Source organism: Dickeya sp. CFBP 2040 (assembly GCF_012273755.1).
GTDB lineage: Bacteria > Pseudomonadota > Gammaproteobacteria > Enterobacterales > Enterobacteriaceae > Dickeya > Dickeya poaceiphila.
Genome location: NZ_JAAVXH010000087.1, coordinates 230,687 through 413,160 on the forward strand (window position 1 = coordinate 230,687; position 182,474 = coordinate 413,160).

The 182,474-nt window shown below is 54.2% G+C and carries 148 protein-coding genes, 3 tRNA genes, 2 riboswitches and 1 other annotated feature (1 of these 154 cut by a window edge); of the genes, 60 read left to right on the plus strand and 91 right to left on the minus strand.

The features are described 5' to 3' along the window. The 3 genes in view from ftsL to mraZ are tightly spaced (at most 2 nt apart) and all read right to left on the minus strand, a layout consistent with a single transcriptional unit that may run on beyond the window. Positions 1-151, minus strand: the 5' portion of a protein-coding gene (ftsL, locus tag Dpoa2040_RS12730) for a cell division protein FtsL (RefSeq protein ID WP_042872782.1). The gene continues 170 nt to the left of window position 1, outside the view; only the first 151 of its 321 coding nucleotides appear in the window; the start codon lies at positions 149-151; its stop codon lies off the left edge, out of view. Continuing rightward, positions 148-1,089 carry a 16S rRNA (cytosine(1402)-N(4))-methyltransferase RsmH gene (gene rsmH, locus Dpoa2040_RS12735; RefSeq protein WP_168641470.1) on the minus strand — a complete coding sequence of 314 codons (942 nt, stop codon included), beginning with the start codon at positions 1,087-1,089 and terminating at the stop codon, positions 148-150. Before rsmH ends, ftsL begins: the two co-directional genes overlap by 4 nt. Positions 1,090-1,091: 2 nt before the next feature. Further along, a complete protein-coding gene (gene mraZ / locus Dpoa2040_RS12740) occupies positions 1,092-1,550 on the minus strand; it encodes a division/cell wall cluster transcriptional repressor MraZ (RefSeq protein ID WP_042872786.1) in 459 nt (152 codons plus the stop codon). An 863-nt stretch (positions 1,551-2,413) separates the two neighbouring features. On the opposite strand from mraZ, the gene Dpoa2040_RS12745 reads away from it, so the two are divergent. Next, positions 2,414-2,875 (plus strand): L-alanine exporter AlaE, encoded by a 462-nt coding sequence (locus Dpoa2040_RS12745; RefSeq protein ID WP_168641471.1) that lies wholly within the window; start codon positions 2,414-2,416, stop codon positions 2,873-2,875. Between the two features lie 207 nt (positions 2,876-3,082). On the opposite strand, the gene cra is transcribed toward Dpoa2040_RS12745, so the two are convergent. From cra to Dpoa2040_RS12765, 4 genes are all read right to left on the minus strand, one after another. Further along, entirely contained in the window at positions 3,083-4,087 is a 1,005-nt protein-coding gene (cra, locus tag Dpoa2040_RS12750) for a catabolite repressor/activator (RefSeq protein WP_168641472.1), read from the minus strand. 243 nt (positions 4,088-4,330) lie between these two features. Continuing rightward, positions 4,331-4,822, minus strand: coding sequence for an acetolactate synthase small subunit (gene ilvN / locus Dpoa2040_RS12755; protein WP_016940607.1), 492 nt, complete (start codon positions 4,820-4,822; stop codon positions 4,331-4,333). Between the two features lie 2 nt (positions 4,823-4,824). Beyond that, on the minus strand, positions 4,825-6,546 hold the full coding sequence (gene ilvI / locus Dpoa2040_RS12760) for an acetolactate synthase 3 large subunit (protein ID WP_042872794.1): 1,722 nt from the start codon (positions 6,544-6,546) through the stop codon (positions 4,825-4,827). Positions 6,547-6,926: 380 nt separating this feature from the next. Continuing rightward, on the minus strand, positions 6,927-8,732 hold the full coding sequence (locus Dpoa2040_RS12765; protein ID WP_146411037.1) for a long-chain fatty acid--CoA ligase: 1,806 nt from the start codon (positions 8,730-8,732) through the stop codon (positions 6,927-6,929). Between the two features lie 229 nt (positions 8,733-8,961). Here Dpoa2040_RS12765 and leuL point away from each other — a divergent pair, with 229 nt between their 5' ends. The 5 genes from leuL (at position 8,962) to leuD (ending at position 13,821) form a co-directional block, all read left to right on the plus strand. Beyond that, on the plus strand, positions 8,962-9,045 hold the full coding sequence (gene leuL, locus Dpoa2040_RS18525; RefSeq protein WP_128569840.1) for a leu operon leader peptide: 84 nt from the start codon (positions 8,962-8,964) through the stop codon (positions 9,043-9,045). A 92-nt stretch (positions 9,046-9,137) separates the two neighbouring features. Then, a complete protein-coding gene (gene leuA / locus Dpoa2040_RS12775) occupies positions 9,138-10,712 on the plus strand; it encodes a 2-isopropylmalate synthase (RefSeq protein WP_168641473.1) in 1,575 nt (524 codons plus the stop codon). Beyond that, complete coding sequence (gene leuB, locus Dpoa2040_RS12780; protein WP_168641474.1) at positions 10,712-11,803, plus strand: 3-isopropylmalate dehydrogenase; 1,092 nt, start codon at positions 10,712-10,714, stop codon at positions 11,801-11,803. The genes leuA and leuB overlap by 1 nt, the downstream gene beginning before the upstream one ends. Before the next feature lie 2 nt (positions 11,804-11,805). Continuing rightward, positions 11,806-13,206, plus strand: coding sequence for a 3-isopropylmalate dehydratase large subunit (leuC, locus tag Dpoa2040_RS12785; protein WP_168641475.1), 1,401 nt, complete (start codon positions 11,806-11,808; stop codon positions 13,204-13,206). 12 nt (positions 13,207-13,218) lie between these two features. Next, positions 13,219-13,821, plus strand: a complete 603-nt coding sequence (leuD, locus tag Dpoa2040_RS12790; RefSeq protein ID WP_168641476.1) for a 3-isopropylmalate dehydratase small subunit — start codon at positions 13,219-13,221, stop codon at positions 13,819-13,821. 358 nt (positions 13,822-14,179) lie between these two features. Here the strand turns inward: leuD and Dpoa2040_RS12795 are convergent, their stop codons facing one another. Beyond that, a complete protein-coding gene (locus Dpoa2040_RS12795; RefSeq protein WP_168641477.1) occupies positions 14,180-15,082 on the minus strand; it encodes a siderophore-interacting protein in 903 nt (300 codons plus the stop codon). A gap of 240 nt (positions 15,083-15,322) precedes the next feature. On the opposite strand from Dpoa2040_RS12795, the gene tnaC reads away from it, so the two are divergent. Both tnaC and tnaA read left to right on the plus strand, forming a co-directional pair. Further along, positions 15,323-15,433, plus strand: a complete 111-nt coding sequence (tnaC, locus tag Dpoa2040_RS12800; protein ID WP_071603311.1) for a tryptophanase leader peptide — start codon at positions 15,323-15,325, stop codon at positions 15,431-15,433. 100 nt (positions 15,434-15,533) lie between these two features. Beyond that, positions 15,534-16,934 (plus strand): tryptophanase, encoded by a 1,401-nt coding sequence (gene tnaA, locus Dpoa2040_RS12805; protein WP_168641478.1) that lies wholly within the window; start codon positions 15,534-15,536, stop codon positions 16,932-16,934. 128 nt (positions 16,935-17,062) lie between these two features. On the opposite strand, the gene sgrT is transcribed toward tnaA, so the two are convergent. Further along, complete coding sequence (gene sgrT / locus Dpoa2040_RS12810) at positions 17,063-17,263, minus strand: glucose uptake inhibitor SgrT (protein ID WP_227983112.1); 201 nt, start codon at positions 17,261-17,263, stop codon at positions 17,063-17,065. Positions 17,264-17,457: 194 nt separating this feature from the next. On the opposite strand from sgrT, the gene sgrR reads away from it, so the two are divergent. The 6 genes from sgrR to ilvN (Dpoa2040_RS12840) all read left to right on the plus strand — a co-directional run bounded on the left by sgrR (position 17,458) and on the right by ilvN (Dpoa2040_RS12840) (position 24,961). Beyond that, positions 17,458-19,125: an HTH-type transcriptional regulator SgrR gene (sgrR, locus tag Dpoa2040_RS12815; RefSeq protein WP_042872810.1), complete on the plus strand. Its 1,668-nt coding sequence runs from the start codon at positions 17,458-17,460 to the stop codon at positions 19,123-19,125. 56 nt (positions 19,126-19,181) lie between these two features. Then, a riboswitch (TPP riboswitch) is annotated at positions 19,182-19,336 on the plus strand. A gap of 43 nt (positions 19,337-19,379) precedes the next feature. Then, complete coding sequence (gene thiB / locus Dpoa2040_RS12820; RefSeq protein ID WP_042872812.1) at positions 19,380-20,363, plus strand: thiamine ABC transporter substrate binding subunit; 984 nt, start codon at positions 19,380-19,382, stop codon at positions 20,361-20,363. Then, complete coding sequence (thiP, locus tag Dpoa2040_RS12825; RefSeq protein WP_042872814.1) at positions 20,339-21,949, plus strand: thiamine/thiamine pyrophosphate ABC transporter permease ThiP; 1,611 nt, start codon at positions 20,339-20,341, stop codon at positions 21,947-21,949. The genes thiB and thiP overlap by 25 nt, the downstream gene beginning before the upstream one ends. Continuing rightward, positions 21,933-22,625 carry a thiamine ABC transporter ATP-binding protein ThiQ gene (thiQ, locus tag Dpoa2040_RS12830; protein ID WP_042872815.1) on the plus strand — a complete coding sequence of 231 codons (693 nt, stop codon included), beginning with the start codon at positions 21,933-21,935 and terminating at the stop codon, positions 22,623-22,625. The genes thiP and thiQ overlap by 17 nt, the downstream gene beginning before the upstream one ends. Positions 22,626-22,999: 374 nt before the next feature. Then, positions 23,000-24,664 (plus strand): acetolactate synthase large subunit, encoded by a 1,665-nt coding sequence (ilvB, locus tag Dpoa2040_RS12835; protein ID WP_168641479.1) that lies wholly within the window; start codon positions 23,000-23,002, stop codon positions 24,662-24,664. 3 nt (positions 24,665-24,667) lie between these two features. Then, the gene (gene ilvN / locus Dpoa2040_RS12840) at positions 24,668-24,961 is read left to right on the plus strand and encodes an acetolactate synthase small subunit (RefSeq protein ID WP_042872818.1); all 294 of its coding nucleotides are present in this window, start codon (positions 24,668-24,670) and stop codon (positions 24,959-24,961) included. 41 nt (positions 24,962-25,002) lie between these two features. Here ilvN (Dpoa2040_RS12840) and Dpoa2040_RS12845 read toward each other — a convergent pair whose 3' ends face one another. Beyond that, on the minus strand, positions 25,003-25,773 hold the full coding sequence (locus tag Dpoa2040_RS12845) for a DedA family protein (protein ID WP_168641480.1): 771 nt from the start codon (positions 25,771-25,773) through the stop codon (positions 25,003-25,005). A gap of 203 nt (positions 25,774-25,976) precedes the next feature. On the opposite strand from Dpoa2040_RS12845, the gene Dpoa2040_RS12850 reads away from it, so the two are divergent. The 3 genes from Dpoa2040_RS12850 (at position 25,977) to rluA (ending at position 32,229) form a co-directional block, all read left to right on the plus strand. Continuing rightward, complete coding sequence (locus Dpoa2040_RS12850; protein WP_168641481.1) at positions 25,977-28,349, plus strand: DNA polymerase II; 2,373 nt, start codon at positions 25,977-25,979, stop codon at positions 28,347-28,349. Positions 28,350-28,608: 259 nt separating this feature from the next. Next, positions 28,609-31,512, plus strand: coding sequence for an RNA polymerase-associated protein RapA (gene rapA / locus Dpoa2040_RS12855; protein WP_042872824.1), 2,904 nt, complete (start codon positions 28,609-28,611; stop codon positions 31,510-31,512). 63 nt (positions 31,513-31,575) lie between these two features. Next, a complete protein-coding gene (gene rluA, locus Dpoa2040_RS12860) occupies positions 31,576-32,229 on the plus strand; it encodes a bifunctional tRNA pseudouridine(32) synthase/23S rRNA pseudouridine(746) synthase RluA (RefSeq protein ID WP_042872825.1) in 654 nt (217 codons plus the stop codon). A gap of 104 nt (positions 32,230-32,333) precedes the next feature. Here the strand turns inward: rluA and djlA are convergent, their stop codons facing one another. Further along, positions 32,334-33,293: a co-chaperone DjlA gene (gene djlA / locus Dpoa2040_RS12865; protein ID WP_042872828.1), complete on the minus strand. Its 960-nt coding sequence runs from the start codon at positions 33,291-33,293 to the stop codon at positions 32,334-32,336. Positions 33,294-33,443: 150 nt separating this feature from the next. Here djlA and lptD point away from each other — a divergent pair, with 150 nt between their 5' ends. The 6 genes from lptD (at position 33,444) to apaH (ending at position 40,288) form a co-directional block, all read left to right on the plus strand. Further along, positions 33,444-35,843 (plus strand): LPS assembly protein LptD, encoded by a 2,400-nt coding sequence (gene lptD, locus Dpoa2040_RS12870; RefSeq protein ID WP_210423927.1) that lies wholly within the window; start codon positions 33,444-33,446, stop codon positions 35,841-35,843. 98 nt (positions 35,844-35,941) lie between these two features. Beyond that, on the plus strand, positions 35,942-37,234 hold the full coding sequence (surA, locus tag Dpoa2040_RS12875) for a peptidylprolyl isomerase SurA (protein WP_168641483.1): 1,293 nt from the start codon (positions 35,942-35,944) through the stop codon (positions 37,232-37,234). Beyond that, positions 37,234-38,235 carry a 4-hydroxythreonine-4-phosphate dehydrogenase PdxA gene (pdxA, locus tag Dpoa2040_RS12880; protein ID WP_168641484.1) on the plus strand — a complete coding sequence of 334 codons (1,002 nt, stop codon included), beginning with the start codon at positions 37,234-37,236 and terminating at the stop codon, positions 38,233-38,235. Before surA ends, pdxA begins: the two co-directional genes overlap by 1 nt. Beyond that, positions 38,228-39,046, plus strand: a complete 819-nt coding sequence (gene rsmA / locus Dpoa2040_RS12885; protein ID WP_168641485.1) for a 16S rRNA (adenine(1518)-N(6)/adenine(1519)-N(6))-dimethyltransferase RsmA — start codon at positions 38,228-38,230, stop codon at positions 39,044-39,046. The genes pdxA and rsmA overlap by 8 nt, the downstream gene beginning before the upstream one ends. A gap of 15 nt (positions 39,047-39,061) precedes the next feature. Beyond that, positions 39,062-39,439 (plus strand): Co2+/Mg2+ efflux protein ApaG, encoded by a 378-nt coding sequence (apaG, locus tag Dpoa2040_RS12890; protein WP_042872839.1) that lies wholly within the window; start codon positions 39,062-39,064, stop codon positions 39,437-39,439. Between the two features lie 6 nt (positions 39,440-39,445). Then, positions 39,446-40,288, plus strand: coding sequence for a bis(5'-nucleosyl)-tetraphosphatase (symmetrical) ApaH (apaH, locus tag Dpoa2040_RS12895; RefSeq protein WP_168641486.1), 843 nt, complete (start codon positions 39,446-39,448; stop codon positions 40,286-40,288). Positions 40,289-40,353: 65 nt separating this feature from the next. On the opposite strand, the gene Dpoa2040_RS12900 is transcribed toward apaH, so the two are convergent. From Dpoa2040_RS12900 to Dpoa2040_RS12915, 4 genes are all read right to left on the minus strand, one after another. Further along, positions 40,354-41,424 carry an acyltransferase gene (locus Dpoa2040_RS12900; RefSeq protein WP_168641487.1) on the minus strand — a complete coding sequence of 357 codons (1,071 nt, stop codon included), beginning with the start codon at positions 41,422-41,424 and terminating at the stop codon, positions 40,354-40,356. A gap of 366 nt (positions 41,425-41,790) precedes the next feature. Next, positions 41,791-42,270: a type 3 dihydrofolate reductase gene (gene folA / locus Dpoa2040_RS12905; protein ID WP_371810656.1), complete on the minus strand. Its 480-nt coding sequence runs from the start codon at positions 42,268-42,270 to the stop codon at positions 41,791-41,793. 110 nt (positions 42,271-42,380) lie between these two features. Further along, entirely contained in the window at positions 42,381-42,851 is a 471-nt protein-coding gene (locus tag Dpoa2040_RS12910) for a threonine/serine exporter (RefSeq protein WP_042872846.1), read from the minus strand. Then, entirely contained in the window at positions 42,845-43,618 is a 774-nt protein-coding gene (locus tag Dpoa2040_RS12915) for a threonine/serine exporter ThrE family protein (protein ID WP_042872848.1), read from the minus strand. Before Dpoa2040_RS12915 ends, Dpoa2040_RS12910 begins: the two co-directional genes overlap by 7 nt. 161 nt (positions 43,619-43,779) lie before the next feature. Between Dpoa2040_RS12915 and Dpoa2040_RS12920 the strand changes: the two genes are divergently transcribed. After that, positions 43,780-44,394 (plus strand): LysE family translocator, encoded by a 615-nt coding sequence (locus Dpoa2040_RS12920; RefSeq protein ID WP_146411031.1) that lies wholly within the window; start codon positions 43,780-43,782, stop codon positions 44,392-44,394. A gap of 102 nt (positions 44,395-44,496) precedes the next feature. Here Dpoa2040_RS12920 and carB read toward each other — a convergent pair whose 3' ends face one another. The 10 genes from carB to ribF all read right to left on the minus strand — a co-directional run bounded on the left by carB (position 44,497) and on the right by ribF (position 57,146). Further along, on the minus strand, positions 44,497-47,721 hold the full coding sequence (carB, locus tag Dpoa2040_RS12925; RefSeq protein WP_168641489.1) for a carbamoyl-phosphate synthase large subunit: 3,225 nt from the start codon (positions 47,719-47,721) through the stop codon (positions 44,497-44,499). A gap of 87 nt (positions 47,722-47,808) precedes the next feature. Beyond that, positions 47,809-48,957, minus strand: a complete 1,149-nt coding sequence (gene carA / locus Dpoa2040_RS12930; RefSeq protein ID WP_168641490.1) for a glutamine-hydrolyzing carbamoyl-phosphate synthase small subunit — start codon at positions 48,955-48,957, stop codon at positions 47,809-47,811. 160 nt (positions 48,958-49,117) lie between these two features. Then, positions 49,118-49,360 carry a hypothetical protein gene (locus Dpoa2040_RS12935; RefSeq protein ID WP_168641491.1) on the minus strand — a complete coding sequence of 81 codons (243 nt, stop codon included), beginning with the start codon at positions 49,358-49,360 and terminating at the stop codon, positions 49,118-49,120. A 51-nt stretch (positions 49,361-49,411) separates the two neighbouring features. Next, positions 49,412-50,233 (minus strand): 4-hydroxy-tetrahydrodipicolinate reductase, encoded by an 822-nt coding sequence (gene dapB / locus Dpoa2040_RS12940; protein ID WP_168641492.1) that lies wholly within the window; start codon positions 50,231-50,233, stop codon positions 49,412-49,414. A 207-nt stretch (positions 50,234-50,440) separates the two neighbouring features. Beyond that, positions 50,441-51,358 carry a ribonucleoside hydrolase RihC gene (gene rihC, locus Dpoa2040_RS12945; protein WP_168641493.1) on the minus strand — a complete coding sequence of 306 codons (918 nt, stop codon included), beginning with the start codon at positions 51,356-51,358 and terminating at the stop codon, positions 50,441-50,443. Between the two features lie 71 nt (positions 51,359-51,429). Further along, complete coding sequence (gene ispH, locus Dpoa2040_RS12950; RefSeq protein WP_168641494.1) at positions 51,430-52,380, minus strand: 4-hydroxy-3-methylbut-2-enyl diphosphate reductase; 951 nt, start codon at positions 52,378-52,380, stop codon at positions 51,430-51,432. Continuing rightward, positions 52,377-52,835 carry an FKBP-type peptidyl-prolyl cis-trans isomerase gene (fkpB, locus tag Dpoa2040_RS12955; protein WP_042872856.1) on the minus strand — a complete coding sequence of 153 codons (459 nt, stop codon included), beginning with the start codon at positions 52,833-52,835 and terminating at the stop codon, positions 52,377-52,379. The genes ispH and fkpB overlap by 4 nt, the downstream gene beginning before the upstream one ends. 3 nt (positions 52,836-52,838) lie before the next feature. Continuing rightward, on the minus strand, positions 52,839-53,345 hold the full coding sequence (gene lspA, locus Dpoa2040_RS12960; protein ID WP_168641495.1) for a signal peptidase II: 507 nt from the start codon (positions 53,343-53,345) through the stop codon (positions 52,839-52,841). Then, positions 53,345-56,170 carry an isoleucine--tRNA ligase gene (ileS, locus tag Dpoa2040_RS12965; protein ID WP_168641496.1) on the minus strand — a complete coding sequence of 942 codons (2,826 nt, stop codon included), beginning with the start codon at positions 56,168-56,170 and terminating at the stop codon, positions 53,345-53,347. The genes lspA and ileS overlap by 1 nt, the downstream gene beginning before the upstream one ends. 34 nt (positions 56,171-56,204) lie before the next feature. Beyond that, positions 56,205-57,146, minus strand: coding sequence for a bifunctional riboflavin kinase/FAD synthetase (ribF, locus tag Dpoa2040_RS12970; protein ID WP_042872860.1), 942 nt, complete (start codon positions 57,144-57,146; stop codon positions 56,205-56,207). 397 nt (positions 57,147-57,543) lie between these two features. On the opposite strand from ribF, the gene rpsT reads away from it, so the two are divergent. Further along, positions 57,544-57,807: a 30S ribosomal protein S20 gene (rpsT, locus tag Dpoa2040_RS12975; RefSeq protein ID WP_012768310.1), complete on the plus strand. Its 264-nt coding sequence runs from the start codon at positions 57,544-57,546 to the stop codon at positions 57,805-57,807. A 76-nt stretch (positions 57,808-57,883) separates the two neighbouring features. Here rpsT and nhaR read toward each other — a convergent pair whose 3' ends face one another. From nhaR to dnaK, 4 genes are all read right to left on the minus strand, one after another. Then, entirely contained in the window at positions 57,884-58,774 is an 891-nt protein-coding gene (gene nhaR, locus Dpoa2040_RS12980) for a transcriptional activator NhaR (protein WP_042872861.1), read from the minus strand. A gap of 25 nt (positions 58,775-58,799) precedes the next feature. After that, the gene (gene nhaA, locus Dpoa2040_RS12985; RefSeq protein ID WP_246867304.1) at positions 58,800-59,927 is read right to left on the minus strand and encodes a Na+/H+ antiporter NhaA; all 1,128 of its coding nucleotides are present in this window, start codon (positions 59,925-59,927) and stop codon (positions 58,800-58,802) included. A 245-nt stretch (positions 59,928-60,172) separates the two neighbouring features. Then, positions 60,173-61,306, minus strand: a complete 1,134-nt coding sequence (gene dnaJ / locus Dpoa2040_RS12990; protein ID WP_042872867.1) for a molecular chaperone DnaJ — start codon at positions 61,304-61,306, stop codon at positions 60,173-60,175. Positions 61,307-61,415: 109 nt separating this feature from the next. After that, positions 61,416-63,326, minus strand: coding sequence for a molecular chaperone DnaK (dnaK, locus tag Dpoa2040_RS12995; protein WP_168641498.1), 1,911 nt, complete (start codon positions 63,324-63,326; stop codon positions 61,416-61,418). 385 nt (positions 63,327-63,711) lie between these two features. Between dnaK and satP the strand changes: the two genes are divergently transcribed. After that, positions 63,712-64,284, plus strand: a complete 573-nt coding sequence (satP, locus tag Dpoa2040_RS13000) for an acetate uptake transporter (RefSeq protein WP_168641500.1) — start codon at positions 63,712-63,714, stop codon at positions 64,282-64,284. Positions 64,285-64,430: 146 nt separating this feature from the next. Here satP and Dpoa2040_RS13005 read toward each other — a convergent pair whose 3' ends face one another. Both Dpoa2040_RS13005 and mog read right to left on the minus strand, forming a co-directional pair. After that, positions 64,431-65,753 carry an MFS transporter gene (locus Dpoa2040_RS13005; RefSeq protein WP_042872874.1) on the minus strand — a complete coding sequence of 441 codons (1,323 nt, stop codon included), beginning with the start codon at positions 65,751-65,753 and terminating at the stop codon, positions 64,431-64,433. Positions 65,754-65,881: 128 nt separating this feature from the next. Further along, positions 65,882-66,469, minus strand: coding sequence for a molybdopterin adenylyltransferase (gene mog / locus Dpoa2040_RS13010; protein ID WP_168641501.1), 588 nt, complete (start codon positions 66,467-66,469; stop codon positions 65,882-65,884). Between the two features lie 408 nt (positions 66,470-66,877). Here mog and Dpoa2040_RS13015 point away from each other — a divergent pair, with 408 nt between their 5' ends. Continuing rightward, on the plus strand, positions 66,878-68,023 hold the full coding sequence (locus Dpoa2040_RS13015) for a GGDEF domain-containing protein (protein WP_168641502.1): 1,146 nt from the start codon (positions 66,878-66,880) through the stop codon (positions 68,021-68,023). A gap of 26 nt (positions 68,024-68,049) precedes the next feature. On the opposite strand, the gene tal is transcribed toward Dpoa2040_RS13015, so the two are convergent. Continuing rightward, positions 68,050-69,003, minus strand: a complete 954-nt coding sequence (gene tal / locus Dpoa2040_RS13020; RefSeq protein WP_168641504.1) for a transaldolase — start codon at positions 69,001-69,003, stop codon at positions 68,050-68,052. A 301-nt stretch (positions 69,004-69,304) separates the two neighbouring features. Here tal and yaaA point away from each other — a divergent pair, with 301 nt between their 5' ends. Further along, a complete protein-coding gene (gene yaaA / locus Dpoa2040_RS13025) occupies positions 69,305-70,084 on the plus strand; it encodes a peroxide stress protein YaaA (RefSeq protein WP_168641505.1) in 780 nt (259 codons plus the stop codon). A 110-nt stretch (positions 70,085-70,194) separates the two neighbouring features. Here yaaA and thrC read toward each other — a convergent pair whose 3' ends face one another. The 5 genes from thrC to Dpoa2040_RS13050 form a co-directional block, all read right to left on the minus strand. Beyond that, the gene (gene thrC / locus Dpoa2040_RS13030; RefSeq protein WP_168641507.1) at positions 70,195-71,484 is read right to left on the minus strand and encodes a threonine synthase; all 1,290 of its coding nucleotides are present in this window, start codon (positions 71,482-71,484) and stop codon (positions 70,195-70,197) included. A gap of 3 nt (positions 71,485-71,487) precedes the next feature. Further along, positions 71,488-72,417, minus strand: a complete 930-nt coding sequence (gene thrB / locus Dpoa2040_RS13035) for a homoserine kinase (RefSeq protein WP_168641508.1) — start codon at positions 72,415-72,417, stop codon at positions 71,488-71,490. A 2-nt stretch (positions 72,418-72,419) separates the two neighbouring features. Further along, positions 72,420-74,876: a bifunctional aspartate kinase/homoserine dehydrogenase I gene (gene thrA, locus Dpoa2040_RS13040; protein ID WP_168641510.1), complete on the minus strand. Its 2,457-nt coding sequence runs from the start codon at positions 74,874-74,876 to the stop codon at positions 72,420-72,422. Between the two features lie 111 nt (positions 74,877-74,987). Beyond that, positions 74,988-75,104: a sequence feature (Thr leader region), on the minus strand. After that, positions 75,043-75,111, minus strand: a complete 69-nt coding sequence (locus Dpoa2040_RS18530) for a thr operon leader peptide (protein WP_128569842.1) — start codon at positions 75,109-75,111, stop codon at positions 75,043-75,045. It overlaps the preceding feature by 62 nt. Before the next feature lie 197 nt (positions 75,112-75,308). After that, on the minus strand, positions 75,309-76,007 hold the full coding sequence (locus Dpoa2040_RS13050; RefSeq protein WP_168641512.1) for a tRNA/rRNA methyltransferase: 699 nt from the start codon (positions 76,005-76,007) through the stop codon (positions 75,309-75,311). A gap of 579 nt (positions 76,008-76,586) precedes the next feature. On the opposite strand from Dpoa2040_RS13050, the gene arcA reads away from it, so the two are divergent. Beyond that, the gene (gene arcA / locus Dpoa2040_RS13055) at positions 76,587-77,303 is read left to right on the plus strand and encodes a two-component system response regulator ArcA (protein ID WP_168641514.1); all 717 of its coding nucleotides are present in this window, start codon (positions 76,587-76,589) and stop codon (positions 77,301-77,303) included. A 77-nt stretch (positions 77,304-77,380) separates the two neighbouring features. Here arcA and creA read toward each other — a convergent pair whose 3' ends face one another. Next, positions 77,381-77,854, minus strand: coding sequence for a protein CreA (creA, locus tag Dpoa2040_RS13060; protein ID WP_146411026.1), 474 nt, complete (start codon positions 77,852-77,854; stop codon positions 77,381-77,383). A gap of 205 nt (positions 77,855-78,059) precedes the next feature. On the opposite strand from creA, the gene robA reads away from it, so the two are divergent. Continuing rightward, the gene (gene robA, locus Dpoa2040_RS13065) at positions 78,060-78,926 is read left to right on the plus strand and encodes an MDR efflux pump AcrAB transcriptional activator RobA (RefSeq protein WP_042872889.1); all 867 of its coding nucleotides are present in this window, start codon (positions 78,060-78,062) and stop codon (positions 78,924-78,926) included. Here the strand turns inward: robA and gpmB are convergent. Continuing rightward, a complete protein-coding gene (gene gpmB / locus Dpoa2040_RS13070) occupies positions 78,923-79,573 on the minus strand; it encodes a 2,3-diphosphoglycerate-dependent phosphoglycerate mutase GpmB (RefSeq protein WP_042872891.1) in 651 nt (216 codons plus the stop codon). The two genes, robA and gpmB, sit on opposite strands and share 4 nt — an antisense overlap. A gap of 51 nt (positions 79,574-79,624) precedes the next feature. On the opposite strand from gpmB, the gene yjjX reads away from it, so the two are divergent. Then, positions 79,625-80,164 (plus strand): inosine/xanthosine triphosphatase, encoded by a 540-nt coding sequence (gene yjjX / locus Dpoa2040_RS13075; protein ID WP_042872893.1) that lies wholly within the window; start codon positions 79,625-79,627, stop codon positions 80,162-80,164. 17 nt (positions 80,165-80,181) lie between these two features. On the opposite strand, the gene trpR is transcribed toward yjjX, so the two are convergent. Together trpR and sltY are read right to left on the minus strand one after the other, a co-directional pair. Next, a complete protein-coding gene (gene trpR / locus Dpoa2040_RS13080; RefSeq protein ID WP_042872895.1) occupies positions 80,182-80,514 on the minus strand; it encodes a trp operon repressor in 333 nt (110 codons plus the stop codon). A 210-nt stretch (positions 80,515-80,724) separates the two neighbouring features. Beyond that, positions 80,725-82,647 carry a murein transglycosylase gene (gene sltY, locus Dpoa2040_RS13085; protein WP_168641587.1) on the minus strand — a complete coding sequence of 641 codons (1,923 nt, stop codon included), beginning with the start codon at positions 82,645-82,647 and terminating at the stop codon, positions 80,725-80,727. 471 nt (positions 82,648-83,118) lie between these two features. Between sltY and ettA the strand changes: the two genes are divergently transcribed. Continuing rightward, on the plus strand, positions 83,119-84,783 hold the full coding sequence (gene ettA, locus Dpoa2040_RS13090) for an energy-dependent translational throttle protein EttA (RefSeq protein WP_042872900.1): 1,665 nt from the start codon (positions 83,119-83,121) through the stop codon (positions 84,781-84,783). A 137-nt stretch (positions 84,784-84,920) separates the two neighbouring features. Here ettA and Dpoa2040_RS13095 read toward each other — a convergent pair whose 3' ends face one another. Then, positions 84,921-86,627 (minus strand): methyl-accepting chemotaxis protein, encoded by a 1,707-nt coding sequence (locus tag Dpoa2040_RS13095; protein ID WP_168641515.1) that lies wholly within the window; start codon positions 86,625-86,627, stop codon positions 84,921-84,923. Positions 86,628-87,002: 375 nt separating this feature from the next. Beyond that, complete coding sequence (locus Dpoa2040_RS13100; RefSeq protein WP_168641516.1) at positions 87,003-87,902, minus strand: LysR family transcriptional regulator; 900 nt, start codon at positions 87,900-87,902, stop codon at positions 87,003-87,005. Positions 87,903-88,012: 110 nt separating this feature from the next. Here Dpoa2040_RS13100 and Dpoa2040_RS13105 point away from each other — a divergent pair, with 110 nt between their 5' ends. Then, positions 88,013-89,014, plus strand: coding sequence for a zinc-binding alcohol dehydrogenase family protein (locus Dpoa2040_RS13105; protein WP_042874087.1), 1,002 nt, complete (start codon positions 88,013-88,015; stop codon positions 89,012-89,014). Positions 89,015-89,101: 87 nt separating this feature from the next. On the opposite strand, the gene serA is transcribed toward Dpoa2040_RS13105, so the two are convergent. Together serA and rpiA are read right to left on the minus strand one after the other, a co-directional pair. Beyond that, positions 89,102-90,334 (minus strand): phosphoglycerate dehydrogenase, encoded by a 1,233-nt coding sequence (gene serA / locus Dpoa2040_RS13110; RefSeq protein ID WP_168641517.1) that lies wholly within the window; start codon positions 90,332-90,334, stop codon positions 89,102-89,104. 319 nt (positions 90,335-90,653) lie between these two features. Then, on the minus strand, positions 90,654-91,316 hold the full coding sequence (rpiA, locus tag Dpoa2040_RS13115; protein ID WP_168641519.1) for a ribose-5-phosphate isomerase RpiA: 663 nt from the start codon (positions 91,314-91,316) through the stop codon (positions 90,654-90,656). 196 nt (positions 91,317-91,512) lie between these two features. Here rpiA and Dpoa2040_RS13120 point away from each other — a divergent pair, with 196 nt between their 5' ends. Then, on the plus strand, positions 91,513-92,406 hold the full coding sequence (locus Dpoa2040_RS13120) for a LysR family transcriptional regulator ArgP (RefSeq protein ID WP_042872912.1): 894 nt from the start codon (positions 91,513-91,515) through the stop codon (positions 92,404-92,406). 51 nt (positions 92,407-92,457) lie between these two features. Here Dpoa2040_RS13120 and Dpoa2040_RS13125 read toward each other — a convergent pair whose 3' ends face one another. From Dpoa2040_RS13125 to Dpoa2040_RS13170, 10 genes are all read right to left on the minus strand, one after another. Then, on the minus strand, positions 92,458-93,180 hold the full coding sequence (locus tag Dpoa2040_RS13125) for an oxidative stress defense protein (RefSeq protein ID WP_168641521.1): 723 nt from the start codon (positions 93,178-93,180) through the stop codon (positions 92,458-92,460). 188 nt (positions 93,181-93,368) lie between these two features. Then, complete coding sequence (locus tag Dpoa2040_RS13130) at positions 93,369-94,187, minus strand: IclR family transcriptional regulator (RefSeq protein ID WP_128569789.1); 819 nt, start codon at positions 94,185-94,187, stop codon at positions 93,369-93,371. A 157-nt stretch (positions 94,188-94,344) separates the two neighbouring features. Beyond that, a complete protein-coding gene (gene mscS / locus Dpoa2040_RS13135; protein WP_168641523.1) occupies positions 94,345-95,229 on the minus strand; it encodes a small-conductance mechanosensitive channel MscS in 885 nt (294 codons plus the stop codon). A gap of 109 nt (positions 95,230-95,338) precedes the next feature. Next, entirely contained in the window at positions 95,339-96,415 is a 1,077-nt protein-coding gene (fbaA, locus tag Dpoa2040_RS13140; RefSeq protein WP_042872919.1) for a class II fructose-bisphosphate aldolase, read from the minus strand. A 176-nt stretch (positions 96,416-96,591) separates the two neighbouring features. Next, a complete protein-coding gene (gene pgk / locus Dpoa2040_RS13145; protein ID WP_042872921.1) occupies positions 96,592-97,755 on the minus strand; it encodes a phosphoglycerate kinase in 1,164 nt (387 codons plus the stop codon). Positions 97,756-97,822: 67 nt separating this feature from the next. Continuing rightward, positions 97,823-98,839: an erythrose-4-phosphate dehydrogenase gene (gene epd / locus Dpoa2040_RS13150; RefSeq protein WP_168641524.1), complete on the minus strand. Its 1,017-nt coding sequence runs from the start codon at positions 98,837-98,839 to the stop codon at positions 97,823-97,825. Positions 98,840-99,178: 339 nt separating this feature from the next. Beyond that, entirely contained in the window at positions 99,179-101,173 is a 1,995-nt protein-coding gene (gene tkt / locus Dpoa2040_RS13155) for a transketolase (RefSeq protein WP_168641526.1), read from the minus strand. Between the two features lie 439 nt (positions 101,174-101,612). Further along, complete coding sequence (tsgA, locus tag Dpoa2040_RS13160) at positions 101,613-102,806, minus strand: MFS transporter TsgA (RefSeq protein WP_168641528.1); 1,194 nt, start codon at positions 102,804-102,806, stop codon at positions 101,613-101,615. A gap of 349 nt (positions 102,807-103,155) precedes the next feature. Then, the gene (speA, locus tag Dpoa2040_RS13165) at positions 103,156-105,132 is read right to left on the minus strand and encodes a biosynthetic arginine decarboxylase (RefSeq protein WP_042872930.1); all 1,977 of its coding nucleotides are present in this window, start codon (positions 105,130-105,132) and stop codon (positions 103,156-103,158) included. Beyond that, a complete protein-coding gene (locus Dpoa2040_RS13170) occupies positions 105,125-105,283 on the minus strand; it encodes a hypothetical protein (protein WP_155683828.1) in 159 nt (52 codons plus the stop codon). The genes speA and Dpoa2040_RS13170 overlap by 8 nt, the downstream gene beginning before the upstream one ends. Before the next feature lie 176 nt (positions 105,284-105,459). Here Dpoa2040_RS13170 and Dpoa2040_RS13175 point away from each other — a divergent pair, with 176 nt between their 5' ends. From Dpoa2040_RS13175 to ruvX, 8 genes are all read left to right on the plus strand, one after another. Continuing rightward, the gene (locus Dpoa2040_RS13175; RefSeq protein ID WP_168641530.1) at positions 105,460-105,801 is read left to right on the plus strand and encodes a hypothetical protein; all 342 of its coding nucleotides are present in this window, start codon (positions 105,460-105,462) and stop codon (positions 105,799-105,801) included. 116 nt (positions 105,802-105,917) lie between these two features. Continuing rightward, positions 105,918-107,072 carry a methionine adenosyltransferase gene (gene metK / locus Dpoa2040_RS13180; protein ID WP_042872935.1) on the plus strand — a complete coding sequence of 385 codons (1,155 nt, stop codon included), beginning with the start codon at positions 105,918-105,920 and terminating at the stop codon, positions 107,070-107,072. 114 nt (positions 107,073-107,186) lie between these two features. Further along, a complete protein-coding gene (locus Dpoa2040_RS13185) occupies positions 107,187-107,699 on the plus strand; it encodes a SprT family zinc-dependent metalloprotease (protein ID WP_042872937.1) in 513 nt (170 codons plus the stop codon). A gap of 99 nt (positions 107,700-107,798) precedes the next feature. Next, positions 107,799-108,497, plus strand: a complete 699-nt coding sequence (gene endA / locus Dpoa2040_RS13190; protein WP_168641532.1) for a deoxyribonuclease I — start codon at positions 107,799-107,801, stop codon at positions 108,495-108,497. 116 nt (positions 108,498-108,613) lie between these two features. Further along, positions 108,614-109,348: a 16S rRNA (uracil(1498)-N(3))-methyltransferase gene (gene rsmE / locus Dpoa2040_RS13195; RefSeq protein WP_168641533.1), complete on the plus strand. Its 735-nt coding sequence runs from the start codon at positions 108,614-108,616 to the stop codon at positions 109,346-109,348. 11 nt (positions 109,349-109,359) lie between these two features. Continuing rightward, complete coding sequence (gshB, locus tag Dpoa2040_RS13200; RefSeq protein WP_168641535.1) at positions 109,360-110,313, plus strand: glutathione synthase; 954 nt, start codon at positions 109,360-109,362, stop codon at positions 110,311-110,313. Positions 110,314-110,415: 102 nt separating this feature from the next. Continuing rightward, positions 110,416-110,979 (plus strand): YqgE/AlgH family protein, encoded by a 564-nt coding sequence (locus Dpoa2040_RS13205; RefSeq protein WP_168641537.1) that lies wholly within the window; start codon positions 110,416-110,418, stop codon positions 110,977-110,979. After that, entirely contained in the window at positions 110,979-111,410 is a 432-nt protein-coding gene (ruvX, locus tag Dpoa2040_RS13210) for a Holliday junction resolvase RuvX (protein ID WP_042872947.1), read from the plus strand. Before Dpoa2040_RS13205 ends, ruvX begins: the two co-directional genes overlap by 1 nt. Positions 111,411-111,487: 77 nt before the next feature. Here ruvX and fbp read toward each other — a convergent pair whose 3' ends face one another. After that, complete coding sequence (gene fbp, locus Dpoa2040_RS13215; protein ID WP_042872949.1) at positions 111,488-112,492, minus strand: class 1 fructose-bisphosphatase; 1,005 nt, start codon at positions 112,490-112,492, stop codon at positions 111,488-111,490. 170 nt (positions 112,493-112,662) lie between these two features. Between fbp and mpl the strand changes: the two genes are divergently transcribed. Beyond that, positions 112,663-114,039: a UDP-N-acetylmuramate:L-alanyl-gamma-D-glutamyl-meso-diaminopimelate ligase gene (mpl, locus tag Dpoa2040_RS13220; protein ID WP_042872951.1), complete on the plus strand. Its 1,377-nt coding sequence runs from the start codon at positions 112,663-112,665 to the stop codon at positions 114,037-114,039. Positions 114,040-114,150: 111 nt separating this feature from the next. Here the strand turns inward: mpl and Dpoa2040_RS13225 are convergent, their stop codons facing one another. The 11 genes from Dpoa2040_RS13225 to nnr all read right to left on the minus strand — a co-directional run bounded on the left by Dpoa2040_RS13225 (position 114,151) and on the right by nnr (position 126,532). Continuing rightward, positions 114,151-115,449: an adenylosuccinate synthase gene (locus tag Dpoa2040_RS13225; RefSeq protein ID WP_042872953.1), complete on the minus strand. Its 1,299-nt coding sequence runs from the start codon at positions 115,447-115,449 to the stop codon at positions 114,151-114,153. A 99-nt stretch (positions 115,450-115,548) separates the two neighbouring features. Further along, entirely contained in the window at positions 115,549-115,749 is a 201-nt protein-coding gene (locus tag Dpoa2040_RS13230) for a DUF2065 domain-containing protein (RefSeq protein WP_042872957.1), read from the minus strand. A 60-nt stretch (positions 115,750-115,809) separates the two neighbouring features. Next, positions 115,810-116,802, minus strand: a complete 993-nt coding sequence (gene hflC, locus Dpoa2040_RS13235; protein ID WP_042872959.1) for a protease modulator HflC — start codon at positions 116,800-116,802, stop codon at positions 115,810-115,812. A gap of 2 nt (positions 116,803-116,804) precedes the next feature. Next, complete coding sequence (gene hflK / locus Dpoa2040_RS13240) at positions 116,805-118,070, minus strand: FtsH protease activity modulator HflK (protein WP_168641539.1); 1,266 nt, start codon at positions 118,068-118,070, stop codon at positions 116,805-116,807. Between the two features lie 72 nt (positions 118,071-118,142). Continuing rightward, on the minus strand, positions 118,143-119,423 hold the full coding sequence (gene hflX, locus Dpoa2040_RS13245) for a ribosome rescue GTPase HflX (protein ID WP_168641540.1): 1,281 nt from the start codon (positions 119,421-119,423) through the stop codon (positions 118,143-118,145). 89 nt (positions 119,424-119,512) lie between these two features. Further along, positions 119,513-119,812, minus strand: coding sequence for an RNA chaperone Hfq (hfq, locus tag Dpoa2040_RS13250; protein ID WP_012886271.1), 300 nt, complete (start codon positions 119,810-119,812; stop codon positions 119,513-119,515). Positions 119,813-119,937: 125 nt separating this feature from the next. After that, the gene (gene miaA, locus Dpoa2040_RS13255; protein WP_168641542.1) at positions 119,938-120,879 is read right to left on the minus strand and encodes a tRNA (adenosine(37)-N6)-dimethylallyltransferase MiaA; all 942 of its coding nucleotides are present in this window, start codon (positions 120,877-120,879) and stop codon (positions 119,938-119,940) included. Then, positions 120,872-122,815 carry a DNA mismatch repair endonuclease MutL gene (gene mutL / locus Dpoa2040_RS13260; RefSeq protein ID WP_168641544.1) on the minus strand — a complete coding sequence of 648 codons (1,944 nt, stop codon included), beginning with the start codon at positions 122,813-122,815 and terminating at the stop codon, positions 120,872-120,874. Before mutL ends, miaA begins: the two co-directional genes overlap by 8 nt. A gap of 23 nt (positions 122,816-122,838) precedes the next feature. Beyond that, positions 122,839-124,515, minus strand: a complete 1,677-nt coding sequence (gene amiB, locus Dpoa2040_RS13265; protein WP_168641545.1) for an N-acetylmuramoyl-L-alanine amidase AmiB — start codon at positions 124,513-124,515, stop codon at positions 122,839-122,841. Then, entirely contained in the window at positions 124,512-124,994 is a 483-nt protein-coding gene (gene tsaE, locus Dpoa2040_RS13270; RefSeq protein ID WP_168641547.1) for a tRNA (adenosine(37)-N6)-threonylcarbamoyltransferase complex ATPase subunit type 1 TsaE, read from the minus strand. Before tsaE ends, amiB begins: the two co-directional genes overlap by 4 nt. Next, on the minus strand, positions 124,991-126,532 hold the full coding sequence (gene nnr / locus Dpoa2040_RS13275) for a bifunctional ADP-dependent NAD(P)H-hydrate dehydratase/NAD(P)H-hydrate epimerase (protein WP_168641548.1): 1,542 nt from the start codon (positions 126,530-126,532) through the stop codon (positions 124,991-124,993). The genes tsaE and nnr overlap by 4 nt, the downstream gene beginning before the upstream one ends. A 177-nt stretch (positions 126,533-126,709) precedes the next feature. On the opposite strand from nnr, the gene queG reads away from it, so the two are divergent. Further along, positions 126,710-127,849: a tRNA epoxyqueuosine(34) reductase QueG gene (gene queG, locus Dpoa2040_RS13280; protein ID WP_042872979.1), complete on the plus strand. Its 1,140-nt coding sequence runs from the start codon at positions 126,710-126,712 to the stop codon at positions 127,847-127,849. 285 nt (positions 127,850-128,134) lie between these two features. Here the strand turns inward: queG and Dpoa2040_RS13285 are convergent. From Dpoa2040_RS13285 to Dpoa2040_RS13295, 3 genes are all read right to left on the minus strand, one after another. Beyond that, positions 128,135-128,210 (minus strand) — tRNA-Gly (locus Dpoa2040_RS13285). A 215-nt stretch (positions 128,211-128,425) separates the two neighbouring features. Further along, entirely contained in the window at positions 128,426-129,352 is a 927-nt protein-coding gene (locus Dpoa2040_RS13290) for a D-2-hydroxyacid dehydrogenase (RefSeq protein WP_168641550.1), read from the minus strand. A gap of 125 nt (positions 129,353-129,477) precedes the next feature. Next, positions 129,478-129,553, minus strand: a tRNA-Gly gene (locus Dpoa2040_RS13295). An 87-nt stretch (positions 129,554-129,640) separates the two neighbouring features. On the opposite strand from Dpoa2040_RS13295, the gene Dpoa2040_RS13300 reads away from it, so the two are divergent. Both Dpoa2040_RS13300 and Dpoa2040_RS13305 read left to right on the plus strand, forming a co-directional pair. Further along, positions 129,641-129,829, plus strand: coding sequence for a hypothetical protein (locus Dpoa2040_RS13300; protein WP_168641552.1), 189 nt, complete (start codon positions 129,641-129,643; stop codon positions 129,827-129,829). A 233-nt stretch (positions 129,830-130,062) separates the two neighbouring features. Next, positions 130,063-130,737 carry a hypothetical protein gene (locus Dpoa2040_RS13305; RefSeq protein WP_042872985.1) on the plus strand — a complete coding sequence of 225 codons (675 nt, stop codon included), beginning with the start codon at positions 130,063-130,065 and terminating at the stop codon, positions 130,735-130,737. A 597-nt stretch (positions 130,738-131,334) separates the two neighbouring features. On the opposite strand, the gene Dpoa2040_RS13310 is transcribed toward Dpoa2040_RS13305, so the two are convergent. The 3 genes from Dpoa2040_RS13310 to Dpoa2040_RS13320 all read right to left on the minus strand — a co-directional run bounded on the left by Dpoa2040_RS13310 (position 131,335) and on the right by Dpoa2040_RS13320 (position 134,154). Then, positions 131,335-131,760 (minus strand): organic hydroperoxide resistance protein, encoded by a 426-nt coding sequence (locus tag Dpoa2040_RS13310; RefSeq protein WP_042872986.1) that lies wholly within the window; start codon positions 131,758-131,760, stop codon positions 131,335-131,337. A gap of 109 nt (positions 131,761-131,869) precedes the next feature. Then, positions 131,870-132,340 carry a MarR family winged helix-turn-helix transcriptional regulator gene (locus Dpoa2040_RS13315; RefSeq protein ID WP_168641553.1) on the minus strand — a complete coding sequence of 157 codons (471 nt, stop codon included), beginning with the start codon at positions 132,338-132,340 and terminating at the stop codon, positions 131,870-131,872. Between the two features lie 143 nt (positions 132,341-132,483). Beyond that, the gene (locus Dpoa2040_RS13320; protein WP_168641554.1) at positions 132,484-134,154 is read right to left on the minus strand and encodes a methyl-accepting chemotaxis protein; all 1,671 of its coding nucleotides are present in this window, start codon (positions 134,152-134,154) and stop codon (positions 132,484-132,486) included. 834 nt (positions 134,155-134,988) lie between these two features. Between Dpoa2040_RS13320 and Dpoa2040_RS13325 the strand changes: the two genes are divergently transcribed. Together Dpoa2040_RS13325 and Dpoa2040_RS13330 are read left to right on the plus strand one after the other, a co-directional pair. Further along, the gene (locus Dpoa2040_RS13325; RefSeq protein WP_168641555.1) at positions 134,989-136,581 is read left to right on the plus strand and encodes a methyl-accepting chemotaxis protein; all 1,593 of its coding nucleotides are present in this window, start codon (positions 134,989-134,991) and stop codon (positions 136,579-136,581) included. 249 nt (positions 136,582-136,830) lie between these two features. Beyond that, positions 136,831-137,205 (plus strand): STN domain-containing protein, encoded by a 375-nt coding sequence (locus tag Dpoa2040_RS13330; protein WP_128569790.1) that lies wholly within the window; start codon positions 136,831-136,833, stop codon positions 137,203-137,205. Positions 137,206-137,299: 94 nt separating this feature from the next. On the opposite strand, the gene Dpoa2040_RS13335 is transcribed toward Dpoa2040_RS13330, so the two are convergent. The 6 genes from Dpoa2040_RS13335 to Dpoa2040_RS13360 form a co-directional block, all read right to left on the minus strand. Next, on the minus strand, positions 137,300-138,808 hold the full coding sequence (locus tag Dpoa2040_RS13335; protein ID WP_168641556.1) for a TolC family protein: 1,509 nt from the start codon (positions 138,806-138,808) through the stop codon (positions 137,300-137,302). Positions 138,809-138,864: 56 nt separating this feature from the next. Further along, entirely contained in the window at positions 138,865-144,861 is a 5,997-nt protein-coding gene (locus tag Dpoa2040_RS13340; RefSeq protein ID WP_168641557.1) for a putative Ig domain-containing protein, read from the minus strand. Between the two features lie 249 nt (positions 144,862-145,110). Beyond that, positions 145,111-146,025: a phage tail protein gene (locus Dpoa2040_RS13345; protein WP_042873002.1), complete on the minus strand. Its 915-nt coding sequence runs from the start codon at positions 146,023-146,025 to the stop codon at positions 145,111-145,113. Between the two features lie 283 nt (positions 146,026-146,308). Continuing rightward, complete coding sequence (locus Dpoa2040_RS13350) at positions 146,309-148,417, minus strand: HlyD family efflux transporter periplasmic adaptor subunit (RefSeq protein WP_168641558.1); 2,109 nt, start codon at positions 148,415-148,417, stop codon at positions 146,309-146,311. Positions 148,418-148,428: 11 nt separating this feature from the next. Continuing rightward, positions 148,429-149,754, minus strand: a complete 1,326-nt coding sequence (locus tag Dpoa2040_RS13355; RefSeq protein ID WP_168641559.1) for an HlyD family efflux transporter periplasmic adaptor subunit — start codon at positions 149,752-149,754, stop codon at positions 148,429-148,431. Then, a complete protein-coding gene (locus Dpoa2040_RS13360; protein WP_168641560.1) occupies positions 149,751-150,563 on the minus strand; it encodes an efflux RND transporter periplasmic adaptor subunit in 813 nt (270 codons plus the stop codon). The genes Dpoa2040_RS13355 and Dpoa2040_RS13360 overlap by 4 nt, the downstream gene beginning before the upstream one ends. Positions 150,564-151,082: 519 nt before the next feature. On the opposite strand from Dpoa2040_RS13360, the gene Dpoa2040_RS13365 reads away from it, so the two are divergent. Then, positions 151,083-151,931, plus strand: a complete 849-nt coding sequence (locus tag Dpoa2040_RS13365; RefSeq protein ID WP_168641561.1) for a hypothetical protein — start codon at positions 151,083-151,085, stop codon at positions 151,929-151,931. Between the two features lie 420 nt (positions 151,932-152,351). Here the strand turns inward: Dpoa2040_RS13365 and Dpoa2040_RS13370 are convergent. Continuing rightward, positions 152,352-152,427: transfer RNA gene (locus tag Dpoa2040_RS13370), tRNA-Gly, on the minus strand. A 207-nt stretch (positions 152,428-152,634) separates the two neighbouring features. Continuing rightward, complete coding sequence (orn, locus tag Dpoa2040_RS13375) at positions 152,635-153,177, minus strand: oligoribonuclease (protein ID WP_168641562.1); 543 nt, start codon at positions 153,175-153,177, stop codon at positions 152,635-152,637. Between the two features lie 132 nt (positions 153,178-153,309). Here orn and rsgA point away from each other — a divergent pair, with 132 nt between their 5' ends. The 3 genes from rsgA to mscM all read left to right on the plus strand — a co-directional run bounded on the left by rsgA (position 153,310) and on the right by mscM (position 158,704). Then, positions 153,310-154,359, plus strand: coding sequence for a small ribosomal subunit biogenesis GTPase RsgA (gene rsgA, locus Dpoa2040_RS13380; protein WP_168641563.1), 1,050 nt, complete (start codon positions 153,310-153,312; stop codon positions 154,357-154,359). A 71-nt stretch (positions 154,360-154,430) separates the two neighbouring features. Beyond that, positions 154,431-155,351: an archaetidylserine decarboxylase gene (gene asd / locus Dpoa2040_RS13385; RefSeq protein ID WP_168641564.1), complete on the plus strand. Its 921-nt coding sequence runs from the start codon at positions 154,431-154,433 to the stop codon at positions 155,349-155,351. Between the two features lie 29 nt (positions 155,352-155,380). Continuing rightward, positions 155,381-158,704 (plus strand): miniconductance mechanosensitive channel MscM, encoded by a 3,324-nt coding sequence (gene mscM / locus Dpoa2040_RS13390; RefSeq protein ID WP_168641565.1) that lies wholly within the window; start codon positions 155,381-155,383, stop codon positions 158,702-158,704. A gap of 134 nt (positions 158,705-158,838) precedes the next feature. Here mscM and epmA read toward each other — a convergent pair whose 3' ends face one another. Further along, the gene (gene epmA, locus Dpoa2040_RS13395; RefSeq protein WP_168641566.1) at positions 158,839-159,816 is read right to left on the minus strand and encodes an elongation factor P--(R)-beta-lysine ligase; all 978 of its coding nucleotides are present in this window, start codon (positions 159,814-159,816) and stop codon (positions 158,839-158,841) included. A gap of 412 nt (positions 159,817-160,228) precedes the next feature. Between epmA and frdA the strand changes: the two genes are divergently transcribed. The 5 genes from frdA to blc all read left to right on the plus strand — a co-directional run bounded on the left by frdA (position 160,229) and on the right by blc (position 164,193). Then, on the plus strand, positions 160,229-162,025 hold the full coding sequence (gene frdA, locus Dpoa2040_RS13400) for a fumarate reductase (quinol) flavoprotein subunit (protein WP_042873015.1): 1,797 nt from the start codon (positions 160,229-160,231) through the stop codon (positions 162,023-162,025). Beyond that, entirely contained in the window at positions 162,018-162,755 is a 738-nt protein-coding gene (locus Dpoa2040_RS13405) for a succinate dehydrogenase/fumarate reductase iron-sulfur subunit (RefSeq protein WP_168641567.1), read from the plus strand. The genes frdA and Dpoa2040_RS13405 overlap by 8 nt, the downstream gene beginning before the upstream one ends. A gap of 12 nt (positions 162,756-162,767) precedes the next feature. Beyond that, positions 162,768-163,163, plus strand: a complete 396-nt coding sequence (gene frdC, locus Dpoa2040_RS13410; protein ID WP_042873019.1) for a fumarate reductase subunit FrdC — start codon at positions 162,768-162,770, stop codon at positions 163,161-163,163. A gap of 14 nt (positions 163,164-163,177) precedes the next feature. Then, positions 163,178-163,534, plus strand: a complete 357-nt coding sequence (frdD, locus tag Dpoa2040_RS13415; protein ID WP_042873020.1) for a fumarate reductase subunit FrdD — start codon at positions 163,178-163,180, stop codon at positions 163,532-163,534. A gap of 119 nt (positions 163,535-163,653) precedes the next feature. Continuing rightward, positions 163,654-164,193 (plus strand): outer membrane lipoprotein Blc, encoded by a 540-nt coding sequence (blc, locus tag Dpoa2040_RS13420; RefSeq protein ID WP_042873023.1) that lies wholly within the window; start codon positions 163,654-163,656, stop codon positions 164,191-164,193. Between the two features lie 141 nt (positions 164,194-164,334). On the opposite strand, the gene Dpoa2040_RS13425 is transcribed toward blc, so the two are convergent. Next, the gene (locus Dpoa2040_RS13425) at positions 164,335-164,688 is read right to left on the minus strand and encodes a DMT family protein (RefSeq protein ID WP_022635071.1); all 354 of its coding nucleotides are present in this window, start codon (positions 164,686-164,688) and stop codon (positions 164,335-164,337) included. Positions 164,689-164,843: 155 nt separating this feature from the next. Beyond that, positions 164,844-165,410: an elongation factor P gene (efp, locus tag Dpoa2040_RS13430; RefSeq protein ID WP_042873025.1), complete on the minus strand. Its 567-nt coding sequence runs from the start codon at positions 165,408-165,410 to the stop codon at positions 164,844-164,846. A 40-nt stretch (positions 165,411-165,450) separates the two neighbouring features. On the opposite strand from efp, the gene epmB reads away from it, so the two are divergent. Beyond that, the gene (gene epmB, locus Dpoa2040_RS13435; protein ID WP_168641568.1) at positions 165,451-166,488 is read left to right on the plus strand and encodes an EF-P beta-lysylation protein EpmB; all 1,038 of its coding nucleotides are present in this window, start codon (positions 165,451-165,453) and stop codon (positions 166,486-166,488) included. 51 nt (positions 166,489-166,539) lie between these two features. Here epmB and Dpoa2040_RS13440 read toward each other — a convergent pair whose 3' ends face one another. Further along, positions 166,540-166,884 carry a DUF4156 domain-containing protein gene (locus Dpoa2040_RS13440; protein WP_042873029.1) on the minus strand — a complete coding sequence of 115 codons (345 nt, stop codon included), beginning with the start codon at positions 166,882-166,884 and terminating at the stop codon, positions 166,540-166,542. A gap of 227 nt (positions 166,885-167,111) precedes the next feature. Next, the gene (gene pgi, locus Dpoa2040_RS13445) at positions 167,112-168,761 is read right to left on the minus strand and encodes a glucose-6-phosphate isomerase (RefSeq protein ID WP_168641569.1); all 1,650 of its coding nucleotides are present in this window, start codon (positions 168,759-168,761) and stop codon (positions 167,112-167,114) included. Positions 168,762-168,983: 222 nt separating this feature from the next. Then, a riboswitch (Lysine riboswitch) is annotated at positions 168,984-169,181 on the plus strand. Positions 169,182-169,305: 124 nt separating this feature from the next. Between pgi and lysC the strand changes: the two genes are divergently transcribed. After that, positions 169,306-170,670 (plus strand): lysine-sensitive aspartokinase 3, encoded by a 1,365-nt coding sequence (gene lysC, locus Dpoa2040_RS13450; RefSeq protein ID WP_168641570.1) that lies wholly within the window; start codon positions 169,306-169,308, stop codon positions 170,668-170,670. Positions 170,671-170,775: 105 nt separating this feature from the next. On the opposite strand, the gene Dpoa2040_RS13455 is transcribed toward lysC, so the two are convergent. Next, on the minus strand, positions 170,776-172,422 hold the full coding sequence (locus tag Dpoa2040_RS13455; RefSeq protein ID WP_168641571.1) for a Na/Pi cotransporter family protein: 1,647 nt from the start codon (positions 172,420-172,422) through the stop codon (positions 170,776-170,778). Positions 172,423-172,941: 519 nt separating this feature from the next. Continuing rightward, positions 172,942-176,625, minus strand: coding sequence for a methionine synthase (metH, locus tag Dpoa2040_RS13460; RefSeq protein ID WP_168641588.1), 3,684 nt, complete (start codon positions 176,623-176,625; stop codon positions 172,942-172,944). A 165-nt stretch (positions 176,626-176,790) separates the two neighbouring features. Between metH and iclR the strand changes: the two genes are divergently transcribed. Beyond that, complete coding sequence (gene iclR / locus Dpoa2040_RS13465) at positions 176,791-177,621, plus strand: glyoxylate bypass operon transcriptional repressor IclR (RefSeq protein WP_042873039.1); 831 nt, start codon at positions 176,791-176,793, stop codon at positions 177,619-177,621. A 6-nt stretch (positions 177,622-177,627) separates the two neighbouring features. Here iclR and aceK read toward each other — a convergent pair whose 3' ends face one another. From aceK to aceB, 3 genes are all read right to left on the minus strand, one after another. Further along, positions 177,628-179,385 (minus strand): bifunctional isocitrate dehydrogenase kinase/phosphatase, encoded by a 1,758-nt coding sequence (aceK, locus tag Dpoa2040_RS13470; protein WP_168641572.1) that lies wholly within the window; start codon positions 179,383-179,385, stop codon positions 177,628-177,630. Between the two features lie 78 nt (positions 179,386-179,463). Further along, positions 179,464-180,771: an isocitrate lyase gene (aceA, locus tag Dpoa2040_RS13475; protein WP_168641573.1), complete on the minus strand. Its 1,308-nt coding sequence runs from the start codon at positions 180,769-180,771 to the stop codon at positions 179,464-179,466. A gap of 26 nt (positions 180,772-180,797) precedes the next feature. Beyond that, complete coding sequence (gene aceB, locus Dpoa2040_RS13480; protein WP_168641574.1) at positions 180,798-182,396, minus strand: malate synthase A; 1,599 nt, start codon at positions 182,394-182,396, stop codon at positions 180,798-180,800. Between the last annotated feature and the right edge of the window lie 78 nt (positions 182,397-182,474).

A 182,474-nucleotide genomic window follows, 5' to 3' on the forward strand; every position in this document is an offset into this window, starting at 1 on the left:
CTGCCGTTAGCAGACGCGTACGGTGCGCGGTGGTCACCACCATAATGGCGGACACCAATACCGCTATCAGCAACAACGTCGCTAATTTTCCATGACGCAACAGGTCATCGCCGATGACGCCACCCAGCGAATGGCGCTCATTTCCGATCACGACGGCAGTCTCTCAGCAAAGCGCAGCACCGAACTGCGCGCGCGCGGATTATCCGCCACTTCGTCATCAGGCGGCATCATTTTACCTACCGATTTGAGCGTCTGGCCGCCCTGGCTGCGCAGTTGCGCCTCCGTCAGCGGCAGGCCGGCAGGCACCTGCGGTCCCCGGCTATGTTGGCGAATAAAACGTTTCACAATCCGGTCTTCCAATGAATGGAAGCTGATTACCGACAACCGGCCTTCTGGCGCCAGCACCTTCAGTGCGCCGTCCAACGCGCGTTCAATCTCTTCCAGTTCGCTATTGATATAGATACGAATGGCCTGGAATGAGCGGGTCGCCGGGTGCTTATACTTTTCCCGAATAGGACTGGCGGCAGCAATCAATTCCGCCAGCGCTTTGGTGCGGGTCAACGGGTCTATACGGTTACGCTCTACAATCGCGCGGGCGATACGTTTGGCGAAACGCTCCTCGCCGAATGTTTTCAGCACCCAGGCGATGTCTTCCGCCTCCGCCTTCATCAACCATTCTGCCGCCGACTGGCCTCGCGTGGGGTCCATACGCATGTCCAGCGGGCCATCACGCATAAAAGAAAATCCGCGTTCGGGATCGTCAAGCTGAGGTGAAGAAACCCCTAAATCCAGCAGGATACCGTCGATTTTACCGGTCAGCCCACGCTCCTCGACGTATTCAGCCAGTTCGGAAAAAGGTCCGTGGATAATAGAAAAACGTGCGTCATCAATCGTATTGGCGACTTCAACTGCCTGAGGATCACGATCAATCGCCAACAAACGGCCTTCCGGCCCAAGGCGGGACAGAATGAGACGGGAATGACCACCCCGACCAAACGTGCCATCAATGTAGACACCGTTGCTGCGAATGTTCAGGCCGTTGACGGCTTCATCCAGCAGCACGGTAGCGTGTTTAAACGTTTCTGCCATGACTATAGTGATAAGTCCCGCAGTCGCTCAGATAAGGGCTCCTGAGTTGACTGCTCAGCGTCAATATCTTCCTTGACTTGTCGATACCAGGTCTGTTCATCCCACAGTTCAAACTTGTTGAACTGCCCAACCAGCATCACTTCTTTCGTAAGACCCACATGCTGCCGCAGCGTAGATGCAATCAGTATCCTTCCGGCGTTATCCATCTGGCATTCGCTGGCGTGTCCGAGCAGCAATCGCTGAACACGGCGCTCAGCGGGGTTCATACTCGACAGGCGAGAAAGTTTCTGTTCGATAATTTCCCATTCGGGTAACAGGTAAAGCAGCAGGCAGGGCTGATGCAGGTCAATGGTACATACCATTTGCCCTTGAGCTTCCTCGTTCAGTAAATCCCGGTAACGGGTGGGAACGGCAAGCCGCCCTTTACTATCGAGGTTGACCAACGTCGCCCCACGAAACATGACAGTATTTAACCCTTCATGACCCTTTTTACCACTTTGCCCCACAAATCCCCACTATTGAGAGTTTACGGAGGGGATGAAAAGCTTGTCAAGCCAGCACGGATGCGCTTGGGCATTATTTCCCGCAGAGCAAGAGCGCGAAAAAAGCGCAAAAAAGTCACCATAAAGAAATAATTAGTATTAACGTCGTGATTATTTAAGGAAAATTAATGGCTTTTAGAGCGGTGCACAAAGATATAGAATTTTTTATTCAATGCAATATTATTTTGACTGCCACAGTTCGATAGGTATCTCTTAAATCTCTCTCTGCACGCGATATATTTTTATCATCTGATTTTTAAGATTTTTTAAAAATTATTTTTCCTTTTAGCACAGCTAATGGCAGGAAAAATGAAATTATTTAACCTGAAATCCCATTTTTTTGACCTGAACCACACAGTCAATCACTTCAACTTAGGTTATCTATGCGCGAGTGAAACATTAGCCCGCCGTTTCCCGAAACTAAATAGAATAACTGGCTTTATTTCCAGTATCGATCACATTCACTTGCACTTTACCTGTCAGTAACTTTTTCGCTGCAACGTATGGTTTTTCAGCTTTGTTTTTTTCTGGCATACATATTAAATTAATTATTTGTTTTATATGGGTTTAATTGCATAACTCACGATTTTCGAATGAAAAAAACGATTTGAACCCATAAAGTTGCGTCGCCGAACAAAAAATAAGAAAAAATAAGTTTTTTAAGCTAGTTAAAAGATAATAAATAGTCATGTAAACTACAAAAAAACCAATAAAGCAAAACTAAACACCATAAAATAACGAAAAAATTAACGTTATTATCCTCTACCATGGAGCCGTACGATATGTTTTCCCCCCTTTCCCGTATTCGCGGCATCGTTGCCGATACCGTTGCCATGGTGGTGTATTGCTTTCTAACCGGCATGGTGATCGAAATACTGTTATCCGGCATGACCTTCGAACAATCGCTCTCTTCGCGGCTGTTGTCGATTCCAGTCAATATTGTTATTGCCTGGCCTTACGGCCTTTACCGGGATCGGATTGTCGCTCTGGCGCTACGCCTGAATGCTAATTTACGCTGGGGAAAAAATATGGCGGACCTGTTTGCCTACGTTAGTTTTCAATCGCCAGTGTATGCCGCTATTCTGCTGACAATTGGCGCAGAACCGTCGCAAATTCTAAAAGCGGTTGCCAGCAATGCGGTAATTGCTATGTTCATGGGTGTAGCGTACGGTTATTTTCTGGAATATTGTCGTCGCCTGTTCCGGGTTAGCGTTTCTTCTCATCCACAAATCGTCAGTCATTAACCCTGAACAATAAACAGTCATGTAAGTAATATACCCGTCATACCTCAAGTTGCAGGTACGTTGGTTGCGTTGTTCAACACACGAGCGTGTTGTCCTGCAACTCGAATTATTTTGGGTAGATAAATGAAAGAAAAAATAGAGATAAAAATAGGATTTATCTTATGCGGCGTAGAGGCAAAAAATTACTCCATCGCCGCAGGGTATCCGTCAGTGACGGCTCAGAAAACCACGGCGGTAGAGATTACGGCGGATACGGTATAAGCCCGGTTTTGGTTTGCGCGGCTCATCCAGACTGGCCAGTACCAGTTCCAGCACCCGCTCCGCGACTTCACGGTGACGCTGCGCGACCGCCAATACCTGACATTCCAGAAAATCCAGCAATTCATTATCGCCAAATGTGGCGATCGCCAGATTGTTCGGCAAACGGCCACTCCGCCGGAGCGTTACATCCATCACGCCTTGCAGTAGCGGGAACGAGGTTGTAAACAACGCCTGCGGCATCGGGTGAGTGTTCAGATACTCTTCAAACACCGCTGCCGCTGCACTGCGTTCATAACTGTTGGCATAGATATAGTTCACCTGGCGCACATCGTCTGCCCAGGCACGCCGGAACCCCTGCTCGCGCAAAAAGCTGACTGATAACTCCGGCAGTGCACCAAGATACATCACCGACTCCGCCGGTACCTTACGCAGTTCCTGCGCCAGCATTTCCGCGTCTTCCATATCCGCCCCAACTACACTGGCGAAATGCTCGCGATCCAGCGCCCGGTCGAGTGCAATCACCGGCAGAGGATCATTCGCCCAGCGCTGGTAAAACGGGTGCTCCGGCGGTAGCGCCGTCGAAACAATGATGGCATCCACCTGACGTTGCAACAGATGTTCAATGCAACGCATCTCATTATCGGGCTGATCCTCAGAACAGGCGATCAGCAACTGATAACCGCGCTGCCGAGCCTGACGCTCCAGATAATTGGCGATACGGGTGTAGCTGGTGTTTTCCAGATCGGGAATGACCAGCCCGATGGAGCGAGTACGCCCGGCGCGCAAACCAGCTGCGACAGCGTTTGGATGGTAGTTGTGCTCCCTGACCACCGCCATCACTTTCTCTACGGTCTTATCGCTGACACGATATTGTTTCGCTTTACCATTAATGACGTAACTGGCCGTCGTACGCGAAACCCCAGCAAGACGCGCGATTTCATCCAGTTTCACTGGTAACCCCTTAATAAGCCGGATAAAAAGTAAAGAATGAACCGATAACCATACATTAACGGTGGATATAATACTGATCTAAGCGCAGAAAACACTGGCGGGCAACCGCTTTTATTAGTTACGTCAATCAGAATTAAAAAAGCCCGGCGTTATAGCCGGGCTAGATATTACCATCAAAAAAGCCAGTATTGCTGTACGAAAATCAGCAAATCATCAGACAACCGACCCTATTTCAGCAGCACGTCAGCGCATGACGCGGTCACCGCGCGATACACCCACGACGCCGGAACGTGCCACTTCAACAATTTCAGCGACTTCACGTACGCTGTTAAGGAACGCGTCCAGCTTCTCGCTGGTGCCAGCCAACTGCACGGTATACAACGATGCCGTGACATCCACTATCTGCCCGCGGAAGATTTCCGCACTGCGTTTGACCTCTTCGCGTCCATAACCGGTGGCCTGCAATTTCACCAGCATCAGTTCACGTTCGACATACGCCCCCTGACCCAGTTCGCTAACCCGCAGCACGTCCACCAGCTTATGCAGTTGCTTCTCAATTTGTTCCAGCACTTTCTCGTCACCCACTGTCTGGATAGTCATCCGCGACAGGGTCGGATCATCCGTTGGGGCGACGGTCAGACTTTCAATGTTGTAACCGCGTTGAGAAAACAGGCCAATCACGCGCGACAGAGCACCCGATTCGTTCTCCAGCAATACCGACAAAATACGACGCATGATCAGGTCCTCTCCGTTTTGCTTAACCACATCTCATCCATCCCGCCGCCGCGGATCTGCATCGGATAGACATGCTCGCTGCTGTCTACCCGCACATCCACAAACACCAGACGATTCTTCTGCTCCAGCGCTGCTTTCAGCTTCGGCTCCAGCTCATCCGGGGTATCAATGGTGATGCCGACATGGCCGTAAGCTTCCGCCAGTTTGACGAAATCCGGCAAAGATTCCATGTAAGAACTGGAGTGACGACCAGAGTAGATCATGTCCTGCCACTGTTTCACCATGCCAAGGAAACGGTTGTTCAGGCTCACCACCACAATCGGCAAGTCATATTGCAGCGCGGTAGACAACTCCTGAATATTCATCTGGATACTGCCATCACCGGTAACACAGATGACCGTTTCTTCCGGTAACGCCAGCTTGATTCCCAGCGCGGCAGGCAGACCGAAGCCCATGGTGCCGAGGCCGCCGGAATTGACCCAACGACGTGGCTGGTCAAACGGATAATACAGCGCAGCGAACATCTGGTGTTGCCCTACGTCGGATGCCACATAAGCCTTGCCTGCGGTCAGACGGTGAAGCGTTTCAATCACCGCTTGCGGTTTGATAGCGTCGCCATCGGTGTTGTATTTCAGGCATTGACGCGCGCGCCACTGATCGATGCGCAACCACCAATCGCGCATGGCGTCGAATTTCTGCTGAACCTCGCCGCCTTGCGCCAGCAACTCCAGCATCAGGCTAAGCACCTGACGGGCATCGCCGACGATGGGAATATCCGCCGCCACGGTTTTAGAGATGGACGCCGGGTCGATATCGATATGCAAAATGGTGGCATTCGGGCAGTACTTAGCGAGATTATTGGTAGTCCGGTCGTCAAAACGCACCCCAACGGCGAAGATGACATCAGCGTTGTGCATCGCCATGTTTGCTTCGTAGGTACCGTGCATACCGAGCATACCGAGGCTCTGACGATGGGTACCCGGAAAACCGCCCAACCCCATCAACGAACTGGCCACCGGAAGATTGAGTTTTTCCGCCAGTTCGCGCAATTCCTGATGACAATTGGCGTTGACAACCCCGCCGCCGCTATAAATCACCGGACGCTCAGCAGCCAGCAGCGTCTGCAATGCGCGTTTGATTTGGCCTTTATGCCCCTGCACCGTCGGGTTATAAGAACGCAGACTGACCTGATCAGGATAAGCATACGGCAGTTTTTTGGCCGGATTGAGAATGTCTTTCGGCAAATCCACCACCACCGGTCCGGGGCGGCCAGTAGACGCCAGATAGAAGGCTTTTTTCAGCACGGTGGGAATGTCTTCGGTCTGTTTGACCAGATAACTGTGTTTCACCACCGGGCGGGAAATCCCCACCATGTCGCACTCTTGAAAGGCGTCATACCCAATCAACGAGGTCGCAACCTGACCGGAAATCACCACCAGCGGAATGGAATCCATATACGCGGTGGCAATACCGGTAATGGCATTGGTTGCGCCCGGCCCGGAGGTCACCAGTACCACACCCACTTCGCCGGTCGCTCTGGCGTAGCCATCAGCCATATGTACCGCGCCTTGCTCGTGGCGCACCAGAATGTGTTCTATGCCGCCAACGGTGTGTAGCGCATCGTAAATATCCAGCACCGCACCGCCCGGATAACCGAACACATGTTTTACGCCCTGATCGATCAATGATCGAATCACCATCTCGGCGCCTGACAACATCTCCATGGGTTTGCCTCTTATTGTTCAGATAACGAGTCGCTTCTGCATTGACAGGGGAGCCCCGCGCGTATCACACGACGTTCAGCGAATGAAGCAACGGCATGTTCAGTTTTTACTCGCACGCCCACCTGCTCGCAGAACATCGCCCACATTTTTACACATAACTTATTAACATAACGCCAGATTATGAAGCAGGCAAACGCCACGGCTGGGCAAGGAGCAGCATAATTGATGGTAAATCAACTGTTAAAAGAGGGTAGAAGCAGATAAAACGCTGAGGTACGACCACAGCGTTAAAAAATATTCCGCTGTGGTCCGGCATTACAGAGTGAAATATTGATAATAAAATTGCGGCGCAAAGAGAACCATCGCCATCAAAACACCTGTTAGTCGGCGTACATGGCTTCAATTTCCAGTTGATAACGCTGATGAATGACCTTTCGGCGGAGTTTTAATGTCGGGGTCAGCTCCCCTTCCTCCTGACTGAACGGCGCAGGCAACAGAGTAAATTTTTTAACCTGCTCAAAACGGGCCAACTCTTTCTGCATGTCATGCAGCCGCTGTTCAAACAGCGACAGAATATGGCTGTGGCGCAGCAGTTCCAATCGATCCTGATACCCCAGATTCATCGAGCGGGCATACTCCTCCAGCGCCTCAAAGCAGGGAACGATCAACGCGGAAACATACTTGCGTGCATCGGCTATCACCGCGACCTGCTCAATAAAGCGATCTTGCCCCAGCGCCCCTTCCAAATGCTGTGGCGCGATGTATTTGCCCCCTGAGGTTTTCATCAGGTCTTTAAGCCGTTCAGTGATAAACAGGTTACCCTTGTCGTCCACCTCACCCACATCACCGGTTTTGAACCAGCCGTCTGGCGTGAAAGCGGCCTGCGTCTCTTGCGGACGGCGATAATAACCACGCATTACGGTAGCGCCGCGCACCTGGATTTCATTTTGCTCACCAATACGCACTTCAACGCCAGATAGCGGCATACCCACCGAACCCAGGCGATAGTGGTCGGCATCCCAGCAAGACACGGTGGCGCAGGTTTCCGTCAGGCCGTAACCATAAATGATGCGCACACCGATTGCCTGAAAGAAGGCGATAATGTTGTCATCCAGGCGCGCGCCCGCCGCCGGCAGAAAACGGACCTTGCCCCCCAACAACTGACGCAGGCGCGACAGCACCAGCCTATCAGCAAGACGATACGTCAACGCGCTCCACACACTGGCGCGTTTTCCGGCCTGTTGGCGTAAAGACCACGTATTGCCTTGTGCGATCCCCCAGTTAAACAGCGTACGCCGATGCCATGGGGCCTGTGCCACTTTCTCATGGATAGCGCTGAAAACTTTCTCGTAAAATCGCGGCACCGCACACATCACGGTAGGACAGACCGCCGCCATCGCAGCACGCACCTGATTGGTATCGCGCAGGTAAACGTTCTGCGCGCCGCGGTGCATGATAAAAAAGCTCCAGGCACGTTCGAAAACATGTGACAACGGCAAAAAGCACAGCGATACATCCTGCTCGTTGGTGTGCAACCGTTCATCGTGCAACATCAGTTGGGTTGCCATGTTGGCATAATCCAGCATCACGCCTTTAGGCTCGCCGGTGGTGCCGGAAGTGTAGATAAGCGTAAACAAATCGCCCAAATCCCGCTCAGCCACTCGTTGGCGCAGCACTGGCTCCCATACCGACAATTCCGCTTGCTCTTCAAACTCCTGCAACGATACCGCCATATCGCAGCCACGACGGCTAATCTGCTCGTCCAGCAGAATAATGGTACGTAGTTGCGGACAGGTATCGCGCAGCGACATCAGCAAATCAAACTGCGCCTGACCACCGACAAACACAACACGGATATCCGCATCGTTCAGGATGAATGCCGCTTGTGCCGCTGCGCTGGTGGCATAAAGCGGCACGGTAATCGCCCGCAGATGTAGCAGCGCCAAATCCGCCAACGACCAGTTGATAGCGTTATCGGAAAAGATCGCCACACGTTCCTGAACATCAACGCCCAAACCCAGCAGGCCGCAGGCGATACGGCGGATACGCTCGCCTACCTGATGCCAGTCGAGTTGCTGTTCCTGGCCAGCCTCCCATTCACGAAACGCCAGCGCGTCAGGACGTTGGGCTATTTGCTGCTGAATGCGGTGAACCAGATGATATTGCGGGAGTGAATTCGTCTTCATGCGCGTACGGAGTCTGAATCTCAAAAATGATAGGGTAAAAATTGGGCAGGCAGTCTACCGCGCCCACCCTCGACCTCAAAGCCCTTTCCACTGCTTTTCCGTTAGGAGTGTGATCTATCAGGCACCGGGCTGCCCTGCGCTGGCATCCAGTGATTGACATCCTGACTGGAATCAAGTACCAATAATAACAGAACTGAATTTTCAACTTACTATTGGACAATGAAACAGCATGTTTAATTTCGCTCTCCTACCAGGCCTACTACTAAACGCATCTCACGTGCGCGGTATGCCGGTGGGCGAAATCCAAAGCTGATTTCAGGTCACACCTCATAAAAACCCGCGCCATTGCGCGGGTTTTTTTTTACTCGCCGGGCGCCAAAGCAAACAGAACAAGGAACCAGACCGATGAACCAACAAGTGATTATTTTCGATACCACGTTGCGTGACGGTGAGCAAGCGTTGCAGGCCAGCCTGAGCGTGAAGGAAAAGCTCCAGATTGCCCTGGCGCTGGAAAGGATGGGCGTCGATGTAATGGAAGTCGGTTTTCCCGTCTCCTCTCCCGGCGATTTCGAATCCGTACAGACCATCGCCCGTAACATCAAAAACAGTCGTGTTTGCGCCCTTGCCCGCTGCGTTGAAAAAGACATTGATGTGGCGGCTGAATCCTTGCGCGTTGCCGAGGCATTCCGTATCCATACCTTTATCGCCACCTCGCCGATGCATATCGCCACTAAACTGCGCAGCACGCTGGATGACGTCATCGAACGGGCGACTTACATGATCAAACGCGCCCGCAACTATACCGACGATGTGGAATTTTCCTGTGAAGACGCTGGCCGTACCCCTATCGAAGATCTGAGCCGGGTGGTGGAAGCGGCTATCAATGCCGGTGCCCGTACCATCAACATCCCCGACACCGTCGGTTACACGCTGCCGCACGAATTCGGCAACATCATCGCCTCACTGTATCAGCGCGTGCCTAACATTGATAAGGCCATCATTTCCGTACACACCCATGACGATCTCGGTCTGGCCGTGGGCAACGCCATGGCGGCAGTACACGCCGGCGCACGCCAGGTAGAAGGCACGCTGAACGGCATCGGCGAACGTGCTGGCAACTGCGCGCTGGAAGAGGTGATCATGTCGCTCAAAGTTCGCAACCAGTTAATGAACCTGCATACCAGCATCAATCATCAGGAAATCTATCGCACCAGCCAGATAGTCAGCCAGATCTGCAACATGCCGATCCCGGCCAACAAGGCGGTGGTGGGTTCCAACGCCTTCGCTCACTCTTCCGGCATCCATCAGGACGGCGTGCTGAAGAACCGCGAAAACTACGAAATCATGACGCCGGAATCGATTGGCCTGAAAGAAGTGCAGTTGAACCTGACGTCCCGTTCCGGTCGTGCCGCGGTCAAGCACCGCATGGAAGAGATGGGTTATAAAGAAGGCGATTACAATCTGGATACGCTGTACGCCGACTTCCTCAAACTGGCTGACAAGAAAGGCCAGGTGTTCGACTATGATCTGGAAGCACTGGCGTTCATCAACAACCAGCAGGAAAGTTCCGAATTTTATCGTCTGGACTACTTTAGCGTACAGTCTGGCTCTAGTGTGATGGCAACAGCATCCGTCAAATTGTCATGTGGTGACGAGACACTATCTGAAGCCGCTACCGGCAACGGTCCGGTTGATGCGGTGTATCAGGCGATTAACCGTATCACCGGCTACCCGATCAATCTGGTCAAATACCAGTTGTCCGCCAAAGGGCAAGGCAAAGAAGCGCTCGGCCAGGTGGATATCGTGGTGGAATATCAAGAGCGCCGTTTCCACGGCGTGGGTCTGGCGACCGATATCGTCGAATCCTCCGCTAACGCGATGGTTAACGTATTAAACAATATCAAACGTGCACAACTGGTCGAAAAAGAAGTGCAACGTTTGCAGCAACACAACAAACACAACAGTCAGGAAACAGTGTGATGAGCAAGAGTTACCATATCGCCGTCTTACCCGGTGACGGCATCGGCCCGGAAGTGATGGCTCAGGCGTATAAAGTATTGGATGCGGTTCGCCAGCGTTTTGATCTGCGTATCACCACCAGCGAATACGACGTCGGCGGCATCGCCATCGACCGTCAGGGTACGCCGCTGCCGCAGGGCACGGTTGAAGGCTGTGAGCAGGCTGACGCCATTCTGTTCGGCTCGGTCGGCGGCCCGAAATGGGAACATCTGCCGCCGGCAGAGCAACCAGAGCGTGGCGCGCTGCTGCCGCTGCGCAAACATTTTCGCCTGTTCAGCAACCTGCGCCCGGCGCGCTTGTATCAGGGGCTGGAAGCCTTCTGCCCGCTGCGTAGCGACATCGCCGCCAACGGTTTCGACATTCTGTGCGTGCGCGAACTGACCGGCGGCATCTACTTCGGCCAGCCGAAGGGCCGCGAAGGCAGCGGTATGTATGAACGCGCGTTTGATACCGAGGTGTATCACCGTTTCGAAATCGAGCGGATTGCGCGCATCGCCTTTGAGTCGGCGCGCAAACGCCGCAGCATCGTCACCTCCATCGATAAAGCTAACGTGCTGCAAAGCTCGATCATGTGGCGCGAAATCGTCAACGAAATCTCACGCGACTACCCGGATGTCCAGTTGAATCATCTGTACATCGACAACGCCACCATGCAGTTGATTAAAGACCCGTCTCAGTTTGACGTGCTGCTGTGTTCCAACCTGTTCGGCGACATTCTGTCCGACGAGTGCGCAATGATCACCGGTTCGATGGGCATGTTGCCGTCCGCCAGCCTCAACGAGCAGGGCTTTGGTCTGTTCGAACCAGCGGGCGGTTCCGCACCGGATATCGCCGGCAAGAACATCGCCAACCCGATCGCCCAAATTCTGTCCGCCGCGTTGCTGCTGCGCTACAGCCTGGGGGCGGATGACGCCGCCACCGCGATTGAGCAGGCAGTCAACCAGGCGCTGGCGGAAGGTTACCGCACCGGCGATCTGGCTAACGGCGGCAAAGCCGTCACCACCGACGAAATGGGCGATGCCATTGCCCGATTTGTAGCAGAAGGGGCGTAATCATGGGTAAGACCTTATATCAGAAGCTGTTCGATGCACACGTAGTGCATGAAGCACCGAATGAAACCCCGCTGTTGTATATCGACTGCCATCTGGTGCATGAGGTGACCTCGCCGCAAGCATTTGACGGTTTGCGCGCCATGGGCCGTAAAGTCCGTCAGCCGGGCAAAACCTTCGCCACCATGGACCATAACGTGTCCACTCAAACGCGTGACATTAACGCCAGTGGCGAAATGGCGCGCATCCAGATGCAGGAACTGATTAAGAACTGCGCCGAATTTGGCGTACAACTGTATGACCTGAACCACCCATTTCAGGGCATCGTACACGTTATCGGGCCAGAACAAGGTATGACGCTGCCGGGGATGACCATCGTCTGCGGCGACTCCCACACCGCCACCCACGGCGCGTTCGGCGCACTGGCATTCGGTATCGGTACCTCTGAGGTCGAGCATGTACTGGCGACGCAGACACTGAAACAAGGCCGCGCCAAAACCATGAAGATCGAGGTCGTGGGGGATGCGGCACCGGGCATCACCGCTAAAGACATCGTGCTGGCAATCATCGGTAAAACCGGCAGCGCCGGCGGTACTGGCCATGTCGTGGAATTCACCGGAAAAGCTATTGAAGCGCTGAGCATGGAAGGTCGCATGACCCTGTGCAATATGGCGATCGAAATGGGCGCCAAAGCGGGTCTGGTGGCCCCGGACGACACCACCTTCGCTTACCTGAAGGGCCGTCAGTTCGCCCCCACCGGCAGCGGCTGGGACGCCGCAGTAGCATACTGGAAAACCCTGCGTTCCGATGCCGATGCCCACTACGACGCAGTAGTGACATTGAACGCCGCCGATATCGCCCCGCAGGTGACCTGGGGTACTAACCCCGGTCAGGTGATCGCCGTTGACCAAATCATTCCGATGCCGGAATCCTTCAACGACCCGGTGGAACGCGCTTCGGCGGAAAAAGCGCTGGCGTATATGGGCTTGCAGCCGGGTGTAAAACTGACGGAAGTCGCTATCGACAAAGTATTTATCGGTTCCTGCACCAACTCGCGTATTGAAGACTTGCGCGCCGCCGCCGCCATTGCCAAAGGACGCAAAGTGGCCGACGGCGTGCAAGCCTATGTCGTGCCCGGTTCTGGCCCGGTTAAAGCGCAGGCGGAAGCCGAAGGTCTGGACAAGATCTTCCTGGATGCCGGTTTCGAATGGCGTCTGCCCGGTTGCTCCATGTGTCTGGCGATGAATAACGACCGTCTGAATCCGGGCGAGCGCTGCGCGTCTACCAGCAACCGTAACTTTGAAGGGCGTCAGGGCCGTGGCGGTCGTACCCATCTGGTCAGCCCGGCGATGGCGGCTGCGGCAGCGGTTACTGGTCGTTTCGCAGACATTCGTGAACTGAATTAAGAGAGGCAATCCATGGCTAAATTTACCCAACACACTGGTTTGGTGGTGCCGCTGGATGCCGCCAACGTCGATACCGATGCGATTATCCCGAAGCAGTTTCTGCAAAAGGTGACCCGTACCGGTTTCGGTCAGCATCTGTTCCACGACTGGCGTTTTCTGGATGACGCTGGCCAGCAGCCTAACCCGGACTTCGTGCTGAACCAGCCGCGCTATAAAGGTGCCAGCATTCTGCTGGCACGCGAAAACTTCGGCTGCGGCTCTTCCCGCGAGCACGCGCCGTGGGCGCTGACCGACTACGGTTTTAAGGTGGTGATCGCACCGAGCTTTGCCGATATTTTCTACGGCAACTCGTTCAACAACCAACTGTTGCCGGTCAAACTGAGCGATGCCGATATCGACGACCTGTTCAAACTGGTAGCCAGCCATGAAGGCATTACCTTCACCGTGGATCTGGAAGCTCAGCAGGTTAAAGCGGGTGACAACACCTACTCGTTTGAGATAGACAGCTTCCGCCGTCACTGCATGATCAACGGTCTGGACAGCATCGGCCTGACGCTGCAGCACGAGGACGCCATCGCCCGTTACGAGCAGCAACAACCGGCGTTTCTACGCTAGTTTGGCTTTGTGGGCTTTTAAACCACTTAAGTGCAGATAAAGGGTTTTCCGGCGTCAAAAACTGTGCTGAGGTGGGTGACTTCGCCGGGTGAGCGGCATGGATGCCGCGAAAGCCCGTGCCGCGTCTGGAACGCGTCACGGGCGGCCCGAACAGCGAAGGCGAACGCCGAAGGAACCGCGAAGCGGCACAGTTTAGCCCTCAAGCCAGTGGTCAAGGAGAGGCGGCGTCTGAGCCTCTCCTTGTCGTGCGTGCGGCGGTGCTGCAAAGGGAGAATCGACGTTATCGCGCACGAAACCTCCCACCGGTCTTGCATAAACTCGTCAGCAACAAAAACAACGCGGTTGTTTGTCGACAACCTCAATGAGAACGCGGACCACGGCTCCAGTAGGCCATAAAGGTGACGGATTCCTGCGCCAGGCCTTTTTCTGCCAGCAGATACCGGCGCAACGCCTTCACCGCTGAGGATTCAGCCGCTACCCACCCGAAGAACTGCCCTTGCTGCGCACTGGCCGGTTCCCAGACCTTCTCACCATCAGCAATATCCGTCACCATAACAGGGCTTGCCTGCACCTGTGCTGTCGGGCATGACCAATGGCGTGCCGCCTCCAGCAAACGCTCACCATAGGTCGCGCCCGTGCCTTCACGCGGCAACCAGACCACCTCGGCGAACGGCAAATTGCGATAATCGTCAGTGCAATCGGCCTGTAACGGTACTTCGATAAACGCCTGCACCTGCGGTGGGTTATCCTGCTGCGCCAACTGTTCCAGAATGCCTTTGATCGCCGGTAATGCAGTTTCATCGCCCATCAGCAGCACATGACGGGTGTTTTCCGACAGCACCCACTCGTAGCCGCCATTATCACCGGCAAAATCGCCGCGCGGCGCTACCACCTGCAACACTGCACCGGGTTGTGCGCTCAGTACCCAGGCCGAAGCCGGTCCTTCGGTGCCATGCACCACGAATTCCACCACCATTTCGCCAGCGTCGGTATCCAGACTGCGAAGGGTGTAAGTGCGGGGGATTGGGCGTTGTAATTTGGGCATCGCCTGCACCAGCTTATACCACTCGCCGACATCCGGCAGGCGCGGCGGCGTGCCGTCTTCGGCGGGCAGTAACACTTTAATACGTTGATCCGGCGAGCAAATCTTCATCATCTTCACCGCCTCTCCCCTGAATACACAACGCATCAGCGATGGAGTAAGCAATGTTTTGTGAGCCAACCTAACATCAAATACTTTATATTCCTTTACCCCAGCCATAACCCGCCCTTACCTCTTTTTTTAGTGATTCTCCAGCAACACGGTCTGAAAACGATGTACTGATGCCAAACTCCGCACAGTTTTACCATCTAAAATAAGTAATGAGAAATATTATTAATTCAATTTACATTCTCAAATAAACCATGACTTCCCCACTTTGGATTGCCTGTGGGATCACGGTTTTGTCCGGCACTTTTCGCCTATGCTGATTGTTCGTTATTCACGAGATAAGGAGACCTCATGACACGCATCATCCGGTGTTATCGCCTGAGCCTCTCCGGCGACTGTCGCCCCTGGTTCAACATCGACCACCGCCTTACCGACGATTTCCCACGCTCGTTTCATGCCTGATTCAGCCTGACGCTGATTTTTCCCCTTTTATTTCAATTTATTATTTTTGACGTCATACAGCGGCAAACCTGCCTGCTGACTGGCGTCATGGAGATATTGCATGAAACGCATCCCTGAACCTTTTCGCATCAAAATGGTAGAAAACATCCGTATGACCACCCGCGACGACCGGGAAAAAGCCTTGCAGGAAGCAGGCTATAACCCGTTTTTGTTGCGCAGCGAGGATGTCTACATCGACCTGCTGACCGACTCCGGCACCGGCGCCATGAGCGACCGTCAGTGGGCAGGGTTGATGATGGGCGACGAAGCCTACGCCGGGTCGCGCAACTACTACCATCTGTGTGAAAAAGTACAAACGCTGCTGGGGTATCCGTTTACCATTCCTACCCATCAGGGGCGTGGGGCAGAACAGATTCTGTTCCCGTGTCTGATAGCCAAAAAGCAGCGTGCAGGTGGCGGTAAAAAACCGGTGTTTATTTCTAACTTCCATTTCGACACCACCGCTGCCCATGTGGAGCTGAACGGCGCGCGCGCCATCAACGTGGTGACACCAAAAGCCTTCGACACCACCACCTATTACGACTGGAAAGGCGATTTCGACCTTGACCTGTTACAGACCACCATCGAGCAACACGGTGCGGACAACGTCGTGGCCATCATCACCACCGTCACCTGCAACAGCTCCGGCGGCCAGCCGATTTCAATGGGCAATATGCGTGAGGTGTATCGCATCGCGCAGCAACACGGTATTCCGGTGGTGATCGACTCCGCACGCTTCTGTGAAAATGCCTGGTTTATTAAACAACGTGAAGCCGGTTATGAGAACCGCTCGATCAAAGCGATCGTCCATGAGATGTACCAATACGGCGACATGCTCACCATGTCAGCGAAGAAGGACCCGATGGTGAACATTGGCGGCCTGTGCTGTTTTCGCAGCGACGAAGAGCTGTTCAACGAGGTGCGCATTCGCTGTGTGCCAATGGAAGGGTTCGTCACTTACGGCGGACTGGCTGGGCGCGACATGGAAGCACTGGCCATCGGTCTGGAAGAAGGCATGAACGAAGATTATCTGACTTACCGCATCGGTCAGGTGACCTACCTTGGCGAACGCCTGCGCGCCGGTGGTATCCCAATTCAGTACCCGGTAGGTGGGCACGCGGTGTTTGTCGATGCGAAAAAGCTGCTGCCGCATATCCCGGCGGAACAGTTCCCGGCACAAGCGCTGAATAACGAGCTGTATCTGGAAGCGGGCATTCGCAGCGTAGAAATCGGCTCATTACTGCTGGGACGGGACCCGGATACTGGCGAACAGAAACCCTCGCCGCTGGAACTGCTGCGCCTGACCATTCCACGCCGGGTGTATACCAACGATCACATGGATTACATCGCCGATTCGTTGATTGCACTCAAGGAGAGAGCCAGCAGCATCAAAGGGCTGACCTTCACCTATGAGCCGCCGGTATTGCGCCACTTTGTCGCCCGGCTGAAACCGGTGGAATAACACGCCACCAGAAAACCTGCCATAAAAAAGCCAGCGGAACACGCCGCTGGCTGGTGAACAGCACCATTACTCAGAACACTACGGCGGTTTCCCGCCGACGTTCTCACTCTCATTTGATGCCGTCAGCTTTACAGCCAGCGACGATAGTCTTCCTCCTCCATATCCTGGATCTGCCACTGCGTAACCTGTAACAGCAATGCCATTCGCTGGGTAGCGGTGAGTACACCCCATCCCCGACGACAGCCTCGGCAAAGCCAGCGACGATATACCCTAAATAATTCGAGTTGCAGGAAGGCGGCGACGCAGAGAATCCCCAGGAGCTTACTCAAGTAAGTGACTGGGGTGAGCGAGGAAAGCCAACGCACCTGCAACTTGAAGTATGACGGGTATAAAAGCGGAATAACCGGCACATATAGCCTCCCCTTCACGACGGTTCACGCACAGAACCATTCACTGCTATTCAGTATCCGCGTAATATAGGGAAAAATATATTGATGACCTTGAATCGTGGAGTTCCCCTTTTATGTCCTCCCCTCGCCTGCAACAACAATTCATCCGGTTATGGCAATGCCTGCAAGGTCAGGATACCGATACCACGCTGCAAGAGCTGGCGCTGTTGCTCAGTTGCTCACGCCGTCATGTCCGCTCACTGCTGAGTGCTATGCAGCGACAAGGCTGGCTCACCTGGCAAGCGGAAGCCGGACGCGGTAAACGCTCGCACCTCGGCTTTATCTACACTGGATTGACGCTGCAACAGCAGCGGGCCGAAGACCTGCTGGAGCAGGATCGCATCGACCAGTTGGTACAACTGGTGGGCGACAAAGAAACCGTACGCCAGATGCTACTGTCGCACCTTGGCCGCAGTGTACGGCAAGGACGCCACCTGTTGCGTATCCTGTACTACCGACCCATGCACAACCTGTTGCCCGGCAGTGCGTTACGGCGTTCGGAAACCCACATCGCCCGCCAGATTTTCAGCGGGCTGACCAGCTTAAATGAGGAAAATGGGGAACTGCTGCCGGATATCGCTCACCACTGGCAGGCGCTGTCGCCGCGGCACTGGCGTTTCTATTTGCGCCCGGCGATTCGTTTTCACCATGGTCGGGAACTGACCATGGAGGACGTGATCGCCTCGTTGTCCCGGCTGAAGACGCTACCGCTGTTCTCCCATTTAACCGATATATCGTCACCGACACCGTTTGTGCTGGATATCCGGCTCAATACGCCGGACAACTGGCTGCCATGGTTGCTCGGCAGCGTACCGGCGATGATCCTGCCGCAAGAATGGCAAACACTGCCGGATTTTATGCGCCAGCCTGTCGGCACCGGGCCGTATAAAGTGGTACGCAATTCCCCCAATCAGTTAAAAATCGCCGCGTTTGACGATTACTTCGGCTACCGGGCGCTCATTGACGAAGTCAGTATCTGGGTGCTGCCGGACGCGCCGATCATCCCCGCCTGCACGGTCACGCTGCAAGGCGATGACACCATCGATAATGAACTGGAAAATCGGCTTGAAGAAGGCTGCTATTTCCTGCTGTTCGACCGCCGTTCGCCGCAGATGGCAGACCCGGAGGTTCGTCACTGGTTATGTCAGGTACTCAGCCCCGTGGCGATGCTCGGCCTGGCCGATAGCCCGTACCAGAGCGACTGGTCTCCCGCTTATGGCCTGCTGCCGCGCTGGCATCACAGCCCACCGCGGGCAGTGCGGGAAAAACCCGTCGGCCTGACGCACCTCACCCTCACCAGCTATCGCGATCACCCCGAATACGCGGTGATAAGCAGCATCATAGGCCGTCTGCTGGCATCGCACGGCGTCACGCTGACGCTACGCAGTCTGGAGTTCGACGTCTGGTGTCAGGGCGCTGACGCCAGCGACCTCTGGCTCGGCAGTGCTAACTTCTACCTGCCGCTGGAATTTTCCCTGTTCGCCATGCTGTATGAACTGCCACTGCTGCGGCATTGTCTGGGGGAAGACGAGCTGGATAACACCGCACGTCAGTGGCGTCAGGGCGAGCTATCACTGGCGGACTGGAGCCAGTCACTGGTCAGCCGCCAGCAGCTTCATCCGCTGTTCCACCACTGGCTGCGGTTGCAAGGGCAAGCCAACATGCGGGGACTGCATATGAACACGCTGGGCTGGTTCGATTTCAAGTCCGCCTGGTTCGCGCCGCCAGCCCCGCCAACATGATCCTCTGCCGCCAGTCATGACGCTTTTACTGATGTGACAAACACTTTACAATAGCGCCGTTCTCAACGGGGTGCGGCCCCAACATTCATGTACGAGCAGTCATGTACGAATAGTCATGTACTAACAATCATGTACGTTTGCGCCGCTGAGAAAATACCCGTCGAACCTGATCCGGTTAATACCGGCGAAGGGATTTGAGACTGCATCCTGCTTGCTCAAAGACCTTTGCCGCCTTCAACAATTTGGAGCGCAAAGTGTTAAAGAAATTACTGTCCTGTCTGTTATTGCTGTCCGCCCCCGTGTTCGCCAAACCGACCCTGACGGTCTACACCTACGATTCGTTCGCCTCGGAGTGGGGTCCCGGCCCGGCGGTCAAAACCGCATTTGAAAAAGAGTGTGACTGCGAACTGAAATTCGTCGCGCTGGAAGATGGCGTCGCGCTGCTCAACCGTCTGCGTATGGAGGGCAAAAATAGCCCGGCGGACGTGGCGCTGGGACTGGATAACAATCTGGTGCAGGCGGCGGCGCAGACCGGCCTGTTCGCCCCGCATGGCGTCAACACCAGCACGCTGACGCTGCCCGGCGGCTGGCACAACGACACCTTCCTGCCCTTCGACTACGGCTATTTCGCCTTCGTCTATAACAAAGACAAGCTGAAAAACCCGCCGAGAAGCCTGCATGAACTGGTGGAAAGCAACCAGTCGTGGAAGGTTATCTACGAAGATCCGCGCACCAGCACACCGGGGCTGGGGTTACTGTTGTGGATGCAAAACGTGTATGGCGACAAAGCACCACAAGCCTGGCAGAAACTGGCGGCGAAAACCGTCACCGTCACCAAAGGCTGGAGCGAAGCCTACGGCCTGTTCCTGAAAGGTGAAGCCGATCTGGTGCTGAGTTACACCACTTCACCGGCTTACCATCTCATCGCCGAGAAGAAAGATAGCTATGCGGCGGCCAATTTCAGCGAAGGCCACTACCTGCAGGTGGAAGTCGCCGCCCAACTGGCTGGCAGTAAAAACCCACAACTGGCAGCACGTTTTCTGCAATTTATGATAAGCCCTGCTGTTCAGCAGATCATTCCGACTACTAACTGGATGTACCCGGTGATCAAAACCGAGTTGCCTGAAGGCTATAACACCCTGACGCGGCCTGCCAGCGCGCTGGAGTTTACCCCACAGCAAGTCGCAGAACAGCGGACGAATTGGGTTCAGGCATGGCAGCGCGCCGTCAGCCGCTGATTCCCGGCTGGCTGTGGCCGGGGCTGCTGGCGGCTGTTTTACTGCTTGGCACCGCCGTGCTGGCGTTCGGCGCACTGTGGCTGGACGCACCCAGCGTGCCCTGGCAGTCGCTGTGGAATGACAGCTACCTCTGGCATGTCATCCGCTTCAGCTTTTGGCAGGCGTTGTTATCGGCACTGCTTTCCACCTTGCCCGCGCTGTTTCTGGCGCGGGCGTTGTATCGCCGCCGTTTTCCCGGCCATCGTCTGTTGCTGCGCCTGTGCGCGATGACGCTGGTGCTGCCGGTGCTGGTGGCGGTATTCGGCATTCTCAGCGTCTATGGACGGGAAGGCTGGCTGGCACGTTTGCTGATGCAGGTGGGCATCGAATACCGGTTTTCGCCTTACGGCTTGCAGGGCATCCTGCTGGCTCATGTCTTTTTTAATCTGCCGCTGGCAACCCGACTGTTCTTGCAGGCGCTGGAAGGCATTGCGACCGAGCAACGCCAGTTGGCAGCACAACTCGGCCTGCGCGGCTGGTACTTCTTCCGTCTGGTGGAATGGCCGTGGCTGCGCCGCCAGCTCTTACCTGCCGGGGCACTGATCTTCATGCTGTGCTTTGCCAGCTTTGCTACCGTGCTGGCGCTGGGTGGCGGCCCGCAGGCGACGACCATCGAACTGGCTATCTATCAGGCGCTCAACTTTGATTATGACCCGGCGCGCGCCGCGCTGTTGGCGCTATTACAGATGGTATGTTGTCTGGGGCTGGTGTTACTCAGCCAGCGACTGAGCCGGTTACTGGCGGTCGGTGTCAGTAATCGCCAGCACTGGCGCGACCCACAAGACAGCCTGTGTAGCCGCGTTGCCGATACGCTGCTGATTACAGCGGTGCTATTACTGCTGCTGCCGCCGCTGCTGGCCGTGGTGGTGGATGGACTAAACCGCTCGCTACCAGACGTGTTGCGCCAGCCCGCTTTATGGCAAACATTCTGGACCTCTCTTGGCATCGCGCTGGCTGCCGGTGCGCTCAGCGTGACATTAACGCTGATGCTGCTGTGGAGCAGCCGGGAGTTGAAACTGCGCCAGCAGCAGTTAGCCGCCCAATTGCTGGATCTGAGCGGAATGCTGATTCTGGCGATGCCAGGCATTGTGCTGGCGTCGGGGTTTTTCCTGCTATTCAATCGCACCATCGGGTTACCCTCTTCCCCTTACGGGCTGGTGGTGCTGACCAATGCGCTGCTGGCTATCCCTTATGCCATGAAAGTGCTGGAAAACCCAATGACTGACGCCGCCGCACGTTACAGCTTGTTGTGTCAGTCACTGGATATTCGTGGCTGGCATCGCCTAAAAGTGGTGGAACTGAAGGCGCTACGCGCCCCCATCGCACAGGCGCTGGCCTTTGCCTCAGTGTTGTCGGTGGGCGATTTCGGCATCATCGCGCTATTTGGCAACGAGCAATTCCGCACCCTGCCGTTTTATCTTTATCAGCAGATTGGTGCTTATCGCAGCGCTGAGGGCGCGGTAACAGCGCTGCTACTGCTATTGCTGTGCTTTATGCTGTTTACCCTGATTGAGAAACTGGCGGGCTTACATGATAGCACTCCATAAGTTGACCTACCTCTACCAACACCTGCCGATGCGCTTCGATTTACAGGTGCAGCCCGGCGAGCGCCTTGCCATTCTGGGTCCAAGCGGCGCGGGTAAAAGCACCCTACTGAGCCTGATCGCCGGTTTCCTACCCGCCGATAGCGGCCAGTTACAGTTGAACGGACAGGATCACGATGCTACACCACCGGCGAAACGCCCGGTGTCGATCCTGTTTCAGGAAAACAATCTGTTTCCCCATCTGACGCTGGCGCAGAATATCGCGCTCGGCCTGCACCCCGGCCTGAAACTGAATGCGGAACAATGGGATACGCTAAGCATGATCGCCAGTCGTATGGGATTATCGGAGCTGCTGGAACGCCTGCCATCACAGGTTTCCGGCGGTCAACGGCAACGAGCGGCGCTGGCGCGCTGCCTGATTCGCCAGCAACCGATCCTGCTGCTGGACGAACCGTTCTCCGCACTCGACCCAGCGTTGCGTCAGGAGATGCTGGCGTTAGTAGACGAAATTTGCCGTGAACGGCGGTTAACGCTGCTGATGGTGTCGCACCAGTTAGAAGATGCCATACGCATCGCGCCGCGCAGCGTACTGGTGGTGGATGGCCGCATCTATCACGACGGCCCGACCGCAGAGCTGGCGCACCACGCGGATGCAGCGAGAATACTCGGTCTGAAATAACAACGCGCCCTTAAAACGTTCTCGATTAAAAAATTCTCGATTAAAAAACGTGACATTAATCGCATTTATGCGGTTTTACCGTGTTGAAACCTTGTCTATTTTTCCGCACTCATGGTTATATGGGAGCGCAAATTAACCAAAACGAACATGAAGGTTACCCGTGAAACACACCACCCCTACTTTCGCACTACTAAACAGCGCCGCGCAGCATGATGCGGTCGTCGTCGTGCGCGTGGTGGTCGTGGTCGGCAGCGCGCCGTAACGGGTTCCGAATCAAACCTGGATTCCAAACCCCGCCGGCGCAAGCCGAGCGGGGTTTCTTTATGTCACCCACCCCGCTCCTCCTGACACCGGCTCTGATAAAGGATATGACTATGCGTTATACAGGAGCTGAGCTGATCATCCGTCTGCTGGAACAGCAAGGCATTACCACTGTAACCGGTATTCCGGGCGGCGCAGCGCTGCCGCTGTACGATGCGTTGGGAAAAAGCCGCACTATTCGCCACGTCCTCGCCCGCCATGAGCAGGGAGCCGGTTTTATCGCTCAGGGAATGGCGCGCGTCAGCGGTAAAGCGGCGGTTTGCATGGCATCCAGCGGACCCGGCGCCACTAACCTGCTCACTGCCATTGCAGACGCCAAGCTCGATTCTATTCCACTGGTGTGCATCACCGCTCAGGTGCCTTCGGGCATGATCGGCACTGATGCTTTTCAGGAAGTGGACACTTACGGCATCTCAATCCCGGTCACCAAACACAACTATCTGGTACGCGACATCAGTGAGCTGCCGCAGGTCATTAATGATGCCTTCCGGCTGGCGCAATCCGGTCGTCCCGGTCCAGTCTGGGTTGACATCCCCAAAGACGTACAAACGGCGACTATCGATCTGGCGGAGCTGCCTGCACCAGCAGTGAAGTCACCCGCTCCCACTGCCGATGCCAGCGACCTAAGCACTGCCGCCGCGATGATCAATCAGGCCAAACGTCCGATCCTGTATCTGGGCGGCGGAATCATCAGCGCCAGTGCGCATCAGCAGGCTATCGAACTGGCGGAACGCGCCGGGTTGCCCACCACCATGACACTGATGGCGCTGGGTGCCATGCCGGTGGATCACCCGCTGTCGCTCGGTATGCTCGGTATGCACGCCGCTCGTTACACCAATATGATCCTGCAGCAATCGGATTTGTTGATTGTGCTGGGCGCACGATTTGATGATCGCGCTATCGGCAAGGCAGAAGAATTCTGCCCGAATGCTCAGGTGATCCATATCGATATCGATCCGGCGGAACTCGGTAAGATCCGCCAGCCACACGTGGCGATCCACGCCGATGTGGCGCAGGCGCTGGACCAGTTACTGCCGCTTGTCGAGCGTCAGCCGCGTGCCGACTGGCTCGATCAGGTGCGCGCCCTGCAACGCGATTTCCCATTCAATATGCCAAACGCCGACGATCCGCTCAGCCATTACGGGTTGATCCGCGCCGTAGCGGATCAGCTGGACGATCAGGCCATCATCACCACTGACGTAGGCCAGCACCAGATGTGGGTGGCGCAAGCCTACCCGCTGCGGCGCTCACGCCAATGGTTGACCTCCGGCGGACTGGGGACGATGGGTTTTGGCGTGCCTGCGGCTATCGGCGCAGCACTGGCGGAACCGCAGCGTACCGTAGTCTGTTTTTCCGGCGATGGCAGCCTGATGATGAACATTCAGGAAATGGCGACTGCCGTGGAAGAGAACCTGAACGTAAAAATCGTACTGATGAACAACCAGTCGCTGGGGTTGGTGCACCAGCAGCAGGAGCTGTTCTATCAGCGAAACTTCGTAGCGTCTGACTACCGGTATCAGACCAACTTTCTGGCGATTGCCTCCGGATTCGGTTTTGCCACCTGCGATCTCAACGCGGTTGAAAATCCACAAGCCGCCCTGCGCGACGCCCTGCAACGGCCCGGCCCGACGTTGATCCATGCCGTTATCGACATCAACGAGAAAGTATTCCCGATGGTACCGCCGGGTGCCGCCAATATTGAGATGATTGGAGATTAAATTATGCAGACTTCATCGACGACTGCACAGGTCACGCTGGAACTCTCGGTACGCAACCATCCGGGTGTGATGTCGCACGTATGTGGGCTGTTCGCCCGCCGCGCGTTCAACGTGGAAGGCATCATGTGTATGCCGCTGCCGGACAGCGATCAAAGCCGCATCTGGCTACTGGTAAAAGACGATCAGCGTCTGGCGCAGATGATAAGTCAGGTAGAAAAGCTGGAAGACGTGTTGCAGGTGACTCGCCACGGCGAAGAGATGCGAATCTTTGATCAGGTGGCAGAATTTTACCGCTAACCGATGGGATGCGATACCGGGAAAACCGGTATCGCGCTCGCTCATTTATCCATTAGAATCTGCCACAACAGGTGTCGGTAAACCGGCATCAACGGATGCTGCCACAACTGCCACAGACTGATGACCGCGATAACCGCCGTCAATGGTGCCAGCCAGCGCAGGCGCGCCAGTGTCAGCCAACCGGCTAATTCAGCGTTGGCGCCACGATGCACACGCCACCATCGCCACAGCAGCCAGCCCGCACTCCACAGCAACATCGCCGTGATCAACAGCAGCCATTTAAAGCCGCTGCTGTCGGCTTGTTTGGGAATATCAATTGCCACGCCCGCCAGAATGCCGGGCATCAGGTAAACCGGCGGCCAGGTGAGACAGCCGATGATATTCGGCAGTGCAAAACGCCGGGGCGACAGCTCCAGCATTCCGGCCACCATCGGGATCAACGGGCGAGTCGGGCCAAAAAACCGCCCAATCAGAATGGTCGCCATATTGTGCTGATGCAGCATCTTTTCGGTACGATACACATAAGCTCGATGTTTTTGCAGGAAAGACCAGTTATGCAGCTTCTCCTTAAAACGCCAGCCAATGAAGAAGGAAATCCAGTCTCCCAGCAGGCAACCGATAATGCCCATGCCCCAGGCAGGATATAGCCCCATATCGCCGCTGCCGATAAATGCTCCCAGCGATGCCATCATCAGCGTGCCGGGCAACAAGAGTCCCACCAACGCCAACGACTCCAGAAACGCCACCAACAGTACTGCCGTCAGTGAATACGCTAACGATTGAGTGATCAGATGCTCCAGCCAGGCTTCCATAATTCTCTACATTTCTGCATTTTTTATAACCAAAGATAACCGGATGATAGCAGGAAACAACGGGAATAGGGTGTGGTCTTCTTTCTGCAACGGCTTGACAGCACAGTAGACAGCGCTATTGAGAACGGCGCTAAAACTGGACAAAAACTGTATATATATACATAATTTGTTGCATTACTCCACTGACCTTCTGACTATACGCTATGACCCTTTCCCCACCGCGTCAGGGCTTTGTATTGACCCGCCACTGGCAGGATACCCCTGCCGGGATTCAGGTCGAATGCTGGCTGGCAACCGATGACGGTCCCTGCCGGATCAGGTTATCGCCGCAGCAGGCGGTGGCGTTTGTACCGATGCGACATCAGGCACAAATCACCCAACTGTTAAGTAGTGAAAAGCACTGGCAATTACGACCGCTGGCGCTGAAAAACTTCCACCACGAACCGCAACTGGGGCTGTACTGTCTGCACTACCGCCAGTTGTTACGTCTGGAGAAGAAACTTCAGGAAGCGGGAATCCCGGTATACGAGGCAGATATCCGCCCGCCGGAGCGGCTTCTGATGGAGCGGTTTATCACCGCGCCGGTCTGGTTTAGCGGCGAAGAAACCACTGGTGGGCTGATTGACAACGTCAAATTGAAACCTGCGCCCGACTACCGCCCGTCACTCAAAACCGTATCGCTGGATATCGAAACCAGCCGCCACGGCGAACTTTACTGTATCGGTCTGGAAGGGTGTGGTCAGCGTCAGGTATTTATGTTAGGACCAGAAAACGGCATCCCCAGCGACGCTGGCGACCTGACGCTGGAATACGTCGCCAGTCGTCCACAACTGCTGGAAAAACTCAATCAGTGGCTGCACACCTACGACCCGGATGTGATTATCGGCTGGAATCTGGTGCAGTTTGACCTGCGGGTATTGCAGCAACACGCCGAGCGCTACCGTATTCCATTACGGTTCGGACGCGACGGTCAGGAGATGGAGTGGCGCGAGCATGGCTATCGACAAGGGCATTTTTTCGCCGGTGCGCCGGGTCGGTTGATAGTAGATGGTATTGAAGCGCTGAAATCCGCCACCTGGAATTTTGCCTCGTTCAGCCTGGAGTTTGTCGCCCAGTCGCTGCTTGGCGAAGGAAAAGCCAGTGACAATCCTTACCAGCGGCTGGAAGAAATCGAACAGCGCTTTCAGCAAGACAAACCCGCACTGGCGCGCTACAACCTGAAAGACTGCGAACTGGTGACACGCATCTTTGAGAAAACCCATTTGATCGCTTTTTTGCTGGAGCGCGCCAGCGTAACCGGGCTGGCGGCAGACCGCAGCGGCGGTTCGGTGGCGGCATTTACTCACCTCTACCTGCCGCGTATGCACCGGGCCGGGTTTGTCGCGCCGAACCTCGGCGACGTGCCGCCTGAAGCCAGCCCCGGCGGCTACGTGATGGATTCCCGCCCCGGTCTGTACGATTCGGTGTTGGTACTGGACTATAAAAGCCTCTACCCCTCAATCATTCGCACCTTCCTGATTGACCCGGTCGGGCTGATAACCGGTTTGCAGCAGCCTGATGAGCAGCACGCGGTCGAAGGCTTTCGCGGCGCCTGGTTTTCCCGCCGCCAGCACTGTCTGCCTGCAATTGTCGAAGAGATTTGGCATGAGCGCGACCTCGCCAAGCAGGAAAACAACAAGCCGCTGTCGCAGGCGCTGAAGATCATCATGAATGCATTTTACGGCGTACTGGGGTCGAGCGGTTGCCGCTTTTTCGATCCGCGTCTGGCGTCTTCAATTACCCTGCGTGGCCATGAGATCATGCGCCAGACCCGTTCCCTGATTGAAGCCAAAGGTTATCAGGTGATTTATGGCGATACGGATTCGACCTTTGTCTGGCTTAAGCGTGCTCACCACGAGGACGAAGCAAACATCATTGGTCGTGAACTGGTGGCCTATATCAACGACTGGTGGCAACAGCACCTGCACCAGCAACACGGCTTGATCAGCGCGCTGGAGATGGAATACGAAACCCACTTCCACCGTTTTCTGATGCCCACGATTCGCGGTGCCGAACTGGGCAGCAAAAAGCGCTATGCCGGTATGACAATAACGGCACAGGGTGAGCAGATGGTGTTCAAAGGGCTGGAAACGGTACGTTCCGACTGGACGCCGCTGTCGCAGCAATTTCAGCAACAACTTTACCAACGCATCTTCCACCGTGAACCGTATCAGGAGTGGGTGCGGGAGTACGTGGCGAAAACGATGAACGGCGAGCACGACGACCTGCTGGTATACCGCAAACGCCTGCGCCATAAACTGAGCGAGTATCAGCGCAATGTGCCGCCGCAAGTTCGCGCCGCCAGAATGGCAGACGACTACAATCACCGGCATGGCAGGCCCTTGCAGTACCAGAACGGCGGCTGGATAAGCTACGTCATTACGGTAAATGGACCGGAACCACTGGAGAATCGCCGCTCGCTGCTGGATTACAACCACTACGTGGAAAAACAACTGCAACCAGTGGCGGATGCTATTCTGCCTTTCATTCACGATGATTTTGCTACACTGATTACCGGGCAGATGGGGCTATTTTGACAATCTGATGGTGCCTGACAGGTGACGAACAGTCCACCATCCAGTACCATAGCGCCCTTTCAAAAATATCAGGCGTGAGTCCGCGTCTGTCGGTTAGACAACGGTCAATTACATCTGGGGCGCCCCCCACACCCGCATCACAGGCTGTGCGCGACACCATCACTGTCGTGCAGGGCGGGTAAGGTATTGCCGAACGCAGGGGTCGGCGGCCTCCTGTTCAGACATTCTCCAACAACGACGAGTATCGAGCTTAGAATTTATGCCTTTTACACTTGGTCAACGCTGGATCAGCGATACAGAAAGCGATTTAGGATTGGGTACGGTAGTGGCGATAGATGCCCGCATGGTCACCCTGCTGTTTCCGGCCAGTGGCGAAAACCGTCTCTACTCCAGGAACGATGCCCCTATTACCCGTGTCATGTTCAATCCTGGCGATACCATCACCAGTCATGAAGGCTGGCAGTTACGGGTGGAGGATGTTCATGATGAAAATGGACTGCGCACCTATGTTGGTCCGCGTCTGGATACCGATGAACCTGCCGAACTGCGGGAAGTGTTTCTCGACAGCAAACTGACCTTCAATAAACCGCAAGACCGTCTGTTCGCCGGGCAGATTGACCGGATGGATCGCTTCGCGCTGCGTTACCGCGCTCATCGCCACCAGCACGAGCAGGCGCTACAACCCTGGGGAGGGCTGCGCGGTATGCGCGCCAGCCTGATTCCGCATCAGTTGCACATCGCCCGCGAAGTGGGTCAGCGCCATGCGCCGCGCGTACTGCTGGCGGACGAAGTAGGTCTGGGCAAGACCATCGAAGCCGGCATGATTATCCACCAGCAGTTGCTGGCAGGCCGCGCCGAGCGCGTACTGATCGTGGTGCCGGAAACGCTGCAACACCAGTGGCTGGTAGAAATGTTACGCCGCTTCAACCTGCTGTTCTCATTGTTTGACGATGAGCGTTACGCCGAAGCCCGCCTCGACAGCGACAACCCGTTTGAAACCGAGCAACTGATCATCTGTTCACTGGATTTTGTGCGCCGTAATCCCTCCCGCTTCGAACAACTGCTGGATGCCGACTGGGACCTGCTGGTGGTGGACGAAGCGCACCATCTGGCCTGGAGCGAAGCCGCCCCCAGCGCCGGCTATAAAGCGGTTGAGCGTCTGGCGTACGCCATCCCCGCGGTACTGCTGCTGACGGCGACACCGGAACAATTAGGCCAGGAGAGCCATTTTGCCCGCCTGCGTCTGCTCGATCCGAACCGTTTCCATGACTACCACGAATTTATCGCCGAACAGCAGCAATACCGCCCGGTCGCCGACGCGGTCACCCTGCTGCTGAGCGGCAACAGCATCAGCGACAGCGAGCGCAACGCGCTTGGCGAAATGCTGGGCGAACAGGATATCGAACCATTGCTGAAATCCATCGCCAGCGACAGCGAAGACAGCGCAGCAGCACGTCAGGAACTGATCACCATGCTGATGGACCGTCACGGCACCAGCCGCGTGCTGTTCCGCAATACCCGTCAAGGGGTGAAAGGTTTTCCGAAACGCGAGCTGCATCAAATCAAGCTGGCGTTGCCGGCGCAGTATCAGACGGCGATCCGCGTATCCGGCATCATGAATGCCCGCAAATCAGCCGAAGAGTGTGCGCGTGACATGCTCTACCCAGAGCAGATTTATCAGCAATTCGAAGACGATAACGCCACCTGGTGGAGTTTCGATCCGCGTGTTGAATGGATGCTGGAATTTCTGACCAGCCATCGTGATGAAAAAGTACTGGTGATCTGCGCCAAGGCCGCCACCGCACTGCAACTGGAACAGGTGCTGCGCACCCGCGAAGCCATCCGCGCCGCCGTGTTCCACGAAGGGCTGTCGATCCTGGAGCGCGACCGCGCCGCCGCCTACTTCGCCTCGGAAGAGGAAGGCGCTCAGGTGTTGATCTGCTCTGAGATCGGCTCCGAAGGACGCAACTTCCAGTTCGCCAGCCATCTGATCATGTTTGATCTGCCGTTTAACCCAGATCTGCTGGAACAGCGTATCGGACGCCTGGATCGTATCGGTCAGAGCCGCGACATTCAGATTCTGGTACCCTATCTGGAACACACCGCTCAGGCACTGCTGGTGCGTTGGTATCACGAAGGGCTGGATGCGTTCGAACACACCTGCCCGACCGGGCGGTCGATTTATGACAGCCACTACGAACAACTTATCAACCTGCTTGCCACACCGTCTGAACAGACCGGGCTGGACGAGTTTATCCACACCTGCCGCCAGCAACATGACGCGCTGAAAGCGCAACTGGAACAAGGTCGTGACCGCCTGCTGGAGATGCACTCCAACGGCGGCGAACACGCACAGGCGCTGGCTGGAGCGATTGCCGAACAGGATAATGACGTCAATCTGGTCAATTTTGCCCTCAACCTGTTTGATATCATCGGCATTCATCAGGATGACCGCAGCGATAACCTGATCGTACTGACGCCGTCTGATCATATGTTGGTGCCGGATTTCCCCGGTCTGCCGCAAGACGGTTGTACCATCACGTTTGATCGCGATCAGGCGTTGTCCCGCGAGGATGCCCAATTCGTCAGTTGGGAACACCCGCTGATTCGCAACGGACTGGATCTGATCCTGTCCGGCGATACCGGCAGTTGCGCCGTATCGCTGCTGAAAAACAAGGCATTGCCGGTCGGCACCCTGCTGGCGGAATTGATATACGTGGTGGAAGCGCAGGCGCCGAAGAAACTGCAATTGACCCGTTTCCTGCCGCCAACGCCGATTCGCGTCCTGCTGGACCGCAAAGGCACCAATCTGGCGGCGCAGGTGGAATTCGAAAGCTTCAACCGTCAACTGAGCGCAGTAAACCGTCACACCTCCAGCAAGTTGGTGAACGCGGTGCAGGACGAAGTGCACGATATGCTGCAAAAAGCCCAGCCGCTGGTAGAAGCGCAAGCGCAGGAACTGATCGCCGAGGCACAGCGTAACGCCGAAACGCAGTTGCGTCGTGAACAGGAACGACTGGAAGCGCTCAAAGCCGTCAACCCGACTATCCGCGACGACGAACTGGAGGCGTTGGAAGAACAGCGCGAGCAGGTACTGGTGAATCTGCAGCAGGCCAACTGGCGTCTGGATGCCATTCGTCTGGTGATGGTGGCGCACCAGTAAGCCCCATCGGTTGTCTATCTACTTCGCGGCAGGATCTCCCCTGCCGCGATGCCGGAGCCCATCATGGAACCCTATAACCCGCCACGCGATCCCTGGCTGCATATCCTGTATCAGGATCAGCACATCATGGTGGTGAACAAACCCAGCGGACTACTCTCCGTTCCTGGCCGCGCCGAAGAACACAGGGACAGCATCATGACCCGCATTCAGGCTGATTTTCCCGCTGCCGAATCCGTCCATCGGCTGGATATGGCAACCAGCGGCGTGATGGTAGTGGCATTGACCAAAGCGGCGGAGCGAGAATTAAAACGTCAGTTTCGTGAGCGGGAACCAAAGAAATCCTATGTCGCCCGCGTCTTTGGACACCTGATGCAGGATGACGGACTGGTGGATCTGCCGCTGATTTGCGACTGGCCGAACCGCCCGAAACAAAAAGTCTGCTTTGAACAGGGTAAACCCGCCCAAACCGACTACACCGTGTTATCCCGTGACCGTGACGGCACCACCCGCGTAAAGCTGATGCCGGTAACTGGTCGCTCGCACCAGTTGCGCGTCCACATGCTGGCGTTGGGGCACCCGATTCTGGGCGATGGGTTTTACGCTCATCCGCAGGCCAAAGCGATGGCGCCTCGTTTGCTGCTACATGCACAGGAACTGGCGATCACTCATCCCGCTTTTAATACGCCGATGCATTTTCGCTGCGAAGCGGATTTCTAGTACCCATGCGCTAATTCACTTATTTGGAAGCTTTGATTCCAAATAGTGCGTTATTAAGAAATAATTAGCGAAAATATACAGAATAAGAAAAAATAATAAGAAAATCAGCGGGAAAATTTATTAACTTTGAGAAACTCGTAGGCAGCCTGAATATCCTGCGCTTTGCGCTTGGCCATCTCAATCATACGCGGCGACAGGCCCTTACCCATCATTTTGTCCGGATGGTGCTCACTCATTAGCTTGCGATAAGCACGTTTCACCGTAGCGGCGTCATCGCTGCTACGCACCCCCAACGTACGACAGGCGCTCTCAATCGTCGGCCCGCGCGATGATATCGGCGGCCGTTGACCATAAGACTGCCCACCATAGGACTGGTTACGCCGCTGGTAAGATTTATTGCCCTGCCGCGATGATTGTTGGTTATTCTGCCGTGACTGGTAGCTGTTGCCCTGCCTCGACTGGTAACCACTGTTGCTCTGTTTTGACGATTGCTGTTTTGAGGATTGCTGTCTTGAGGATTGATAGTTACCGCGTTCCATGTTGCGCATAAACAACTCGAACTGTTCACGGGTTACTCCCAGTTCATCGGCAAACACATACAGCAACCGCCGTTCATTAGGGTGCAAGGCACCGTCCACAAACGCCACCTGCAACTGAATCTCCAGAAACATCCGGATTAAATCAAAACGGCCAATGCAGGCATCACGCAATTTACGCAACTTGTTGCGCACCGGAAACTGGCTGGCTTTACCTTCACGAAACGCCTTTTGCGCAGCATTGCGCGCCTCACCATGCAACTCCAGCCGGTCCATCATGGTAGTTGCGATGCGGATATCAGACTCCGTCACCCGGCCTTTCGATTTGGTCAGGTGCCCCATCGCCTGGAAAGTCGTCAGGCAGAACAGCGACTGGCGGGTGGATTGCGCGGAAAAAAAGTCGCGCTGACGGGATGCACGGATTCTGTCAAGCAAATGACCCAACAGCAACCCGATTATCAACCCGCCGACACCAGCACTGGACGCAATCCCCAGCACTAGCCCCAGCAACTTTCCCCAATACCGCATATACTCCTCAAATCCCCATGCCGTCGGCCAAAAATTGCTTTATCATACCCGTCATTTATCTTTGCTCCTAACGGCAACGCATAGAAAATGGCGGGGATTTTGCAATGGCACCACGCCGATGGCTAATATAGCCTCTGACCGTTTGCCGGCATGACGCCCTTGACGACGGAACACCAGATACCGCGTATGAAAAAAAGTTTTCCAACTCTGCTGGCCTCATTAATTGGGTCGGCGCTGTACAGCCAGCACGCGCTGGCCGATCTCGCCTCTCAGTGTATGTCGGGCGTTCCCGTATATAATCGTCCGCTGGTGACCGGGGACACCAGCCAATTGCCTGTACACATTAAAGCCGACCAGTCGCAGGGCAACTACCCTGACAGCGCCGTTTTTACCGGCAATGTGAATGTCGAGCAAGGCAACCGTGTACTGACCGCAGATCAGGTGCAATTGCATCAGAAACAGCAAGCTGGTCAGGCTGAACCTATCCGTACCGTCAATGCCATCGGTAACGTGCACTACGATGATAACCAGATCATCCTGAAAGGTCCGCGAGCCTGGTCCAACCTCAACACCAAAGATACCGACGTGGAAGACGGCGACTATCAGATGGTTGGACGCCAGGGTCGAGGCGACGCTGACAAGATGAAACAGCGAGAAAATAATCGCTACACCATTCTGGATCATGGCTCATTTACGTCTTGTTTACCCGGTGATGATAGCTGGAGCGTAGTCGGTTCGGAAGTGATCCAGGACAGGCAGGAAGAAGTGGCCGAAATCTGGAACGCTCGCTTTCGTATTGCCGGCGTTCCGGTGTTCTACAGCCCTTACATGCAACTGCCTCTTGGCGACAGACGCCGTTCCGGTTTCCTGATCCCCAATGCCAAGTATGGCACCAGTAACGGCTTTGAGTTAATCACGCCTTACTACTGGAACATCGCGCCCAACTACGATGCCACCATCACGCCACACGTACAAACCAGCCGCGGCGTTCAATGGCAAAACGAATTCCGCTATCTGTCGCGCGCCGGTTTAGGTCTGGTCGAATTTGACTGGCTGCCGGACGACAAACAGTACCAAAGTGACGTAACGTCCAGTAAATCGGGTTATGCGCCCGACGAAAACTACACCCGTTGGTTGTTCCACTGGCAACACTTTGGCGTAATGGATCAGGTATGGCGTTTTAGCGCTGACTACACCAAGGTCAGTGATCCTAATTATTTCACCGATCTGGATTCAGTTTACGGCAATACCACCGACGGTTACGCCACACAAAGATTTAGCCTGGGATACGCCAATCAGAACTGGGACGCCACCGTATCCACCCGCCAGTACCAGATATTCAGTAATATGGCTACCAATGATATCTATCGGGCCTTGCCACAGCTCGATATGAATTACTATCAGAATGATATCGGCCCCTTCGATCTGCACCTTTACGGCCAGGCGGTAAAATTTACCAACGTTAATCCCAACCTGCCTGATGCAACCCGACTGCATTTCGAACCGACGATCTCTATGCCGGTTTCCAACCAGTGGGCCAGCCTGAATACCGAAGCCAAGCTGATGGCGACCCACTATCAGCAGGAAAACCTGGATATCTACAACGCCAGCAATACGAATAATCCGCTAAAAGGCAGCGTCAACCGTGTCATGCCGCAGTTCAAAACCGACGGTAAAATGGTGTTCGAGCGGGATATGGATTGGGCGAAAGGCTATACCCAAACGCTGGAACCACGGATGCAGTACTTGTATGTACCGTACCGCAATCAGTCGGATATTCGCGCCTATGACTCTACCCTGCTGCAGACGGATTATGCCGGCTTATTCCGTGATCGTACCTTCAGCGGCCTGGATCGCATCGCCTCTGCTAATCAGGTATCAAGCGGGGTGACCACCAGGTTATATGATGATGCGCTGGAAGAACGTTTCAACGCCTCTCTGGGGCAGATTTATTACTTTGAACGTCCGCGCACGGGTTCCACTTCAAGCATTGACCGGAACAACGACCGCGGCAGCCTGAGTTGGGCTGGCGATTCTTACTGGAAATTCGCCGACAACTGGGGCATCCGTGGCGGGGCGCAATACGATCAACGCCTTAAGGATTTCACGCTCGGCGACGCCGTGCTGGAATACCGTGGTGGCGGCGAACGGCTGTTCCAGTTGAACTACCGTTTCGCCAGTTCGAAATATATTCAGGCTACACTGCCCAACGTGGCCAACCCCGGTTTCCAGCAAGGTATTTCTCAGGTTGGCGCCACTGCCAGTTGGCCGTTGTCTGATCGCTGGGCTATCGTGGGTGCCTACTACTACGACACCAAAGCCAACCAACCAGCCGACCAGTTGATGGGCCTGCAATACAATACCTGCTGCTGGGCGGTGAACGTTGGCTATGAGCGCAAAATAACCAAGTGGAACACCACCAACAATCAAAGCGTTTACGACAACAAGATCGGCTTTAGCTTTGAACTGCGCGGCCTGAGCAGCAATTACAGCCTGGGTACGGAAAAAATGCTGAGAAACGGCATTTTGCCTTACCAGCGTGCGTTCTGATGAGGTCACGCCGGGAACTCTGGCGGCAATAAACGTCTAATAACTGGTAGCGATTAAACATGTAACCCGCTCTGGCGGATAAAATTAACGGGAAAGGTATGAAGAACTGGAGAGCGCTTGTTCTGGGACTGGCACTGAGTGCCAACATGGCGGTTGCGGCCCCGCAGGAGGTCAACAAGATCGCCGCAGTCGTCAACAATAGTGTGGTTCTGGAAAGCGATATCAATAGCCTGCTGCAGTCCGTCAAGATGAACGCACAAGAAGCCGGTCAGCAGTTGCCGGACGACGCCACGCTCCGTCACCAGATTCTGGATCGGTTGATCATGGATAACATTATCCTGCAAATGGCGCAAAAGATGGGCGTTCAGGTCACCGATGAGCAACTGGATCGTTCCATCGCCAATATCGCCGCACAAAATCGCATGAGCGTGGACCAGCTACGCAGCCGTCTGGCGGCTGAAGGCGTCAGCTTTGATACTTACCGCAGCCAAATTCGTAAAGACATGATGATTGCCGATGTGCGCAACAGCGAAGTACGTCGTCGCGTCAACGTACTACCGCAGGAAGTGGACTCGCTGGCTCAACAACTTGCCAGCCAGGGAGCAAGCGGCCCTGAAGTTAATCTGAGTCAGATCCTGATCCCGCTGCCGGAAAATCCGACCCAGGATCAGGTTGATAAAGCAGAAAATCTGGCCAATCGTCTGGTAAAAGAAGCCTCTCAGGGTGCCGATTTCGGCAAACTTGCCATCACCTACTCCGCCGACCCGCAAGCATTGAAAGGCGGACAGATGGGCTGGGGCCGTCCGCAGGAATTGCCATCGCTGTTTGCCGAACGTCTGACTAATCCACAGAAAGGCCAGATCGTCGGGCCGATCCGCTCTGGCGTCGGTTTCCATATCCTGCGCGTGAACGATACCCGCGGCGGCGATCAGCCGGTATCGATAACCGAAGTTCACGCTCGTCACATCCTGTTGACGACATCAGTGGTCATGAACGACGCGCAGGCCAAAGCCAAGCTGGAAGAAGTGGCGAACCAAATCAAGAACGGCAAGATCAGTTTCGCTGCCGCCGCCAAACAGCTGTCACAGGACCCAGGTTCTGCTAATCAGGGCGGCGACCTGGGTTGGGCATCGCCGGAGATGTATGACCCGGAGTTTCGTGATGCATTAACCAAACTGAAAAAAGGCGAAATCAGCGCACCGGTGCATTCATCATTTGGCTGGCATCTGATTCAATTGCTGGATACCCGTCAGGTAGACAAGACCGACGCCGCTCAGAAAGATCGCGCCTACCGTATGTTGTTTAACCGCAAATTTGCCGAAGAAGCGCAGACCTGGATGCAGGAAAAACGCGCTGCCGCTTACGTGAAAATCCTGAATGGTCAGAACTGATGCCAATTGAAACGCAGGTACAGCGTGTCGTGATCACCCCCGGCGAACCCGCCGGGATTGGTCCCGATCTGGTCGTCGCGCTGGCTCAGCAAGACTGGCCGATAGAGCTGGTGGTGTGCGCTGACGCAGGGCTGCTGTTAAGCCGCGCGCTGGCGCTGAAACTACCGCTGACATTGCGTGAGTACCAGCCGCATCAGGTAGCGCAGCCACAAGCCGCCGGCACGCTGACGCTGTTGCCGGTCACCGCCGACGCCACCGTGGTGCCGGGGCAACTAAACGTAGCGAACAGCCGCTATGTACTGGATACGCTGACTCGCGCCTGCGACGGCTGCCTGAAGGGGGATTTCGCCGCGCTGATCACCGGGCCGGTGCACAAAGGCATTATCAACGAGTCGGGTATTACCTTTTCCGGTCACACTGAATTTTTCGCCGAGCGCAGCCACTGCCAGCGCGTGGTAATGATGCTGGCGACCGAGGAACTGCGCGTTGCGCTGGCGACGACGCATCTGCCGCTAAAAACAGTATCAGACGCCATCACTCGTGACAGCCTGCACGAAGTCATCACGATTCTGCATCAGGATTTGCAACGCAAGTTCGGCCTCGCTCAACCGGTCATCTATGTCTGCGGCCTGAATCCACACGCTGGCGAAGGCGGCCACATGGGGCGTGAAGAACTGGATGTCATCATCCCGGCACTGGATGAACTGCGCCAGTCAGGCATCCAACTGGTCGGCCCGCTGCCAGCCGACACCTTGTTCCAACCCAAGTATCTCGAACACGCCGATGCCGTACTGGCGATGTATCATGACCAGGGCCTGCCGGTACTGAAATATCAGGGCTTTGGCCGGGCTGTCAACATCACGCTGGGACTGCCGTTTATCCGCACATCCGTCGATCACGGTACCGCGCTGGAGCTTGCCGCCAGCGGCCAGGCCGATCCGGGCAGTTTCCGCACTGCATTGAATCTCGCTCTACATATGATTGCTAACCGTAATGAATAATCGCGTCCATCAAGGCCATTTCGCCCGTAAGCGTTTTGGCCAAAATTTTCTTAACGATCAATTCGTGATCGACAGTATTGTTTCCGCCATCCACCCTAAACCGGATCAAGCTATGGTGGAAATCGGCCCTGGCCTGGGGGCGCTCACCATCCCGGTCGGCGAACGCATTGATCGCTTTACCGTGGTGGAACTGGACCGTGACCTGGCCGCCCGGCTGGAGGTCCATCCCTCGCTCAGAGACAAGTTGACCATCATCCAGCAGGACGCCATGACGGTAGACTTTGCCGCACTGTCACAACAGGCGGGACAACCGCTGCGGGTTTTTGGTAACCTGCCGTATAATATTTCGACGCCGCTGATGTTCCACCTGTTCAGCTATACTCAGGCTATTCTCGACATGCACTTCATGTTGCAGAAAGAGGTCGTCAACCGGCTGGTGGCAGGGCCGGACAACAAGGCTTATGGTCGTTTGAGTGTCATGGCGCAGTATTATTGTCAGGTCATTCCGGTGCTTGAAGTACCACCAACCGCCTTCAAACCGGCCCCTAAAGTGGATTCCGCGGTGGTGCGATTAGTGCCTCACACGACATCGCCTTACCCGGTCGTGGATACCCGTATCCTGAGCCGGATTACCACGGAGGCATTTAATCAGCGGCGCAAAACGCTGCGTAACAGTCTGGGCAATCTGTTCACGCCAGAGCAATTAACCGCACTGGAAATTGACCCAAATGCCAGGGCTGAAAACGTGACTATTGCGCAATACTGCCGTCTGGCCGAGTGGCTGACCGCACACCCCACATCGCAGGAATAAGCTGGAGTTGTCGTCATGATGAATGCGCCCAGAGTATGTATACAGGTTCAGAGCTTCTACGTAGAAGCACAGTCTCAGCCAGAAGACGGTCGTTTCGTCTTCGCGTATACCATCACCATCCGCAATCTGGGCCGTCATGAGGTTAAACTGCTCAACCGCTACTGGATGATTACCAACGGCAACGGCAAGCAAACCGAAGTACAGGGCGAAGGCGTCATCGGCCTGCAACCCGTCATTCAGCCGGGTAGCGAATTCCAGTACACCAGCGGCGCTATTCTGGAAACCCCGATGGGTACAATGGAAGGCCATTACCAGATGATTGACCATCAGGGTGAAGCATTTCAGGTCCCTATTCCGGTATTCCGCCTGGCCATCCCCTCACTGATACACTGAAAGATTATGGCTACCTATCTTGTTGGCGACGTTCACGGTTGCGCTGTCGAACTCAAGGCGCTGCTGGCGCAAGTCGCCTTTAACCCCGAACATGACTCGCTATGGTTAACCGGCGATCTGGTTGCCCGCGGCCCTGACTCACTGGAAGTGTTACGCTACGTGCGTTCGCTGGGCGATGCAGTGCGCATGGTGCTCGGCAACCACGATTTGCATCTGTTGGCGGTATACGCCGGCATCAGCCGCAACAAACCCAAGGATCGTCTGGACCCGTTGCTATCGGCGCCGGATGCGGATGACCTGATCAACTGGCTGCGCCGCCAACCGCTGCTACAGGTGGACGAGGAACGCAAGCTGGTTATGTCCCATGCCGGCATCACACCGCAGTGGGATCTGGACACCGCCAAAATGTGCGCACGGGAAGTGGAAGCGATCCTCAGCAGTGATAGCTACCCGCTGTTTCTGGATGCGATGTACGGCGACATGCCGAATCACTGGACCCCAGAGCTGAGTGGGCTGGGGCGCTTGCGGTTCAGCACCAACGTCTTTACCCGTATGCGCTACTGCTTTTCTGGCGGCCAGCTCGACATGCTGTGTAAGGACCCCCCCTCGCAGGCACCATCACTGCTGAAACCCTGGTTTGACTTGCCGGGTCCGGTCCCCGCTGAATACGCCATCGCGTTCGGCCATTGGGCATCGCTGGAAGGTAAAGGCACACCAGAAGGCATCTACGCGCTGGATACCGGCTGTTGCTGGGGGGGGGAACTCACCTGTCTGCGCTGGGAAGACCAGCGTTATTTTACCCAGCCATCGCTAATGACGCCGCAAACCGATATAGCTTCCGCTATCTGAAATATCCGGCAGCGGTTGCTGCCGGATATTTCACACCCTATCTCTCAGGTTAATATCTCTCAAGCTCAATGCTGATAGCGTCTCATCGTCACAGATAACATTCCCGCTACCTTTTTCCCTGCCCGAATGGAAGGCGTTTCAATCCATGTGAACATAACTGATGCTATTACGATACTAACGGTAATAGAGAACATAAATATTGTTATTCTCTCAGTGGATGTCGCGGAGTCTGATAAATGGTTTCTAAAAAACACCATTACAGGATAGTGAACGAGATAAAGTGAATAGGAAATATCGCCAATGAAGGTCAGTATTCGACTGTATCCTGCCTCACTGTGGTCACCCAATATAATAGCCGAAATCATGATCACCGATGCCAACCAGAAACCACCGCTCAAGCCGAAAACCTGTGGACCAACGATAACAGCGCCTGCTATTGCAATAACGAACGCTATTTTCGCCAGTATCCTGCTGTAAAGTAACTTGCTGATTTTGTTCCTGACCATTAATTCTGCCAGCAACATGCCAGTGATGAATTCAAACACAATGGTATTACTTACCAATTTAATCCAGGCCTGCCACCAATGCATAACAATAACATTCGGCGATACCTGTGATGAAAAATTAAAACTGCCGTTGTAATACAGCTGGAAACCTGTCATGGCTGCCACGAAAACCAGTGTGCAAATGTAGCTGCGATAGCGGTAGCTGATACTCATTGAAACAGCAAAAATGAGGTAGAACATTATTTCGTAGGATAATGTCCATGGAGGACCAAGAGCACTATAACCAAAGGTTGGACCAGGTTGGCTGTAATCCTGTAGACAAAAGTAGAGTGTACAGACCATCTGACTGAAACTTCTTTCAGGATACACGAAAATAAAAGAAAACAGCCAAACGAAAAAAAAGACTGGCCATATGCGAAAGAAGCGTTTAACGATAAATGCAAACGGACTGTCAGGTGCATGATAGGTAATGAATGTCATTATAAAGCCGCTAATTATAAAAAAAACATCCACACCAAGTGCGCCAGGAATGTGTTTTGTCCAGTTACCTTCCAGCAGGGAGGAATTATGCGCCACGACGACAAGCAAAGCAGCCAGACCACGCAAATACTGAATTGATGCGATTTTCATATACGGAAGGACCTTGACCTTTAATCACATTGCTTTTGAGTTACAGGTCTTTATAGGTTATTTTGCAACGTATTAGAATAGTAAAAAAGAAATACCAGTGACATTGTAATAAAATAAAGTAAATAAGGCATGACGCAATCAACCTGTTTACCACCAACATTTCAGATGCCCTGATAAGCACGTTGGACTATTAATCTTATGAATAAGTTAAAATTCATTCCATTTAGACAATGTTCTTCCTGCAAATAACCCAACTGAAATAGAAAGAGGGTCATGGTGTAACATTTACACATACAGATACATTAAAATAACAAAAGAAAAACCCGCTCGGTATGAGCGGGTTTGAAGATGGCAAACCAACAGCAATCAGCGACGTTCAAGAATTTCGAAGCAATAGCTGTGGGAGTTTTGCTCATCCGCGTCATGAAACTCGCTGAAGGAGGAAACCCATTGATCCGGCTCGTAATCTGGGAAATGGGTATCGCCCTCCACCTCAGCGTCAATATGGGTCAGATAAAGGCGGCTGGCTTGCGGCAGCATCTGCTGATAAATGCTGCCCCCGCCAATCACCATTACTTCATCCACATCGCCAGCTGCCGCCAGCGCCGCTTCCAGCGACGTCGCCCAGGTTACCCGATCATCATCACCTGGTTGGCTGCTCACCACAATATTCAACCGTCCCGGCAATGGCCGCCCGATAGAACGAAATGTGTTGCGCCCCATAATCACGGGCTTGTTGAGTGTATTGCGCTTAAACCACGCCAGATCGGCTGGCAATTGCCACGGCATGGCATTCTCCATCCCGATAACACGATCCACTGCCAGTGCGGCAATCAAACTAATCACCATGGTAAAACCCTACAGGCTACAAAATTGGTGCCACTATACGGAAAGCCTGTTCATGCGTCGATATGCTTACCGAGTCGTCGCCCAATATTTAAGAGAACACCGACCACCTATACACCCGGTCGTTTGCGATAAATCCACACCCCCGGCAACGACAGACCAATAGAGAGCGCACCAACGATAAAGCTGGCTTTGAGAAAATTGGTGATCAGCGTTTGCATCAGCGCTTCGCTATATCCATGCTGGGAAAGCTGTACCACCGAAATCATCGCGGTATAGGCCGAGATACCGGGAAACATCGGAATCACCGCCGCGACGGTAAACACTTTGGGATGCGCCAGAAACCATCGGGACCAGCGAATACCGATGATACCGACCATGTTCGATGCCACGAAGGTCGCTAATTCGATGGGGATACCAAAGCGAATCATCAGAAACCGCGTACCATGCCCTAATCCACCCAGTAATGCGCAATAAGGCAATGCCTTCATCGGCACGTTAAATACCATAGCGAATCCCAACGCGGGTATCGCAGCCAGCACCATGTCCTGAATCAACGCCCAAATCAGTTCAATTACCATCCGTGCAGCCCCCATACCACCATTGCCGTTACCACACCAATACAGGTGGAGAGTGTCAACAGGCTGGCCATCGTCCAGCGCGCCAGCCCGGTATTAACATGACCTTTGAACATATCCGCCACCGCATTAATCAACGGAAAACCGGGCACCAGCAATAACACGCTGGCCGCCATCGCGACAGGGGAGCTGTGTTCCAGACCGGGCACACGCATCAACAACCCGGATGCCGACGTCGCTACAAAAGCGGTAATACAGAAATTAATCAACGGATTAAGATGCCGCGTGGTCAGAACCTGTCGCACATACATCGCCATACCGCTGGCAATCAGCGTAACCAGAAATGCATCCCAACCGCCGCCATTCAGACGACTAAAACAGCCGCACGATAACGCGACAATCGTCACCATCAGCCAACGCGGATAACGCAACGGTTTGATATGGCTGAAACGTTTTGCTACGCCGTCCACATCCAGCACCTTATGTTCCGCCATGATCACGACATGCTGCACTTCAGTCACGACATGCATATTGATGCCACGATCCACATTTTTACGTGTGGAGGTCAGGCAATGTCCTTGCATGATGGTGGTCAGCACAATCGCGTTAGCCGAAATTGAACTTTCCACACTGTCCACGCCCAGCGCCACACCGAGCCGTGAAGATAGCTGCTCGACCAGCATACTTTCCGCTCCATGCTGTAACAGCAGCAGCGCGCATTGAATACACAAACGGGTGATGTCCCGCTGCTGTGTCGTTTCGTTTACCATGTTACGTTTCCATCCCCTTGCCTGAATACAACCACTATAAGCGTGATTTTTATAAGTTTATTAACATTTCAAATTGATGATTGGTAGTGCGAAAAAATGCCACTGACGGTATTATGCTCACCTTTTTTCGTGGAATCCTTGATTGTCATACGTAATTCATCATGCTTGAAACCTCTTTATTCGTTGCAACCATCGCAGCACTGGGAATGATTTCTCCCGGCCCGGACTTTTTTCTGGTGATCAAAAACGCGGTCCGCTACCCACGACTGGCAGCGATGATGACCACAATGGGCGTTATCGCTGGCGTCGCCACTCATATGGCCTATTGTGTCGCCGGGTTAGCGGTGGTCATCACCACCACGCCCTGGTTGTTCAGCTTGCTGAAATACGTCGGCGCCGCTTATCTGATCTGGTTAGGCATTCAGGCGCTACGCTCACGTGGCGGCAGTCAGTTGGATTTGTCTGGCCTGGTAGCACAACGTATCGGGTTGTGGAAAGCGTTTATGCAAGGCTATCTCTGCAACCTGTTAAACCCGAAAGCGACGTTGTTTTTTCTGGCGGTATTTACCCAGGTGTTGAGCCTGAACTCCAGCCTGGGCGAAAAACTGTGGTACGCCGGGATCATCTGGGGACTGACGCTCATCTGGTGGCCACTGCTGGTTATTCTGATTCAGAGCGAGCCGGTACGTCGCGGTCTGACCAAAGCCCAGAAACTGATCGACAAACTGCTTGGCGGCGTGTTGATCACCCTCGGTATCAAAGTCGCCTTAAGCTAAGCATTCCCCCAAATACAGACGAAAAAAAACCGGCCAGATAACTGACCGGTTTCACGCTTCCCAATAAACCGCACCTGCACTCAGGCGCGGTTTTTTTGTTCCTTAGCCACGAATACGGGTATGCATTTCCTGAACGGAAATCACCTGCTCGGTTGGGTCGGCGTTTAGCGACATCGCCGTAGCAAAACCGCCGTTCATGGTGGTGTCGTAATGCACTTTATATTGCAATGCACTGCGGCGAATCAGTTTGGAGTCTTCAATCGCCTGACGACCCGCCGTGGTGTTGACGATGTAGGTGTACTCACCATTCTTGATGCGATCCTGAATGTGTGGACGGCCTTCATGCACCTTGTTCACCAGACGCGGGTTGATACCGGCTTCACCCAACACTACAGCGGTGCCGTGGGTCGCGTCCAGTTCAAAACCGTGTTTGAGCAGTTTGGCTGCCAAATCCACCACACGCGCTTTATCACCTTCACGCACCGACAGCAATGCACGACCGGTTTTCTTCATCGGCGAATTGCTGCCCAGCATCGCTTTAGCAAAAGCTTCAGCAAAGGTACGGCCCACGCCCATCACTTCGCCGGTAGAACGCATTTCCGGCCCAAGAATGGGGTCTACGCCTGGGAATTTATTGAACGGCAGCACCACTTCCTTGACGGAATAGTACGGCGGGATCACCTCTTCGGTAGCCCCCTGCTGGGCCAGCGTTTGCCCGACCATCACGCGGGCCGCCACTTTCGCCAACGGCACGCCAGTCGCCTTGGAGACAAACGGCACAGTACGCGCCGCACGCGGGTTAACCTCAATCAGGTACACTTCGTTGTTTTTCACGGCGAACTGCACATTCATCAGGCCACGCACGGAAAGCTCGAACGCCAGTTTTTCCACTTGCTGACGCATCACGTCCTGAATCTCTTTGCTCAGGGTGTAGGCCGGCAGCGAACAGGCGGAGTCGCCGGAGTGCACGCCGGCCTGCTCAATATGCTCCATGATGCCGCCAATCAGCACGCGCTCGCCGTCGCAGATTGCATCCACATCCACTTCTACGGCATCGTCAAGGAAACGGTCCAGCAGCACTGGCGCATCGTTAGAAACGCTGACCGCAGTCTGGAAGTAACGGCGCAAATCGGCTTCGTCGTAAACGATCTCCATTGCCCGGCCACCTAGAACGTAAGACGGGCGTACCACCAGCGGATAACCGATGCTGACCGCTTTTTCCACCGCCTGCTCAATGGTGCTGACAGTGGCGTTGGCAGGCTGTTTCAGGCCAAGACGATTGACCGCCTGCTGGAAACGCTCACGGTCTTCCGCACGGTCGATGGCATCCGGACTGGTGCCGATCACCGGTACGCCAGCCGCTTCAAGCTGACGCGCCAGCTTCAGCGGAGTCTGTCCGCCGTACTGCACGATAACGCCTTTCGGCTGCTCAATACGTACAATCTCCAGCACGTCTTCCAGCGTTACCGGCTCAAAGTAGAGACGATCAGAGGTGTCGTAATCGGTGGAGACGGTTTCCGGGTTACAGTTGACCATGATGGTTTCATAACCATCTTCACGCAGCGCCAGCGCCGCGTGCACACAACAATAGTCGAACTCAATGCCCTGGCCGATACGGTTCGGACCGCCGCCCAGCACCATGATTTTATCACGGTCCTGATTCGGGTTAGCCTCGCACTCCTCGTCATAGGTAGAGTACATATAGGCGGTATCGGTAGCGAACTCGGCAGCACACGTGTCAACGCGCTTGTAGACCGGGTGCAGGTTATATTTGTAACGCAACTTGCGAATTTCGCTTTCAGACACGCCAGCCAGCTTCGCCAGACGGGCATCGGCAAAACCTTTGCGTTTCAGCAGACGCAGGAACTCAGGCGTCAGACCATTGGCGCCCTGCTCAACTACCTGCTCTTCCAGACGCACCAGCTCTTCAATTTGCACCAGGAACCAACGGTCAATGTTGGTCAGGTTGAACACGCCGTCAACCGACATCCCGGCACGAAACGCATCGGCCAGATACCAGATGCGGTCGCCGCCGGCGTCTTTCAGCTCGCGGCGGATTTTGGTCAGCGCTTGCGGATCGTCAAGATCTACTTTGGGATCGAAACCGGTAGCGCCCACTTCCAGACCACGCAGCGCTTTCTGCAATGATTCCTGTTGGGTGCGGCCAATCGCCATCACTTCACCCACCGACTTCATTTGTGTCGTCAGGCGATCATTGGCGCCGGCGAATTTTTCGAAGTTGAAACGCGGGATCTTGGTAACCACATAGTCGATGGACGGTTCGAACGACGCCGGGGTACGGCCACCGGTAATGTCGTTCATCAGCTCATCGAGCGTATAACCAACCGCCAGTTTGGCGGCGATCTTGGCAATCGGGAAACCGGTCGCTTTAGAAGCCAGCGCCGACGAACGGGACACACGCGGGTTCATTTCGATGACGATCAGGCGACCCGTTTTCGGGTTGACCGCGAACTGCACGTTGGAACCACCGGTTTCTACCCCAATTTCACGCAGTACCGCCATTGAGGCGTTACGCATGATCTGATATTCCTTGTCGGTCAGAGTTTGCGCGGGTGCTACAGTGATGGAGTCACCGGTGTGAATCCCCATGGCATCAAGGTTCTCGATGGAGCAGACGATGATGCAGTTGTCGTTTTTATCCCGCACCACTTCCATTTCATACTCTTTCCAACCGATCAATGATTCATCGATCAGCAGTTCCCTGGTCGGCGACAGATCCAGACCGCGGGTACAAATTTCTTCAAACTCTTCACGGTTGTAAGCGATGCCGCCGCCGGTGCCGCCCATGGTAAAGGAGGGACGGATGATGCAGGGATAACCCACAACCGCCGCCACCGCCAGCGCTTCTTCCATGCTGTGTGCAATGCCGGAACGAGCAGTTTCCAGGCCGATTTTCTTCATCGCAATGTCGAAGCGACGACGATCTTCCGCCTTATCGATGGCATCGGCGGTCGCGCCGATCATGGTCACGCCAAATTCCGCCAGCACCCCCTGCCGTTCCAGCTCCAGCGCGCAGTTCAACGCCGTCTGGCCGCCCATGGTCGGCAGTACCGCATCCGGGCGTTCTTTTTCGATGATTTTACGCACCACTTCCCAGTGGATCGGTTCAATATAGGTGGCGTCGGCCATCTCCGGATCGGTCATGATGGTGGCCGGGTTGGAGTTCACCAGAATCACGCGGTAGCCTTCTTCACGCAGCGCCTTACACGCCTGAGCGCCGGAGTAGTCAAACTCGCACGCCTGACCGATCACAATCGGACCGGCACCGAGAATCAGGATACTTTTTATGTCTGTACGTTTTGGCATTTTTCGCTCCAGCGAACCCGTTTACTCACCGCCGCGCCGGCGTTTTCGCCCTGTTCTTTTATCGCAGCGTGACTAAACGGATTCTGATTATTTGGTATGACTACGGTAAGACTCAATCAGCTCGATGAAATGATCGAACAACGGCGCGGCATCATGCGGACCGGGGCTGGCTTCAGGGTGCCCCTGGAAGCTGAACGCCGCTTTATCGGTGCGGTGAATACCCTGCAGCGAACCGTCGAACAGCGATTTATGCGTTGCGCGCAACGTGGCAGGCAGCGACGTCTCATCTACCGCAAACCCGTGGTTTTGTGCGGTGATCATCACCCGATTGCCGTCCAGATCTTTCACCGGATGGTTGCCGCCGTGATGACCGAATTTCATCTTGACGGTTTTCGCGCCGCTGGCCAGCGCCAGCAACTGGTGGCCCAGACAAATGCCGAACACCGGAATCTCAGTTTCCAGGAAGGCTTTGATCGCCTTGATGGCATAATCGCACGGCTCCGGGTCGCCAGGACCATTGGAGAGGAAAATGCCATCCGGATTGAGTTTCAGCACGTCTTCCGCGGGGGTTTGCGCCGGGACCACCGTCAGGCGGCAGCCGCGATCCACCAGCATACGCAGGATATTACGCTTCACGCCATAATCATACGCCACCACATGGTACGGCAGTTCACTCTCTTCTTTCGCCGGCGGTAGTTCACCTTCCAGCGTCCAACTGCCTTGTAGCCAGCTATAGCTGGAACGGGTGGTGACTTCTTTTGCCAGATCCATACCTTTCAGGCCGGGGAAAGCTTTGGCTTTTTCCTGCGCCAGCGCCGCATCCACCACATCACCCGCGATGATGCAGCCGTTCTGCGCACCTTTTTCACGCAGCAACCGCGTCAGTTTGCGGGTGTCGATATCGGCAATCGCCACAATGTTGTTGCGTTTAAGGTAATCAGACAGGCTTTCTTCACTGCGGTAGTTGCTGGCAATCAGGGGTAAATCACGAATAACCAGGCCCTGAGCATGAACGGCGGGGGATTCTTCATCGGCTTTATTGGCGCCGACATTACCAATGTGGGGATAAGTAAGAGTGACAATCTGGCGGGAATAGGAAGGGTCTGTGAGGATTTCTTGATAACCGGTCATTGACGTATTGAAAACGACTTCCCCCACTGCCGTTCCCTCTGCCCCAATGGCCCGACCGTGGAATTGGGTTCCGTCTTCCAGAACCAATAGCGCTGACTTAATCAAAACACCCTCCAAGGAATAAAAAATCACGTTATTTGCATATTAATTCAGATTTGATGGACTAAATCAATGCAAAAACCACCCGTAAGGCAAATTTTTGGCAAATTGCGCGCATTTTAATGATGCCCCTGACCGTTGTCTAGCCAAACCGGATTTTTTTTTACTATTTTATGGCTTCAGGAAGTAATACATCGCCATATCCGTAAAAACACACATCAACTTGGAAAAGTAAACGGTTGCCAGCAACGATGAATGAAAGAATGATTAAAATCCCGCCAAAATCGCCACCCTGAATCATAAATAGCCGACAGACGACGGATAAAAAGAAAGATAACAATGAAAAATACCAAACACAGACCAATACACCAACCAAGTCATCATTTATCAAACAAAAAAATGGCGCCATTTTTAGCGCCATTAAAATCAAATAATTAATAAAAAAACAGACATCTACATATTATAAATCATCAAGCCCAAGCACATCTTTCATATCGAAAAGACCATGATTATGAGAACTTAGCCACAATGCAGATCTAACAGCACCATTTGCGAACGTCATCCGACTGGAAGCCTTGTGCGTTATCTCTATGCGCTCACCGACATCTGCAAACATCGCCGTGTGCTCACCAACGATATCGCCGGCTCGAATAGTGGCAAAACCGATGCTTTTTGGCTCACGTTCACCGGTATAGCCTTCACGTGCATAAACCGCACATTCTTTCAAATCACGCCCCAGCGCCCCGGCAATCGCCTCGCCCATCGCCAGAGCCGTGCCCGACGGCGCATCCACTTTATGGCGGTGGTGCGCTTCTATGATTTCAATGTCCGTGTAATCGCCCATCACTTTAGCCGCTTTTTCCAGCAACTTGAGCAGCACATTCACACCAACGCTAAAGTTAGCGGCAAATACAATCCCAATGTCGGCTGCGGCCTGCTGAATCGCCGCCTTGCCTGCATCGTCAAAACCGGTGGTGCCGATCACCATCCCTTTGCCGTGCTGACGACAAAACGCCAGGTGAGTGAGCGTACCTTCAGGACGGGTGAAATCGATAAACACGTCGAAATCGTTCACCACCGCCTCAAGACTGCTTTGTACGGTGACATTCGTTTTCCCTGCCCCGGCCAACTCGCCCGCGTCACTCCCCAGCAGGGACGAACCTTCGCGTTCCAACGCCGCACCCAGTACTACGCCTTCCATCTGCAACGCAGCCTGAATCAACTGCCGCCCCATGCGGCCACCCGCTCCCGCGATGGCAACGCGGACTTGTGCATCACGCATATTTATACTCTTTATCTGTTGATGAATGAGAAAAGGTCCTCAGGTTAACCAGCCCGGCCAAGGGCTGCCAGCCGAAAACACCCATAATTAGAAATTTACGACAAAACCGTGGGGATATCAGTAAAAGCTATCGGTTAGCCAGAACAATCGGGCCGCTGCACGAGGTTAGCCACGGTCATCTGGTAATATTAGCGACACCATAGAAACCTAAGGTGCTAATGCCAGCACCTGCGCCACCCAGTCGCGGAAACCCGCGACATCCAGCGCTAACGCCACCTGAGCGTTAGCCGGTCGATTCAGGCGATGCTGGAGATCCACCACCGTTGTGCCAGCGGTGTACTCACCCTGAGTCTCCACCGCAACAAAGCAGTGTTTGAGGGTAAACAATGCCGGTTTCACCAGATAAGCAATCGCGCACAGATCATGCATATGTAAACCGGTCGCCATACTGCCGCTACGGTAGTGGCTGAATAACGCATGTAACATGGCGCCGGTGCGGTTTAGCTCCGGTAATGTGACCAGATAATCCGGCGTCAGCACCGCGTTATTGGTCACATCCAGACCGCACATCACGATATCGATTCCACTTTCAAATACGCGCTTCGCCGCTTCCGGGTCAATCGCCATATTGAATTCCGCATTCGGTGTAAAGTTACCGCGCCCGGATGAACCGCCCATCATCACCAGGCGTTTAATCTGTTTTTTACACTGCGGATAGAGCGTCAGCAGCAAGGCGATATTGGTGAGCGGCCCGATGGTCACCAGGGTGACTGGTTCAGGACTACGGCTAAGGCAGTCATGCATGGCCTGCACGGCGGTTTTTTCCAGCGCGACACGATCATGCGCCACAAAATCATAACCTTCCATCCCCGATTCACCGTGAACGCAGGCAGCATCACGCAACGCACGCACCAATGGCGTTGCCGCGCCTTGCGCAACCGGCACCGTCGCTCCCCAAAAATGCAGCAGTTGCAGTGCATTGCGGGTGGTTTTTTCCACCGCCACATTTCCCGCCACCGTGGTGATGAGCTTCAGTTCCAGTTCGGGGGAAAACAAGGCGGCGGCGATAGCCACCGCATCGTCAATACCTGGGTCGGTATCCAGAATAATCGGAACTCGGTTCATGCGTTTTCTCCAAAAAAATGCCAGACGATTTTCATCGTCTGGCATCTTCTCATCACGATAAGACGGAGGTGTTATTCCACCTCACGAATGTCCACACGCAGTTCTTTCGGCACTTCAAACACGATGTTCTCTTCACGCCCCAGCATCTCCATGGCGACCTGTCCACCCATGCTTTGCAGGCGTTTAATCACCTGCTGAACCAGTACATCCGGCGCGGAAGCACCTGCGGTAACCCCGACACACGCTACATTCTTCAGCCACGTTTCCTGAATATCATCAGCAGAATCAATCAGGTAAGAAGGTTTACCGACACGCTGCGCCAGCTCAGCCAGTCGATTGGAATTGGACGAATTTTTTGAGCCGACCACCAGCACCACATTGGCCTCTGCCGCCAGATTCCGTACCGCTTCCTGACGATTGGTGGTGGCGTAGCAAATATCATCCTTACGCGGCCCGATAATCTGCGGGAAACGCGCCCGCAGCGCATCTATCACTGCCGACGTATCATCCACCGACAAAGTAGTCTGAGTCATGAAACAGAGATTAGCTTCGTCTTTTACCTTCAGCGACCAGACATCATCGGGGTCTTCCACCAGATACATACCGCCGTCCGGATTGTTGTACTGCCCCATGGTGCCTTCCACTTCGGGATGCCCGGCATGGCCGATCAGAATCGCTTCCGTTCCCTTGCGGCTGGCACGCGCCACTTCCATATGCACCTTAGTCACCAGCGGACAGGTAGCATCGAACACCGTCAGTTCCCGGCTTTTGGCCTCGGCTCGTACCGCCTGCGATACACCGTGGGCAGAAAAAATCAGAATAGCGCCATCCGGTACGTCTTCGATTTGTTCGATAAAGATAGCACCACGTTCGCGCAATCCATCCACCACATAACGGTTATGCACCACTTCATGACGAACATAAATCGGCGCGCCATACACTTCCAGCGCTCGCTCGACAATACTGATGGCGCGATCAACACCAGCACAGAATCCACGAGGGTTAGCCAGCAGGATTTTCATGCGTTGCCTCCGTCAGAAGGGGGACGAATCTCCAGTACTTCCACATCAAACGTGATGGTGTGCCCGGCCAACGGGTGGTTGAAATCCACCGTCACCGACTCCTCTGCCACCTCGCGGATGATGCCCGGCATGTCGTTGCCGGCCAAACCGCTGAACAACATGATAGTGCCCACTTCGGGCACCCCGGTTTGCACAAAATCTCGACGCAAAAAGAACTGGATCAGATCCGGATTTGACGGGCCGAAGGCAGACTCCGGCGGCAGGCTGAACTGACGCCGATCACCAACCCGCAAGCCTAGCAACTGCGTCTCCAGTGCCGCCGACAGGCTGCCATCCCCCAACCGGAACATCGCCGGCTTACCGCTTTCACGGGTGGCCTCTGCCACTGACCCGTCTTCCAGCATCAGCGTAAAATGCACCAACACTTCACTGCCGTTTGTCACGAATTCCGCCATGCGTTATTTACCTTCCGCCTGCTTTTTTTGCGCAGGAGTCAAAAACCCCTCCAGCACAATCAGCAGTGCGCCGACGACAATCGCGCTATCCGCCAGATTAAATGTCGGGTAGTGCCAGTTATCGACATAAAAGTCCAGAAAGTCGATCACGTATCCATGCACCAGTCGATCAGCCAGATTACCGATGGCACCACCAATGATCATCGCATAGGCAATATTGTTCAGCTTCTGGCTGGCACTGGAGCGATGCATCATCGCCAGCAGCGCGACAATAATAACCAACGCTATCACCGCAAATAACCAGCGCTGCCAGCCGCCTTTATCTGCCAGAAAGCTAAACGCTGCGCCATAGTTATGGGCGTAGGTAAAATTGAAGAACGGCACCAGTTGTAACGATTCGCCCAGTTGAAAGTGGGTCATGACCCACTGTTTGCTGCCGAGATCGACCACCAGTACCAGTGCAGCCAGCCACAGCCAGCGCAGACCCGTTGCTCCAGTAGATTTACTCATCAGACAAATTTACGCTCTTCGCCATTGCCGCCAACATTGGTCGCACAGCGACCGCATACATCCGGATGCGCAGCATCACTGCCAATATCCGTTTCATAGTGCCAACAACGCGGACATTTTTCACCGTCGGCCTTACTAAGGACAACTTTCAGACCCGGTAATTCACTCTGCTGAGCATTCACCGGCGCATTTTCGTAACGTTCCAGCCGTGCTTTGGAGGTTAACAAGGCGAAATGTAGCTCACCTTGCAGGCTGTTAAGCGGCGCAAACAGCGTGTCATCAGCATACAATGTCACCGCCGCTTCCAGTGAACCACCGATGCGTTTGTCGTTACGCGCCTGCTCGATCACCTTGTTGACTTCACTGCGCACGTTCAGCATGTCCGCCCAGAAGGCATCGTTCATCGGCTCGCTGTCAGCCAGCCCGAATAAACCGTCATACCACTCTTCGGTAAACACAAACTGCGCTCGTTTACCCGGCAGATACCCCCAGATTTCATCGGCGGTAAACGACATGATCGGCGCCATCCACCGCACCAGCGCTTCAGCGATATGGAACAGAGCGGTCTGACAGCTGCGGCGCGCCACACTGTCGTGTTTCGCAGTGTACTGACGGTCCTTGATGATATCGAGATAAAACGAACCCATCTCAATAGAACAGAACTGCATCAGACGCTGCACCACACGGTGGAAATCGTAGCTCTCGTAAGCCTCGACGATTTCATCCTGTGCCGCTTTGGCGCAGCCTACCGCCCAACGATCCAGCACCACCATGTCTTCTGGTTTTACGCTGTGCAGCGCCGGATCAAAACCATTCAGGTTAGCCAGCAGGAAACGCGCGGTGTTGCGGATACGGCGATAGGCATCAGCGGAACGTTTGAGGATCTCATCAGATACCGCTATCTCGCCGGAGTAATCAGTCGAGCCGATCCACAAGCGCAGAATATCCGCACCCAGTTTATCCATCACGTCCTGCGGGCTGACGGTGTTGCCGATGGATTTCGACATCTTGCGACCCTGACCATCCACGGTGAAGCCGTGGGTCAGTACCTGACGGTACGGCGCTTTACCCTTGATGGCGGTAGAAATCATCAGCGAAGACATGAACCAGCCGCGATGCTGGTCGGAACCTTCCAGATACATATCTGCCGCGTGGCCGCTGAATTCCGGGCGCACATCCACCACCGAAGCGTGGGTTGATCCGGAATCGAACCATACATCCAGCGTATCTGGCACTTTTTCATAATCGGCGGCTTGTGCACCCAGCAAATCAGCGGGGTTCAGATCCCACCACGCCTGAATGCCGTCCTGTTCGACACGTTGCGCTACCGCTTCAATCAGCTCGGTCGTACGTGGATGCAGTGCTTGCGTTTCTTTATGCACGAACAACGACATCGGCACGCCCCAGGTACGCTGACGAGAAATACACCAGTCAGGGCGGCTCGCCACCATCGACTCAATGCGTGCCTGGCCCCAATCCGGGATCCACTGCACACCTTTGATTTCTGACAGCGACTGTTGGCGCAGGCCGTTCTGATCCATACTCACGAACCACTGCGGTGTGGCGCGGAACAGAATCGGCGACTTATGGCGCCAGCAGCACGGGTAGCTGTGTTGTAGCTTCTCATGGTGCAATAGCGCGCCACGTTCACGCAGCAATTCAACGATCTTGTCGTTGGCTTTAAACACGAACAAGCCATCCAGCTCTGGGAAGGTTCCCGGCAGGTAGCAGCCGTTCGGTCCAACCGGATTAGCGATTTCCAACTGATATTTCTGGCTGATGACGTAGTCGTCAGGGCCGTGACCACCGGCGGTATGCACCGCACCGGTACCGGCGTCCAGCGTAACGTGATCGCCCAGAATTGCTGGCACATCGAACCCCATAAACGGATGACGAAAGCGCAGCAATTCCAGATCGCTACCTTTGACGGCATGGCCCAAGCAGGCGTTGGCGTCACTTCCGGCAACGCGTTTGGCAACCGCGTCGGCTAGTCCTTCGGCAACGATAATCGCTTTACCCGCCACCTGAATCAGCACGTAATCAATCTCGGCATTCAGGGCAATGGCGCGGTTAGCCGGCAACGTCCACGGGGTGGTCGTCCAGATAACCAGTGCGACATCGCCATTTACCGCATCGTCAGTCAGGCCGAATTTTGCCAACACGGCGGCACGGTCAACCGCATTGAACGCGACATCAATCGCCGGGGAGGTTCTGTCGTAATACTCGACTTCTGCTTCCGCCAGTGCAGAACCACAGTCAGCACACCAGTGCACCGGCTTAGCGCCCTTGTGCAGGTGCCCATTTTCGATAATGCGGCCCAGCGCACGAATGATGTTGGCTTCGGTTTTGAAATCCATCGTCAGGTATGGACGATCCCAATCGCCCAGCACACCCAGGCGGATAAAATCTTTCTTCTGCCCGGCAACCTGCTCAGCGGCATATTTGCGGCACTCTTCGCGGAACTGCGCGGCGCTCACCTTCTCACCCGGTTTGCCGACCAGTTGTTCTACTTTCAGTTCAATCGGCAGACCGTGACAGTCCCAACCCGGCACATATGGCGAGTCATAGCCGGATAAACCTTTGGACTTGATGATAATGTCTTTGAGAATCTTGTTAACCGAGTGACCAATGTGAATATTGCCGTTTGCATACGGCGGGCCGTCGTGAAGGATAAAGGTTTTTTTACCCTTCTTGGCGCCACGAATAATCCCGTACAGATCCTGCTCATACCAACGTTTCAGCATGTCAGGTTCGCGTTTGGCCAAATCGCCACGCATCGGGAACCCTGTTTCCGGCAAATTCAGGGTAGTTTTATAGTCACTCATTCGATTCTCGATTTCGTTTTTGGCTAGAGAAAAATTAAACTGGCGCCTTCAACCCGAAGAACTCACGGGCGGCCACCACATCGTTGGCGATCTGCTGCTTCAGCGCATCCAGCGAAGCAAACCGCTGCTCACTACGTAATTTTTTACACATCACCACATCTATATGTCGGCCATACAGATCCAGTGTTATATCCAGTAAATGCACTTCCAGTTGTTGGCGTTTGTCCCCCGTCACAGTAGGACGAGTGCCGATGTTGGCCACGCCAGGCAACGGCACGTCGCCAAGCCCGTGCACCTGAACCGCATACACGCCGCTGACCGGCGAGACCTGGCGTTTAAGAGGCAAATTAGCCGTTGGAAAACCGATGGTGCGCCCCAGCTCATTGCCGTGCACCACCCGGCCAGAGATACTGAACGGGTGACCCAGTAGTTCCTGCGCCAGTGCCAGATTGTCCTGCGCCAGCGCTTCGCGCACAGCAGTGCTGCTTACCCGCTTGCCGCTGCTGCAAAAAGTCGTGGTGCTGATCACCTCGAAACCCAGCTCGGCACCGGCTTTCTGTAATAACAGGAAATCCCCCTCGCGGCCAGCCCCGAAGTGGAAGTCATCCCCCACCACCAGAAATTTCACCCCTAGCTTTTCCACCAACAGGTTGGAAATAAAGGTATTGGCATGATTAGCGGCAAAACTGGTATCAAACGTTACGCATAACAGGTAATCCACACCAGCCTGTGCCAGGTATTTCACCTTGTCGCGCAATCGGGTCAGCCGCGCTGGCGCCTTTTCCGCAGCAAACAATTCCAGCGGCTGAGGCTCGAAAATCATCACCATCACCGGCAACCCGCGTGCCTGCCCTTCCTGCTTCAGACGCTCAAGCAATGCCTGATGCCCACGGTGGACACCGTCAAAGTTACCAATAGTTAGCACACAGCCATAATGGCAGGTCTGGAGATTGTGTATACCGCGGATTAGCTGCATAACTGGCTCAAAACAGTGGAAATCGGCGGATTATACCTTGTACAGCGACCAAGGTTAACCCGCGATTCATGCCTTTTGTTGCCAGTCCGGCGTATTTCGCCGCCCCGCTTCGATGAGAATTTTTCATATTCCAGAACTCAGGCGCATCGCCGGATACATAGCTTTATAACCCGCAATCAAACGGTTGACGCGGCAACAGCGGCAAAGGGTGAATTTATGACGCGAAAGGCTGTATTCCCGACGCTTAAGCTGCTAAAATCCCGCGCCATCACAACGTAACAAGCGCTGGCGTACAAACGGCGCTTATTTGCACAAATCCATTGACAAAAGAAGGCTAAAAGGGCATATTCCTCGGCCTTTGAATTGTCCTCGATAGAATATATTTGGGAGTTGGACCTTGGCTAATATCAAATCAGCTAAGAAACGCGCCGTACAATCTGAGAAGCGCCGCAAGCACAACGCAAGCCGTCGCTCCATGATGCGTACTTTCATCAAGAAAGTGTATGCGGCCATCGCCACCGGCGATAAAGAAGCTGCGCAGAAAGCATTTAATGACATGCAACCGATCGTGGATCGTCAGGCCAGCAAAGGTCTGATCCACAAAAACAAAGCTGCTCGTCATAAATCCAATCTGACTGCGCAGATCAACGCGATGCAGTAATCACGTTTACGTGATAAATCGCTAAAGAAACCGGCCAAGGCCGGTTTTTTTGTACCTGCGGACGGCAAAAAACGTTTTATTCTCGAAACAGGGAAGAGAAATCTTCATTGCAAACACGCTGCACTGCCGGGTGTTGAATCATTCGTTCGGCGAAAATAACGTAATACTCATCCTGAATGTTATCGATACGACCGACTTCTATAATCTCACCTTGTGCAACCATTTCGTGAGCATGTAGCGACGGCGCAACGAAAATCGCGCTATGACTCATGCCAAAAGCGGACATCAGCGCCGCGTCATCAAACTCCCCCATGATATCTACCGGCAGGTTCTGCTCATTAAACCAACTAAGCAACTTGCGGCCCAACATCGTGCGGCGAGCGGGAATTAATAACTTACTTTGCGACAGACAAGCAGGAAAAGGTAATTCCGGTCCCGGCCATCGACAGTAAAAACTCACCCCGCATTCGCCAAGCTTACGGGAAAATAATCCTGCCTGCTGACCGGAATCCACCGGGCAGTCTGACAGAATCATATCCAGCTTATGCTGACTCAACTGTTCAATCAGCATCTCATGGGTAGACTCAAAGCAGCGCAGGTGTATCGGCATTTGTTCATTCACCACCGTTTCCAATACCCGGCTCACCAACCGTTTGGATAAGGCATCCGCAACGCCGACATCGAACAACAGGCTGGACTCCTTACGGTAATTCACGATATCCAGCATTTCCTGGCCCAGCGCAAACATCTTGTCCGCATAGCGAAACACCAACTGCCCCAGCTCAGTCGGCTCCAGACCACGCCCTTTACGCTTGAACAATTTCCCCTGCAGACGCTCTTCCAGCAACTTTATCTGCCCGGTAATGGTCTGCGGCGTCAGAAACAACCTTTCAGCAGCTCCTGCTATCGAACCAGCCTTACACACCTGCCAGAAATAATAGAGATGATTGAAGTTGATGTGCGACATACACTCGCTCCCCTTCGCTCATAATTCAGCGTTGCGTGGCAGGCAACACCGCGCGCAGCGTCAGGTAACCCAGCACCGCTGTCGTCAATGACGTCAACAGAATCGCCAGTTTGGCATACAGAATATCCTGCGCAGCCACATCACCAAACGCCAGCAAGGTAATGAAAATAGACATAGTGAAACCGATGCCGCACAGCACCGATACCGCCATCACCTGACGAAAATCTACGCCTGCCGGCAATTTACCCAACCCAAGGCGAATCACCAACCAGCTAAACAACGACACGCCAATCGGTTTGCCCAGCAGTAACCCACTGGCGATACCCAACGTTAATGGCGACAGCAAGTGCCTGATCTCGACACCCTGCAACGAAATACCGGCATTAGCGAAAGCAAACAACGGGATCACCAAAAAGGCAATCCAACTCGCCAGCCCATGCTCCAGCGTACTGGCTGGTGACGGGGAGCCAGCAGGAACGCGCAGCGGAATAAAGAAACCGACGATCACTCCAGCCAGCGTGGCATGAACGCCAGATTTCAGAATACAGACCCACAGCACGATGCCGACCAATAGATAGGCAGAGGTTTTCATCACCTGCTGATGGTTCATGTACGCCAGCACCACAATCGCTGCCAGCGCCACTGCCAACGCCATCCAATGCAGTTGATGAGTATAGAACAAGGCGATGATCACAATCGCACCCAGATCATCAATGATCGCCAACGCCAACAGAAACACTTTCAACCCTGTCGGCACGCGCTTACCCAACAACACCAGAATACCAACCGCGAAGGCGATATCTGTTGCAGTGGGGATAGCCCAGCCGGAACGCGTTTCCGCTTCGGTAACATTGAACAGCAGGAAAAACAGCGCGGGAACCAGCATCCCGCCAAAAGCCGCCACGACCGGCAGTATCGCCTGCCGCCGACTCGCCAACGCCCCTACTACCAGTTCACGTTTAACTTCCAACCCAACCTGCAGGAAAAACAGCGCCATCAGGCCATCATTGATCCACAGTAGCAGCGGTTTGTTGATTTCCAGTGCGCCAATGCCGAATACCACCGGTATCTCCAAAAAGGAGTGATACCACGGTAATGTGGCCGGCATGTTGGCGACCAGCAGCGCCAACAGCGTTGCAACAATCAGAATCATGCCGGCAGCTGCTTCCAGGCTTGTCAGATAACGGAATAGCTTTATCACGTTTTTTCTCCCTTACCGTATCGGCGGACATCACTGCCCGATAATGGATAGCAAGGTTAAGCCACACCACTCATCGTTAAAAGCAGTTTTAAACTGGATTAATACTCGTAAAAACCGATCTATTGAATGATACCGATAAAAAAACCAGCCAGGATTTATCCAGACTGGTCTTTATTGCAACTGGCTAATCGGTGAAATCAGCGAGTCAAATCATCAAAGAATTTCTTCACACCATCGAAGAAGCTTTTGGAACGTGGGCTGTTGCCTTCACCCGTCGGGCCGCCGAAGCTTTCCTGCAACTCCTGCAACAGCTGTTTTTGACGATCATTCAGATTGACCGGCGTTTCCACCACGACGCGGCACAACAGATCACCCTGAGCGCCGCCGCGTACTGATTTCACGCCCTTGCCGCGCATACGAAACAACTTGCCGGTTTGCGTTTCCGGCGGCACTTTCAGCATCACCCGTCCATCCAGCGTCGGTACTTCAATCTCGCCGCCCAACGCCGCCATGGCGAAGTTGATTGGTACTTCGCAGTAGAGGTTGTTGTCCTCACGCTGGAAGATCGGGTGCTCACGCACCTGCACCTGTACATACAGATCGCCAGCCGGAGCGCCGAACTCTCCCGCTTCGCCCTCACCGGCCAGACGGATGCGATCACCGGTATCCACACCAGCGGGGATCTTGACCGACAGCGTCTTGCTTTTCTCAACACGCCCGTGACCATGGCACTTGGTGCAAGGGTCTTTAATAATTTTGCCGCGCCCATGACAGTGCGGACAAGTCTGCTGAACCGTGAAGAACCCCTGGCGCATCTGCACCTGCCCGTTGCCGTGACAGGTAGGACAGGTTACCGCGCTACTGCCCGGCTTGGCACCGCTGCCATGGCAAACGTCGCATTCCTGCAATGTCGGGATACGGATCTCTTTGGTGACGCCACGAACCGCTTCTTCCAGCGTCAACTCCATGGTGTAGCGTAAATCAGAACCGCGGCTCGCACGCTGACGGCGGCCTCCGCCAAAGATATCGCCAAACACATCGCCGAAAATATCGCCAAAATCAGCGCCGCCGAAACCACCGGCGCCACCGCCACCCATACCGCCTTGCTCAAACGCGGCATGTCCATACTGATCGTAGGCGGCGCGTTTCTGAGCATCGGTCAAAATCTCGTAGGCTTCTTTGACTTCTTTGAACTTAGCCTCAGCGTCTTTATCACCTGGATTACGATCCGGGTGATATTTCATCGCCAGCCGTTTGTAAGCCTTTTTGATGTCGCGTTCATCCGCGCCTTTCTCAACGCCCAGAATTTCGTAGTAGTCTTGCTTCGCCATTCTTTTTTCCTGCCCTCAACATGCGTGCACGGGCGCAGAGTTTCCCCGACGCCCGTGCTGGTTGCCAGCAACAGTATGAGCTACCGCTACTGCGCCCGCTTAAGGGCGATTATTTCTTGTCTTTGACTTCTTCGAACTCGGCGTCAACGACATCATCATCCCGACGAGCCGCATTGTCAGCGTCAGCAGCACCCGCTTGGGCCTGTTGCTGCTGAGCGGCTTCCAGCAGTTTGGTCGATGCTTCCGCCAGCTTGCTGATTTTCGCGTCGATGTCTGCTTTATCTTCGCCTTTGAGCGCCGTTTCCAGTGCTTTTAACGCTTCTTCGATAGCAGTTTTATCAGCCGCCGCCAGTTTGTCGCCGGTTTCTTCCAGCTGTTTACGGGTGCTATGCAACAGGTGATCGCCCTGATTGCGCGCCTGCACCAGTTCTTCAAACTTACGATCCGCTTCGGCGTTGGCTTCAGCGTCACGCACCATCTTCTGAATTTCATCCTCATTCAAGCCGGAAGACGCTTTGATGGTAATGTTCTGCTCACGACCACTGTTCTTGTCTTTGGCAGACACATGCAGGATACCGTCGGCGTCGATATCGAATGTCACTTCGATCTGCGGCATACCGCGTGGCGCCGGTTGGATACCATCCAGATTGAACTGCCCCAGCGACTTGTTATCGTGAGCGCGTTTACGCTCGCCCTGCAACACGTGAATGGTCACCGCAGACTGGTTATCTTCCGCTGTTGAGAACACCTGGCTGTGTTTGGTCGGGATCGTGGTGTTCTTGTTAATCAGCGGAGTCATCACGCCGCCCATGGTTTCAATACCCAGAGACAGCGGGGTAACGTCCAGCAGCAGCACGTCTTTCACGTCACCAGCCAGTACGCCGCCCTGTACTGCAGCACCAATTGCCACAGCTTCGTCCGGGTTCACGTCTTTACGCGGTTCTTTACCGAAGAAATCAGCTACTTTCTTCTGTACCAGCGGCATACGAGTCTGACCACCAACCAGAATCACGTCATGGATTTCGGAAACGGACAGGCCAGCATCCTGCAACGCCACTTTCAGCGGCTCCAGCGAACGAGTCACCAGATCTTCAACCAGTGATTCCAGTTTGGCGCGAGTCACTTTGATATTCAGGTGTTTTGGACCAGTAGCATCAGCCGTGATGTACGGCAGGTTGACGTCAGTCTGCTGAGCGGAAGACAGTTCGATCTTCGCCTTTTCCGCCGCTTCTTTCAGACGCTGCATTGCCAACGGGTCGTTACGCAGGTCAAAACCCTGCTCTTTTTTGAATTCATCAACCAGATAGTTGATCATACGGCTGTCGAAGTCTTCGCCGCCCAGGTGGGTATCACCATTGGTTGCCAGCACTTCAAAGGTTTTTTCGCCGTCTACATCATCGATTTCAATGATGGAGATATCGAACGTACCGCCGCCCAGGTCGTACACGGCGATAGTGCGGTTGCCGGCACCTTTGTCCAGACCGTAAGCCAGCGCAGCCGCAGTCGGTTCGTTGATGATACGTTTGACTTCCAGCCCGGCAATACGACCAGCGTCTTTGGTCGCCTGACGCTGGGCATCGTTGAAGTAAGCCGGTACGGTGATAACCGCTTCGGTGATGGTTTCACCCAGATAATCTTCCGCCGTCTTTTTCATTTTTTTCAGCACTTCAGCGGAAATCTGCGGCGGAGCCAGCTTCTGATCTTTTACTTCCACCCAGGCATCGCCGTTGTCAGCCGGGATGATTTTATACGGCATGATGTTGGTGTCACGCTGCACTTCTTCATCCTGAAAACGACGGCCAATCAGACGTTTGATGGCGAACAGCGTATTTTTGGGGTTAGTCACCGCCTGACGTTTAGCCGGTTGGCCAACCAGAGTTTCACCATCTTGCGTGTAAGCAATAATGGAAGGCGTGGTGCGATCACCTTCGCTGTTTTCCAGTACCTTAACCTGCGTACCGTCCATAATCGCTACACAAGAGTTGGTTGTACCCAAGTCGATACCAATAATCTTACCCATCTAAACATCTCCACTTAAAAGTCATATCCGGGGTGGTGGTTTAACTTACTATGCGGGCGAAATACTACTTTTCAATACCCCGAAATCGTCGTTATCTTTTCAGTCAAACCGCGTCGTTGTCTCTAAGATGGGGACGACAATTCCGTCATCAAGGGGGACTAACCAAAAAAAACTGCATCTTCCCGGTTTTTGATCAAATTATTCGCAACCTATCGGGTTGTATCACCCATTCCCGCCAGCTATGATGCCGCGCTCACTGCAGAAAAGGGGATACCCAGCCTGACAGCGAGTACCCGCGATGCGCCATTCGTCTCACACAGGCACGTCTGCCGGGCAAACTTTAGGCACAACACCACATTGATCATTTTGTTATTGCAGAGGATGTATGCACGAGAAAACGTTGGCAAACCCTGGCCCTCTGGGACTGATGGGCTTCGGGATGACCACCATTCTGTTAAACCTGCACAACGCAGGCTTTTTCCCACTGACTTCCATTATTCTGAGCATGGGTATCTTCTACGGCGGTATCGCTCAGATCCTGGCCGGCCTGCTGGAATATAAAAAAGGCAATACCTTTGGCGTTACCGCTTTTACATCTTACGGCGCGTTCTGGCTGACTCTGGTCGCCATCATCATGCTGCCGAAAATGGGTCTGGCGGACGCAGCTGATGCCCAGTTCCTGGGCATATTCCTGGCACTGTGGGGCATCTTCACCCTGTTTATGTTCTTCGGCACGCTGGGTGCCAACCGCGCACTGCAGTTCGTTTTCGCCAGCCTGACAGTGCTGTTCGCGCTGCTGGCTATCGGTAACATTACCGGCAACCACGCGCTGCTGACCTTTGCGGGTTATGAAGGGATTATCTGCGGTGCCAGCGCTATCTATCTGGCGATGGCCGAAGTGCTCAACGAACAGTATGGCCGCACCATACTGCCGATTGGCGCACGCGGCGCACACTGACAGATAAATGCGACAAGCGTTATCAAGCAGATAAAATAAAAGACAAAAAAGAGAGGCTAGTGTATGCCTCTCTTTATTTTAGCCAGGAGGGCTATCCCCCCAGCACATCAACCAGCCTCTATAATAGACTACTTACGCCTATAGACTTATACGCTGGCAGGAGCCGTCACCTGTTGTTCCGCCTGTGCCTCTACCTCACGGTGAGTCTGACTTTGCAGGTAAATCCCCAATACCAGCCCCAACGCGCACAATGCCAGCACGTAAAAAGCCGGCGCCAGCGGCGTCCATTTCATCAGCAGCGTAACGAAAATAGGCGTCATGCCGCCAAAAATAGCGTAAGCCAGATTGTACGAAAAAGAGATGCCGGAGAAACGCACCGCAGCCGGGAATGATCGCACCATGACATACGGCACCGCACCAACCACCCCGACGCCCAATCCCGCCAGCGCATAGCTAACAAACAGCAAGCTATGACTCTGAGCGGCATGGGAATAAAAGAACCAACTGCACCCCGCACACATCAGGCTGAAGATGACTAAGGTACGGCCAACGCCAATCTGGTCCACCGCCAGCCCGACGATAATACAACCGAGCATCAGCATGACCGTCGCCAGACTGTTGGCCTGTAATGTCAACGCGGTGGGAATGCCATGCAACTTCTGCAGATATACCGGTGCCATCAATATCACCACCACAATACCGGCAGACAGTATCCAGGTCAGCAACATGCTGACCAGAACCGCTTTCTTATGACGTAATACGATGGTCTTGAGCGGCAACTCAGCCGCCAGCGCTTTGTGCGCCTGCATTTCGCGGAAAATCGGCGTTTCGTGTAACCAGCGGCGCAAATAGAGCGCGATAAGCCCAAAAATGCCGCCAATAAAGAATGGAATACGCCAACCGCCGGAGACAATCTGCGAAGGCAGCAGCAAGGTATTAAGCAAGGTGGCAACCATCGAGCCAAACAGAATGCCCAGCGTCAACCCAGCAGTCAGCGTACCGCAGGCGATACCGATACGGGAACGCGGGACGTGCTCCGCCACAAACACCCACGCGCCCGGCACTTCACCGCCAATCGCTGCCCCTTGCAGCACCCGCATCAACAGCAGCAGCAACGGCGCAGCGATACCGATGGAAGCATAAGTCGGCAACATACCCATTCCCAGCGTGGGCAATGCCATCAGCAGGATACTCAGGCTGAACATTTTCTTGCGACCGACACGATCGCCAAAATGTGCCATCACGATACCGCCGAGCGGACGCGCCAGATAGCCCGCGGCAAAGATGCCGAAGGTCTGTACCTGCCGCAGCCATTCAGGAATATCTGACGGGAAAAAGAGATCACCAATCACGGCGGCAAAAAAGACGAAAATGATGAAGTCGTAAAACTCCAGCGCGCCACCCAATGCCGCCAACGAGAGGGTTTGATAATCGTGTCGATTCAATCGACGATGCTGCTCACCAATCATAAATCACCGCATAATACCAGTACGATAAGAAAACAAACTTACATTATCGTGTAAATAAAACATTACTATAGCGGCAGATTTTTGACACACCAGCACCATGCGATGGTTATCATCTAAATACGGTAACTTCAGCTTTTTATATCGCGTATTGCACTCTTGGGACGAAAAGCTGCTACTACGTCCGGATTGGTTTCGATATAAGGCCCTTCCAGCAGCTGAATACAGTAGGGAACACTGGCGAAAATACCCGGCACAATAACCTGACCCGTTGTATCTTTCAGGCCGGTAAGGGTTTCACGAATAGATTTTGGCTGCCCCGGTAGATTGAGGATCAACGCCTGCTTGCGAATGACCCCTACCTGACGCGACAAAATAGCGGTAGGCACAAAGCGCAGGCTAATCTGACGCATCTGCTCACCAAACCCCGGCATTTCCCGGTCGGCTACCGCCAGCGTAGCGTCCGGCGTCACATCCCGCCGTGCCGGTCCCGTACCGCCGGTAGTCAGCACCAGATGACAACCGCATTCATCCACCAGCTCACACAGTGTCTGTTCAATCAGCGGCTGTTCATCCGGCACCAGGCGGGTTTGCACCTCAAACGGGGTGAGCAGTGCTTCCGTCAGCCATGCCTGCAGAGCAGGAATACCCTCATCCTGATAGACGCCGCTGGATGCGCGATCAGAAATAGATACCAAACCAACGCACAGACTGTTCATAAGCACCTCTTGTTCATCAAAAAATTTATTCCATCAGTCCAATTAATCATCTGATGCATGAAAATCATTCAAAAATCTGCTCACAAATGAGACAATGCTTGAAATACGTACGGCGACATCATAACCAGTCCACAACTGTGCATAATGTCTACTGATTCAACGAACTAACTGTCGATTATCAATTAATATTTCTAACCACAACAATCATTAAGAGTCTACCCCAGCCGATATCATTATCGCAGCCAGATTGAACAGGAAAAGTGAACGGAAACCACTACGTGAATAACGGATATGCGGATTCCAGACGCTCCCCCTCCGGTAAGAGCAATGCCTTAGCGGAGTTAGCTCTGTAAGTATGGCTGGGTTGTCAGGCAATAGCGCATCACCGGGTAGTGCAGGAAAAAGTGAATGAGTGTTATTAAAAGTCACATTGTTAGATTGTTTGCCAATCCGGTTTCCGCTTTTATCTTTTTTGGCCTGTTTTCAGTCACTCTGACCAGCCTGTTGTTGCTGAATTCCCGGCAAAAAGACTGGCAAGAAGAAAAACGTAATTTTGATAATATCATCCATCTGCACGAGTCCTACAATTCCGGTGGTGACGTCACCGAAAGCAACCATTTCTACAAAGTCGGTAATTCACTGTTCTCCCAAGTACGTATTATGGCGCTCAACACCCGCGACACCAGCCATGAGTGCATCAACCGCTTGTCGGAACTCAACCTTTCGCTCAACAACATGGCGATTATCCGGGTATGCCAGAATTCGTTGCCGTCCTCCGGTAATTCACCGGAAAAAAATCAGCTCACCACCGTCACGCCCATCCTTTCGCCTACCGATAAACTGATCGGCGTGCGCGTGCGCGTCACAACATTGGGAGGCACGCCCGGCTTTAGCCACATCGTCACCTCCTCTGCGGAAATCATCACACTGGTTTGCATCAGCCTGATGATTGCCATCATGGGCAGCCTGTTATCGCTGGTTGCGAAAAAATACCTGATTGAGCTGCCTGCCACAGCCCGTTACGACGATCTAACCGGCTTTCTGCGCCGGGACGCGTTTTACCAGTCAGCCAACCGCGCGCTGAAAACAGCACGTCAGGAAGATAAGCTGCTTTGCGTCATGCTGATTGATATTGACCACTTCAAGCAGGTGAACGACACACTAGGACATGCGGCTGGCGATAAGGCGCTAAAAGCAGTCGCGGACATTATTCGTCACTCGTTTCGTGATCACGACATCCTGTGCCGCCTGGGCGGCGATGAGTTTGTCGTCGTTCTGCCCGGCATCACGCAGGAAAACGCCGTACGCGTGGCGGAACGCGTCAGAGAGGGGATTGATAAATTCGGCCAAAGTGCTTCATCGGCATCGCCGGGAATTAGCGTCAGCATTGGGCTGGTGGCGGTCGAGTCGCCGGAGGAAGGGCTGGATGACCTCATCAACCGCGCCGACATCAACCTCTATCTGGCAAAACGAACCCGCAACTGCACCATCGCCACGCCGCTAACGCCGCTCCAGCAGGACATCACAGACACAAAAACGGCCAGCGCCAGCTGACCGTTTTCTGCACCTTGCATCAAGCCTTACAGCAATTCGGCAATCATTTTTTCCAGTTTTTCCTGGTCTATCGCAAACTTGCGGATACCGTCGGCCAGTTTGTCCACCGCCATCGGATCCTGATTGTGCTGCCAGTAAAACTCGGACTCCGTCAGCTTAGCCGGGCGCGCTTTCACCTCGCCCTGATAAGAGAGTTTAGGCACTACCTCACCCTGGCTTTCCGCCAGCTCTTTGAGCAGCGCCGGGGCAATAGTCAGACGGTCGCAGCCGGCCAGTTCCAGAATCTCACCCGCATTACGGAAGCTGGCTCCCATGACCACGGTTTCATAACCGTGTTCCTTATAATATGCGTAAATATTTGTCACAGAGATAACGCCTGGGTCTTCGTGCGCTGCGAACTCCTTCTTGTCGCCATTGGCGATGTACCAGTCCAGATTGCGGCCCACGAACGGAGAAATCAGGAACACACCCGCTTCGGCACAGGCACGCGCCTGAGCAAACGAGAACAGCAGGGTCAGGTTACAGTTGATGCCTTCTTTTTCCAGTTGCTCCGCGGCACGAATACCCTGCCAGGTCGAAGCCAGTTTGATCAGGATACGGTCATTGCTGATACCGGCGTCGTTGTAGAGTTTGATCAGGCGTTTCGCCTTGGCAACGCTGGCCTCGGTATCATAGGAAAGACGAGCATCTACTTCGGTGGAGATACGTCCTGGAATCAGCTTGAGAATCTCCAGGCCGATATTAACCGCCAGTTTGTCTGTCGCATCGACAACCTGCTGCTCGCGTTTGCTGCTCTGCGCACGTGCCCAGGCCACGGCGTCATCAATCAGCGCACGGTATTGCGGAATTTGCGCTGCATTTAAAATTAGTGAAGGGTTGGTAGTGGCGTCCTGCGGCTGGTAAAGCTTCATTGCCGCGATATCGCCGGTATCCGCCACTACGGTGGTGAATCGACGTAGGGAAGTCAGTTTATCCGTCATGTTGGCCTTTCTCATTGTTTGTGCATGAACTGGTGGCAGGAACTATCGCCAGAGTCTGATAATAACACGCACCCAAGACCACGCAAGCGAACCAACAAAAAAACGGGAAGGCGAAAAATAAAAGATTAATATTAAAAATCAATAAAATAAATGCTATTCATTTTTGTTTCCTCCCGTTTCCAGCCCCAAAAAGCATGATGCCTCACACAACGCTGATTTATGGTGCCTGTCACAGCCATTGCCCTTTTTTTAGCGGCTTTTGCTACAGTAAGGCCAGTAAAAACACCAACGGGATACGTTTATGCTGATCACGCTTTCACCTGCCAAGACGCTGGATTACACCAGCCCACTGCCCACCCAACGCTACACACAGCCTGACCTGCTGGCGCATTCCCTGCAACTGATACGGCACTGCAAACAACTGACCCCGGCAAATATCGCTTCGCTGATGAGCATCAGCGACAAACTGGCGGACCTGAATGCGGCTCGCTTTCAGGAATGGCAACCGGAATTTTCGCCGGATAACGCACGTCAGGCGCTGTTGGCATTCAAAGGTGATGTCTATACCGGCCTGGCGGCGCAAGATTTCAGCGAGGCGGATTTTGATTTCGCCCAGCAGCATCTGCGCATTTTGTCCGGCTTGTATGGCGTACTGAAGCCGTTGGATCTGATGCAACCTTACCGTCTGGAAATGGGCATCCGGCTGAAAAACGACGTGGGTAACGACCTGTATCAGTTTTGGGGCGATACCATCACCGAAACGCTCAACCTGGCGTTAGCCGCGCAGCACGACGATATTCTGATCAATCTTGCATCAGATGAATATTTCAAATCCGTCAAACCAGCCAGGCTCAAGGCGCGGCTGATAAAACCGGTCTTTCTGGATGAAAAGAATGGCAAGTTCAAGGTAATCAGCTTTTATGCCAAGAAAGCACGCGGCCTGATGAGCCGTTTCATCATTCAAAACCGCCTGACCCAACCGGAACAGCTAAAAGATTTCGACAGTGAAGGCTATTATTTTGATGCCGCTGACTCCTCGGCAGACGAATTGATTTTTAAGCGCCGCGAACGCGATGCCTGACAATCCAGATGAACCACACCTAACGAATAGGGCCGGAAAGCGGTTTCCCACCTTCCGGCCCTATTACGTTTCTGGCCGACCGCTATGTTCAGTCGTCCAGCCTGGCCAAGTTAGTACGGCAATTCCATCAGGAATTTACGCAGCAATGCGAAGTCCGGCGCGAAGTGGTGCGACAGCAACGCCAGCTCGGCACGTTCAGCCAGTGCCTGCGGCAGCGGCAACGCTTTACCAAGAATCGCCTCCACGCTTTCCTTGAACTTAGCCGGATGGGCGGTGCCCAGGAACAGGCCATATTCGCCCGGCTGCAACTGATCACGCAACAACCGGTAAGCAATCGCGGCATGAGGCTCGGAGGTGTATCCCAGCGCGTCCAGTTCCAGCATGGTGGCTTGGGTGGTTTCATCACTCACCGCGCCGAACGCCAGTTCCTTCAGTTGCCAGTTCTTACGGCGGAACAGCTCCTCCACCCGCGGCCAGTTATTCGGCTGGCTTACGTCCATGGCGTTAGAGAGCGTCGCCACCGTCGGGTTTGGCTGCCATTCGCCGCTTTGCAGAAAACGCGGCACGGTATCGTTGGCGTTGGTGGCGGCAATAAAGCGTTTCACCGGCAGGCCCAGCGATTTTGCCAGCAGACCGGCGGTCAGGTCGCCGAAATTGCCGCTCGGCACCGAGACCACCAGTTGATTGCGCGCTTCCTGCGGCAACTGCGCCACCGCTTCGAAATAGTAGCTGATCTGCGCCAGCAGACGGCTGATGTTGATAGAGTTGGCGGAATTCAGCCCGATGGCGCGTTTCAATTCCTCATCGTCGAACGCCTGCTTCACCAGCGCCTGACAGGCGTCAAAATCGCTGTCGATAGCGATGGTGTGAATGTTGCCGCCCAGCGTACAGAACAGTTTTTCCTGCAACGGACTGATCTTGCCATTCGGATACAGAATCACCACCCGCACATTCTTCAGGCCGTAGAACGCGTGTGCAACCGCCGCACCGGTATCGCCCGACGTGGCGGTCAGAATCGTTATCTGTTCATCGCCTGCCACTTCCGCCAGCATTTGCGCCATCAGGCGGCCACCAAAGTCCTTGAACGCCAGCGTCGGGCCGTGGAACAGCTCCAGCGCGGCGATGTCATCACTCACCGGCACCACCGGCGCAGGGAAGCGGAAGGCCGCTTTAACGCGCTGGTAGATGGTTTCATCGGACATTTCATCACCAATAAATGCCGACAAAATGCGGCTGCTGCGAGTCACAAAATCCTGTTCCAGCAGTTCGTCAATCGTGGTGCGTTCGAATTCCGGCAGCTCCAACGGGAAAAACAGGCCCTGATTGCTCCCCAGCCCTTTGCGGATCGCTTCGGCGAAATTCACCTGTTCATTGTGATCTTTCAGATTGTACAGTTTCATGCGTTATCCCAATTGTCGCGCGCCTGCGGTATCCAGACGGCAAATATGAACAAAACCTTCGTCATTCTGCAGATAGTTTTCCTGCAGCCAGCTTGCCAGACGCTGTGCAACGCCCATGTCATTACACACGGAAAACAGCGTCGGTCCGGAGCCGGAAATGCCGCAAGCCAGCGCACCTAACTCGTCTGCCGCCTGACGCGCCTCGGCAAAACCGGGCAGCAGACGCGTACGATACGGCTCGGCGATCACATCTTTCATCAGCTTAACCGCCAGTTCCGCCTGGCCGGTATGGCAGGCATGAATGAAGCCCGCCAGATAACGACCGTGGCTAATGCAGTCCTGACGACGATACTGCGCCGGCAGAATAGCCCGCGCTTCCGCTGTAGACACCTTGATGCCCGGATAGGCCATCACCCACAACCAGTCATCGAATTCCGGCACCGGCTGGCTGATGATGCCCATCTCTTCCACCATCAGTTGGATGCCGCCCAGGAAGCATGGCGCCACATTGTCATAATGCACACTGCCGGAAATACGCCCTTCCAGCTCTCCCATTAGCGCCAGCAACCGGGTGTCATCCAGCGGCTTGCCGCAGAATTCGTTCATCGCCATCAGCCCAGCGACCACTGAGCAGGCGCTGGAGCCAAGCCCGGAACCAATCGGCATGTTTTTCTCCAGCGTCATGGCGACCGGCACGGTCTTGCCAATCTCCTCACAGAACCGCTCCCAGCATTGATAAACGATGTTATCTTTCGGGTTATCCGGCAGTTTGCTGACAAAACGTCCTTCATTGTGCAGGCTGAACAGGTCAGCTTCCCGCACAGTGACGCAATCGCCGAGCAGGGTGCCGTCTACCGGCGATACCGCCGCGCCCAGCACGTCAAACCCCACGCTCACATTCCCGATGGATGCCGGGGCATAAATCTTCACCATTCTCACACTCCCACCTTCCATGACAGCGTACGCAACAGGTCTGCAAATACCCCGGCCGCCGTCACATCATTACCTGCACCGTATCCTCGCAACACCAGCGGCAGCGGCTGATAGTAGCGGCTATAAAACGCCAGTGCGTTCTCACCGTCTTTCACCTTAAACAGCGGATCGTTTCCGCCGACTGCGCTGATCGTTACCTGGCATTTGCCATCTTCAATTTTGCCGACGTAACGTAGCACTTTACCTTCAGCGCGTGCCGCTTCAACCCGGTGGGCAAACTCGGCATCCAGCGCCGGCAGGCGCTCCAGAAAACTCGCCACATCACCCTGTGCATATTCCGCTGGCAGCACGGAATCGACCTGAATATCGCCCAGTTCCAGCGCATAACCCGCTTCACGCGCCAGAATCAACAGTTTACGCGCTACATCCATTCCGGAAAGATCATCACGCGGGTCCGGTTCGGTAAAGCCTTTCTCTTTCGCCAACAGTGTAGCGGCAGACAGCGACATACCTTCATCCAGCTTGCCAAAGATGAATGACAACGAGCCAGAGAGAATGCCATTAAAGCGAATCAGTTCATCGCCGGCATTCAGCAGGTTCTGCAAATTTTCAATCACCGGCAAACCCGCGCCCACGTTGGTGTCATACAGGAATTTGCGACGAGCTTTTGCCGCCACCTGGCGCAATTGATGGTAATACCCCAGCGTGCCCGTGTTGGCTTTCTTATTAGGAGTGACGACATGGAAGCCATCCGCCAGAAAAGCGGCGTATTGATCGGCAATCGCCTGACTGGAGGTGCAGTCAATGATTACCGGGTTCAGCAAGTGATACTCTTTCACCAGACGGCTGAGCGCCGCCGGGCTGAACGGTTCGCGTGCCCGTGCCAACTCATCGCGCCAGCGATCCATCGGAATACCGTGCATGTTGGTCAACATCGATTTAGAGTTGGCGATGCCGCACACCCGCACATCGATGTGTTTCTGCTTCAGCCACGACTGCTGGCGCTGAATCTGTTCCAGCAGTGCGCCACCCACGCCCCCTACGCCAATCACGAACACGTCCAGCACCTGATTGGTGTTGAACAACATCTGATGCGCCACTCGCACGCCGGTGGTCGCTACATCGTTACTCACCACTACCGATATTGAACGCTCAGACGACCCCTGCGCTATCGCCACGATATTGATATTGGCGCTGGCCAACGCGGTAAACAGGCGAGCAGACAGGCCACGCAGCGTGCGCATACCGTCGCCCACCACGGAAATGATCGCCAGCCGCTGCACCACATCAAGCGGTTCCAGCACGCCTTCTTTCAGTTCCAGATAAAACTCCTCTTCCAGCGTCTTACGCGCACGCGGCAACTCATTTTGAGATACACAAAAACTGATGCTGTATTCAGACGAGGACTGAGTAATCAGCACCACTGAAATACCCGCGCGAGACATGACGGCGAATACCCGCGCCGCCATCCCGACCATCCCTTTCATACCGGGACCGGAGACGTTGATCATCGCCATGTTGTTCAGGTTAGTAATGCCTTTAACCGGATACTGAGTATCGTTGATTTCCAGCCCAATCAATGTACCTGGCGCCTGGGGGTTTTCGGTATTCTTGATAAGGCAGGGAATCTGGAACTGGGCGATGGGGGCGATAGTACGAGGGTGGAGAACTTTGGCGCCGAAATAGGATAACTCCATCGCTTCCTGATAGGACATCGACTTCAGTAATCGTGCATCAGGCACCTGACGCGGGTCACAGGTGTATACGCCGTCAACATCCGTCCAAATCTCACAACAATCGGCGCGCAAACATGCTGCCAGCACCGCCGCTGAATAGTCAGAGCCGTTACGACCCAGCACCACCAGTTCGCCTTTATCATTGCCGGCAGTGAAACCCGCCATCAGGATCACATGGTTCGCGGGGATCACCAGATCATTGATACGACGAGTGGATTCAGCGATATCTACCGTAGATTCCAGATAGTGCCCCTGCGACAGCAGACTGCGCACCGGGTCGATGACCGACACCTGATAACCGCGCGCCTGAAATACCGCTTCCATAATGGCGATGGATAGTTTTTCGCCCCGGCAGATAATGGCAGCGTTAACGCTATCCGGGCACTGCCCCAGCAACGCGATGCCATGCAGCACCTGCTTGAGTTGCGCGAATTCTTCATCCACCCGCGCTTTCAGCCTGTCATAGGCGAACCCAGGTTGCGATTGCGCCAGTCCCTGCAATAAATCGGCAAAAATAACTTCCGCTTCGATGATATTTGGCTGGATGTCCTGTTTAGCCACGGTTTTTTCAATCATGGCCACCAAATGGTTGGTGATTTTCGCCGGTGCCGACAGCACCGTAGCGACCTGTCCCTGACGTGCATTGCTTTCGATGATATCGGCAACGCGCGCAAACCGCTCCGCGTTGGCTACCGAGGTCCCGCCAAATTTCAGCACTCGCATCTTGTCTATTCTCCTGAATTTTTTCTGGCCAAAAACGCCAAAGCGCCTTTGAAAACCGCTTGCAACAGCCTTGTATCCTTGACGGGCAGAAACAAGCCCGCAATAACTGTAAAAAAAAAAGCCCGCACTCTGAAGTGCGGGCTTTTTCTGGATTCATCTGTACGCGTCAGCCCGCACCGTTACTGGTAGTACCGGTGGTAATAATAATGGTGGTGACCAGGCTGATATAATGCATTACGTAACGTTCTCGTGATTCGAAAAATTATCTTCCCTATTAGTTAGGGCAATCGCCTTGCTAAGTCAACGGATTTCTTCATTTCTCTGTTCGCTCAACGCCAGCCGTAACGGACAAAAGCTCTATACAAAAACAAAAAAGCAGGGCAATAACGCAGAAAAAGCAGCTTACCAACATGTTCCGCCGCATTGCTTTCATTATTCCTTATCTTCTGCCAACAACGCTTTTTCCACATCGTGCAATAACCTATGCAACATGGCGTTATCCCGATGCTCCAGTAAACCAAGCCGCTGCTGGAGCCAGTCACGCAGCTTTTCATCCTGCTGCGCACCGACCCGAACCAACAAACGCGAAAACCGATCACGTAACGCAGCCAGCTGCCCTGAATCAGTTGGCGTCGGTTCGGCGGCGGCTATCTGCATCAACGACGCCAGTTGATAGCAATACACCATCACCGCTTGCCCCAGATTCAATGACGGGTAATCCGCCGCCATCGGCACGCCGGTCAGGATGTCCGCCAGCGCTAGTTCCTCATTGGTCAACCCGGAGTCTTCACGACCGAACACCAGTGCTGCTGATTTCACCCACTGCTGTTTTTCCTCCAGCACCCCCAGCAGTTGTACTGGCGAGCAGTAGTAATGAAAACGCGCGCGGCTACGAGCAGTCGTCGCTACCGTAAATTCAACATCCGCCAGAGCATCAGCCAGTGTCGGGAAAACCACTACGCCATCAAGAATATCGCCTGAACCATGCGCCACCCAACGTGCCGCAGGCTCAAGATGTGCAGTGCTATCAACAATCCGCAATTGGCCAAACCCCATGGTTTTCATGGCCCGCGCCGCTGCACCCACGTTCTCGGCCCGTGCGGGCGACACCAAAATGATATAAAACTGCACACAACCTCCCAGCCAGCACCCGGCAGGTGCGCTGACGATTCAGAATATAGCGATAATTACGCTGGAATAGCACGTCTGCCAGGTTTTCACGCCTGCGTCATATGACTTGAAACACAACCTTAACACCCTGTCACTTTCGAATGGCATGTGGCCAATGCCGTAATAGTGAAAATGGAAACGCTTCAGCTATCAGCATTTATTATGCCGTGGTGAATATAAAAATGTTAAATTGTGATAGATAGCGGCATTCAGTGCGCGTTTTCCACAAATTACTAACGTGCTACAATGAAGTTTGATATATGTCAATGGACCGTTGATTTGCCCGTCTGTGAAATCAGTGCTCACTGTTATGTTGCTGTTAATAAGGTTAAACTGTGCGCCACAATAGGCTCTGTTGAAAAGCCTCATCGCCACCTGTTATCAAGCGAAGAGTCAGGTGGAAACAAGTGCATCAAAACGTATTTACGTACTTGAGTCAGTCGGCGGAAAAACGGTGAACATGGTTTCCCAAAGCGCCCGAGAGAACCAGGACTTCTGTACTTTCGAATCTCTATTAGTTGGCAATTTTAGGTAGCAAACATGCAGACCCCCCACATTCTTATTGTCGAAGACGAGTTGGTAACTCGTAACACTCTCAAAAGTATTTTTGAGGCTGAGGGCTACGTTGTTCACGAGGCCACCGACGGTGCCGAGATGCATAACATTTTGTCCGAACATGATATCAATTTGGTCATCATGGACATTAACCTGCCGGGCAAGAATGGCTTGTTGCTGGCGCGTGAATTGCGCGAGCAGGCAAGCGTAGCACTGATGTTCCTGACCGGGCGTGATAACGAAGTCGACAAGATTCTGGGCCTGGAAATCGGTGCAGATGACTATATCACCAAACCGTTTAACCCACGCGAGCTGACCATTCGCGCGCGCAATCTGCTGTCTCGCACCATGAATCTGGGCAGCAGCACCGAAGAACGTCGTCTGGTGGAAAGCTACCGTTTCAACGGCTGGGAACTGGATATCAACAGCCGTTCACTGGTCAGCCCAAACGGCGAACAGTACAAACTGCCGCGTAGCGAATTCCGCGCTATGCTGCACTTCTGTGAAAATCCGGGAAAAATCCAAACCCGCGCTGAGCTGCTGAAGAAAATGACTGGCCGCGAACTGAAACCGCATGACCGTACAGTCGATGTGACCATCCGCCGCATTCGCAAACATTTCGAGTCTACTGCCGATACGCCGGAAATCATCGCTACCATCCACGGTGAAGGTTATCGCTTCTGCGGCGATTTGGAAGACTGATTACCTGACACCTCAAGGTAATAATGCAATGGCCGGGATACCCTCCCGGCTTTTTTATGCACTGTAGATAACGTCTGTTACTTGCTCCAGGGCAGAATCGGCACCGCGCTCAGCGCGTTTTTCGGCGATCCCTCCACCAGACGATCAGAATAGGTCAGATAAACCAACGCATTGCGTTTCGCGTCATAAAAGCGCACCACCTGCAATTTCTTGAAAATTAACGAGGTACGCTGCTGAAATACCACGTTGCCTTTTCCTTTACTGTTGGTGATCTTATCACTCAGGGTAATGGGCCCCACCTGCTGACAAGAAATAGCCGCATCCGACGTATCTTCCGCCAGACCAAGCCCACCTTTGATTCCACCGGTTTTCGCCCTGCTCAGATAACAGGTTACGTTTGCCACATCCGGATCATCAAACGCTTCCACGATAATTTTATGGTCTGGCCCTAACAATTTAAAAGCCGTATCCACTGAACCGATTTCCTCAGCCCAGGCTGATGTTACGCCGCAGAGCAGGGCCGCAGCCGTCAACACAACTCGTCTTTTCATCATTGCCTTTCTCTCACTTTGTTGCCGTCATAACGTAGTTTCTGTAGTCCAAAAACCGTTTGTCGGATAGATTGCTTTAACAGCCTATGTTAATCAGATTCTTTATTCATAAGGCACAAAAATCTTGGTAAGTACCCTGGGGAAAAAGTTGCTATCATGCCGAGCTTATACGCTTAGCTCTCGGTGTGTTCTATGAGGACGATCTATGGATCAAGCCAGTATCATACGTGACCTGCTCAACTGGCTGGAGGGTCATCTGGACCAGCCTTTATCACTGGATAATGTTGCAGCCAAGGCCGGCTATTCCAAGTGGCATTTACAGAGAATGTTCAAGGACGTAACGGGTCATGCCATCGGCTCCTACATTCGCGCCCGTCGGCTTACCAAAGCGGCTGTTGCATTATGCCTGACCAGTCGCCCAATTCTTGATATCGCCTTGCAGTACCGTTTCGATTCGCAGCAGACCTTCACACGGGCATTCAAAAAACAGTTTGCCCAGACGCCAGCCTCCTACCGTCGTGCGGATGACTGGAACACTATTGGTATCCATCCGCCAATTCGGCTGGGTGCCTTTACTATGCCGCAACCACAATTTGTCACCATGCCGGAAACGCAGTTAGTTGGGCTGACTCAGAGCTACACCTGTAATCTGGAACAAATTACCTGCTTTCGTACTGAAATACGCGTTCATTTCTGGCGGCAATATTTAGGAGAGGTCAAGGAGGTTCCGCCGGTACTTTACGGACTGCATCATTCTCGCCCCAGTAAGGAGAAGGATGATGAGCATGAAGTGCTGTATACCACCGCGCTGGAGCCACATCATGTTCCGGAAAGTGTTCATTCCGGCGAACCGGTGACATTACCAGGCGGTGATTATGCCCTGTTTATCTACGAAGGCCCGGCGGACGATTTGCAGGACTTCATCATCACACTGTACGATACCTGCTTGCCGACCTATAAACTGACCCGTCGCAAAGGCTTTGATGCGGAACGTTTCTATCCCAAAGGCCCTAAAGAAGCCGAACCGCCCAAAATCATCCGCTGCGAATATCTGATTCCGATTCAGCGTTAGCGCTGCAATTCATCCAACGCTGGAGCGTCAAGATGAGAGACGTCTCCGGCCGTTTCCACTATCCATCCCGGCGCCAACCAAGGGCTTTGCTGATAATCCACACGCGACAGCGAGCAGTTGCGCAGTCTCAAGCGGCGTTCTGCCCAGGCAGGCAACCCCAGCAACGTACTTATCAGACAGCCCAGCGCAATACCGTGGCTCACCAACAATGGCCGACTGCCTTGCGGCAATGTCAGGCATTTCTCCAGCACGCGATGCATACGCAGCGCCAATTCCGACATAGACTCACCATCAGGGATGCGACCATCCTGAGTCCCATCCACTAATTGCTTACGCCAGCGTTCTTCTTCGGGGCTTAACGAATCAATCAGCCTTTTTTCCAGAACGCCCATGTTTAGCTCTCTCAGCCCCGGCTCCATGATGACGGCGCAGCCGTTGCAAGCCTGCGAAATAATGTCGGCAGTATGTCGGGTACGCCCCAGGTCACTGGTAAAAATATGGGTGATCCCCAATGATTTTACCCGGTCGGCAACCAACCTGGCCTGATGTTCACCATCCAGGGTAAGCGGACTGTCTGACTGCCCCTGGATGCGCCTTGCCACGTTCCACTCAGTTTCACCATGGCGAACAAGATATACCTGTAACATGATTTTTTTCCGTTATACTGCGTCAAACTAACTACAAGGTAGGGAAACATTATGTACCATGTTGTCGCATCTACGACCAACCCGGCCAAGATTAACGCCATCACTTTAGCATTTACCGATGTTTTTGGTGCAGATAATTGCCGTATCGAAGGGGTTGATGTAGACAGTGGAGTGCCCAGTCAACCTCAGGGTTCTGTTGAAACCCGTACAGGCGCGAGGAATCGCGTGATGAGAGCGAGACAGGTTCGTCCGGAAGCTGACTTCTGGGTTGGCGTGGAAGCCGGAATCGAAGAAAGTATGACCTTCGCCTGGATGGTGATTGAAAACGCGACCATCCGCGGCGAATCTCGTTCAGCCAGTCTGGTATTGCCGAAAAGCATTCTTCAGGGAATCGATGAAGGCCGCGAACTGGGTGATGAAATGGCGCGCCTTACCGGTATCCAGGATATCAAACGTCAAGGCGGCGCGATTGGCGTTTTCACGGATGGCAAATTGTCCAGAACCAGCGTATACCATCAGGCGCTGTTACTGGCGCTGGTGCCTTTCCATAATCCAGTTTATCAACACCCAATCCACGCGCCATCTGTTTGATAGCAGCCCCAAAAAAGCTACACCTTATTCTCTGGCAACAACTGATCTTCCAGCCAGATTTTCAATCTGGCTGGGGCAGACTTAAGACTATTTGAACCGCGGGTGATGGTCGCAATACCAGCCCCCAGCTCATTTTTCAATTCACGCTGGCTCATTTCGCCACGCATCAGTTCTTGAATAATACGCACCCGGGTTCCCAACGCTGTCCGCTCATCCGGCGTTAACAGCAGTTGTAACAGCGGTTGCTCTAACCCTTCCGCCATCGCCTGTTGAAACAGGCTGACAAAAGCTCGCCAATTTTCATCGTCTTGTTCGGACAACGTCGGATCGTGAAATGAAGATGATGTCATAACAACCGCCATACTATTTAGCTAGTACAACAGCATAACACAGTCTTCATCACGAGAAAAAGCGCAGAAAAGAGGATGCATTCCCACGGTAAAGCGGGTGTTCAAACAACCATTACCCGTACGACGCCCCCGTTCTCAGCTAAAACAGGGAGCCGGGTGTGCCCCCTCGCTATTGGTTGGGTAATAATTGTCTGGTTAATCATTCCCCGGTTAATAACGCCGTAGCCACTCATTGTCCATCAATAAGGCGGTCTGGCGCTGTTGCATCAGGCTACGGTAGAAAACGTCATACGCCAGCACGTTTTTAACGTATCCTCGCGTTTCAGAAAACGGGATGCTTTCTACAAACGCGATAGCGTCAATCCGGCCATTGCTGTCTTTTAGCCAGCTACTCACCCGTGACGGCCCAGCGTTATAAGCGGCAGATGCCAAAATACGGTTCTGACCGAACGACTGGTAGACATAGTCAAGATAACTGGTGCCAAGCTGGATATTCGTCTGCGGATCCAGCAACTGGCTGCTATTGGTATAACTGGCGATGTTGAACATCTCGGCAGTGTGCTGCGCCGTAGCAGGCATCAGTTGCATCAACCCAGATGCGCCTACCGCGGAATGAGCCTGTGGGTTCCAGGCACTTTCCTGACGGGCAATTGCCATAGCATAACTCTGGCTGATGCCTTTACCCTGCGTAGCCTGACGGAAATCGTCGCTCCATGCCAGCGGGAAGCGTTCTTCCAGATTATCCCACAGTTTCGCCACAATCGTGGCTTGCACACTCAAATCATACCAGCGTTGCTCAAGCGCAAAGCGCGCCAGCGCCTCCTGCTGTGCGCGATCACGGCTGGCCACCAACCCTGACCATTCAGAACGAGCCAGGCTTTCCAGTCCCCAAAACATCAATTCACGTACCCGAACGACCTCAGGTAACTGTCCAATTGATCGCTCAGGTTTGGCAGCAATCATGATAGTCAGCGGATAATTGACATTGAGCTTCTGCGCCGCAGCCATCGGGTAAAAACCACGGATTTTCATCAGGTCACGCAGTTGATTCTCGCCCTCTTGCTTTTGCCCTTGTTCTATCAGCAGTACTGCTCGCCAGTAACGCCATTCATCCTTTTGCTGCACATCCACCGGCAGGCGTGCTATCCACTGAGCAAGCCCTGGCCTATCCCCCTGCCCCAGCGCCATGCGAACACGCCGCTCCAGCAGCGGCGCCGAATTGCTACGCAAAATTACAGCATCGCGCCAGCGTGCCTGTTCTTCAGTCGCATCACTGTTCATCAGACGCCAGGCAACGTCATCCTCCATGGTCTGGCGCTCCTGCGGACGCATTTTCTGCAAGCGAACCAGTTGTGGCAACAATGCCCGCGCCGCATCAGGGTCTTCGCGGGCAATGCGGTTAAACGCCGATAATACCGCCTTGCGGGTAAAATCCGTTGGGCCGACTGACCGTGCAAAGCGCTCAATCGTTTTAGGATTACTTTGCAATTTCAGCAACGCTTCAACGATGGTTTTGTACTCTGCCGGTAATTGTCTGGCAAGATGATTCACCAGACCTGCACTGCCTGAATCCATCGCCAGCCGCATCCGTTCAAGCACCATGAGCGATGTCAATCCCCCCTGTTGCTCCCAGGCGGAAAACAGCTTGTCACACGTGGGTGGCAGTGAACGACCAGTCAGCCAGATATCGCGCGCCTGCTCCCAGACACCTTGCGGCTGCCCAACCATGACTTTGGCATACAAATAATTGCAGAGGGAAGCGACCGGCTTAGGCTGCTCCGGGCTGAAAGCCAACAAACCGTTCCAGTCCTGACGACGAGCCAGTTCATTGATAAAACTGTTATTGAGCGTACGCACGGCGGGCAGCGTCGGGTGTGAAGCCATAAACTGCCTGACCTGCGCAGTACTCAGCACCGATAGGTCCTGCGTCAGCGCACGGTATTCCAGATAAGGATAAAGCGGGTAATCACGCAACGTCGGCATCAATTGGGAAACCACATCCATCTGATTGTTATCCCAGGCAGACTTGACCTGCTGATAGCGCTGGCGCTGCTCATCCAGCGAGTCCGCCAGTACCTGGCACGATACCCCAACGAGACATAGCACGGCGGCTACATAGCGCCAATACCCTATTTTGAACATACTGCCCTGACCTCACTCGCTATCGTTTCTGCCATTGCGCCGAACGCTGTCGCCAATACCACCGAGCATCAATACCACGCCAACAACGACCGCATGGCATTGACTGATTGGCTTTTTTTCAAACCAAATCAGTGTGGCATATCATACTGCCTGGTAACAATACGCCGAAAGCGCCCTAAAACAGAGTGAAATTCACAGCGTTTCCCCTTTATTTCCAAGGAAATTCGCAATTTCGGCTGATACCCGCATCAACTATGCCACCAAGGATGGAAGCAGCTTCTCAGAGTCAACAACACCGTGACAGGATGGCTGGGATCATGAGGCGAAAACAGATAAACTCCGTCGACAATAAATTTCCTTTTGCTGGCGGAGCATCACTGCTCTTCCGGTATCATGCCCTTACAGGCGCCATGCTTTTAATGGCATAACGCTAAACTGGACAGAAAAGAGGCTCAGAGCAACGTGGCTCAATACGTTTACACCATGCATCGCGTCGGCAAAGTCGTTCCGCCGAAGCGCCATATCCTGAAAAATATCTCCCTTAGTTTCTTCCCCGGCGCCAAAATCGGCGTGCTGGGTCTGAACGGGGCGGGTAAATCTACTCTGCTGCGCATCATGGCAGGGATCGATAAAGACATCGAAGGCGAGGCTCGCCCACAACCGGGAATCAAGATCGGCTATCTGCCTCAGGAGCCCCAGTTGAATCTGGAGCACACCGTCCGCGAAGCGATTGAAGAGGCGGTCAGCGAAGTGAAACATGCACTGACCCGTCTGGACGAAGTCTATGCCGCCTATGCGGATCCGGATGCCGACTTCGATAAGCTGGCAAAAGAACAAGGTGAGCTGGAAGCTATTATTCAGGCCCACGACGGCCATAATCTTGATAACCAACTGGAACGGGCCGCCGATGCGCTGCGTCTGCCGCCGTGGGATGCCAAAATCGCTACCCTCTCCGGTGGTGAACGCCGTCGTGTCGCCATCTGCCGCCTGCTGTTGGAAAAGCCCGACATGCTGCTGCTCGACGAACCGACCAACCACCTGGATGCGGAATCCGTCGCCTGGTTGGAGCGCTTCCTGCACGACTACGAAGGCACTGTCGTTGCTATCACCCATGACCGTTACTTCCTTGATAACGTCGCGGGCTGGATTCTGGAACTGGACCGTGGCGAAGGGATTCCATGGGAAGGCAACTATTCTTCCTGGCTGGAGCAGAAAGACCAGCGTCTGGCACAAGAAGCGGCGACTGAAGCTGCCCGACGCAAATCCATCGAAAAAGAACTGGAATGGGTGCGCCAAAATCCAAAAGGTCGTCAGGCCAAAGGCAAAGCCCGTCTGGCTCGCTTCGATGAACTTAACAGCGTGGAATACCAGAAGCGTAACGAAACCAGCGAGCTGTTTATTCCGCCGGGTCCTCGCCTTGGCGACAAAGTGCTGGATGTACAGAATCTCACCAAATCCTATGGTGACCGGGTGCTGATCGACAACCTGTCGTTCTCTATTCCTAAAGGTGCCATCGTCGGGATTATCGGCCCCAACGGCGCCGGTAAATCGACGTTGTTCCGTATGCTATCCGCACAGGAGCAGCCGGACTCCGGTACTATCTCGCTGGGCGAAACCGTTCAACTGGCGTCAGTCGATCAGTTCCGTGACAAAATGGACGGCAGCAAGACCGTATGGGAAGAGGTTTCTGGCGGTCAGGACATCATGCGCATCGGCAATTTCGAGATCCCAAGCCGCGCCTATGTCGGTCGTTTTAACTTCAAAGGCGTCGATCAGGGCAAGCGTATCGGGGAACTCTCCGGTGGCGAGCGTGGCCGCGTACATCTGGCCAAACTGTTGCAAGTTGGCGGCAATATGCTGCTGCTTGACGAACCGACCAACGATCTGGACATCGAAACCCTGCGAGCGCTGGAAAACGCCTTGCTGGAATTCCCCGGCTGCGCCATGGTTATTTCCCATGACCGCTGGTTCCTGGACCGTATCGCCACCCATATCATCGACTATCAGGATGAAGGTAAGGTGGAATTCTTTGAAGGCAACTTCACAGAATACGAAGAGTACAAAAAACGCACACTGGGTGCAGAAGCGCTGGAACCGCATCGCATCAAGTATAAAAAAATGGCGTGACACCGTGCCACCCCATTTCTGTCGCGGTGTTTTTGCCGGGACAGACAAAAAAGCCCACCGTCTGGTGGGCTTTTTCATAGAACATAAACATATAGGACATCCTGTTGTGTGACTGATTCAACCACACATAGCAGTACTCAGAACGTCTCCCAATTCTGGTCGTTACGGCTCCCTTTGGCCGCACCTATAGCCGCCACTGCAGGAATTGCCTGTAAAGTCGGCCGGGACGGCAACGACGTACGAACCGGTTGATTGTTCCTGCCATGACTTATCCTGAACACCGCTACCGCCTGGGTCAGACGTTCCGCTTGCGATTCCAGTGAGGAAGCCGCGGCTGAGGCCTCCTGAACCAGCGCTGAGTTCTGCTGGGTCGTACCTTCCATTTCCAGCACAGCCTGATTCACCTGACCAATTCCCCGACTTTGCTCATCAGATGCGGAAGCAATCTCACCCATAATATCCGTCACACTGACTACCGCCTTCACAATCTCTTCCATGGTCTCGCCAGCTTTTGCCACCAGTTCTGAACCGGTATCCACCAGTCTGCCTGATTCACCAATCAGTGATTCAATTTCCTTTGCTGCCTGCGCACTACGTTGCGCCAGACTGCGCACTTCTCCAGCGACCACCGCAAAGCCACGGCCTTGCTCGCCAGCACGTGCTGCCTCTACAGCAGCATTCAGTGCCAGGATATTCGTCTGGAAAGCGATACCATTGATAACACTGGTAATTTCAGAGATTTTTTTCGAACTGGAAGAAATATCGCCCATGGTTTTCACCACATCCTGAACGATATTGCCCCCTTGCTCCGCCTTGCTGGATGCATTACGCGCCAGTTGACTGGCATGATTAGCGTTATCCGAGTTCTGCTTAACCGTGGAAGTCAATTCCTCCATGCTGGCTGCCGTCTGTTCCAGTGCCGCCGCCTGCTGCTCAGTGCGGGAAGAAAGATCAATATTACCGGCACTGATTTCAGAAGCGCCCTGATAAATAGAGTCGGCCCCTTCACGGACGACAGTCACCGTATTCGTCAACGATTCCTGCATATGCTGCAGGTTTTGCCCCAAAACACCAATTTCGTTGCGTCCAAGATTTTCAGCAGGTTGTGTCAGATCACCCTGCGCAATTTTCTGGATACGAGCAATCAGCACATTAACGGGCACCAGAATCGCCCGACGGATGACCAGATAAGTCAGCCCCGCCAGCAGAATTGCCAGAATGAACGAGACCGCCATCAGGATATTGCCCAGACGAGCATTAGCATCAGCCTGCGCATTAATACTGTTTGCATGTTCCGTCAGGTATTTCACTTCCTTGCGCACCAGAACGGCATAATTAGTATCTAACCGGCGCGCCAGCGTCGTTTCCAGCTCAATGGTGCTTTCGAACTGACCGTTACGCACCAAATCCACCATCGGTATCATTACCTTGTCCCGATAAGCGATATAGTTAGCAGTCAACTCAGCATCCAGATCCCTCTCTACGCTCGACTTGTCGGTACGGGCCATATACTCATCAAAACGCTTCTGTGAGCTTTTGATGCGCTCCGCCCCCTCAGTAAAAGTCTGATTGTAGGCTTCAGTATCACCGATGCGCGACGCCGCTACGGCTTGTACCAGTAACTGACGGGAAACACGGAACTGATCCATGCTGCTGCTAATCCCGGCGCGAATATCAGAAATCAGGTTAGCCCGATCAAGAGATGAATTACTCTGCTTGAGAAAATAACTGGCAGTACCAATTGAGAGGGCAAAGAGCAGCAGAATAATAGCTAACAGCGTGATAAACAGTGTCACAAGACGAACGTTATTTATAGAAGAGACATTTCCTTTTTGTTCTGCCATTCCGATTTCTCACTTTCACTACAAGATGCCGATCACTCCCACTATATCACTAGCAGAAGCACGTATAGCTTTATGCTATTCATTATTTCCCGGCGACCAAAACCTACTGCCACATAACTATCAGATAAGGCAACAAACATCGCCTCAGAAAAATTAAAACATTATTTTAATTAAATTGCATTATTATTTCTTTTAGAAAGAAAAACCGTGATGACGGTAGCACGCTGTGCTAATAAATAACCAACTGAAATGATCAGGTTGCTTTTTCTTGCTGAGTTATCCCGCCATCTGTCCGGAATAGCATCCCCTTTCAGTCAGAAGGCACAGATTTTAGCCCGGTATTATATCCTGGCTCATAACATAACGAGGTTACGCCTAAGGTGCAGAATAGTCGCACGATGATGCGGTAAAACTCAGAGCAAAATCAATAAAACAGTTGAGAGCGGGAGAGTTCAATCTGCGGCCTGGATAAATCAAATAGAGATCGTTGGTATCTGCCTGCCATTCAGGCAAAAGGCAAGCCAGCTCATCGCTATCTATCTGCTCGCGGCACAAAAATGCCGGTAACAACGTAATACCGCCGCCAGCCAGTGCACAAGCGCGAGCATACAGCAAATTATCGGTGATGTGCGATTGAGGCAACCGCCAGAGAAAATACTCCGCTTCACGGTGAAACCCCCATTCTGGCCAGGCTTTGTGCGCGATACACCGGTGCGACTGCAGTTGACGCGGATGTGTAATCGGCGAAAATCCCGCCAGATAGGCAACCGAAGCGACCAGATAGTGCGACACTCGACCCAGAGGACGGCCAATCAGGGAAGAATCCTGTGGTTTACCGGTGCGCAACGCAACATCAAACCCCTCTTCCACCAGGTCGATGACCCGATCAGCAATAACAATATCCAGCGAAACCACCGGAAAGCGTGACTGAAACTCCGCTATCAGACGCGCCAACAGAGTAGCGCCCAATCCGGCAGGGCTGGTTATCCGCAGGCGTCCGCTGGGGTTATCGCGCAAATGCTGCATTGCCATCTCGGCGCGTTCACTGGCCTGTCGCATCTCCCGGCAATGCACCAGATAGCGTTCGCCAGCAAAGGTTAGATTGAGCTTGCGGGTAGTACGGTTGAACAGCCGCAGCCCCAGCGATTGCTCCAGTTGGCTGACTCGTAGACTGAGACTCGACTTGGCCATACCCGCCTGTCTGGCTGCTTCGGTGAAACTGCCGCATTCCGCCACTAATGCGAATAGCGCCATATCCTGTAATTGCTTGAACATGATTGTTCTTCTCAGCCGAACACGTCGTTAGTAATTGTCCATCTTATCAGCACTATCGACAGGGTCTACACTGTTATCCAGTCCAACACGTAACGATGGGAACATTGATCATGACAGTAAAAGCAATCGCCGTTGATCCCAGGCAACCTGAGAACTTTGTAGAAATCACCGCTGAATTACCGCATCCCGGTGAACATGACCTGCTGGTAGCCGTAAAAGCGGTATCGGTTAATCCGGTAGATACCAAGGTACACGCGGGACTACGCCGGGACGGCCTGCAACATCCACGTATTCTTGGATGGGATGCCAGTGGAATAGTAATAAAAACCGGTTCGGCGGTGAGTGGTTTCAAAGCAGGCGACGAAGTCTGGTATGCCGGCGATATCACACGCTCCGGCAGCAACAGCTCGCACCAACTGGTTGATGCACGTATCGCCGCGCATAAGCCCACTTCACTCAACTGGGCTGAAGCTGCCGCCCTGCCCCTGACAGCCCTGACCGCCTGGGAAGGATTATTCGAGCATCTGAATATTCAGGACGCAGCTAAAGGCAAAACGCTGTTGATTATCGGCGGTGCGGGCGGCGTCGGCTCGCTGGCTATTTCGCTGGCGGCACAGCGCAGTGAGGTGACGGTCATCGCTACCGCTTCACGTCCCGATTCCGCACAATGGTGCCGTGACCGCGGTGCGCATCTGGTGGTGGATTATCGCCATCTGGTGGATGAATTGAAAAAACAGGGGATCGAGCAGGTTGATTATATTTTCTGCCTGAATGATACCGACGGCCATTGGGATGCAATCAGCCGGTTAATCGCCCCAATGGGACATATCTGCACCATCGTGGAAAATACGCGTCCGCTGGATCAGAACGCGTTGAAATTGAAAAGCGCTGCGCTGCACTGGGAATTTATGTTCACTCGCAGCATGTTTGCCACGCCAGACATGGCTCGTCAGGGAGAGATTCTGCGTGAGGTAGCGCAACGGGTCGATAACGGCACATTGCAGGGTACACTCAGCCAGACCTTTAGCGGGCTCACCACCGAGACGCTAAAGCAGGCGCACGAAGCCGTATTGGCTGGGCATATGCGTGGTAAAGCCGTTATTACTCTCTAAAGACTGCAGTAAAAAAGCCAGACTGTCAGGGCTGGCTTCCTCATAAGACCGAATTATCGGTCATCACTCACTGACTATCCCCACCACTTAGTACAGCAGGCGCGCACGAATGGTGCCAGGGATGGATTTCATCAGTTGCAGCGCGGTGTCGGCACCATCGGTTTCCACATCAATAACCACATAACCGATTGTCGGGCTAGTCTGCAGGTACTGAGCCGCAATGTTGATTCCCTGCTCGGCAAAGATGTTGTTAATTTGCGTCATGATACCGGGACGGTTTTCATGGATGTGTAGCAAACGGCTGGCGCGATCACTGTGCGTCGGCAGCGAGACTTCCGGGAAGTTGACAGCGGACAAGGTGGAGCCGTTATCGGAATATTTCACCAGTTTCCCGGCAACTTCTCCGCCAATATTCTCCTGCGCCTCCTCAGTGGAACCGCCAATATGCGGCGTCAGGATAACGTTATCGAACTCACACAACGGCGACTGGAATGGATCACTATTGGTCGCTGGCTCCTGTGGGAACACATCGATAGCCGCACCGGAAAGATGCTTGCTGGCAAGCGCGTTGCTCAGCGCTGGAATATCGACAACAGTGCCGCGTGATGCGTTGATCAGGAGCGAACCCGGCTTCATCTGCGCCAATTCAGCAGCACCGATCATATTCTGGGTACTGTCGGTTTCCGGCACATGCAGGCTGACCACGTCACTCATGTTCAACAGTTCGGACAGCTCACGCACCTGTTGGGCATTACCCAACGGCAGTTTGCTTTCGATATCATAGAAATAGACGTGCATTCCCAGGCTTTCGGCCAGAATACCCAGTTGAGTACCGATGTGACCGTAACCAATGATGCCCAGTTTCTTGCCGCGTGCTTCAAAACAGCCAACGGCCTGTTTGTGCCAGATACCACGGTGAGCTTTAGCGTTGGCGCTCGGAACACCGCGCAGCAGCAACAGCAATTCACCGATCACCAGTTCGGCCACAGACCGGGTATTGGAAAAAGGTGCGTTGAAGACTGGAATACCACGCTTGGTGGCCGCAGGCAGCTCAACCTGGTTGGTACCGATGCAAAAACAACCAACGGCTACCAGTTTTTCAGCCGCAGCGAAAATCTCTTCCGTCAGATGCGTACGTGATCGAATCCCCACAAAGTGCGCATCACGAATCGATGCTTTCAGCGCTTCCGGGTCAAGCGCCCCCTTATGGTATTCAATATTGGTGTAACCTGCAGCGCGCAGATCCTCCAGCGCATTAGGGTGTACCCCCTCCAACAGCAGAAACTTAATCTTGTCTTTTTCCAGTGATACCTTTGCCATTTCCCGACCTTATTTTCAGACTTCAGCCATAGCGGTTTGCGAACCGATTCCTGCAAACATAACAAAAAATACGCAAGCGGCAATACAAACGATTGCCTATCCGTACTTCCATCGCCCCTCTGTCCGGCCTTTTCATGGTAAAAAATACTGCCAACCACCAAACGGGCCACACAGGGATGATGCGAAATAAGAAAAGCTAATATTAAGTACCAAAAATGAGACGTTAGAGAAAGTCGGATTTTTTAGATAAAAAAATCCGGTCACTGCTGGCATGACCGGATCACTGCAAGAAACAACAATACGTTAATTCAGGAATGGCTTATTTCAGACGTACGGTCTTCAAGCCGTCCGCAGTACCTACCAGTGCGACGTCCGCACCACGATTAGCGAACAAGCCTACGGTAACCACACCAGCCAGACTATTGATACGGTTCTCCATCGCCACCGCATCCGACAGATTCATATTGTGTACATCCAGAATAATGTTGCCGTTATCGGTGATCACACCGTCGCGGTATACCGGCTGGCCTCCCATTTTGACCAGCTCACGAGCAACATAGGCACGCGCCATCGGGATAACTTCCACCGGCAACGGGAAACGCCCCAGCACATCAACCTGTTTGGACGCATCGACGATACACACGAACTGACGGGCGATCGCCGCCACGATTTTTTCGCGGGTCAATGCGGCGCCCCCCCCTTTGATCATCTGCATGTGTGGATTGATTTCATCCGCGCCATCAACGTAAACATCGAGTGCCTCCACGTCATTGCAGTCAAAGACCGGGATCCCCAGGCTTTTAAGTTTGGCGGTGGAAGCATCCGAGCTGGAAACCGCGCCTTCGATCTGGTGTTTGATAGAACCCAGCGCGTCAATAAAGTGGGCGGCGGTGGAACCGGTTCCCACCCCAACAATAGTACCGGGGCGAACATAATCGAGCGCTGCCCAGCCAACGGCTTTTTTCAGTTCATCCTGCGTCATGATGTGCTTGTGCCTGTAGCTACGAAAACGTGTGCGTATTATAGGGCATGACATGCTCAAAAGGAGGGATTTGTCCGTCGGGCATGGCAATATTTCCGTCTCGTTGCAGCAGGCCCGGCGATTTTTTTCGGCGATACCTCACAAAAATGTGGCATATTGCCGAATATAGTTTTTACGCAAAGGAATCTTCACCTTTATGAAACGCCCGGACTACCGCACGCTTCAGGCGCTGGACGCCGTAATTCGAGAGCGTGGCTTTGAGCGCGCCGCACAAAAACTCTGTATTACGCAGTCCGCCGTATCACAGCGCATCAAACAGCTGGAGAACCTGTTCGGCCAGCCGTTGCTGGTGAGAACGATTCCGCCGCGTCCGACGGAACAAGGGCAGAAGTTGTTAGCGCTGCTGCATCAGGTGGAATTGCTGGAAGAAGAGTGGCTGGGCAACGAAAACAGCAACGAAACGCCGCTGCTGCTGTCTTTGGCGGTCAACGCCGACAGTCTGGCAACCTGGTTATTACCCGCGCTGCAACCGGTGCTGGTGGATTCGCCGATAAGACTAAATTTGCAGGTGGAAGACGAAACCCGTACTCAGGAACGCCTGCGCCGGGGTGAAGTGGTGGGAGCCGTGAGTATTCAGCCGCAGCCGCTGCCCAGCTGTCTGGTGGATAAGCTGGGTGCGCTGGATTATCTGTTCGTGGCCTCGCCGGGATTCGCCAACCGCTACTTCCCGAACGGCGTAACCCGCTCTGCGCTCCTGCGCGCACCGGTAGTCGCGTTCGATCATTTGGATGACATGCATCAGGCATTTTTGCAGCAGAACTTCGACCTGTCGCCCGGTAGCGTACCCTGCCACATCGTTAACTCATCCGAGGCCTTCGTACAGCTCGCTCGTCAGGGCACCACCTGCTGTATGATCCCGCATTTACAGATCGAGAGAGAACTGGCGAACGGCGAGCTGATCGACCTGACGCCGGGCCTGTTCCAGCGCCGTATGCTGTACTGGCATCGCTTCGCACCGGAGAGCCGGATGATGCGGCGGGTCACCGATGCCCTGCTCACACACGGACATCAGGTGTTGCGCCAATCCTGACCCAAAAAGCAGCTTTTAAAACTCATCATCCAAAACAGCGCTGCGCCCGGTTCAGGGCGCACGTTGCAACTCAAACACCACATCCACCTGATCGTCAAAGTGAATGGTCTGCTGCTCGTAAGTCTGCGAAACGTCACTCTGCGCCACCATATTGGTAGCCTTGAACAAGCGGGCGACCGGCACCGGTTGGTAGTTGGCAACGTGATAGCGGATGCTGTAGACCGGTCCTAGCGCGGCACTAAACCCGGTTGCCAGCGACTGCGCCTGTAATATCGCCTGCGCTATCGCTTTTTTGCGCGCCTGTTCACGATAAGCATCCGGGTTAGACACCCCCAGCTCCACCGCCCTAACCTCGTTAAGACCAGACTTGAGCGCACCACCCAGCAATTCATTGAGCTTATCTAACTGGCGCAACGTCACTTCCACCTGACGCACCGCCCGATAGCCTTTCAGTACCGAGCCGCCGTTTTTCAGATAATCGTACTCCGGCTGCGTACGCAGGTTGGCCGCGTTGATATCTTTCTTGTCGATACCGTGTTTATCCAGAAAAGCAAAATATTGTGCAACCCGTTCATCCACCTGCTTTTTGGCGTCGGACACATCCCTGGATGACGCGCTGACTTCTATCGCCAGCCGGGCAATATCCGGCGTTGCATCAACACTGGCAGTACCGGAGGTCACAATGTGCGGTCCGTTGGGTAATTCATTGCCGGCCTGAACCGCCATCGACGACAGGCCAAGCAGCGTGGTCAATACCAACACGTTCAGCTTCACAGTATCTCCCTGGCGAGTGAGTGAATAAGTGCAAAAGCCTACTCCAGGCAGGCCGTATTCAATATAGGCGAATGTCTGAATAGGTGAATGTCTGAATAGGTGAATGTCTGAATAGGTGAATGTCTGAATAAGTCGGTGAATACCTGAATACCGGTTACGGATAACATAACCGGATGGAATCCGAGCGTTTACGCCGGCGGCGTAAACCCCAGTTCAAGAGAGATATTCCGTGCTGTTTTCCGCAACGGCGCAACCAGCGCATCAATACCAATCTGTTGCAAACGCGCCATCGACAAGGAAATGGAAACGGCATACGCCACCCGATGCTGAATATCAAACACCGGAGCAGAAATGCAGGAAACGCCCAGTTCATTCTCTTCCCTGTCCATCGCTAACCCCTGGCGACGAATCTCCGCTAGTTCCCGTTCCATGGCAGGCAACGCAATGATGGTATTGTCGGTCAGAGGGAAAATACTGTGCTGATGGTTACGCCAGTATTCGGCCGGGTAGTCATCTGCACCATAGGCCATGAAAATCTTCCCCATTGCCGAACTGTGCAAAGGCATATGCTGGCCAATATAGGCACGGGTGCGCATCATGCCGGTAGTGGGTTCAAGTTTGTAAATCAGAATCGCGTGGTCATCTTCACGCGTTGAGAAATTGACGGTTTCACCTACTATCAGGTTTAGCTCTTCAAGATGCGGTGCCGCTACGTGCAACACATTCAGCGACGAGAGCACCTTATGGCCGATAGCGATGAACCTGGTGGTCTGCCGATAGCTGCCCGGCTGGCTGGCAGGCGCTACGTAGCCGCATCCAGCCAACCCCTGCAACAAGCGGTGAACAGTGCTTTTATTCATGCCGGACAACTCGGCAATCCGCGCCAGTGGACACCCATTGGGATAATCACTGAGAATTTCGATCAACTGCAAACCACGAAACAAACTTTGGCTGCCCAGCGGCTTATCCGCTTTTCCCTCTTCCTCAACGCTGTGTTCATTTATCACGTCTGGCCGCCTCTCATTACGCCCGTCAGGACATCAACCTGACGATACGAGAACCATCATGAAACTGCATGTTGTGCGATGCAATAGCGGCAATGACCTTCGTGCCGCCACTGACCGCCACCAACGTAAAAAACCTGCTATTACCGGGTAAATGCCTTTACCGCGTAGCTGCCTCGCCAGAACCGGCTTGCGCAGGCAACGAAGCATAATGCAGGTGCACGTCCATCTGGGGATAAGGAATACCGATGCGGTGTTCATCCAGAGCGCGTTTGAAGTTTTCCAGCAGATCCCAGTACACCGATGCCGCATCACTGTTGTCAGTCCATACCCGAACCACAAAATTAAGCGAAGATGACCCCATCTCATTAAGCCGAACAGTGACGCCTTTATCTCGCAGAATGCGATTATCTGCGGCTACGATATCGCCCAGCACTTTTTTCACCACATCAATATCGGCGTCATACGCCACACCAACAATAATTTCGGTACGACGATGTGGTTCACGGGAACTGTTGATAATATTGCCGGCGATAATTTTACCATTTGGTACCACGATGACTTTGCCGTCAGCAGTCAGCAGCGTGGTGGAAAAAATCTGCACCTGCGTGACAGTTCCGGCAATCCCGCCCAAATCTACCGCTTCTCCGATGCGAAAGGGCCGAAACACCACCAGCAGCACCCCAGCGGCAAAATTCGACAGCGAGCCTTGCAGAGCCAGACCGACCGCCAGACCGGCCGCACCCAATACCGCGATGACCGATGCGGTTTGCACGCCCACCCGGCTTAACGCGGCAATCAGCGCGAACGCGATAATGCCGTAACGCACCAATGCAGACAGAAAATCTGCCACCGTGACGTCAATACCACGGGCGACCATCAGCCGATTTAACATGTTCGACATAATGCGGGCGACCAGCATCCCGACACTCAGAATCACCAGCGAGGCAACGACATTCACCGCGTACTGCAACAAGATATGCTGATTGTTAACCAGCCAGCTCTGCAATTGCCCCATGCTTTCAGCTACGTTGAGTTCTTCCATCTGTTCGTTCCTGTTAACATGACTAGCGTTACCTGTGCGCAGATAAAATTAAGGCTCCCGCAGGAGCCTTAGTCAAACTATCTGTCGAATAATGACAGCAGTCCGATAATTACAGTACATCGACTGCGTTCAGTTCTTTAAACGCTTGTTCCAGACGAGTCACCATGCTCGCCTGACCAGCACGCAGCCAGACACGCGGGTCATAGTATTTCTTGTTCGGCTTGTCGTCGCCTTCCGGGTTGCCCAGCTGACCCTGCAGATAACCTTCGTTCTTCTTATAGTAGTTCAGGATGCCTTCCCAGGTAGCCCACTGGGTGTCGGTGTCGATATTCATCTTCACCACACCGTAGCTAACTGCTTCGGCGATTTCTTCCGCAGAAGAACCGGAACCGCCGTGAAATACGAAATCCAGGCTGTTGTGCGGCAGATTGAACTTCTTAGATACATATTCCTGAGAGTTGCGCAGGATTTTCGGCGTCAGTTGCACGTTACCCGGCTTGTACACACCGTGTACGTTGCCGAAGGATGCGGCGATAGTGAAGCGAGGGCTGATGGCGTTCAGTTTTTCGTAGGCGTAAGCTACGTCTTCCGGCTGGGTATACAGCGCGGAGTTGTCCAGATGGCTATTGTCCACGCCGTCTTCTTCACCGCCGGTGCAACCCAGTTCGATTTCAAGCGTCATATCCAGTTTGGCCATACGCGCCAGATACTTGCTGCAAATTTCGATGTTTTCTTCCAGCGACTCTTCAGACAGGTCAATCATGTGGGAAGAGAACAGCGGTTTACCGGTAGCGGCATAGTGCTTCTCACCGGCGTCCAGCAGACCGTCCAGCCACGGCAGCAGTTTCTTCGCGCAATGGTCGGTGTGCAGAATCACTGGCACGCCATAATGTGCAGCCATCTGATGTACATGGTGAGCGCCAGAAATCGCACCCAGAATTGCCGCTTGCTGACCTTCAGCTTTCAGGCCCTTACCCGCGATAAACGCCGCACCACCGTTAGAGAACTGAACGATTACCGGCGCGCGAACTTTAGCTGCCGCTTCCAGAACGCCGTTAATGGAGTCAGTACCGACGCAGTTAACCGCTGGCAGTGCAAAGTTATTTTCTTTGGCAATTGCGAATACTTTCTGAACATCATCACCCGTGATGACACCAGGTTTTACGAAATCAAAGATTTTAGACATGTCACGCGTCCTGTTTCGTTGGCCGTGGAAGGTTTGAGATTTGTCTGTTACTCATTTATTACCGGCAATACAGTGATTACCGGCATTACTACGATTCATTGCTGCGGTTACCCGACCTAAACCGGGAACCAGGAAGCGGGAGGCGCTCCCGCTTCGGATAACGGATTAAAAACCGCTTACTGACGAGCGCGTTCTTCCAGCATTACCACCGCCGGCAGTTTTTTGCCTTCCACAAACTCCAGGAACGCGCCGCCGCCAGTAGAAATATAGGAGATCTTGTCGGCAATGCCGAACAGATCGATAGCTGCCAGTGTGTCGCCGCCGCCGGCAATAGAGAACGCGTCGCTGTTGGCAATGGCATTCGCCACGATTTCCGTACCTTTGCGGAAATTCGGGAACTCGAATACACCAACCGGGCCGTTCCACAGAATCGTCTTGGCGTTTTTCAGAATCTCAGCCAGACGATCAGCAGACACATCGCCCAGATCCAGAATCTGTTCATCATCTTTAATGGCGGTAACGGATTTCAATGTTGCAGTGGCAGTTTCGGAGAATTCTGTAGCAACACGCACATCGCTCGGCACCGGAATATCGCAGGTTTCCAGCAGTTTTTTCGCTTCCGGAATCAGTTCCGCTTCGTACAGCGATTTGCCGACGTTATGCCCCTGAGCCGCAACAAAGGTATTAGCGATACCGCCGCCGACAATCAACTGGTCAGCAATTTTGGACAGCGAGTCCAGCACGGTCAGCTTGGTAGAGACTTTGGAGCCACCGACGATAGCCACCATCGGACGAGCCGGGTTGCTCAGTGCTTTGCCCAGGGCTTCCAGTTCATCAGACAACAACGGGCCGGCACAGGCAATCGGCGCGAACTTGCCCACACCGTGGGTCGAAGCCTGAGCACGGTGCGCGGTGCCGAATGCATCCATCACGAACACATCGCACAGTGCAGCATATTTTTTGGACAGGACTTCGTCGTCTTTCTTCTCACCCTTGTTGAAGCGAACGTTTTCCAACACCACCAGTTCGCCTTCTGCTACGTCAACGCCATCCAGATAATCTTTCGCCAGACGCACTGGTGAAGACAGGTGATCTTTCAGGTAGTTCACTACCGGCAGCAAGGAGAATTCTTCGTTGTACTCGCCTTCGGTCGGACGACCCAGGTGGGATGTCACCATCACGCGGGCACCCTGCTTCAGGGCGATTTCAATGGTCGGCAGAGAAGCGCGGATGCGGGCGTCAGACGTCACTTTGCCATCTTTAACCGGCACATTCAGATCCGCACGGATCAGCACGCGTTTGCCAGCCAGATCCAGATCGGTCATCTTAATTACAGCCATGGTGAATCCTCTTGTTGATTCTGTTTAAAGTTGCTTGAGTGAGGCGCCGGTCTTCCGGCACCGCCTATCAGAAACCGCAGGCCGCCATCGCTCGTGTTGTATCCAACATCCGGTTGGCAAAGCCCCATTCGTTATCACACCAGACCAACGTCTTGATCAGATGCCCTCCGCTGACCCGGGTTTGTGTCCCATCCACTATCGCACTATGCGGGTCGTGATTGAAATCCACGGAAACCAACGGCAAATCGGTATAGTCAACTATACCACGAAATGTATTCTGCGCTGATTGGCGAAACAGCGTATTGATTTCACTTACATTTACTGCATTTTGCACACTGACGCTAAGATCAATGGCCGTTACATTGATGGTTGGTACCCGCACCGAAATCGCCTCAAAACGGTCTTCGAATTTCGGAAAGAAGCGGGTAATGCCCACCGCCAGTTTGGTATCCACCGGGATTATCGACTGACTGGCTGCGCGCGTGCGTCGCAGATCGTGATGATAAGCATCAATCACCGGCTGGTCGTTCATCGATGCATGGATCGTCGTCACGGTGCCGCTCTCAATGCCGTAGGCATCGTCCAGCAGCTTGATAATCGGAATAATACAGTTGGTGGTGCAGGAGGCGTTGGATACCAAACGGTGAACCCGTTGCAGATCCTGATGATTCACACCGTACACAATGGTGGCGTCAAGATCCGGCGCGCCGGGGTGGGAGAACAGCACTTTTTTCGCCCCCGCCGCCAGATGAGCTTCACCATCGGCGCGGTTGCCGAACACACCGCTGCAATCCAGCACGATATCAACGCCAAGCTCTCCCCACGGGAGTGCGCGGAGATCCGGTTCATGCAACAAGCGGATAGTGTCATCCCCTACCGACAAACGATCGCATTCCTGACGCACATCCCATGAAAAACGACCATGACTACTATCATACTTGAGTAGATGAGCAATCCCTTCGGCGTTGGCCAACTCATTAATCGCCACCACCGTAATTTCGGCTCGCCGACCGGACTCATACAACGCGCGCAATACGCTACGACCTATGCGACCAAAGCCATTTATCGCAATACGGATTGTCATGAAATTCCCTGTGTAGAGTGATAACAGCACTGCGCATCATAGAATAATCAGTACGTCGTCAGGAATAAACCGCTTGTTATACGCGGTGTGTTGCACCGCCACTCTGGCTTGAGCTTGATGACTAAACGCCGTCACACCAACAACTGAAACGCTTCAGCTAGCATAAACGAATTGCCAGGCAAAAGAAATATGGCGGCAGGGTGGATGCCAGAAGAGTGATCCGCGTCAAATAATTACCGCACAGTTTGTTCAACCCATGTGTTAACCCCAAACTAGCGGGATCAAAAAAGGCCGGGAGACAATCCCGACCTTACAAACATAGCTAACAGCGTGCTCTGCTTATTTCAGCAGTGCTTTTGCCTTCGCCACCACGTTGTCGGTTGTGAAGCCAAATACCTCGAACAGTTTTTCCGCCGGTGCAGATTCGCCGAAGCTTTCCATACCCACAATCGCGCCATTCAGGCCAACATACTTGTACCAGTAGTCAGCAATCCCGGCTTCGATAGCCACGCGGGCAGTGACAGCAGACGGCAATACCGCTTCACGATAGGCTGCATCCTGTTTGTCGAATACATCCGTAGACGGCATGGACACCACGCGCGCTTTGACGCCCTCATCGGTCAGCTTCTGCCAAGCAGCAACTGCCAGTTCGACTTCGGAACCGGTAGCGATAAAAATCAGCTGCGGCTGGCCGCCACAGTCCTTCAGCACATAAGCGCCTTTGGCGACATCGGCCAGCTGCTGAGCCGTGCGCTCCTGCTGCGCCAGATTCTGACGAGACAGAATCAGCGCAGTCGGGCCGTCTTTACGTTCAATAGCGTATTTCCAAGCTACCGCGGTTTCTACCTGATCCGCCGGACGCCAGGTGCTCATGTTCGGCGTGACGCGCAGGCTGGCCAGTTGTTCTACCGGCTGATGAGTCGGGCCATCTTCGCCCAGACCGATGGAGTCATGGGTGTAGACATAGATGCTGCGCACTTTCATCAACGCCGCCATACGCACCGCGTTACGGGCATATTCGACGAACATCAGGAAGGTGGCGGTGTATGGTACGAAGCCGCCATGCAGCGAGATACCGTTGGCGATGGCAGTCATGCCGAATTCGCGCACCCCGTAGTGGATGTAGTTGCCAGCCGGGTCTTCATTCAGCGCTTTGGAGCCAGACCAAATGGTCAGGTTACTTGGCGCCAGGTCGGCAGAACCGCCCAGGAATTCCGGCAGCAGCTTGCCATAGGCTTCCAGCGCATTCTGCGAGGCTTTACGGCTGGCGATCTTGGCCGGATTAGCCTGCAACTGTTCGATAACCTTAGCCGACTCTGCCTGCCAATTCGCCGGCAGCTCGCCGCTCACGCGACGGGTGAATTCGCCAGCCAGTTCAGGATAAGCGCTGGCGTAAGCATTAAATGCCTGCTGCCAGGCCGCTTCTTTACTCTGACCAGTCTGGCGGGCATCCCAGGCGGCATAGATATCAGCCGGGATGTCGAATGGACCATATTTCCAGCCCAACTGTTCGCGGGTGGCAGCCACTTCAGCATCGCCCAGCGGTGCGCCGTGGGAATCATGGGTACCGGCTTTGTTCGGCGAACCGAAACCGATCACGGTTTTACACAGCAGCAGCGACGGTTTGTCGGTGACGCTCTGCGCTTCTTTGATGGCGCGCTGGATGGCATCAGCATCATGACCATCAATGCCACGAATCACGTGCCAGCCGTAGGACTCAAAACGGGCAGCGGTGTCATCAGTAAACCAGCCTTCAATGTGACCGTCGATGGAGATGCCGTTATCATCGTAGAACGCGATCAGTTTACCCAGTTTCAGGGTACCCGCCAGTGAACAGACCTCATGTGAGATCCCTTCCATCATGCAGCCATCACCCAGGAATACGTAGGTGTGGTGGTCAACGATGTTGTGCCCCGGACGGTTAAATTGCGCCGCCAGCGTACGTTCGGCAATCGCCATACCCACCGCGTTGGCGATCCCCTGGCCCAGCGGACCAGTGGTCGTTTCTACGCCCGGCGTATAGCCCACTTCCGGGTGACCCGGCGTTTTGGAATGCAACTGACGGAAATTTTTCAGTTCTTCAATCGGCAAATCATAACCAGTCAGGTGCAGCAGGCTGTAAATCAGCATGGATGCATGACCGTTGGACAGCACAAAACGGTCGCGGTTGGCCCAGTTCGGGTTAGCCGGGTTGTGATTCAGGTGGTCACGCCACAACACTTCAGCGATATCCGCCATACCCATCGGTGCGCCAGGGTGACCAGATTTGGCCTTCTGCACGCCATCCATACTCAACGCACGGATAGCATTGGCAAGTTCTTTACGAGAGGACATGCTTTACTCCAGATCGGATTGAATAGTTGCCTGCCGAACATAAAACATATTAATCAATGCGTTAGCTCAAAAAGGCAAAGAAAAGATGTTTACAAATGTACATGAAAACCCAGCCGATTGCACATGGAACAGCAAGCGGAAAAGACGTACTAACCTGCTAACATGCAGGCCGGATAGCAGGCTTTTTTCTTCATCAGGACGGTTTTATCTTCCCCAGCTCACACGATGTAGCAGCTTTACCTGTTTACAGCCGCCATTTTCCACCACAACGAAAAGGGAAATTGGTGATTCACGCCAGGCATCGCCTCACTCCGTCAATATACTCGTCTACAGGCAGCCATAATGTAAAAGGGCACCCCGCAGGATGCCCCTCTAACATCATTGACTTTTAACATCATTGATTGCCGCAAATCATCGCTGATTCACCAGTCATCGCTGATTAATGCGCGGCAGCCTCATGCCCGTGCAGACGGTGACGCGTCACCAGCCCCAGCAGGAAGCACATAACGAACACCACAAAGTACAGGCCGTTGGCGGTCACCAGTGCGGCATGTACGCCAAAGTGCTGCACAATAGGCCCGGTGACGATAAAGGTCAGCATGGTCCCAACCGTTCCGCAGGTCAGAATGAAATTCACCAGTTTCGGCGACGGCACTTTGGTCTGCTGGGAACCCAGGGTAATCAGCGTGGTGTAGATAGCACTGGAAATAAAGCCCAGGCCGAAGATAAAGTATTTCAGTAGTTGGGGCTGATCGCTGCTCACGAACAGGTACATTGCTCCTGTCGCCAGAATAGCCAGTACCGTAACAACGCGCTGCAAATCAAAGAATTTGAGCACAACGCTAAACACCCACATACCAATCATATATGAGGTCCAGAAGCTGCTGACCAGCCCGCCAGCATCGCCGATGCTCATGCCAAAAGATTTGGTCACATACTCCGGCACCCACTGAATAAACGCCAGTTGCCCCAGGATATAGCACAAGGCAGCTATCGACAGAAATACCACGCCCATGCCCCATTTTTCCGCCTCGACAGGCGCGCTCTGGTCGCTGGTTTTATCCGTGCCGATGGCAGGAAAGTCAGACAACAGCGTTAACACCAGAATCGCCACATACAGCAACCCAATGCAGGCATAAATCCAGTACCAGCCAAAATGGCGAGACAATAACGCCGCCGCCACAATCGGGAAAATCATGCCGGCCATACTGAAAAACGAATCGGTAAACAGCAGGCGGGCGCCGCGCTGACGGCCAGAATAGAGTTGTGTAATCAAGAACGTGCCGATCGACATAGTGATGCCGCTGACCACGCCCAACGTAAACATGCAGGCGGAAAAGACGGCCAGTGATTTACCGACGAACAACCCGATAATCGACAGCACAATCAGAATAAAACCGAAGACCAGCTGTTTTTTCAGCGGGAAAATATCCATCAGCCACACATTCAAAAAAATGGACAGCAAAATACCGGCGTTCAAGAACGTAAAGGTATTGCTCATATTGGCAATCGGGACATTGAAATATTGCGCGATATCCCCCATGACCATACCGGTCACGATAACCAGCGCACCGGTCAACGCATAGGAAAAGCAACTGGTAAAAAACAGCCGCTGACGATTGAGATCAGACATATATCCTTCCTGTCATAAATATAAAAAACGCAACCTTAACCCGTCATACTTCAGGTTGCAGGTGCATTGGCTGCACTCGTTCACCCGAATCACTTACCTGAGTAAGTTCATCGGGATTCACTCACTTGCCGCCTTCCTGCAACTCGAATTATTTAGGGTATATACCGTTCCCGATATAAACATTGCGCCATAACGTTATTATCAACGTGTTTATGGGTCACACATACGCAACGACAGATTAACCAGATATCCTGATTCCGCAGTGCTCTCCAAGGGCAGGTATGTTGCCATGCCTGGAAAAGAAAAAGATTGAGTCCCTCAACAGCACTCAATCTTTCCATAACGAATATTATTCGTCTTCCAGATAAGTATAACCGTATAAGCCGGTTTCAAACTCCTCAAGGAATTGCGCTTGCAGTTCCAAAGCCAGATCGGTTTCCTTCACCTGATCACGAAAACGAGACATCAGCACATGCGGGTCAAGCTGCACGTATTCCAGCATGTCAGCCACGGTGTTGCCTTCATCCGACTCTTCCAGTTCGACGGTGCCGTCCTGGAACACAAAAACATCCACCGTAGACGTATCGCCAAACAGGTTGTGCATATTGCCAAGAATTTCCTGATACGCGCCAACCATGAAGAACCCCAGCAACGGCGGATTTTCCGGGTCGTACGGCGGCATCGGCATGGTCGTGGCAACACCGTCGCCGTCCACATAGTGATCGATGGCACCATCGGAATCGCAGGTGATATCCAGCAGCACCGCACGACGCTGCGGCGGCTTATCCAGCCCTTCCAGCGGCAATACCGGGAACAGTTGATCGATCCCCCAGGCATCCGGCATCGACTGGAACAACGAGAAGTTAACATACAGCTTATCCGCCATACGTTCCTGCAGTTCATCAATAATCGGTCGATGGGCGCGGTTACTGGGGTCAAGCTGCTGCTGAAGGCGCTGACAGATGTTCAGATACAGCTGCTCCGCCTGCGCCCGCTGGGTCAAATCCAGCATACCGTGGGTGTATTGCGTGTGGATATCATTCAGGTCCATCTGGCTATCGTGCAGCCATTCACGCAGCGAACGGCGGTTACCCGGCTCATGAATGTCCTGCCAGGTGCTCCACAAGCTTTCCAGCGCACGCGGCGCATCTTCATCCGGTGCGGTCGGGTCGCTGAATTCGTTGCGTTCCACCCCGATGATGTTGGATACCAGCACCGTGTGATGCGCGGTAACCGCACGCCCGGATTCGGTGATCACTGTCGGATGCGGCAAACCGTATTCATTACAGGCATCGCCGATACCCCAGATAACATTATTAGCGTATTCGTTCAGGCCGTAGTTGACCGAACAGTCCGACTGTGAACGGGTACCTTCATAATCGACGCCCAACCCGCCGCCCACGTCAAAACACTGGATATTGACGCCGAGCTTATGCAGCTCGACGTAGAAACGCGCGGATTCACGTACGCCGGTGGCGATATCGCGGATATTCGCCAGTTGCGACCCCAGGTGGAAATGCAACAGTTGCAGGCTATCGAGACGATTGGCCTTGCGCAGCAGTTCTACCAGTTGCAACACCTGCGTCGCCGCCAGGCCGAACTTGGATTTCTCGCCGCCGCTCGACTGCCATTTGCCGGAACCCTGCGATGCCAGACGCGCACGCACCCCCAAACGTGGTACCACGTTCAGACGCTCGGCCTCTTCCAGCACCAAATTGATTTCCGACATTTTCTCAATAACCAGATACACCTTATGGCCCAGCTTTTCGCCGATTAACGCCAGACGGATGTATTCGCGGTCTTTATAGCCATTGCAGACGATCACGGAGCGGGTCATACCGGCGTGGCCCAGCACTGCCATCAGTTCGGCTTTGGAACCGGCTTCCAGCCCCAGCGGTTCGCCGGAATTGATCAGCGCCTCAATTACGCGGCGGTGCTGGTTAACTTTGATGGGATAAACCAGAAAATAACCGCCTTCGTAACCGAAGGACTCACGTGCGCGCTTGAACGCCGCATTGATGGAGCGCAGGCGGTGCTGCAGAATCTGCGGGAAGCAGAACAACGCCGGCAGGCGCTGGTTGTCCTGCTGACGGGCTTTAACCAGCTTGGCGAGGTCAACGCGGGCTTCCGGCACATCCGGGTCCGGGCACACGCTGATGTGGCCCAGTTCGTTGACGTCGTAATAATTATTACCCCACCAGGCAATGTTATAGGTTCTCAGCATCTCGCTGGCGTCGCGGTCATTCATGGCTACCTCCTGCATGGAGCGCAGATGATCGTGTTTACCCGCCGCTGACGAGTACGGCTGAATCATATCGTCAGACATGGCGATCCCCTTCTTCCACTTCTTGATGAATAATCACATTTTTTCCCGCAACAAATACCAGCGGTGCGGCAAAAGCGTGCAACGATGGCAGTGAAAAAACCGACGGACAGTAGTATGCCGTCGTTTTATGACTCTTATTAGTGTAAAACACGATGTCGGACTCCGAGGTTCGGGTCGGTGAAAACCAGAGAAAACACCGCCAGAAATAACGCAAACGCATTTACTGGCACGGAGAAAAAAGCAGGTTAGCCAGCTCTGGAGTCCTGCGTTGCGCTGCGGGACAGGCAACTTCGGGCAAATGGCAGAAAGGATTGAGTCAGTGACGCGATGGCGTCAGAAAAAGAGCGCAGTGGGCGCGGCTCACTCAATAAACAACGGATCATTAATCCTATCACCTCCACACTCGCCGCAGATGTGCGGTCAGGCTATCACGAAAAACCATCAGGAAAACGGTCAAACAGTATCGGGGAAAACCCAACCGCCGGACTCCACCTATCCTTACCGGATAAGCGTTGCGTCACCGGTCGAAATCACCCGAAAAACAGACAACAAAACCGCCCGCCGTTTATACCTATCCATACCCGGAAAAGCAAAATGAAAATGGTAAAAAAAGCTACCATTTTCATAAAAACTGCCGATGTACATCTCCAGCCGACGCGTGCGGTATAAAAACTGCTGGCATGGGGCTACAGTGTGACCTAGAATAGACGTCCAGATGTTAATCCATCTATACCGGTTAACTGATAAATTGCTTAACGGCTTTAGCTTATAAGGTAAAGAAACTCATGGCTAAACACCTTTTTACGTCCGAGTCGGTCTCCGAAGGACATCCTGATAAAATCGCTGACCAGATTTCCGACGCCGTCCTTGACGCGATTCTGGAGCAGGACCCCAAAGCGCGAGTTGCCTGCGAAACTTACGTAAAAACCGGTATGGTGTTAGTTGGTGGCGAAATCACCACCAGCGCCTGGGTGGATATCGAAGAGATCACGCGCCGCACCGTCCGCGAAATTGGTTACGTCAACTCCGAAATGGGCTTTGACGCCAACTCCTGCGCCGTACTGAGCGCCATCGGCAAGCAGTCTCCAGACATTAATCAGGGCGTTGATCGTAAAGATCCGCTGGAGCAAGGTGCTGGCGATCAGGGCCTGATGTTCGGTTACGCTACTAACGAAACCGACGTGCTGATGCCTGCGCCTATCACGTACGCACACCGTCTGGTGCAACGTCAGTCTGAAGTGCGCAAAAACGGCACCCTGCCGTGGTTGCGCCCGGACGCCAAGAGCCAGGTGACCTTCGCGTATGACAACGGCAGCATCGTCGGCATCGATGCTGTTGTACTGTCTACCCAGCATTCAGAGTCCATCTCTCAGAAAGACCTGCAGGAAGCGGTGATGGAGGAGATCATCAAGCCGGTTCTGCCGTCTGAATGGCTCTCCGCCAATACCAAATATTTCATCAACCCGACTGGCCGTTTTGTTATCGGCGGTCCAATGGGAGATTGCGGCCTGACCGGTCGTAAAATCATTGTCGATACCTACGGCGGCGCAGCGCGTCACGGCGGTGGTGCATTCTCCGGTAAAGATCCGTCCAAAGTGGACCGTTCCGCAGCCTACGCCGCCCGTTATGTGGCGAAAAATATCGTGGCAGCCGGACTGGCGGACCGCTGTGAGATCCAGGTGTCCTACGCTATCGGCGTGGCGGAACCGACCTCAATCATGGTGGAAACGTTTGGGACGGAGAAAGTCTCCAGTGATCGTCTGGTCGATCTGGTGCGCCAGTTCTTCGATCTCCGCCCGTACGGTTTGATCCAGATGCTGGACCTGCTGCACCCGATTTACCAGCAAACTGCCGCTTACGGTCACTTTGGTCGTGCAGAATTCCCGTGGGAAAAAACCGACGTGGCAGAAAAACTACGTGATGCTGCCGGCCTGAAATAATCGCCTGCATTACTGTCATGCTAAACGGCGAAGCGTCTGCTTCGCCGTTTTTTTATTACCGGGCCTGCAACGGGCGATATTGCATCCCATTCACCCAGAACGTAAGCTGCCAGCATGAACACACCCCGACTCCCTATCGCCCTGCAGCAAGCGGTGATGCGCTGTCTGCGGGACAAACTTCAACAGGCCAATACCGCATTGGGCGGCGATTATCCCGAACCTGCCATCAACTACCAGCAACGCGGCTCCACTGCTGGCAGCGCCTGGCTGAAAGAGTGGGAAATCCGCCTTAACCCGGTATTGTTGCTGGAAAACCAGCAGGCGTTTATTGATGAAGTCGTCCCGCATGAACTGGCACATCTGCTGGTCTACGCCCACTTTGGTAAAACCGCGCCGCATGGCCGGGAGTGGCGCTGGATGATGGAAAGCGTGCTGAACGTGCCCGCCCGCCGTACTCACCAGTTTGCACTCGCCTCAGTGCAAGGCAAAACCTTCCCTTATCAGTGCGCCTGCCGCCGCCATGAACTCACGCTGCGCCGACATAACCGGGTTGTCCGGGGCGAATCGGAGTACCGTTGTCGCTCTTGCGGCGAACGGTTACACGCCATCGTAACAAATTCTGTTTAAATCAAAAAACCAGCGTTTCATGCTGATTTTTTTGCGTTTGCCTACATGGTGCGCTTCAGGTACGCTGCCTTTTTTCAACCCTGTGGGTGATTCTGGAATATGCTTCGCAATGTTGTCATTTTCGCGGTGTTGGGCACGGGCCTGACGACGCTGGCCGCTGCTGGTCAGAACATCAACAACTTTACGCAAGCCAAGGCCGCCGCGGCAAAAATCCATCAGGATGCGCCCGGTTCCTTTTATTGCGGCTGCAAGATCAACTGGCAGGGCAAAAAAGGGACGCCGGACCTGGACTCCTGCGGCTATCAGGTTCGCAAAGATGCCAACCGCGCCAGCCGTATCGAATGGGAACATGTGGTACCCGCGTGGCAATTCGGCAACCAGCGCCAGTGCTGGCAGGATGGAGGCCGCAAGAACTGCACCAAAGACGACGTTTATCGTCAGATGGAAACCGATCTGCACAACCTGCAACCGTCTATTGGTGAAGTGAATGGTGATCGCGGCAATTTCATGTATAGCCAGTGGAATGGCGGCGAACGTCAGTACGGCCAGTGCGAGATGAAGATTGATTTTAAAAACCAGCTGGCAGAGCCGCCCGAACGCGCCCGCGGTGCCATCGCCCGTACCTACTTTTACATGCGCGACCGTTATCACCTGAACCTGTCCCGCCAGCAAACCCAGTTGTTTGATGTCTGGGACAAGCAGTACCCGGTCACCGCATGGGAATGTACCCGTGAAAAACGTATCGCCGCCGTACAAGGCAACCATAACCCCTACGTGCAACAGGCTTGCCAGCCCTGACGCCGCTCCCTACTATAACGGCTTGTCTCTTATATATAATGATTGCCGCTGTCGCTACCGTCGCCGCACGGTGGCTTTCGCCTCTTTGACTACAACCACCTAAGGCCAGATTATTCATGCGAATACCGCGCATTTTTCATCCCGATACGCTTGCCCTGCTGGGGGGTGAGACGGACCTGAGCGAAGACGCCGCCAACCATGTGGGCCGGGTGCTCCGCATGAACGCCGGCCAGCCGCTGCAACTGTTCGACGGCAGCAATCAGGTATTTGACGCCGAGATTGTGCAGGCAGGGAAAAAAAGCGTACGGGTCCGCTACGCTGCTGGGCAAACTGAAAACCGGGAGTCGCCGTTGCACCTGCATCTTGGCCAGGTGATCTCGCGCGGCGAGAAAATGGAGTTTACTATCCAAAAATCCATCGAGCTGGGGGTCAACGTCATCACCCCGCTGTTATCCGAGCGCTGCGGCGTCAAACTGGATGGCGAACGGCTGGAGAAGAAAATCGCGCAGTGGCAGAAGATCGCCATTGCGGCCTGCGAACAGTGCGGCAGAAATCGCGTGCCGGAAATTCGCCCCGTCCAAACACTGGAAAGCTGGTGCGCAGAACCAGACAATGGGTTAAAACTGAACCTGCATCCGCGAGCGTCGCAAAGCATCAACACGTTGCCGCTGCCGGTATCGCGCATCCGGTTGTTGATTGGCCCGGAAGGCGGATTGTCGGCAGACGAAATCGCCATGACCGCAACCCAGGGCTTTACTGATATCCTGCTGGGGCCTCGCGTTCTGCGTACAGAAACCACCGCGCTCACCGCAATCACTGCACTGCAGGTACGATTCGGCGATCTGGGGTAAAGGAGATAATAATGATTAAACTCGGTATCGTGATGGACCCGATTTCGTCCATCAATATCAAGAAAGACACCAGCTTTGCGATGTTGCAGGAAGCCCAGCGCCGTGTCTGGGAACTGCACTATATGGAAATGGGCGATCTCTATCTGCATTTAGGTGAAGCACGCGCCACAACACGTACGTTGAGCGTTCAGTACGACTACAACCGTTGGTACGACGTCGACACCACGCAGGACATCGCTCTGCATGAATTGGATGTGGTGCTGATGCGTAAAGATCCGCCATTCGACACCGAATTCATCTACGCTACCTATATTCTGGAACGGGCAGAAGAAAAAGGGACGCTCATCGTCAATAAACCGCAGAGCCTGCGCGACTGCAACGAGAAACTGTTTACCGCCTGGTTCCCGCAACTGACGCCAGATACGCTGGTAACCCGTAATGCTGAGCGGCTGCGCGCGTTCCATCAACAACACAGCGACGTGATCCTCAAGCCGCTCGACGGCATGGGCGGCGCATCGATTTTCCGCCTGAAACCGGAAGACGCGAACGTATCCGTCATCATCGAAACGCTGACCGAACACGGCAGCCGTTATTGCATGGCGCAAAACTACCTGCCTGCCATCAAAGACGGTGATAAGCGCGTACTGGTGGTGGACGGCGAGCCGGTGCCTTACTGTCTGGCGCGGATTCCGAAAAGCGGCGAAACCCGTGGGAATCTGGCGGCGGGTGGCCGTGGCGAAGCGCGCCCACTGAGTGAAAGCGACTGGCAGATTGCCCGTACCGTAGCGCCGGTGTTGAAACAGAAAGGGTTGATCTTCGTTGGTCTGGACATCATTGGCGACCGCCTGACCGAAATCAACGTCACCAGCCCAACCTGCGTGCGTGAAATCGAGTCCGCTTATCCGGATGTCTCTATTACCGGTATGCTAATGGACGCGATTGAACGCCGCCTGGCTCAACGTTAACAAAATATGGACTATCCTGGTCGCTGATATAGCCCTGCCCGGTTCACGGCCCTCCAGTGAACCGGAAATATTCAATCCGACAGAGAAGCGATAATAAAGACGATGAATTTACAGCACCATTTTCTGATTGCGATGCCCTCTCTGCAGGACTCCGTGTTCAGGCGGACAGTGATTTACATCTGCGAACACAATGAAGACGGCGCGATGGGCCTTATCATCAACAAACCCATGGAGCAGTTCACTGTAGAAAATATTCTCAAGAAACTGAAAATCACGCCTAACCCGCGGGATACGGCGATTCGCCTTGATAAACCGGTCTTTTCCGGTGGTCCGCTGGCCGATGATCGTGGTTTTATCCTGCATACGCCGTGCTCTGGCTTCGCGTCCAGCATCAGTATCTCCGATGAAACCATGATAACCACGTCAAAAGATGTGCTGGAAACGTTGGGAACGCCGGACCAACCACGTAATACGCTGGTCGCGTTGGGCTATTCTGCGTGGGAAAGTGGTCAGTTGGAAAACGAACTGCTGGAAAATACCTGGCTGACGGTACAGGCGGACCATAATTTGTTGTTCCACACGCCGATTGCCGAACGCTGGCGCGCCGCCGCCAAAAAACTGGGCGTAGATATTCATAATATCGCCGCCGAAGCAGGGCACGCCTGATGGGAAATCGGACTTTACTGGCTTTCGACTTCGGCACCCGCAGCATTGGCGTCGCTATCGGTCAGGAGATCACCGGCACCGCCCGCCCACTGACGTCGCTAAAAGCGCAGGACGGCGTACCTGACTGGCAGAAAGTGGAAAAACTGCTCAAGGAGTGGCAGCCCGCACTGGTTATCGTTGGCCTGCCGCTCAACATGGACGGCACCGAGCAACCGCTAACCACACGCGCACGCAAATTCTCTCAGCGTTTGCATGGCCGCTTCGGCGTCAACGTTGAGTTGCACGACGAGCGACTCAGCACCGTGGAGGCACGCGCGGACCTGTTTGAACGCGGCGGGTTCCGGGCACTCGACAAAGGGAGCGTAGACGCCGCTTCCGCCGTCATTATCCTGGAAAGTTGGTTCGAACAGCAGCTAGCCCGGCCCGAATAAATCCGGCGTATTGACTACCGATACCATAAACGACTCAGGCCCGCATAAGCGGGCCTGAATATGATGGCAGACGTGCGTTACGCGTCCGGGTAGTCGCGCAGGAATCCTTCCAGATCTTCTACCATCGAGGTATTACCGACAAAGAACGGCGCACGTTGATGCAATTTCTGCGGTACGAGGTCCAGAATGCGGTTTTTGCCGTCGCTGGCTTTACCGCCCGCCTGCTCCGCCAGAAACGCCATCGGATTGCATTCGTACAGCAAACGCAGTTTCCCTTCTGGATAGCTGGCCGTACTCGGATAGAGATAAATGCCGCCCTTCAACAGGTTGCGGTGAAAATCCGCCACCAGCGAACCGATGTAACGGGTGGTGTATGGGCGTTGCGTCGCCTCATCCTGTTCCTGACAGTATTTGAGGTACTTCTTCACGCCCAGCGGGAATTTAATGTAGTTCCCTTCATTGATGGAGTACATGTTGCCTTTCTCCGGGAAACGCACGCGTTCGTGAGACAGGCAGAACACCCCAAGCGAAGGATCATAAGTAAAGGCATGTACGCCATGACCGGTGGTGTACACCAACATGGTGGAAGAGCCATAAACGATATAACCCGCAGCGACCTGCTTGTGGCCTGGCTGGAGGAAATCCTCTTCACGCACCGGCATACCCAGCGGGGTAATACGGCGGTAAATAGAAAAAATGGTTCCGACAGAGACATTGACGTCAATATTGGAAGAACCGTCCAGCGGGTCCATCAATACCACGTATTTGGCGTTTTCGGCGCGCTCACCGTCGAAGATAACGATCTCGTCTTCTTCTTCGGAAGCGATCCCGGCCACCTCGCCGCGTGCTTTCAGCGCCGCTTTCAGCTTTTCATTGGCGTACAGATCGAGTTTCATCTGCGTTTCGCCCTGAACATTGGAAACGCCGCTGGTCCCCAGAATATCCACCAAACCAGCCTTGTTGATATCACGGTGGATAATCTTCGCACCCAGTTTAATAGCCGACAGCAATGCGGTCAGTTCACCAGTGGCATGAGAGAAATCGTGCTGTTTTTCGACGATAAATTCGCCTAACGTTTTCATAACACTATTCCAGAATCTACGAATGAAAAGCGGTTTTATTTTTGTACCGCCAGCGTTTGCGTCTGCAGTGTAGCCCAAAGAGAAAGCGAGTACCTAGCAAATCCATTTCTTATGACGTATTCCAAGCGTTAGAATGGACGGCAGACTCTCTGAATATAGATGGAAAACGTATGCGTATTCATATTTTAGGAATCTGTGGCACCTTCATGGGAGGACTGGCGCTGCTGGCCCGAACACAAGGACATCAGGTAACCGGTTCGGATGCTAACGTCTATCCGCCAATGAGTACCTTACTGGAAGAACAAGGGATCACCCTGATCCAAGGCTACGATCCCGCACAGTTAGATCCCGCGCCTGATCTGGTCATCATTGGCAATGCTATGACCCGCGGCAATCCCTGCGTTGAGGCGGTACTGGAACAAAATATCCCGTATATGTCCGGTCCGCAATGGCTTCATGATCATGTGCTACGCGAGCGCTGGGTTATCGCCGTCGCCGGCACCCATGGCAAAACCACCACCGCCGGCATGGTAACCTGGATTCTGGAAGATTGCGGCTACCAGCCTGGATTCGTGATTGGCGGCGTGCCGGGCAACTTCAATGTCTCTGCCCGTATGGGAGACAGCCCGTTCTTCGTAGTGGAAGCAGACGAATACGACTGCGCCTTCTTTGATAAACGCTCCAAATTCGTTCACTACAGCCCGCGTACGCTCATTCTGAATAATCTGGAATTTGACCATGCCGATATCTTTGACGACCTCAAAGCTATCCAAAAACAATTCCACCATCTGGTGCGTTTGGTGCCGGGCAAAGGTCGCATCATCGTTCCATCTCACGACCTGCATCTGAAACAGGTGATGAGCATGGGATGTTGGAGCGAACAGGAACTGGTGGGGGAAGAAGGCATTTGGAAGGCGAAAAAAATCACCACCGACGCCAGCGTATTTCAGGTGTATCTCAATGACCAGTTGGCGGGAGAAGTCACCTGGAATCTGGTGGGCGAACACAACATGCATAACGGCCTGATGGCCATCGCGGCGGCACGCCATGTCGGCATTACGCCGGCAGAAGCCTGTCGCGCACTCGGCGGATTTATTAACGCCCGCCGTCGGCTGGAACTACGCGGCACCGCGTATGGCGTATCGGTTTACGATGATTTTGCCCATCACCCGACCGCCATTCTCGCTACACTGGCCGCCCTACGTAGCAAAGTGGGCGGCACCGCAAGGATTCTCGCCGTGCTGGAGCCTCGCTCCAACACCATGAAAATGGGTCATTGCAAAAACGAGTTAGCACCAGCGCTTGGGCGCGCTGACGAGGTCTTCCTATTCCAACCTCAGCATATTCCCTGGCAGGTGGCTGAAGTCGCTGATGCCTGTGTTCAGCCAGCCTGGTGGAGCGCAGATATCGACACGCTGGTGGAGATGATCAGCAAAACCGTTCAACCCGGCGATCATATTCTGGTGATGAGCAACGGCGGCTTCGGTAATATCCACAACAAACTGCTGGATGCATTAAGCGCCAAGGCACAAGCCAACCAAGAGTGACGGGTTATCACAAGCGACGTAGGTCACCGGCAACAGACTTGCCGGCAAGCAGATAGCAAAAAGGACGGGCCAGCCCGTCCTTTTTTATGCAGTCACGATCACCACTTGTGATTAGGCGTCGAAAGGATCACGCAAAATCATGGTTTCTTCACGGTCCGGACCTGTGGAAATGATATCCACCGGCACACCGGTCACTTCTTCGATGCGTTTAATGTAGTTCAGCGCAGCCTGCGGCAATTTGCTGTACTCTTTCACGCCAAAGGTACTTTCAGACCAGCCCGGCAAGGATTCATAAATCGGTTCGATCCCTTCCCAGCTATCGGCGGCCAGCGGGGTCACATCCACGTTGCTGCCATCCGGCATACGGTAGCCAACGCAGATTTTCACCTCGCTCAGGCCGTCCAGAACATCCAGTTTGGTCAGGCAGAAACCAGACAGAGAGTTGATCTGTACCGCACGGCGCACAGCAACCGCATCCAACCAGCCGGTACGGCGACGGCGCCCCGTGGTCGCACCGAACTCGTTGCCTTTCTGCGACAGATGTTCACCAACATCGTCGAACAGCTCGGTCGGAAACGGACCGGCACCCACACGAGTGGAATAGGCTTTGACGATGCCCAGCACATAATCGACGTAACGCGGCCCTAAACCGGAACCGGTCGCTACACCACCCGCGGTGGTATTAGAAGAGGTCACGTACGGGTAAGTGCCGTGGTCGATGTCCAGCAACGTTCCCTGCGCCCCTTCAAACATGACAAAATCGCCACGTTGATGCGCCTTGTACAACAAATCTGACACATCCACTACCATCCCGGTCAGGATGTCAGCTACCGCCAGCACGTCGTTCAATGTTTTCTGGTAATCCACCGGGTCCGCTTTGTAGTAATGCACCAGCTGGAAATTATGGTATTCCATGATTTCTTTCAGCTTGATGGCAAAGCTTTCCCGATCAAACAGATCGCCAACGCGCAAACCACGGCGCGCCACCTTGTCTTCATATGCCGGACCGATACCACGGCCAGTCGTCCCGATAGCTTTCGCGCCACGTGCTTTTTCGCGGGCATTATCCAGCGCCACATGGTACGGCAGAATCAGTGGGCAGGCTTCGGAAAGCAACATACGCTCACGTACCGGCACGCCACGCGCCTCAAGTGCGGTCATTTCCTTCAGAAGCGCATCCGGCGCCAACACAACACCGTTACCGATGATGCTAATGACATTCTCGCGCAGAATACCGGAGGGAATTAAATGAAGAACGGTTTTTTCACCGTTGATAACCAGCGTGTGACCAGCATTGTGACCACCCTGGTAGCGCACAACATACTTGGCCCGTTCAGTCAGCAGGTCTACGACCTTGCCTTTACCTTCGTCACCCCATTGGGTGCCCAGTACGACAACGTTCTTACCCATCTCAAGAATCACCAGATTGGTTAAAAATGGATTCTAGCATCTCATCTTTCGGCTTTCAGTACTTTTAGCACACGTTTGCGCACATTTTTAGCGGAAATTTCAGCCGCCTGTTCGGCTACGCAACATGTAGTAGATCACGCACCCTGCAACCACAATACCACCGCCAAACCGACGCAAAATATTATCGGGTAGCTGCAACATGGTCAGGATCATCCGCCGCCAGATACGTGGAAACAACAAAGGCCCCAAACCTTCCATAATCAACACTAACCCCAGTGAAAGCCAGATGTTCACATCCATAAACACTCCAGACAGAAAAAAGCCCGTAAACACGGGCTTGATAAAGTAGTAGTAACAACCTTAGCGAGCAGAGAGGCTCTTATCAGGCGATTTCATATAACGGAAGAAATCACTATCGGGGCTAAGCACCAGAACATCCTGATTCGTGCTAAAACTGTGCTCATAAGCTCGCAGGCTACGAATAAAGCTATAGAAAGCGGGATCCTGACTAAATGCAGCGGCAAACAACTTAGCCGCTTCAGCATCCCCTTCGCCACGCATAATACGCCCCTGACGCTCGGCTTCTGCCAGCGTGCGGGTCACTTCATAGTCAGCCGCCGCTTTAATCTTCTCAGCCTGCTCTTGTCCCTGAGAACGATGACGGCGAGCTACGGCTTCACGTTCAGCACGCATACGTTGGTAGATAGCATCCGATACCTCAGCAGGCAGGTTGATCTGCTTGATACGTACATCGATCACTTCTATCCCAAGCGCTGCCATACTGTTGGGATTCACCCGCGGCATCTCACCGCTGGTTTCACGTTCTACCCGCGCTGCCGCTGAAGCAATCGCGTTGTCCGCTTCCGTGGTTTCACCGGTACCGGCATTCAGCGCTTCACGCACATCAGACATCAACTGACCACGAGAATCGGTCACAATACCTTTTACATCCAGCCGACCAATCTCGGAACGCAGACGGTCGCTAAACTTACGTTTCAGCAACACTTCCGCCTGAGACACATCACCACCGCCGGTAGCCAGGTAGTAACGGCTAAAATCGCTGATGCGCCATTTGATATAGGAATCGACAATCAGGTCTTTCTGTTCTTTGGTAATAAAGCGATCAGCCTGGTTTTCCATGGTCTGGATGCGGGCATCCAGCATTTTTACCGATTCCAGAAAAGGGATCTTCACATGCAGGCCGGGCAGATACACCAGCGGCTTGTTTTCATTGTCACGCAACACTTTACCAAAACGCATGACAATACCACGCTGACCTTCCTGCACCACGAACAGCGAGGCATAGACCACCAGCAGTAACAGGACAAGAATAAAGAGGACTGACTTACGCATTATTATTCTCTCCCTACGCGAATGATCTCATCACGCTGCGCGTTGGCGCGGCGCTGATCCATAATAGTGCCGTTGTTACCAGAAGAGCGTGGTGCATAGCCGACACCATTACTGCCCGATGAGGTTGATGGCAGACGCAACGGCGCTGGATTCACAGCATTGCCGTTCATCGGCGCATTATTTGAAACACCTAACTGGCCACGCATCAGTTGATCAAGCGGTAGAACCATCAGGTTGTTGCTCTTGTCACTCACCAATACCTTGTTGGTATGGCTCAGCACACGCTCCATCATCTCAATATAAAGACGTTCACGGGTAATTTCCGGCGCAGCCTTATACTCCGGCAACAGACGAGAGAAACGGGAAACTTCACCCTGCGCTTCCAGCACCGTACGGTCTTTATAAGCGCGGGATTCTTCCAGAATTCGCTGCGCCTGACCATTAGCGCGCGGCTGGACTTCATTAGCGTAGGCTTCCGCCTCACGAATGTATTGCTGCTCGTTTTCGCGGGCGGCAATCGCATCGTCAAACGCGGCTTTGACTTCCTCAGGTGGACGAGCAGTCTGGAAGTTCACATCCAGCAAAGTAATGCCCATATCGTACGGGCGTACAGTTTCCTCCAGCACGCGCTGGGTATCCGTACGCACGATAGTGCGCCCTTCCGTCAGGATTTTGTCCATGGTGTACTTGCCGATTACCCCACGCAACGCGCTGTCGGTAGCCTGACGCAGGCTATCATCGGCATTGGTGACGCTAAACAGGTACTTATCCGGTTGGGTGACGCGGTACTGGACGTTCATTTCCACCCGTACCACATTTTCGTCAGAGGTCAGCATAACGCCGGACGTCGCCAGCTCACGGACAGATTCAATATTTACAGCGCGTACCGAATCAACAAAGGTCGGCTTCCAGTTCAAACCCGGACCAACCAAATGGCTAAATTTACCAAAACGGGTAACCACGCCACGCTCGGCTTCTTTGATGGTGTAAAAACCACTCACGCCCCACACCACTACGACTGCCGCCACGACCAGACCCAGAATACGGCTGGTATTCCCATTGCCGCCCTGAGACCCCGTGCCAGAACCAGATGACTTACCCCCCAAGTCGCCGAGCTTTTTGCTCAACTTACGGAATATATCATCGAGGTCAGGCGGTCCCTGATCCCGTCCACCTTTATTGTTTCCGCCAGAGTTGCCGCTATTGTTATTGCTGCTCCCCCACGGGTCGCGGTCTTGTCCGTTATTACCGGGCTGATTCCACGCCATGTTTAGCTCCATTCATTATGATAGGTATTTTTCGGGGTCAATGTCCCAGAGTTACGAGACTGTCTGTGTCGATTAGACAATATAATCCTGCAATTTCTGCTCCTGCTTACACAGGCGCCGCCAGTCGATAATGGGCATTCTGACCACCAACCCTACGCTGCCGTCTTCCTCAATCCACTCTTTCTCTATAGCCTGCAATTGGTAAAAACGGCTTCGCAGACGCCCGGCATCCGGAGGAAGATGCAGAGAATAATGTGCAATTTCCCCGGAAAGCCGTTCAGTCAACGCCTGAAATAATAATGGAATCCCTTCCCCGGTCTGAGCAGAAAGCCACACCCTAACCGGGCGGTTTTCCTCATCACGGTCGATACGCGGCACCATATTCTCAAGCCGGTCAATTTTGTTCATGACCAACAAAAATGGAATCTCGTCCGCGTCAATTTCAGCTAACACCTCGTTCACCGCATCAATATTTTCATCCACGCGTGAATCAGAGGCATCGACCACATGCAGCAACAGGGTTGCTTCACGGGTTTCCTGTAATGTCGCCTTGAACGCCGCCACCAGATCGTGCGGCAAATCACGGATAAATCCGACCGTATCCGCCAGCACAGTGTCGCCGACATCATCGACATCAATACGTCGCAATGTCGGGTCCAACGTGGCAAAAAGCTGGTCAGCGGCATAAACATCTGCTGATGTCATACGATTGAACAAGGTCGATTTGCCGGCGTTGGTGTATCCCACCAGCGAAACGGTCGGCACTTCGGCACGCGTACGCGCCCGACGCCCTTGCTCTCGCTGTTTCTCCACCCGCTCAAGGCGTGACAAAATCTGGCTGATGCGGTTGCGCAATAAGCGTCGGTCGGTTTCCAACTGGGTTTCACCCGGCCCACGCAGACCGATACCGCCTTTCTGGCGTTCAAGATGGGTCCAGCCACGCACCAGACGCGTCGCCAGATGACGCAATTGCGCCAGCTCAACCTGCAGTTTCCCCTCGTGGGTGCGGGCGCGTTGAGCAAAGATATCCAGAATCAACCCAGTGCGGTCAATCACCCGGCATTCACACAATCGCTCCAGATTACGTTCCTGCGCCGGTGTCAATGCATGGTTGAATAATACGACAAAGGCACCGGTCGCTTTGACCGCCTGCGCGATCTCTTCCGCCTTGCCCTCGCCGACAAAATATTTGGAATGCGGTGCCTTACGGCTGCCGGTAACTACCTGCAACGCGTCTATTCCGGCTGAAGACACCAGGGATTCGAACTCCAGCAGGTCCTCAGTATCTTTCTCTTGCGAAAAATAAATATGAACTAGTATGGCCTGTTCACCGGCTTCATAACGGTCAAACAACCGGGCACCCTCTCAGAAAAAAGCGACCACGGCAATGAAAGCCGCTGAAATCAGTGACTTTCCCGCCGTGGTAAACTGGTAAGGACGCGTTATTCAGCGTCATCACTTTCCTGCTGCGGCTGTTGCTGTGCCGCCTGATTATTGGCATGGTAGTTATTTGAGCCAGGATTATTACTGTGATGCGACACCGGGCGAGATGGTACTACCGTTGAAATGGCGTGTTTGTACACCATCTGACTGACCGTGTTTTTTAGCAAAATCACAAACTGATCGAAAGACTCAATCTGGCCTTGCAGTTTGATGCCATTAACCAAATAAATCGAAACCGGAACACGTTCACGACGCAAAGCGTTTAAGAACGGATCTTGCAAAGATTGCCCCTTAGCCATTCTATATTTTCCTTATTTGCTTGTTGTTTGTAACAAAGAACCCTGCGGTTCTAAAATAACGTTATAAAAATTTTTCCGGGAATCAGTTAATTGCAGCGACAGGCAATTGTACACAATCGACTAACCTATGCACTAACAACCTGAATCACTGCGCGTAACGCCTCTTTGGGCTGATCGCTGTCAAGCCAGCGAACCCCTTCCCAGCCTCGTAACCAGGTAATCTGGCGCTTTGCCAGTTGACGGGTGGCACAGATACCACGATACACCATCTCATCGTAATCTATTTCTCCCGACAAATATGACCACATCTGGCGATATCCGACACAACGAATTGACGGCAACGCAGGGTGCAAATCCGCCCGTGCAAACAGCGCCCGCGCCTCTGCTTCAAAGCCTGCGTCCAACATCTGCCGAAAGCGTAGCGCTATCCGCTCATGCAACAATTCGCGGGTCGCCGGAGCAATGGCAAACTGATGAGCACGATAGGGCAACGCTTCACCGGATGTCTTTGTCAACTCAGTTAAAGTGTTACCTGAAACGAAAAAAACTTCCAGTGCCCGCGACAGTCTCTGCGGATCATTTGGATGAATCCGAGCCGCCGCCACCGGATCAATGATACTCAACTGACGATGTAACGCCTCCCATCCCTCAGTTCGGGCACGTTCTTCTATCTCCTGACGTACCTGCGCATCCGCTGGCGGCAACGGCGACAACCCTTCCAGCAATGCCTTGAAATACAACATAGTGCCGCCCACCAGTAGCGGAATACGCCCTGCAGCAGTGATCTCCGCCATCGCCTGCAGCGCATCGCGCCGAAAATCTGCGGCGGAATAGGCCTGCGCCGGATCACGGATATCAAGCAGGCGATGAGGGGCGCGCGCCAGTTCTTCCTGACTGGGTTTTGCCGTGCCGATATCCATACCACGATAAATCAGCGCCGAATCCACGCTAATCAACTCAACAGGAAGGTGCTCGCACAATGCCATCGCCAGCGCGGTTTTCCCAGACGCCGTCGGCCCCATAAGAAAAATGACTGGCGGATGCTGCGCTGTTTCAAACTCATTCATGCTTCAACGCCCTGATGGCAGATTCAATATCCATCACATATAACAATTCTGGCGGCGGCGTTTTTACCTGAAAAGGACATAAACGCTCTACATCGGACAGCAACTGTACGGCCTGAGCCAGTGTCCAGCTTTCACGCTCGTTATCGAGCTGTCCGGCTATCCACCCCGCCACCATATCAGGCTTTGCGTCTTGATAATCAGCAAGATAGCCTAACAGGTCAGAAATCAAGTTTTGTAAATTTTGTTGCCTCAAAGGTAAAGGTACCGCCCGCAACGTGGCACGCGGCGGTGCAACGTCAACCTCTATCCCCATGTAGGCCAACAATGATTGTTGCTGCTGCATAACCACCAGTTCAGATGCATTCAACGTCAGCCGTTGTGGAATCAACAAAGGCTGAGGCCGCAATCCCTCGCCGGTTTCCGGCGGCGTCAATTGGGCCTGACGAAGGAAACGCTCAGCTACCGTCAACGACAACAATGCCAACCCCTGACGATACTCTACCAACGCATAATCAGGTGGGTACACCGTCAGCACACGTCCCAAGCTCAGTACATGACTCTCCAGCGGAGGGGCATCGAAGACCGCGGCTTTTTCCGTTACATCAGGCCGCACCGCTGGCGCATCCTTTACTGGCGTAACCTTATCCCTTACTGGCGGAGCCTCACGGGCGACATGTTGCGGCTGCGAGGATTCTGTATGCAGCAACTGCTGGTACAGCTCGCCTTGCTTCTTTTGATAACCAGTCGTCTGCGTTCGGGCAGACGACTGGTCACGAGCATGACGCCCTGAGTGACTCGACGGGGCTACGATTCCCGACGTTTCCGGCGCTGGCTGGACTGGCCGGGAAAAATGGTTTTCACCTGCAGCGATGCGGTTTTCCGGCTGCCATGGCGTTGCCGACGCCTGCGTATCACCAGCACCACTCAAACCCGGTGATGCAGCCTGCTGCAATACCGTCATCACCGCCTGATAGATAAAGTCATGCACCAGCCGGGCCTGATGAAAGCGGACTTCATGCTTGGCCGGATGCACATTGACATCCACCTGATGGGGATCGATGTCCAGATACAGCACATAAGCGGGCTGCTGTTCGTCTCGCAATTGATCCTGATACGCCTGACGAATCGCATGATTGATCAGGCGGTCACGCATCATGCGCCGATTGACATAGCAGTACTGCATTTCCGGCAACTGGCGCGACCCGGCGGGGTCCGCCACCCAACCATGAATATTCAGATCGCCATGCTGCCAGGAAACGGCCAGCGCATGTTGCAAAAACGCCGCGCCACAGATGCTGCCAAGCCGCCTTTCACGCTGCGCCGGCTCCGACACGGCGCGATATTGCCGGATCAACTTGCCATTGTGATGTAACGTGATCGCCACATCGAAACGGGCCAGCGCAATACGCCGCACCACTTCATCGATGTGCATGAATTCGGTTTTTTCGGTACGCAAAAACTTGCGTCTGGCTGGGGTGTTGTAAAACAAGTCCAGCACTTCCAGTGTCGTGCCGACCGGATGTGCCGCCGGCTTGACGGTCACTGCCATCTCACGCCCTTCGGCATAAGCCTGCCACGCCTCAGTCTGCGCATCAGTGCGGGACGTGAGCGTCAGCCGGGAGACGGAACTGATACTGGCCAGCGCTTCGCCGCGAAATCCCAGGCTGACAATCGCTTCCAGATCGTCAAGCGTGGCTATTTTGCTAGTGGCATGGCGAGCCAGCGCCAGCGCCAGATCCGACTTATCAATACCGCAGCCGTTATCCCGAATGCGAATCAGCTTCGCACCGCCGCGTTCGATTTCAATATCGATTCGCGTCGCGCCAGCATCCAGACTGTTTTCCACCAGTTCTTTAACGACCGACGCAGGCCGCTCTACCACTTCACCGGCAGCAATCTGGTTCGCCAACTGGGGCGGCAGCACCTGAATCGACATGGATTCTCCTCGTTTCAACCGGATCAGGCAGAAGGGATAATCAACGTCTGCCCCAACTGCACAGTACCGGAAGACATGTTGTTCGCCTGCTGGATAACTTTCATACTTACGCCATACCGGCTAGCGATGTCACTCAGCGTATCGCCCCGCACTACTTTGTGTTTTATCACGGTTGCGCTTTTCTTCGTGCGCGGGGATAGGGTGGTCACAACGGGTTTGCTCTTCGTCGCTGACGCTGTTCCAGCCACCGATGAAGCGTCGGATGGAATCTTCAACCGCTGCCCCACCCAGACCACGTCTTTCTTCAGGTGGTTAACGTCACGAATGGCGTCCATACTGACACCATAACGCGCGGCGATTCCCGATAACGTTTCTCCGGTCACCACAGTATGACGCCCCGTTGCCCCTGTTGCTGCCTGAACAGGCTCAGTGGCCGTTGTCTTTTTCTTCACCGTCTGCAAACCGAGCGGACGGTTTTCCTGCTTTGGGACATTTTGTAACGGATGAGTCTGGAAATAGCTGCGCAACCCCTGATAGATAGCGTTGGCAATTTTTTCCTGATACTCGTTGCTGCCCAGCAGCCGTTCCTCGCTCGGATTAGAGATAAACCCGGTTTCCACCAGTAAAGACGGAATATCCGGTGAACGCAGTACACCCAGGCTGGCGTGCTCTGGCCGGCGCTTATGCAAGTTGCCAACCCGCTGCAATTCACGCAACACTTTTACCGCCACATCGTAGCCTACCCGCTGTGAATGGCCGAACTGCAAATCCAGCACCGCCTGACTCAGGTAAGGGTCAGCAGCGCTATTAGCCAGCAAATCGCCCGCGCCACCCAGCAACTCGGACTGCTTTTCGTGTTGTTCCAGCCAGTTGGCCATTTCGCTGTTGGCGCGCCGGTTGGATAACACCCATACCGATGCGCCCGTCGCGCCACGGTTAGGCGCGGCATCGGCATGAATCGAAACCAGCAGGTTAGCCCCCTGCTTGCGCGCTACGTCGGAACGCCCCATCACCGAAATAAAGTAGTCGCCATCACGGGTCAGAACCGGTTTGAACTCCGGGTCGGCACTCATAATGGCGCGCAGTTTACGCGCTATCGAGATAGTGACATTTTTTTCATGTAGCCCACCCGGCCCAGTCGCGCCGGGGTCCTGACCACCGTGGCCGGCATCAATCGCTACAATGATTTTCTCGCCGTTGCCTGACCGCCCTGACACACGGGTCGGCACCGACGCGACGGCGGCAGTGGATGTCTGAGGTACCAGCGGATTGCGCCCGACCTGCGCCGACGGCTGCGCTATAGGCTTACGGGCTGTAGGTTTGCGCTCACCAGTCAGAGTAAACACTGCACTCGCACCATCCTTCGCCGCCCTGACCTGTACCTTCTGCGTCAGGTCGATAACCAGACGCAGGCTTTTAGGGTCTTTGGCGTTGCTGGTACGGATGCGGCCAATCAGATTCTGGCCATTAAACGCCAACGGCAATCCTTTCATGACGCCGGACTGACTGATATCGATAACCACCCGATTCGGGTTGCTCAACGAAAAATATTCATATACTGGCTGACCACTGAAACTCAGCGTAACAATCGCCTCACTGGCTGCGTTATTCACACGAATATCGGTCAGGCTGCTGGCCCACAGCGGCCATGACAGCATCAGCAATAGCCCTGACAACGCTCTCATCAACCGCATAGTCATGGCGCTTCCTGCTCCGGTTGTGCAGCCAATGCCGCCACAATCCGTTCACCTTCTGGTGTACGGGCTTTAATCTCCGCCTGTCGGCCCACGCCCTGGTAACCGAGCAGCAACTCAATATCCGCATCCGGCAGGATGCCTGCGCCTTGTTGCGGCCACTCAATCAGGCAGATAGCATCTTGCGAAAAATAGTCACGAATCCCCATGAACTCCAGTTCTTCAGGGTCCGCCAGTCGATAAAGGTCAAAGTGATATACCGGGCGCGGCAACAGCGCATAAGGTTCCACCAGCGTATAGGTCGGGCTTTTCACATTACCCTGGTGACCCAGCGCCTGCAGGAATCCGCGGCTCAACGTGGTCTTACCCGCCCCCAGATCACCCAGTAGATAAATAATAGTAGCGCACTCGCAGGCTCTGGCTAACGCCGCCCCCAGCGCAATCGTAGCTGCCTCATCCGGCAAAGGTAACAAAAGCGTCTTCATTCTGTGTTTTCTAAGGATATCCGCTCAGGATTTACATACTGCGGCAATACCGCCATCAAATCGGTTGCCAACATCCCGCGTGTGCCCTGTCGCTGCGCCAGCCAATCTGCTGCCGCGCCGTGAGCCACACAGCCAGCGCAGGCCGCGTCATACAACGACAGCCCTTGCGCCAACATCGCCCCAATCATGCCCGCCAGCACGTCTCCCATGCCGCCAGTCGCCATGCCCGGATTCCCCACATCGGCAATCGCCAGTGCGCCCTGTTCGTTTGCCAGCACCGTACCAGCGCCCTTTAGCACAACAACGCCGCCATAGCGTTTTACCAGACGTTGCGCAGCAAGTAAGCGATCACTCTCAATATCAGCAATCCGGCAGTTCAACAGACGGGCCGCTTCACCGGGATGAGGCGTCAAAACGCGATTCTGACGTTTATGCGGACTGATTGCCAGCAGGTTGAGCGCATCAGCATCCCATAACATGGATTTGTTACAATTTTCTGCGATTCGTAGTGCGTTTTTTCCCCATTCACGCTGACCCAACCCCGGTCCTATCACCACCACATCAGCCCATTCGATGCCCGCGTTGACCGAATCCGTGGTCAGTTCCTGCACCATCAGTTCCGGGCGCGCCACCAGTAACGTGGCCAGATAGTGCCTGTGAGTAAGCACTCGCACCAAGCCCGAACCACTACGTAGTGCCGCTTCTCCCGCCATAAAAACCGCACCGCCGGTGCCCTCATCGCCGCCGATGATCAGCAATCGGCCATGTTCGCCTTTGTGCGCGCCTGGACGTCGCGGCTTCAGCCATTGCGTCAGCGAGGACGCTGTCAAACGCGCAATCGGCGCTGTCTGTTGCGCCAGCCAGTCGCCCAATCCCAAATCATGGTGGTGAAGCCGCCCGACGACATCCCGTGCCTGTCCGGTTAATATGCCGGGTTTGAGCGTAATAAACGTCACCGTGTGCGCGGCGTGAATCACAGCCCCTGAGTAAACGCCGGTTTGCGCATTCAATCCAGAGGGAATATCCAACGCGATGATCGGTGCCGGGTGGTGGTTAGCCTGAATAATCAGCGCATCATAAGGTGCGCGGGGAGCGGACGTTAGCCCGGTTCCCAGCAGTCCGTCAATGATCAAATCTACGCCATCAGGCCATGGCGCATCCACATGCTGTTCGCTGCCGCCCATATCACGCCATGCCTGACGCGCCAGATGCGCTTCTGCCGGCAGAGGCTGATTGCCACGCTGCGCGACTACGGTTACCGTCAGTCCGGCATTGTGTGCCAGCGCGGCAACCACGTACCCATCGCCGCCGTTGTTGCCTTGCCCGCACAGAATCAACCAGTGCCGGGCAGCAGGATACTGCTGCCGTGCAATACGAAAAGCCGCATCGCCCGCACGAAGCATAAGCGTATGTAATGAGACGCCGACAAACTCCGCCGCTCTGGGTTCCTCACGGCGCAACCAGTCAGGCAAAAAAACAGTATGAGGCAGGTCGGGTAATGATACGCCGGGCTGATACACGCGTTGATTTTGATGCATCTCATCCCTCAGTCGGTAAGCAGGATAGTGCCCCCCAACTTAGCAAGGTCTGCCGGGAAGGGCCATACACCGATAAACGGAAAAAGATAACGAATACGCTGAATTCAATTCAGCACAAGCGGTGTCAGAGAAACAAATGATAAAATCAGCTTCCCGGTTGCTTCTTGATGGTTACCCATGACATACCCCGACGATCTCCACAAACTCGCACAACTCATTAAACAATGGGGGCTTGAATTGGGTTTCCAGCAAGTGGGAATTTGCGACACCGATTTGTCTCATGAAGAACCCCGGCTTCAGGCGTGGCTAGACCAGCAGTATCACGGCGAAATGGAATGGATGGCGCGTCATGGCATGATGCGAGCACGTCCGCATGAACTGCTGCCCGGTACGTTGCGCGTCATCAGTGTACGCATGAATTATCTGCCTCCCAAAGCCGCGTTTGCCAGCACGCTGAAAAACCCGCACCTCGGTTATGTCAGCCGCTACGCCTTGGGGCGCGACTACCATAAGCTACTGCGTCAGCGGCTGAAAAAACTGGGCGACCGGATTCAAGAGCACTGCGGTGAGTTGCAATTTCGCCCCTTTGTCGATTCCGCGCCGATCATGGAACGGCCACTGGCTGCTAAAGCCGGGCTTGGCTGGGTTGGCAAGCACTCACTGGTGTTGAACCGGGAGGCAGGTTCCTGGTTCTTTCTGGGAGAACTGTTGATTGACCTGCCTTTGCCGGTAGACCAGCCGGTTGAAGAACAGTGTGGCAAATGTGTCGCCTGCATGACGACCTGCCCTACCGGCGCTATTGTCGAACCTTATACCGTTGATGCCCGCCGTTGTATTTCCTATCTGACGATTGAACTGGAAGGCCCCATTCCGGAGTCCCTGCGCCCTTTAATGGGAAACCGCATTTACGGCTGCGACGATTGTCAGTTGATCTGCCCCTGGAACCGTTTCTCACAACTCACCGATGAACCCGACTTCAGCCCACGGGCGGCGCTGCACGCACCGGAGTTACTGGAATTATTTAGCTGGGATGAAGCCCGTTTCCTGCGAGTCACTGAAGGCTCAGCCATTCGCCGCATCGGCCACGAACGTTGGCTGCGCAATATTGCAGTCGCGCTGGGCAACGCCCCCTACGAAGATCGCATTGTTCTGGCGCTGCAAACCCGATTAGGGGAAAGCGCCTTGCTGGATGAACACATTCACTGGGCAATCAGCCAACAATTGGTACGACGTGAGCAGTACGCTGTTGACATTCAGTTGCCGCAAAAAAAGCGATTGATCCGCGCAGTCGAGAAAGGTTTGCCACGAGATGCCTGAAATTTTGCATTGCAATGGTTTGACGAGGCTGAACGATTTATCTGTGGATAATTTTAAAAAAACGTTGTCAATCAATCATCACAAAAAGTACAAGTGATCTTGATAGCGTTTTTTATCATAAAATTATCCTTTTATTTCAATGTGTTGAAATAAAATCTTTTTCATGATGTTTCAACGTAAGTACACGACGCCTGTTTTTAGGCTGTGGATAAGTCTGTTCAGAAAAGTATGAACATATGCAGAAAAACGATATGACAACTGAAAAAGAATAGGAGAGTGAAAAACTGGAGCGGGAAACGAGACTCGAACTCGCGACCCCGACCTTGGCAAGGTCGTGCTCTACCAACTGAGCTATTCCCGCACATGCAACGCTTAAGTATTGACGTTTTTTCAACAAACGCAAACTGGCGTGGACATATTTTGCGCCACCCTTGTAATTGCGCAACTAACTCATTGATTTAATTGCACTTTAAACACCACATCGCAAAGAGGGCAGCATTATGAACCAATCTGCCCACGCTGACAAGAGGGAAAAAACAATTTTATCCCCTTTATTCAGAAACCAACATCTTATCATCAGTAAGACCGTGAGAAATTCACCTCACCCACCAGCGCCAGCCCTTGCCGGAAGCGCGGCAGATTATCCAAAAACAATTCCCCCAACCGGGCAGGCACCAGAGGTCCGGCAACATGTGCGGTGATCGTAAGATTCGGCGTCTGCCAGAAAGGATGCGACTCCGTTAGCGGTTCTTGCCGAAACACATCCAGCACCGCCGCAGCGATCCGCCTCTCGCTCAAGGCAGTACACAAATCGGCATCCACCACTGCAGTACCGCGACCCACATTAATAAATAATGCCGAAGGCTTCATCGCAGCAAACACCTTCGCATGGTAGATATTCGTCGTCTCTGGCGTATCCGGTAAGATGTTGATGACATAATCTGCTGACGCAACGGCCTGTTCAAGTGATGATAATCCATCCACACGCTCAAACAGCGGCATCTCACGCGGTGAATGGGCAATACCATGCAGCACGACGCCAAACGGCTGCAAAAAAGCCGCTACTTCACGGCCTATATCCCCCGCGCCGACAATCAACACCCGACGCCCAAACAGTGATCCCGGCAATACCTTTTTCCATTCACCACTCTGCTGACTCCGATAACGTTGCGCCAGATGCAACTCATGCTGCAACAGATAGGCTATTACGTATTCAGCAATAGGCTGGCCAAATACCCCCACCGCCCGACTTAAGCGATAATCACGCGGTAGCCCTGCGGCCAGCAAAGGTTGATAACCGGCCCAGGTTGACTGCAGCCAGAGAGGTTTCACCCCCTGAGCCAGCAACCGGGCAGCCTTGTCTGGCTCGCCTACCCAGATGTCGCAGGTTGCAGCCTGAGCAGGTTCACCGGAGCCAATCACCAGCGGCAAGCCTGGCGCCACGTTATGCAGCATATCTCGTAGTTCATCCGCACGGGAATCCAACAGCAAAATGGATATCATTGTTATCACCAGTGGATAATCATGCCGCTGATGATATATGAAACTACGGCAACGCCAAATAACGGTAGCTTATGGATAATAGTTTGAGATAAAAGAGTATTTACTGAAAGAAAGAAGAAAAACTTTGGAGCGGGAAACGAGACTCGAACTCGCGACCCCGACCTTGGCAAGGTCGTGCTCTACCAACTGAGCTATTCCCGCGTAGAAGGGTTATTCAAAGCGCCTTTAAGCATCTAATTCTTTGTAATCCATTGATTATAAAGGCTTTAACACTTTAAGGCGTTTGGAATGGCGCTGATTATGGACCGGTTGTTTCTCTATGGCAAGCCCTTTTTCATCCCCATTGTTTTGTTTGTTTATAATATCGCCAATCGGATAGCGCAACACCTGCACAAGAAACCGTCACTGATGACTAGTCAGTACCAGGCGGACACTGGTGCCACTATTTTTCCGTCAAGTTTTTCGCCAATGAAATAAATAAGACGTTTTAGCTATAAAATCTGATTGAGCATAAACCTTTATTCTGGCAAATTAAGCCGACACTGAATAAAACATCAATGACTGACACATCAAAATCAGAATAATACTGTCAGTTTCCAGTAGCGTTATTACTCGACAACACCACAACCACCCTTTAATTCTTTTTATGCGGACTTTTAAAAAGCCGTTTTAAAAAGCAGGTTGCTGGCCCATTCCTGGAGAGTACGCTGATGCCGGACGTTAATATATTTTTGTCTTCCTTGCTTGAACGGCAATTACATGACGCCGCCGTGCGTTCCCGCGCACGGGAAGCAACGATGAGCCGACAGGAATTACAGCAAAAAGCGCGAGCGCTGCTCGATCAGCTCACTAGTATAGAAGACGGCGATAGCGCTCAGGGCGACACTGGCCAGCCAACTGCCGATGTCCGCGAGCGTCTGGCGCGAGTCCGTCAGGCCACCGCTTTTGCCAATGGCATAGGTACAAACCCGTTCAATGGGCTGACTTATCAGCAATTATCGTTGATAGTCTACGACGATAGCGGCGTGTTTACCCTAAATGAACGCCGTGCCGCCTGGAGTGAAGCTTATGCACAGGACCAGGCCTGGCGCCAGCACATTGTCACACAGGCTCGTCTCAACTATGGTCAGCCACAATGGCAAATACGCTTTTTTACCGAAGTACTGAAAAACTATCGCTCGTTACCTGCGATTGAAAAAGCGCAATACCCACGCCACTACGAACGGGAATTGCAATGCCATATCCTTCCCAACCGCGACAAGGCTTACCCCTTGGATTTTTCCAGTCTGGTCGATTATCCAAGCTTGTTGGAAATGCTACTTACTATCAGGCAAGGCAACCCCCGGCAGGAAACATCGTCACCGACGGTCAACCCTGCACCTTGAGCCTGGCTTTCAAACTACTGTTCGACGGGTTCAGGAACCAACCGCCATCACTTGCAATCAGGCGATGATCGAACAAACCAGGACGATAACGCCTATATTTCTCCTTATTTGTAGCAGCTTGTTTTTCTATATATTTTTATAGTCAATACCACTCCATAAATAACCCAATAAAATTTAGCGAGTACAACATCGCTTTATCATAAAAAAGAGAATCACAATAACCGATGTAGTGAACCCTTTATTCTCATTGGCTTGCTTTTCATCATGATATTGTTCAACAAATATTCTTATCTCGGTTGCATAACCATTCCTGAGTCACCAACGCCCATCCTGAAAAGTTTTCTTACCCCGGTATATTCAATGCAGAAAAACGGATTGCGATTACTCGTAGAAAGTGGCGTTTAAGTGATGTGTATCGTGGACGGCAGAATCGAGGTAAACACGGCGTACATCAGGTACTGAACCATTCAGCCTATCCGCACAATACCAGTGCGTTAGATAAGCTTTTCCAGATTGCTCCCGATTCCCCAGCGTTAGCCGGGGAATCGGATTATTTCAGACGCTTACTTAGTTCAGCGAAGACGGCTTTCACCTGACTCAGATAACCGTCAGTTTTACATCAATGTTGCCGCGCGTCGCATTGGAGTACGGGCAGACAATGTGTGCTTTCTGTACCAGATCTTCCGCTGTCGCACGGTCCAGACCCGGTAATGTAATTTTCAACTCCACTTCGATGCCGAAGCCGTTCGGGATCGCACCGATCCCCACGCTGCCATTAATGGTGGTGCCCGCCGGAATCGATACGTTGTCGCGTGCGCCGACAAACTTCAGCGCCCCCAGGAAGCAGGCGGAGTAACCAGCAGCAAACAGTTGTTCAGGGTTAGTCCCCGCACCACCGGCTCCACCCAGTTCACGCGGAGTAGTCAATTTAACATCCAACTGTTGGTCGGAAGAAACCGCACGACCATCACGACCACCGGTAACCTCGGCATGAGCAACGTAGAGAACTTTTTCAATAGACATCATGTGACTCCTTTGAGTGGATGAAACTGGTTAATTTAATCGTTAAAGACTAAATCGCACACTACTTAATTGAATGTAAAAATATAGTCAATAAATGAACATCACGCCATCAAATATGCCTGATGAGGTTGGCGCGAAGCATTTCCAACTCGCGCTTAATGGCACGCAACTGCTCGATATTACATTCTGATGCACAGAATACGCCTTGCGGCACCGCCTTCGCTTTATCCTGCAAACGATGTCCGTCATCAGTCAGCTCAATCAGCACCTGGCGTTCATCTTCCGTGCCACGACGGCGCGTTACCAGCCCCGCGGTTTGCAAGCGCTTGAGCAGCGGCGTCAACGTAGCGGAATCAAGAAAAAGGCGCTCGCCCAGTTCAGATACCGTGACCCCATCGCGTTCCCACAGCACCAGCATCACCAGATACTGGGGATAAGTGAGGTTTAGCTCCGCGAGCAAACGGCGATACAACTTGTTCATCGCCAGATTCGCTGAGTAGAGCGCGAAACAGAGTTGACCATCCAGCCGGAAAGCCTCGTCACTCAGTATCGGTTTGGTGTTGGTATCGTTTCTGTTCATGGGTGCCAATTTACATCGCTAAAAATTAAATAGCAAACGATTTAGATTTAAAGATACAAAAAACAGACGCTGCACCCTGCGCATCGCCGCGCCTGTCAGTTTGATCCCGATTTAACCTTGCGTCACGCCTGACGCCGTAAAATTCAGAACGATGTCCAGTCGTCGCCGGATTTTCCCTGCCGTGATACCGGACTCAGGTTAGCCAGCGCCGCTACCTTCTCAGCCGGTTTGTGTTCCCGGCGCGCTGTCTGCGCAGCGGCTACGCCCGGCAGTTTAAACACCGCGACAATTTCGTTCAGGTGGTGCGCCTGCTCTTCCAGCGAAGACGAGGTCGCTGAAGACTGTTCAACCAACGCCGCATTCTGCTGCGTCACGCTGTCCATTTGCGTAATGGCAGTTCCCACCTGAGAAATCCCTTTGCTCTGCTCGCTGGACGCCGAGGCGATTTCCCCCATGATATCCGTCACATTGGTGACCGACTTCAGGATATCCTCCATCGACTTGCTGGCCAGAGACACTTGCTCGTAACCGTTTTTGACATTGTCCACTGATTCGTCAATCAAGGTTTTGATTTCTTTCGCGGCCTGAGCACTGCGCTGCGCCAGATTTCTGACCTCGCTCGCCACCACCGCAAACCCACGCCCGGCTTCTCCGGCTCGCGCCGCTTCCACCGCCGCGTTCAGCGCCAGAATATTAGTCTGAAAGGCAATACCATCGATGACGTTGATGATGTCGGCGATTTTCTGCGAACTGTGGGTAATATTTTGCATACTGGTGCTCACTGCGTGCACCACTTCGCCGCCGTTGTTGGCCGCGGCTGATGCATCTTTGGCCAGTACGCTGGCTTGTTGAGCGTTATCGGCGTTCTGTTTCACCACCGCGCCCAATTGTTCCATGCTGGCAGCCGTTTCACTCAAGGCAGCTGCCTGTTCTTCAGTACGCGAGGACAAATCGCTGTTGCCAGCAGCGATTTCGCTGCTGCCGTGATAGATTTCACTGGCGCTTCGGCGAATCTCAGCCACCGTTTTTATCCAGCTATGCTGCATGGCGTTAACGAACGGGATAAGCTGCCCAACCTCATTATTCCCCATTTCGCCAATCGTGACGTCCAGTTTCCCATTCGACAGAATTTGCAAATGGGCTTTAACTTTCTCCAGCGGATGTCCCATCTGAATCGCAAGATAACGATCCGTTAATACCAGCACGCCTAATCCGACAATCATGGCAACGATTAGCGTAACCTTACACCAGTACACCCAGGCAGAAATGCGAGCCTGCGCTTCTGTTTTCAGATTTTTAATAATCTGATTATATTCGTTGATGGCGGTGGTGAATTTCACCCGCAGCGGGTTGTATTTCTCCGCAACGAGTTTTGCATAAACATCGTGATTATTCTGCCTGACCACATCCAGCATCGGCACAATCGCCTCGCTGAACAACTGGTAGGAACTGTTATAAATATCATCAATGGATTTGTTACTGATATTAGCATGATCTGTAACCTTGAACTGAGCCAACCCGCCTTTCAGAAATTCCACGTCCGCCGCTGCGTCACTAAGCAATTTTCGCTCACGTTCGCTGTTATTTTCAGCAATAACAACTTCATCCATCAATAATTTGACTTTGTAGTAACTATCGCTGGCACCATTGATAATATCGCCGTTAATTTGCTGTACATTCGTCAGGCCAATCTCATCTGTCAGGCTATTTAGTGAATACAGAGAGAAAACTGACACCCCACCCCATAACAAGGTAAATGTAACCAGGATAGCCAGCATCATAATTTTAATTCGGATGTTACGAATAATACTCATTTTGCACCCCTGAAATGAAAAAATATGTCTTTTTTTCTTATAAGGTTATATTGAATAGCCATTTTTAGTTAACTCTCCTTGTTTTAAATAATATTACCGCTCGAATAATTCTAGTAGCCAGATAATATGCTGGCATTTTGAACACCACCATGAGTTACGTCTTCATGATAAGAACTGATGAAATGAACCGAGTTGGCGATCAGGATGCCTGTAACCTGAAGTATATCAGGTATACCGCCTACGCTATTTAAGATGCCACTCCATATATCGGCCTAACTTCTCCGTCATTTAATTAAATAATATTTAAATAGCCAAATGATATATTCATGATAAAAAAATAAATTAAAGTAATAATACCTACATCAACAAACACGTAACCTTCCGTCATTCACGTTATTTAATAACCCATCTCTTAAATAATTCGGATAGCATGACAACGTAAAGAAAATACCCGATTAACCCATTTAATAAAAAAAATATAAACGGCGCCTTTTTGTGACAAAAATTACATTTTATCATCATGCTTAATAGTAGGCATTTTTTGTACTTAACTTCATGCAAGGATGCAGAAGCAATAGACATAAACGATACCAGACTAACTAATATGGCAACCGCTGAGAATCAGGGACACGAATCATTACGGTACACAGCCTGACCTATATCAACATCCTTTCGTTATAAAACTATTAGGCTTTCCACTTATCGAGTGGATAGACCACTTCTGATGAAAAACACAGCTTACCTGTTGAATTACCGATGTTGTCTTCATGTCTGTAAGACAGAAACAACCATAGCGGCAGACAGGGAAAATCCGTCGTTTAAAGGAGAGAAGGGATGTTAGAAAAAATCAAAATAAAAAATGGGCTTTACTGTGTTCTCGGCGTATTTGTGCTGTTGCTACTCTCTGTTTGCTCGTTCAGTCTGTATTCCTCAATGCAAAGCAACCAGTCAATCCGCAAGGTCAGCAGCATTGAGGGAGAGCAGCTCATCCCCCTTTATTCCGCTTATTCAGAAATGCTGAACGCCAGACTGGCTGGTATCAATATTGCGCTGGCTATTGAGGGTAAAAAAGATAACGCCACGATTCAGGCCAGCCTTGAACGACTGGACGGTTACATCACCTCAGCTAACAACACCATGGCGGAACTACGCAAGATTCCTTCGCTCACACCACAAGGTCAGGCGCTGCGCGACGAGATTGATGCCTTGTTCAACGACTATATGAACAACGCCGTTGCCCCGATGTTAACTACGCTGCGCAATCGCAACACCGCTCAATTTTACGACACGCTGGTGCCTGAAGCGCTAAAAAAAGGCGCGACATTCCGCCTGAAACTGAATCAGTTCGTTGATCTCGCCAAAAACGTCAGTGACGAGGAGAGTAACCACGCCGAGAATTTCTATTACCACACCATAAAAATTCTCATCGCCACATTAGTGATTGTCGTGCTGCTAAGCCTGGTTACCCTGAAATTCATCCGCACCGTGGTGCTGACGCCAATGCAGAAAGTCAGAACCTACTTCGGCCTGATGGAACAGGGCGTATTAACGCTGGATATTCCGCCTCAACATAATACCGAGATGGGCGAACTCATGCTTTCACTGAAAGACATGCAGCAGGCATTTCGCAAAATCGTGCTGGATGTCAGGGAATCTGCCAGTTCCGTAGCCGCAGGCGCAGAACAGATTTCCTCCGCCAACCGGGATTTTGCTGCCCGTACCGAAGCGCAGGCGTCATCCGTTGAGCAAACTGCCGCCAGCATGGAACAAATCACCGCGTCGGTGCAGGAAAATACCGCTAACACCGGCAAAGCCATGACACTGACCAACTCCGTGGCAGAACTGGCGGAAAAAAATGCCAGCAACTTTAGCCAGATGATCGAACGTATCCAACATATCGCCGACAGTTCCAACAAGATCAACGAAATCATCAGCATTATGGACGGCATCGCCTTCCAGACCAATATTCTGGCGCTTAACGCCGCAGTGGAGGCTGCCCGCGCCGGCGAAGCGGGTAAAGGCTTTGCGGTCGTGGCGTCTGAAGTTCGCAGTCTGGCACAACGCAGCGCAGGGTCTGCACGCGAAATCAAAGAGTTAATCGAAAAAACCGCCAATGAAATCACTCAGGGCGAAAAAGTTGCCTCACACTCCACACAGGATATGGCGCAGCTGATGGACGAAATTAAACGCGTGAATGAATTCATGGCGGATATCTCAATAGCCTCGTCAGAACAAGCCAAAGGTATTGAGCAGGTTAACGCCGCCATCACCCTGCTGGAACAAGCCTCTCAGCAAAATGCGGCACTGGTCGAAGAATCCGCCTCCGCCAGTTCGTCATTGCACGAGCAAGCCACACACCTGGACGACACCATGACGTTTTTCAACCTGAACGACAGTAGCCCGGTGGCTATCGCCGCACTGCGTTGATATTTTCATGCTGAAGCCAGTACACCTGTCAGCCTGCTATAAACAGCAGGCTGATTTCCCAGACTATTGCGCCATCAGAAACGCGTGCTCACAGTAATCAACCGGCTTGTTACACCAGACCCGCGATCTTTTACATCCAACGACGATAATGGTCTGCGTCCCGCAATAAGGCGTGACACCGCCCAGCGTTGAAGAAGCGGTATCCCCGGCACCAGCCTTTATCAGGCGGCTCTATGATCAGGAGACTCTATGGCGCTCAAGCCTGTCTTACCCGGCATTATCCCGATGAGTTCATTGTTACCAGGTGTATGTTTGTTATGCGGTACACTGCTGTTATTCGGTTGCTGCCAACCGGCACAATGGACTGGCAGTTCATCAGTGCCCTACGGCAAATGCGACAATCCCGGCACCTACCACATGTATTTTAATCGTTTCGACGAAACGGCTCAGCAACTCGCCCACGCTACCGGCTGCGTTATCATCACCGATACCAGCAAGACCGGTTCGGTACGCCCCAATCCAGTGGTTGGCACCCTGACCATTCGTCAGGCGGTGCAAACGGCAATCGCCGGCACCCGGCTGCGGGTAACGCATCAGGATGGAAACAGCATAACGGTGGAGTGAGGAAAACCGAACAAAACGCAGAGTAACGTCAGTTATGACAACGGTTTGTTTTTCTGGCGCCTGCGTCGCGGACGCCAGAAAAATCATCGGACGGTCAGAATGATTGCAACGCGCCGATCTTACCTTGCTGCCAGTTGGTTTCAGACTGGCGTAACGCCTGGCTGATATCCGTCAGCCGGTCCGACGGCAGCGTTTTGGGCAATAAATCCAGCCCGGCTGTCGAGAGGATTTGACCATAGCTATTACGCAGTTCTGCATAAGCCAGATCCTGACGCAGATTAGCGTTCAGGGCGTTCAGTTCTCCCTGGATCAGTTGCAGTTCGCCGATGCTATTCGCCTTGTAACGGTTTCTCAGTTGTTCGGCAATCTGGCCATCAAGATCGCGCAGTTCAACGCTGGTTTTATACTGCCGCAACGCCTCATTAAAGTTGGCTCTGGCGATGTACAGTTGCGCCATAATCGCCAGCGACATCGCCTGACGTTGCACTTCCGACACGCTTTCATTGACCTTCGCGGTCTTATACGCCGCGGGTCCAGACAGTAGATTGAACAGGTTCCAGGTCACCTTCACGCCCACATCCGCCCAGCTTTGGTTCACCATGAAGGAGTTGCTGTCGTAATGACCGCCTGCGCTCACTTCCAGCCCCGGCAGCATACGCAGCAACGACTTGCGGGTTTCAGCGGCATGAATACGCACCTGATAATCCTGCTCTTTGAGTTCCGGGCGGCTCAGCAGCGCGGTCTGCTCCAGGGTACTGAAATCGACATTCAGTTGCGGCACCGGCATCTCGCGGTTATCCGGCAAGGCCAGGGTATACGGGGTATCCAGCGGCAGGTTCATCAATGTCGCCAGTTCGGTTTTCGCCAGCGACAATGCGCGACGCTGCTCTTCCAGTTGACGCACTGCGTCAATCAGCGCGCGGCGATAGCTCAGCGCTTCAACCGGATCGCCAACCTGCTGCTTGCTCATGTGTTCACTGGCTTCACGCGCCTGATTTACCCGGTCGATCAGGCTATCAATACGACCCAGCAGTCGCTCTGCCGCCACCGCCCGCCAGTAAGCCGAACGAACATCCTGCAGAATGGTATGAACAACCTTGCGCTTGCGTTCATCGGCGATCCAACGTTGGTCAGCTTTTTGCTTGGCATTGACATAGCTGACGCCGAAATCCAGCACATTCCATACCATCGTCAGGTCGGCTACATCACGGTTTCGGTCCAGCGAAGTGGAAGGTTCCAGCGATTGTTGTCCACTTGAAATACTACGGCTGCTGGAAGCACTGGTGTTGCTGCGCCCGACATACCCTGCCGACATCGCCATCTGCGGCAACATGTCATAGCGAGCCAGTTCCAGTTGCTGTTGCGATAACGCCTGCTCCATCACTTTAAGCCGGGCTTCCAGGTTGTATTTCAGCGCTCTTGCCATCGCATCGTACAGCGTAATCGGCGCCGTGACCGGCTCCTGCTTGCTGAACATGGCGACTTTATCCTGCTGAATACGCTGTTCGCTTTGCTCCTTAGAAATAGGCTGGCTGGTAACGGCACAACCGCTCATGGCCACCACAATCAGGCTGAGACTGAAAAATTTCCGACCCTTTAACACGATTCCACTCCTGACTCTTGTTGTTATTGTCTGCATACCTTGCCCTGAGGTCACGTTTACCCTTGTTGTCGCTCGACGGTGATCTGGCCGATATCGAGCAACGCCTGCTCAATCGCCGCCAAACGCTGCTGCATATCATCCCCAATGTGTTGTAACTGTCGCTCCAGACCGGGTGCGAATTGCATCGCCACGCCACCCAGCGGCGTCGTCAACCGACCGGTATTGGCACTGTTGGTATTGATGTCGCGCCAGCTACCGCCGGAGAACACCGCCATCGGCGACAGAGACGGCAGGCTGATACCAGAGAACACCCCTGCCAGCGAAGAACTTCCCCCCAGCGCGCCGCCGGTATTGAAACTGGGGAATGAACCCAGCGAACTTTCAAACAGGCTGGCACTGCTGGAAACGGCACCTTGAACAAACGCACTGGCTATCTGGCTGGCCGGTGCGTTACTGACTTGTGGTGCGCGTTGGGCCGCCTGAAAGATGGTTGACGCGGCGGTAGCATTATCTGCCGTGCTGGTCGCATTCAGCGCACCGAGCGATGTCGGGGCGAACAACGCGCCTAGCGTGACCGGTGCGGCTGGCGCCACCGTCACCACTGGCACAGGCGTAGCCGTCGGTTGCACGCTTGTGCCGCCATTGATCCTGAATTCCGGATCGCCGTTATCCACACTGCTACCGCTGACGACCAGACCGAAGGTGGTGCTGACCGAGGCATTGCTGCCGTCCGTCGCCGTCACCCGAATGGTCAGGTTACCTACATCGCCGTTACCCGGCGTGCCGGAGAAGGTGCGGGTAGCCGGATTAAAACTCAGCCAGCCCGGCAGTGCCGAGCCATCCGCACGCGTCGCGCTCAGTGTCAGCGTGTCGCCGCTGTCCGGGTCGGTAAAAGTGCCTGCCGGCACGGTAAAGCTGAAGCCGCCGTTTTGTGCCGCCGTCTGCGCGCCCAGCGAACCGGATACCACCGGTGCATCGTTAACGTTGGTGACGACCAGACCGAAGGTGGTGCTGACCGAGGCGTTGCTGCCGTCCGTCGCCGTCACCCGAATGGTCAGGTTGCCCACATCGCCGTTGCCCGGCGTGCCGGAGAAGGTGCGGGTCGTCGGATTAAAACTCAGCCAGCCCGGCAGTGCCGAGCCATCCGCACGCGTCGCGCTCAGCGTCAGCGTGTCGCCAGTATCCGGGTCGGTAAAAGTGCCTGCCGGTACGGTAAAGCTGAAGCCGCCGTTTTGTGCCGCCGTCTGCGCGCCCAGCGAACCGGATACCACCGGTGCATCGTTAACGTTGGTGACGACCAGACCGAAGGTGGTGCTGACCGAGGCATTGCTGCCGTCCGTCGCCGTCACCCGAATCGTCAGGTTGCCCACATCGCCGTTGCCCGGCGTGCCGGAGAAGGTGCGGGTCGTCGGATTAAAACTCAGCCAGCCCGGCAGCGCCGAGCCATCCGCACGCGTCGCGCTCAGCGTCAGCGTGTCGCCGGTATCCGGGTCGGTAAAGGTCCCCGCCGGAACAGTGAAGTTGAAGCTGCCATTTTGTGCGATGGACTGATCGGTCACCGGGGTGGACACCACCGGCGGGAGATTACTGTTATTGACCGTTAACCCAAAGGTGGTGCTGACCGAGGCGTTGCTGCCATCCGTCGCCGTCACCCGAATGGTCAGGTTGCCCACATCGCCGTTGCCCGGCGTACCGGAGAAGGTGCGGGTGGCCGGATTAAAGCTCAGCCAGCCCGGCAGCGCCGAGCCATCCGCCTGCGTCGCGCTCAACGTCAGCGTATCGCCGCTATCGACATCGACAAAAGTACCGGCTGGCACGGTGAAGCTGAACGCCGTATCTTTGGTGGCACTTTGGGTACTGACCGTGCTTCCCACGGTAGGGGCATCATTCACGTTGGTTACCACCAGCGATGCCTGTGCGCTATTGCTGGAGAACGCACTGCTGCCGCCAGACGTCGAGGTATCCGCCAGGCCCTTGCTGGCACCCGCTGTTGCTGTGCCGCTGGTTTGATCCCACGCTCTGAAGCCCAGCGTCGCAGTTTCACCATTGGCGCTGTCCGGTACATAGCGAATTTGCGCGGTTGATCCCAACAGCAGTGCCGATGAGCCTGATACCGTCCCGACATTGAACCAGTTAGCTCCGCTATCGGTGGAATACTGCCAGCCGCCATGCCCTGCCGTCGCAGTAATAGCGATACCACTGGCAGCACCGCTGTCAACATCCCCATAACCCGCGTTGTTGAGCAATGACGACACCGTAGTGGCGGACGATGTCACATCTTCTGTGGTTGATGTCAGGGTGACCGTCGCACCGCTGGATAACGTTGGTGCATCGTTAACCGGCGTTACGTTAAGGGTCATCGTTCCCATATTAGCGGACAACGCCGTGCCATCGCTGACCTTCCAGGTAAAGGAGGCATAACCCGTGCCGTTAGCATTCGCGGTCGGGCGGAAGGTCAGTTTGCCGATATCAGCCGCGCTGACCACCGACCCATTGCCCAGCAACGTATCGCCACCACCACGTACACCGTCGTTGTTCGCGTCAATAAACAACTCACCGGCACCCGGTGCGGTGACGATGGTGATGGATTGCAGGGTATTGCCGCTGTCCACATCGCTGAAACCGAAATCGGCAGCGCTGAAAGTCTGGGCGCTATCCTCATTGAAGGTTTTGCTGACCGATGTATTACTGATAACCGGCGCATCGTTAACCGGTGTTACGTTAAGTGTCATGGTCCCGGTATTCGCGGACAGCGCCGTGCCATCGCTAACCTTCCAGGTAAAGGAGGCATAACCTGCGCCGTTGGCATTCGCTGTCGGGCGGAAGGTCAATTTACCGATGTTGGCCGCACTGACCACCGCACCATCGCCAAGCAACGTATCACCGCTATCGCGCACGCCGTCACTGTTGGCGTCAATAAACAGCTCACCGGCAATCGGTGCGGTGACGATGGTAATGGATTGCAAGGTGTTGCCGCTGTCCACATCGCTGAAACCAAAATCCGCAGCGCTAAAGGTCTGGGCGGTATCCTCATTGAAGGTTTTGCTGACCGATGTATTACTGATAACCGGCGCATCGTTAACCGGCGTGATACTCAGCACCGCCTGATTGGTGCCGCTACTGTTGAGCGAGCCATCATTAAAGGTCCAGTTAAGCGTCACGCTGGTCGGTGGATCATTCGAGCTGTTGGCATAGGTCAGGGATTGCAGCACTGCATTCACTATCGCTGACGTCGCATTGCTATTGAACGTCAGCGTCAGCGTGCCGGAAGAATTCGCCGTGACACTGCCCACCGCCGTACCGTTATAGGTGAAGCTTTGCCCTTGGGTCAGCGCGCCTAACAGCCCGCTATTACCGAAGCTATCGTTACTGTTGGCCCCGCCGTTACGGGCGATTGAAATAGACGCACCGTTATAGTTGCCCAGTCCACTGTTAAGCGCATTCAGCTCGGTATCGGCGACCGTGACATTGTTATCCATCACCACCGCACTGCCTTTTTCAGTAAAGGTCGCGCCGCCATTGAGGTTGCTGAAAACAGGGGCGGTGTTGGTGGTTGAGGTTATCGACGAACTGTTGACCGCCGTCAGACCGCCTGACGTGGCGCGCAGCGCCAGCGTATTGGTACTGCCGCTGTTGGTGTACTGGATGATGAGTCCAGTGTAGGTGGCGATACCGCCAGACGGCGTTAATGTCACCGTCGTCGCGCTGGCATCGTGATCCCCGGAGGTGACCGACAGGCTGTTGACGGTGCCATCGACGACACTGTCGTTAGGGTCAGTCACCGAGAGCACAATATTGGTGGTGTAATCCTGATCCACCATGCCATTCGCATCGACCGCCTGCACGACCGGTACGGTGGTAAAACTGGTGCTTTGTCCGTTCTGAATCGTCGTGGGGACGGGCTGGGTGGAAAAAACCAGTCGCGTCGCCACCACATCCGGATTGATCGATGCAGATGTAGCGCTGACCAAACTACCGGATGCCGCCGTCAGCACGAAGTTAGCATCGGCGTCGCTGGCCGAGGTGTACTTCACGCCGCTAAAGGTGGCAGTACCGTTCGAGGCGGTCACCGAGGTGGTGCCGGTCAACGAGCCGCTGCCATTCTCGCTCAGGGTAACAGTGCCGCTGAAATCGGTATCGATATTGCCGCGATCGTCAACAGCGATCAGCACTGGCTGAGTGGTGAAGTTAATACCACTGACCACGGAGGTGGACGGCGATTGGCTATAAATCAGTTTGGTTGCGGCCACATCAATGCTGGCACCGCTGCCGTTGGTCACGTTGGCCTGACTACTGGCGAACGTTGAACCACCGGAGACCGTGGTGAAATTGCTGGCATTCACCGACAGCACCACCGTGTGGTGATCGGTGATGTCATTACTGCCGGTATTGTCGTTGTAATACGCTTTGATGGTGTAAGTTTCACTACTGCTATTCGCAACCGACAGGCTTAAGCTGGAAAACGTGATTCTGCCCGTGCTGCTGTCGTATGTGCCGACAACGTTGGTGGCATCCGGGCCACTGAGCAGGAAAGTCATCTTGCTCAATTCTGATGATGTCGCCGTACCACTGACGTTAGCGTAGAACTGGCTGACATTGGTGGCGACGCCATCCGATGCCCCCGTATCCGTGATGGTAAAATCCAGCAATGAGGTGGCGCTGGCAACCGAGGTTGCGGTGGTAGAAAACGTCGTCGCTTCACTGGCGGCACCAGCGGTTAGCGTAGAGGTGGTGTCTTTTGGCGAGGCCGTTTTAACATCGGTGATAATAATGTTTTGAAAAAGGCCATAGTCTTCCGAGGTAAATACCACCGACGTCACATCATTCAGCGTTGTTAACCCACTGTAAGTATGAAATGAATCCGCGCCAGGAGAGAGAGTGAAAGAATTGGTGACACCGTCTTTAACATAATAAATCGTCAGGGAGCCGGTTCGAAGTTGGGTTTCGAATCCCGTTAAATCAAAGGTATAGCCACTTTGTACCGAGATCTCGAAATCCATACCACTGCCGCCATTACGGTCGGATAGCGAATAGATCCCAGGGCCAATCCCACCACCGGAAGTCTGATAATTAGGGTTCGTATCTTCCTGAATATCGAGATAACTCGCGCTCGTTCCTGTAATCGTCGAGCCCGCCTTAAATGTGAAGTCCGCCCCATCGATAGTACGCACGAACATGCTATTACTATTCGCATCGTTGTCTTCTTGCGAATTCTCGACGAATGTTACCATTGAGAGCAGATGTGAGTAATGGGATACACTCAGGGAACTGGTCTGAATATCACCCAGTGAGGTTTCGAGAACCCAGTCACCGCCTAGCGCAGCAGCACCGGTGTTATCGTTGGAAGCCGCAATGTCAGCGCCAGTCGTATCATGCAGCAATTGCAGAAACGCGCCGCTACCCGTGGCACCGATATCACATCCGTACAGCAACAGATCCCCATCCTCCGTCAACGCTGAACCCAGCGTCGCTAAATCAGCGGAGCGTGACGCTGCCGTCGTCGTATTTAACGTTAACGTCCCCAGTGAAACCTGTCCTTCACTACCATGACTGATGATATGAATCGCATCATAGCCGTGATGGGTTTGTGCCCACTCTGCCATCTGGGTCAGACCGTCTTTGCTACTATCCAGCAATACCACTTCCGTCCCAGCAGGGACCTGGTCAACCAATATCTGGTAATCCGCCACTGAGGTATCAATAAACACCACTTCTTTGTGAGAGGTTGCGCCCGCCGCTACTGCTGCCACATCGTGACTATCAGTCGTGGCGCTCTGCGTGCTGGTGTGTTGAGAAGAAGTATCGGATTGATCAGTGGTGCCATCGGTATTGCTACTGTCGGACTGAGCTGCGGTCCCAACCGAGGCTGTTTGCGTGGTGGTTGTTTGTGTAGTCGTCGTTTGAGCTTCTGTGGTTTGCTCGGCCGTCGCGGCAATCGCACCATCAAATAACATACGGGCTTCCAGTGCATACCCTATTGGTATGTCGGAAACCGGTTCAACAGAGCAAGCCAGATGGCTACTTTTCTTACGGAACAGATGACGCCATAACATAAAAACACCCCGACACCAGAAATAACCGCTCACAAAAAGGTCATAGTAAAAACCGTTAAATAATAAAAACTTAATCACTTCAATCTGGAACAATGCTCTGGATTTATAAGGAAGATGTCAGTGACATCTTCCTTATAAATATACCATTTGTTTACAATTTGTATTTTTATATATGTAAATTCATCAGCACACCGTTACCCACACAAGAAGGAAAGCAGGTTACCTGCTTTCCTTGTGAAAGCCGTCACCTCAAGGGCGGACCGGGAAAATACCATTCACCGCGATACAGGCTGTCAACGCTAACGACGGATCACGCACTGGCAGCGGTACTTGTACCTGAACGGCTACCGGAGCAGGAACCGTCGCATTCGGCCCCACTGTCACTGCAGCGGTTACCGGCAGACTGACGTTGCCCGATGCCGTTCCCGACAACTGCCCGCCGCTAGCGGTACCGCTGACCGGTCCACTCGCGGTACCCGTCACGCTGCCGTCCGGCCCGACCTGCCGATCGTTAGTGCCAGAAGGGGCATAGATTTGGGCCGCCGGCCCAACAACCGTGGTTAACAAGGCTTTATCGGTCAGGTTCGCACTACGCCCGGTTGTGGTGGACGAACCGATTTTGGCAATACCGGTGACAGGAAGACTGGCTACGGCGCTGAAAGGCAGGTTGGTGATACTGCCAGAAAGCGCTAAAGACACAGAGCCGCTGGCCACAGGCGTCGTACCGGCAGTACCGTTCAACGTCAGGCCTGCAGGATGAGTATGTGGCGGAATCTGAGCGGCAGTCAGCGTGATTGATGTAGACGCAGTAACCGTTGAACCTTCCTGCCCGACTTTCTGCCCAGAATTATAAACGGGAACAGAACCATTCAGTGGACCAGTACCTATCGCCGTCCTTCCCCGCAAATCAGGTAACGCGAAGGTATTCGGTGCGCTACCACCATAAAGGTTGCCAATCACTGCATAGAGCGCCTGATTTTGGGATACGTTCAGCGTTCGACCGTCGGCAGGTAAGTAGGATTCAGGGCAATAGTTGCTCGCCATATAGCAAACGGAACCTAAATAAGCCTCGTAAGCACACGCATTTGCTGACGTAGGGAGCATGGCAAAACCTAATGCGCCAGCAAGAACTGATTTGATAAACAAACGCTGAACTCGCTTCATTACACATCTCTCCTTAGGCAGATGGCGGCCTCACCGCATAGTGAAGCGCATCTGATAATTTTAATCGTATTGTTGTAACCCCTGAGGGCGGGGCAATCAGGATGTCATGTCGTAAAACGGTGATGCAGTTAGAAACCCAACCACAATAAAAACATAGCTGACACAGGAGAGATTTTCCGCTGGCGGAATAAATTATTTCTTATAGCGTCACATAAAAAACTATTTAATAGAATTAACTGAATAACACATTTTATCACCCTGGAAAGGCTTTGTTTTCAACACGTCAGAACCCACTTTCCCTGATCCCCAACGCCGCTACCCGACGCCACATCGCGCCAAGAATAGATTCCGTTTCCCCTTCCAGCATCACGCTGCCCCGCAGCGGTTGTTGCGGCGGCAGGAATTGCTCCTCCTGCACCACGAAACGCACACGGTACTGTGCCTGCACCGGTTGAGGGTTGTGATCACGGTCACGGCGCACGGCGATAGGACCGTGGCGATCAGACGCCAGCATTTCCTGCTGTAACCAGGCGGTACCGGTTGGGGCAATTTCTTTTAGTTGTACCGCAAGGCGGGGATAAGCCGGATCGTCGGCGATAAAATCACCCGTCATGCCGATTTTGGCACGTGTCAGGGAATCTTCAGGCAAATACCCCTGTACTTTGCCTGTTCCCTGCTCAACAACGCGCAACAAGGGCATATCAGTGGTCAACCAGCGACCTTCGGTCATATCCCGTGCCACATCTCTCACCAGCCCTGCCTGCGGCGCGGTGAGAGACAACCGCTGACGTTGCGCATCCAGCCCCCGATAGCGGGCCAATGATTCCGCCAGTTGACGGTCAAGCACCTGGGTTTCACTGGCGGTTTCCTGACGCCCCGCCCCCCGCTGCCTTTTTTGCTGCAAAACGACAATCTGCTGGCGTTCAATATTGATGCGATAGTCCAAATCGGACGAGGTGAGATCCAGCAGTTTCTCACCGGCTTTTACCTGCTGGCCGTCAGTGACGTACAGCGCTTTGACCTGCGCAGGAATCGGGGCATACAGCGCGCTGACGTTTTCTGCTTCCAGCACCGCAGGAATACGGATGCTGCCGCGCCAGGGAAACAGCAGCACCAGCAGCGCTACTGCCAGAATCAAGCCCGAACGTAGCAGGCTAACGGGATGAGCAGTTTTACGCATGGACCACCAGATACGGGCTTCCTTAACTACCGGAAGCGCGATAAACCAACCAATTTCCACCAGCATCAACACGATGCCGATCACTTTGATAAAAAAGTGATACACCACCAGCGCAATGCCGAAGAACAGGAAAAAGCGCCATATCCACGAGGCATAACCCCATATCAGCAGCTTGCGCTGCATCGATGGCGACCAGGTATGTGGTGCTGCTCGACCATGGCCAAACAACACCTCACGCAGTCGCCAGCGGCACAAGGCATACGCCCGTTCCTGCAGGTTTTCCACGCGCCAGAAATCACTCAACAAAAAGTAGCCGTCAAAACGCATCAGAGGATTGAGGTTAACCACCAGCGTCGTTACCCAGGTGGCGCTGGAGAGCATGAAGGCGGCGGTACGTACCGGGCCGTCAGGCAACAACACCCACGCCAGTAGTGCCACACAGGCCAGCATCAGCTCCGCCAGAATACCGCCGGCGCTAATCAACAACCGGGCACGGTGATCCTTCAGCTTCCAGGCATCGCTGACATCGGTATAAAACAGCGGGAATAGCACGATAAACGCCACGCCCATGGTCTGTACCCGGCAGCCAGCGCGCTTAGCCATAAACGCGTGCCCCAGTTCATGGATGAATTTGGCAAAGACCAGTGCGATACCAAAAGCCGCCATCCCCTGCAGGCTGAACAGGTGGGGAAAGGAGTGGGTATAGCGAACCCAGTCCCGGCTGACCAAAAAGCCTCCCAACAGCAATACTAACGGTAACGCCACCCGTAATAACGGCAGACCATAGCGTTGTAGCCAGGGCCAGCAGCGGCTGAGCACCGGGTCCGGGCGCCATAACGGGATGCGGAAAAACAGATATTGGTGCAGCAAAGTTTTCCACAGGCTGACGCGCATTGCCGCCGCCTTAATCGCATACCCTTGTCGTTGCACCGGGTCGCTGGCGGCGATCAAATCGTAGTTACGCAGAAACCGTACCAACTGCTCCAGTTCACGGCCCTGCAACGGCAAGCCCGGCTCACGGTTAGCCGCCTCCATCACCGCTTGCGGATGACGCAGCGACCAGTGCCGCAACAGACGTATTGCCGAGGGCGTTAGCGTAAAATAACGTCCGGTGACCGGGTCGGCCAGCACCCATTGCGGTGCGCCGTCAAGACCGGTAGCCGATTCCACTAGTTGCAGATCGCTCCTCAGCTCAGGCAAAAAATGACTCATCCCCCCACCCGTCATAATCCAACCGACTGACGTAATACGGCGAGCGGTCGCCGGAACAGGTACACCGCCAGCGGTACATATTCACCAGAAATTTTCGCCGTACCGCGCAACCCGATACGTGGCGGTTCGCCAGTAAAACGTGCGTCCAGCCGGTAAGCCAGGTTACCCGACGGGGTTGGTTCCGATTCATAAGCAATACGATCCAGCAGCGCGCCATGCGGCGTTATCGGATCGCTATCAAGAAACAAGGTGATCGGTGCATCCGGCTCCAGCCGAATGGCATCGCCGACATCCAGTTCAATTCGCAGAGAGACGGAAGCCGGGTCGGCCAAATCCATCAGCCGTTCGCCGGTGCGGACTGGTTTACCGGTCCAGCGTTCGGCGTCGGCAAATACCGCAATGCCGTCCCGCTCCGCGCGAATTTCAGTGCGGCTCAGCAAGGCGTTGGCATAATCGCGTTCGGCACGCTTTTGCGCCACCTGTGCGGCAAGAAAATCCAGCCGGGCCTTGGAGTCGGCATCCTGAAAAGCGCGCTGCGAACTGGCACGGAATTCCGCTTCTGCCACGTTCAATGCCCGTTCAGCCACATCGGCCTGCGCTTTTAGCGTGGTATCGTCGAAACGCACCAGTACATCGCCTTTACGCACACTCTGATTCGGCTGGACGGCAAATGCCTGAATCACCCCATCCAGCGGCGCGGCAACCACACGCCCGTTGAGCGGAATCACCTCTGCCGGCGCTAACACCGATTGACGTACCGGAATAAACAGGCACCCGACCACCAGCAAGGCGGGTATAGCCAGCTTCCAGCGCCAGCGAGTGCGTCGCCACAGCTGTTGTTGTTGCGGTTCCAGCGCCAGCCAGGCATGGCTGAATGCGTGGGCCAGTTGGTCTGCCAGCAACTGCTCAGCGGGCTGCCAGGGTTGCTCACGGGCATACCAGATGCCGCCAAACAGACGCCCTTGCTTATCTTTCAGTGGCGTCCACAGCACTTCGGGCGCTGACAACGCCAGCCAGTCGTTACGGCTTTGATCATCTAACGCTGTCGCCTCCACCACCGCACACTGCGCATATTGCGGCTCTTGCAGCAGTTGCCGACAAGCGCGCTCAACAAACGCCACAAAGGGCGCATGAGGCGCAGGCTGGGTCACGCCGGTCACCGCTCGCACCGTGCCGTTGATCACCAACGCGGCATGACGAAAGCCAAACAGCGTCTGGCTGTCGTTAACCATACAGTAAGCCAGCGCTTCAACGGTATCTGCCGAACGCGCCTGACGTTCAATGTCGAGAAAACGGGCGAAGATACGTTCGCTGGAAACGGGGGGCGTAGTGCTCACGGCTTCTCCGGAAAATGTGCTGTGCCGCTCATCCCAGCCATCAGCGCGGCATCTTTGGTTTCAATCACTCCCGTCAGGCTGAGGGTCTGGCTACTTTCATCAATTCGCGCGCCCAGTCGGGATACACGGGCTTGTAACGGTGTGCCGGTTTCATCCGGCGTAAAGGTGAAAGTCAGGCCGGTTTTAAGTATTGGCAGCCAGCGGGATGGCACCAGCAGGTTAATTTCCAGATGGCGATTGTTGACGATATCCAACACCGGTGCGCCCGGCGCCACGCTTTCATACGCCTGAGCACGACGCCTGACCACCTGACCGTCAAACGGCGCCAGAATACGGCAGCGGCTGACCTGAATCTGATAGACCTGACTTTCCGCCTGCGCCTGCGCCAAACGCGCAGCAGATAAAGCCACGGCGTGCCTGCCCACCGATTTGAGTTCCGCCAGTTGCTGGTTCTGACTCAGCTCCGCTTCCGCCGCCCGCATCGCCGCCTGCGATGCCGCCAACTGCGCCTGATAGATGGCACAGTCAAAACGCGCCAGCAGGTCGCCTTTTTTGAACGACTCCCCTTCTCTGAACGGCATTTCCACAATGCGCCCGGCCAGATCGCTGGAAATGGTCGCCTGATCCACCGCCACCAGCATCCCGCGCGCCTGATTGGCCTGATTGTCAGCCGAGGCCGACATCTGTGTAGGATGAGCCGGATGACTCAATAACGGGTCGTCAGCCTGCGCCTGCACATGATAAGCCAAAACACAAACCGCCATCAGCCCCAGAGCCCGATGGAAAACGGAGTGATTGAAATTGTTCACACTAACCTGCCTTGATTCCGCGAAGGTGTGTACCAATCAGAAGGCATCAAGAACAAGCCCCTGAATTTTCACCAATTAGCCATAGATTTTGGCAAGTATAGTAAATCAGCAGAAACGGGAATGCGATGAGAGGTAGAACCAGGTTATGAATTTGTCGTGAAGATCAACAACGACGTAATGTAGCCGGGGCAAGAGGTGCGCGACGCTGTCGTAGGATTGGCATAGGCTCACTCGCACTTATCCAGCCTAGTGTAGTCGCTTCACCAAAGGCCAGTTGCATCGAGATCGTCCGCTCGGTTAGTTGATCGATTGTGGCAGATCAGGCTGCTTTGTTCAGACCTTCTCTAATGCGGAGGTTGGTCCATGACGGCACGCCATCCAATAAAATTTATTTATAATCAATTTTTTATATTACTTCAGCGACTCCTCCCGCCTAAAAAATAGCTAATCGGCAGGGAATTACTATACTTTAAGTATAATTTCTCTCAACACCTTGCCCCAACACCTTGTAGGAAAAACATGATGAATATTTGTTCCGTGCGTCGAGATGTGTCACAAAAGCAAATGGGAAGTGCGCATCGCGCCTCTTTGATCGCGGCTGGCATCCTGGCCTCCCTTGCCTCTGGCTCGGCGCTTGCCATTGATCCGGCCAGACTCCAGCAGCCAGTTGTCGGCGGTACCGTTCTGACGATGAGCCTTGGCAACCAGTGCACCGCCGGTCTTGTGCTCAAGCAAACAGGCGGTTGGGCCAACTTGACTCCATATCGGAGAGCGGTCAGGTTCGTTCTGACTGCAGGGCATTGTGGTGACTACAACAGCACGGTGTCCGTGAATGGGGCGGATATCGGCTATGTTTCCTGGAAGTCGGACGTTTCAGATCTCGAATTGATTCGCGTGGAACCTGTGCGGCATGTCTACCGGCACTGTGACGCGCCATCAACAGGAATTCATTGCACAATCGTTCCGAGATACGAACCGCTTGCGGTAGGCAAGGTACTGCTCTCGCGATCAGCGCTCTACCGGTCGCGAGAGGGTGGGCTTGTTGCGATCGCTGTCACCGACCACGCCCCCGCGCCCTCAACTAACCGCTTCTGCACGAGCGGATTCATGACCGACGTGTTGTGCGATTGGACGGATGCACGCATTCCCGCGGGCTATCCCGTGACAGTCCAGGGACTTCGTGCCGCAACTCCCGACTTTGGCGGTCTGACAAGCCCAGGCGATTCCGGCGGACCAGTGGTGAGTACATCGGGAGTCATACACGGCATCATAAAAGGTCAAAATGACAACCTAAACATGATGCTTTATACATCTACAGCGCAATTTTTCCACGAGATGCCCAATTATACGATTGCACCGCCAAACTGATTTGTCGAAACGTTAACCCAGAAGTCGGTGCGGCTGGTCCCTTCGCCGTTAAGGGGAGGGGCTGTGTATGGTTATCGCAAGATAGCCCCAGATGTGCGCGAGTCCGGCGAGCATTGCAGCCGACACTGCGCTGTTGATCACCAACGATCAATTCGTACGTCCAGTCGGAAAAACGGGCTTGTAACGGTGTGCCGGTTTAATCCAGCGTAAAGGTGAAAGTCAGGCCGGGTTGTAAGTATTGACAGCCAGCAGGATGGCACCAGCAGGTTAATTTCCAGATGGCGATTATTGACGATATCCAGCACCGGCGCGCCCGGTGCTGGATATCGTACACCTGAAACACCAAACGGCAGGCACAAAAAAACCACCTTTCGGTGGTTTTCTGCATCATGCAAATTTGAGTATCTGCACGATGAAATTTGGAGCGGGAAACGAGACTCGAACTCGCGACCCCGACCTTGGCAAGGTCGTGCTCTACCAACTGAGCTATTCCCGCAGGGGTGTGACGTAACGTAATTTGCTGTCGTTACGGGGAGCGAATTATACGAGAAACTTTTTCTCTCGCAACCCCCCTGACAAAAAATGTCGTTCAAGTGCCGACAAAATCAACAATGCGCTGAAAATACCTGCAATACCAGGAGTTTTAGCGCATTTTCCACGCCGACACGACTGACATCTCATGCAGCCATTACCCCGGCAGCCGTTACAACTGAATAAAGTGTTCGCGGTAGTACGCCAGTTCCGCTACCGATTCGCGGATATCGTCCAGCGCCTGATGGGTATTGCGCTTCTTAAAGCCTGTCAAAATCTCCGGCTTCCAGCGGCGCGCCAGTTCCTTGAGCGTGCTGACGTCCAGATAACGGTAGTGGAAGTAAGCTTCCAGTTCCGGCATGTAACGGAACAGGAAACGGCGATCCTGCCCGATACTGTTGCCGCAAATCGGCGATTTGCCCGCCGGTACCCATTGTTGCAGGAACGCAATAGTTTCCAATTCGGCGGCACGGTCGTCATACGTGCTGGATTTGACCCGATCCACCAACCCGCTGCCGGTGTGAGTGCGTACGTTCCAGTCATCCATCAGCGCCAGTTGGCTGTCAGACTGATGCACCGCCAGCGTCGGGCCTTCTGCCAGTACATTCAGGTTGGCATCAGTCACCAGTGTTGCGATCTCAATGATCCGATCCCGTTCAGGATCCAGCCCCGTCATTTCCAAATCGATCCAGATCAGGTTGTTTTCATTTACCATCGTTGCCATTCCCATCGAGGTTTCGCCGCCAGCAGGCTGACAGGCCCGGCAGCGGTTAATTAAAATAAAATAGCGTGTATTATAGTCGCTTCCATCGCCACCGGCGATAAGCGCCGAACCAAGAGAGACTGCGTGAGTAAAAAGAAACTGTCAAAAGGTCAGCAACGTCGGGTCAGTGCCAACCATCAGCGCCGCCTGAAGCACGCCGACAGCAAGGTCGAGTGGGATGACAACCAACTGGGCGAACCGCAGGAAGGCATCATCATCAGCCGGTTCGGTATGCACGCGGATGTGGAAGCGCCGGACGGCGAGCTGCACCGCTGCAATATTCGCCGCACTATTCATTCGCTGGTCACCGGCGACCGGGTCGTCTGGCGTGCCGGCAACGAAACGCTGGCCGGTATCAGCGGCATCGTCGAAGCGGTGCACCCGCGTCAGTCGGTGCTGACCCGCCCGGACTACTATGACGGTCTCAAACCTATTGCCGCCAACATCGACCAGATTGTGATTGTCTCCGCCATTTTGCCGGAGTTGTCGCTCAATATTATCGACCGTTATCTGGTCGCTTGCGAAACACTGGACGTTGAACCGTTGATCGTGCTGAACAAAACCGATCTGCTGGATAACGAAGGCCGGGCATTTGTCGAAGAGGTGATGGATATCTACCGTCATCTCGGTTATCGGGTGTTGATGGTTTCAAGTCATACCCAACAAGGGCTTGCCGAGCTGGAAGCCGCGCTGACTGGCCGCGTCAGTATCTTCGCCGGGCAGTCCGGCGTCGGCAAATCGAGCCTGCTTAATGCCCTGCTCTACCCTGACGACGCCAAAATTCTGGTCAATGACGTGTCCGATGCGTCTGGATTGGGTCAGCACACGACCACCGCCGCTCGCTTGTATCACTTCCCCCACGGTGGCGATGTCATCGACTCGCCGGGCGTACGTGAGTTCGGCCTGTGGCATCTGGAGCCGGAGCAAGTCACGCGCGGTTTTATCGAATTCCGTGACTATCTGGGCAGTTGCAAATTCCGCGACTGCAAACACGATACCGACCCTGGCTGCGCTATTCGCGCTGCGCTGGAACGCGGGGAGATAGCGCCAGAGCGTTTCGACAACTACCACCGCATTCTTGAAAGCATGGCGCAGGTAAAAACGCGTAAATCCTTTTCTGCTCCAGATAACTGACATTTATTGTATCCATCGCTACAATGCGCCCTTTTTTACGGCGTACCCTTAAAAAAACGACGAGGCTCACTGTGCTGGACAGAATCAAGATTGCTCTACAACATCTGCTCCCGAAGGTCTGGCTGACGCAATTGGCTGGTTGGGGGGCTAACCGTCAGGCGGGCCTGCTTACCAGGCTGGTGATTGAACTGTTTGCGCGCATCTACAAGGTCAATATGCAGGAAGCGCAGCAACCCAACGCCGCATCCTACCGTACGTTCAACGACTTTTTTGTTCGCCCGCTGAAACCGGGTATTCGCCCGGTTGATCCGCTGGCAAATCGGCTGGTGTTCCCCGCCGACGGCGCTATCTCTCAGCTCGGCACCATCGACGATCTTCAGATCTTGCAAGCCAAACAGCACAACTATTCGCTGGAAGCACTGCTGGCCGGCAATGTCATTCTCGCCGACCTGTTCCGCGACGGCGTGTTCGTCACGACTTATCTTTCGCCGCGCGATTACCACCGTGTGCATATGCCGTGTGACGGCATTTTGCGCGACATGATTTACGTGCCGGGCGACCTGTTTTCCGTTAACCCGCTGACCGCCGCCAACGTGCCGAACCTGTTTGCCCGCAACGAACGCGTCATCTGCCTGTTCGATACGCCATTCGGGCCAATGGCGCAGATTCTGGTGGGCGCGACCATCGTCGGCAGTATCGAAACCGTGTGGGCTGGCGTTATCACGCCGCCGCGCGAAGGCATCATCAAACGCTGGGCCTATCCGCTGGAAGGCGAAGACGCCGTCATTCTGGAAAAAGGCGACGAAATGGGCCGTTTCAAACTCGGCTCCACGGTCATTAACCTGTTCGCTAAAGACCGTGTACAGTTAATGTCTGGACTGGCTAGCCGGAGCGTCACGCGCATGGGTGAAGCCATGGCCGAAGCACTGGATGAGGATGTTCGGGCACGCATGAGCGCCGCCAACGACAGCGACAGCAACACCACCCCCTGACCCCATCACTATACCTGAGGAGGCCAGCCGTGCGTTTGATTCTGATTTTCCTGATGGGATGCCTGTTATCAACCACATCGCTGGCTGCCCAGTTGCCTGATGAAACGCAACTGAAACAGGATCTGCAGCAGGCGGAAATCAACAAAAACTCCCCGGTGCAAGCCGATATCGTCAAAGAGCTGCAATCGGCGTTGCGACTGCTGGACGAACGCCGGGAAACCCGCCAGCGAGCCGACCAGTACCAGCGTGCGATTGACGACTTTCCCAAGCTCACCCGCGACTTGCGCCAGCAGTTGGATGCGGAAGATGCCAAACCGGCAGCGCCGCCCAAAACCACATCGGTCAACGATTTGGAACAGCAGATCGTCCAGCTCAGCAGCCAGTTGCTGGAACAAAGCCGCCAGTTACAACAGGAACAGGACCATCAGCGAGAAATCAGTGATTCGCTAGCCCAGATACCGCAGCAGCAAACCGAAGCCAACCGCGCGCTGAGCGACGTCGAACGGCGCGTACAGGCGCTGGGTAATCCCGCCACGCCATTAGGTCAGGCGCAATTGGCCGCGCTACAGGCCGAAGCGGCGTTGCGTAAAAGCCGACTGGAAGAGCTGGAGCTGGCACAGCTTTCCGCCAGCAACCGTCAGGAACTCTCGCGCCTGCAGGCAGATGTCTACAAAAAGCGGCGTGACCGGCTGGACAACCAACTCCAGCTGTTGCGCAGCACGCTGAACACGTTGCGCCAGCGCGAGGCGGAACAAGCGATGGAACGAACCGAGCAACTGGCGGAACAGGAAGGTCAGTTACCTGCCGTGGTCGCCAGTCTGCTGCAAACCAACCGTGAACTTTCACTGGCGCTTAACCAGCAGGCGCAGCGCATGGATCAGATAGCGTCCCGCCAGCGCCAGACCGCCACCCAAACGCTACAGGTGCGCCAGGCGCTGAGCACGCTACGCGAACAGGCGCAATGGCTCGGCTCATCGCCGGCGCTGGGGGAGACGCTGCGCGCGCAGGTAGCAAGGTTGCCGGAAATGCCCAAACCCCAGCAACTGGACGGCGACATGGCGCAACTGCGCGCCCAGCGTTTACATTATGAAGATCAGCTCAACAAGCTGCCGGCGACCAGCGAACCGGCCCGACAGGACAACGGCGCCCCGTTGACCGCCGCTCAACAAAAGATCGTCAACGATCAGCAACGTACCCAGCGCGATCTGCTCACATCGCTGATTTCCGGTTGCGACACGCAAATTCTGGAACTGACCAAGCTGAAAGTCGCCAGCAACCAGTTGGAAGACGCGTTGATTGAGATCCGCGACGCGGCGCATCGCTATCTGTTTTGGGTGGCGGATGTTGACCCGGTTGGTTTCGCCTACCCGCTCCACCTGCTGCGCGACCTGTCACGCCTGTTGTCGCTGGATACCCTCACCCAACTCAGCAGCGCCATGCTGATGATGGTCACCAGCCAGAGCACGCTGTTGCCGCTACTGGGCGCGTTGCTGCTGGTCGGGCTGAGTATCAGCTCGCGCCGCCATTACCATGCCTTTCTGGAACGCGCCAGCAGCCGGGTCGGCAAGGTCACCCTCGACTACTTCATGCTGACGCTGCGCACGGTATTCTGGTCGGTGATGGTGGCGATGCCGCTGCCGGTGCTGTGGGCCGCGCTCGGCTACGGTCTGCAAAACGCCTGGCCTTACCCGGTCGCCGTCGCCATCGGCGATAGCGTGACCGCCACCGTACCGCTGATGTGGGTCATGATGATCGGCGCTGCGTTTTCTCACCGTCAGGGGCTGTTCATCGTGCATTTCGGCTGGTCGCCGAAGCAGGTGGCGCGCGCCATGCGCTACTACCGTCTCTCCATCGGTTTTATCGTGCCGCTGGTCATGGCGCTCATCACCTTCGATAACCTTAATGACCGGGAGTTTTCCAGTACGCTGGGGCGGTTGTGTTTTATCCTGCTGTGTATGGCGCTGAGTCTGGTGACCACCAGCCTGAAACGCGCCGGTATTCCGCTGTATCTGGATAAGGAAGGCGCCGGCGAAAACCCGGTGAACCGCGCAATGTGGAACCTGATGATCTGCATTCCGCTGATTGCTGCACTAGCGTCCTGCCTGGGCTATCTCACCACCTCGCAGGCGTTGCTGGCGCGGCTGGAAACCTCGGTCGCCATCTGGTTTTTCCTGCTGGTGATTTATCACATCATCCGCCGCTGGATGCTGATTCAACGCCGCCGCATCGCCTTTGATCGCGCCAGACAGCGCCGGGCGGACATACTGGCGCAACGCGCCAGAGGTGAGGAAGAGGTCCCACCCTCGTCACACGAAGCCAGTGCAGACGTGGTAGAAGAACCGGTGGTGGACCTGGACGCCATCAGCGCCCGTTCGCTGAAGCTGGTGCGATCAATCCTGACGCTGATAGCACTGGTATCGGTCATCGCCCTGTGGTCGGAAATCCATTCCGCTTTTGCGTTTTTGGAGAATATCAGCCTGTGGGACGTCACCAGCACGGTGAAAGGGGTGGAGAGCGTACAGCCGATTACCCTTGGCTCGGTGCTGATTGCGCTGCTGGTGTTTGTTATCACAGCGCAACTGGTGCGCAACCTGCCCGCGCTACTGGAGCTGGCAGTATTGCAGCATATCGAACTGTCGCCCGGCACCGGCTACGCCATTATCACCATCAGCAAGTACCTGATGATGCTGGTGGGTGGGTTGATGGGATTCTCGCTGATCGGTATCGAATGGTCAAAATTGCAGTGGCTGGTGGCGGCACTCGGCGTAGGGCTGGGGTTCGGCTTACAGGAGATCTTCGCCAACTTCATCTCTGGCCTGATCATCTTGTTCGAAAAACCGATTCGCATCGGCGATACCGTGACTATCCGCGATCTGACCGGCAGTGTGATGCGCATCAACACCCGCGCCACCACCATTTCCGACTGGGATCGCAAAGAGATCATCGTACCCAACAAAGCTTTTATCACCGAACAGTTCATCAACTGGTCGCTGTCTGACTCGGTCACCCGCGTGGTGCTGACCATCCCCGCCCCTGCCGATGCCAGTACGCAGGAGGTCACCACACTACTGCGAGATGCGGTGAAACACTGTTCGCTGGTGCTGGATAATCCCCCACCGGAAGTGTTTCTGGTGGACCTGCATCAGGGTATCCAGATTTTCGAACTGCGTATTTTCGCCGCAGAAATGGGTCACCGGATGCCGCTACGCCATGAACTGCATCAGTTGATTCTGGAAAGCTACCGCGAACACAATCTGGTGATGCCATTCCCACCGTTCCAGGTGCGGATGGACTCAGTACAAATTGCCGGGCGCAACGCCGCGACCACAACGCGAACCGCAGGCGGGTTGTAATTACGCTTAAGTGATATTACGCCGCAGTTGTGATTTCGCTGAATACCGTTGTCATTTCGCTGAAAAAGAAAACCACGGTAAGCGATGGCTTCCGTGGTTTTTAGCCAGACGAATGAATAATAGGAAAAGCAGCCTCAGGCGCGATCAACCGTAAACGCTATCACTTCGCCGATAGACTCGGCGTTCAGCGCCAGCATCACCAGACGATCTACGCCTACCGCCACGCCGGAACACGGCGGTATACCCGCGGCCAGCGCCGCCAGCAAGTTCTCATCAATCGGTTGTACCGGCAAACCACGCGCGGCGCGCTTGCGGTTATCCTGCTCGAAGCGTTGACGCTGCTCTTTGCTGTCCGTCAGTTCGCAAAAACCGTTAGCCAGTTCGATGCCTTTGTAATATACCTCAAACCGCTCCGCCACCCGGTGATCCTCGGTGCTGATTTCCGCCAGTGAAGCCTGTGTGGCCGGGAAATGGTAGACAAACGCCGGTTTGTCGCGGCCAATCTGCGGCTCCACGCCAAATGCGAATAACAACTGCAACAGCGTGTCGCGGTCCTCTTCCCGATTTGCCACATCACCGACGCCGATTTTCTCCGCGACTTCACGCAGTTGCGCTTTATCCGCCGATAGCGGGTCCACTTCCAGATGACGCTGGAACGCCTGCTGATAAGACAGCATTTCGGCGCCGTCGCACTCTAGTACCTGTTGCAACAGGTCATCCATTTCGTTCATCAGCCGGTACATATCGTAGTGCGGGCGATACCACTCCAGCATGGTGAACTCAGGGTTATGATAACGGCCAGACTCTTCGTTGCGAAAACTGCGGCACAGTTGATAAATCGGCCCGCTACCCGCAGCCAGCAGGCGTTTCATGTGGTATTCCGGGCTGGTCATCAGATACAGCGCCATACCATCGGCGGCACCGGGACCGACAAAGTGGGTCTGAAACGCAGACAGATGCACATCCGTCACCGTCGCCTGGCTCATGGCTGGCGTTTCCACTTCCAGCACACCGCGGTCTGCAAAGAAACGTCGGATTTCTTTCATTATCGACGCCCGCTTTAACAGATTGGCGACGGGGGCACTCGGCTGCCAACTGGCTGTTTCGCTCATGATTTCCACTCCACACTCAAACTGGAGGTGCAGTCTACCCGCATCATCCCAGCCAGACAAATTTATCCAGCTGAAGATTTTCATCTATTTGGTTTGTCGAGATTATTAAAGAAATAAAAGTACTATTTATGAATAAATCATATATTCCGTCACGTTTTCCGGAATATGTCCGTGCAGATTTTAAAAAACAGCAAAATACTGGATCACATCAAATTTCATGCATCTGCAAATCGCTATAATCATTCCCATACAAAAAAAGGGTGATTGAATCTCTCTTTAATAAGTAGGTTGGCCGGATATTTTTTCACTCGATTACTGTCCTGGAAATTAAAACGGAAAATAAGTGACGACGTTGTATTTCATATTATTTTCTTAATTTAATTTATTTAACTTAAGTAACTGGAGGCATGTAGTGCAAACCTTTAATGCCGATTTGGCCATTATCGGGGCCGGGGGAGCAGGTTTACGGGCCGCGATTGCTGCGGCGCAAGCGAATCCCCAACTCAAGATTGCGCTAATTTCCAAAGTCTACCCGATGCGTAGCCACACCGTGGCCGCAGAAGGGGGATCAGCGGCAGTCACACAAGATCACGATAGCTTCGACTTCCACTTCCACGACACCGTGGCCGGGGGCGACTGGTTATGTGAACAGGACGTGGTGGATCACTTCGTGCAGAATTGTCCGCGCGAAATGACCCAGCTTGAGCAGTGGGGTTGCCCGTGGAGCCGTAAGCCGGATGGCTCGGTCAACGTACGCCGTTTCGGTGGAATGAAGATCGAACGCACCTGGTTTGCTGCGGATAAAACCGGCTTCCACATGCTGCACACCCTGTTCCAGACCTCTCTGAAATACCCGCAGATTCAGCGTTTCGACGAGCATTTCGTGCTGGACATCCTGGTGGATGACGGACATGCCCGTGGGGTCGTTGCCATCAACATGATGGAAGGGTCGTTAATTCAGATCCGCGCCAACGCCATCGTGATGGCAACAGGCGGTGCCGGTCGCGTCTATCGCTACAACACCAACGGCGGCATCGTTACCGGCGACGGCATGGGCATGGCCTTCCGTCACGGCGTACCGCTGCGTGATATGGAATTCGTACAGTACCACCCTACCGGCCTGCCGGGTTCCGGTATTCTGATGACCGAAGGCTGCCGTGGCGAAGGCGGTATCATGGTCAACAAAGACGGCTACCGCTATCTGCAAGACTACGGCCTTGGGCCGGAAACGCCGCTGGGCGAGCCGAAAAACAAATACATGGAACTGGGTCCGCGTGACAAAGTTTCGCAAGCCTTCTGGCACGAATGGCGCGCCGGACGCACTGTGCCGACCCCGCTGGGCGATGTGGTCTACCTCGACCTGCGTCATCTGGGTGAGAAGAAACTGAAAGAGCGTCTGCCGTTTATTTGCGAACTGGCAAAAGCCTACGTCGGCGTTGACCCGGTGAAAGAACCGATTCCGATTCGCCCCACCGCGCACTACACCATGGGCGGCATCGAAACCGACCAGCAGTGCGAAACCCGTATTCAGGGCCTGTTCGCCGTCGGCGAATGCTCATCCGTCGGTCTGCACGGCGCCAACCGCCTCGGCTCCAACTCGCTGGCGGAACTGGTAGTGTTTGGCCGCCTCGCCGGTGAAAAAGCCGTGGAACGCTCGCAGTCCGCCGCACCGGCCAATACCAGCGCGCTGGATGCACAGGCTAAAGATGTGGAACAACGTCTGCACACGTTGATGAAGCAGGAAGGTACCGAAAGCTGGGCCAAAATCCGCGACGAAATGGGGCTGTCGATGGAAGAAGGCTGCGGTATTTATCGTACCACCGACCTGATGCAGAAAACCGTCGATAAACTGGCCGAGCTGAAAGAACGCTTCAAACGCGTGAAAATCACTGACCATTCCAGCGTGTTCAACACCGATCTGCTCTACACCATCGAACTGGGTCACAGCCTGGATGTCGCCGAGTGTATGGCGCATTCCGCCATCAACCGCAAAGAATCACGCGGCGCGCACCAGCGTCTCGATGAAGGCTGCACCGAGCGTGATGACGTCAATTTCCTGAAGCACACGCTGGCGTTCTATAACCCGGAAGGCGCCCCACGCCTGGAATACAGCGATGTGAAGATCACTAAGCTGCCGCCGGCAAAACGCGTTTACGGCGCCGAAGCGGAAGCTCAGGAGAAAAACAAGAAGGAGCAAGCGAATGGCTGATATGCAAACCCTGAAAATGGAAGTCATGCGCTATAACCCGGAGCAGGATAACGCACCGCATTTCGAAACCTACGACGTGCCGTATACCCGCGAAACCTCGCTGCTGGATGCGCTCGGCTACATTAAGGACAACCTGGCGCCGGACCTGTCTTACCGCTGGTCCTGCCGTATGGCGATTTGCGGTTCCTGCGGCATGATGGTCAACAACGTGCCGAAACTGGCCTGTAAAACCTTCCTGCGTGACTATGCCAGCAGCGGCATAAAGGTTGAAGCGCTGGGCAACTTCCCGATTGAACGCGACCTGGTGGTGGACATGACCCACTTCATCGAAAGTCTGGAAGCCATCAAGCCCTATATCATCGGCAACAACCGTACGCCGGACCAAGGCCCGAACAAGCAGACACCGGCGCAGATGGCGAAATACCATCAGTTCTCCGGCTGCATCAACTGTGGGCTGTGCTACGCCGCCTGCCCGCAATTCGGCCTGAATCCGGAGTTCATCGGTCCTGCCGCAATCACGCTGGCACACCGTTACAACCTGGACGACCGCGACCACGGTAAGAAAGAGCGTATGCCGCAACTGAACAGCGACAACGGCGTCTGGTCTTGTACCTTCGTGGGTTACTGCTCCGAAGTGTGTCCGAAGCACGTCGATCCGGCGGCGGCTATCCAGCAGAGCAAGGTGGAAAGCGCCAAAGACTTCATGATCGCCATGCTGAGACCACAATAAGGGAGGCAACAAATGATCACCAAACGTAAAGCGTATGTCCGTGGCATGACGCCCACCTGGTGGCAGAAGCTCGGTTTCTACCGTTTCTATATGCTGCGCGAAGGCACTGCGGTGCCTGCGGTCTGGTTCAGCATCGTCCTGCTGCATGGCGTGTTTTCGCTCAAAGCCGGCCCGGAAGGCTGGAGCCAGTTTATCGGCTTCCTGCAAAACCCGCTGGTATTGCTGCTCAACATTATCGCCTTGCTGGCGGCGGTGTTGCACACCAAGACCTGGTTTGAACTGGCACCGAAGGCCTCCATCATCATCGTAAACGATGAAAAAATGGGGCCAGAGCCGGTCGTTAAAGGACTGTGGGCGGCCACTGTGGTCATCACGCTGGCGGTGCTGGCCATCGCCTTGCTGTTCTGAACAGGAGGAATCTCGTGAGTAATCAACAACCCAAACGTTCCGACGAACCACCGTTCTGGGGCCTGTTCGGCGCAGGCGGCATGTGGAGCGCGATGTTCGCGCCGGTTATCATCCTGCTTATCGGGATTTTGTTGCCGCTGGGCGTGTTCCCTCAGGCGCTGACCTATGATCGTATCGCTGCGTTCAGCCACAGCCTGATTGGCCGTGCGTTCCTGTTGCTGATGATCGTACTGCCGCTGTGGTGCGGTCTGCACCGTATCCATCACGCCATGCATGACCTGAAGATCCATGTACCGGCTGGTAAATGGGTGTTCTACGGCCTGGCGGCGATCCTCTCGGTCGTTACTATCATTGGTGTGGCTACGCTGTAATAAGCGCCACCTCAACATGCTTCACGGCCCGCGCAGTGCGCGGGCCGTTTTTTTATTGCATCATTGCATTCCGTTTCCTACTGTTAAACCAGTGAACCAACAGGAAAAGGAAGCTGAACATGAAGCACTGGCGTGTATTGCTGACGTCGTTTATCGCACTGTTTACGACCGCGTGTAGCACCACGCCGCCGCAAGGCGTTCAGGTCGTGGATAACTTCGAGCCTTCCCGCTATATGGGAACCTGGTATGAAATTGCCAGACTGGACAACCGCTTCGAGCGTGGTCTGGAACAGGTCACCGCCACCTACAGCCCGCGAGAGGACGGCGGGATTACCGTGGCCAACCGTGGCTTCGACCCGGTTAAACGGGCCTGGCGCGAAAGTATCGGCAAAGCTTATTTCACCGGCTCGCCGCAGCGCGCTGCGTTGAAAGTGTCATTCTTTGGGCCATTTTATGGCGGCTACAACGTGATTGCGCTGGACAGCGACTATCGTTACGCGTTGGTATGCGGGCCAAACCGCGATTATCTGTGGATATTGTCCCGCACCCCCGAACTCCCTCCGCTCGTCAAACAGGCATTGCTGGCAACCGCTCAACGCAACGGTTTTCAAACCGAAAAATTAATCTGGATTAATACGAACGTGGGTGCAGGGAAATAATCGGATTGGTTCAACACATTGCGGGAAATCAATAAAACACCGTTTTAATATACTTATTTCCCGCAATGAGACGTTCGTTCGTCAACGTATTTTCAGCCGGTAGTTATACCGGCTATTTTTAATAGATAACGTTACCGGTAATCAGCCCATAATTTTGTCGCGGAACATAAAGAATACCGCACCCAGCAGACACAAACCGGCCCAAATATAGTCAGTCCGGAAGGGTTCTTTGAGAATAATTATCGAGAAAGGAATAAATACCGACAGGCTGATCACTTCCTGCAAAATTTTCAGTTGCCCGGCTGAGGCTACCTGATAACCGATACGGTTAGCAGGTACTTGCAACAGGTATTCAAATAGCGCAATCCCCCAACTGACCAGCGCCGCCACCATCCAGGTACGGCCACTGAAATAGCGAAGGTGCCCGTACCAGGCAAAGGTCATGAATACATTACTGAGTGTCAGCATGAATACTGTGATGATAAGTGGGGACATAATTCTCTCCTTAACCAAGACGCGGCATTATTACGTCAGTCAGGATAAAATACCATCAGGGAACGTTCAGGTTGTGTGAGAGAATTTTTCAGACGGGATATCAATGGAATTGCAACGCGTAAACTGCCCACAGGACAGTCTACGCGCTGAGAAGATTATTTCACGCGGGAGACATATTCGCCGGAACGCGTGTCAACCTTGATCACTTCACCAATCTGTACGAACAACGGCACTTTCACCACAGCGCCTGTAGACAGCGTGGCAGGCTTACCACCAGTACCTGCGGTATCCCCTTTCAGGCCCGGATCGGTATCGGTGATTTCAGCTTCGATAAAGTTCGGCGGCTGAACAGCAATCGGACGACCATCCCACAGGGTAACGATACACTCGGCATTGTCCTGCAGCCACTTAGCCGCATCACCCACGGTTTTCGCTTCAACCTGATGCTGTTCGAAAGTTTCAGGGTGCATGAAATGGAAGAACTCACCGTCGTTATACAGGTAGTTCATGTTGGTATCCATCACGTCAGCACCTTCTGCCGAATCGGTAGATTTGAAGGTTTTCTCAACGCGGGAACCCGTCAACAGACGACGCATTTTGACACGGGCAAACGCCTGGCCTTTACCCGGTTTCACAAATTCACTGGATTCGATAGCATACGGCTCGCCCTCGAACATGATTTTAAGACCGGAACGGAAATCGTTGCTAGAATAAGTCGCCATGATGGCCCTCTATTATTAATACTGGTACTTAGCCAAAAAAATGGCACACATTGTAACCCTAAATATACCTTCCAGAGAAGATTGGTTGCAGCAACTCACCGATGTTATTACCGATCCTGATGAATTGCTGCGACTTTTGGCATTAGATAGCCACCCGCAACTGGCTGCCGGACGCGATGCCCGCAAGTTGTTTCCGTTGCGAGTGCCGCGCGCTTTCGCCGCCCGGATGCAGCCCAGCAATGCCCAGGACCCGCTGTTGTTGCAGGTGCTGACCGCCCAGGACGAGTTTATTGTCACCCCCGGCTTTAGCCACGACCCGTTGGATGAACAACACAGCGTCGTGCCAGGGTTACTGCACAAATACCACAATCGCGCTCTGTTGCTGGTAAAAGGCGGGTGTGCGGTTAACTGCCGTTACTGTTTCCGCCGCCATTTTCCCTATCAGGACAATCAAGGCAACAAAGCTAACTGGCGTCAGGCGCTGGATTATATCCGCCAGCACCCGCAGTTGGATGAAATCATCTTTTCCGGCGGCGACCCGCTGATGGCCAAAGATCACGAACTGGACTGGCTGTTGACCGAACTGGAGCACATTCCCCACCTGAAGCGGTTACGCATCCATACCCGCCTGCCGGTGGTGATTCCCGCACGTATCACCGCTGAACTCTGCCAACGGCTGGCACGCTCATCGCTGCGTGTCGTGCTGGTCACCCACATCAATCACGCCAATGAAATCAACGCAGAACTCACCGAGAGCATGGCGCGTCTGCATCGGGCAGGAGTGACGCTGCTTAACCAAAGCGTGTTGTTGCGTGGCATCAACGATAATGCCGATACGCTGGCTGCACTGAGTAACGCCTTATTCGATGCCGGCATTCTGCCCTACTACCTGCATGTACTGGATAAGGTACAGGGTGCTGCGCATTTTTTAGTGCCGGATGACGAAGCGCGCGCGTTGATCAAAGCGTTGATGGCACGGGTATCAGGGTATCTGGTGCCAAGTCTGACGAGAGAAATCGGCGGCGAGGCCAGCAAAACACTGCTGGATATTGGTATGCGCCAGGAAAATCAGGGCTGAAACACCGTCAGCGTCACTGGCATTCCCCCATGACGCTGACGGCCTGCACTATCAGGGGCACTTATAAACCTGTCCCTGCATCTTGCTGTCCAGCGGCGCGAAGCTGGACAGGAACGTCTGGCTCGGCGTGCTCACGCCATAAATCACGTTGCCGCCCATCGCCGCCGCCTTGTTACGCAGATCGTTCGCCGCGCCGCGCATTGAGCTGCCTTCATTGCCACTGCCCGACAACCAGTTAGATTGCGTGCCGGTAACGCTACCCAACAGCTGGCACTGCGCCGCGGGTTTACTGTCGGTAAAACGTACCGCCTGACCAGCAGCACTGAGTTCGTTATTGGTGCTGCATCCTGCCAGTAAAGTGATGGCAGCCAATCCCATCAGTATACGAATCCGCATTCTTCTCTCCGTGATAATCGATACACTGGCCGAAGCCGGGCTAACCCGACCCGACAACCGAAAACTTATGCTGAAACGGTCTCATGTTACCACCATCAGGATGGCAGTGATTGTTCACGCAACAACTATTTCTGTCGCCATGACGGCGATCACGCCACCCACAAACCAACAGGCCCCGGAATCGGGGCCTGTTGGTATGACAGACAGGTATTACGACAACGCCGTCATTACGCACGCCACTGTTTGAAGCGGTTGATAAGCCCATTGGTAGAGCTGTCGTGGCTACTGACGATACTGTCATTCTGCAATTCCGGCAGGATACGATTAGCCAGCTGTTTGCCCAATTCAACACCCCACTGATCGAAGGTGAAGATATTCAGGATAGCGCCCTGCGTGAAAATCTTGTGCTCGTAAAGCGCGATCAGCGCCCCCAGGCTGTACGGCGTGATTTCCTGCAGCAGGATGGAGTTGGTCGGGCGGTTGCCTTCAAATACTTTAAACGGTGCCACGTGCTCAACATCGTTGGCAGACTTGCCTGCCGCTGCAAACTCGGCTTCCACCACCTCGCGGGATTTACCAAACGCCAGCGCCTCAGTCTGCGCGAAGAAGTTCGACAGCAGCTTGCTATGGTGGTCGCTCAGCGGGTTATGGGTCATCGCCGGCGCGATAAAGTCGCACGGCACCAGCTTGGTCCCCTGATGGATCAACTGATAGAACGCATGTTGGCCGTTAGTGCCCGGCTCGCCCCAGATGATCGGGCCGGTCTGGTAATCCACCGCCTTGCCGTTGCGATCAACGTACTTACCGTTGGATTCCATGTTGCCCTGCTGGAAATAAGCAGCAAAACGGTGCATGTACTGATCGTACGGCAGAATCGCTTCAGTTTCCGCGCCAAAAAAATTGTTGTACCAGATGCCGATCAACGCCAACAATACCGGCAGGTTTTTCTCAGCCGGGGTGGTAGCGAAATGCTGGTCCATGGCGTGCGCACCACTCAGCAATTGCTCGAAATTATTGAAACCGACAGACAGCACAATCGACAGGCCGATAGCTGACCACAGTGAGTAACGGCCACCGACCCAGTCCCAGAATTCAAACATGTTGTCGGTGTCGATGCCAAATTCGCCGACGGCTTTGGCATTGGTAGACAGCGCGGCAAAGTGTTTGGCGACATGTTTTTCATCACCGGCTGCTTTCAGGAACCAGTCACGCGCGCTGTGAGCGTTGGTCATGGTTTCCTGCGTGGTGAAGGTCTTGGACGCGACCAGAAACAGCGTCGTTTCCGGGTTAACGCGCTTAAGGGTTTCAGCGATGTGGGTGCCATCGACGTTGGAAACAAAGTGCATGGTCAGGTGATTCTTGTACGGACGCAGCGCCTCGGTCACCATGTACGGTCCCAGGTCAGACCCGCCGATGCCGATGTTCACCACGTCGGTAATCGCCTTGCCGGTATAACCTTTCCACTCACCGCCAATCACACGTTCGCTGAACTGCTTCATCTTTTGCAGCACTGCATTTACGTCCGGCATTACATCTTTGCCGTCAACCATAATCGGCGTATTGCTGCGGTTGCGCAACGCGACATGCAGCACAGCGCGATCTTCAGTACGGTTGATTTTCTCGCCGGAAAACATCGACTTAATGGCAGCGGACAGATCGGTTTCACGCGCCAGTGCCTGCAGTTTTTCCAGTGTCTCGGCGGTGATGCGGTTTTTGGAGTAATCCACCAGCATCAAATCGCCGAACGTAGCGGAAAAATGCGAGAACCGATCAGGCTCCTGCGCGAACAAGTCGCTGATCTTAACCTCTTTCATCGCGGCAAAATGCTGCTGCAATGCCTGCCAGGCGGCAGTCTGCGTCGGGTTGATATTTTTCATCACACTACTCTTTGGTTTGAGAACAAATCGGTTTGAGAACAAGTCGGTTTAAGAATAAGTCGGTCTACAGGCGGCAAATCCCACCCGTTTTTTCCCGATTGTATCCCTTAACGCCGTGCGGGGAAGCCCTTTTCTTGCGAAATGCTCCGCTCCGGTCCAATGTTGATTGACAGCCGCCGCGTTACCCGCTATTTGTAAAAGCCTACTTGCGCACACGTTGCGCAAGCCAGAAGAGGAGCGCCGCCCAGGCAAGGTATCGGAGGAACCGTATCCGATGATGATACCGGAGGGGGAGCGGTGCCGAGACAGACGTAACCTACGGTGTTTACGTTGTCGACTGCAGGGGCTGAATCCCCTGGGTTGTCACCCGCATCGCTCCGCAAAGCGGAACGATCAGCAAGGTGGAGCGCTTCTGGGTGTGCCGTAGCCAGTTCCTACTTCTACGCCTGCCCCCTGTTTACCGCTCTTCCCTTGTGCCAAGGCTTAACGATGAAATGCTGTTGTCGATAACGACAATGACGCCCCTGACACGAGGTTTTTTTGAATGTCTGTTAATACGAATAACTCACTGATTATCGCCAAATTCGGCGGCACCAGCGTCGCGGATTTCGACGCCATGAATCGCAGCGCCGACATCGTGCTGTCTGACTCGCAGGTACGCGTGGTGGTCTTGTCCGCTTCTGCTGGCGTAACCAACCTGCTGGTGGCGCTGGCAGAAGGCTTGCCGCCGGATGAACGCACCGCACAACTGGAAAAACTGAGCCAGATTCAATACGCCATTCTCAACCGTCTTAACCAGCCAGCCGTGATCCGCGAGGAAATCGACCGTATGCTGAACAATGTGGCTCGTCTGTCGGAAGCCGCGTCGCTGGCAACGTCTAACGCGCTGACCGACGAACTGGTCAGCCACGGCGAACTGATGTCCACCCTGCTGTTTGTGGAAATCCTGCGCGAGCGCAACGTTGCAGCGGAGTGGTTCGACGTGCGTAAGATCATGCGTACCAATGACCGTTTTGGCCGCGCCGAACCAGACTGCGACCTGCTGGGTGAACTAACCCGCAGCCAGTTGACGCCGCGTCTGGCGCAGGGGCTGGTCATCACTCAAGGCTTCATCGGCAGCGAAGCCAAAGGCCGCACCACCACACTGGGCCGCGGCGGCAGCGATTATACCGCCGCACTGCTGGGCGAAGCGCTGAACGCCAGTCGCATCGACATCTGGACCGACGTTCCCGGCATCTACACCACCGACCCACGCGTGGTGCCGTCCGCACATCGTATCGACCAGATTACGTTTGAAGAAGCGGCTGAAATGGCCACCTTCGGTGCTAAAGTTCTGCATCCGGCGACGCTGCTGCCAGCTGTACGCAGCGATATCCCAGTGTTTGTCGGCTCCAGCAAAGACCCTGCCGCCGGCGGCACATTGGTATGCAACAACACCGCGAACCCGCCGCTGTTCCGCGCGCTGGCGTTACGCCGCAAGCAGACACTGCTGACCCTGCACAGCCTGAATATGTTGCACGCACGCGGTTTTCTGGCAGAAGTGTTCAGTATTCTGGCCCGTCACAATATCTCGGTGGATTTGATCACCACGTCTGAGGTCAGCGTGGCGTTGACGCTGGATACTACAGGCTCGACATCAACAGGCGACAGCCTGCTGTCCAGCGCGCTGCTAACCGAACTGTCTTCACTGTGCCGGGTGGAAGTGGAAGAGAATATGTCGCTGGTAGCGCTGATCGGCAACCAACTGTCGCAGGCTCGTGGCGTCGGCAAAGAAGTGTTCGGCGTGCTGGAACCGTTTAATATCCGCCTTATCTGTTACGGCGCCAGCAGCCATAACCTGTGCTTCCTGGTACCGTCCAGCGATGCCGAGCAGGTAGTGCAGACGCTGCACCACAATCTGTTTGAATGATAGACACACGGTATTAGCGGCAGGAACATCCGAAACTCCCTGCGGGTTTCGGATTTTTACATTGGTGGTTTTAGCCCCACGGCTACACTATGCAGGCTACATACACTACGCAGAAGCGGCGGATTCCTCCCGCCCGTCATCCTCGTCCTCCGTTATCATCAGCACGTTATACGCTACCGCGCAGAACAATGAATTCAGCCGGTTCATATCGCCCAACAGCCCAAGATGCAGCGAACTGGTTTCCAGACTTTGCACATTTTGCTGATGCAGCCGGTCAACATGCGCGAGCGAATAACGCCGGTTCAGAATACGGAAACGGTGCTTGGCACGGCGCAGCCGTCTGGCGCTGGTCATATCCGACGACAGAAACACCGACATCCCCAAACGCAGGTTGTTCAGCAGTTGTTCGTACAGAGTATTAAGCTCATCGCGTCCGGCGTTTGAAAAACCGCGCAAACCATCCGGCGCATGAGCATCAAGATCGCAGACCACCCGTTCGATGATATCGCCAGCCTGCTCCAGATTAAGCGCCATTTCGATCACTTCCGCCCAGCGCCGTGAATCACGCTCGTGCAAACCAGCTTTTTCAATCTGCGCCAGATAAAGCTTGATAGCGTTGTAGAGCACGTCCACATCGTCATCGAGTTTACGTATTTCGCGTACCTGCTGACGATTGCCTTGCAGCATATCCTGAAACATTTTCAGCATCTGTTCTATCACATCGCCAATGCGCAACGTTTCCCGTGCGGCATTAGCCAGCGCCAGCGTTGGCGTATCCAGCGCGCTGGCATCCAGATGACGGGGACGCAATCGCGGATCAAGATCTGGTTCAACCCGAATCAGATTGTTGCACAGTTCCGCCATACGTTCGGCAAACGGCAACAGCAACAGACAGCGCACCAGGTTGTAAAACAGGTGGAAGTAAATCACCCGCTCCTCATCCGGCAACGCCATCATCTCCATCCCATCCGCCAGATAGCCGATGGCCGGCAATGCCGGCATACAGCCAAGCAGTTTGAAGAACATACTCCCCAGCGCCACCTGCCGCGCCAACGCCCCTTGTGCACTGGCATTCGCCAGCGCCACAATGCCGCTGCCCAGATTGGCACCGATGACCAGACACAACGCCACATCCAGCGAGATAACATTGCTGGCGGTCAGCGTGGCGGTCAGCAGTACCGCCGCCAGACTGGAATAACTCACAATAGCGAACACGGCGCCAACCAGCGCATCCAGCATCACATCGCCGGTCAGCGAGGAAAACAGCACCTTCACCCCGGCGGTTTGGGTAATCGGCGTCGCCGACTGCACAATCAATTCCAATGCCAGCAGAATCAACCCCAGGCCGATGCCAATCCGCCCCAGTTGTCCGGCACGGGTCTGCTTACGACTAAGGAAAAACACGACTCCGATAAAAATCAGCAACGGCGATAACCAGGAAAGATCAAACGTCAGCACGCGCACCATCAACGCCGTGCCCACATCCGCACCCAGAATAATCACCAGCGCCGGCGCCAGCGCAATTAATCCCTGCGACACAAAAGAAACCGTGAGCAATGCAGTTGCATTGCTACTCTGTACCAGAGCTGTCACGCCAATACCCGCGAGAAAGGCCAGCGGCTTGCGGCTTACGCTATCACTGATCGCCCGCCGCAAGCGGGCACCGTACACCCGCATAATCCCGGTACGAACGATGTGCGTCCCCCAAACCAGCAGCGCGATGGCGGACAATAAATGCAGCAGCGTCAACACGTAACTGAGCCTCCCTCAGCCTAAATGGTTATAGAAAAATGGCATTCCCGCCCATAAACCCGATGTACGCCTCATCGCGCCCGGTTTTAAGTCTGACATGTTACTGACATCTTATCTGTTCCTGAGCCGGTCAACGGATGTAAATAAGCGTAATTTTTTAAAAATCATGGCCTAAATCAAGAACAGAGGGTCATTCCCCACGAGCTATGTTTATGGCGTCACGCGTTTCTTATCCGTCGTTGCGCTCAACACGGGCAACGACATCCGCATTCAGAGCTGCGACAAGAAAAATACATGAAGACCAAACCCCATATGGTCTGAACAGGCTGATGAACGTCACCGAGGTTATTAGGCTGGTGTGTCGGCTGGAGTGGTGGACTGTAGGCGACCGTTATGGCCGACGATTGGTGTGTTGGAGGGTAAATGGTCTTTGTATAACCCCATAGCGCATCGTAGAAAACAAACGACACAGGCCGGGCTACCCCGGCCTGTTTTTTTCTTGTCGGCCCTGCTTGTTAATCAGTCTGCGTCATACCCCAGATTCGGCGCCAGCCAGCGCTCAATTTCCTCTATCGGCATCTGCTTGCGAACCGCATAGTTTTCCACCTGGTCACGCTGGATTTGCGCCACGGCGAAATACTTGCTGTCCGGATGACTGAAGTACCAGCCAGACACCGACGCGCCCGGCCACATGGCGTAAGACTCAGTGAGCTTCATGCCAACGGTGTTGTCCACATCCAGCAATTGCCAGATGACGGCTTTCTCGGTGTGATCCGGGCAAGCCGGGTACCCCGGTGCCGGGCGAATGCCCTGATAATTTTCGCGGATCAGCTCGTCGTTGCCGAGATTCTCGTTCGGCGCATAGCCCCAGTAGACCTTACGCACTCGCTCATGCAGGTACTCGGCGAACGCTTCCGCCAGCCGGTCTGCCAGCGCCTTGAGCATGATCTTGTTGTAGTCATCGTGCTGCGCTTCCCATTGCGCCGCCAGCGCGTCTTCTTCCAGACCGCCGGTCACCGCGAACGCGCCGAGGTAATCCGGCTTGCCGCTGGTTTTCGGCGCCACCACATCCGCCAGACAGTAGTTCGGGAAATCGGTCTTTTCGGTTTGCTGACGCAGGTGATGGCTGACGGTCAGCACCTCAGTGCGGCGCTCATCGGTATAGATTTCAATGTCATCACCTACCCGGTTAGCCGGGAACAGCCCCACTACGCCACGCGGGTTCAGCGTACCGTTGGCAGACAGGGTATCCAGCATGGCATTCGCGTCCGCAAACAGCCGTTTAGCCTCCTCCCCCACCACCTCGTCTTCCAGAATGTTGGGGTATTTGCCCGCCAGCGACCAGGTCATAAAGAACGGCGTCCAGTCGATATAGTTACGCAAGGTCTCAATACTGGCGGTCACCGGTTGAACACCGAGACGGTGCGCCACCGGCGGCGTATAGCTTTCCCAGTCGATCTGCATCGCGTTATTACGCGCCACATCTAGCGACACCGGCGGCGTACGCGGCTTTTTGCGACCATGCTGGATACGCACCGTTTCGTACTCTTTGCGGATACGCGCCACAAAGTCGTCGCGCTGCGTATCCGAAAGCAGCGCTGACACCACGCCCACCGAACGCGACGCATTCTGCACGTATACCGTCGGGCCGCTGTAATTCTGCTCGATCTTCACCGCAGTATGCGCCTTGGAGGTCGTCGCGCCGCCAATCAGCAACGGCAACGTAAAACCCTGGCGCTCCATCTCTTTGGCGACGTTGACCATTTCATCCAGCGAGGGGGTAATCAACCCTGACAGGCCGATGATATCGACATTTTCTTCACGCGCCGTCTTGAGGATTTTATCGGTCGGCACCATCACGCCCAAATCGATGATTTCGTAGTTATTGCACTGCAACACCACGCCGACAATGTTCTTGCCGATGTCGTGTACGTCGCCTTTCACCGTCGCCAACAGAATTTTACCCGCGCTGGACCCTTGCTCTTTGCTGGCCTGGATAAACGGCTCCAGGTACGCCACCGCCTGTTTCATGACTCGCGCCGACTTCACCACCTGCGGCAGGAACATCTTACCGGCACCGAACAGGTCACCAACCACGTTCATGCCGTCCATCAACGGCCCCTCGATCACTTCGATGGGACGTGCCGACTCCACTCGCGCCTCTTCGGTATCCTGCTCGATAAACTCGGTGATACCTTTAACCAGCGCGTATTCCAGCCGTTTCTTCACCGGCCAGCCACGCCATTCCGCTTCGCCTTTGTTGCTATCGTCATCGGATTTGCTGCCCCGGTATTTCTCAGCGATCTCCAGCAGCCGCTCGGTGCCGTCATCGCGCCGGTTGAGAATGACGTCTTCGACGGCGTCACGCAGTTCAGCGGGCAGGTCGTCGTAGATAGCCAACTGACCGGCGTTGACGATCCCCATGTCCATGCCATTACGGATGGCGTAATACAGGAACACAGCGTGAATCGCCTCACGTACCGGTTCGTTACCACGAAACGAAAACGACACGTTAGACACACCGCCGGAAATCAGCGCGTGCGGCAACTGGGCTTTGATATCGGCGCAAGCCTCAATGAAATCCACCGCATAGTTGTTGTGCTCTTCAATACCGGTGGCAACAGCAAAAATGTTCGGGTCGAAAATGATGTCTTCTGGCGGGAAACCGACCTCTTCCGTCAGGATCTGGTAAGCACGGCGACAAATTTCAATTTTGCGTGCGCGGGTATCCGCCTGCCCCACTTCATCAAACGCCATCACCACCACGGCAGCACCGTAACGGCGCACCAGCCGGGCATGATGCACAAAGGCTTCCACGCCTTCTTTCATCGAAATCGAGTTGACGATGCCTTTACCCTGAATGCACTTCAGCCCCGCCTCCACCACTTCCCACTTAGAGGAGTCGATCATGATCGGCACACGGGCGATATCCGGCTCCCCGGCGATCAGGTTAAGGAAACGCACCATCGCCGCTTCGGCGTTAAGCATACCTTCGTCCATGTTGATGTCGATGATTTGCGCGCCGCTTTCCACCTGTTGGCGCGCCACATCCAGCGCCTCGCTGTACTTCTCTTCTTTGATCAGTCGTTTGAATTTGGCGGAACCGGTAACGTTGGTACGCTCGCCGACGTTAACAAACAGCGTATCGTCGCCGATATTCAGCGGCTCCAGCCCGGAAAGCCGACAGGCAACTGGCAGCGTCGGCAAGGCGCGCGGCGCGACACCCTCAACGGCTTTCACCATTGCAGCGATGTGTTCTGGCGTGGTGCCGCAGCATCCGCCGATAATATTCAGAAAGCCGGACTGCGCCCACTCGCCGATCTGGCGCGCCATCTCGTCGGCGTCCAGATCGTATTCGCCGAAAGCGTTCGGTAACCCGGCGTTAGGGTGTGCGGTGACATAGCACTCGGCAATGCGCGACAGCTCCGCCACATACTGGCGCAGCTCATCCGGCCCCAATGCGCAGTTCAAACCGAACGACAGCGGCCGGGCATGGCGTAGCGAGTTATAAAACGCTTCGGTGGTCTGCCCGGACAGGGTTCGGCCAGAAGCATCGGTAATGGTGCCGGAGATCATCACCGGTAGCGTGACACCCAGCGCCTCAAATTCGGTTTCTACCGCAAAAATAGCGGCTTTCGCATTCAAAGTATCGAAAATGGTTTCGATCAGGATGATATCAACGCCGCCGTCAACCAGCGCGCGGGTCGATTCCCGGTAGGCAGCCACCAGTTGGTCAAAACTGACATTACGGTACGCCGGGTCATTCACATCCGGCGAGATCGACGCGGTGCGGTTGGTCGGTCCCAGTACCCCGGCGACATAACGCGGGCGCTCCGGCGTACGCGCCGTCCACTCGTCGGCACAGGCACGCGCCAGCCGGGCGGCGACGGTATTGATTTCCGCCGACAGCGCTTCCATCTCGTAGTCGGCCATGGCGATGCGGGTGGCGTTGAAGGTGTTGGTTTCCAGAATATCCGCGCCCGCGGCCAGATAATCGTGATGAATGGCGGTGATGACTTCCGGCTTACTCAGCACCAGCAGGTCGTTATTTCCTTTCAGGTCGCAGTGCCAGTCGGCAAAACGTTCACCGCGATAATCTTCCTCCTGCAAACGGTAACTCTGGATCATGGTGCCCATGCCGCCATCCAGAATCATAATGCGCTGCGCCAGTTGCTGCTGTAATGCCTGTAACCGATTTGCCATCATCTTATTCTCGTTATTACCCTCGTCTGTGCGAATTCTTATCCTAGCACAAGAGTACGTCACGCCAGGGCAGCGCACCGTTGATAAAACAGCCTGATAAGACGGTTGCATTCTGCGCTGAAAAAACGAAAATCGATTCCATGATATGAAATAAGGAAACCAACGATGACGCCACCCGAACCTGCCAAACGCGGTAAAAAACCCCGCGCTGCCACCACCAGCGCGACTCAACCGGCTGGACAGGTACAATCGCTGACCCGCGGGCTGACGCTGCTGGAATACATCGCTAAAGCCAATGGCAGCATCGCGCTGACCGACCTGGCCCAGCAGGCGGGCTTGCCCAACTCCACCACCCACCGGCTGTTGACCACCATGCAACAGCAGGGCTTTGTACGTCAGGTCGGTGATCTGGGGCTGTGGACTATCGACACCCACGCGTTTATCGTCGGCAGCAGCTTCCTGCAAAGCCGCAATCTGCTCAGTCTGGTGCATCCAATGCTGCGTCAGTTGATGGAGAACTCCGGTGAAACGGTGAATCTGGCCGTGCTGGACCAAACCGATTATCAGGCCATCATTATCGATCAAGTGCAGTGTACGGCGCTGATGCGGATGTCGGCGCCTATCGGCGGTAAGCTGCCGATGCACGCGTCCGGAGCCGGTAAAGCCTTCCTCGCTATGTTGCCGGATGACAAAGTCACCCAGTTACTGCACCGCAAAGGACTGCACAGCTATACCCCACACACCCTGAATGCTCAGACGCTAAAAGAGAATCTGACGGCCATTCGCCGCCAGGGTTATGCGCTCGACGATGAGGAACACGCGTTGGGCTTGCGTTGTGTTGCCGCCTGCATTCTGGACGAGCACCACGAAGCCTTTGCTGCTATCTCTATTTCCGGGCCGGTGTCCCGTATCACCGATAATCGCATCACCGAACTGGGTGCGCTGGTGATTAAGGCCGCAAAAGCGATCACCTATCAGTACGGCGGCGCACGCTAAACGGCGTTATGACGTCAGCGTATCGGCTGACGTCATCGGCTCGGCATAGCGCAAACTGAAGCGCTTTCTACGCCGATAGGCGTAAACATCCTCGATATGACCGCTGCGAATGCGTTGCTGCAACGCCCGCCAGTACTCAGCGCGAAACAGGTCGGCGTGCAACTCGTCGAACAGCGGCAGTAAACGGCGGTCACTGCACAGAAACTGGCGGAATTCCTCCGGAAAAACATCATTCGGCCCGACGCTGTACCAGGGCTCCGCCGCCAGTTCATCCGCCGGGTCGCGCGGTGGTGGAATATCACGGAAATTCACTTCGGTCATGTAACAGATTTCATCGTAGTCATAAAACACCACCCTGCCGTGACGGGTCACACCGAAGTTCTTGAACAGCATATCACCGGGAAAAATATTGGCGGCCGCCAGTTGCCGGATGGCGTTGCCGTACTCCTCAATCACATCGCGCAGCGCCTGCCCGCTAGCCTGCTCTAGGTAAAGATTTAGCGGTGTCATCCGCCGCTCCATATACAGATGGCGGATGACCAGCCGGTCGCCCAGATCTTCCAGCTTGTCTGGCACTTCCCGCCACAGCTCCGCCAGCAGTTCCGGGCTGATGCGCGCTTTCTCCAGCACGAAGTTTTCATACTCCTGCGTATCCGCCATGCGTCCGACACGGTCATGCTCTTTCACCAGCCGATAACACTCCCGCACCCGCGCCTCGCTGACCTCTTTTTGTGGCGCAAACCTGTCTTTGATCACCTTAAATACCCGATCAAACGTCGGCAGTGTAAACACCAGCATCACCATCCCTTTCACGCCCGGCGCGATAATAAACGGCTCCTGAGTGCTGGCGATAAAATCGAGATATTCCCGGTAGTACTCGGTCTTGCTGTGCTTCTGGCAACCCATCGCCAGATACAATTCGGCCGTTGTTTTACCCGGTAAAATGTCCCGCAGCCAGGCCACCAGTGCCGACGGCAACGGCGCGTAGACCATGAAGTAGGAACGGGCGAAACCAAATACAATACTGGCGTCCGAGTGACGAGTCAGGCAGGTATCCAGAAACAACGCACCGCGTTCGTTATGGTGAATCGGCAGTAGAAACGGAAACACACCGCCCGGCAAGCGCAGTTTCCCCACCAGCCAGGCCGCTTTGTTACGATAGAAAAGCTCGTTGGCTACCTGCAGCGAGGCTTTAGCCAGCGATGCCGTCGGAAACGCCTCCCGCAACGATCGCTCCACATAACCGATATCCCGTGCCAGGTCTTCCCACGGCAACCGCAACGGCAGTGCCGTCAACACGGCTTCCAGCATGGTCGCCCACCCATTGTCAGGCGTATAAGTTCGGGCCAGAGGTCGTGGAATCTCCTGAAAGCGTCTCGCGGGCTGCGAGCTGAATACGAACAGTTTGTCCGGCGTCAGCTCCCGATGATGAAACAACCGACAATACACCGAGTTGAAAAAGCTCTCCGCTATTTCGAAGCGCGGATAGTCCGGTAACAGTGCGGTATAAATCTGTTTGACCCGTGCGACAAACGCCGGGTCATAGCATTGCTGGTCGGTGATACAAGCCAGTTGTTCCACAACCAGCCCAACATGATGGTCGTAAAGCTGAATACGTTGCTTCATCGCCCGCTGCACTGAATGCCAGTCGGCCTGTTCGAAACGTTGCTGCGCCCCGGCAGTGATTTCCAGAAACCGGCCATACTGCGCATCAAACCCTTGCAAAATGGTTTGTGCCACCAGTTTTTCCCGTCCCCGACTCATCCAACTCTCCTCTTTGGCCATCGACATAACGACACACGGCCAGCATCAGGCTGGCCGCGATAGTGCGGATAACCCGCATCAGAACTGCTGTTCTTCTGTCGATCCGGTCAACGCGGTTACAGACGATACGCCCCCCTGAATCAGGGTGGTTATCTTGTCGAAATAACCGGTGCCCACTTCCTGCTGATGAGACGAGAAGGTGTACCCCTGTTTAATCGCTGAAAATTCCGGCTGCTGCACTTTCTCCACATAGTGTTTCATGCCTTCACCTTGCGCATAGGCATGAGCCAGATCGAACATGTTGAACCACATGCTGTGGATACCCGCCAACGTAATGAACTGGTATTTGTAGCCCATTGCCGACAGTTCATCCTGAAAATGCGCGATGGTGTGATCGTCCAGATTCTTCTTCCAGTTGAATGACGGCGAGCAGTTATAGGCCAGCAACTTACCGGGAAAACGGGCGTGAATCGCCTCGGCGAAACGCCGCGCCTGTTCCAGATCCGGCGTTGAAGTTTCACACCACACCAAATCAGCGTAAGGAGCATAAGCCAGCCCACGGCTAATGGCCTGCTCTACGCCGGCGCGGGTACGGTAAAAGCCCTCCACCGTACGTTCACCGGTAATAAAGTCCCGGTCATAATCATCACAATCCGAGGTCAACAAATCGGCTGCATCCGCGTCAGTTCGCGCCACCAGCAACGTCGGTATGCCCAACACGTCTGCCGCCAGCCGGGCTGCCACCAGCTTCTGCACCGCTTCTTGCGTCGGCACCAGCACCTTACCGCCCATATGACCGCACTTCTTCACCGATGCCAATTGGTCTTCAAAATGCACAGCGGCGGCACCAGCCTCAATCATCGATTTCATCAACTCGAACGCGTTCAGTACCCCGCCAAAACCGGCTTCCGCATCGGCTACGATAGGCAAAAAGTAGTCGATGTAACGCGGATCATCCTGCCCGATACCATTAGCCCACTGGATTTGATCCGCACGTCGGAAGGTATTATTGATGCGCTGCACCACCGCTGGCACCGAGTTAGACGGATACAGCGACTGGTCCGGATACATGCTGGCAGCCAGGTTGGCATCCGCCGCGACCTGCCAGCCGGACAAATACACCGCCTCCAGCCCGGCTTTCGCCTGCTGCAATGCCTGCCCACCGGTGAGTGCGCCAAGGCAGTTGACGTAGCCTTTGCGCGACTTACCATTCAACAACTTCCACAGTTTTTCCGCCCCTTGCTGTGCCAGTGTGCACGCAGGGTTCACCGACCCACGCAGATTCACCACGTCCTCAGCGCGATACGGGCGGGTGATGCCTTCCCAGCGCGGGGTATTCCACTCTTGTTCCAGTTGCTCGATTTGTTGGGTACGAGAGGTGCTCATAGCGACGATTCCTTTTTTAAACAGGATTAATCAAGTAAGTCGTAACCGGGTAAGGTGAGAAAATCGATCAACGCGTCCTGCGTGGTGATGCGTTCCATTAATCGGGCAGCTTCCTCGAAACGGCCACCATCAAAGCGGGTATCGCCCAGTTCATCGCGGATAACCTGCATCTCTTCAGCCAGCATCTGGCGGAACAGCGCTTTGGTTACCACGCGTCCATCGCTAAGGGTTTTGCCATGGCGAATCCACTGCCAGATTGAGGTACGGGAGATTTCAGCGGTGGCAGCGTCTTCCATCAGCCCATAAATCGGTACACAGCCATTGCCGGAAATCCAGGCTTCGATGTATTGCACCGCCACGCGGATATTGGCACGCATACCCGCTTCGGTGCGCTCACCAGGGCAAGGAGCCAGCAGTTCATCAGCGGTTACCGGGGCATCATCTTCACGCAGCACATCCAACTGATTGGGGCGATCACCCAGCAAGCGGTCAAACACCGGCATCACGGTGTCCGCCAAACCGGGGTGGGCAATCCAGGTGCCGTCATGACCATTGCGCGCTTCCAGTTCTTTGTCCTGCCTGACCTTCTCTTGCACCCACGCGTTACGTTCCGCCTCTTTGCTGGGTATGAACGCAGCCATGCCCCCCATAGCAAATGCACCGCGCCGGTGACAGGTTTTGATAAGCAAACGCGAGTAAGCGCTCAGGAACGGTTTGTCCATCGTCACCGACTGACGGTCTGGTAATACGCGGTCCGGGTGATTCTTCAACGTTTTGATGTAACTGAAGATATAGTCCCAACGACCGCAGTTCAGCCCGACGATATGGTCACGCAGGTGATACAGGATCTCGTCCATCTGGAACACAGCTGGCAGGGTTTCAATCAATACCGTGGCTTTGATAGTGCCGCGTGCTAAACCAAAATGGTCTTCGGTGTAACTGAACACCTCGCTCCACCAGGCCGCTTCCTGCCAGGATTGGGTTTTCGGCAAATAGAAATACGGACCACTGCCCTTCGCCAACAGTTGACGGTAGTTGTGGAAAAAATAGAGTGCGAAATCAAACAGGCTGCCGGGGATAGGTTCATCATTCCACAACACGTGTTTTTCCGGCAGGTGCAAGCCGCGTACCCGACAAATCAACACCGCGGGGTTGGGCTTGAGCTGATAAATCTTCCCCGCCTCGTTGGTGTAGGCGATGGTGCCATGCACGGCATCTCGCAGGTTGATTTGCCCCTCGATCACTTTTGACCAACTGGGTGCCAGCGAGTCTTCAAAGTCTGCCATAAAGACTTTCACGTTGGCATTCAGGGCATTAATCACCATTTTGCGTTCCACCGGACCGGTAATCTCCACCCGGCGATCCAACAAGTCATTCGGAATACCACGAATTTTCCAGTCAGAATTTTTTATGGAATCCATTTCCGAAATAAAACCCGGTAATTCACCACTATCAATCCGCGCCTGTATTACCTGACGTTCGGCCAGCAGGCGATTGCGCTGCGATGTAAACCGGCTTACCAACGCAGTGAGAAAATCAACCGCTTCCGTCGTCAGAATCTGCCGTTCCGCGTCACCTAACGCTGCGGTGAATACCAGTTCCCTGCTTATCGTCTGTTGTGTCATGTCGTCGTTCCTTTTTGCTCCGCCATCTTCGCCTTATTGGCTGCTCAATTTGCGAACTCAATCCGAACATTTTTCAGC

What these genes read in the sequence shown, in the direction of transcription:
- robA (WP_042872889.1), top strand. Translation starts at nt 78,060, where the DNA reads ATGGATCAAGCCAGTATCATACGTGACCTGCTCAACTGGCTGGAGGGT.
- Dpoa2040_RS13305 (WP_042872985.1), top strand. Translation starts at nt 130,063, where the DNA reads ATGCCGGACGTTAATATATTTTTGTCTTCCTTGCTTGAACGGCAATTA.
- rsmE (WP_168641533.1), top strand. Translation starts at nt 108,614, where the DNA reads ATGCGAATACCGCGCATTTTTCATCCCGATACGCTTGCCCTGCTGGGG.
- lspA (WP_168641495.1), bottom strand. Translation starts at nt 53,345, where the DNA reads ATGAGTAAATCTACTGGAGCAACGGGTCTGCGCTGGCTGTGGCTGGCT.
- Dpoa2040_RS12745 (WP_168641471.1), top strand. Translation starts at nt 2,414, where the DNA reads ATGTTTTCCCCCCTTTCCCGTATTCGCGGCATCGTTGCCGATACCGTT.
- Dpoa2040_RS13105 (WP_042874087.1), top strand. Translation starts at nt 88,013, where the DNA reads ATGACAGTAAAAGCAATCGCCGTTGATCCCAGGCAACCTGAGAACTTT.
- thrB (WP_168641508.1), bottom strand. Translation starts at nt 72,417, where the DNA reads ATGGTGAAGATTTATGCCCCGGCATCCATCGGGAATGTGAGCGTGGGG.
- Dpoa2040_RS13440 (WP_042873029.1), bottom strand. Translation starts at nt 166,884, where the DNA reads ATGCGGATTCGTATACTGATGGGATTGGCTGCCATCACTTTACTGGCA.
- serA (WP_168641517.1), bottom strand. Translation starts at nt 90,334, where the DNA reads ATGGCAAAGGTATCACTGGAAAAAGACAAGATTAAGTTTCTGCTGTTG.
- lysC (WP_168641570.1), top strand. Translation starts at nt 169,306, where the DNA reads ATGTCTGTTAATACGAATAACTCACTGATTATCGCCAAATTCGGCGGC.
- Dpoa2040_RS13100 (WP_168641516.1), bottom strand. Translation starts at nt 87,902, where the DNA reads ATGTTCAAGCAATTACAGGATATGGCGCTATTCGCATTAGTGGCGGAA.
- endA (WP_168641532.1), top strand. Translation starts at nt 107,799, where the DNA reads ATGCTTCGCAATGTTGTCATTTTCGCGGTGTTGGGCACGGGCCTGACG.
- leuC (WP_168641475.1), top strand. Translation starts at nt 11,806, where the DNA reads ATGGGTAAGACCTTATATCAGAAGCTGTTCGATGCACACGTAGTGCAT.
- Dpoa2040_RS12850 (WP_168641481.1), top strand. Translation starts at nt 25,977, where the DNA reads ATGACCCTTTCCCCACCGCGTCAGGGCTTTGTATTGACCCGCCACTGG.
- Dpoa2040_RS13005 (WP_042872874.1), bottom strand. Translation starts at nt 65,753, where the DNA reads ATGATTGGTGAGCAGCATCGTCGATTGAATCGACACGATTATCAAACC.
- carB (WP_168641489.1), bottom strand. Translation starts at nt 47,721, where the DNA reads ATGCCAAAACGTACAGACATAAAAAGTATCCTGATTCTCGGTGCCGGT.
- Dpoa2040_RS13365 (WP_168641561.1), top strand. Translation starts at nt 151,083, where the DNA reads ATGATGAATATTTGTTCCGTGCGTCGAGATGTGTCACAAAAGCAAATG.
- ilvN (WP_042872818.1), top strand. Translation starts at nt 24,668, where the DNA reads ATGCAGACTTCATCGACGACTGCACAGGTCACGCTGGAACTCTCGGTA.
- arcA (WP_168641514.1), top strand. Translation starts at nt 76,587, where the DNA reads ATGCAGACCCCCCACATTCTTATTGTCGAAGACGAGTTGGTAACTCGT.
- mog (WP_168641501.1), bottom strand. Translation starts at nt 66,469, where the DNA reads ATGAACAGTCTGTGCGTTGGTTTGGTATCTATTTCTGATCGCGCATCC.
- ileS (WP_168641496.1), bottom strand. Translation starts at nt 56,170, where the DNA reads ATGAGTGACTATAAAACTACCCTGAATTTGCCGGAAACAGGGTTCCCG.
- satP (WP_168641500.1), top strand. Translation starts at nt 63,712, where the DNA reads ATGCACGAGAAAACGTTGGCAAACCCTGGCCCTCTGGGACTGATGGGC.
- Dpoa2040_RS13340 (WP_168641557.1), bottom strand. Translation starts at nt 144,861, where the DNA reads ATGTTATGGCGTCATCTGTTCCGTAAGAAAAGTAGCCATCTGGCTTGC.
- Dpoa2040_RS13185 (WP_042872937.1), top strand. Translation starts at nt 107,187, where the DNA reads ATGAACACACCCCGACTCCCTATCGCCCTGCAGCAAGCGGTGATGCGC.
- Dpoa2040_RS13120 (WP_042872912.1), top strand. Translation starts at nt 91,513, where the DNA reads ATGAAACGCCCGGACTACCGCACGCTTCAGGCGCTGGACGCCGTAATT.
- surA (WP_168641483.1), top strand. Translation starts at nt 35,942, where the DNA reads ATGAAGAACTGGAGAGCGCTTGTTCTGGGACTGGCACTGAGTGCCAAC.
- Dpoa2040_RS12920 (WP_146411031.1), top strand. Translation starts at nt 43,780, where the DNA reads ATGCTTGAAACCTCTTTATTCGTTGCAACCATCGCAGCACTGGGAATG.
- Dpoa2040_RS13175 (WP_168641530.1), top strand. Translation starts at nt 105,460, where the DNA reads ATGGCGTCAGAAAAAGAGCGCAGTGGGCGCGGCTCACTCAATAAACAA.
- aceB (WP_168641574.1), bottom strand. Translation starts at nt 182,396, where the DNA reads ATGACACAACAGACGATAAGCAGGGAACTGGTATTCACCGCAGCGTTA.
- aceK (WP_168641572.1), bottom strand. Translation starts at nt 179,385, where the DNA reads ATGAGTCGGGGACGGGAAAAACTGGTGGCACAAACCATTTTGCAAGGG.
- epmA (WP_168641566.1), bottom strand. Translation starts at nt 159,816, where the DNA reads ATGAGCGAAACAGCCAGTTGGCAGCCGAGTGCCCCCGTCGCCAATCTG.
- Dpoa2040_RS12795 (WP_168641477.1), bottom strand. Translation starts at nt 15,082, where the DNA reads ATGGCTGGGGTAAAGGAATATAAAGTATTTGATGTTAGGTTGGCTCAC.
- tsaE (WP_168641547.1), bottom strand. Translation starts at nt 124,994, where the DNA reads ATGAAGACGCTTTTGTTACCTTTGCCGGATGAGGCAGCTACGATTGCG.
- creA (WP_146411026.1), bottom strand. Translation starts at nt 77,854, where the DNA reads ATGAAAAGACGAGTTGTGTTGACGGCTGCGGCCCTGCTCTGCGGCGTA.
- Dpoa2040_RS13300 (WP_168641552.1), top strand. Translation starts at nt 129,641, where the DNA reads ATGGCGCTGATTATGGACCGGTTGTTTCTCTATGGCAAGCCCTTTTTC.
- efp (WP_042873025.1), bottom strand. Translation starts at nt 165,410, where the DNA reads ATGGCGACTTATTCTAGCAACGATTTCCGTTCCGGTCTTAAAATCATG.
- Dpoa2040_RS13345 (WP_042873002.1), bottom strand. Translation starts at nt 146,025, where the DNA reads ATGAAGCGAGTTCAGCGTTTGTTTATCAAATCAGTTCTTGCTGGCGCA.
- tnaC (WP_071603311.1), top strand. Translation starts at nt 15,323, where the DNA reads ATGACACGCATCATCCGGTGTTATCGCCTGAGCCTCTCCGGCGACTGT.
- dapB (WP_168641492.1), bottom strand. Translation starts at nt 50,233, where the DNA reads ATGCGTGATGCACAAGTCCGCGTTGCCATCGCGGGAGCGGGTGGCCGC.
- rapA (WP_042872824.1), top strand. Translation starts at nt 28,609, where the DNA reads ATGCCTTTTACACTTGGTCAACGCTGGATCAGCGATACAGAAAGCGAT.
- mraZ (WP_042872786.1), bottom strand. Translation starts at nt 1,550, where the DNA reads ATGTTTCGTGGGGCGACGTTGGTCAACCTCGATAGTAAAGGGCGGCTT.
- Dpoa2040_RS12765 (WP_146411037.1), bottom strand. Translation starts at nt 8,732, where the DNA reads ATGAAGACGAATTCACTCCCGCAATATCATCTGGTTCACCGCATTCAG.
- Dpoa2040_RS13315 (WP_168641553.1), bottom strand. Translation starts at nt 132,340, where the DNA reads ATGAACAGAAACGATACCAACACCAAACCGATACTGAGTGACGAGGCT.
- rihC (WP_168641493.1), bottom strand. Translation starts at nt 51,358, where the DNA reads ATGAACCGAGTTCCGATTATTCTGGATACCGACCCAGGTATTGACGAT.
- iclR (WP_042873039.1), top strand. Translation starts at nt 176,791, where the DNA reads ATGACGCCACCCGAACCTGCCAAACGCGGTAAAAAACCCCGCGCTGCC.
- hflC (WP_042872959.1), bottom strand. Translation starts at nt 116,802, where the DNA reads ATGCGTAAGTCAGTCCTCTTTATTCTTGTCCTGTTACTGCTGGTGGTC.
- ispH (WP_168641494.1), bottom strand. Translation starts at nt 52,380, where the DNA reads ATGAAAATCCTGCTGGCTAACCCTCGTGGATTCTGTGCTGGTGTTGAT.
- hflK (WP_168641539.1), bottom strand. Translation starts at nt 118,070, where the DNA reads ATGGCGTGGAATCAGCCCGGTAATAACGGACAAGACCGCGACCCGTGG.
- Dpoa2040_RS13405 (WP_168641567.1), top strand. Translation starts at nt 162,018, where the DNA reads ATGGCTGATATGCAAACCCTGAAAATGGAAGTCATGCGCTATAACCCG.
- Dpoa2040_RS12900 (WP_168641487.1), bottom strand. Translation starts at nt 41,424, where the DNA reads ATGAAAATCGCATCAATTCAGTATTTGCGTGGTCTGGCTGCTTTGCTT.
- mutL (WP_168641544.1), bottom strand. Translation starts at nt 122,815, where the DNA reads ATGTCGATTCAGGTGCTGCCGCCCCAGTTGGCGAACCAGATTGCTGCC.
- amiB (WP_168641545.1), bottom strand. Translation starts at nt 124,515, where the DNA reads ATGACTATGCGGTTGATGAGAGCGTTGTCAGGGCTATTGCTGATGCTG.
- hfq (WP_012886271.1), bottom strand. Translation starts at nt 119,812, where the DNA reads ATGGCTAAGGGGCAATCTTTGCAAGATCCGTTCTTAAACGCTTTGCGT.
- miaA (WP_168641542.1), bottom strand. Translation starts at nt 120,879, where the DNA reads ATGAATGAGTTTGAAACAGCGCAGCATCCGCCAGTCATTTTTCTTATG.
- djlA (WP_042872828.1), bottom strand. Translation starts at nt 33,293, where the DNA reads ATGCGGTATTGGGGAAAGTTGCTGGGGCTAGTGCTGGGGATTGCGTCC.
- mpl (WP_042872951.1), top strand. Translation starts at nt 112,663, where the DNA reads ATGCGTATTCATATTTTAGGAATCTGTGGCACCTTCATGGGAGGACTG.
- dnaJ (WP_042872867.1), bottom strand. Translation starts at nt 61,306, where the DNA reads ATGGCGAAGCAAGACTACTACGAAATTCTGGGCGTTGAGAAAGGCGCG.
- Dpoa2040_RS13325 (WP_168641555.1), top strand. Translation starts at nt 134,989, where the DNA reads ATGTTAGAAAAAATCAAAATAAAAAATGGGCTTTACTGTGTTCTCGGC.
- yaaA (WP_168641505.1), top strand. Translation starts at nt 69,305, where the DNA reads ATGCTGATCACGCTTTCACCTGCCAAGACGCTGGATTACACCAGCCCA.
- trpR (WP_042872895.1), bottom strand. Translation starts at nt 80,514, where the DNA reads ATGACATCATCTTCATTTCACGATCCGACGTTGTCCGAACAAGACGAT.
- gpmB (WP_042872891.1), bottom strand. Translation starts at nt 79,573, where the DNA reads ATGTTACAGGTATATCTTGTTCGCCATGGTGAAACTGAGTGGAACGTG.
- rsmA (WP_168641485.1), top strand. Translation starts at nt 38,228, where the DNA reads ATGAATAATCGCGTCCATCAAGGCCATTTCGCCCGTAAGCGTTTTGGC.
- nnr (WP_168641548.1), bottom strand. Translation starts at nt 126,532, where the DNA reads ATGCATCAAAATCAACGCGTGTATCAGCCCGGCGTATCATTACCCGAC.
- Dpoa2040_RS13320 (WP_168641554.1), bottom strand. Translation starts at nt 134,154, where the DNA reads ATGAGTATTATTCGTAACATCCGAATTAAAATTATGATGCTGGCTATC.
- leuA (WP_168641473.1), top strand. Translation starts at nt 9,138, where the DNA reads ATGAACCAACAAGTGATTATTTTCGATACCACGTTGCGTGACGGTGAG.
- yjjX (WP_042872893.1), top strand. Translation starts at nt 79,625, where the DNA reads ATGTACCATGTTGTCGCATCTACGACCAACCCGGCCAAGATTAACGCC.
- sgrR (WP_042872810.1), top strand. Translation starts at nt 17,458, where the DNA reads ATGTCCTCCCCTCGCCTGCAACAACAATTCATCCGGTTATGGCAATGC.
- tnaA (WP_168641478.1), top strand. Translation starts at nt 15,534, where the DNA reads ATGAAACGCATCCCTGAACCTTTTCGCATCAAAATGGTAGAAAACATC.
- dnaK (WP_168641498.1), bottom strand. Translation starts at nt 63,326, where the DNA reads ATGGGTAAGATTATTGGTATCGACTTGGGTACAACCAACTCTTGTGTA.
- metK (WP_042872935.1), top strand. Translation starts at nt 105,918, where the DNA reads ATGGCTAAACACCTTTTTACGTCCGAGTCGGTCTCCGAAGGACATCCT.
- Dpoa2040_RS13310 (WP_042872986.1), bottom strand. Translation starts at nt 131,760, where the DNA reads ATGTCTATTGAAAAAGTTCTCTACGTTGCTCATGCCGAGGTTACCGGT.
- leuD (WP_168641476.1), top strand. Translation starts at nt 13,219, where the DNA reads ATGGCTAAATTTACCCAACACACTGGTTTGGTGGTGCCGCTGGATGCC.
- tsgA (WP_168641528.1), bottom strand. Translation starts at nt 102,806, where the DNA reads ATGTCTGATCTCAATCGTCAGCGGCTGTTTTTTACCAGTTGCTTTTCC.
- mscS (WP_168641523.1), bottom strand. Translation starts at nt 95,229, where the DNA reads ATGGAAGAACTCAACGTAGCTGAAAGCATGGGGCAATTGCAGAGCTGG.
- ilvB (WP_168641479.1), top strand. Translation starts at nt 23,000, where the DNA reads ATGCGTTATACAGGAGCTGAGCTGATCATCCGTCTGCTGGAACAGCAA.
- blc (WP_042873023.1), top strand. Translation starts at nt 163,654, where the DNA reads ATGAAGCACTGGCGTGTATTGCTGACGTCGTTTATCGCACTGTTTACG.
- rsmH (WP_168641470.1), bottom strand. Translation starts at nt 1,089, where the DNA reads ATGGCAGAAACGTTTAAACACGCTACCGTGCTGCTGGATGAAGCCGTC.
- rpiA (WP_168641519.1), bottom strand. Translation starts at nt 91,316, where the DNA reads ATGACGCAGGATGAACTGAAAAAAGCCGTTGGCTGGGCAGCGCTCGAT.
- Dpoa2040_RS13205 (WP_168641537.1), top strand. Translation starts at nt 110,416, where the DNA reads ATGAATTTACAGCACCATTTTCTGATTGCGATGCCCTCTCTGCAGGAC.
- rluA (WP_042872825.1), top strand. Translation starts at nt 31,576, where the DNA reads ATGGAACCCTATAACCCGCCACGCGATCCCTGGCTGCATATCCTGTAT.
- Dpoa2040_RS13425 (WP_022635071.1), bottom strand. Translation starts at nt 164,688, where the DNA reads ATGTCCCCACTTATCATCACAGTATTCATGCTGACACTCAGTAATGTA.
- fbaA (WP_042872919.1), bottom strand. Translation starts at nt 96,415, where the DNA reads ATGTCTAAAATCTTTGATTTCGTAAAACCTGGTGTCATCACGGGTGAT.
- leuL (WP_128569840.1), top strand. Translation starts at nt 8,962, where the DNA reads ATGTTTAATTTCGCTCTCCTACCAGGCCTACTACTAAACGCATCTCAC.
- Dpoa2040_RS12910 (WP_042872846.1), bottom strand. Translation starts at nt 42,851, where the DNA reads ATGGTAATTGAACTGATTTGGGCGTTGATTCAGGACATGGTGCTGGCT.
- speA (WP_042872930.1), bottom strand. Translation starts at nt 105,132, where the DNA reads ATGTCTGACGATATGATTCAGCCGTACTCGTCAGCGGCGGGTAAACAC.
- fbp (WP_042872949.1), bottom strand. Translation starts at nt 112,492, where the DNA reads ATGAAAACGTTAGGCGAATTTATCGTCGAAAAACAGCACGATTTCTCT.
- gshB (WP_168641535.1), top strand. Translation starts at nt 109,360, where the DNA reads ATGATTAAACTCGGTATCGTGATGGACCCGATTTCGTCCATCAATATC.
- queG (WP_042872979.1), top strand. Translation starts at nt 126,710, where the DNA reads ATGACATACCCCGACGATCTCCACAAACTCGCACAACTCATTAAACAA.
- metH (WP_168641588.1), bottom strand. Translation starts at nt 176,625, where the DNA reads ATGGCAAATCGGTTACAGGCATTACAGCAGCAACTGGCGCAGCGCATT.
- Dpoa2040_RS13095 (WP_168641515.1), bottom strand. Translation starts at nt 86,627, where the DNA reads ATGGCAGAACAAAAAGGAAATGTCTCTTCTATAAATAACGTTCGTCTT.
- nhaA (WP_246867304.1), bottom strand. Translation starts at nt 59,927, where the DNA reads ATGATTCTGATTGTTGCAACGCTGTTGGCGCTGCTGGTCGCCAACATG.
- Dpoa2040_RS12935 (WP_168641491.1), bottom strand. Translation starts at nt 49,360, where the DNA reads ATGGCGCCATTTTTTTGTTTGATAAATGATGACTTGGTTGGTGTATTG.
- thrC (WP_168641507.1), bottom strand. Translation starts at nt 71,484, where the DNA reads ATGAAACTGTACAATCTGAAAGATCACAATGAACAGGTGAATTTCGCC.
- Dpoa2040_RS12915 (WP_042872848.1), bottom strand. Translation starts at nt 43,618, where the DNA reads ATGGTAAACGAAACGACACAGCAGCGGGACATCACCCGTTTGTGTATT.
- apaH (WP_168641486.1), top strand. Translation starts at nt 39,446, where the DNA reads ATGGCTACCTATCTTGTTGGCGACGTTCACGGTTGCGCTGTCGAACTC.
- thiP (WP_042872814.1), top strand. Translation starts at nt 20,339, where the DNA reads ATGGCAGCGCGCCGTCAGCCGCTGATTCCCGGCTGGCTGTGGCCGGGG.
- orn (WP_168641562.1), bottom strand. Translation starts at nt 153,177, where the DNA reads ATGGTAAATGAAAACAACCTGATCTGGATCGATTTGGAAATGACGGGG.
- Dpoa2040_RS13230 (WP_042872957.1), bottom strand. Translation starts at nt 115,749, where the DNA reads ATGGATGTGAACATCTGGCTTTCACTGGGGTTAGTGTTGATTATGGAA.
- ruvX (WP_042872947.1), top strand. Translation starts at nt 110,979, where the DNA reads ATGGGAAATCGGACTTTACTGGCTTTCGACTTCGGCACCCGCAGCATT.
- nhaR (WP_042872861.1), bottom strand. Translation starts at nt 58,774, where the DNA reads ATGTCGCACATCAACTTCAATCATCTCTATTATTTCTGGCAGGTGTGT.
- pgi (WP_168641569.1), bottom strand. Translation starts at nt 168,761, where the DNA reads ATGAAAAATATCAACCCGACGCAGACTGCCGCCTGGCAGGCATTGCAG.
- ilvI (WP_042872794.1), bottom strand. Translation starts at nt 6,546, where the DNA reads ATGGAGATGTTGTCAGGCGCCGAGATGGTGATTCGATCATTGATCGAT.
- Dpoa2040_RS13015 (WP_168641502.1), top strand. Translation starts at nt 66,878, where the DNA reads ATGAGTGTTATTAAAAGTCACATTGTTAGATTGTTTGCCAATCCGGTT.
- apaG (WP_042872839.1), top strand. Translation starts at nt 39,062, where the DNA reads ATGATGAATGCGCCCAGAGTATGTATACAGGTTCAGAGCTTCTACGTA.
- tal (WP_168641504.1), bottom strand. Translation starts at nt 69,003, where the DNA reads ATGACGGATAAACTGACTTCCCTACGTCGATTCACCACCGTAGTGGCG.
- lptD (WP_210423927.1), top strand. Translation starts at nt 33,444, where the DNA reads ATGACGCCCTTGACGACGGAACACCAGATACCGCGTATGAAAAAAAGT.
- ribF (WP_042872860.1), bottom strand. Translation starts at nt 57,146, where the DNA reads ATGCAGCTAATCCGCGGTATACACAATCTCCAGACCTGCCATTATGGC.
- frdC (WP_042873019.1), top strand. Translation starts at nt 162,768, where the DNA reads ATGATCACCAAACGTAAAGCGTATGTCCGTGGCATGACGCCCACCTGG.
- thrA (WP_168641510.1), bottom strand. Translation starts at nt 74,876, where the DNA reads ATGCGAGTGCTGAAATTTGGCGGGACCTCGGTAGCCAACGCGGAGCGG.
- leuB (WP_168641474.1), top strand. Translation starts at nt 10,712, where the DNA reads ATGAGCAAGAGTTACCATATCGCCGTCTTACCCGGTGACGGCATCGGC.
- thiQ (WP_042872815.1), top strand. Translation starts at nt 21,933, where the DNA reads ATGATAGCACTCCATAAGTTGACCTACCTCTACCAACACCTGCCGATG.
- ilvN (WP_016940607.1), bottom strand. Translation starts at nt 4,822, where the DNA reads ATGCGTCGTATTTTGTCGGTATTGCTGGAGAACGAATCGGGTGCTCTG.
- Dpoa2040_RS12845 (WP_168641480.1), bottom strand. Translation starts at nt 25,773, where the DNA reads ATGGAAGCCTGGCTGGAGCATCTGATCACTCAATCGTTAGCGTATTCA.
- Dpoa2040_RS13290 (WP_168641550.1), bottom strand. Translation starts at nt 129,352, where the DNA reads ATGATATCCATTTTGCTGTTGGATTCCCGTGCGGATGAACTACGAGAT.
- Dpoa2040_RS13350 (WP_168641558.1), bottom strand. Translation starts at nt 148,417, where the DNA reads ATGAGTCATTTTTTGCCTGAGCTGAGGAGCGATCTGCAACTAGTGGAA.
- epd (WP_168641524.1), bottom strand. Translation starts at nt 98,839, where the DNA reads ATGACAATCCGTATTGCGATAAATGGCTTTGGTCGCATAGGTCGTAGC.
- pdxA (WP_168641484.1), top strand. Translation starts at nt 37,234, where the DNA reads ATGCCAATTGAAACGCAGGTACAGCGTGTCGTGATCACCCCCGGCGAA.
- Dpoa2040_RS13225 (WP_042872953.1), bottom strand. Translation starts at nt 115,449, where the DNA reads ATGGGTAAGAACGTTGTCGTACTGGGCACCCAATGGGGTGACGAAGGT.
- epmB (WP_168641568.1), top strand. Translation starts at nt 165,451, where the DNA reads ATGGCACACATTGTAACCCTAAATATACCTTCCAGAGAAGATTGGTTG.
- pgk (WP_042872921.1), bottom strand. Translation starts at nt 97,755, where the DNA reads ATGGCTGTAATTAAGATGACCGATCTGGATCTGGCTGGCAAACGCGTG.
- fkpB (WP_042872856.1), bottom strand. Translation starts at nt 52,835, where the DNA reads ATGGCGGAATTCGTGACAAACGGCAGTGAAGTGTTGGTGCATTTTACG.
- tkt (WP_168641526.1), bottom strand. Translation starts at nt 101,173, where the DNA reads ATGTCCTCTCGTAAAGAACTTGCCAATGCTATCCGTGCGTTGAGTATG.
- aceA (WP_168641573.1), bottom strand. Translation starts at nt 180,771, where the DNA reads ATGAGCACCTCTCGTACCCAACAAATCGAGCAACTGGAACAAGAGTGG.
- Dpoa2040_RS13330 (WP_128569790.1), top strand. Translation starts at nt 136,831, where the DNA reads ATGGCGCTCAAGCCTGTCTTACCCGGCATTATCCCGATGAGTTCATTG.